General features: G+C 72.5%; 153 protein-coding genes and 2 pseudogenes. 81 read left to right on the top strand and 74 right to left on the bottom strand.

What is annotated here, in order from left to right; genetic code table 11:
* Nucleotides 1-179 precede the first annotated feature (179 nt).
* Nucleotides 180-1,637, bottom strand: coding sequence for a class I adenylate-forming enzyme family protein (locus ACFQUZ_RS16705; protein WP_377443068.1), 1,458 nt, complete (start codon nucleotides 1,635-1,637; stop codon nucleotides 180-182).
* A complete protein-coding gene (locus ACFQUZ_RS16700; RefSeq protein ID WP_377443066.1) occupies nucleotides 1,634-3,211 on the bottom strand; it encodes a class I adenylate-forming enzyme family protein in 1,578 nt (525 codons plus the stop codon). Before ACFQUZ_RS16700 ends, ACFQUZ_RS16705 begins: the two co-directional genes overlap by 4 nt.
* Nucleotides 3,212-3,378: 167 nt before the next feature.
* Between ACFQUZ_RS16700 and ACFQUZ_RS16695 the strand changes: the two genes are divergently transcribed.
* Together ACFQUZ_RS16695 and ACFQUZ_RS16690 are read left to right on the top strand one after the other, a co-directional pair.
* Nucleotides 3,379-4,317, top strand: coding sequence for a helix-turn-helix domain-containing protein (locus tag ACFQUZ_RS16695; protein ID WP_377443064.1), 939 nt, complete (start codon nucleotides 3,379-3,381; stop codon nucleotides 4,315-4,317).
* A 91-nt stretch (nucleotides 4,318-4,408) separates the two neighbouring features.
* Nucleotides 4,409-5,179, top strand: coding sequence for an NAD-dependent deacetylase (locus ACFQUZ_RS16690; RefSeq protein WP_377443062.1), 771 nt, complete (start codon nucleotides 4,409-4,411; stop codon nucleotides 5,177-5,179).
* A gap of 40 nt (nucleotides 5,180-5,219) precedes the next feature.
* Here the strand turns inward: ACFQUZ_RS16690 and ACFQUZ_RS16685 are convergent, their stop codons facing one another.
* From ACFQUZ_RS16685 to ACFQUZ_RS16675, 3 genes are all read right to left on the bottom strand, one after another.
* A complete protein-coding gene (locus ACFQUZ_RS16685; protein WP_377443060.1) occupies nucleotides 5,220-6,296 on the bottom strand; it encodes an ABC transporter ATP-binding protein in 1,077 nt (358 codons plus the stop codon).
* Entirely contained in the window at nucleotides 6,296-7,771 is a 1,476-nt protein-coding gene (locus ACFQUZ_RS16680; RefSeq protein ID WP_377443080.1) for an ABC transporter permease, read from the bottom strand. Before ACFQUZ_RS16680 ends, ACFQUZ_RS16685 begins: the two co-directional genes overlap by 1 nt.
* Before the next feature lie 92 nt (nucleotides 7,772-7,863).
* Entirely contained in the window at nucleotides 7,864-8,910 is a 1,047-nt protein-coding gene (locus tag ACFQUZ_RS16675; protein ID WP_377443058.1) for an iron ABC transporter substrate-binding protein, read from the bottom strand.
* Between the two features lie 187 nt (nucleotides 8,911-9,097).
* Between ACFQUZ_RS16675 and ACFQUZ_RS16670 the strand changes: the two genes are divergently transcribed.
* The 3 genes from ACFQUZ_RS16670 to ACFQUZ_RS16660 all read left to right on the top strand — a co-directional run bounded on the left by ACFQUZ_RS16670 (nucleotide 9,098) and on the right by ACFQUZ_RS16660 (nucleotide 13,984).
* Complete coding sequence (locus tag ACFQUZ_RS16670; protein WP_377443078.1) at nucleotides 9,098-11,779, top strand: AMP-binding protein; 2,682 nt, start codon at nucleotides 9,098-9,100, stop codon at nucleotides 11,777-11,779.
* Between the two features lie 77 nt (nucleotides 11,780-11,856).
* A complete protein-coding gene (locus tag ACFQUZ_RS16665; protein ID WP_377443056.1) occupies nucleotides 11,857-12,744 on the top strand; it encodes an NAD(P)-dependent oxidoreductase in 888 nt (295 codons plus the stop codon).
* Between the two features lie 46 nt (nucleotides 12,745-12,790).
* A complete protein-coding gene (locus ACFQUZ_RS16660; RefSeq protein ID WP_377443054.1) occupies nucleotides 12,791-13,984 on the top strand; it encodes an MFS transporter in 1,194 nt (397 codons plus the stop codon).
* Here the strand turns inward: ACFQUZ_RS16660 and ACFQUZ_RS16655 are convergent.
* Together ACFQUZ_RS16655 and ACFQUZ_RS16650 are read right to left on the bottom strand one after the other, a co-directional pair.
* Complete coding sequence (locus tag ACFQUZ_RS16655) at nucleotides 13,915-14,889, bottom strand: AraC family transcriptional regulator (RefSeq protein ID WP_377443052.1); 975 nt, start codon at nucleotides 14,887-14,889, stop codon at nucleotides 13,915-13,917. The two genes, ACFQUZ_RS16660 and ACFQUZ_RS16655, sit on opposite strands and share 70 nt — an antisense overlap.
* Nucleotides 14,890-15,018: 129 nt before the next feature.
* The gene (locus tag ACFQUZ_RS16650; RefSeq protein ID WP_377443050.1) at nucleotides 15,019-15,669 is read right to left on the bottom strand and encodes a hypothetical protein; all 651 of its coding nucleotides are present in this window, start codon (nucleotides 15,667-15,669) and stop codon (nucleotides 15,019-15,021) included.
* A gap of 521 nt (nucleotides 15,670-16,190) precedes the next feature.
* Here ACFQUZ_RS16650 and ACFQUZ_RS16645 point away from each other — a divergent pair.
* Nucleotides 16,191-16,769, top strand: a complete 579-nt coding sequence (locus ACFQUZ_RS16645) for a snapalysin family zinc-dependent metalloprotease (protein ID WP_377443048.1) — start codon at nucleotides 16,191-16,193, stop codon at nucleotides 16,767-16,769.
* Between the two features lie 86 nt (nucleotides 16,770-16,855).
* Here the strand turns inward: ACFQUZ_RS16645 and ACFQUZ_RS16640 are convergent, their stop codons facing one another.
* The 7 genes from ACFQUZ_RS16640 to ACFQUZ_RS16610 form a co-directional block, all read right to left on the bottom strand.
* Entirely contained in the window at nucleotides 16,856-19,687 is a 2,832-nt protein-coding gene (locus ACFQUZ_RS16640; RefSeq protein WP_377443046.1) for a hypothetical protein, read from the bottom strand.
* A gap of 68 nt (nucleotides 19,688-19,755) precedes the next feature.
* Nucleotides 19,756-21,018 carry a CehA/McbA family metallohydrolase gene (locus ACFQUZ_RS16635; RefSeq protein ID WP_377443044.1) on the bottom strand — a complete coding sequence of 421 codons (1,263 nt, stop codon included), beginning with the start codon at nucleotides 21,016-21,018 and terminating at the stop codon, nucleotides 19,756-19,758.
* Nucleotides 21,019-21,021: 3 nt separating this feature from the next.
* Nucleotides 21,022-22,314, bottom strand: a complete 1,293-nt coding sequence (locus tag ACFQUZ_RS16630) for an ABC transporter ATP-binding protein (protein WP_377443042.1) — start codon at nucleotides 22,312-22,314, stop codon at nucleotides 21,022-21,024.
* Nucleotides 22,314-23,135, bottom strand: a complete 822-nt coding sequence (locus ACFQUZ_RS16625; protein ID WP_377443040.1) for a carbohydrate ABC transporter permease — start codon at nucleotides 23,133-23,135, stop codon at nucleotides 22,314-22,316. Before ACFQUZ_RS16625 ends, ACFQUZ_RS16630 begins: the two co-directional genes overlap by 1 nt.
* A 37-nt stretch (nucleotides 23,136-23,172) precedes the next feature.
* Nucleotides 23,173-24,069 (bottom strand): carbohydrate ABC transporter permease, encoded by an 897-nt coding sequence (locus ACFQUZ_RS16620; protein WP_377443038.1) that lies wholly within the window; start codon nucleotides 24,067-24,069, stop codon nucleotides 23,173-23,175.
* A 25-nt stretch (nucleotides 24,070-24,094) separates the two neighbouring features.
* The gene (locus tag ACFQUZ_RS16615; protein ID WP_377443036.1) at nucleotides 24,095-25,492 is read right to left on the bottom strand and encodes an extracellular solute-binding protein; all 1,398 of its coding nucleotides are present in this window, start codon (nucleotides 25,490-25,492) and stop codon (nucleotides 24,095-24,097) included.
* Nucleotides 25,493-25,676: 184 nt separating this feature from the next.
* The gene (locus ACFQUZ_RS16610) at nucleotides 25,677-26,414 is read right to left on the bottom strand and encodes a GntR family transcriptional regulator (RefSeq protein WP_377443034.1); all 738 of its coding nucleotides are present in this window, start codon (nucleotides 26,412-26,414) and stop codon (nucleotides 25,677-25,679) included.
* A gap of 214 nt (nucleotides 26,415-26,628) precedes the next feature.
* Here ACFQUZ_RS16610 and ACFQUZ_RS16605 point away from each other — a divergent pair, with 214 nt between their 5' ends.
* Nucleotides 26,629-27,507, top strand: a complete 879-nt coding sequence (locus ACFQUZ_RS16605) for an aldolase (RefSeq protein WP_377443032.1) — start codon at nucleotides 26,629-26,631, stop codon at nucleotides 27,505-27,507.
* A gap of 249 nt (nucleotides 27,508-27,756) precedes the next feature.
* Here ACFQUZ_RS16605 and ACFQUZ_RS16600 read toward each other — a convergent pair whose 3' ends face one another.
* Nucleotides 27,757-29,325 carry a hypothetical protein gene (locus ACFQUZ_RS16600; RefSeq protein ID WP_377443030.1) on the bottom strand — a complete coding sequence of 523 codons (1,569 nt, stop codon included), beginning with the start codon at nucleotides 29,323-29,325 and terminating at the stop codon, nucleotides 27,757-27,759.
* Between the two features lie 133 nt (nucleotides 29,326-29,458).
* Here ACFQUZ_RS16600 and ACFQUZ_RS16595 point away from each other — a divergent pair, with 133 nt between their 5' ends.
* The 3 genes from ACFQUZ_RS16595 to ACFQUZ_RS16585 all read left to right on the top strand — a co-directional run bounded on the left by ACFQUZ_RS16595 (nucleotide 29,459) and on the right by ACFQUZ_RS16585 (nucleotide 32,838).
* Nucleotides 29,459-31,834 (top strand): DUF6351 family protein, encoded by a 2,376-nt coding sequence (locus tag ACFQUZ_RS16595; protein ID WP_377443029.1) that lies wholly within the window; start codon nucleotides 29,459-29,461, stop codon nucleotides 31,832-31,834.
* An 84-nt stretch (nucleotides 31,835-31,918) separates the two neighbouring features.
* On the top strand, nucleotides 31,919-32,248 hold the full coding sequence (locus tag ACFQUZ_RS16590) for an alpha-lytic protease prodomain-containing protein (protein ID WP_377443076.1): 330 nt from the start codon (nucleotides 31,919-31,921) through the stop codon (nucleotides 32,246-32,248).
* Entirely contained in the window at nucleotides 32,245-32,838 is a 594-nt protein-coding gene (locus ACFQUZ_RS16585; RefSeq protein ID WP_377443027.1) for a hypothetical protein, read from the top strand. Before ACFQUZ_RS16590 ends, ACFQUZ_RS16585 begins: the two co-directional genes overlap by 4 nt.
* Here the strand turns inward: ACFQUZ_RS16585 and ACFQUZ_RS16580 are convergent.
* A complete protein-coding gene (locus tag ACFQUZ_RS16580; protein WP_377443025.1) occupies nucleotides 32,759-33,502 on the bottom strand; it encodes a DUF5995 family protein in 744 nt (247 codons plus the stop codon). The two genes, ACFQUZ_RS16585 and ACFQUZ_RS16580, sit on opposite strands and share 80 nt — an antisense overlap.
* A 172-nt stretch (nucleotides 33,503-33,674) precedes the next feature.
* Between ACFQUZ_RS16580 and ACFQUZ_RS16575 the strand changes: the two genes are divergently transcribed.
* Nucleotides 33,675-33,956, top strand: a complete 282-nt coding sequence (locus ACFQUZ_RS16575; RefSeq protein WP_377443023.1) for a Ca2+-dependent phosphoinositide-specific phospholipase C — start codon at nucleotides 33,675-33,677, stop codon at nucleotides 33,954-33,956.
* Nucleotides 33,957-33,972: 16 nt separating this feature from the next.
* Here the strand turns inward: ACFQUZ_RS16575 and ACFQUZ_RS16570 are convergent, their stop codons facing one another.
* Nucleotides 33,973-34,503 (bottom strand): NUDIX domain-containing protein, encoded by a 531-nt coding sequence (locus ACFQUZ_RS16570; protein WP_377443021.1) that lies wholly within the window; start codon nucleotides 34,501-34,503, stop codon nucleotides 33,973-33,975.
* Between the two features lie 112 nt (nucleotides 34,504-34,615).
* Here ACFQUZ_RS16570 and ACFQUZ_RS16565 point away from each other — a divergent pair, with 112 nt between their 5' ends.
* The 3 genes from ACFQUZ_RS16565 (at nucleotide 34,616) to ACFQUZ_RS16555 (ending at nucleotide 38,572) form a co-directional block, all read left to right on the top strand.
* Nucleotides 34,616-36,643 carry a heavy metal translocating P-type ATPase gene (locus ACFQUZ_RS16565; RefSeq protein ID WP_377443019.1) on the top strand — a complete coding sequence of 676 codons (2,028 nt, stop codon included), beginning with the start codon at nucleotides 34,616-34,618 and terminating at the stop codon, nucleotides 36,641-36,643.
* A gap of 94 nt (nucleotides 36,644-36,737) precedes the next feature.
* On the top strand, nucleotides 36,738-37,304 hold the full coding sequence (locus ACFQUZ_RS16560; protein ID WP_377443017.1) for an RNA polymerase sigma factor: 567 nt from the start codon (nucleotides 36,738-36,740) through the stop codon (nucleotides 37,302-37,304).
* Nucleotides 37,301-38,572 (top strand): hypothetical protein, encoded by a 1,272-nt coding sequence (locus ACFQUZ_RS16555; protein ID WP_377443015.1) that lies wholly within the window; start codon nucleotides 37,301-37,303, stop codon nucleotides 38,570-38,572. The genes ACFQUZ_RS16560 and ACFQUZ_RS16555 overlap by 4 nt, the downstream gene beginning before the upstream one ends.
* 306 nt (nucleotides 38,573-38,878) lie before the next feature.
* Here the strand turns inward: ACFQUZ_RS16555 and ACFQUZ_RS16550 are convergent, their stop codons facing one another.
* Nucleotides 38,879-41,770: an AAA family ATPase gene (locus ACFQUZ_RS16550; RefSeq protein WP_377443013.1), complete on the bottom strand. Its 2,892-nt coding sequence runs from the start codon at nucleotides 41,768-41,770 to the stop codon at nucleotides 38,879-38,881.
* A gap of 214 nt (nucleotides 41,771-41,984) precedes the next feature.
* On the opposite strand from ACFQUZ_RS16550, the gene ACFQUZ_RS16545 reads away from it, so the two are divergent.
* The 3 genes from ACFQUZ_RS16545 to ACFQUZ_RS16535 are packed head-to-tail and all read left to right on the top strand — an operon-like array spanning nucleotide 41,985 to nucleotide 45,621.
* Nucleotides 41,985-43,427, top strand: coding sequence for an MFS transporter (locus tag ACFQUZ_RS16545; protein WP_377443011.1), 1,443 nt, complete (start codon nucleotides 41,985-41,987; stop codon nucleotides 43,425-43,427).
* A 26-nt stretch (nucleotides 43,428-43,453) separates the two neighbouring features.
* A complete protein-coding gene (locus ACFQUZ_RS16540; RefSeq protein WP_377443010.1) occupies nucleotides 43,454-44,101 on the top strand; it encodes a hypothetical protein in 648 nt (215 codons plus the stop codon).
* Nucleotides 44,101-45,621 (top strand): multicopper oxidase family protein, encoded by a 1,521-nt coding sequence (locus tag ACFQUZ_RS16535; RefSeq protein ID WP_377443008.1) that lies wholly within the window; start codon nucleotides 44,101-44,103, stop codon nucleotides 45,619-45,621. Before ACFQUZ_RS16540 ends, ACFQUZ_RS16535 begins: the two co-directional genes overlap by 1 nt.
* A gap of 25 nt (nucleotides 45,622-45,646) precedes the next feature.
* Here the strand turns inward: ACFQUZ_RS16535 and smpB are convergent.
* Nucleotides 45,647-46,132, bottom strand: a pseudogene (smpB, locus tag ACFQUZ_RS16530) (SsrA-binding protein SmpB); the annotation flags it as partial.
* Between the two features lie 39 nt (nucleotides 46,133-46,171).
* The gene (locus ACFQUZ_RS16525) at nucleotides 46,172-47,068 is read right to left on the bottom strand and encodes an RDD family protein (protein ID WP_377443006.1); all 897 of its coding nucleotides are present in this window, start codon (nucleotides 47,066-47,068) and stop codon (nucleotides 46,172-46,174) included.
* A gap of 89 nt (nucleotides 47,069-47,157) precedes the next feature.
* Here ACFQUZ_RS16525 and ACFQUZ_RS16520 point away from each other — a divergent pair, with 89 nt between their 5' ends.
* Complete coding sequence (locus tag ACFQUZ_RS16520) at nucleotides 47,158-48,159, top strand: stage II sporulation protein M (protein ID WP_377443004.1); 1,002 nt, start codon at nucleotides 47,158-47,160, stop codon at nucleotides 48,157-48,159.
* Nucleotides 48,160-48,170: 11 nt separating this feature from the next.
* Here ACFQUZ_RS16520 and ACFQUZ_RS16515 read toward each other — a convergent pair whose 3' ends face one another.
* The 6 genes from ACFQUZ_RS16515 to ACFQUZ_RS16490 all read right to left on the bottom strand — a co-directional run bounded on the left by ACFQUZ_RS16515 (nucleotide 48,171) and on the right by ACFQUZ_RS16490 (nucleotide 54,011).
* Nucleotides 48,171-49,538: a DUF58 domain-containing protein gene (locus tag ACFQUZ_RS16515; protein ID WP_377443002.1), complete on the bottom strand. Its 1,368-nt coding sequence runs from the start codon at nucleotides 49,536-49,538 to the stop codon at nucleotides 48,171-48,173.
* A 10-nt stretch (nucleotides 49,539-49,548) separates the two neighbouring features.
* On the bottom strand, nucleotides 49,549-50,469 hold the full coding sequence (locus tag ACFQUZ_RS16510) for an AAA family ATPase (RefSeq protein ID WP_377443074.1): 921 nt from the start codon (nucleotides 50,467-50,469) through the stop codon (nucleotides 49,549-49,551).
* 116 nt (nucleotides 50,470-50,585) lie between these two features.
* A complete protein-coding gene (locus tag ACFQUZ_RS16505; protein WP_377443000.1) occupies nucleotides 50,586-51,875 on the bottom strand; it encodes a DUF4350 domain-containing protein in 1,290 nt (429 codons plus the stop codon).
* Nucleotides 51,872-52,519, bottom strand: a complete 648-nt coding sequence (locus ACFQUZ_RS16500) for a DUF4129 domain-containing protein (protein ID WP_377442998.1) — start codon at nucleotides 52,517-52,519, stop codon at nucleotides 51,872-51,874. Before ACFQUZ_RS16500 ends, ACFQUZ_RS16505 begins: the two co-directional genes overlap by 4 nt.
* Nucleotides 52,516-53,301 carry a hypothetical protein gene (locus tag ACFQUZ_RS16495; RefSeq protein WP_377442996.1) on the bottom strand — a complete coding sequence of 262 codons (786 nt, stop codon included), beginning with the start codon at nucleotides 53,299-53,301 and terminating at the stop codon, nucleotides 52,516-52,518. Before ACFQUZ_RS16495 ends, ACFQUZ_RS16500 begins: the two co-directional genes overlap by 4 nt.
* A 158-nt stretch (nucleotides 53,302-53,459) precedes the next feature.
* The gene (locus tag ACFQUZ_RS16490) at nucleotides 53,460-54,011 is read right to left on the bottom strand and encodes an Lrp/AsnC family transcriptional regulator (RefSeq protein ID WP_377442994.1); all 552 of its coding nucleotides are present in this window, start codon (nucleotides 54,009-54,011) and stop codon (nucleotides 53,460-53,462) included.
* Between the two features lie 35 nt (nucleotides 54,012-54,046).
* On the opposite strand from ACFQUZ_RS16490, the gene ACFQUZ_RS16485 reads away from it, so the two are divergent.
* Nucleotides 54,047-54,685, top strand: a complete 639-nt coding sequence (locus tag ACFQUZ_RS16485; RefSeq protein ID WP_377442992.1) for a LysE family translocator — start codon at nucleotides 54,047-54,049, stop codon at nucleotides 54,683-54,685.
* A 112-nt stretch (nucleotides 54,686-54,797) separates the two neighbouring features.
* Here ACFQUZ_RS16485 and ACFQUZ_RS16480 read toward each other — a convergent pair whose 3' ends face one another.
* Nucleotides 54,798-55,412 carry a hypothetical protein gene (locus tag ACFQUZ_RS16480; RefSeq protein WP_377442990.1) on the bottom strand — a complete coding sequence of 205 codons (615 nt, stop codon included), beginning with the start codon at nucleotides 55,410-55,412 and terminating at the stop codon, nucleotides 54,798-54,800.
* Nucleotides 55,413-55,502: 90 nt separating this feature from the next.
* On the opposite strand from ACFQUZ_RS16480, the gene ACFQUZ_RS16475 reads away from it, so the two are divergent.
* The 3 genes from ACFQUZ_RS16475 to ACFQUZ_RS16465 all read left to right on the top strand — a co-directional run bounded on the left by ACFQUZ_RS16475 (nucleotide 55,503) and on the right by ACFQUZ_RS16465 (nucleotide 60,264).
* The gene (locus ACFQUZ_RS16475; RefSeq protein WP_377442988.1) at nucleotides 55,503-58,310 is read left to right on the top strand and encodes an FAD-binding and (Fe-S)-binding domain-containing protein; all 2,808 of its coding nucleotides are present in this window, start codon (nucleotides 55,503-55,505) and stop codon (nucleotides 58,308-58,310) included.
* Nucleotides 58,311-58,404: 94 nt separating this feature from the next.
* Nucleotides 58,405-59,472, top strand: coding sequence for a hypothetical protein (locus tag ACFQUZ_RS16470; protein WP_377442986.1), 1,068 nt, complete (start codon nucleotides 58,405-58,407; stop codon nucleotides 59,470-59,472).
* Nucleotides 59,473-59,619: 147 nt separating this feature from the next.
* Nucleotides 59,620-60,264: a LysE family translocator gene (locus ACFQUZ_RS16465; protein WP_377442984.1), complete on the top strand. Its 645-nt coding sequence runs from the start codon at nucleotides 59,620-59,622 to the stop codon at nucleotides 60,262-60,264.
* A gap of 92 nt (nucleotides 60,265-60,356) precedes the next feature.
* Here the strand turns inward: ACFQUZ_RS16465 and ACFQUZ_RS16460 are convergent, their stop codons facing one another.
* The 3 genes from ACFQUZ_RS16460 to ACFQUZ_RS16450 all read right to left on the bottom strand — a co-directional run bounded on the left by ACFQUZ_RS16460 (nucleotide 60,357) and on the right by ACFQUZ_RS16450 (nucleotide 63,392).
* A complete protein-coding gene (locus ACFQUZ_RS16460; RefSeq protein ID WP_377442982.1) occupies nucleotides 60,357-60,983 on the bottom strand; it encodes a LysE family translocator in 627 nt (208 codons plus the stop codon).
* 39 nt (nucleotides 60,984-61,022) lie between these two features.
* Entirely contained in the window at nucleotides 61,023-62,069 is a 1,047-nt protein-coding gene (locus ACFQUZ_RS16455; RefSeq protein WP_377442980.1) for a hypothetical protein, read from the bottom strand.
* Nucleotides 62,070-62,354: 285 nt separating this feature from the next.
* Nucleotides 62,355-63,392 (bottom strand): DUF5937 family protein, encoded by a 1,038-nt coding sequence (locus tag ACFQUZ_RS16450; protein ID WP_377442978.1) that lies wholly within the window; start codon nucleotides 63,390-63,392, stop codon nucleotides 62,355-62,357.
* Between the two features lie 73 nt (nucleotides 63,393-63,465).
* Between ACFQUZ_RS16450 and ACFQUZ_RS16445 the strand changes: the two genes are divergently transcribed.
* Together ACFQUZ_RS16445 and ACFQUZ_RS16440 are read left to right on the top strand one after the other, a co-directional pair.
* A complete protein-coding gene (locus ACFQUZ_RS16445) occupies nucleotides 63,466-64,716 on the top strand; it encodes an MFS transporter (protein ID WP_377442976.1) in 1,251 nt (416 codons plus the stop codon).
* Nucleotides 64,717-64,725: 9 nt separating this feature from the next.
* On the top strand, nucleotides 64,726-65,517 hold the full coding sequence (locus tag ACFQUZ_RS16440) for an SDR family NAD(P)-dependent oxidoreductase (protein ID WP_377442974.1): 792 nt from the start codon (nucleotides 64,726-64,728) through the stop codon (nucleotides 65,515-65,517).
* Here the strand turns inward: ACFQUZ_RS16440 and ACFQUZ_RS16435 are convergent.
* Nucleotides 65,498-66,799 (bottom strand): MFS transporter, encoded by a 1,302-nt coding sequence (locus tag ACFQUZ_RS16435; RefSeq protein WP_377442972.1) that lies wholly within the window; start codon nucleotides 66,797-66,799, stop codon nucleotides 65,498-65,500. The genes ACFQUZ_RS16440 and ACFQUZ_RS16435 overlap by 20 nt on opposite strands.
* Before the next feature lie 18 nt (nucleotides 66,800-66,817).
* Here ACFQUZ_RS16435 and ACFQUZ_RS16430 point away from each other — a divergent pair, with 18 nt between their 5' ends.
* Nucleotides 66,818-67,381 carry a CGNR zinc finger domain-containing protein gene (locus tag ACFQUZ_RS16430; protein WP_377442970.1) on the top strand — a complete coding sequence of 188 codons (564 nt, stop codon included), beginning with the start codon at nucleotides 66,818-66,820 and terminating at the stop codon, nucleotides 67,379-67,381.
* A 27-nt stretch (nucleotides 67,382-67,408) separates the two neighbouring features.
* Here the strand turns inward: ACFQUZ_RS16430 and ACFQUZ_RS16425 are convergent, their stop codons facing one another.
* Nucleotides 67,409-68,239: a class I SAM-dependent methyltransferase gene (locus ACFQUZ_RS16425; RefSeq protein ID WP_377442968.1), complete on the bottom strand. Its 831-nt coding sequence runs from the start codon at nucleotides 68,237-68,239 to the stop codon at nucleotides 67,409-67,411.
* A 136-nt stretch (nucleotides 68,240-68,375) separates the two neighbouring features.
* On the opposite strand from ACFQUZ_RS16425, the gene ACFQUZ_RS16420 reads away from it, so the two are divergent.
* The 5 genes from ACFQUZ_RS16420 to ACFQUZ_RS16400 all read left to right on the top strand — a co-directional run bounded on the left by ACFQUZ_RS16420 (nucleotide 68,376) and on the right by ACFQUZ_RS16400 (nucleotide 78,493).
* On the top strand, nucleotides 68,376-69,293 hold the full coding sequence (locus tag ACFQUZ_RS16420) for an SseB family protein (RefSeq protein WP_377442966.1): 918 nt from the start codon (nucleotides 68,376-68,378) through the stop codon (nucleotides 69,291-69,293).
* Between the two features lie 124 nt (nucleotides 69,294-69,417).
* Nucleotides 69,418-69,831, top strand: a complete 414-nt coding sequence (locus tag ACFQUZ_RS16415) for a YbaB/EbfC family nucleoid-associated protein (RefSeq protein WP_377442964.1) — start codon at nucleotides 69,418-69,420, stop codon at nucleotides 69,829-69,831.
* Complete coding sequence (locus ACFQUZ_RS16410) at nucleotides 69,815-70,168, top strand: hypothetical protein (RefSeq protein ID WP_377442962.1); 354 nt, start codon at nucleotides 69,815-69,817, stop codon at nucleotides 70,166-70,168. The genes ACFQUZ_RS16415 and ACFQUZ_RS16410 overlap by 17 nt, the downstream gene beginning before the upstream one ends.
* Nucleotides 70,169-70,299: 131 nt before the next feature.
* A complete protein-coding gene (locus ACFQUZ_RS16405; protein WP_377442960.1) occupies nucleotides 70,300-78,216 on the top strand; it encodes a toxin glutamine deamidase domain-containing protein in 7,917 nt (2,638 codons plus the stop codon).
* Nucleotides 78,182-78,493 carry a hypothetical protein gene (locus ACFQUZ_RS16400; RefSeq protein ID WP_377442959.1) on the top strand — a complete coding sequence of 104 codons (312 nt, stop codon included), beginning with the start codon at nucleotides 78,182-78,184 and terminating at the stop codon, nucleotides 78,491-78,493. Before ACFQUZ_RS16405 ends, ACFQUZ_RS16400 begins: the two co-directional genes overlap by 35 nt.
* A 21-nt stretch (nucleotides 78,494-78,514) precedes the next feature.
* On the opposite strand, the gene ACFQUZ_RS16395 is transcribed toward ACFQUZ_RS16400, so the two are convergent.
* The 5 genes from ACFQUZ_RS16395 to ACFQUZ_RS16375 all read right to left on the bottom strand — a co-directional run bounded on the left by ACFQUZ_RS16395 (nucleotide 78,515) and on the right by ACFQUZ_RS16375 (nucleotide 85,525).
* Entirely contained in the window at nucleotides 78,515-79,735 is a 1,221-nt protein-coding gene (locus ACFQUZ_RS16395; RefSeq protein WP_377442957.1) for an RNA polymerase sigma factor, read from the bottom strand.
* A gap of 2 nt (nucleotides 79,736-79,737) precedes the next feature.
* A complete protein-coding gene (locus ACFQUZ_RS16390; protein ID WP_377442955.1) occupies nucleotides 79,738-80,064 on the bottom strand; it encodes a YciI family protein in 327 nt (108 codons plus the stop codon).
* Between the two features lie 159 nt (nucleotides 80,065-80,223).
* Nucleotides 80,224-81,759 carry a hypothetical protein gene (locus ACFQUZ_RS16385; protein ID WP_377442954.1) on the bottom strand — a complete coding sequence of 512 codons (1,536 nt, stop codon included), beginning with the start codon at nucleotides 81,757-81,759 and terminating at the stop codon, nucleotides 80,224-80,226.
* Nucleotides 81,760-81,892: 133 nt separating this feature from the next.
* Nucleotides 81,893-82,399: a hypothetical protein gene (locus tag ACFQUZ_RS16380; protein ID WP_377442952.1), complete on the bottom strand. Its 507-nt coding sequence runs from the start codon at nucleotides 82,397-82,399 to the stop codon at nucleotides 81,893-81,895.
* Between the two features lie 198 nt (nucleotides 82,400-82,597).
* Nucleotides 82,598-85,525, bottom strand: coding sequence for a M36 family metallopeptidase (locus ACFQUZ_RS16375; protein ID WP_377442950.1), 2,928 nt, complete (start codon nucleotides 85,523-85,525; stop codon nucleotides 82,598-82,600).
* A 191-nt stretch (nucleotides 85,526-85,716) separates the two neighbouring features.
* Between ACFQUZ_RS16375 and ACFQUZ_RS16370 the strand changes: the two genes are divergently transcribed.
* The 7 genes from ACFQUZ_RS16370 to ACFQUZ_RS16340 all read left to right on the top strand — a co-directional run bounded on the left by ACFQUZ_RS16370 (nucleotide 85,717) and on the right by ACFQUZ_RS16340 (nucleotide 89,652).
* Nucleotides 85,717-86,052 (top strand): WXG100 family type VII secretion target, encoded by a 336-nt coding sequence (locus ACFQUZ_RS16370; protein ID WP_377442948.1) that lies wholly within the window; start codon nucleotides 85,717-85,719, stop codon nucleotides 86,050-86,052.
* 18 nt (nucleotides 86,053-86,070) lie between these two features.
* Nucleotides 86,071-86,364: a WXG100 family type VII secretion target gene (locus tag ACFQUZ_RS16365; RefSeq protein ID WP_377442946.1), complete on the top strand. Its 294-nt coding sequence runs from the start codon at nucleotides 86,071-86,073 to the stop codon at nucleotides 86,362-86,364.
* Nucleotides 86,365-86,441: 77 nt separating this feature from the next.
* On the top strand, nucleotides 86,442-87,776 hold the full coding sequence (locus ACFQUZ_RS16360) for a nucleic acid/nucleotide deaminase domain-containing protein (RefSeq protein ID WP_377442944.1): 1,335 nt from the start codon (nucleotides 86,442-86,444) through the stop codon (nucleotides 87,774-87,776).
* Nucleotides 87,773-88,288 (top strand): SUKH-4 family immunity protein, encoded by a 516-nt coding sequence (locus tag ACFQUZ_RS16355; protein WP_377442943.1) that lies wholly within the window; start codon nucleotides 87,773-87,775, stop codon nucleotides 88,286-88,288. Before ACFQUZ_RS16360 ends, ACFQUZ_RS16355 begins: the two co-directional genes overlap by 4 nt.
* Before the next feature lie 19 nt (nucleotides 88,289-88,307).
* Nucleotides 88,308-88,601 (top strand): hypothetical protein, encoded by a 294-nt coding sequence (locus ACFQUZ_RS16350; protein WP_377442941.1) that lies wholly within the window; start codon nucleotides 88,308-88,310, stop codon nucleotides 88,599-88,601.
* Between the two features lie 3 nt (nucleotides 88,602-88,604).
* Nucleotides 88,605-89,300: a hypothetical protein gene (locus tag ACFQUZ_RS16345; protein ID WP_377442939.1), complete on the top strand. Its 696-nt coding sequence runs from the start codon at nucleotides 88,605-88,607 to the stop codon at nucleotides 89,298-89,300.
* The gene (locus tag ACFQUZ_RS16340; RefSeq protein ID WP_377442938.1) at nucleotides 89,293-89,652 is read left to right on the top strand and encodes a hypothetical protein; all 360 of its coding nucleotides are present in this window, start codon (nucleotides 89,293-89,295) and stop codon (nucleotides 89,650-89,652) included. Before ACFQUZ_RS16345 ends, ACFQUZ_RS16340 begins: the two co-directional genes overlap by 8 nt.
* Here ACFQUZ_RS16340 and eccD read toward each other — a convergent pair.
* A complete protein-coding gene (eccD, locus tag ACFQUZ_RS16335) occupies nucleotides 89,559-90,878 on the bottom strand; it encodes a type VII secretion integral membrane protein EccD (RefSeq protein WP_377442936.1) in 1,320 nt (439 codons plus the stop codon). The two genes, ACFQUZ_RS16340 and eccD, sit on opposite strands and share 94 nt — an antisense overlap.
* Nucleotides 90,879-90,995: 117 nt before the next feature.
* On the opposite strand from eccD, the gene eccCa reads away from it, so the two are divergent.
* Complete coding sequence (gene eccCa / locus ACFQUZ_RS16330) at nucleotides 90,996-95,030, top strand: type VII secretion protein EccCa (RefSeq protein WP_377442934.1); 4,035 nt, start codon at nucleotides 90,996-90,998, stop codon at nucleotides 95,028-95,030.
* A gap of 12 nt (nucleotides 95,031-95,042) precedes the next feature.
* Here the strand turns inward: eccCa and ACFQUZ_RS16325 are convergent, their stop codons facing one another.
* Entirely contained in the window at nucleotides 95,043-95,990 is a 948-nt protein-coding gene (locus ACFQUZ_RS16325; RefSeq protein WP_377442933.1) for a MinD/ParA family protein, read from the bottom strand.
* A 198-nt stretch (nucleotides 95,991-96,188) separates the two neighbouring features.
* Between ACFQUZ_RS16325 and paaI the strand changes: the two genes are divergently transcribed.
* From paaI to ACFQUZ_RS16300, 5 genes are all read left to right on the top strand, one after another.
* The gene (paaI, locus tag ACFQUZ_RS16320) at nucleotides 96,189-96,635 is read left to right on the top strand and encodes a hydroxyphenylacetyl-CoA thioesterase PaaI (protein ID WP_377442931.1); all 447 of its coding nucleotides are present in this window, start codon (nucleotides 96,189-96,191) and stop codon (nucleotides 96,633-96,635) included.
* Entirely contained in the window at nucleotides 96,632-97,654 is a 1,023-nt protein-coding gene (locus ACFQUZ_RS16315) for a RimK family alpha-L-glutamate ligase (RefSeq protein WP_377442929.1), read from the top strand. Before paaI ends, ACFQUZ_RS16315 begins: the two co-directional genes overlap by 4 nt.
* A gap of 4 nt (nucleotides 97,655-97,658) precedes the next feature.
* A complete protein-coding gene (locus tag ACFQUZ_RS16310) occupies nucleotides 97,659-98,879 on the top strand; it encodes an AMP-binding protein (protein ID WP_377442927.1) in 1,221 nt (406 codons plus the stop codon).
* Between the two features lie 114 nt (nucleotides 98,880-98,993).
* Complete coding sequence (locus tag ACFQUZ_RS16305) at nucleotides 98,994-100,289, top strand: MFS transporter (protein ID WP_377442925.1); 1,296 nt, start codon at nucleotides 98,994-98,996, stop codon at nucleotides 100,287-100,289.
* Complete coding sequence (locus ACFQUZ_RS16300) at nucleotides 100,276-101,130, top strand: SDR family NAD(P)-dependent oxidoreductase (protein ID WP_377442923.1); 855 nt, start codon at nucleotides 100,276-100,278, stop codon at nucleotides 101,128-101,130. The genes ACFQUZ_RS16305 and ACFQUZ_RS16300 overlap by 14 nt, the downstream gene beginning before the upstream one ends.
* A 119-nt stretch (nucleotides 101,131-101,249) precedes the next feature.
* On the opposite strand, the gene ACFQUZ_RS16295 is transcribed toward ACFQUZ_RS16300, so the two are convergent.
* The 6 genes from ACFQUZ_RS16295 to ACFQUZ_RS16270 all read right to left on the bottom strand — a co-directional run bounded on the left by ACFQUZ_RS16295 (nucleotide 101,250) and on the right by ACFQUZ_RS16270 (nucleotide 108,740).
* The gene (locus ACFQUZ_RS16295) at nucleotides 101,250-103,112 is read right to left on the bottom strand and encodes a class I adenylate-forming enzyme family protein (protein ID WP_377442921.1); all 1,863 of its coding nucleotides are present in this window, start codon (nucleotides 103,110-103,112) and stop codon (nucleotides 101,250-101,252) included.
* Complete coding sequence (locus ACFQUZ_RS16290; RefSeq protein WP_377442919.1) at nucleotides 103,109-104,449, bottom strand: flavin monoamine oxidase family protein; 1,341 nt, start codon at nucleotides 104,447-104,449, stop codon at nucleotides 103,109-103,111. The genes ACFQUZ_RS16295 and ACFQUZ_RS16290 overlap by 4 nt, the downstream gene beginning before the upstream one ends.
* Nucleotides 104,446-104,667 (bottom strand): acyl carrier protein, encoded by a 222-nt coding sequence (locus ACFQUZ_RS16285; protein ID WP_377442917.1) that lies wholly within the window; start codon nucleotides 104,665-104,667, stop codon nucleotides 104,446-104,448. The genes ACFQUZ_RS16290 and ACFQUZ_RS16285 overlap by 4 nt, the downstream gene beginning before the upstream one ends.
* Nucleotides 104,654-106,120 carry an amino acid adenylation domain-containing protein gene (locus ACFQUZ_RS16280; protein ID WP_377442915.1) on the bottom strand — a complete coding sequence of 489 codons (1,467 nt, stop codon included), beginning with the start codon at nucleotides 106,118-106,120 and terminating at the stop codon, nucleotides 104,654-104,656. Before ACFQUZ_RS16280 ends, ACFQUZ_RS16285 begins: the two co-directional genes overlap by 14 nt.
* 87 nt (nucleotides 106,121-106,207) lie before the next feature.
* Nucleotides 106,208-108,112: a BTAD domain-containing putative transcriptional regulator gene (locus ACFQUZ_RS16275; RefSeq protein ID WP_377442914.1), complete on the bottom strand. Its 1,905-nt coding sequence runs from the start codon at nucleotides 108,110-108,112 to the stop codon at nucleotides 106,208-106,210.
* A 337-nt stretch (nucleotides 108,113-108,449) separates the two neighbouring features.
* On the bottom strand, nucleotides 108,450-108,740 hold the full coding sequence (locus ACFQUZ_RS16270; protein WP_377442912.1) for an antibiotic biosynthesis monooxygenase: 291 nt from the start codon (nucleotides 108,738-108,740) through the stop codon (nucleotides 108,450-108,452).
* A gap of 145 nt (nucleotides 108,741-108,885) precedes the next feature.
* Between ACFQUZ_RS16270 and ACFQUZ_RS16265 the strand changes: the two genes are divergently transcribed.
* The 3 genes from ACFQUZ_RS16265 to ACFQUZ_RS16255 are packed head-to-tail and all read left to right on the top strand — an operon-like array spanning nucleotide 108,886 to nucleotide 110,752.
* Nucleotides 108,886-109,107, top strand: coding sequence for a hypothetical protein (locus ACFQUZ_RS16265; RefSeq protein WP_377442910.1), 222 nt, complete (start codon nucleotides 108,886-108,888; stop codon nucleotides 109,105-109,107).
* Nucleotides 109,104-110,078 (top strand): saccharopine dehydrogenase NADP-binding domain-containing protein, encoded by a 975-nt coding sequence (locus tag ACFQUZ_RS16260; protein WP_377442908.1) that lies wholly within the window; start codon nucleotides 109,104-109,106, stop codon nucleotides 110,076-110,078. The genes ACFQUZ_RS16265 and ACFQUZ_RS16260 overlap by 4 nt, the downstream gene beginning before the upstream one ends.
* A 20-nt stretch (nucleotides 110,079-110,098) precedes the next feature.
* Nucleotides 110,099-110,752, top strand: a complete 654-nt coding sequence (locus tag ACFQUZ_RS16255) for a TetR/AcrR family transcriptional regulator (protein ID WP_377442906.1) — start codon at nucleotides 110,099-110,101, stop codon at nucleotides 110,750-110,752.
* A gap of 121 nt (nucleotides 110,753-110,873) precedes the next feature.
* Here the strand turns inward: ACFQUZ_RS16255 and ACFQUZ_RS16250 are convergent, their stop codons facing one another.
* The 4 genes from ACFQUZ_RS16250 to ACFQUZ_RS16235 all read right to left on the bottom strand — a co-directional run bounded on the left by ACFQUZ_RS16250 (nucleotide 110,874) and on the right by ACFQUZ_RS16235 (nucleotide 114,893).
* Nucleotides 110,874-111,506 (bottom strand): TetR/AcrR family transcriptional regulator, encoded by a 633-nt coding sequence (locus tag ACFQUZ_RS16250; RefSeq protein WP_377442904.1) that lies wholly within the window; start codon nucleotides 111,504-111,506, stop codon nucleotides 110,874-110,876.
* Nucleotides 111,401-112,765: a methyltransferase family protein gene (locus ACFQUZ_RS16245; RefSeq protein ID WP_377442902.1), complete on the bottom strand. Its 1,365-nt coding sequence runs from the start codon at nucleotides 112,763-112,765 to the stop codon at nucleotides 111,401-111,403. The genes ACFQUZ_RS16250 and ACFQUZ_RS16245 overlap by 106 nt, the downstream gene beginning before the upstream one ends.
* The gene (locus ACFQUZ_RS16240; RefSeq protein ID WP_377442901.1) at nucleotides 112,762-113,691 is read right to left on the bottom strand and encodes a hypothetical protein; all 930 of its coding nucleotides are present in this window, start codon (nucleotides 113,689-113,691) and stop codon (nucleotides 112,762-112,764) included. Before ACFQUZ_RS16240 ends, ACFQUZ_RS16245 begins: the two co-directional genes overlap by 4 nt.
* A gap of 302 nt (nucleotides 113,692-113,993) precedes the next feature.
* A complete protein-coding gene (locus ACFQUZ_RS16235; RefSeq protein WP_377442899.1) occupies nucleotides 113,994-114,893 on the bottom strand; it encodes a TetR family transcriptional regulator in 900 nt (299 codons plus the stop codon).
* A gap of 94 nt (nucleotides 114,894-114,987) precedes the next feature.
* Between ACFQUZ_RS16235 and ACFQUZ_RS16230 the strand changes: the two genes are divergently transcribed.
* Complete coding sequence (locus ACFQUZ_RS16230; RefSeq protein ID WP_377442897.1) at nucleotides 114,988-115,908, top strand: ATP-binding cassette domain-containing protein; 921 nt, start codon at nucleotides 114,988-114,990, stop codon at nucleotides 115,906-115,908.
* Entirely contained in the window at nucleotides 115,905-117,530 is a 1,626-nt protein-coding gene (locus ACFQUZ_RS16225; protein ID WP_377442895.1) for an ABC transporter permease, read from the top strand. Before ACFQUZ_RS16230 ends, ACFQUZ_RS16225 begins: the two co-directional genes overlap by 4 nt.
* Nucleotides 117,531-117,627: 97 nt before the next feature.
* Here the strand turns inward: ACFQUZ_RS16225 and ACFQUZ_RS16220 are convergent.
* Nucleotides 117,628-118,467 (bottom strand): annotated as a pseudogene (locus ACFQUZ_RS16220) (MFS transporter); the annotation flags it as partial.
* A 308-nt stretch (nucleotides 118,468-118,775) separates the two neighbouring features.
* Here ACFQUZ_RS16220 and ACFQUZ_RS16215 point away from each other — a divergent pair.
* The 3 genes from ACFQUZ_RS16215 to ACFQUZ_RS16205 all read left to right on the top strand — a co-directional run bounded on the left by ACFQUZ_RS16215 (nucleotide 118,776) and on the right by ACFQUZ_RS16205 (nucleotide 123,216).
* On the top strand, nucleotides 118,776-119,837 hold the full coding sequence (locus tag ACFQUZ_RS16215; protein ID WP_377442893.1) for a LacI family DNA-binding transcriptional regulator: 1,062 nt from the start codon (nucleotides 118,776-118,778) through the stop codon (nucleotides 119,835-119,837).
* Between the two features lie 94 nt (nucleotides 119,838-119,931).
* A complete protein-coding gene (locus tag ACFQUZ_RS16210; RefSeq protein ID WP_377442891.1) occupies nucleotides 119,932-121,200 on the top strand; it encodes an MFS transporter in 1,269 nt (422 codons plus the stop codon).
* A 39-nt stretch (nucleotides 121,201-121,239) separates the two neighbouring features.
* Nucleotides 121,240-123,216 carry an ABC1 kinase family protein gene (locus ACFQUZ_RS16205; RefSeq protein WP_377442889.1) on the top strand — a complete coding sequence of 659 codons (1,977 nt, stop codon included), beginning with the start codon at nucleotides 121,240-121,242 and terminating at the stop codon, nucleotides 123,214-123,216.
* Between the two features lie 138 nt (nucleotides 123,217-123,354).
* On the opposite strand, the gene ACFQUZ_RS16200 is transcribed toward ACFQUZ_RS16205, so the two are convergent.
* Complete coding sequence (locus tag ACFQUZ_RS16200) at nucleotides 123,355-125,778, bottom strand: glycoside hydrolase family 10 protein (RefSeq protein WP_377442887.1); 2,424 nt, start codon at nucleotides 125,776-125,778, stop codon at nucleotides 123,355-123,357.
* A gap of 163 nt (nucleotides 125,779-125,941) precedes the next feature.
* On the opposite strand from ACFQUZ_RS16200, the gene ACFQUZ_RS16195 reads away from it, so the two are divergent.
* From ACFQUZ_RS16195 to ACFQUZ_RS16135, 13 genes are all read left to right on the top strand, one after another.
* Nucleotides 125,942-127,252, top strand: coding sequence for an ABC transporter substrate-binding protein (locus ACFQUZ_RS16195; RefSeq protein WP_377442885.1), 1,311 nt, complete (start codon nucleotides 125,942-125,944; stop codon nucleotides 127,250-127,252).
* A 102-nt stretch (nucleotides 127,253-127,354) separates the two neighbouring features.
* The gene (locus tag ACFQUZ_RS16190; RefSeq protein WP_377442883.1) at nucleotides 127,355-128,239 is read left to right on the top strand and encodes a carbohydrate ABC transporter permease; all 885 of its coding nucleotides are present in this window, start codon (nucleotides 127,355-127,357) and stop codon (nucleotides 128,237-128,239) included.
* A complete protein-coding gene (locus tag ACFQUZ_RS16185) occupies nucleotides 128,236-129,093 on the top strand; it encodes a carbohydrate ABC transporter permease (protein ID WP_377442881.1) in 858 nt (285 codons plus the stop codon). The genes ACFQUZ_RS16190 and ACFQUZ_RS16185 overlap by 4 nt, the downstream gene beginning before the upstream one ends.
* On the top strand, nucleotides 129,090-129,815 hold the full coding sequence (locus ACFQUZ_RS16180) for a GntR family transcriptional regulator (protein ID WP_377442878.1): 726 nt from the start codon (nucleotides 129,090-129,092) through the stop codon (nucleotides 129,813-129,815). Before ACFQUZ_RS16185 ends, ACFQUZ_RS16180 begins: the two co-directional genes overlap by 4 nt.
* Nucleotides 129,812-130,723, top strand: a complete 912-nt coding sequence (locus tag ACFQUZ_RS16175; RefSeq protein ID WP_377442876.1) for an ROK family protein — start codon at nucleotides 129,812-129,814, stop codon at nucleotides 130,721-130,723. The genes ACFQUZ_RS16180 and ACFQUZ_RS16175 overlap by 4 nt, the downstream gene beginning before the upstream one ends.
* Nucleotides 130,723-132,228, top strand: a complete 1,506-nt coding sequence (locus ACFQUZ_RS16170) for a DUF4127 family protein (RefSeq protein WP_377442874.1) — start codon at nucleotides 130,723-130,725, stop codon at nucleotides 132,226-132,228. The genes ACFQUZ_RS16175 and ACFQUZ_RS16170 overlap by 1 nt, the downstream gene beginning before the upstream one ends.
* Nucleotides 132,215-134,044 carry an FAD-dependent oxidoreductase gene (locus ACFQUZ_RS16165; protein WP_377442872.1) on the top strand — a complete coding sequence of 610 codons (1,830 nt, stop codon included), beginning with the start codon at nucleotides 132,215-132,217 and terminating at the stop codon, nucleotides 134,042-134,044. The genes ACFQUZ_RS16170 and ACFQUZ_RS16165 overlap by 14 nt, the downstream gene beginning before the upstream one ends.
* Nucleotides 134,041-134,727 carry an N-acetylmannosamine-6-phosphate 2-epimerase gene (locus ACFQUZ_RS16160; RefSeq protein ID WP_377442870.1) on the top strand — a complete coding sequence of 229 codons (687 nt, stop codon included), beginning with the start codon at nucleotides 134,041-134,043 and terminating at the stop codon, nucleotides 134,725-134,727. Before ACFQUZ_RS16165 ends, ACFQUZ_RS16160 begins: the two co-directional genes overlap by 4 nt.
* Entirely contained in the window at nucleotides 134,724-137,252 is a 2,529-nt protein-coding gene (locus ACFQUZ_RS16155; RefSeq protein ID WP_377442868.1) for a glycosyl hydrolase-related protein, read from the top strand. Before ACFQUZ_RS16160 ends, ACFQUZ_RS16155 begins: the two co-directional genes overlap by 4 nt.
* A gap of 60 nt (nucleotides 137,253-137,312) precedes the next feature.
* On the top strand, nucleotides 137,313-138,143 hold the full coding sequence (locus ACFQUZ_RS16150; protein ID WP_377442866.1) for an ABC transporter ATP-binding protein: 831 nt from the start codon (nucleotides 137,313-137,315) through the stop codon (nucleotides 138,141-138,143).
* 44 nt (nucleotides 138,144-138,187) lie between these two features.
* Nucleotides 138,188-139,171 carry an ABC transporter substrate-binding protein gene (locus ACFQUZ_RS16145; protein WP_377442864.1) on the top strand — a complete coding sequence of 328 codons (984 nt, stop codon included), beginning with the start codon at nucleotides 138,188-138,190 and terminating at the stop codon, nucleotides 139,169-139,171.
* A complete protein-coding gene (locus tag ACFQUZ_RS16140) occupies nucleotides 139,171-141,309 on the top strand; it encodes an iron ABC transporter permease (protein ID WP_377442862.1) in 2,139 nt (712 codons plus the stop codon). The genes ACFQUZ_RS16145 and ACFQUZ_RS16140 overlap by 1 nt, the downstream gene beginning before the upstream one ends.
* Nucleotides 141,310-141,351: 42 nt before the next feature.
* Nucleotides 141,352-142,287 carry a siderophore-interacting protein gene (locus tag ACFQUZ_RS16135; RefSeq protein ID WP_377443072.1) on the top strand — a complete coding sequence of 312 codons (936 nt, stop codon included), beginning with the start codon at nucleotides 141,352-141,354 and terminating at the stop codon, nucleotides 142,285-142,287.
* A 190-nt stretch (nucleotides 142,288-142,477) separates the two neighbouring features.
* Here the strand turns inward: ACFQUZ_RS16135 and ACFQUZ_RS16130 are convergent, their stop codons facing one another.
* From ACFQUZ_RS16130 to ACFQUZ_RS16115, 4 genes are read right to left on the bottom strand one after another with little or no spacing between them, the layout of a single operon-like run.
* Nucleotides 142,478-144,214, bottom strand: a complete 1,737-nt coding sequence (locus ACFQUZ_RS16130; RefSeq protein ID WP_377442860.1) for a glycosyltransferase 87 family protein — start codon at nucleotides 144,212-144,214, stop codon at nucleotides 142,478-142,480.
* Nucleotides 144,211-145,077 (bottom strand): carbohydrate ABC transporter permease, encoded by an 867-nt coding sequence (locus ACFQUZ_RS16125; RefSeq protein ID WP_377442858.1) that lies wholly within the window; start codon nucleotides 145,075-145,077, stop codon nucleotides 144,211-144,213. The genes ACFQUZ_RS16130 and ACFQUZ_RS16125 overlap by 4 nt, the downstream gene beginning before the upstream one ends.
* The gene (locus ACFQUZ_RS16120; protein ID WP_377442856.1) at nucleotides 145,077-146,045 is read right to left on the bottom strand and encodes a carbohydrate ABC transporter permease; all 969 of its coding nucleotides are present in this window, start codon (nucleotides 146,043-146,045) and stop codon (nucleotides 145,077-145,079) included. Before ACFQUZ_RS16120 ends, ACFQUZ_RS16125 begins: the two co-directional genes overlap by 1 nt.
* Nucleotides 146,046-147,434, bottom strand: coding sequence for an ABC transporter substrate-binding protein (locus tag ACFQUZ_RS16115; protein WP_377442853.1), 1,389 nt, complete (start codon nucleotides 147,432-147,434; stop codon nucleotides 146,046-146,048).
* 109 nt (nucleotides 147,435-147,543) lie between these two features.
* On the opposite strand from ACFQUZ_RS16115, the gene ACFQUZ_RS16110 reads away from it, so the two are divergent.
* From ACFQUZ_RS16110 to ACFQUZ_RS16100, 3 genes are read left to right on the top strand one after another with little or no spacing between them, the layout of a single operon-like run.
* Nucleotides 147,544-148,587, top strand: coding sequence for a zinc-binding alcohol dehydrogenase (locus ACFQUZ_RS16110; RefSeq protein ID WP_377442852.1), 1,044 nt, complete (start codon nucleotides 147,544-147,546; stop codon nucleotides 148,585-148,587).
* A complete protein-coding gene (locus ACFQUZ_RS16105; RefSeq protein ID WP_377442851.1) occupies nucleotides 148,584-149,462 on the top strand; it encodes a sugar phosphate isomerase/epimerase family protein in 879 nt (292 codons plus the stop codon). Before ACFQUZ_RS16110 ends, ACFQUZ_RS16105 begins: the two co-directional genes overlap by 4 nt.
* Nucleotides 149,459-150,889: a hypothetical protein gene (locus tag ACFQUZ_RS16100; RefSeq protein ID WP_377442849.1), complete on the top strand. Its 1,431-nt coding sequence runs from the start codon at nucleotides 149,459-149,461 to the stop codon at nucleotides 150,887-150,889. The genes ACFQUZ_RS16105 and ACFQUZ_RS16100 overlap by 4 nt, the downstream gene beginning before the upstream one ends.
* Before the next feature lie 25 nt (nucleotides 150,890-150,914).
* Here the strand turns inward: ACFQUZ_RS16100 and ACFQUZ_RS16095 are convergent, their stop codons facing one another.
* A complete protein-coding gene (locus ACFQUZ_RS16095) occupies nucleotides 150,915-151,526 on the bottom strand; it encodes a LysE family translocator (RefSeq protein WP_377442847.1) in 612 nt (203 codons plus the stop codon).
* Between the two features lie 60 nt (nucleotides 151,527-151,586).
* Between ACFQUZ_RS16095 and ACFQUZ_RS16090 the strand changes: the two genes are divergently transcribed.
* A complete protein-coding gene (locus ACFQUZ_RS16090; protein WP_377442845.1) occupies nucleotides 151,587-153,155 on the top strand; it encodes a PLP-dependent aminotransferase family protein in 1,569 nt (522 codons plus the stop codon).
* A 22-nt stretch (nucleotides 153,156-153,177) separates the two neighbouring features.
* Here ACFQUZ_RS16090 and ACFQUZ_RS16085 read toward each other — a convergent pair whose 3' ends face one another.
* Both ACFQUZ_RS16085 and ACFQUZ_RS16080 read right to left on the bottom strand, forming a co-directional pair.
* Nucleotides 153,178-155,064: a glycoside hydrolase family 127 protein gene (locus tag ACFQUZ_RS16085; protein ID WP_377442843.1), complete on the bottom strand. Its 1,887-nt coding sequence runs from the start codon at nucleotides 155,062-155,064 to the stop codon at nucleotides 153,178-153,180.
* A gap of 131 nt (nucleotides 155,065-155,195) precedes the next feature.
* Nucleotides 155,196-156,245: a LacI family DNA-binding transcriptional regulator gene (locus ACFQUZ_RS16080; RefSeq protein ID WP_377442841.1), complete on the bottom strand. Its 1,050-nt coding sequence runs from the start codon at nucleotides 156,243-156,245 to the stop codon at nucleotides 155,196-155,198.
* Between the two features lie 420 nt (nucleotides 156,246-156,665).
* Between ACFQUZ_RS16080 and ACFQUZ_RS16075 the strand changes: the two genes are divergently transcribed.
* The 5 genes from ACFQUZ_RS16075 to ACFQUZ_RS16055 are packed head-to-tail and all read left to right on the top strand — an operon-like array spanning nucleotide 156,666 to nucleotide 164,719.
* Nucleotides 156,666-158,087, top strand: coding sequence for an extracellular solute-binding protein (locus tag ACFQUZ_RS16075; RefSeq protein WP_377442839.1), 1,422 nt, complete (start codon nucleotides 156,666-156,668; stop codon nucleotides 158,085-158,087).
* Entirely contained in the window at nucleotides 158,084-159,046 is a 963-nt protein-coding gene (locus ACFQUZ_RS16070) for a carbohydrate ABC transporter permease (protein ID WP_377442837.1), read from the top strand. Before ACFQUZ_RS16075 ends, ACFQUZ_RS16070 begins: the two co-directional genes overlap by 4 nt.
* A gap of 30 nt (nucleotides 159,047-159,076) precedes the next feature.
* Entirely contained in the window at nucleotides 159,077-159,928 is an 852-nt protein-coding gene (locus ACFQUZ_RS16065; RefSeq protein ID WP_377442835.1) for a carbohydrate ABC transporter permease, read from the top strand.
* A gap of 4 nt (nucleotides 159,929-159,932) precedes the next feature.
* Nucleotides 159,933-162,047 (top strand): hypothetical protein, encoded by a 2,115-nt coding sequence (locus ACFQUZ_RS16060; RefSeq protein ID WP_377442833.1) that lies wholly within the window; start codon nucleotides 159,933-159,935, stop codon nucleotides 162,045-162,047.
* Complete coding sequence (locus ACFQUZ_RS16055; protein ID WP_377442831.1) at nucleotides 162,032-164,719, top strand: sugar-binding domain-containing protein; 2,688 nt, start codon at nucleotides 162,032-162,034, stop codon at nucleotides 164,717-164,719. Before ACFQUZ_RS16060 ends, ACFQUZ_RS16055 begins: the two co-directional genes overlap by 16 nt.
* 90 nt (nucleotides 164,720-164,809) lie before the next feature.
* Here the strand turns inward: ACFQUZ_RS16055 and ACFQUZ_RS16050 are convergent, their stop codons facing one another.
* The 7 genes from ACFQUZ_RS16050 to ACFQUZ_RS16020 form a co-directional block, all read right to left on the bottom strand.
* On the bottom strand, nucleotides 164,810-166,066 hold the full coding sequence (locus tag ACFQUZ_RS16050; protein WP_377442829.1) for a D-alanyl-D-alanine carboxypeptidase family protein: 1,257 nt from the start codon (nucleotides 166,064-166,066) through the stop codon (nucleotides 164,810-164,812).
* Between the two features lie 78 nt (nucleotides 166,067-166,144).
* Entirely contained in the window at nucleotides 166,145-166,522 is a 378-nt protein-coding gene (locus ACFQUZ_RS16045; protein WP_377442827.1) for a VOC family protein, read from the bottom strand.
* An 18-nt stretch (nucleotides 166,523-166,540) separates the two neighbouring features.
* Nucleotides 166,541-167,509 (bottom strand): DUF3500 domain-containing protein, encoded by a 969-nt coding sequence (locus ACFQUZ_RS16040; RefSeq protein ID WP_377442825.1) that lies wholly within the window; start codon nucleotides 167,507-167,509, stop codon nucleotides 166,541-166,543.
* Between the two features lie 58 nt (nucleotides 167,510-167,567).
* Nucleotides 167,568-168,566 (bottom strand): alpha/beta fold hydrolase, encoded by a 999-nt coding sequence (locus ACFQUZ_RS16035; RefSeq protein WP_377442823.1) that lies wholly within the window; start codon nucleotides 168,564-168,566, stop codon nucleotides 167,568-167,570.
* 164 nt (nucleotides 168,567-168,730) lie between these two features.
* The gene (locus tag ACFQUZ_RS16030) at nucleotides 168,731-169,327 is read right to left on the bottom strand and encodes a TetR/AcrR family transcriptional regulator (RefSeq protein ID WP_377442821.1); all 597 of its coding nucleotides are present in this window, start codon (nucleotides 169,325-169,327) and stop codon (nucleotides 168,731-168,733) included.
* Nucleotides 169,328-169,367: 40 nt separating this feature from the next.
* Nucleotides 169,368-170,042 (bottom strand): class I SAM-dependent methyltransferase, encoded by a 675-nt coding sequence (locus tag ACFQUZ_RS16025; RefSeq protein ID WP_377442819.1) that lies wholly within the window; start codon nucleotides 170,040-170,042, stop codon nucleotides 169,368-169,370.
* 114 nt (nucleotides 170,043-170,156) lie between these two features.
* Entirely contained in the window at nucleotides 170,157-171,782 is a 1,626-nt protein-coding gene (locus tag ACFQUZ_RS16020) for a serine/threonine-protein kinase (protein WP_377442817.1), read from the bottom strand.
* Between the two features lie 556 nt (nucleotides 171,783-172,338).
* Here ACFQUZ_RS16020 and ACFQUZ_RS16015 point away from each other — a divergent pair.
* From ACFQUZ_RS16015 to ACFQUZ_RS15995, 5 genes are all read left to right on the top strand, one after another.
* Nucleotides 172,339-173,376 carry an ABC transporter permease gene (locus ACFQUZ_RS16015; protein WP_377442814.1) on the top strand — a complete coding sequence of 346 codons (1,038 nt, stop codon included), beginning with the start codon at nucleotides 172,339-172,341 and terminating at the stop codon, nucleotides 173,374-173,376.
* 59 nt (nucleotides 173,377-173,435) lie between these two features.
* Nucleotides 173,436-175,157 (top strand): ABC transporter substrate-binding protein, encoded by a 1,722-nt coding sequence (locus tag ACFQUZ_RS16010; RefSeq protein ID WP_377442812.1) that lies wholly within the window; start codon nucleotides 173,436-173,438, stop codon nucleotides 175,155-175,157.
* A gap of 134 nt (nucleotides 175,158-175,291) precedes the next feature.
* Entirely contained in the window at nucleotides 175,292-176,269 is a 978-nt protein-coding gene (locus tag ACFQUZ_RS16005) for an ABC transporter permease (RefSeq protein ID WP_377442810.1), read from the top strand.
* Between the two features lie 79 nt (nucleotides 176,270-176,348).
* Nucleotides 176,349-177,470: an ABC transporter ATP-binding protein gene (locus ACFQUZ_RS16000; protein ID WP_377442808.1), complete on the top strand. Its 1,122-nt coding sequence runs from the start codon at nucleotides 176,349-176,351 to the stop codon at nucleotides 177,468-177,470.
* 6 nt (nucleotides 177,471-177,476) lie between these two features.
* A complete protein-coding gene (locus tag ACFQUZ_RS15995) occupies nucleotides 177,477-178,532 on the top strand; it encodes an ABC transporter ATP-binding protein (RefSeq protein WP_377442806.1) in 1,056 nt (351 codons plus the stop codon).
* A gap of 74 nt (nucleotides 178,533-178,606) precedes the next feature.
* Here ACFQUZ_RS15995 and ACFQUZ_RS15990 read toward each other — a convergent pair whose 3' ends face one another.
* The 6 genes from ACFQUZ_RS15990 to ACFQUZ_RS15965 form a co-directional block, all read right to left on the bottom strand.
* Nucleotides 178,607-179,434 (bottom strand): SAM-dependent methyltransferase, encoded by an 828-nt coding sequence (locus ACFQUZ_RS15990; protein ID WP_377442804.1) that lies wholly within the window; start codon nucleotides 179,432-179,434, stop codon nucleotides 178,607-178,609.
* Nucleotides 179,435-179,515: 81 nt separating this feature from the next.
* Nucleotides 179,516-181,945: a hypothetical protein gene (locus tag ACFQUZ_RS15985; RefSeq protein WP_377442802.1), complete on the bottom strand. Its 2,430-nt coding sequence runs from the start codon at nucleotides 181,943-181,945 to the stop codon at nucleotides 179,516-179,518.
* The gene (locus ACFQUZ_RS15980; protein ID WP_377442800.1) at nucleotides 181,942-183,753 is read right to left on the bottom strand and encodes a hypothetical protein; all 1,812 of its coding nucleotides are present in this window, start codon (nucleotides 183,751-183,753) and stop codon (nucleotides 181,942-181,944) included. The genes ACFQUZ_RS15985 and ACFQUZ_RS15980 overlap by 4 nt, the downstream gene beginning before the upstream one ends.
* The gene (locus ACFQUZ_RS15975; RefSeq protein ID WP_377442798.1) at nucleotides 183,753-185,042 is read right to left on the bottom strand and encodes an ABC transporter substrate-binding protein; all 1,290 of its coding nucleotides are present in this window, start codon (nucleotides 185,040-185,042) and stop codon (nucleotides 183,753-183,755) included. Before ACFQUZ_RS15975 ends, ACFQUZ_RS15980 begins: the two co-directional genes overlap by 1 nt.
* Nucleotides 185,039-185,671, bottom strand: coding sequence for an ATP-binding cassette domain-containing protein (locus ACFQUZ_RS15970; protein WP_377442796.1), 633 nt, complete (start codon nucleotides 185,669-185,671; stop codon nucleotides 185,039-185,041). The genes ACFQUZ_RS15975 and ACFQUZ_RS15970 overlap by 4 nt, the downstream gene beginning before the upstream one ends.
* Nucleotides 185,672-185,762: 91 nt before the next feature.
* The gene (locus ACFQUZ_RS15965; protein ID WP_377442794.1) at nucleotides 185,763-186,164 is read right to left on the bottom strand and encodes a hypothetical protein; all 402 of its coding nucleotides are present in this window, start codon (nucleotides 186,162-186,164) and stop codon (nucleotides 185,763-185,765) included.
* 127 nt (nucleotides 186,165-186,291) lie between these two features.
* Here ACFQUZ_RS15965 and ACFQUZ_RS15960 point away from each other — a divergent pair, with 127 nt between their 5' ends.
* The gene (locus ACFQUZ_RS15960; protein WP_377443070.1) at nucleotides 186,292-187,563 is read left to right on the top strand and encodes an FAD-binding protein; all 1,272 of its coding nucleotides are present in this window, start codon (nucleotides 186,292-186,294) and stop codon (nucleotides 187,561-187,563) included.
* Between the two features lie 5 nt (nucleotides 187,564-187,568).
* On the opposite strand, the gene ACFQUZ_RS15955 is transcribed toward ACFQUZ_RS15960, so the two are convergent.
* The 3 genes from ACFQUZ_RS15955 to ACFQUZ_RS15945 form a co-directional block, all read right to left on the bottom strand.
* Entirely contained in the window at nucleotides 187,569-188,492 is a 924-nt protein-coding gene (locus tag ACFQUZ_RS15955; RefSeq protein ID WP_377442792.1) for a hypothetical protein, read from the bottom strand.
* Nucleotides 188,456-188,890, bottom strand: a complete 435-nt coding sequence (locus tag ACFQUZ_RS15950) for a hypothetical protein (protein ID WP_377442790.1) — start codon at nucleotides 188,888-188,890, stop codon at nucleotides 188,456-188,458. Before ACFQUZ_RS15950 ends, ACFQUZ_RS15955 begins: the two co-directional genes overlap by 37 nt.
* A 186-nt stretch (nucleotides 188,891-189,076) precedes the next feature.
* Nucleotides 189,077-189,541: an SRPBCC family protein gene (locus ACFQUZ_RS15945; RefSeq protein ID WP_377442788.1), complete on the bottom strand. Its 465-nt coding sequence runs from the start codon at nucleotides 189,539-189,541 to the stop codon at nucleotides 189,077-189,079.
* Between the two features lie 268 nt (nucleotides 189,542-189,809).
* Between ACFQUZ_RS15945 and ACFQUZ_RS15940 the strand changes: the two genes are divergently transcribed.
* A complete protein-coding gene (locus ACFQUZ_RS15940) occupies nucleotides 189,810-190,442 on the top strand; it encodes a cyclase (protein WP_377442786.1) in 633 nt (210 codons plus the stop codon).
* Nucleotides 190,439-191,608: a zinc-dependent alcohol dehydrogenase gene (locus ACFQUZ_RS15935; RefSeq protein ID WP_377442784.1), complete on the top strand. Its 1,170-nt coding sequence runs from the start codon at nucleotides 190,439-190,441 to the stop codon at nucleotides 191,606-191,608. Before ACFQUZ_RS15940 ends, ACFQUZ_RS15935 begins: the two co-directional genes overlap by 4 nt.
* The last annotated feature ends 30 nt before the right edge of the window (nucleotides 191,609-191,638 follow it).

Below are 191,638 nucleotides of genomic sequence, written 5' to 3'. Positions count from 1 at the left end.
AGACGGTGCAGGTGTCGGCGTACCCGGACAAGTACGCGCAGTGGGAGAGCCAGGCCGCTGACCTGGTCGCCGAGCAGTGGAACAGCTGACCCACGACGGCAAGGGCCTCTCGCCAACGCGCTACGCGTTGCCGAGGGGCCCGTCGTCTGTTCGCTGCGCTGGTGCGCGAGTGGGTGTGCTCAGCCGAGCGGTGGGAACGTGGTGACGATGTCGATCCGTTCCGGGACCTTGTAACCGGCGAGTCGCTGCCGAAGCTGGGCACGGAGTCGCGTCGCGAGAGCGTCGTCCCCGCCGGCGCGCGGCATCACGTACGCGACGACCCGCTGCCCGCGTCGCGGGTCGGGCTCGCCGACCACCCGGGCGTCGGCCACCTCCGGCAACTGGCGCAGCGCCTGTTCAACCTCACCGGGGTACACGTGGTATCCATTGTTGATCATGCCGTCCAGTCGACCGCGGTGGAACAGGTAGCCATTGTCGTCGCGGCTGACCACATCGCCGAGTGAGCACCAGCCGTCGTGGTCGGTGTACTCGTGGACGGCCATCGGAGTGCGCACGGACAACTCTCCGGTGTCGGGGTCGACCCGGGTCCGTACCTCGTCGACCGGGCGTCCGCAGCTGGTGACCAGGGCGTCGTCCCCAGCCAGGATCCGAGCGTGCGCGTCGGTGCCGAGCACGCTGATCGGCCAGCCGCCCTCCAACCGGCCGTACACCTGAACCAGCACCGGGCCGAATGAGTCAAGCGCGGCCCGCACCGTCGCTGCCGGCAGCGGTGCCCCACCGTAGAGCACCCGCCGTAGCGACGTCCCGCGTCCGGATGCCCCGTTCCCGCTCCCGGCGGCGCTGGTGAGTGGCGGCAGCATTCCGGAAACCAGCATGGTGCTGGTGACGCCGAACCGGTCCATCGCGTCGAGCGCCGCCGCCGGATCGAACCGCCCCAGCACGACCTGGGGCAGGCCGAGCAGCAGGAACGGAAAGGTGCCGAGCATGCCGGTCCCGTGCATGAGCTGCTGCACCGTCAGGAACACGTCGTCCTGGTCAACCGGCGGTCCGTATCGGCCGCCGCGGTAGAGCGCCAGGTTCACACGCATCGTCTCGGCCCAGTTGGCGTACGAGATCGGCACCGCGAGCAACTGGCCGTCGAGCACCTGCCGGGGGTAGAGCAGCAGCGCGCGCCGTGGGTCGACCGGCACGGCCGGCCAGTACGCCACGCCGCCGAGCGGCTGCTCGTCGTCGTGTGTCACGGCGCCCGGCAGCAGCGTGGCGTGCTCGGCGTCCGCGAGGACGAGGTCCACGTCGGCGGCCTCGAAGACGGCCCGGGCCTCCGCCGCCGGGGCGCCGGGATCGACGGGTACGCGAGTGCCGCCGAGCCACTCGACGGCCAGGAACGCCTCGACGGCGGCCACGCTGTTGCGGTACCACAGTCCGATCCGGCGGCCCGCCAACCCGCTGACTGACAACGCTCCGGTCAGCCGGTCCACCCGCTCGGCGAGGTCCAGGCCGGAGCGCCGCCGGCCGTCCGGATCGATCAGCACCGGCCGATCCCCGGCGGCCAGCAGAGCGGCCCGGTGGCCGGCACCGGCGACGACCGGGCCCGCGCCACCCGACCGACCCACCCGTTGACGAGCCGTCCCGGTCACGTCGACACCGATTCGAGCCGTTCCCGCAGCAGGTCCCGGCGGACCTTGGCACCGCCGAGCACGGTGGGCAGGTCCGTCATCACCACGATGCGGTGTGGCCGCTCGTGCGGCCGGAGGCCCGGTCGCGCCGCCGTGGCGATCTCCTCGACCAGTTCCGTCGTGTTCACCGAACCGGCCTTGAGCCGTACGGCCGCCACCACCTCCCGCCCGTGTGCCGTGTCCAACCCCACCACCCCGCACCCCGCCACCGCCGGGTGGCGCAGCACCGCCTCCTCGACCAGGTGCGGGTAGACGACGCCGGCGGCGGTGACGATGCGGTCCTTCGCCCGGTCGACGTAGTACAGGAAGCCGTCGTCGTCCAGGTAGCCCAGGTCGAGCGGGCGGAACCAGCCGTCGGCGAAGAACGCGTCGGCGGTGCGATCGGGGGAGCCCCAGTAGCCGCTGTCCGACATCGCGCTACGAACAACGATCTCACCGACCTCGCCGGGGGCGACCGGCTCGCCGCGCTCGTCCATGATCGCGACCTCGAGGAACGGGCTGGCCGGTCGGCCCACGCTGGACAGCAGTCCGGGGTGCCCGTTCATGGCCTCGTGGGCCAGCAGCCGGGTGGTTACCGCCCCCTGCTCCGTGGAGCCGAACCCGTGGCACCACACCGGTCCGAGCAGTTCGGTGGTGCGGCGCAGCAACTCCGGGGTGGCGAAGAAGATGACCAACCGGCGGAGCTGGTGCGGGATGCCACCCCGTGCCTCGACCAGGTCCAGCACCGGGGTCAGCATCGGCGCCGGTAGCAGGACACCGGTCACCCCCTCGCCGATGATGGTGTCCACCACCACGCCGGGATCGAACACCTCGTCGTCGAGCAGGACGGTCCGGGCCCCGCGCAGCAGGTACGGGTAGAGGGTCTGGGCGCCGCTGGCCCACTGCAGCGCGTGCACGTGCAGGTTGACATCCTGCGGGCCGACCGAGGGCAGGTCGGGTGCGAAGGTGTCCAGGTGGTACAGGTTCTGCTGCACCCAACCGCGCCATGACCGGTGGGTGAAGGTCCACGGCTTCGGCGTACCGGTGGTCCCGGTGGTGGGCTGGACACATACGGGATCGTCCTCGTCGAGATCGATTCCGGGGTCGTCCGGGGAGCCGGCCGCCTGGACCGAGGCGAACGGCACTGCCCAGTCGGGCGGGTCGTCACCGATCGCGACGAACACCCGGACCGACCCCAGGAGGGCCTTGTACGCCGACAGTTGCGCGCCGAACCGGGTGTCGAACACCACCACACGCGCCTCGGTGCGGTCGATCAGGTCGGCGTGCAGACCCATGTCGAAATGACTGTGCAGCACCACCCGGACGAATCCGTGCGCCTCCAGCCCCAGCCAGCACTGGACCACCTCGGCCCGGTTGTGCGACAGCACCGCCACCCGGTCGCCGGGCCGGATCCCCATCGACCGCAGCCCGTCGCCGAACCGGTGGCCGGCGGTGACCAACTCGGCGAAGGTCTGGGAGCCGGCCCCCGTTGTCAACGCCGTACGCCCCCCGAAGCGACGGGCGTACGCGCTCATCCCGCCTGCCAACACACGCATGTTCAACCTCCTCGGCCGCGGCCGGACCACCGGCCCGCCCTCGGACGGTAGGCCCACCGATCGGTCCCGATGAACCGTCCGGAGGACTGTGTGCGCGGCCGGACAACCGCCGTACGCTGCCGGTCAAACCGAGCAGGTAGAGTCCGGCGCAGGGTGCGAGGGAAGTGATGGACGCCGTTCTGTCGACCGACCAGGTGCCGCCACGGGAGCGTGTCGCGTACTGGCGGGAGGTCATCTGCCGCACCTTCGTCCGGCTCGACGTCGACACCGCGACCGGTCCGTTCGCCGGGCAGGTCACCAGCGTCCCCGTCGGCGCCGTGCGGTTCTCCAGAATCGACGCCAACCCGATGACGGTGCACCGGCGCCTCCCGCACATCGACGAGGCGCGGCAGGACGAGGTCCTGCTCGCCGTGCACCTGGCCGGCGAGGCGTTCGGCGCGCAGGACGGCCGGCAGGTGCACCTGCGGCCGGGGGATCTGGCCCTGTTCGACGCGGGCCGGCCCTACACGGTCGACTTCACCGGCCCGTCGGCCTTCCACCACCTCGTGGTGCAGATGCCGACCGCGCTGCTGCGTCCCCGGCTCGGCGGGCTGGAGTCGGTGACCGCGGTGCCGATCCGACACACCGAGCCGCTCGGCGGGCTGGTGTGGTCCTTCCTGACGAACCTCGCTCGCCGGGCCCCGGCGCTGGATCCGGCGCTGCACGAGACGCTGGCCGCCCAGGCGATGGACCTGGTGGCCACCACGCTGGGCAGCCGCACCGGCCGGACGGCCGCCGACTCCGTCCGGACCACGCATCTGCGCCGGGCGTACGCGTACGTCGAGGCGCATCTCGGCGATCCGGGGCTGTGCCCGGCGAGCATCGCCGCCGGGCTGCACATCTCCGAGCGCTACCTGCATCGGCTGTTCGAGACCGAGCCGCGGTCGGTGATCCGTACCGTGTGGTCCCGCCGGCTGGACCGATGCCGCCGGGACCTCTCGGACCCCGCCCTCAACGCCCGAACGGTGATGGACATCGCCCGGCGCTGGGGATTCCGCGACCCGGCGCATTTCAGCCGGACGTTCCGGGCCCGCTACGGACACAGCCCAAGCGAGCGCCGGGCGTAGCGTCCGCCGATCCGGATCGGGCCCGTGACGAAGCCCGGCTGGGCCGAAACCGGATCGCCCGAGGGTCGGTGCTGGCCTAGCATCGGCGGCCATGGACAGCATGACCATGCCGGACTGGGCAGTCGGCGTCACCCGCGTCGTCGTGTTCAGCGGCGCCGGCATTTCCACCGACTCGGGAGTTCCGGATTACCGCGGTCCGAACGGGGTCTGGACCCGCGATCCATCCGCGACCGCGGGTTTCTCCATCGACAGCTTCCTTGCCGATCAGGCGACCCGGGCTGGCCTGTGGCGCACCTACCGTGACCACGCCGCCTGGGCGGCCCGGCCGAACGTCGCCCACGAGGCGCTCGCCGACCTGGAACGCTCGGGGGTGGCGATGCGTGTCCTCACACAGAACGTCGACGGGCTGCACCAGCGTGCCGGGGTGAGCCCGCGCAAGGTGTTGGAGTTGCACGGCAGCATGCGCGAGACGGTCTGTGTGAGTTGTCGCCGGCGGATCTCCACGGAGAGCCTCCTGGACCGGGTCCGCGCGGGCGACATCGACCCGTCGTGCGTCGACTGCGGCGGCATCCTCAAGCCCGCCGTGGTGATGTTCGGCGAAAAGCTCGACGGGGACACGCTGAGCAGGGCCCGGCAGATCGCTGGCGCGTCCCAGTTGATGCTGGCCGTCGGCAGCTCGCTGCTGGTCGAACCGGCAGCGTCGCTGTGCGCGGTGGCCGTCGAATGCGGCGCGCGACTTGTCATCGTCAATCGGGATCCGACACCGTACGACACGCTCGCGGTCGACGTGATCCGAGAACCCATCGGCACGGCGTTGCCCCGAATCACCGCACTGCTCGGTAGGGCCGCGGCCACCGCCTGACCTGTTCGGTCCGGCGGGATACCCGCCTGCGGCCGTTGCCTCAAACCGTGAGCGAGACCCGGTTGCTGGCCGTGGGGTAGGCGCGGGCGGCACCGCTGACCGACACGGTGACCCGGTCGCCCACGCTCAACGGCGGGGTGGAGTCCAGCACCCGGGCCGTCACCTCGGTGCCGTCGACCAGCCGCAACGCGACAAGCGCGTCGTGGCCGTGGAAGTCGTGCCGGACCACGACCGCCGTCGGTCCGCCGGCCGCACCGCCGCCGATGCCGGCCGCGCCGACAACCGTGGTGAGCCGGACCTGTTCGGGGCGGAGCAGCACGGACACGGTGCCGGCGGGCGTGGCGCCGTGCAGCGGCAGGCGGCCGAGCGGGGTCACCGCCACGCCGTCCCGCACGTCGGCGGGGAGCAGCACCGCATCGCCGACGAACCGGGCCACCCACGGGTCGGCGGGTTCCCGGTAGATCGCGGTGGGCGGCCCGTACTGGACGATCCGGCCGGCGTTCATCACGGCGACCCGGTCGGCCATGGACAGCGCCTCACCCTGGTCGTGGGTGACCAGGACGGCGGTGGCGCCGTCGGCTCGCAGCGCCTCCCGGACGTCCCGGCGCAGGTCGGCGCGCAGCCCCGCGTCGAGGGCGCTGAACGGCTCGTCGAGCAGCACCAGTGGCGGCCGGGGAGCCAACGCCCGGGCCACGGCGACCCGCTGTTGCTGCCCACCGGAGAGCTGGTGCGGCATCCGGTCGCCATGTCCCGGCAGCCCGACCAGGGCGAGCACCTCCTCGACCCGGCCGGACCGGCGGGCGGCCCGGTCGAGGCCGTACCCGACATTGCGGGCCACCGACAGGTGCGGGAAGAGCGCCCCCTCCTGCGGCACCACGGCGACCCGGCGGCGGTGCGGTGGCACGTGTGCGCCGTCCCCGGCGACGGGCCTGCCCGCGAGACTGATCGTGCCGCCGTGGACGGCCTCGAAGCCGGCGACGCAGCGCAGCAGGGTGGTCTTGCCGCAGCCGGACGGCCCCAGCACGGCGACAAGCGTGCCGTCCGGCACGTCGAGGTCGACCCCGTCGAGCGCGGTGACGACGCCGTATGACTTTCGGACGTTACTGAGGGTCAACATCAGGTACCTGCCCGATCGATCAGCCCGGTGCGGACGGCCAGCACCCAGGTGGGGATGGCGGCCAGTCCGACCAGGAGCGCGGCGTACGGCGCGGCGGCGGCGTACGAGGCGGTCGAGGTGTGCGTCCACAACTCGGTGGCCAGGGTGTCCATTCCGGTCGGCTTCAGCAACAGCGTGGCCGGCAGTTCCTTCATGCAGGTGAGGAAGACGAGCGCCGCGCCGGCACCGATTCCGGGGAGGGTCAGTGGCAGCGTGACGGTGCGGAAGACCGCGACCGGGCCATGCCCGAGCGACCGGCCGACCTCCTCCAGCGACGGCGGTGACTGCGCCGCGGCGCCGGCGACCGCACCGACCGCGAGTGGCAGGAACAGCGTCGCGTACGCCAGGGCCAGCAACCAGACGCTCTGGTAGAGGGGATAGGCGACGTTGATGCCGAAGAAGACAAGCGACAGCCCGATGACCACGCCCGGCAGGGCGTGCGCGAGGTAGGTGAGCCGGTCCAGCAGGGTGGCCAGCGGGCTCGGCGCCCGGGCGGTGAGCAGCCCGACCGGCAGGGCGAGCACCATGGTCAGCGCGGCACCGGCCAGCGAGACGGACAACGAACTGCCGGCCGCCGTCGCGATCTCGCCGAGCGATCCGGGCCGGGACACGCCGGCGGCCAGCCAGCGGACCAGGTTCGCGGCCGGCACCCCGAGTGCCAGCGCGGCCACGCCGGCGAGCGCGAGCACCGCCGGCCAGCGGACCGCCCGCAGCCGGAACCGGGTGGCCGGCCGGCCGGCGCCTCCGGTCCGGGCGTACCGGGCGCCCCGCGCCCGGGTGAGTAGTTCGCCGCCGATGAGCAGCACGGTGAGCAGCACCAGTACGGTGGACAGCACAAGCGCGCCGGTGCGGTCGAAGCCGAGGTTGAACGCGGTGAAGATGGCTCGGGTGAAGGTGTCCACCCGGACGATGGAGACCGCGCCGAAGTCGGAGAGCACGTACAGCGCGACGAGCAGCCCGCCCGCGGCGATCGCGGGCCGGACCTGGCGCAGCGTCACCGCGGTGAAGGTGCGCCACGCGCCGTGTCCGAGGGACCGGGACACCTCCTCCTGCGCCGGGTCCGCGCCGGTGAGCGCGGACGCGACGGGCAGGAAGACATAGGGGTACGAGCAGAGGGTGAGCACCAGCGCGGCGGGCCAGAACCCGGCGAACCCGTCGACCGTGGAGATCCAGGTGTAGCCGGCCACGTAGGTCGGCACTGCCAGCGGCAGCGCGGCGAGCACGCCGAACAGTCGCCGGGCGGGCAGGTCGGTGCGGGTGACCAGGAAGGCGGTGCCGACGCCGAGCACGACGCAACCGGTGGTGACGACCGCGGCCAGGGCGAGGCTGCGACCGGCGAGCTGCGCGACCCGCGCCGTGAACAACTCCTCGGCGATGCGCGACCAGCCCGCCTCGCCGGTGCGTACCGCCAGGTAGGCCAGCGGGACCAGGGCGATCGCGACGGCCGCCGCCGAGGCGACAGCGGTGGGCCGGGGTACGGCGCGTCGCGGGACCCACGATGTGGGCCCCGCGACCGGACGGACCGCGCTCAGCCCAGCCCCGCTTCCTTGATCATGGCCACCGTCTCGTCCAGGGTGTCCAGGTCGTTGAGGTCGATCTTCGGCGCGTCGAGGGTGGCCAACGCCGGCAGACCCGGTGCCGGCGAGACACCGGCGACCAGCGGGTACTCGAACGTCTCGGTGGCGAAGTGGGTCTGCGCCTCGGTGCCGAGCAGGTAGTCGACGAGCGCCCGGGTGTCCGGGTCGGTGGCCGCCTTCTTCAGGACTCCCACGCCGGCCACGTTCACCAGGCCACCGGTGTCGCCGCCGGGGAAGAAGTGCAGCTTGACCTTCATCTGGTCGGCCGGCACACCCTTCTCCTTGGCCTGCTCGAACAGGTAGTAGTGGTTGACCAGGCCGGTGGCGAGCTTGCCCTCGTTGACCTCGGTGACGATCTGGATGTTGTTCTCGCGGATCTGCGCGTCGTTGGCCTTCAGGCCGTCGAGGAACGCCTTGGCCCGGTCGTCACCGTGCTGGACGCGCAGGGCGGTGACGAACGCCTGGAACGAGCCGTTGGTCGGGGCGACCCCGACCTTGCCGCGCCACTGCGGCTGGGTCATGTCGAACACCGACGCCGGCAGGTCGGCCTGCGGCACCTGGTCGGCGTTGTACGCCAGCACCCGCGACCGTCCGGTGACGCCGACCCAGACGCCGTCGGCGGACCGGTAGGGGGCCGGCACCGCGTCCAGCACCTCGGCGGGAAGCGGGGCGAACAGGTCCCGCTTGGCGACCGCGCCGAGCGCCCCGGCGTCCTGTGCGAAGAACACGTCGGCCGGGCTCTTGCCACCCTCCTCGGTGAGCTGGGCGGCCATCTGCGCGGTGCTGCCGTAGCGGACGTTGACCGTGATTCCGGACTTCTCCTGGAACGCGTCCAGCACCGGCTTGACGAGGTTCTCCCCACGCCCGCTGTACACCGTGATGACCTTGTCGTCCGGCTTGCCGCTGTCGGCGTCGTCGCCGCTGCCGCAGCCGGCGGTGAGGCCGAGCGCGCCGGCGAGGGTCAGGGCGAGTGGGAGGCGTAGGTGCCGCAGATTCACGAGGCAAGGCTTACCTTATTTAGGGTCGCCTGTCCAATCCGGCTGGGTCGGGTACGACGAACCTCACCCCATGTTCGCAACTTAGGCTAGCCTGCCTTAACCTTGGCCGGTGCTCATCCCGCCCGACCTCCGTCCGGACGTGGTGGTCCGGCCGGATCTCGCGCGAGCCGACGGCCCCCGACCCGGCATCACGCGACCCCGCGTCGCTCCTGTCACCGCGCCGGTGGTGCCGTTCGTCCGCGGCCTCGCCGCGCACGGGACCCGCCCGGCGCTGATCACCGGCGAGGGCACGGTCAGCTACCGGGAACTGGCCGACCGGGTGGCGGCGACCGCCCGGCGGCTCGGCCCGGAACGCCGGTTGGTCCAGGTCGTCGGCGGCAACACCGTGCAGGCGCTCGTCGCCTACCTCGGGGCACTCGCCGGCGGCCACGCCGTGCTGCTCGTCCCGGACGGCGGTGGCTCCGCCGCGGCGCTGGCCGCCGCGTACGACCCGGACGTGATACTCCGGCCAGCCACCGGAAGCTGGTTGATCGACGAGCGGCGTCCGGGCACCGCCCACGACCTGCACCCGGACCTGGCGCTGCTGCTGAGCACGTCCGGTTCGACCGGCTCACCCAAGCTGGTCCGGCTCTCCGCCGCCAACCTGACCGCCAACGCCGAGGCGATCGCCGACTATCTGGGCATCCGGCCGGACGACCGGGCCGCGACCACGCTCCCCATGCACTACTGCTACGGGCTGTCCGTGATCCACAGCCACCTGCTGCGCGGCGCCGGCCTGATCATGACCGGCCTGTCGGTCGCCGACACCTGCTTCTGGGACCTGTTCCGGGCCGCCCGGGGCACCACGTTCGCCGGCGTGCCGTACACGTTCGACCTGCTCGACCGGGTCGGCTTCGCCGACCTGCGGCTGCCGCACCTGCGGTACGTCACGCAGGCCGGCGGCCGGCTGGCCCCGGACCGCGTCGCCCGTTATGCCGCCCTCGGCCGCCGCGCCGGATGGGACCTGTACGTGATGTACGGCCAGACCGAGGCGACCGCCCGGATGGCGTACCTGCCGCCGGACCTCGCGTCGGTCCGCCCGGAGGCGATCGGCGTCCCGATTCCGGGCGGCTCGTTCGCGCTCCGTCCGGTGCCCGAGGTCCCGGCCGACACCGGCGAGCTTGTCTACACCGGGCCGAACGTGATGCTCGGCTACGCCGAACGGCCGGCCGACCTGGCTCTCGGCCGGACCGTGCACGAGCTGCGCACCGGCGACCTGGCCCGGCGGTCCGCCGACAGCCTCTACGAGATCGTCGGCCGGCGCAGCCAGTTCGCCAAGATCGCTGGTCTGCGGGTGGATCCCCAACAGGTCGAGACGGTGCTCGGGCGGCACGGCGTGGCCGCCTGTTGCGTGGGCGGCGACGGCGAACTGCTGGTCGCCGTGACCGCCCCGGCCGATCCGGCCACCGTCCGGCGGACGATCGTCACCGAGTGCGCCCTGCCCGCCCGGGCCGTCGCGGTCGCGACCGTCGCCGAGCTGCCCCGGCTGCCCAACGGCAAGCCCGATCACCGCGCCGTCCGGGACCTGGTCCGGCCGGCACCGGATCCCGCCGGCCCGGCCTCCGTCGGACCGGGCTCGACATCCGCCGGACCGGGCGCCGGAGGCCGGGCGGAACCGGCGCGGTCGGGCGACGCCCTCGACCGGCTTTGCCGGTTGTACGCGGAGGTGCTCGACACCGACGACGTGACACCGGAGAGCAGCTTCGTCAGCCTGGGCGGTGACTCGCTCTCCTACGTCGAGATGTCGCTGCGCCTGGAACAGGAGCTTGGCGGGCTGCCGCCCAGTTGGCACACGCGGCCGATCCGGGAATTGTGCCCCGCACCCGCACCGGACGGCGACCCGACCACGACGCCCCGCACCCGAATCGGTCGGCGCCGGGTCGTGGAGACCAGCGTCGCGTTGCGCGCCATCGCCATCGTCCTGATCGTCGGCACGCACGCCGCTCTCTTCAACATCTCCGGCGGGGCGCATGTGCTGCTCGGCGTGGCCGGCTTCAACTTCGCCCGGTTCCAACTCACCACGGCGGACCGGCGCGACCGGCTCCGGCACGTGCGGACCAGCGTCCTGCGCATCGCGGTCCCGAGCGTCGCCTGGATCGCGGTCGCGCTGCTGGTGCTGCGGGAGTACGGCCCGGCGAACCTGGTCCTGCTGGGTGGAGTGTTCGGCGCGCCGGACGACGGGTCGAGGTGGCACTTCTGGTTCGTCGAGGCGATCGTCCACATCCTCGTCGTCGCGGCGGTGCTGCTGGCCGTACCGGCGGTCGACCGCGCCGAGCGCCGGTGGCCGTTTGGCGTGCCGATGGCGGTGCTGGGCCTCGCCCTGGCGGTCCGCTTCGACCTGTTCGATCTGCGGACCGGCCACGACCTGCCCGCGACCGTACGGTTCGGCTGGCTGTTCGCCATCGGCTGGGCGGCGGCCCGGGCCGGCACGCGGTGGCGCCGGCTGTTGGTCACCGTCGCCATCCTGGGCACCGTGCCGGGCATGTTCGACGACGTCCGACGGGAGTCGGTAATCGTCGCCGGGCTGGTGTTGCTGGTCTGGGTGCCCAGCCTGCCGAGCCTGGCCAGCCTCAACCGGGTGGCGGGGATACTGGCCGGGGCCTCGCTCTACGTCTACCTCACCCACTGGCAGGTCTATCCGCTGCTGGTGGGGCACAGCGCGGTGCTCGCCGTCGCCGCCTCGCTCGCCGTCGGAATCGGGTACGGCGCCGTGGCCACCGCGGTCGGCCGTCGGCTACCGACCGTGACCCGCCGAGCGGGCGGAGAGAAACCGGGCCGGCTGGTCGGTAAAACCCAGTGGCCGGTCCGATCTCCCTGGCCAGGTTCCTAGGACGCTGTAGACAGTGTGCTCACCCCTCCGCACAACCGTTCAAGACGACCGGACCCGTCGCCGGCTACAACGTCCTGATGGAGATCGGTTTCCTCGGGCTCGGTGTGATGGGCGAGCCGATGGCGCACAGTCTGGTCCGGTCCGGCGTACGGCTGCACGTGTGGAACCGGTCCCCGGCCGCACCCGCCCGGCTGGCCGCCGCTGGCGCGGTGGTCGCGGACGACCCGGCGGGCGTGTTCGACCGGGCGGAGACGGTGCTGCTCATGCTGGCCGACGAGGCGGCGCTCGACGCGGTGCTGGCCCGGGGAACGCCTCGCTTCGCGGCGCGGGTCGCCGGGCACACCGTCGTGCACATGGGCACGACGGCGCCGGCGCACTCGCGGGATCTGGCGGCCGACGTGGGCGCGGCCGGCGGCCGGTACGTGGAGGCGCCCGTCTCGGGATCCCGGGGCCCGGCCGAGGCTGGCACGTTGGTGGCGATGCTGGCCGGCGAGGAGGACGCGCTACCGGTGGCCCGGACGGCGCTCGGGCCGATGTGCGCCCAGATCGTCGACTGTGGACCGGTCCCGGGCGCGCTGCTCATGAAGTTCGCGGTCAACCTGTTCCTGATCACCATGGTGACCGGCCTCGCCGAGGCGGTCCACTTCGCCGACCGGCACGGCCTCGACCCGCTCCGGTTGCTCGCCGTGCTCGACGCCGGGCCGATGGCCAGCGCCGTGTCCCGGACCAAGGCGGCGAAGCTGGTCGACCGCGACTTCGCCGTGCAGGCGGCCATCGCGGACGTGCTGAAGAACAACCGGCTGATCGCCGAGGCGGCCCGGGACGCCAGGATCGCCTCGCCGCTGCTGGACGTCTGCCACGCGCTGTTCGCCGAGACGCTGGCGCTCGGGCACGGCGGGTTGGACATGGCCGCCGTCGTCACCGCGATCGAGGCCCGGTCCCGGTGCGAGAGCCGGTTCCGGTGAGCGGCCCGGTCCCGGTGACCGGATCCCGTCCGCCGGGCGACCGACGATGGCGATAACGTCGCGTCGACCCGCGCCCCGCCAACCGGCGCCGCTGGACCGAGGCGCACTTGTCGCGTTGTGCCTCGGGCAGTTCCTGAGCTGGGGCGTGCTCTACTACACGCTTCCGGTCGCCGCCGACCGGATCACCGGGCAGCGGGGCTGGGCCCCGGTGGTCGTTCCCGGGGCGTACACGCTGTCGCTGGTCTGCGCGGCGGTCGCCGGTCCGCTGGTCGGGCGGTTGCTCGACGGGTACGGGCCGCGGCCCGTCATCACCGCCGGATCGATGCTCGGGGCGGCCGGTCTCGGCCTGTCCGCCGCGGCGCCGTCCGCTCCGGTGTTCGTGGCGGCCTGGCTGGTGGTCGGGCTGGGCCAGGCGGCGACGCTGTACCCGGCGGCGTTCGCCGCGGCGGCGCGGTGGTTTCCGGAACGTGGTGCCTGGGCGCTGACCGCCATCACCCTTGCCGGCGGCATCTCGTCCACCGCGTTCGCCCCGGTGACCGCCCGGCTGGTCGACGGGTACGGCTGGCGGCCGGCCTTCGCGATGCTGGCCATCGGCTACGGCTGCGCCGCGGCACCCGTCGCGGCGACGCTGCTCGCCCCCCGCTGGGACCCCCCGTGCCGCCGGGGCACGGCACGCGCGGAGTTCCTCCGTGCCGTCACCCGCAGCCGGCCCTTCGTCACCGCCCAGCTCGCCCTGGCGATCGGCGCCGCCGGACTGTACGCGGTCACCCTGAACATGATGCCGCTGCTGACCGAGGTGGGTTTCGGCTACCGGGACGCCGCGACGGTGTTCGGCCTTGTCGGTGCTGGACAGATCCTCGGCCGGTTGGCGTTCGCGCCGCTGGGCCGCCGGGGGACACCACGCCGGCGCATAGTCGTCCAGGCAGTGCTCACGGTGTCCACGTTGGCCGCCGTCGCCCTCGCCCCGGCGGCGGGCGGGCTGTTGGTGGTCAGCGCCGTGCTGGCCGGTGCGGTGCGCGGTGCGCACACACTCGCGGTCGCCACGGCCGTAGCCGACCGGTGGGGGCGTGAGTCGTACGGCTCCGTATTCGGCCGGTTCCACCTGCCGATCGCCGGTGCCATGGCGGTGAGCCCGCTGCTGGGTCAGCTTGTCGCGGCCGGGTTGGGGTCCTACCGGATGGCCGCGGGCGCCTTCGCGGTGGCCGCGCTGCTGGCCGTCGAGCTGGCCCGGCACAGCTGAGCGCCCGGCTTGGGGGGACCGGCGGCGGCCACCCAGGTGGCCGGCGGGAGGCCGTAGGCCCGCTTGAACATCCGGGTGAGATGGCTCTGGTCGGCGAAGCCCACCACCGCGGCCACCGTGGCCGGCGACCGTCCGGCGCGCAGCAACACCCGGGCCCGGTCGAGCTGCCGCATGGTGCGGAACCGGGTCGGGCTGGTGCCGAAGGCGGCACGGAACTGCCGGGCGAGGGTCCACCGGTCCAGGCCCGCCACCGCCTCGAACGCCTCGACCGGGTGTCGGACGGTCGGGTCGGTGGCGATGAGGTCGCGTACCCGGCTCAGTGCCGGCATCGCCAACGGCGGGCGGCGGACCGGCGGCGCGGCGGCGTGTCGGCGCAGCGCGTCCGCCACCGCCAGCGCGATTTCGACTCGATGGACGTCGTCCAGCGGCTCGTCGATGTCGCGCAGCCAGTCGGCCAGGCGCGGGTCCATCCGGTCTGGCCGGATCACCGGATCGGGGACGAACGGCAGCGGCGCACCGCCGAGGGCCTGCTGGATGAGGTACGGGTCGAGGTAGAGGATGCGGTAGCCGAAGCCCGCGTCGGTGCCGGCCACGCCGTCGTGCACCTCGTCGGGATGGAGCACGTGCCACTCGCCGGGCCGGCAGGCGCGGCGCTGGCCGCGGTAGCGGAACGTCTGAACGCCGTGCAGCGTCATCCCGATCGCGTACGTGTCGTGCCGGTGCGGGGCGAACCCGGCGCCACCGAGCGACGCCGCCATCCGTTCGATGCCCTCGGCGCCGGCCCCGAACCGTAGCCGGTGCCCGGTGGCGCCCGGATCGGTCGGCAGGTGCCGGTCGAGCACCTCCCGGTTGTGACCGGCGGCGCCAGGCGGTGCCGCACCGCGCCGCGCTGATCCGGGCCGCATCGCCGCAGCGTACAAGGCGGTGGGCGGATGTGGAATCCGCCCACCGCCATCGCTCGCGACCCGCGCCGGCACGCGGGATCGCGGCGTCTCGGGGGCTGCGGCGTCTCGGGGACCTTCGGGGGGCGTCAATCAGGCCGGCAGCGCGGCGGCGCGCCGGCCGGCCTCCCGGGGGTCGACCAGCTCACCGTCGAGAACGATTCCGGCCACCGCGTCCAGCGGGATCCGTTCGAAGACGGGCGCGCCGAGCCGTGCGAACGTCTCCTCCGGTACGAGTTTGAGCGACGTGGTGACGATCAGCACTGGGACCCGTTCGGTCAGTTCGCGGGTCCCGACGATGTTGAGCAGTTCCTTCGGCCCGATGGCATCGGCGCCGGCCAGGCCGATGCCTGGCCCCGGGGGCCGGCCGGTCGGAAACCGGTCGCCGAGGCGGGCCAGCACCTGGCTGACGATCGAACTGCTCGGGGCCACCTCGACCGGGCCGGGCCGGTCCCGTACCCAGTCGGTCGCTGTCGCGACGCTGCGTGCCACCGCGTCGTCGAGGTCGGTCCGGATCCGGCGCAGCGCGACCGCGGGGTCCGTCGCGCGGACCGCCTTGGCGATGTGCCACAGGGGTGCGTACCCGGTCAGCCGGGCTGTGAGGTGGTCGATCGCGGCGGCCATGGCGGCCCGGTCGTCCGCGAGTTCCAGTAGTCCGTCGATCACCATCCGGGCCACCCCGGTCGCGCCCGCGGTGGTCACGGTGAGCGCCTGTCGCAGCGGCGCGGGAAGAGTCGTTTCCACGTGGTTCGCCTGCATCTCTGTCGAAAGGGGACGCGCGGCCGTTCGCGTCGTGAGGGGCCGACGCGGAGCCGAGCTGGGGAGTATTCGGCACTGAATACGCCGGTCAGAAGGCATGTTGAGGTGAGGGATATGAATCTTCGAATGCCTTCAAAGCGGGTCAGATCGGGATGCTACCGCAGGCGTGGAAGTGCCGTCCGTCGCGACACGGACCCGCGACGGACGAGTCGGAGCGGTCGATGCGGACGGCCGGCCGGACGGGGATGGCCGGCCGGACGGGGATGATCGGATGCGCGACGGGCGGCCGGATCCGTGACGAGCGGCCCGGATGGGGGCGACGCGCGGCCGATTCGTGACAGTCTCGGTCCCGCGTGGAACCGTGCTGTAAGATCCATATGTGTCTATCTTTTACGTCGTTCGTCGGGTAGGCGCCAAGTGGCAGATGGCCGAGACACATTGATAGATGTATTTAAATTATTAAGATTATTTTGTCATCGCTCAGCCTACCCCCTGGAGCGTGCAGCATGTCCCCACGAAGGATCCTCCGCGGCCTGGTGACCCTGATGGCCATGGTGACGGTTGGCTTCGGCGCCACCGCCGTGGCCGCGGCACCCGCCGCCGCCGCACCGTCCCAACTCGCCGCGACGGTCTGTTACAACACGAGCCAGGCTGGCCCGTTCGCCAGCTACGCCAACCAGGCCGCCTCCATCTGGAACAACGCCACGAACAACGTGACCCTGTCCCAGTGCGGCTCCAACCTGCGGATCTACTACACCTACGGCGGCGGCTCGTACGCGGTCCGGTACAGCCTGGGCAACGGCTACGTGGTGATCGACTATTACCAGGCCCAGCAGTACAGCCCGCTGCGCATCATGACGCACGAGATCGGTCACATCCTCGGCCTGCCGGACAACTACAACGGCAGCTGCGCCATCCTGATGTCCGGCGGCAGCGCCGGCACCTCGTGCACCAACCCGTACCCGAGCTCGTCCGAGGCCGCTCGCGTCGACCAGCTCTTCGCCGGTCGTCTCGCCGGCACGGACCGGGTCGGCACCACGGTCTTCCAGGACAGCTGGCCGGCCATGGCGGGCGCCCTGAACTGACCCACCACCCCCGCTGATCTAAGGCAGATGGTCGTGAGCTGATCTCCAAACACGACCATCTGCCCTAGATCGCGAGGGGAGAGGGGTCAGAGGAACTGGATAGTGGCGATTTCCCAGGGGCGCAGCGTCAGGCGGACCGTTCCGTCCGCGGCGACAGGTAACGGCTCGCCGGGGCGGCCCAGCAGGTCGGCCCGGTTGGCCGCCCGCACGGGACGTCCGGCCCGCACCAGCGCGGTCGCCTCCACCGGGGTCTGGGCCACCACCCGAACCTCCAACCGGCCGTCCCGGTCCCGCACACTTGTCAACACCACCCCCGGACCCTCGACCGCCAACCCCGTGACGTCCGCCGGCAGCGGCGCGTCGCCGGCGGCCGGGCCGCTGCCGGGGAAGGTCAGCAGATCATGGCGGTACGCCTCGGCCGCGGCCGACACACCGGCGGAGTGCCAGGCGCCCCGGAACGGCAGCACGGCCAGATCCACAGTGTGCCGCCCCCGGCACTGCGCCAGCGGAGTCGGCAACTGCGGACCGGCCGGCTCGTCGCGCAACGCGTGTCTGTTCCGGGACAGCAGCCCGATCGAGCGGAGCACGGTCACCGCCAGTTCCCGCCCCTCGTCGACCACCTCGTACTCGGTGGGCTGGGTGAGCAGGACGGCGAGCGAACCGGCCGGACCTCCGGCGGCCACGAAGCCGGCTGCCGGGAATGTCGGCAGCGGCACCTCCCCGCCACCGCCCTCCGCAGTCAAACCCCGCTCCACCACGGCGAACTGGCCTTCGGCGACCGACGAGGTGGTAGCCGACGGCAGCGGCAGGTGCAGCCGGAGCCGGTGGTCGTCACAGCGGTTGTCGAGGTCGAGGGACAGCCGGACGAACGGCTCCCCGGCCCGCAACTCCACCCGGGTCGCGACGCGGATCGCCTCCCGATCGTCGGCCCGGCCGGTGTCGGCCCCGGTTGCCGCCGACCACCGCGCCGCCACCGGCCAGCGGTACTCGCGGTCCACGTCGACGACGGCCAGCAGCGGCCCGGCGTGCCGCACCCGAACGCGCACTGTCTCCGGCGCGTCGACCAGGCCGTCCGTCGCCGGCGGCGCGTAGTTGTAGCTGTCGCCAACGTCGCCGCCGTCGACCAGCCGGCCCACGCCCTCGGTCACCACACCGTCGGGCGTGGACAGCCGCAGCGTCCCGTCGTCGGCCACCGCCACCCGGATCAGCCCGTTGTCGAGGCTCCGGCGGCCGTCCACCCGGACCGGGGTCGCGACCGGGGTCGGCGCCTCGGCCGGTCCGGCCACCGGACGTACCGCGGCCAACCCGAGTGCCGGCACGTCGAGCAGTGCGGCGACGGTCAGCCGGGGCGCCGCTTCGACGCGTACCCGCCAGGTCGTCGGTCGGGCCGTGGCGGCGACGGCCGCACGGACGTCCGCCACGTCGAACGTCGGATCACCGTGCCGGGCGACGCGGAAGGTCAGCGTGGCGTCCGCCAACGACCAGGAGACGATCTCCTGGCCGTAGAGTTCCCGGCCGTGGATGCGGGCCAGCACGGTGGACAGCCGGGCCGGCTCGACCACGTCCTCGGCGATCAGGGTGGTGGCCCGGTCGAGCACCTGCGCGGCGACCGTTCGGCCGTCGGCGGTGGCCAGGGCGAGTTCGTCGGCGGCCAGCGCGAGTTGTTCGTTGGCCGGTGCCGGGTCGGTCCCGGCGGGCGTCAGCTCGGCCGCCGTCTGGTCGGCCGGCGCCTCGACATCGAGGTGGACCAGCGCCGTCCGGGGCGCCGGGGTCGGGTTGAACACCAGGTGGCCGTCGCGCGGCACACCACCGGCCAGCCGGGCGCCGACCAGGTCGCAGACGGCCCGGCCGAGCTGGTCGGCCTCGGCGAGCCGGGTCGCCACCTGCTCGGCGGTCTCGTCGCATCCGCACCCGGTCACCGAGTCGTGGCAGCTCGAGTCGATCAACCGTTGCCAGGCCATGTCCAGGAAACGGTGCGTGGACCGGTCGCCCCAGAGCGCGGCCAGCGGCTCGGCGTACCGTTCCACCCGGCGTTCGGCGCGCCCCATCGCCCGCTTGAGGTGGGGCCGGACGGAGATGACACCGGGCAGGATGTTCGCCCGGGCGTGCGAGCGCAGTTCCCCGTCGACCACCGGCAGACCGTCCACCGTGGTCGGCTGCCGCGCGAAGTACTCGGTGAGGGTGCCGAGGCGCAGCCGCAGCCCATCGACGCTGGCCAGCAGCTCGGGTGCGTCCGGTGTGGGTGCGGCGTGGTCGGCACCGTACATGGCGAGGATCGGCCCGTCCTCGTCCGGTAGCCGCCAGGCGCCGAGCCGGTCGGCCAGGTCGGCGGCCCGGCGGGGGACCAGGTCCGGATCCTCCAGCAGCGCCGCCGCGTTGCCGTAGCCGCCGGGCAGGTACTCGGTGCGGACCACCGTGCCGTCCGGCGAACGCCAGCCGAACGCGTGGGTCCGGATCCGCGCCGGTACGCCACGGAACACGCAGGCGTGCGCCAGCCCCGCACCGGCCAGCAACTGCGGCATCTGCGCGATGTGGCCGAACATGTCCGGCAGGTAGCCGACCGGCATGGTGCCGCCCAGCTTCGCGCTGCGGCTGATCCCCAGTTCCAGGTTGCGGACGATGTTCTCACCGGAACAGAGGAACTCGTCGAGCAGGATCTGCCACGGCCCGATGGCCAGCCGCCCGGCCCGGACCAGCTCGACCACCCGGTCCCGCCGCTCCGGACGCACCTCCAGGTAATCGTCGACGGCGGCGAGTTGCCCGTCGAGCGTGAACCGCTGCCGGGGATCGGCCTCCATCCGTTCGAAGACCTCGTCGAGCAGCGCGACCAACCGCAGCCGGAACCGCTGGAACGGCTCGTACCACTCCCGGTCCCAGTGGGTGTGCGGCACGACGATGATTTCGGTGGCCTCCGGCATCCGCTGTCCGCCTTCCGTTCGTTGGCCTTCGGCCGTTTGGCCTTCCGCGTTTCCGCCTCCCGCTCCGGTCAACCGCACAGCGCGAGCACCTCCATCCGGGGTGACTCCAGGACGTGGAGGCCGTCGCCGGCCGGCAGCCGGCACCGGTCGCCGCGGACCACCCGGTGGCGACCGTCCGGGCCGGCCAGCAGCGTCCCGTCGCCGTCCAGCACCAGCACCTCGGCACCGATACGGACCAGCAGCGGAGCGGCGCCCGGACGGCCGGAGCCGGCGTCCGGCGCGGCGGAGATCGCGGTACGCCCGGCGGCCAGCCCGTCCAGCACCGAACCGGTCGAGGCGTCATCGGCCAGCACCCAGGTGGTCGGGGAGCCGGGCGGCGCGTCGGCGTCGGGTCGGTGGAAGTCGCTACCGCCAATCGGAACGACGTCCGGCCGCCATGCCTGCGCCCACGACAGCGGTGCCCCCCAGGTGCGGTCCCACCAGCCGGAGTGCCACACCTCCACGAGCCGGGGTCGCCGGGTCAATGGCTGCCGCCAGGCGCAGTCGGCCGCGAGCGGATGGTTCACCGACATGAGTCCGCCGGCCCGTTCCGCCGCGGCCAGCCAGGTGTCCGCTGGCTGCCGGAAGTCCACCCAGCCCACCGGGCCGAACACGTTCGCGTGCCCCCGGTCGGTGGTGACCTCCTGGCCGGGCAGCAGCGTCATGCCGTACCGGGCGCCGGCTGCCGGCAGGTACGGGTGGTGGCTCACGGTGTTGTGGTCGGTGACGGCCAGGAAGTCCAGACCCCGACCGGCGGCCAACCCGGCCAGCTCGTCGATGGTGTACGCGCCGTCGCTGTGCACGGTGTGCGCGTGCAGGTCCCCGGCGAGCCAGCGCCGGCCGTCCACCTCCGGCAGGTCGGGCCGCGGCGGCCGGTCCGGTGCCGGTGGCGCGTCCGGCGGCTCCGGTCGGACCGGCGGGCTGCCGTGGACCGTCGCGGTCACCTCGTACGGCAGGCCGTCGGGCGGGATCCGGTGCAGCCGTAGCAGCACCTGCCACTCGCCGGGCTCCAGCTCACCGGGCAGGTACCCGGGAGTGGCCCAGTCGGCCGAGATCGTGAAGGTGTCCCGGGCACCGCCGGACCAGCCGCGGAAGCCGGCCGGTCCGACACAGCCCAGATCAAGGACGCCGGCCCCCGGGGGATAGTCCAGCCGTACGGTGAGCGCGGCCGTTCCCGCCGGGACGGTGACCGGCACCGCCCGCAGAATCGCCTCGACCCGGTCCTCCAGCGTCCACCGGCCGCGGTGCGCCGTGGTTGTTTCCCGGCGGGTGGGCCGGTCGGCTGTCGGCATCGCTCAGCTCTCCACGCCGATCGGCTGGTGCGGCACCGCGGCCGGCGCGGTGACCAGGTTCCCGTCCCGGTAGAGCAGGGTCCGGCCGGGCCGGGGGACCACCCACCCGGTGTCGCCGGGGGCGGGCTCCCCGCCCTCCGGCACGACCACCTGCAGGCTGGTCGACCGTGAGACCTCTGGGTCAGCGGCGGCCTCCCCGGCGGTGACTTCGCCGGTGGCCCCCGGGCCGGCGGTGGCCCCCGGGCCGGCGGTGGCCCCCGGGCCGGCGGTGGCCCCCGCGCCGGCGGTGGCCCCCGCGCCGGCGGTGGCCTCGCCTGCGGTGGCCTCGCCGGCGGTGGCCCCGGCCGCGGGCAGGTCCAGCGACACCAGCGACACGCTGCCCAGGTTCTCCACCACTACGACCTGTCCGCGCAGCGCCTCCGGGACCGGTTCGGCGGAGTAGTCGAGGTACTCGGGGCGTACCCCGAGGGTCACCGCCTCCTCGTCGACGACAGCGTCCCGCATGTCCGCCGGCACCGGCAGCCGGGTCCCGGCCACGACCACCTCGTCGCCACGCACCCGGCCCTCGATGAGGTTCATCGGCGTCGACCCGATGAACCCGGCGACGAACGTGTTCGCCGGCCGGCGGAAAACCTCGGTGGGGGTGCCCACCTGGCGGATCCTGCCGCCCTCCATCACCGCGATCCGGTCGGCGAGGGCGAGCGCCTCCGCCTGGTCGTGGGTGACGAAGACGGTGGTGACGCCGAGTTCCCGCTGCAACCGCTTGAGGAAGGTCCGGGCCTCCAGTCGCAGCCTGGCATCCAGGTTGGACAGCGGCTCGTCGAGCAGGAAGACCTGCGGGTGGCAGGCCATCGCCCGGGCCAACGCCACCCGCTGCTGCTGGCCGCCGGACAGTTGTGCGGGTCGGCGCTCCAGCAGCGGTGACAGGCCCAACTCGGCGGCCGTCTCGGCGGCCTTGTCCTGCCGGGTGGCTCGCTTCACCTTCTGGATCCGCAGCGGATAGGCGATGTTGTCGCGGACCGTCATGTGCGGGAACAGCGCGTAGTCCTGGAATACCATCGCGACGTCCCGCTTGCCGGGCGGCAGGGCGGTGACGTCCCGGTCGCCGATGCGTACCGTGCCGCCGGAGGCCACCTCCAGCCCGGCGATCGTCCGCAGCAGGGTGGTCTTGCCGCAGCCGGAGGGCCCGAGCAGGGCGAAGAACTCACCGTCGGCGATCTCCAGGTCGAGCGCGTCCAGGGCGCGGACCCCACCGGGATAGACCTTTGTCAGTTCGCGCATGGTGATGGCGGACATCAGCGCTTGATCCCTCCGTGGAAGCGGAATCCGTACCGGCTGCTGACGAAGACGAACATGAGCGCCACCGGCAGCGAGTAGAGCAGCGAGAAGGTGGACAGCAGCGCCAGATCGGCCTGGCCGCCCTCGGTGTAGAGGGTGTACATGATGACGGCGGCGGGTGCCTTGTCCGGCCCGCGCAGCAGCAGGAACGGGACGAGGAAGTTGCCCCACACGTTCGCCACCGCCCACACGGCCACGGTGGCCAGTCCCGGCCGGACCACCGGCACCACGATGTGCCGCATGATCTGCAACGGGCTCGCGCCGAAGACCCGCGCCGACTCCTCGTACGAGGTGGGCGTCGAGTCCATGAAGTCCTTGAGGATGAAGATCGCCGCCGGCAGCAACCCGCCGGACATGATCAGGATGACGCCGAGCCGGGAGTCGATCAGGTTGAGCCGGAACGCCAGCTCGAACAGCGGCACCATTGTCGCGGTGCCGGTCACGATCGAGGAGAGCAGCAGCAGCCCGTACAGCAGCCCGTCGCGGCCCGGCACCCGCACCCGGCTCAACGCGTACGCCGCCAGCGCGGCGAACGTCACGACCAGCACCGCCGTGCCGGCCGCCAGGTACACCGAGTTGACAAGCGAGGTCAGGGCGTACGGGTTGTCCAGCAGGGCGCGGAAGTTGTCGAGGGTGAACTGTGGCAGCGACGCGTTGATGGTGGGTGTCCGGTCGAACGGCGCGGTCGCCAGCCACAGCAGCGGCAGCGCGAAGAACGCCAGCACCAGGGAGAGGAAGGTGTAGCGCCCGATCCACGCCAGCACCTCGCGCGGGGCCATCAGACCACCTCCCGGCTCATGTCGCCTCCCGGCCCGCTCATGTCGCCTCCTTGCGGCGGCCCAGCATCCGCAGGTAGACCAGCGCGATGACCAGGTTGATCAACAGCATGAGGAACGAGATCGCGGCACCGACGCCCAGCTCACCGCCGGAGAGCGCCACCTTGTACACGTACACCGGGAGAATCTCCGACCGGTTCTCCGGACCGCCCGCGGTGATCAGGAACGGCGCGAAGTCGTTGAACGTCCACAGGCTGATCAGCAGCAGGTTGGTCAGGATGTGGCCGCGGATGCGTGGGAAGATCACGTCGCGCAACTGCTGCCAGGGCGAGGCACCAGCCAGCCGGGCGGTCTCCAGGTGCGACGGCGGGACGTTCTCCAGCGCCGCGGCGTAGAGCATCATCGAGAACGCGGTGCCGCGCCAGGTGTTGAAGATGATGATCGACAGCATCGGATGGTCGAGCAGCCAGGCCGTGCCCGGGATGCCGAGCAGCGTGTTCAGCGTGCCGGCGTCCCGGTCGAGCAGCGCGATCCACAGGAAGGCCACCACCGAGCTGGGCAGGATCCAGGCCAGCAGGACGAACCACTCCACCGCCCGGCGCATCGGACCGCGCCGGTTGTGCAGCGCGTAGGCGATGGCGAAGCCGAGCACCGCCTGGCCTATCACCGCGGAGCCCAGGACGAACTGCAGGGTGAGCACCAGCGAGCTGCGGAACCGCTCGTCGCCGAGGGCGTTGAGGTAGTTGTCCAGCCCGACGATCTCCGGGTTGGCGGCGGCCAGGCCGGTGAGGCGGTAGTTCGTGATGCCGAGATAGATGGTCCAGACGGCCGGCACCACCAGGAAGAGCACGATCAGGACGAGGCCCGGCACCAGGAACCCGGCGGCACGGCCGCGACCCAGCCCGGCGGCGTCGGGGGCCGGCGGGGCGCCCGTCACCGGACGCCCCGCCACCTCCGTCTCGTCAGGACGAGACCTTGTCCGCACCACCGACGATCCCTTCGACCTTCTTCTGGTACGCCGTCGCGGCCTCGTCCGGGCCGGTGCCGCCGGCGGCGGCCGCGGTCGCCTCCTGCAACGCCACCGACACCTGCGGGTAGACCGCCAGCGGCGGCCGGTACGCGGTGACCGGCAGCACCTTCTCGGCGACGTAGTTCAGCATCGGGTCACCGGCCAGGACCTCCTTGTTGACGTCCATCCGGGCGGTGATCCGAGCCGCGCCGGCCAGCTGCGCCTTGGTCGCCTCGGCCGAGTGCATGAACGCCAGCAGCTCGAACGCCTGCGACGGGTACTTCGAGTTCGGGTTGAGCACCCGGACCCCGCCGCCGGACATGCTCACGAAGTCCTGCCCCTTGATGCCGGCCCCCGGCTGCTTGGCCGGGATCATCGCGTACCCGACGGTGGTGTCCCGGTCGGCCATCTTGGCGATGCCGTCCTCCGGATTGACCACGGCGCGCCAGAAGTAGTCACCCTCCGCCAGGATGCCGATCTTGCCGGCGGCGAACTCGGCGAACGACTTGTCGCGTCCCTTGGCCTCCTGCTGGAGCTTCGGGTCGCCGAGGCCACCGGTGTAGATCTTGTTGTAGAGGTCGAGCACGTCCTTGACCGGCTGGCTGGCGCCGGCCCACTTACCGTCGGCGTAGATCTCGCCGCCGGCGCCGGCCAGCAGCGGCAGGGCACCCTGCATCGAGGTTGCCTCACCCATCGCGGTGCCCGCGTTGAGTTGGATCGGCGTCACGCCGGGCAGCGACTTGAGCTTGGTGCCGGCGTCGAGGATCTCCTGCCAACTCGTCGGCTGCCAGTCGGCGGGCAGGCCGGCCTGAGCGAACAGCTTCTTGTTGTAGAACAGGACCCGGCCGTCGGTGCCCTGCGGGATGGCGTACCGCTTGTCCTCGAAGGTGCCGAGGCCCTGCACCGACTCGGGGATCTGCGACCAGCCCTCCCACTTGTCGGCCTGGTCACCGGCCACCTCGGACAGCGGCTTGAGATATCCGGCCTGGACGAACTCGCCGACCCAGATGCCGTCCAGCGACATCACGTCGGCGCCACCCTTCGATCGCAGGTCCAGCGCCAACTTGGTCTTGTACTGCTCGTCGTCGACGCCGCTGGGCACGAAGGTCACCTTGGCGGTGACCCCCTTCGCCTTCTGGGCCTCGACGAACTTGGGAATCACCCAGTTCTCGATCCACTCGGCACCGGCGGCGTTCTTACCGCCGGCGATCGCGTTGTCGGCGATGGTGAGGGTGATGTTCTTGGCGTCCTTGCCCGCCGGCTCGTCCGAGCCGCCGCAGGCGGTGGCGGTGAGCGCGACGGCGGTGAGTGCGGCGAGCACACCGGCGGCGCGTCTCGACTTGGCTGACATGGGCTGCTTCCCTTCGCAAGGAGCGACTTCGAAGAGACTCGCGCGTCGCCCGCCGGGGAGATCGGCGGCCGTACGTATTGGACACAATGTCATGACAGCCTGATGACGTAAATACCTGTCAGGTGGTCGAGCGTGAAACAGGCGGTGCCCGACGGGCGGTTCTGCGCCGGTCACCGGTCACCGGTCACCGCTCCGCGACAGTCACCTCCAGCGAGTACCGCGCCGCCCGGTAGATGTGCGCCCCGTGCTCGACGTTGCGCCCCTGGTCGTCGTACGCGGTCCGGACCATGGTCAGCAGGGGAGCACCGCGCCGCTCACCCAGCACCCTCGCCTCGGCGAGGGAGGCGGATCGCGCCCCGATGCGCTGCCGTGCCCCGCGCACCCGCGCGCCACCGGCGCGCAGGATCGCGTACAGGCCGTTGTTCTGGAGCGCTGCCACGCTCAGCCGCACGACGGCGGGTGGGATCCAGTTCTCCAGCACCGCGAGGGGCTCTCCGTCGGCGAACCGCAGCCGGCGCAGGTGTTGCACCTCCGCGCCCGCGGTGAGGCCGAGCGCACCGGCCACCTCCGGTGGGCAACCGACCGATGTCAGCTCGAGCACCGAGGTGGCCGGCTGCCGGCCGGCGCGGAGCAGGTCGTCGTGCAGGCTGGTCAGCTCGACCGCGCGCCGGATCTCGCCGCGCACCACCTGCGTGCCGACCCCGCGGCGGCGGACGATAAGTCCCTTGTCGACCAGGTGCTGGATCGCCTGCCGCACCGTCGGACGGGACAGGCCCAACCGGTCGGCGAGTCGCAACTCGCTGTCCAGCCGGTCGCCCGGGGCCAGCTCCCCGCGCTGGATCGCGGCCGCGAACTGCTCCGCGACCTGGAAGTACAGCGGGACCGGGCTGCTCCGGTCGACCGCGATGTCGGGACCGGTCACGAAACCTCCTCGGCGGCGGACACGCTCGCGGGCGGGGAACGTAGCCGACACTGTACCGAAGTGACTACTGTGTGCGGCACGGTTGTCAGGACAACGTGTTGACACGACTCACTGCCCTTGTTACGAATAGGCTTCGCCGTTGTCGCCGCCGTCGGTGGCCGGCCAGCCTTCGGAACACCCGCAACGCTCCAGCGCCGGGAGGAGTGGCTCCGGGATGATGGACTACCACGCGCTCACCCGCACCCGCGCCGACCGACCACAGGCGATAGCCGAGGCCGCCGCTGCCCGGATCCGCCGGCCGTGGCCGGACCACGGGCGGCCGTTGTTCCTCGTCGCCGCCGACCATCCGGCCCGCGGGTCCCTCGGCGTGCGGGACCGCCCGATGGCCATGGCGGGTCGAGCCGATCTGCTGGACCGGCTCCGCGTGGCGCTGGCCCGTCCCGGTGTGGACGGGGTGCTCGGCACCCCGGACATCCTGGAGGACCTGCTGCTGCTCGACGCCCTGGAGGACCGGCTGGCCATCGGCTCGATGAACCGGGGCGGCCTGGCCGGCACCGCGTTCGAGCTGGACGACCGGTTCACCGCCTACGACGCCGCCACCATCGCAGCCATGCGGTTCGACGGTGGCAAGATGTTGTGCCGGATCGATCCCGACGACCGGGACACCGCCGCGACCCTCCAGGCGTGCGCCCACGCGGTAAGCACGCTCGCGGCCCACCGGACCGTCGCCCTGGTGGAGCCGCTCTGGGTCAGCCGCGTCGACGGGCGGGTCCAGGTCGACCCGCGACCGGAGGCCGTCGTCAGGGGTGTCAGCATCGGCCAGGCGCTCGGCACCACCAGCGCGTACACCTGGTTGAAGCTGCCGGCGATCGACGACATGGACCGGGTGATGGCCGCGACCACGCTGCCGGTGCTGCTGCTCGGCGGCGACCCCGTCGAGCGGCCGGACGCCGTCTACGCGCGGTGGGAGCGGGCGTTGCGGCTGCCCGGCGTGCGGGGCCTCGTCGTCGGCCGGGCGCTGCTCTACCCGCCCGACGACGACGTGGCAGCCGCCGTCGACCGTGCGGCGGCGCTGCTGCCCGCGGCAACGTGAGATCGGTGCGGCGCCGAGCGGCGCCGAGCGGACCGGGCCGGACCGGACACCTCAGCATCGTCGGCGGTAGGAGTTGCGTCGAGGCCGTCGCCCTGGATCGATCCAGGGTGGGGGAATGAACGTCGGGTGACCGCCGGGAACGGGCCGGACCTGCCAGCCCTCGTGGTGGACGGCTCGGTGGTGGTCTCCGCAGAGCAGCACCCCGTTGTCGACACTCGTGTCGCCGCCATCGGACCAGGCGCGTGTCCGTCAGCCGGCCCGTACGGTGTTGCTCGCCCAGATCGCCGTGGCATCGCTGACGCGATAGAGCACCAGGTTGCCGTCGTGCTGCATGATCAGCCGTGCCGGGCCCTTGCCCGCCGTGCCAGTCGACCAGGCGATGGTGCCGTCGGCCCGGCGCAGGACGAGATTCCCGTCGGGTTGGTTTTCCAGCGCCACGCCGTCCCGGGTCCCGGTCGCCCAGTACGCCGGGCCGTACCGCTCGTGGAGCACCAGGTTGCCGTCACCCTGCAACCAGAGCTGGTAGCGCGGCTCGTGGCCGACGGGGGAGAGCAGGGCGGCCCACCGGCGCATGGTCTGGCCGCTTTCCAGGACCGGCCGCCACCCGTCGGTAAGCGCGTCGCGCAGGTCCGAGAACAGGATGTCCTTCTCGGTGAAGTCCCGAGTGACCACGCCGAAGTTGCACTCCGGGTCGGCCGCCGTGGTGCAGGCGTCCCGATACGAGTACAGGAACAGCGGACCGGTGTAGCTCAGCGACCGCCACATGCTCACCGCCTGCACCAGATGGTCGCGCACGGTGGCCCGGGGGATCGGTGCGCCGCCCGAGGTCGGGTAACCCAGCTCGGTGCCCCAGATCTTCTTCGCCCCGTCGCCCCGCTTCACCATGATCGAGCGCAGGTACGCCAACTCGCCGCAGGCCGGTGACTCGCCGGGCGGACCGAACATGTTCCACCACCGGGTCTGACACTCGGGGCGGGCCGGCCCGTACCCCGAGTTCCACGCCGGGTACGGGTGATGCGCGACGGCGTCGAAGGAGGTGCCGTAGCCATTGGCGTACGCCCAGTCCAGCCAGCCGCCGGACTCGTTCGGGTTACTGGTCGCGGTGGCCGGAGTGCCACTGCCGGACGCGCCGGCCAGCACGACGCACGAGGCGCAGGCCGCGTGGATCCGCTGGTGTGCGAGCCGGACCAGTTGCCAGTACCGCAACCGCCGGTCACCCGCGTAGTTGCCGAATCCGGGATGGTCACCGACGGCCGCGTTGTTCGGCTCGTTCCAAACCTCGTAGGCGGAGATCTGGCCGGCGTACCGCCGGACGGTCCGGTCCACGATGGATACCCAGTCACTGTCGTTGGTGGGGAACCACTTGTCGTTCGCGTGTCCGCCGTTGGCCCAGGGCGGTGCGTAGGCCAGCACGAGGAGGATCCGGATGCCCCGGCTGCTCGCCGCCGCAACGATGGCGTCCAGCCGGTCCCAGCGCGGCGCGCAGGTCCGGCAGTCCTGAACGTACCACCAGTCCAGGTCCACCCGCAGCAGCGGCGACCCGCCGGGCAGGTAGGCCGCCACGCCGTCGAGCCGGCGGGCGAGGGTCGCGTCGTGTAGCCCGGACCCCTCGGCGAAACCCACGTCGTACGACGTGTACCCGGCGCCGGCCGTGGCCGGGTGGGTGCGAGCGACTGGTGCGGTGGGTGCCGATGCCGACGCCGATGCCGACGCGGTCGCTATCGCCAGCAGCACCAGCGCCAGGCAGATGGCCCGGTAGGAAGATTTCCACACGGCGGTCAGCCGGGAGCCGCGTACGTGTGCGTAGGGGAGCGACATCCGGTATTCCTACCATGATCGGATTCCTGGCGACGGCATCCGCTCCCGCCGATCACGATCGTCCACCCTCGACAAGCGCCGCGCCCCGTGCAATCGTCGGAGATCTATGATCGCGGGCAGGGCGGAGGCGACCGTGCGAGTCGACGAGACAACCGGAGCGAACCCCCCGTACCCCCGGCGCCGGTGCCTCCGGGGACTGGCCCTGGCAGTCGTGATCCCGCTGCTGGTGGTGCCGGTGGGCGCCGCTGGGCCGGCGAGCGCCACCGACGGCGAGCGGCTGCGGATCGAGGTGCTGTCCAGCCGTCCCGACCAGGTGACCGGTGACGACGCGCTGATCCGGGTGCGGTTCGGCCCGCGGGTGCGACCCCGCGATGTCCGGATCACGGTCAACGGTACGGACGTCACGGCAGCCCTGCCGGTCGATCCGGACGGCCGGTCGCGTACGGGACGCGTCGCTCGCCTGTCCGACGGACCCAACACGGTACGGGCGACCGCGCGCTTCGCCGACGCCCGGCTGCGGCTGGTCAACCACGGCGACAGTCCGGTCTTCTCCGGCCCTCGGCAGTACCCGTTCCTGTGCCGCACCGAGTCGGCCGGCCTGGGCCAGCCGCTGGTGGACAACCAGGACCGGCAGGGCATGCGGGTGTTCGCGACGAACCCCGACGGGACGAAGACCGATCGGGTGGTCGGCTGGAGCCGGGACTGCGCGGCGCCCACCGTGGTGGATTACCTCTACCGCGCGGCGGACAACACGTTCAAGCCGCTGCCCGCCGACGGTAGCCGACCGGCGGACCTGACCACCACGACCATCATCGACGGTCGCACCGTCGACTACGTGGTCCGCCGGGAACGCGGCACCATCAACCGGTTCATCTACAGCATCGCCATGCTGGCGCCGCTGGCCGAGGTGGCGACCGGGCGTGCCGGCACCGGGCCGGACGACTCGGCCTGGAACGGGCGGGTCGTCTTCCGGTTCGACGGCGGCGTCGCGATCGGCCACGACCAGGGTTCGCTGCCCGGCGGCGCGCTCTACCACGACGGGTTGGCCCGCGGGTACGCCGTCCTGTACTCCACCGGCACCCGGACCGCGACCCACTACAACCTGGTGCTCGGCGGCGAGACCGCGTTGATGGTCAAGGAACACTTCATCGAGACGCACGGGGTGCCGCGCTACACGGTCGGCGTGGGCGGCTCGGGCGGCGGCATCCAGCAGTACGTCTACGGCCAGAACCACGGCAACCGGGTCATCGACGCGGCGATCCCGCAGTACTCGTACCCGGACATGGTCACCCAGACGATCCACGTCGGGGACTGCGAGCTGCTCGAGTACTACATGGACGTGACCGACGCGGCGAACCCGAAGTGGCGGGACTGGACCAACCGGACCCGGTTGATCGGTATGCACGGCAGCAACACGGTGCCCAACCCGTACCGGGGCGGCCAGCCGGGGTCGGACGAGTGCGTCGAGGGGTGGCGAGGGCTCACCCCGCTGGCCATGAACCCGACCTTCCAGGTGCCGCACCCGCTGTGGGAACTGATGGATCCGCCGGGCGTGATGACGACCGTGAGATGGACCCACTGGGACGACCTGCGCACGGTCTACGGTGTCGGTCCGGACGGCTACGCGCGGTCCGCGTGGGACAACGTCGGTGTCCAGTACGGGTTGGCCGCGCTGCGTGACGGTTATCTCACCCCCGCCGAGTTCCTCGACGTGAACGCGCGGGTCGGCAGTTGGCGGCCGTCCGCGCAGATGGTGCCGGAGGGCTGCCCGTTCGTCCGGGACGCCTGTGCCGATCCGGCGCAGTTCGACCCGTGGAGCGCCCGCAACATGCGGTTGTCGCCGGACGACGGCGTCACGCCGGCACCGCGTACCACGGGCGACCGGTGGGCCATGGCGGCGGCGTACCGGTCGGGGATCGTGTTCCGGGGCGACATCGATCTTCCGATCATCGACTGGCGGCACTACCTCGAAGAGGAACTGGACATGCACAACACCCACCAGTCCTTCGCCAGCCGGCAGCGAATGCTCAACCACGACCGCGACGCCGCCAACCAGGTCATCTGGTTCACCGACGCCCGGCCGTCCGAACAGTTCGACCAGACGCCGGAGGCGCTGGCCGTGATGGACCAGTGGATGACAAACATCCACGCCCGACCGTGGCGCGGCGTGGCCGGCAACAAGCCGCCGCTGGCCACCGACCGCTGCTTCACCACGACCGGCGACCAGATCGCCGCCGGGCCCCAGGTGTGGGACGGCATCCTGAACGACGCGCCGCCCGGTGCCTGCACCGAGCGTTTCCCGGTGTACGGCACGTCCCGGACGGTGGCCGGTGGACCGATCGAGGGCGGGGTGTTCGCCTGTCAGCGGCAGAGCGTGGCGGCGGCGATCGCCCGTGGCGTGTACGGCCAGTGGCGACCCACCCCCGCCGAACGGGACCGGCTGGAGCAGATCTTCCCCACCGGCGTCTGCGACTATCGGAAGCCCGACCTCGGAGTGCCGCGCCGGTAGCGGGCCACCGGACAATCCGTGGATCGCGCCGCCGCGACGAGCCACACAGGTGAGACCCCGGCCGCCGCACCGTGAGAGCGTACTCTGCTCGACGGGGCCACCGCCCTCCTGCTCGGCGCACCGGCGACGGCCGGCGCGGCCCCGCCGGCGGTCCGCCCCGACGCCGCGAGCCTGCTCGCCGCCGTCCGCACCCCCGGAACCGCGTGGGGCGTCGACGCGGCCACCGGCCGGATGGCCCTGACCGTCGACGACACCGTGACCGCCCGGGAGGCGGCGGCGCTGGGCGCGCCGGCCGACGCGTGGGGTCCGCCGAGCGCGGCTCCCAACCCGCGGGCGTACGTCGTCGGGCGTACCGGGAAAGCCGCCTGCCGCCGGACGTCCCGCGCCGCCACCCGGCCGAGGCTGGGGACATGACCACAACGACGATCGCGTACCCACGGACAAGGGCCCGGCGGCTTGGCGGCCGGACCCGCAAGACGGTGCTGCTGACCCACATCCTCGCGGCCGGCGTCTGGCTCGGCCTGGACGCCGCGATGGCGGTGCTGGTCTTCACGGCGGTCGGCACCGACGACCAGGGCACCCGCGGATTCGCGTTGCAGGCACTGGAACTGGTGACCGTCTGGCCGATGTTCGTCGCCGGGGCACTGTCCCTGGCCACCGGTATCCTGCTGGGGTTGGGCGGCAAGTACGGCCTGGTGCGCTACTGGTGGGTGCTGGTCAAGCTGGTACTGAACATCGTGCTGTGCCTGCTCGTCCTGTTCGCGTTGCGCACCGGCGTCGCGGAGGCGGCGGCCACCGGCCGGGCCCTGGCGGCCGGCGCCGGGATCACCTGGACGCCGGGCGACATCGTGTTCCCGCCGATCGTGTCACCGGCGGCGCTGCTTGTCGCGTACGTCTTGTCGGTGTTCAAGCCGTGGGGCCGGGTCATGCCTCCGGCAGCAGCACACCGAAGCCCCGGCGGGCCAGCCGCAGCAGCACCTGCCCGGGGGCGGTCAGCTCGGTGAGTTTCGCCGTGGCGGCGGCGTCCAGGTGACGCAACGCCGCCGCGTACCGTCCTGGACCATCCCGGCGGGCCCGGTCCAGGACGTCAACGTTGCGCCACACCTTCGCCCGTGCCTCGGTGAGCAGCCGGGCTGTCGCCAGCCGGTTCAGCGGCGCCAGTGACCGATCCGTGACCGTGACCCGGCCGGTCCCGCTCAGCCGCACCTGCTCATCGGTGATCCGGCGCAGCAGCACGGCGTCCACCCGGGTGTGGTCCTCGCGCCGGGTGCGGCGGACCTCCGGGTCGGCGAACTCCGCCGGACTGATCACGGCGATCAGCGACTGCGGCAGGTCGTAGTTGATGTGGGCGTTCATGCCCAACAGCACGTGTCGCAGCGGCGGCAGGTCGGGTCGTTGCCGGGCGGTGTCGAAGGCGACCCGCCACGGGCCCGGCACCGGTGTGCCGCGCTGGTCGGCGACGAACGCGGTCAGGTACAACTCCGCGAACTCGACGTTCCACCGACGCAACCAGGCGCTGTCGGCGAACCGACCCCGGTCGATCTCGTCGACCACCGCCCGGGTGGTCCGCAGGTACGTCTCGTGGAAGAACCGCCGTGCGTCGCCCGTGTCCAGCTCGTTGAGACCCGCTTCCATCCGGGCGACGATCCGCGCGATGCCGTCGTGCATCGCCCGATGGTACGGCGTCCCGGCGGCCGGGCAGCGAAGTCGGCACGCGAGGTAGCGGTTGCGCGGAGCGCTCGTCCGAAGGCGGCCGGGCAACGCGGCGTCGGCGTCGTTCACGATGCAGACAGGCGCACGAAGATCGGCGGACACGGCCTCGCCGCTCGGCCTTCCTACCGTGCTGGTCAACGAGGCCGTCATCCGGGACCTGGTCCGACGGGGCTACCTCGTGCGGACCCGGTCGGATGAGCCCCTTCGCACGGTCAAGGAGAAGGAGTTCAGTCGGGTGGAGATCGCCCTCCGCGGTGGCGCACAGATGATCACGACAGATTTTCCGACGGTCGGGATGGCCGCGCGATACGACAGTGACTTCGTCGCCGAGTTGCCGGGGGGTGTGGCGGTGCGGTGCAACCCGGTCTCCGCGCCATCGCACTGTCGTGACGGCAAGCTGGAGCGTTAAGCGGGACGGGGTGGGATCAGGCGGTGGGCAACGCCGCCTGATCGAACCCATCGAGGAAGCTCGCCAGCACCTCGCTGTGGGTGGAGAAGGCCAGCTCGACGGGCTCGGTCAGCACCAGCCACTCGGTCGCCTCCGCGGTCGGCGCTGACGGCGGCAGGTCGGCCATCCGCCGAGCCGGCAGCACGCCGAAGATGTTCACGGTCGCGCCGCTCGGGGCGCTGTGCGCGGCGAAGAGGCGCACCGCCGACGCGTCCGCCGCCAGTCCGGTTTCCTCCCACAGTTCGCGGACCAGCGCGGAACGCCAGTCCTCGCCGTGCTCGATGTAGCCGCCCGGCAGTGCCAGCATGCCCCGGGCGGGCTCGATGTCGCGGCGGACGACCACCACGCCGAGACCGGTATCGGTCCGCACCGGGAGGATCGCCACCGCGACCGGGAGCGGGTTGCGCCAGGAGGTCTCGCCGCAGCCCGCACAGACCCGGGGCCAGGCCGCGCCGGCGAGATAGGCGGTGCCACAGTACGAGCAGTGCGCGTGCAGAGTGCCTGTCACGCCGCCCGACGATACCCCGCTGAACCGGGTTCGTCCGCCTCGGTGTGACTTCGCCGATCACCCGTGCCAAATACCCCTCCCGGGTATATGGTGTCCGGCGGAGGTGGATGGCATGACACCGGAACACAACAGCCACACCGGGCACGACAAGCACGCCGGGCACGATCCGGAGATCTTCCGCCGCAAGTTCTGGCTCAGCCTGGCGCTCACCGTGCCGATCGTGGTGACCAGCCACATGGTGATGGACTGGTTCGGCTACCGGCTCGACTTCCCCGGCATGGTGTGGGTCGGGCCGGTGCTCGGCACGGTGGTGTTCGCCTACGGCGGTTGGCCCTTCCTGACCGGCGCGGTCCGCGAGGTGCGTGACCGGGCCCCCGGCATGATGCTGCTGATCGCGATGGCCATCACGGTCGCCTACCTCGCCTCGCTGGCCACCAGCCTGCGGGTGTTCGACCTGGACTTCTGGTGGGAACTGGCCGCGCTGGTGACCATCATGCTGCTCGGCCACTGGCAGGAAATGAAGGCCATCGGGCAGGCCCGCGGCGCCCTCGCCGCGTTGGCCGCGCTCCTTCCCGACGACGCCGAACGGATCAGTTCCGGCGGGCCGCCGGAGCGGGTGGCCGTCGCCGACCTGCGGGTCGGCGACACCGTGCTGGTGCGGCCCGGCGGCCGGGTGCCCGCCGACGGTCGCGTCGTGGACGGCACCGCCGAACTGGACGAGTCCATGATTACCGGCGAGTCCCGGCCGGTGTCCCGCGGCGTCGACGACCGGGTGGTGGCCGGCACGGTGGCCACCGACTCCGCGATCCGGGTACGCGTCGACGCCGTGGGGGCGGACACCGCGCTCGCCGGCATCCAGCGACTCGTCGCGCAGGCACAGGCCGCCGGGGGACGGGCCCAGGTGCTGGCCGACCGGTTCGCCGCGGTGCTGTTCTACGTGGCCATGGCGGCCGCCGTGGCGAGCCTCGCCGTCTGGTCCGCGATCGGCGACGTCGACGAGGCCGTGGTACGCACCATCACCGTCCTGGTGATCTCCTGCCCGCACGCCCTCGGGCTGGCGATCCCACTGGTCATCGCGCTCTCCACCAGCGTCGCCGCGAAGTCCGGAATCCTGGTCAAGGACCGCCTGGCGCTGGAGCGGATGCGCACCGTCGACGCCGTGCTGTTCGACAAGACCGGCACCCTGACCCGGGGCACACACACCGTGGTGGGGGTCGCCGCCAGCACCGGCACCGATCCGGACGAGGTGTTGCGGCTGGCCGCCGGCGTCGAGGCGGACAGCGAACACCCGCTCGCCCGCGCCATCGTCGCCGCCGCCGAGCGGGTGGGCCCGGCGACGGGGACCGGGTTCCGGTCGCTGCCGGGGCGCGGGGTGCGCGCCACCGTCGACGAGACGGCGTACGCGGTGGGTGGCCCGGCGCTGTTGCGGGAGTTGGACGCTTCGGTCCCGGACGACCTCCGGGACGCCGAGACCGAGTGGTCCGCACGCGGCGCGGCCGTGCTCTACCTCGTTCGGCTCGACGGCACCCCGACGGCGCTGGGCGCGGTCGGCCTTGCCGACGAGGTACGCCCGGAGGCCCGTCAGGCCGTCGCCGAACTGCGCGACCTCGGGGTTCGCACCATCGCGATGGTCACCGGCGATGCCCGGTCGGTGGCCGAATCGGTCGCCGCCGACCTGGGATTCCGGCGTGGCGTGGACGAGGTCTTCGCCGAGGTGTTGCCGGCCGACAAGGACGACATCGTCACCGACCTGCGGTCCCGTGGTCATATCGTGGCCATGGTCGGTGACGGGGTCAACGACGCGCCGGCTCTGGCCCGGGCCGACGTGGGCATCGCCATCGGCGCCGGCACCGACGTGGCGATCGAGTCGGCCGGTGTGGTGCTGGCCTCCTCCGATCCGCGTGGCGTCAGCGCCACCGCCCGGCTGTCCCGCGCCGCGTACCGGAAGATGGTCCAGAACCTGGCCTGGGCCGCCGGCTACAACGTCGTCGCGATCCCGTCCGCCGCCGGCGTGTTCGCCTTTGCCGGTTTCGCGTTGAGCCCGGCCGCCGCCGCGGTGCTCATGTCGGCGTCCACCATCGTGGTCGCGCTCAACGCGCAGACCCTGCGCCGGGTCCGGCTGACCCCGCGCTCCGACTGAAGCCGGCACCCGCCGCCCGGCTGAGCGGAAATCGTTCGACCGGGCGTGCAACCGATCCACCTCCCGACGCGCACCCTTGTGCGGGAGGAACCGAATGCCACGTGACGAGGCCGGGGACCGGCGCCAGTTCAGCGAGTACGTCGCCGCCCGGCGGGACATTGTCCGCCGGGCGGCGTACCTGATGTGCGGGGACTGGCACTGGGCCGACGACCTGACCCAGTCGGCGTTCATCCGGCTGGCCGCGTCCTGGCACCGGGTGCGGGACCCGCAGGCGCTGGACGCCTACGTGCGGACCTGCCTGGTCCGGGCGTACCTCGCGGAGACCCGCCGGGTGTGGCGGCGGCGAGAACGGTCGTACGCCGATCCGCCGGACACCGACGACGGGCAGGACAGCGCCGAGGCCGTCACCCGCCGACTCGCCTTCGCCCGGGCCCTCGCCCACCTGCCGCCACGCCAGCGGGTGACCCTGATCTGCCGGTTCTACCAGGGACTGGACGTGGCGGAGACGGCGGCGACACTGCGTTGCTCGGAGGGCACCGTGAAGAGCCAGACGGCCCGGGGACTGGCCGCACTCAAGCGGGTGTTGGGCGAACTCGACGTCATCCGGCCGGAACTGGCCCGCACGACATCGGCGGCCGCCTGCGCTGGGGAGGCGTCATGACGCAGCTACGGGACCTCCTCGAGGACCTGGTACGGGAGCCGGGACCGGTTCACGGGGTGGAGGCCGAGGACCTGTACGCGGCCGGTCGCCGCCGGCATCGGCACCAGCGGACCGTGACAGCGGCGGTCGCGGTTGCCGTCACGGTCGCCGTGACCGCCACCGCGGCGGCGCGGTGGGACGGCGGCCGGAACCCCGAGAACCCGGCACCGCCGGCCGGCGACGCCACCGTGTCACCGGACATCCCGGTCGGTCCCCGTGAGGACCTGCAGGGCATCATCGGCGTCGACGGCACCCGCCTGTACGGGTGGCGGCTGCACTGCCCCGCGCCCCCCTGTGACAAGCGGTGGATGCGGGTCGTCGGCTCCGATGACGGGGGACGGACCTGGACCGAACGGGGGCGCCCCGCCCCGGTCGCCAGGCTCGCGGTCCTCGACCGGGACACCCTGCTCGCCGCCCCGGCCGACGCGGATTCCCACACCTCCCTGCTGACGAGCGTCGACGGGGGACGGTCATGGGAACCGGTGCCGGTCCGGCCGGCGGTACGGGAGGTGCCGGCCGGAGCCGCGGTGACGTGCCTGGCGAACACCGGCACCGGCACCGGCACCTGCCGCCTGGCAGCCGTCGGTCCGGCCGCGGGCGGGCTGGCCGCACTGGCCACGGCACCTCCGCTGAAGCTGACCACGAACGGGCTGGCCGTGTCCTTCCCGGACGCCGAGGACGGCTTCCTGCGGGTCAGTGGTGCCGACCCGGGGTCGGGCCGGCCGGCGGTGGCGGTCAGCGCCGACCGGGGCCGCACCTGGTCCACCCGCGTCTTCACCGAACCGGCCGACTGCCTGCCCGGCGGGTGCGACTGGCGGTCGATGGCCACCGGCAGCGGCTCGACCGGCTACCTCGTCATCGATACCCTGGCGCGCCAGCGGCCAGTCGTCTACCGCGCCGAACCCGGCGACAACTGGCGACGGCTGGACACCGACGCCATCCCGCTCGGCGAGTCCGGTGGCGCCGATCCCGGTTGGATGACCGCTGAGGGAAGGCATGTCTGGTGCGAGCAGGCCCCGGTGCCGGCTGGCGACGGCGACGGGTGCCGGTTCTGGGCCGTCGGCCCCGGCGAACGGCGGTACCGGCAGGCGTCACCGCCGGGGTTGCCGGGCCGGGCCAATCCCGTGCGTCGGGGAGTCGACGGCTCGTACCACACCACCGACCGGCGGACCGGTCTGTCGTACACGTCCGCTGACGGCTGGACCTGGACCCCGGCACCGGCCCGGTAATCGCTACCCGACACCAACGAAAGGGACCGCCAACCCCGCCAGTTCCTCGCCGAGTCGCTGCTGCTGTCGGCCCTCGGCGAGCTGGTGGCGCCGTGCTTGGCGTCGCGGTCACCGCGCTGTACGCGTACACGCGGGGATGGTCGACCGTGGTCCCGCCCTGGGCGACCGGTGGAGGGCTGGCCGCCACCCTGCTCATCGGCGCGATCGCCGGGCTGTACCCGGCCCTGCGGGCGAGCCGGCTTCCGCCGACCACGGCCCTGGCCGGATCATCATCGGTTTGGGCGGAACGCGACGCGGCCCGGCGCCTCACCGGTCCGGCCCCAACAGGCCCAGCCGGTGCACGGTGGCGGTCGCCTCGCCCCGGCTCGCCACCCCGAGCTTGGCCAGAATGTTGGACACGTGCACGCTCACGGTCTTGCCGCTGATGTAGAGCTGCTCGCCGATCTGCCGGTTGGACCTACCGGCCGCCACCAACCGGAGCACCTCCCACTCGCGGTCGGTGAGCCCGAGCCGGTCCCGGCCGGCCGGTACGCCGGGCGCGGCGGCACCACCGGGCAGCGGGATCCGCCCGGCGCGGGCGAGCAGCCGTAGCTGGCGATCCAGAACCACCGCGTCGAGTCGTTCCGCCCGGTCGACGGCGGCTGCCAGCCACCGGCCGGCGGCGGTCCGGTCACCCGCCGCGATCGCCGTCTCAGCTGCCCGCAGGCCCGCCCAGGCCGCCTCGTACGGTCGTCCGACCGCCTCCCAGCACGTCACGACGTCCGGCCATCGGGCCGTCGTGCCGCCCAGTTCGGCGGCGACCTGGGCGGAGTGGGCACGCCAGAGTGGAGTGTCGGTGGGCAGCGCGGCGGCCGCCTGACTCAGGTCCGCCCCAAGCCCCGCCCCCGCGTCCGGTTCGCCGAGCGTCCTGGCCCGCAGCGCGGCGAGGGCGAGCCCGCGAGCACCGGTGACCAGGAAAGGCCAGGCGTGCGGCGCGGCGCTGCGGTCCCGGATCCGGGGCAACCCGGCGGCGAGGGCCGCGCACGCGTCGGCCGGGCGGTTGTCGGACAGCGCGAACTCGGCGTCCAGCCGCAGCACGAGCAGGAACCATGGCGTCTGCACCGACGGCCCGAGCAGCCGACGGGCCCGGTCCAACCGACCAGCGGCGGTCGCCCTGTCGTCCCGGCGCAGCGCGATGTCGGCGACCAGGGTCAGCAGGCCCGTGACCGCCGGATCCATCGGGTCGGAGTCCAACACCTGCCCGGCCACCCGTAGCGCCTCGTCCCAACGCCCGACGGCGGTCAGCGACTCGGCGTGGTACCAGCTCAGCAACACCCCCAAGGTCTGCTGGACCCCGGCGCTGCCGGCGAGGTCGCGACTGGCGCCGGCTTCCTCGACGGCAGCCTCGGGCCGACCGAGATGGTGCTGGGTCTCCACGATGTTGAGCCGGGCGCGCATCAGGCCCAGCACGTCACCGTGGCGATGCGCCAGGTCGGCCGCCGCGCGCAACGTCGTGAGTCCGTCGTCGTAGCGGCCCAGCCGGGTCAGCGCCCATCCCCGGGTCACCTGCGCGTTGACGCCCTGACCGGCCGCACCCAACTGGTCGGCGAGGCGCGTCGCCTCCTCCGCGATGGCCAACGCGGGTTCCGCCAGGCCGCGCAGGACATAGACCGCGGACACCAGGTCCAGGACCCTGGCCCGGGCGGCGATCGGGCCCGACGGAGCCAACGCCAACGCCTCCTCCGCGGCGGTCAACGCACCGTCCCGCGCCAGTTGCTGGAGGGCCATGCCGCGTAGGGCGAGCAGCAGCGCGGCTCGTTCCGGTTGCGCCACCTGATCGACCTCGGCAAGCCCCCGGTCGATGAGGTCCAGGGCGTGCAACGTCTCCCCGGCCCACATCGCCGCCTCCACCGCCTCCTCGAACAGCCGGTCCCGATCCAGGTTCGCGATCACCGCCGGTTCGGCGGCCGGCCACTGCCGGAGGGCCCGGTCCAGCAGTCGCGCCTGCTCCGCATGGGCGAACAGCCGCCCGGCCGTCCCGGCGGCCCGCAACAACGCCGGCAGTGCCCGGCCGGGATCACCCGCACCGGACCAGTGATGAGCCAGTTCCGCGTCCCGCCGATCGGTCGGAACCAGATAATCGTTCGCGGCGAGGACGGTGGCGTACCGGCGGTGCAGCCGAGCCCGGTCCGCAGGCAGCAGCGTGTCCGCGACCGCCTCCCGGAGCAACTCGTGACGGAAGGCATAACCGTCGCCCTCCGCCGACAGCACCCGCCCACCGGTGGCGAGTCGCAGCGCCGCGAGTAGATCAGCCTCGGCGAGCCCCGTGGTGGCCAGCAACGCGCCGTGGGAGACCCAGCGGCCACCCACCGCGGTCACCTCGACCACCTTCCGGGCCGCGGGGGGCAGCCGTTCGACCGGCTCGAGCAGGAGATCCCGCAACGAGTCCGGAACGGCCGTCGGCCCGACCGCCCGGGCCAGTTCCTCGACGAAGAGCGGGACGCCGCCCGAGCGGCGATGGATCTCGTCCATCCGGGGGCCGGTGATCGAAGTGTCGAGCAGCGACCCCACCAACTCGGCGGTCTCCGCCCGGGAGAAGGGAGCGAGCTCGACCCGGTCCACCCAGGGCAACCGCTCCAGCTGGGCGAGCAGCGGCCGCAACGGACCGCCCCGGTCCAGCCGATCCTGGCGGTACGCCCCGAGCAGCAGCACCCTGCCGGTACGCAGCGTCCGCGACAGGAAGTCGAGAAGCTCGCGGGTGGACCGGTCCGCCCACTGGAGGTCGTCGATCAGCAGCAGCACCGGCCGCCGCTCGGCCAACCGGCGCAGCAGGGCGGCGAACAGCTCGAACAGCCGTGCCTGTGTCCCCGGACCGGGACTTGTCGCGCCGGCCTCGGGCAGCAGGGCGACCAGTTCGTCGCCCCCGGTGAGCAGGCCCGTGACCCCGTCGACACCAAGCTGCCGGACCAGCAGGCGCAGCGCGGCCGTCACCGGGGCCAGCGGCAGCCCCTCGTCGCCCAACGCCACACAGGCGGTGCCCAGCACCCACGTTCCGCCGTCCGCCATCCGGGCGGCGAAATGGCCGATCAGCCGGGTCTTGCCGATGCCCGCCTCGCCGCCGACCACCACGACGCGCGGTTCGCCCGTGGCTGCCGCTGCCGCCGCCGCGTCCAGCAGCGCCAGCGGCTCCCGGCGCCCCACCAGGGGATCGGCTGTCACGGGGCCACATTACGCACTCGGGGGACCTGCCCTCCTCAGGGGAAACCCGTGGTTGTCCAACCAGGGATCCGGATCGCCTTCCTCGGGCGGGGTGACCCCGGATCTGAGGTGGCGGATAGGGCATCGGCCGGAGGCGGCGGAGGCGTTCTTAGCCGCACTGTGGGCGGGTGGCCGGCCGTTGCCGGTCGTTCGCCGTCGACACAGGAAGTAGTCCATGTCCATCTCCCCATCGATCCAACGCTCGCGACCCGAGGCCGATCCACGACGGTGGCCAGCTCTCGCCGTGGTCCTGCTCGCGGTCTTCATGGACCTAGTCGACATCACGATCGTCGTGGTGTCGGCGCCCACCATCCAGGCCGACCTGGGGGCCAGCCTCGCCCAGATCCAATGGGTCATGGCGGCGTACTCCCTCGCGCTGGGTCTGCTGCTGATCACCGGCGGACGGCTGGGCGACATCGTCGGCCGCAAACGGGTGTTCCTCGCCGGCGTGGCCCTGTTCACCCTGGCGTCGGCGGCCTGCGGGTTGGCGCCCACCGTCGAGATCCTGATCGTCGCCCGCACCGTGCAGGGGGCGGCCGCGGCGATGATGGTGCCGCAGGTGCTCAGCACCATTCAGGTCGGCTTCCCGCCGGCCGAGCGACCCAAGGCGTTCGGCCTGTACGGGGCGGTCAACGGCATCGCCGCCGCGGCGGCTCCCATCGTCGGTGGCCTGCTCGTCGGGAACAACGTCTTCGGTCTGGAATGGCGGTCGATCTTCTGGATCAACGTTCCGATCGGACTGGTCGCGCTGCTCGGTGCGGCCACGCTCCTGCGGGAGTCCCGGTCGGAACACCGGTCGCGGCTCGACGTGGCCGGCGTATTCCTGGTGACCGTGGCCCTGCTGGCGTTGCTGCTCCCGCTCATCCAGGGCGAGGAGTGGGGTTGGCCGTGGTGGGGCTGGGCGGCCATGGTCGGTGCCGGTGTCGTCCTCGTTGCGTTCGGCCGGCACCAGGCCCGGCGGGAACGCGGTGGCTCGGCGCTCGTGCCGGTGTCACTGTTCCGTCAGCGGTCCTTCCTCGCCGGCCTGCTGGCCGCCCTGGTGATGTTCTCGTCGATCGCGGCCTTCTTCCTGGTCCTCACGGTCCAGCTGCAGGGTGGACACGGTTTCTCCCCGCTGCGCACCGGTCTGACCTTCCTGGCCTGGCCGGTCGGCCTCGGGGTGACCGCCAACATCGCCGTACGGGGGGCGGAACGGGCCGGGCGGACGCTGATCACCGTCGGGGCGGTGCTGCTCGCCGTCGCGATGCTCGTCGTCATGGCCACCATCCGGTTCACCGGACCGGACCTGACCACCTGGCACCTGGTTCCCGGGCTGCTGCTCGGCGGCGCCGGTTTCGGCCTCGTCGCGCCCATCCTCGTCGACATGGTGCTCGCCGCGGTGCCGGTGGACGCGGCCGGCGCCGCCTCGGGGGTGGTCAACACCACGATCCAGGTCTCCACCGCCGCCGGCATCGCCATCATCGGTGCCCTGTTCGCCGCGGCTCTGGGCGACGGCGGGCAGTTCGACCACGCCGCGCAGCGGGCGCTCTGGTATCCGGTGGCCGCCTTCACCGTCGGCGCGTTGCTCAGCCGGGCGTTACCGGCGCGCGCCCGGCCCGAGGCCGGAACGCACGCGTGACACGTCCCGAGTATCGAGAGGATCCCATGGAAACCGGCAGCACCCGACAGGGCGTCCGAACCGCCGAGGTGAACGTCCAGATGGTCCGCGGCGCGATGCCACCCGCCCGGCTCAGCTTCGACAGCGGAGCGGCGTACGTCGAGGTCCGCTCCGCTGGCCCCGACAGCGAGGAGTTGCTGGCCGCCCGGTTCAGCGAACCCGTGCCGCTGACCTGGACCGCCCAGCACAACGTGCACGTCGAGTATCCCCTGACCTTCCGGCTGCGCCGCCGGTCCGGTCCCAACCTGGTCCGACTCAACCCGACGGTGCCCTGGGCGCTCGACGTGCACGGCGGTGCGGCCCACCTGGACGCCGACCTCACCGGCATCGACCTGCACTCGGTGGCGTGCCACTCCGGCGCGGCGCACGTCCGGTTCGCGCTCGGGGCCCCGGCCGGCGCGCGGACCCTGCGTTTCGCGTCGGTCAAGACGCTGGTGGTCGAGCGCCCGGCCGGAGTGCCGGTCCGGCTCGAGATCGCCAAGGGCGCGGTCAACGTGGTCCTGGACCAGCGGTCGTTCGGCGCCGTCGGTGGTGGCCTCGCCGACCAGACCGACGGCTACCGACCCGATGGGCCCGGCTACCGGATCGTGGTGTCCGGTGGGGCGGACACCGTGACCGTCCGGGAGGGCCGTTGATGTCTCGCCGGATCAACCGCCGCCGGCTGCTGACGGCCGGCCTGCTGACCGTGCCATCCGTCGCGGCGGCCGCCGCCGGTGGCCTGAGTTGGGTGTACGCGACGGCCGACGTCGACACCGCCGGGCGGCTGCGGTTCACCAACCGGCTCGCCGTACCGCCGCTGGCACCGTCGACAGTCGACGGCTCCGGCCGGCGGGTGTTCGAGTTGCGGGCCGCGCCCGGCAGGTCCGCCCTGCGGGCCGGTCCGCCGACCCGGACCTGGGGCGTCAACGGGCCACTGCTCGGCCCGACACTACGGGCCAACCGCGGGGAGACCGTGCTGGTGAGGGTGCGCAACGACCTGCCCGAGGCGACCTCCCTGCACTGGCACGGCATGCACCTGCCGGCGCGGATGGACGGCGGACCGCACCAGACGGTGCCGGCCGGTGGTGAGTGGTCGCCCAGTTGGCGCATCGACCAACCGGCCGCGACGCTGTGGTACCACCCGCACCCGCACGAACAGACCGCCCGGCACACCTACCGCGGCATCGCCGGGATGTTCGTCATCGACGACCCGGCCGGCCCGCCGGCCGGTCTACCACACCGGTACGGCGTGGACGATGTCCCGGTCATTATCCAGGACAAGAAGTTCACCGACGGCAACCAGTTTGACGAGTCGGCGCACCCGATGAGCGGGGTCGGTGTCGTCGGCGACACGGTCCTGGTCAACGGCACCGTGACGCCGTACCTTCCGGTGACCACCGAACGGATCCGGTTGCGGCTGCTGAACGGCTCCGCCGCTCGCGCGTACCGGCTCGGGCTGGCCGACGACCGGCCGTTCGCCCTGGTCGGGACCGACGGCGGCCTGCTGGCCGGGCCACACCAGACCAACCGGATCCAGCTCACCCCGGGGGAGCGGGCGGAAATCGTGGTCGACCTGCGGCCGGGCGAACGGGTGGTGCTGCGCAGCCATCCACCGGAGCTGGGGCTGATCTTCTGGGACGGTCGCTTCTCCGGCGCCCACGACACCCTCGACATCCTGGAGTTGCGGGCCGCCGACCGGCTCGAACCGTCGCCCGCGCTGCCGTCCCGGCTGGCCGCGCCGCCGGACCTCAGCTCGGTCCCGCCGGCGGCGACCCGACGGTTCGAAATGTCCGGCTTCAAGATCAATGGCTTGTCGATGGACATGAACCGGATCGACTTCGCCGCGACCCGGGACACCGTCGAGGTGTGGGAGGTCGTCGCGCTCGACGACCAACTGCACAACTTCCACGTCCACGACACCCAGTTCCAGGTGCTGTCGGTGAACGGCGCGCCACCCGGCCCGGAGCTGAGCGGTTGGAAGGACACGGTGCACACACCGCAGAACGTGACCCTGCGGCTGGCCATGCGGTTCCGGGACCACACCGACCGGAACATGCCCTACATGTTCCACTGCCACGTTCTCTACCACGAGGACCAGGGACTCATGGGGCAGTTCGTGGTGGTCGAGCCGGGCCAGACGGCCGGCCGGCCATCGGCGGACCACCAGCACGGGTAACCGCCGGCGACCTCCTCGACGTCGGTCAGCTGGGCCGACCGGTTCGGCCCTTGAGCCGCCGGCCCAGCTCCCGGGCGATCTCCCGGTGCGCGTCCCGCTCGGCCATGGCCTGCCGCTTGTCGTACGACCGGCGACCCCGGGCCAGCCCCAGCTCGACCTTCGCCCAGCCGTTCGCGAAGTACATGCTCAGCGGCACCAGGGTCAATCCCGAGCCCTCCCGCAGCTTTGTCAGGATCCGGTCGATCTCCACCCGACGCAGCAGCAGTTTCCGGGTCCGGCGGGGCTGGTGGTTGGTCCACGAACCGAACCCGTACTCGGCGATGTGCAACCCGTGCAGCATGAGCTCGCCATCGTGTTCCTGGGCGAAGGCGTCCACAAGCGAGACCCGACCGGCGCGCAGCGACTTGACCTCGGTGCCGGCGAGGACGATCCCGGCCTCGTACGTCCTGAGGATCGTGTAGTCGTGCCGTGCCTTCCGGTTCGAGGCGATCACGACGCGATCCGGTTCCCTGGCCGCGACGACCTCCCTGCGTTGTGCCGTTCCGTCAGCCTACCGGCCACCGGTCCGGCCCCGGATCGCCAGCAGGCGGCGCGCCGCCCGGTGGTGCCGTTCGGCGTGCACCGCGGCCAGGTAGACGGCCGGGTGAACGTTGGCGGGCGGCGCCGGGCGGGTGACGGCCGCGACCTCCGCCATCAGCTGGTTGGCCAACCGGGTGCGGGCCGGTTCACGCAGCCCGGTGGCCCGGTGCAGGAAGTGCCGCACGGTCAACGCCAGATCGTCATCCAGTCCGGCCAGGTCAAGGGTGGCGGCCCAGCCGGCGAGTGCCGGCGGCATCATCGGATACCGTCCCCACCGTCCGACGCCGCGCTCGTGGATCACGAGGGTGCCGGCGGCGAAGTCACCCAACCGCTTGGCCTGCCGGTTGACCGCCATCGTCCAGAGGCTGACCAACCAGGTCAGCGGCGGCAGCACCAGGCCGGGCCACTCGACCGCCGCGCTGACCAGCCCGCGCGTCGCCGCCTGGCGGAACCGGATCGGCCCGCCGTCGTCCCGCACCACCCGCAGCCCGACCGCCAACTTCCCGACCGTCCGGCCACCGGCCAGCGCCTCCATCGTCACCGGGTAGCCGACCACCACCACCGCCACGACCAGGATCATGACGCCGCCGTAGACCTCATCGTCGAGAACGATGAGGCCGGTGGTGGACAGCGCCCCCAGCACGATCGGCACGACGCTGGCGAGCGCGACGAACAGCACCACCTGGACCACCAGGTCGAGCACGCGGGCCAGCATCCGGGAACCGAGCTGAGCCACCGGCAGGTCCAGGCTGACCGCCTCTCCGGTGACGAACCGGACCGTGCCGCCGGCCCCGTCGGGCGCCGGGGCGTCGGGCGATGCGGGCGCCGGGGCACCAGTGGCCGGCGCGGTGGGGGCGTCGAGGGTCACCGGCACAGTCTGACCGACCGGTACGCTGCGCGGGGGTCGGGCCCGACCCCGGCCACCACCGGCACCCGCCGTCGACACCGGGAGACCTCGTGGACGTGGACGCGTTCGCCGCCGAGCACGGCCCGGAATGGCACCGGCTGCGGACACTGCTCGGCCGCCCCCGCCGCAAGCTCAGCGCGGCCGAGGTCGACGAGTTGGTCACGCTCTACCGTCGAGCGGCCACCCACCTGTCCATCGTGCAGAGCCGGTCACCCGACCCGGACCTCACCACCATGCTCACCCGGCTGGTGTTGACCGCCCGGGCGGCCGTCACTCCGTCCCCCGGTTTCCGCTGGGCCGTGGTGGGGCGCTTCTTCACCACCGCGTTCCCGCTCGAGGTGTACCGGGCCGGGCGTTGGTGCCTCGGCACCGGGTTGGGCTTCGTCGCGCTCAGCACCCTGCTCATCCTGATCGTCGCCGGGGACCCTGAGGTACCGCTGCGGTTCCTGACCCAGGAGGAGATCACCGCGCTGGTGGAGCGCGACTTCGAGGACTACTACCGCAGCGCCCCGGCGCAGAACTTCGGCTTCGCCGTCTGGACGAACAACGCCTGGGTCTCCGCGATCTGCCTCGCGTCAGGGGTGATCGTGCTGCCGGTGCTGTACGTACTCTGGGTGAACGCGGTGAACCTGGGCCTGGTCGGCGGGGTGATGGTCGGCAACGACCGCACCGACCTGTTTCTCGGCCTGCTGCTCGTCCACGGGATGCTGGAACTGACATGCGTGTTCGTGGCCGCCGGGGTGGGGCTGCGGATCGGTTGGTCCTGGATCGCCCCGGGCCCGCTGCGCAGCCGGGGCCAGGCCGTCGCCGCCGCGGGGCGCTCCGGGCTGGTCGTCGCCCTCGGACTGGTCCCCGTGCTGCTGGTCAGCGGCATCGTCGAGGCGTTCGTCACCCCGTCGGTCCTGCCGCCGGTGGTGAAACTGACGATCGGCGCGGTGGCCTGGCTCGCCTTCCTCGGGTATGTGGCCGTGGTGGGGGGCCGGGCTCGCCGGCTCGGCGAGAGCGCGGACGTCGACGCCCCCGACCGGGAGGCCGTCGCCCCGACCGTGTGACAACACGGGTGCTACAGGCGACCGGTGGCCTTGAGGTCGAGATACCGGTCGGCCACCGCCGACGCGAAGGTGTCCACCGGCGCCTCGACCACGTGCACGCCGTGCCCGGTGAGGGCCCGCCGCAGCCGGTCCACCTCCTCCAGGGTGCGGACCGCCGCGGCGGCGGTGTAGAGCCGCGACACGTCGCCCCGCCGCGCGGCGAGCACCGGCACCGCCGGATCGCTGACGGACGCCACCAGCACGGTGTGCTTCGCGACCAGCTGCGCCAACACCGGCAGCAGGCCCTCACCCAGGGCACCCGGATCGAGTGTGGTGAAGACGACCACGAGGGCGCGTTTACGCTCGGTGCGCAGCACCTCGGCCGCCACCCGACCGAAGTCGGTCTCCACGAGGGACGGCTGGAGCGCGGCGAGGGCCCGGGTCAGCCGGGACAGCGCGGACCGCTTGTGCGTACCGGCGACCGTCGTGCGTACCTGGCTGTCCACGGCGAGCAGGTCCACCCGGTCGTCGGCGTGCGACGCCAACACGGCCAGCAGCAGCGCCGCGTCGATCGCCGCGTCCAGCCTGGGCTCGCCGGGCGGGTCGGGTCGATCGTCGGTGGGCTCCGTGGCGACCCGCCCGGCGCTGGTCCGTCCGGTGTCCACCACGCAGAGGATCCGCCGGTCCCGCTCGGGTCGCCAGGTCCGCACCACGACGTGTCCGCTGCGCGCCGTGCCGCGCCAGTCGATGGAGCGGACGTCGTCCCCGACGACGTACTCGCGCAACGAGTCGAACTCGGTGCCCTGACCGCGACCCCGGATCACCGTCTGACCGTCGATGATCCGCAACCGGGACAGCTTCTCCGGCAGGAACCTGCGCGCGGTGAAGGGCGGCAGCGCGGTAAGCGTCCACGGCGGCGTGCCGGCCGTCGCGCGCCGCCGCGACGTCTGCCGGAAGGCCAGCCCCAGCGGGCCGTACGAGCGGATCGTCACCCGCACCGCCGGCCGGTCGCCGCGGCGGGTGGGGGTGAGCCGGGCGACGAGGTCCGCCGACTCCCCGGGGTCCAGGTCGACCACGTGCGCGTACGGCTCACCGGCGCCGGCCGACGGCACCCAGGCGTCCCGGACGAGTCCGCGCAGCGTGCGCAGCGACGCGTTGGTGACGGTCAACGTCACCTCGGCCGTGTCGCCGACCCGCACCTGCCGGTCGCCCGACCGGACCAACCGCACCTCGCCGGCCGGCGCCGCGACCAACCAGTCCAATCCGGTGAGCAGCGCGACGACCACAGCCGCGCCCGCCATGCCCCACCACAGGCCCGGACGCTCGGACAGCGCACCGCCAACCGTCGTCCCGGCCGCGCCGAGCAGTCCGAACAGCGCCGGCACCCGCCAGGTCAGCATCGTCGCTCGGTCATCGCGGTGCCGGCACCGTGCGCAGCAGGCCGTCCAGGACGGCGTCGGCGGTGGCGCCCTCCAGCAGCGCGTCGTGGCGCACCCGGATCCGGTGTCGCAGAGCGGCCCGGGCCACCCCCTTGACGTCGTCCGGCGTGACGTAGCCCCGGCCGCCCAGCCAGGCGGCCGCCTTGGCCGCGTTGAGCAGCGCGGTCGCGCCGCGCGGCGAGGCACCCAGCTCCAGCGACGGCGCCGAGCGGGTGGCCCGGCACAGGTCCACCATGTACGCCAGCACCACATCCGCCACCTGTACCCGACGCACCGCGTGACGCGCCGCGGCCAGGTCGTCCCTGGTGGCCACCGGCCGTACGCCGGCAGCGGCCAGGTCGCGCGGATCGAACCCGTGGTGGTGCGCCCGCAGCACCCCGAACTCCTCGTCCCGGTTCGGCAGCGGCACGGCCAGCTTGAACAGGAACCGGTCGAGCTGCGCCTCGGGCAGCGGATAGGTGCCCTCGTACTCGACCGGGTTCTGCGTCGCCGCCACCAGGAACGGCTCGGGCAGCGGGCGGGCGCTGCCCTCGACGGACACCTGGCGTTCCTCCATCGCCTCCAGCAACGCGGCCTGGGTCTTCGGCGGCGTCCGGTTGATCTCGTCGGCGAGCAGCAGGTTCGTGAAGACGGGTCCCTCCCGGAACTCGAAGCCCGCGGTGCGGGCGTTGAACACCAGCGACCCGGTCACGTCGCCCGGCATCAGGTCGGGCGTGAACTGCAACCGCTTCGACTCCAGCGACAACGCCGCCGCGAGCGTGCGCACCAGCAGCGTCTTGGCCACCCCCGGCACGCCTTCGAGCAGCACGTGACCCTGGCACAGCAACGCGATGAGCAGCCCGGTGACCGTGCCCTCCTGACCCACCACCGCCTTGCCGACCTCGGCCCGCAACCGGCCGAGCGCCTGATGCGCGGCCGCCTCGCCACCGGTGCCGGCCGCCTCGCCGTCCGCGGCGGTGCCACCGACCGGCGACGACGGGGCGGGCGGGGACGGACTTGTGGTCTCTGTCACGGCACTCCTCCAGGGGAACTGTCGGGCGGCCGGGGCGCGGTCCGCAGGACGGTGTCGGCCAGGGTGTCCAGCCGGGCCACCGCGACCACGAGGTCGTCGTCGGTGACCGGCGCTGGCGGATACAGGATCGCCTGAACGTCGGCGGGCGGCAGGCCGCACCGGGCCGCGAGCCGGGAGACGAGCGCGGTCGGGTCGCGGTCGGCGAACGCGGCGGCGTCGGTGCCGGGCGGCACCGGACCCAGGACCGGCGCGAGCCGCCGCAGTGCGGCACTGCGCAACGCGTGCAACGCCGCGGTCCGGACCGACGCGCGGCGGTAGAGCCGTCCGCGACCGGTCACGATCTCGGTCGCTGGCACCAGCACCGGAAGCGGCTCCGCCACCGGGGGGCCGAGCCGACGGGCCCGCGCCACCGCGACCAGCACCCCGACGGCGCCGATCAGCAGCAGCCCGGCCCACAACGCCGGGGGGAACGCGGCCCACAGCGTATTGGACCCGTCGGTCCGATCCGGTTGCCGGTAGCGCGGTGCGGATGGCGGCGGTACCTGGAACGACGACCGTTCCTTGCGGTGCACGTCCACCCACACCACCTCGCCGGTGCCGGTCAGCAGGCCGGTGGCGAGGGCCGCGTTGCCCACCTCGCCGATCCGTTCGTTGCGGAACGGGTCCGTTGAGCCGACCGCGATCAGCTCGGCGTCGCCCGCCGTCACCGCGACCAGTGCGCCGCCGTAACATCGGTAGGACGCCTCGTCGATGGCCGCGTACGACGACCGGAACACCGCCGCCTCGCCGGCCGAAATCGCCACCTCGGCGTCGCAGCCCGGCCGCGCGGTGCGGGTGGCCCAGCGGGACTGGCCGGTCACCATACCGACCAGCAGCGCCGACCGGAACCCCGGCCGGACCAGCACCACGCGGTGCCGACTCCCGGTGAGATCGTGAAGGAAACGCGGGTCGACCAGGTTCGGAGTGGGCACGAACACCGTGGTCGGTGGCGCGCCGGTGACCAGGTCGCGGGCGGCGGCGGAGGTGGTGACCCGACGCACCGTCACGCCCCGCTCGGCGAGCCGGGCGGCGAGCTGGCTGGAGCCGTCCCCGCCGGTGCCGGTGGGGGAGAGGGTTCCGGGCTCGGCGAGGTCGGGTTCCTCCACCGCGTGCACCGTCAGGATCATGATCCACACCAGCGCCAGCAGGCCGAACGGGATGGCCAGGCGCGGCCAGCGCCGTGGCCTCCGCGCTCGCTCCGGCACGACCGTGTCCTGTCGTGCCGTGCGTGCGTCGAGGGTGGTCACTGGCCCACCTCCACCCGCCGCGGGTCGAGAACGCCCCGCACCTGCTCGGCCCAGCCGCGCATGGCCAGATCGTCCGTTGCCGTGGCCGCGCGGTTGCCGTACCAGATATCGGAGAACACACCGGAAGCGGCCCGCAGCGGCGCCGCGACCGCTGGCCGGGACCGTCCGGCCGCCGCCGCCAGTTCCGTGACCGTCCAACCCGGAACCGCCTCGATCACCTGGCGCTCGACGAGGTCCCGGACCATCGCCCGCAGCCGTTCCCGGACCGCCTCCTTGAACCGCCCGGCGGCGGCCAGCTGGTCGGCGGTCAGCGTCAACACGGCGGCCGGAAGGTCGGGCAGCTCGTCCTCGGCCAGCTCCGCCGGTCGCGCGGCAGTGGACCGGCGCCGCCGCCAGGGCCAACGCCACCGGAACCGCAGTCGACCCAGCCGGAACCGCCACCGGCCGCGCCGCCGACCCGGCCGGTCACGGTCGCGGCGTCGCCCGGTGCCACGCGACCGCCGGCTCGGCAACCATGCCGGCCACCAGAACCACAGGGCGGCGGCGATCGCGGTCACCAGGAAGGAGACGATCGCCAGGGTCGGCACGCCGCCGGGGAACACCTCGGCAACCGCCGCGACCAGTTCGTTCCATCGACGCGTCACCGGGGCACCGCCAGCGCGTTGTCACAGGACACCCGGCGGCTCAGCGCCCGCCGCAGACCCAGGTCGAGCCCCTCGGTGCGCATCCGAAGGTCCAGGTGCAGCACCGCGTCCAGGCAGGCCAACGTCGGGTAGGCGAGGGTGTTCACCAGCAGCCAGGCGATCCCGATGGCCAGATGGTCACCCGCGGCGGTGCCGGTGTCGAGGAGCAGGTCGAGGGCCACCCAACCGGCGACCCCGGTGGCCAACCGGATGAACAACCAGGACACGTAGCCCAGCAGCCGGATCCACCCGGCCCGCAGGCCGCGTCGGGTGGACAGCCGCACCGAACGCACAAGTGCCGCGCCGGGACCGAGCCGATCGACGACCAGCGCCGGCATCGCGAGCCCGAGCAGCAGGAACACCGCCGGTCCCGCCACCACGGTGGCGCCGGCGAGCAGGGACAGCACGGTGAGCGTCAACACCACCAGCAGCGCCTTCGGCACCGGCACCGGCCGGGCCGGGGCGGCGGTGCCGAGCAGCGCGCGCGGCGCCGCGGAGGCGGTGACGGCGCCCAGTGCGGCGATGCCGAACGTCTCGGTGCCGAAGCCGACAAGCAGCAGTATCGCGTACCAACCCCACCGGTCCTCACCTGGAAAGACCAGGTATGTCACGTCGGCGAGCTGGCGCAGCGGGAACAGCACGGCCTGCTCGGCCAGGGCCAGCAGGAACCCCACGCCGAGCAACAGCCGGACCCGGGTCCGCAGCAGCGTGGTGGCCGCGTCGAGCAGCTCACCGACGGTCATCGGTCGCAGCGGCAGGGCGCCCGGTGTGACTGAGTGGCGCAAGCGTCCCCCGGTTGAGCAGCAGTCGGCCGCCTATCCTGGCATGCCGGGCGGCCGCGCCGCGACCCCGCGCGGACCGTCGTGCCGCGACGGCCGGGCGATGTGTCGTGACGCAGGTATCACGGCCCCTGGGCGCCCCGCGGGCGCATCGTGAGGTCGGTCGGGTAGGGCCGATCGGTCACGAAGCTCTTCATCACGAGTGTGGAATTCAGACGCTGGACGCCCGGCAGCGTCGACAGGACGTCGTCCTCCAGTTGCGCGTAGGCGTCCAGGTCGGTGGTCCGTACGCGAAGCAGGTAGTCGGGGTCACCGAACAGGCGTTGCGCGAGCAGGACGTTCGGGATGGCGGCGACGGCCGCCTCGAAGCCCAGCAGGGTGGCGCGGTCCTCCTGCCTCATCGTGACGAAGACCAGGGCCTCGAACCCCAGACCCAGCACCTTCGGGTCGACGACCGCCCGGTAGCCCACGATCGCGCCGGAGGCTTCCAGATCCCGGACGCGGCGGTGCGCGGGGGAGACCGTCAGCCCGATGCGCGCCGCCAGATCGGTCAGGCTTAGCCGGCCGTCGACCTGTAGCTCCGCAAGAATCTTCCGGTCTAGCGCATCCATGGCCAGAATCTTTCCACAAGGAGGCCGGTACGGCGCCAAAGAGAGGAACACATTTCGCGACAACGTCGATACGCTTCCTTCCCAATGAAGGGGGCATCGTGGAAATCACCGCCGTCGTCGGATTCGCGGCGATCGCGTTCACCCTGATCGTGGTCCCGGGTCCGGACTGGGCATACGTGCTCGCCGCCGGGGCCCGGGACCACGTGGTGGTCCCCGCCGTGGCCGGTGTCATGGCCGGCTATGCCCTCGTCACCGTTCTTGTCGTTGTCGGTGTCGGCCCACTGGTCGCCACGGTTCCACTGGCCATGACCGCACTCACCCTCGCCGGAGCCGGCTACCTCACGTACCTTGGCGTCCGCGTCCTACGCGGCTCGGGGCGCATCGAACCCGCAGCGGCCACCATCGTGTCGGCATCGTCACCGGGCCGCTACTTCGCCCGCGGCATCGGCGTGAGCGCGCTCAACCCCAAGGGAATCCTGATCTTCCTGTCCATCCTGCCGCAGTTCACCCAGAGCGCCGGCGGCTGGCCACTGCCCGCGCAGTTCGCCGTCCTCGGCGGTGTCTTCATCCTGATCACCGCCCTGTTCTACCTGCCGCTGGGCTGGGCGGCAGATCGCGTGCTCGGCGCTCGTCCACGGGTGGCTCGGATCACCACCAAGATCGCCGGGATCGGCATGATTCTCGTCGGCGCCGCCCTGCTCGTCGAACGGGCCGTGCAGACCGCTACCTACGGCTGAACGCCTCCGCCGACCGGATCGCACGGTGGGGCTCCACCCGACCCGGTGTGACCCGCGGCCGGCTCGGCAACTCACGGCCAGCGGAGCCACACCGGGATCAGCCCACCTCCGGTCAGCGCTGCCGAAAGCGCCGCGCCGTCCCGGCGAGGGCCGCCATCGGCACCGCCCTGCCGGCCATTCCCCGACCGCGGTTCAGCATTCCGCGGAACACCTGGCCGGGCTTCTGCTGCTCTCCGGCGTACGCGGTAATCACCACGAGCGCCCCGGTGAGCACCGGGATGGCCCACTGCAACGCCTTGAGCTGCCGCTGCGCGGACGCCACCTGGTCCGGGGTCTGCTGGTGCGGCTCCGTGGTGCCCTCGGCCGGCACCTCCCCGGAATTCTCCAGTCTCCTGCCGAGCATCCGGCTGTAGCCGGTGACCGCGAGCGCCGCCACGGTGAGACCGGTCTTCACCGTACTCATGGTGCCGACGCCCTTCTGGAAGGCGACGCGGGGCGACTCGACCGCCAACTCCCCGGCGGCCCCGACCAGGTGGGCGCCGATCGCGGCCGCGTTCACCGGGGTCCAGCGGGCCCAGCCGGTCGAGGCGGTCGGCAGCCGGCGACGCGGATCGTCGACGTCGGCGGCGGCGCTGTTGACGCCCACCGCACCCATCAGGGAACCGCCGAACCAGGCAGCGAGGCCCAGATCGTGCATCGAACGCAGGGTGGTGTGCTTTCCGGGCATGACAGGTTCAATCCTTCCGGCAGGCGAGATGTGAACCTTCCCGGCGCGTCGTAGCGTAAACACCCCCCGGCCCAGCATGAGGAGTGTCACGTGAGTCGGACCGCAGCCGTCGATCCGGACCTCGCTGCGCTGGCCTCGGCCGTACCCGGCACGGTGCGCACCCGGGCCACCGACCGGTTGAAGCTCGCCCACGACGCCTCGCACTACCTGCTGCGTCCCCGCGCGGTCGCGGTCCCCACCGACGCCGGCCAGGTGGCGGCGCTGCTGCGGGCCGGGGCGGCCGCCGGCGTACCGCTGACCTTCCGGTCCGGCGGCACCAGCCTGAGCGGTCAGGCGGTGAGCGACCAGCTGCTTGTCGACACCCGCCGGCACTTCCGCGACGTGACGGTGCTGGACGGTGGCCTCCGGGTCCGGGTGCAGCCGGGCGTCGTGCTGCGCCAGGTGAACAACAGGCTCGGCCCGTACGGCCGTAGGCTCGGCCCCGACCCGGCCAGCGAGTCGGCCTGCACGGTCGGTGGGGTCGTCGCCAACAACTCCAGCGGCATGACCTGCGGCACCGAACACAACACGTACCGCACCCTCGACTCGGTGGTGCTGGTGCTGCCCAGCGGCACCGTCCTGGACACCGGTGCCGCCGACGCCGACGACCGGCTGCGGGCCACCGAGCCCGACCTGTTCGCCGGCCTGTCCCGGCTGCGGGACCGGGTGCGGTCCAACCCTGACTCGGTACGCCGCGTCGCGGCGCAGTTCGCCATGAAGAACACCATGGGGTACGGCCTCAACGCGTTCCTCGACCACGTCTCGCCGAGCGCGCTGCTCACCCGGCTGGTGGTGGGCAGCGAGGGCACCCTCGCGTTCGTGGCGGAGGCGACCTTCCGGACCGTACCCGTGCGTCGGCACGCCGCTACCGGCCTGCTGGTCTTCGACACCCTGCACCGGGCGATGGCGGCCATGCCGGCGCTGGTGGCCGCCGGCCCGGCGGCGGTCGAACTGCTGGACGCCGCCGCCCTGCGGGTCGCCCAGCGCGACCCCAGGGCCGACGCCGCGCTGCGCATCCTGGCGGTTCGCGACCACGCCGCGCTGCTGGTGGAGTGGCAGGAGCCGGATCCGGAGACGCTCGTCGACCGGGTCCGGACAGCCGAGCCGGTGCTGGCCGATCTGCCGCTGACCGCCCCGGCGCGGCTGAGCCGCGATGCATCTGCCCGGGCCGCGCTGTGGCACATCCGTAAGGGCCTGTACGCCGCGGTGGCCGGCGCGCGGCCCGCCGGCAGCACCGCCCTGCTGGAGGACGTCGCCGTCCCGGTGCCGGAACTCGCCGACCTGTGCGGCGAGCTGGCCGAGCTGTTCGACCGGCACGACTACGCCGGCAGCGTCATCTTCGGCCACGCCAAGGACGGCAACCTGCACTTCATGCTCACCGAACGGTTCCCGGACGGGGAGCCGCCGGACCGGTACGCCGCGTTCACCGAGGACATGGTCGACGCCGTGCTGGCCCGGGGTGGCACCCTCAAGGCCGAACACGGCACCGGACGGGTGATGGCACCGTACGTCCGCCGGCAGTTCGGCGACGAACTCTACGACGTGATGCGCGAGCTGAAGGCCCTGTGTGACCCGGCGGGGATGCTCAACCCCGGTGTGCTGCTCAGCGACGACCCGGAGATCCACCTGCGGCACCTCAAGACGGTGCCGGCGGTCGAACCCGAGGTGGACAAGTGTGTCGAGTGTGGATACTGCGAACCGGTCTGCCCGAGCCGCGACCTGACCACCACGCCCCGGCAGCGCATCGTGCTGCGCCGGGAGATCGCCACCGCCGAGACCGCCGGGAACGCCTCGCTGGCCCGGGAACTGCGCGCCGACTACGGCTACGACGCCGTGGACACCTGCGCCGTGGACGGCATGTGCGCCACCGCCTGCCCCGTGCTGATCAATACCGGTGACCTGGTGAAGCGATTGCGCGCCGAGACGCGCGGGCCGATGGCGCGAGCCGGTTGGCGGACGGCCGCCCGCCACTGGGAGACCGCCACCCGGATCATGGCCCGCGGCCTCGACGCCGCCGCCGTCCTGCCACCGGCCGTACCCGAAGGGGCCACCAGAGCGGCCCGTCGACTGGGCGGTGCCGGGCGGGTGCCGCAGTGGCGGCGTGACCTGCCCGCCGGGGGCGTCGCTCGCCGGCTGCACCCGGCCGGTGAGCCCGACGCCGTGTACGTCCCGTCCTGCCTGGGCACCATGTTCGGTCCCGACCCCCGGTCCGGCGCTCGCACCGGTCGCGACGGTGTCACGGCCGCGGTGCGCCGCCTCGCCGACCGTGCCGGCCTCCGGCTGCTGGTGCCGGACCCGATCGCCGGCATGTGCTGCGGCACGCCGTGGTCGTCGAAGGGACTGACCGACGGCCACGCCGTCGTGCGGGACCGGGTGCTTCCGGTGCTGCGGGAGGCCAGCCGCGACGGCGCCCTCCCGGTCGTCTGCGACGCCGCGTCCTGCACCGAGGGGTACGCCGGGCTGGGCGCCGACCTGCGGATCGTCGACGCGGTCGCGTTCGCCGCGACCGACCTGCTGCCCCGGCTCACCGTGCGGCGCGGGCTGGGCTCGCTGGCCCTGCACCCCACCTGCTCGTCCACCCGGTTGGGGATCGACGACGCGATCCTGACCGTCGCCCGCGCCATCGCCGACGAGGTGGTGGTCCCCGACGGCTGGCAGTGCTGCGGTTTCGCCGGCGACCGCGGGCTGCTGCGACCCGAACTCACCGCCGCGGCCACCCGTGAGGAGGCCGCCGCCGTGCGTGAGCGGGACTTCGACGCGTACGCCTCGCTGAACCGCACCTGCGAGATCGGCATGGCCCGGGCGACCGGGCGACCGTACCGGCACCTGCTCGAACTGCTCGACGAGGCGACCGGCTGACCCGTCCGGCTGACCGATCGGTCGGCCCGCCCGGGGGAGACGCTTCCCCCGCGAGAGCCATGACCCCACCAGGCCCGGCCACCATGGTTGAGCCGTGACGACACGGGAGCAGCCAGGTAGTGCGCCAGACAGTGCGCCTTCGTTCGCCGAGGGGCACTTCCCGGTGCGGCGACTGGCGGCGTCGGCCTTCGCCGTCGGTTACGGGTTGGTCCGCTGGTACTGGGCGGCGGGCGGTCGGTGGGGCTACACCGCGTGCGATCGGACCGACCCGCCCGACGCGCCGGACGCCGCCACCGGCTGTGGCGCCGACGCGGTGCGCTCCCTGTCGTTCTGGGCCGGTTGGGGAGCCGTCGGACTCTGTGTCGCGCTCGTTCTGCTGGCCGTCGTGCTGCGCCGATTGCCGGCGCTGGTCGCCACCGCCGGTGCCTGGACGGCCGCGCTGACCCTGCTGGTGCTCGCCTTCCCGATGCACCTCGTGTTCGAGATCCCGGCCGGACTGACCGGTCATCCGACCGACTGGCGGGACATCGCGCACCGGCTCGGGCTGACCGGTGGTGGACTGCTGTGGGCGGCCATCGCCGTGGCGCTCCGGTCGCGGTGCCCGCATCGCCGCTCCCCGGCCGGGCCGCGTCCCGTGCCACGCGAACTGCGCCGCCGGGCGTACGCCGGATTCCTGCTGCCGGTCCTCGGCTTCACCGTGCCGCACGCGATCTGGTTGCTCGGGGTGCCGATGGGCATACCCGCGGACGTACACCGGGAGGTACTCACCGACATGGACGGGACGACCGGGTGGACGCTCACCCTCGTGCCGACCGTCGGCGGGTTACTGACCCTCGGCCTGGCGGCCCGGTGGGGTCAGGTGTTCCCCCGCTGGGTCCCGCGACTGGCGGGGTGCCCGGTCCCACCGCCGCTTGCCCTGGTGCCAGCCGCCCTGGTGGCGTTGGCGCTCACCGCGTACGGACTGATCGGCCTCGGCCTGATCGGCGGCGCCCTGGCGGACGGGACCACCACCTGGGCAGGGCTTGCCGACTCGTGGGCGGTGGTCGGGACCGAGGTGGTCTTCCTCGCCTGGGGCGTCGCGCTCGGTCAGGCCGCGCACGGCTACCACCGCCTCACCCGACCACCGTGCGCGGCCTGCGGCGTGCCGGCACCCTTCGGATAGGCGGTCAGGCCGGCACGTCCCGCAGGCCGCCACCGGCCGGGGTTCGGCGACGCAGCACCTCGTCGATCCGGGTCGAGAGCCTCGACGCCGCGTCCTGACCGGTCGGAATCGGTTGAGTTCGGCTGGCTCCGGCAGGAGGATGCCGGCATGGACCTTGTCACGACGCTGCCGGCCTTCTCGATCGCGGTGTTGCTGATCTCCGCGTCACCCGGCCCGGCGATGGCCCTGATCTTCCGGCGCGCGGCGCTGGCCGGGTTCCGCGGGGCGGTGCCGACGGTGCTGGGCCTGGAAGCCGGCCTCTACCTGTGGGCGTTGTTCGCCGGCGCGGGGCTGGCCGCGCTGGTCGCCGCCTCCCAGGTCGCGTACGTCGTGCTGCGTCTCGCCGGGGCGGCGTTCCTGGTCTACCTCGGTGTCCGGGCTTGGCGGGGCGCGTGGCGGGACCGGGGTGCCGGTCCGGCGGCACCGCCCGCCACCGACACCGTGAGCCGGCGCGGCTGGTGGCGTTCGTTCGGCGAGGGAGCCGTGGTGATGCTCGCCAACCCGAAGGCAGCCGTCTTCATGATTGCTTTCTACCCGCAGTTCGTGCCGGCCGATCGGCCGCTGTTCGCCACGACGGCGCTGCTGGCCGTGGTGCAGGTGGCGATCGAGGTGGCGTTCTACCTCATCCTCGCGGCGGCGGTCGGCCGGGCAGGGTCGTGGTTCCGTCGGCCGGCAATCCGACGTCGGCTGGAGGCGGTGAGCGGCGCCGTCCTCATCGGACTCGGCCTGCGGCTCGCGGTTTCCGACCGCTGACGGCCAGGCGGGGTCCTGTCAGGCCGGCGGGGTCCTGTCAGGCCGGCGGGCCCGTCAGGCCGGCGGGCCCGTCAGGCCGGCGGTGGCTCCCCTCAGGTCCGGGTGAGCGCCAGCCGGGCACCGAACGCGATCAGGACCGAGCCGGCGATCGCGTCGAGCGTCCGCCGCACCCGGGACCGGGTGAACAGCGCCCGCAGCCTGTCGATGGCAAGGCTGTAGAGCGACAGCCAGGCGAAGGTCAGCAGGCTGAACAGCAGACCCAGGCCGAGCATGACCGGCAGCGCGCGCTGGTCGGCCGGCGCGAACTGGGGAAGCAGGCTCAGGAAGAACGCCGCCATCTTCGGGTTCGCCAGGTCGTTGATGAGGCCCTGGCTCAGCGACCGGCCCCGGGTACGGTCGACGGCCGGGCCTGCGGCGGCCAGGCCCGCGGGTCCCGCCCGTCGCGCCGCCAGCAGCGACTGGATGCCCAGATAGATCAGGTACGCCGCGCCGAGATACTTCATCGTGAGGAACACCGGTTCCGACGCCTGGATCAGGCTGGCGATGCCCAGACTCGCCGCGACCGTCCACACCGCCTGCCCGGTGGCGACTCCCGCCGCCGTCCAGACCCCGCTCCGACGCCCACCGGCCAGCGCGTTCCGGACGGTCAGCGCCGTGTCCGGCCCCGGCGTGCAGATGACGATCAGCGACACTCCGACGAACGCGATGAGTTCCACCATTGTCGGAGTATGACCCGGACCCGACACGGTGCGGGACCCCTACGGCGTGCCGTTCGGCGGCGGGTTGGTCCGCCGGACCACGTCGGTCGCGAAGCGCTCGCTGAACCCGGCGGCGAAGCCGGCGATCGCGGAGAGACCGACGGCCGCGGTGACCCCGGCACTGCTCGCGGTGGCGCCGAGGACGCCACCCACGAGGCCGAAATGGGCCACGGCGCCGAATGTCGCCCCGACGACGGGTCGCAGGGCGCCGAGGGCGAGCATCCGGAGCCGGGACGGTGTGAACGTCAACACCACCTCGTCGCCCGAGATGCGCTGGAACACACTGGTCACCGCGCCCAGCAGACCGAAGACGAGGGCGCCGACGAACGGGCCCGGGTCGACCGTGGTGGGCCAGTAGCGGGTGTTCGCCACCCCGAGCAGGACGCAGAGCAGCAGGGTGAGGACCGCTCCGCCGAGGACGCCCTGGAGGTAGATGAAGCTCGCCTCCCGCCGCACCGCCGCCCGTACCCGCCGCTTCGCCTGGGCCACCTCCTCGGTGGCGGCGCGCAGCCGGTCGGCGAGGTACTGCTCGTCCTTGGGCGGCGTCGCGGCCCACTCGTCCGCCGCCCGGAGCACCCGGGTCATCGCCGAGAAGACGCCGTCGGTGACCACGGCCAACTCGCGCGACTGGCTGCGGCCCAGGCCGGCGTTGGCGTCGGCGACGAGTTCGTTGCAGGTCGCCTCCAGCGCGGTGAACTCCGGCACGGACGAGTTGAGCACCGGGTGCAGTGTGCGGGTGACCGCGGTCCGCCGTCCCGCGTGCGTGATCTGTTCGGTCATCGCGCAGCCGCCGACGAGGTTGCCGCAGTAGAAGCTGTCGACGACCCGCCCGTGCTGGGCCACGAACTCGCGCCACAGGGCGACCCTGGCCGCCTCCGCCTCGGCCCGCAGATCGGGGTCCGACCGGTGGTGACGCGCCCGAACGAGTTTGCTGAACGTCACCGCGGTGTCCGGCGAGGTGAGCGGATCCCACAAATCCGGCATCCGGACGGTGCCGCTCCAGCCCAGCTTCTCCGGAGTCGACGGTGAGCCGCCGGACCGGGTCATTCGTCCTTCCCGTAGATCTGGAAATCGCCGTCGTCGGCCCGCGCGACGTCATCGCGCTCCGGTTGGACGGCGGGTCCTGGCCCGATCCACATGTCGGGCTCGTCCTCGGGCGGAGGCGCGCCATACGCGTGATCCCGACAGGAATCCCCCTCGGCCGTGAGCTCGTGGTCAGCCGTGGGGCCCCCGTCCGGCTCTTCCAGGTCACGCGAAGGCGAGGTCATCCTCGGCCCCTCCGATCGTCGGGTTCGAATCGCCCCACAGCATGACGTGAGCGGTCCGACCCGTTCAACGCCCTGCCGAAACCCGACATCCGCGATCATGCGCCGATGCCGACGGTACGTCGCTGGTGGCACCGGCGCCGGCGAGCATCGCCTCGGCCGCGCTGGTCCGCGCGTACAGCAGGTAGCGGCCGGACCGATGGGAACTCACCAACCCGGCGTCGCGCAGCGCGGTGAGGTGCAACGACACCGTGCCGGCCGCCAGGCCGCAGCGGGTCGCCAGATCGGTGGTCGAGGCCGGCACGGCCAGTTCGTGCAGCAACCTCGCCCGGGTACGGCCGAGCACCCGACCCAGGGACCGGCCGACGGCCCGATCGGGACGTTCCCACAGCACGGCGGTCCCGCCCACCGGGTACCGCAGGGTGGGCTGGCGGGAACTACCCAGGTTGGAGAAGACCCGCGGTCCGGCGAAGATCGACGGCACGAGGAGCAGTCCACGGCCGTCCAGCCGGATGTCGCCGGCGGCGTGCAGGTGGTTCACCCGCAGGGTCTCGCCGTCCAGGGAAACGTGCGGACTCAGCTGGTTGAGCAGCCCGGCCAGTCCGGTCGCGGCGATGCGCTCGCTTCCGACCAGAACCTGCCGGTCCAGCAGGGTCAGCATCCGCGACCAGTAGGGGGCGATCGTAGCGTCGAAGTATCCGCGGATCTCCTGGCCGAGCCGAGCCAGTCCCGTCTCCGGGTCGGCCAGCAGCGCGGCCACCCGGGGTGTGGCGGGCTCGCCCAGGCGGGCCAGACAGGTTCGGACCGCGTCGGGCGCGGTGGCCGTGGGAAGCGCGGCGAGCTCCTCGTCCAGGGTGGGCCGGGGCGAGGTCGGCGGCGGGCAGAGAAAGGACGGAATGACTTTCGTGGGCATGGCGACCAGGTCCGCGAGCAGCTGCCACTGGACGCCCGCGAGTCGGGACCGTGCCCGGCTGCTCCAGGACAGGTGTTCCGGGAACGACCGGGGCGACTTGGCGACCCGCACGCTGGCGACCACCTCCCACAACGGCGACGTCGCGAACCTGATGTTCGCCAGGTCCCGCGTGCCCAGCCCGACCCGCAACACCCGCGACCTCCGGTGGATTCGACCAGGATCAAAAACGTCGACCCGACCCTACGGCCCCGGCAGCGTGACCCGTATGACGGCCACCACCACCGAATCGGTACGCCCGGCCCGCTGGTCCCGTTCCTTCTCCATCCTGTACGCCGCCGGTCTGGTCGACACGGTCGGCATCCAGGTCAGCTACCTCGCGGTACCGGTGCTCGCGGTGTCGGTGCTGGATGCCACACCGGGTCAGGTGGGCTTGCTCGGCGTGCTGAGCACCGCCGCGTTCCTGGTGCTGGGACTGCCGGCCGGCGTCTGGGTGGATCGCGCCTCCCACCGGATCACCATGGTTCTCGCCGACCTGGCGCGGGCCGTGCTCTTCGCGTCGGTGCCGGTGGCCTGGTGGATGGGTCTGCTGACCATCGGCCAGTTGTACGCCGTGGTGCTGCTCGCCGGGGTGGGCACGGTGTTCTTCGACGTCGCGGCGCAGAGCTACCTCCCGTCGGTGGTCGGTAGGGACCGACTGGTGGCGGCGAACTCGCTGTTGATGGGCACGGCCGCGACCGTCCAGATCGCCGGCCGGGGGCTGGGCGGTTTCCTCGTCCAGGCCATCGGCGCGCCGGTCGCGGTGGTGCTGAACGCGCTGACCCACCTGGCCGCCGCCGGGCTGCTGGGGCTGATCCGACCCACGGCCGCGCCGCCGGCCCGACCACACGCCGCCGGGGGTTTCGCCGGGCAGTTGGGCGCCGGGGTCCGCCATGTGAGCGGCCATCCCCTGTTGCGCCCACTCGCCCTGTCCACCGGCATGATCAATCTCACCGTGCAGATGATGACGATCATGATTCCGGTGCTGTTCCTCCGCGATCTCGGCCTGGACGCGACGGCCCTGGGCGTGTTCTTCGGGGTCGGTGGGGTGGGCGCGCTGCTCGGCGCGCTGACCGCCCGCCCCCTGGCCGACCGGATCGGGCTGGGCAGGGCGTTGTGGGTGCCCGGCGCCGTGGTGGCGCCGCTCGGTGCCCTGATCCCGATGGCCGCCGGCACTGGCCCGCGGCTGTGGCTGGCCGGCGTGGCCTGGCTCGCCATCGCCTGGCGGACCGGGATCGGCAACGTGGTCGGTGTGAGCCTTCGGCAACGGTCCACTCCGGACGCGATGCTCGGGCGGATGAACGCCACCTTCCGGTTCCTGCTCACCGGAGCGCTGGCGCTCGGGTCCGCGGTGGCCGGCCTGCTCGGCGAGCTGACCACGGTCCGTACCGCGCTCTGGGTGGGCGCGGCCGGTGCCGCACTCACCTGGGTGCCCATCTTCTGCTCGCGGCTGCGCCACCACCGGGAGGCGGGCCCATAGGGTGGGCACATGGCGAACACGGCGCGGGTGGTGCTGGTGACCGGTGGGGGCGCGGGGATCGGCGGCGCCGTCGTCCGCCGGCTCGCCGCCGAGGCCACCGTGATCGCCGTGGACCGGGACGCGGACGCGCTGGACCGGCTGGCCGCCGAGGTCGCGGCGGACGGCGGCCGGATCGAACCGGTGCCCGCCGACGTGACCGACGACCGAGCGCTCGCCGATCTGGCTGACCGGATCGGCCGGGAGCACGGGGGAATCGACGGGCTGGTCTGTGCGGCGGGAATCCAACGGTACGGCACGGTCGTCGACACCACGCCGGAGCTGTTCGACGAGGTGATCGGGGTCAACCTGCGTGGCACCTATCTCGCCTGCCACCACGCCGTACCGCTGCTGCGCGGGCGCGGTGGCGGATCGGTGGTCGTGGTGGCGTCGGTGCAGGCGCACGCGGCGCAGCGCGACGTGGCGGCGTACGCGGCGAGCAAGGGCGGGCTGCTGTCCCTGGTCCGCGCGATGGCGGTGGACCATGCCGCGGAGGGCGTCCGGGTCAACGCCGTCTGTCCCGGCTCGGTGGACACCCCGATGCTGCGCTGGGCCGCGGAGCGGTTCAGCGGGGGCCGACCGGCGGACGAGATCATCCAGGAGTGGGGTCGGACCCACCCGCTGGGCCGGGTCGCGCGCCCCGCCGAGGTGGCCGAGGTGGTGGCGTTCCTGCTCGGACCGGGGGCTGGCTTTGTCACCGGCACGGAGGTGCACGTCGATGGCGGTCTGTTGGCCCAGCTCGGGGTCACCCTGCCCGCTCGGTGACCGGCCGTGCGCCGGCCCGACCATCGTGTTCGGGGTGCTTACCGTCGGGCCGGGCCATCGGGAGCGGGTCCCGCGGGGGCGGGCCGGGTCGTCGGACGGCCACCAGCGCGACCGCGACCAGTTGGCCGGCGGCGACGACGAGCAGCAGTCGCGGGGCGGTCAGGTGGGTGGCCAGCAGACCACCGGCCGCGGCGCCGAGCGCGTACCCGCCGATCTTGAGGCTGGCCGCGGTGGCGACGACCTGGGCATACCGGTCGGCCGGCACACACTGTTGCCGGACGGCGAGGGTGGCGGCGAGGACCGGACCGCTGGCGACGCCAGCGAGCGCGACAAGCGCGATCGCGGTGCTCAGGGACGCCGCCATCGCCACGCCGGCGAGGAGTGCGCCGAATCCGGCGAACGCGATCGTCATGAGTGTCGTCGGCCGCAGGACCGCGAGCAACCGGGCGGAGGTCAGGGTGCCGACCAGGGCGCCACCGCCGAGCGCGGTCAGCAGCCAGCCGCCGTACGCCGCCGGCCTGCCGAGGTGGATCGCGAGCAGCGGCACCGTCACCGGCAGCAGTCCCAACGACGCGTAGCTCGTCGTGGTCGCCAGTGTCGTGGCACGCAGCAGCGGCTGCCGGACGAGCAACCGCAGCCCCGCGCGGAAGGCGACGGGCAGCGACTCCACCGGTCCATCGGGGACCATCGGGCGGGCGCGACCGGGCATCGGGGCGCGCAGCACCAGCACGATGCCGAGCGCGGCGAGAGCGGCGGTGCCGGCGAGGGCGACGTCGGCGCCCGCGGCCCCGGCCACCGCCGCCACCAGGGCCGGACCGCCGAGCCCGGCCACGTTGTAGCTGGCGGCATCCGCCGCGTTGGCCCGGCGCAGCCCGCCTCGCGGGACGACCAGCGGCACGATGGCGCTGTATCCCCCGGTGAGCACCGGGGCGGTCAGCCCGGCGAGCAGTCCCAGGCCGATCAGCACCGTGCCCGGCGCCCGACCAGCCAGGCTCAGGATCCCGCCGAGGGCGACCGCGAGCACCACCTGGTTCGCCACGAACAGCGGGCGCTTGCTGCGGACCCGGTCCAGAACGGCACCGAGCACCGGTCCGGTCACCAGTGTCGGCAGGGCGAACGCGGAGAGCACGAGGCCGGCCAGGCGCGGATCGCCGGTTCGGGCGATCACCACGAGCACCACCGCCACGCCGGCGGCCTCGTCGGCGAGCCGGGACAGGGTCGCCGTGGCCAGCAGCCAGCCGCCCGGGCGGCCCAGCCGGTCGGTCGCTGTAACGGGTTTCACGGATGATACCGTAACAGGGTGACGGCGAACGTGCGCTTCGGCTGGACCCGGTGGGCCCGGCTCACCGTGGCGCTGGTCAACACCACGCCCAACGACCGGCACGGTGACCTGCTCACCGAGCCGGACCAACTCCGGGCGCTGCTGCTGGCCCACGACGAACCGGAACCGGTCACGATCGATACCGTCGACCTGGCCGACGCACGGGACGCCCGCGCCGCCCTCACCGCCGTCTTCGCCGCCGTGGGGAACGAACGGACGATCGCCGGCCGGCTCAACGACCTGCTCGCCCGCACCGCCCGGCCGCGGCTGACCGGCCATGACGGCGTACCGCTGCACCTGCACGTCGACGCGCCGGGCTCGACGTGGGGCGGCTGGCTGGCGGCGGTCGGAGCGATGGGCCTGGCGCTGCTGGTCGCCGAGCACGGCGCCGAGGTGCTGGCCCGCTGCCCGGCCACCGGCTGCGGGCACGCCGTGCTGCGGTACGGACCCGGTCCCGCCCGGCGCTTCTGCGACGCCACCTGCGCCAGCCGGACCCGGGTGGCGGCGCACCGGGCGGCCCGCCGGTCCGGCCCGGCCGGCTGACGATCCGCGGTCCCGACTCCCGGGCCGTCAGCCCCGCTTGCGGGCCTGCAACGTGTACGTCTGCGGCAACCGCCACGGCCGATCCGCCAACCGCCATTCGCCGTTCGCGTCCTCGACCGACCGGCCCGGCAGCGCGTCCCACGGGGCGCTGTCGTGCTCGACCAGCATGGTGAGGTCGAGGCCCGCGGCGAACAGCGCCGTGACGATCTCGCCCAGGCCGTGGTTCCACTCGTGCGTCACGGTGTGGCGGAACGTCGCGTCGGTCTCGACATAGGTGCCGCCGTCCGTCCAGACCAGCGGCTCCGGTCGCTCGAAGTACGGGTACTCAGCCACCAGGAGCTTGTCCTCCCGGGTCTCGTCGATGGCCCACAGCATCGGGTGGCCCTCCCGGATGAACAGCCGGCCGCCGGGGCGCAGCAGTGCGCCCACCACCTCCGCCCAACGCCGGATGTCGGGCAACCAGCACAGCGCCCCGATGCCGGTGTAGACCAGATCGAAGGCTCCCCGGCCCAGCACGTCCGGGGCGTCGTACACGTCCGCCTCGACGAAGTTGACCTCCCCGCCGGCCCGTTCCACCAACCGCCGCGCCTGCTCCAACGAGGCGGCGGAGAAGTCCAGGCCGGTGACCCGCGCGCCCAACCGGTGCAGGGACAACGTGTCGGTGCCGATGTGGCACTGCAGGTGCGCGGTGCGCTGCCCGGCGATGTCGCCGAGGCGCGGCTGGTCGAACCGCACCACGTCGCTGAGGTGTCGCGGGTCCGCCACGTACCGGTCGAGGGCGTAGCTGGCTGACGCGGCGTGGGCCGGCGCGCGTTCGTCCCAGTTGGCGCGGTTCAGCGACCGGTAGTCGGAGGTCATGGGCCCACCGTGGCACGCGCCCCCGCCCCGGACAATCGAGTTTGGTGCGCCAGCCGGTTGCCCGCCCGGCGCGCTCGGGGCAGGATGACCACCTGCGGTACTCGTCGCGTCACGTGGAGTTGTCGAAGGTGGGGCGGTGGTGGCAACCGAGGACCACTCCGGTGGAGCGGACGGCCCGGAGCCGAATCCAGCCGCCGCTCGCGCCCCGTGGGCACCGACAAACGCGGTGGAGGAGCGCCTCGTGGTCGCCGTCGACGCCGGTGACGTGTCCGCCGTCCTGGGCATCGTGGCCACCGCCGCGCTGTACCTGCCGGGTTTCCGGGACGAGGGGACGTCCGCCACGCGGCAGCGGGTGCTGACCCGGGACCGCGACGGCGTGCCGTACCTGCCGGTCTTCACCTCACCAGCCAGCCTGCGCGGCGCTGTCGAGGCCGATGGTTGGCGGGCGACCACCCTCGCCGAGGTGTGCCGTGGCGTACCCGCCGGCTGGGGCCTGGCGATCAACCCGGTCACGCCGGTCGGCGTGCTGGTGCCGCCGTCGGATGTGCCCGGGTTGGTGCCGGACCCGACCGAACTCGCCGGGTTCGAGCCGGCCAACCACCTCGAGCGGTTGCTGCGCGACGCCCTCGGCGCGCTGGCCGGGAACGCCCTGCTCGACCTGCTGGTGACCGCCCGCGTGATCGTGCCGGTCCGGCCGGTCGAGGCGGACGGCGTACCGCTGGTACCGGTCTTCACCTCGCCCGAGCGGCATGCCGAGTTCCTGGCCGGTCGGGACCTCGACCTGCCGACCACGACCGTCGACCTGGTCGCCGTGCTGCGCGACTGGCCGGGGCCGGAATGCCGACTGGCGGTCAACCCGGGCTCACCGATCGCCTTCTCGATCGGCGGTGCCCGGGTGCCCGGCCTCCTGGCGTACGCGGTGGACCTCGCCCGACGCCGGTCGCGAGGACCTGGACCGTCGCCGCCGGTGCCGGCACCCCGGCCGCACCCGTCCGAAGGCGCCGTCGCGGACCTGCTGCGCGGATCGGGGTGCTCCCGGCGGGACAGCGGGTGACCGCCACCGCGGACCGCTGTGTGCGGTCGATCCGGGCGAGCCGGAGTCCCGTCGGCGCGACGCGGAGATGACCGTGTGTACGCGCATCATCTATCGTGAGTGAGGGTGTGGGGGAGGTGGACCCATGGAACGTCCGCAGTGGTCGGCGCTGCGCGGGGTGGTCGAGGACCTGCGGCACACGCTCGCCAACGCCGAACAGACCCGGCAGGAGATGCTGCAGATCACCGGGACCGCCTGGTCGGAGGACCGGCTGATCAAAGCGGTGGTCGGCCCGCGAGGGCAACTCGTCGAGATCGACATCGACCCGCGGATCTACCGGACGCCCAACTCCAAGGCGTTGTCGGCGGCGATCATGGCGACCGTCCGGGCCGCCGTGGACGATGTCAACGCGCAGGTCCGGGACGTCATGCGCCGGGCGCTACCCACGGACACGACCGACTCGCTCGGCCGTACCGACTTCGACGTGCTGCTGGACCGGCACGACGCCGAGCTGCCGACCGCGTTCCGGAAGGAGGACGGGCATGGGTACGTATATTGAGATCGACGGCGATCCCGACACGATCGGTGCGACCGGTGCCAGGCTGCGCGCGATGGCGGAGACCCTCCGCGCGCAGGCGCGGAGCATCCAATCCGAGATCGAAACGGTCCACAACGAACGGCCGTGGGGTTCGGACAGCTACGGCACCGCCTTCGAGGGCAGCTATTACCAGGTGCCGGAAGGGTGCGAGGAACCGCTGCCCAGCATGGTCGCCGACGGCCTGACGCACGCGGGGGAGCGGCTCACCTCGGTCGGCGACGGAACCGTTCGGGCGATGTCCGGCTACCAGTCTGTCGACATCGACAGCGCCGTCGACATCGACCGCGTACGACCGTGACCACAACTGACCGGCCGCCACGAAACCCTGCCGACCGGGGCGCCCTCGCCCGCGGCGTCCCCGGTGAGCTGAGCGGTCACAGGTGAACCGGTAGGCCCGATGCGGGCGTCCGGTACGAAGGGGCGGGGGGCATGGGCGACAACGTCATCGAGGACGGCGCCACCATCGCCCTCGAAGCCATCCGGGAATGCATGGTCGAGATCGATCGGTACATCCCCGTGCTGGGCTGGTTCCTGGAGACGATGACCCAGTGGCCGGAGGCACGCCACCAACGCATCTACGACCTCGCCGACACGTACGAGCGGGCGGGCGAACTCTACCGGACCCACCTCGACGAGATCGAGGCGTACCTGGGTGACCTGGACTCCTGGCAGGGCGACGGCGCGGCGGCGGCCATGCGGCAACGGCTCCAGGAACATCTCCAGGAGGCCGCCAACATGGTCGAGGTGCTCGATGCCGTGCAGCAGACCGTGCACGCCAAGGCACTCGAGATCGAGTCGATGAAGTGGATGGCTGTCTCCACCCTGGTTCTGATGATCATTGCCCTGATCCAGGCGATCGTCACGGCCTGGACCGGAGTCGGCGGCGTGTCCGGCGTAATCGCGATGATCACGGCTCGGCAGACCATCCAACGGCTGTCCCAACACCTCGTGACCCGTCTGTGGCAGGAGACCGTCAAGGCGGGATTCCGGCAGTTCACCCGGCGCCTCGGCAGCAACATCGCCAGCGCGGCGGTTCGCGGCGGCGTCGGATACGTCAAGGTCATGGGCGGCATCAAGGGCGGCATCATGCTGATCCAGGCCGCCGAGGGGCACGACCCGTTCACGGAGGGATGGGCCACCCGGTTCGGCGTCGAGATGGTGGACACGTTCATCGCCGGAGCCATCGGCGGGCCGCTGAGTCTCGGCGTCCGCAGCCGGGTGACCGAGGCCGTCTCCTTCGGCGTCGGCCAGGCCGTCGACAACGTGTTCCAGTACCAGCGGGACCGCTGGCTCGACCAGGCCGGCCTGGACGACTGGGCCAAGCGCAACCACCTGTACAGCGGAATGACCAAAGAGAACCTGCTCGAAGCGGTCACCCCGGCAGCCCTGATCGGCGAGATCCTCAGTGAGCCGGGCGGTCGCCGGGGTGCCCGGCCGGACATGGTAACCCCGGCCGTCGACCGGGCCGCGCTGAACCTGTTCGGCGACGGCCGCACCGCGCCGGCTCAGGACGTCGGGACCGCCGAGCCGAACGCCCGCACCGGCCAAGCCCTGCTGGCGACACCGCTCGGCACCCCGGTCACTCCACTCGGCCCGGCGACGTCGCCCGCCGGCGTCCCAGGGTCCACTCCGGCTCCGGCTCAGGCCGCGGCTCCGGCCACGGCCTCGGCTCCGGCTCCGGCTCCGGCCACGGCGGCTCCGGCCACGGCGTCGGTTTCGGCTCCGGCCACGGCCTCGCCTCCGGCCGCCGCGCCGGCAGGTGCCGCCGGCTCGCCGGGCAGCGGCGGTAGCCCCGCCCCGGGCAGCGGTGGCTCCATCCCAGGTAGCGGTGGCTCAGGTTCGTCCGGTGGTGCCGGGTCGTCCGGTAGCCCAAGCTCGTCCGGTGGCTCGGGCACGGCCGGGGCGGATCCGGCGCAGGCACAGCGTGGCGGCGATCCCGGCGGGACAGTGGCCGACCCGACCGCCGCCCCGCCGTCGGCGGGTGGTGACCCCGCCGGCGACCCGGCCACCACCCCGGGCGATCCGGCCGGTACGGCGACGTCGCCGGACACCGCGTCGACGCGTACCGCCGGATCTGGAACAGACGACGGCACGGTCGACGCCGCTACCCGACCAACCCCGACGGAGCTGGCGGACCGAGCCGGCCCGCCGCCGAACGGGTCCGACGGCCACCCCTCTGGTACGCCGTCGGCCTCCATGGCGGCGAGCGGCCCGGTCCTCCGTGAGTCACCCGGGTGGTGGGACTGGAAGGCCCGCGTCGAACAGCAGGTCATCGTGCCGTACGCGCGAGGTGTGGCCGACCACTTCGCCGCCCCGGACGGGGCGACGCCCGGGACCCGGCAGCTCACCCCGGAGATGGTCCAGCGGGCGCTGGACACCCCTTCCGAGACGCTGGACCGCTACGGTGCCAGGCTGCGCGGGTTCATCGAGCGGCATTTCGCCCACATCGACGAGACCGGCGTGCGGCGTCCGATGGACCAGGGCGAGATCGCGGCGAAACTCGCCGAGCTGCGGGGCCAACCGGGGGTCGATCCCGCGACCCAGGTCACGCCCCGAGCAGGGGGTCCCGCGACCGGCGACCCGATACCCGACGGTGAATCGACGACGCGCGGCGGCACGTCGACCAGCACCGCGCCACCGGACGTCAAGCCTCACCCCGGAGCGGATCGGCCGGTCCCGGGCGGGATGTTGCCGGGCGGCGTGTTCGCCGGCGGCGGCTCTCCGGGCGGCATTCCCACCGGCTCCACCCGGCACGGCGGGGACGGCGGCGGGGACGGCGGGACGGATCGGCCCCGCGTCCCGGGGCAGCGGCCGTCCGAACCCGACGCGCCAAGGGCAACCGAGCCGGACAACCCGGCGACCGACCGGCGCGGGACCGTCGAGCCCGAATTCGACCCCCGCAAAGTGGAGGAACAACTCCTCGCCGCCCTCGATCCCGTGCACCGGGCCGAGCTGGAACGGGCGATCGACGCTGCCAGGAAGCGAGCGGATCGGAGCCTCAGCCACCTGCGGCAGGTGGTCGGCAGGGTCGACCCGAACGGCGATCGGGCGACGTTGGTGGGCACCGATAAGCGGGTGAAAGAACTGGCCTCGCTCGCCCGAACGGTGGTCGGTACGTACGTCGACGAGGCACCCGACATCGCCGGCTTCGTCGCGGAGACCAAAGACCTCGTCCGATTCTCCGTGCGGACCTCCCCGGCCGACTACGGGCGGACCGTACGCGACGTGCTCGACGGGTTACGCGACCAGGGATACCGGCTCGCCGGCGACAGGGCGATCAAGAACTTTTGGCGGCCGGGCAACCGGTACCTCGGTCTCAACGTCAACCTACGGGACCGGAGCGGAAACCTGCTGGAGGTGCAGTTCCCCACCGACATCTCGTGGGAGGTGGGTATCCGGACCCACCGGCTGTACGAAATCGTCCGACTGGATGTCGCCCCGCCAAGCGACCGAGTCGACGCCTTCCTGGAGATCCTGCGGCTCAACAGGGACGGAGGACTGGCCGGGCGGTTGCCAGAAGGCCTGGACCAGTTGCCCCTGCCCAAGGACACGAGTTTCGAAGGCTGGGTCGATGAACGGCCCGGCATCTGGTCGACTTACCTCGCGAGTCTTACGGATTCGGGTCGCACCTTCGCCGATGTAGTTCGTGCTCACGGCCTGACGACTGCCGACTTCCCCCAGGCGAGCAAGTTGGGATTGGGAGATGACCATGGACAAGTTCGAGTACTACGGGATGCTCAAGGAGGAGGGGGCGCAGCCGTCAGGGCTGGTGGCGATCCGGCTGACCACCGGTCCGTTGCAGGCGGTGGTGTGGCACGTGCCGAGGAAAGAGTGGATCTACTCCCCGTTGATGGCGGCGATCAGGATCTTCGACGACCAGTACTCCGACCGGAAGAAGGTGGTGGACCGGCCGACGGCGGAGCGGATCGCCCGGGAGAACCTGGGCACGGACCTGCCGAGCGAGGAAGAACTGATCCGGATGTGCGAGGAGGGAGCCAGCCAGGCTCGATCCTGACCGGCTCGCCAGCGGTAACCCCCGACCATGCGGATTGGCATCGTGGACGGGAGGGGGGTGAGCCGCCGGATCCTGACGCCGAGGTGTCCGATTGGGACGCGGAGTCGCCCGCCAGCGGGGGGCGGCACGCACAGGTCGATCCGGACACCGTGGTGGCAGCACCGGCCGCCGAGGAGACCCGTGGCCGGCTGGTCGACAAGGTCTGGGACCGGGTCAGCAACCTGTTCCGGCCGGCGACCGCCGATCCGGAGACTCTGCGTCGGGAAGAGGCGGACCGGAAGGCTTACGAACGACACCTACGAAAGGCACAGCACACCTTCTGGCAAGCCGTCGAGGCCAACCCCAAGCTTCAAAGAATCAGGCGAGACGCCGACTCATACGCGATTCAGGAGCAACTTTCCCGGGCCGAGTCGGCATTGATGCGGGACCGAGCATGGCAGGCGCGCTCGGCCGAACAATCAATTCGTGAGCAGGCTCAACTCGTTCGGACGCAGGGACGTCAGGCGGGCGCACCCTTTGACTATGTGAACCGGCTAGAACGCGACGCTGATCAGGCTGCGGCCAATGCGACCCGGCTCGAGGAGGACGCGCGCAGCAGTGAGCGGCGGGCAGCGGAGGCACACGAACGTTACGAGCAGGCGCGGCAGGCCATTGACGACTTCACCACTCGCCGTGCTGCCAAGGAACACCTGCGCGAGTGGGAGTACGCGAACCTCGTGGACGGGGGGTTCTCTACCGTTGGCGACACTCGTCCTGCCGCGACCACATCGGCACTGACCGGCCGGGACGAGCCGCCACCCGTCTGGCGCAGCCGTCCGTACGACAAGGTGCACGGCCTGCGCCGCGTCCTGCAGGTCGACCAGGTCCGGTTGGAGCGCATGCTCGCCGACGGGCGGGGTGGCTATCAGCGCACTCCGGATCCGACGGGGGCCTGGCTGCGCCAACTGAACGCGTTCGGGATCGAGGCCGATCCGACCCGTACCCAGAACTGCAACGACGCGGTGGCCTCGTTCTTCGACACGTACGTGCACGGCCGCCCGACGGTGGCCGCACCGCGGACCTTCGACGGCTACGTCAACGGCGATCCTCGGCAGCCGTGGGCGGGTGAGGACGGTGGACCGGGCCGGATCGAGGATCTGACCGGGGGCCGCTACCAGTCTCTGACGGGCGACCTGACCCGATGGCCGCAGGCCGCCGCGACCGCGCGGGTCGACGACGCGTTCGCCGGGCTCCAGCGGCAACTGCTGGCCGGCGGCCACGGGTCATTCGCCTCGATCATCACGGGCTGGCGCGGCGGCGGATCCCACGCCTGGGCCGCGGTGAACCACCACGGGGCGATCCATTTCATTGATCCCCAGCAGGGCCGGGTGGTGGTAGCGAGACCCGGGGACGGTGGAACCCGGTTTGTCGACGCGCACACCGGCGAGCCGCTGGCCCATCCGATCTACGGTCCCGACCAGATAGTCGCGGTGGACGCGTTGGTGGTCGACGCCATGGCCCGTCCGGTGCCGTTCGGAGACCTGCCACCAGGCGGTTGGAACGAGCGCCCCCTGACCCCGGAGTATCTGTCCCAGCAACCCCCGGAAGTGCGGGCCGCCGCGAGCACCGCCATCAGCCACCATTCCATGCGCGCCGAACACGACCGGGCCGTGGCCTACGAGGGGGAGGCGATCGAGGCACGGCGGGCCGAGCGAGACCACGCGGCGCGTGCGGAGTCGCTGCGGCAGCGGGCGCGGGCCGCGATCGAGCAGGAAGCCGTACACCGGGACAGGCGGGACGCCGCGTGGGCGGCTGCCGACCGCGCCGAGCGGGCGGCCGCACAGCACGCCGCAGCCACGGACCAGACCGGCGACCGCCGGGATGCCGTGGAGCAGGGGCACGCGGCGCGAACCGCCTGGCACGAGGGGACAGCCCAGCACCTTTACCAGGAGGCGCAGCAGCTGCGTGCCGGGGCCCGGGGACATGAGGACCAGCGCCGCGAGGCCCAGACCCGAAGTCAGGAACTCGCCAACCTCGCCAACGATCATGAGGTACGCCGCCAGGAGTACGCGCGCACGGCCCAACAGGCGGAGCTGGCCGCGGCGCGGCACCGCAGCCAGGCGGGGCTGTTCGAGAAGCGGCGGGCCGAATCCTGTGCTGAGGCCGCACACGGGTACGAACGTAGAGCCGACGCTTACCAACGGGAGGCCGAGCGGTACGCGGGAGAGGCGGCGCGACGCGCGGCCGATGACCCGATACGGCGGCAGGCGGAGGCCCGAGCCGGTCATCACCGTCGACTGGCCGAGGCGGCTCGTTCGGCGGCGAGCCACCATCGGGCCGTTCAGCGACGTCTGTCGACGGCGGATCGGCGTGACGAGCAGGCGGCGCGGCATTCGCGGCAGGCGGAACAGTCCCGGCAGTCCGCCGCCGCACACGAACGGTCGGCGGTTGACCACGAGGAGCACGGCGCTGTCGCGTGGAACCACGCTCGAACGTACGACGCGGCGGTCGACGAATTCCGGCAGGCAGCCGCCGTTTCCGCCCACCGTGACCCGCGCCTGGCCGAGTCGTACCGTCAGCAGGCCGAGGCGTACCGGGAGGCGGCCCAGCACTACCGGACCCGGGCGGCCCAGCATGCCGCGGAGGCTGAGGCAGCCCGGGTCCGCGCCGGTCACCACCACCGCACGGCGGACACCGCCGAACGGGCGGCTGTCATCGAGCGCGAGGCCGCGGCGGCGGACCGGGCGGCCGTCGACGAGCACCTGAACGAGGCCGGCGCCTGGCAGCGAGAGCAGTGGCAACGACAGGTCCGGGAGGATCCTGGGACAGCCGCTCCAGGCGCGTCCGCATCGGCCACGGGCGGTCCGACGAACCGCCCCGGACAGATGTTCCGCGACCCGGATCCGGAGGAGTGGGCCGCGCTCGACATCGGTCGCGCGACCCTCCGTGACCTGGGACTCGATCCCGCAGAGTTGTCGCCCGACCAGCGACAACGTCTCGAACGGTCGCTGCGGCGCACCGCGCTGCTGCCCCCTGAGCGCTTGCGGTTCACCCAGCGCAGCGTGAGCCCGCGGACCGGCGACGGTATCCCGGCACCGGATCTCGCCCGGGCCATGCGGGACGGCGGTTGGCGGGGTCAGCCGATGCACGGGGTGCGCTGGGGCGACGGCTCTGTGTCCAGCCTGGACAACCGGCGACTGCGGGCTGCCCGGGACGCCGGGCTCGACAGGGTGCCGATGGTCGTGCACGGCCCCGGCGAGCGACTGGACGACTGGCCCGACGAATGGCCGCGGGACCGTCGGGAGCGGCACGCGCTCGCTGTCGACATCCGGGAACTGGCCGACGGATCGTGGGTTGTCGGCGGAGACGAGGGCCGGATCCGGTTCGCGCGTGGGACGGTCGCCCGGACCTTCGGCGAGATGGCCGTATTCCGCGCCGCCGAGCAGCGGAGCCTGCTGCCCGGGAAGCTGTTCGGCGCGGAACGGCCGCCGGTCGTTCTGGGAAAGCCGGACGAGCCGGCGACCAGGGCCGAGATTCGCAACAGCGAGCGAGACCTGCTGTCAAACGCGATCGACTCCGGCCACGCCGCTGTGGGGGCGATTGCCGCTGACCTTGCTGAGATTGGTCGGGTCATCACCCGACGACTCGCGCTACCGGAGGCGATAGTGCTCAGGGGCGAGGAGAACAGGGTCAAGACCGTCGAGTCGCTGGAGCGCAAGTATCAGCTCGAGGGCAATCTGCTCGGTCCAGAAGAATTCCTCAGGCGGGTCAACGACATCATCCGATTCTCGCTGGAACTGCCGGGCGGGGAGAGCTACCTGCTAACAGTGGACGCGGTGATGAACGAACTGCAGGCGAGGCAATATTTGATCGACGGGAAGCCCAAGAACTTTTGGCAGGCGGGCAACCGGTACCACGGGTTGAACCTCACCGTGCGGTCCGAGCGGCACGGTCTGTGGGAACTCCAACTGCCGACGGCCGTGTCCTGGCGGGCAAACAAGCTCACCCATGACTTCTATGAGGTCTTTCGAGATCCGGCCGAGTCGCCCATCCGTCAGGTGCACGCGTTGCTGAGTATGTTGCGGGTGAACCAGCAACTCGGACTGGTCGACCTCGTGCCGCCAGGAGTTGCCGACCGGTGGGAGCCGAAAGACACGAGCCTGGCCAAGTGGGCGCTGAAGAATCCGGCTGCGTGGCAGCAGTATCGGAGGTGGTTGGCGGACAATGGCTGGCAGTTCAACGAGGTGGTCGCCGAGTTCGGGCTGACGGCCGAAGACCTGCCGGTCAGCCAGGATGTCGCCAGGCAATGGGGAGACGATGACGTACAGCTACTACGTGCTCTATTGGGATGAGGTAGGTAGCGGTCCGCCGGCAGGCGTCATCGCGAGAGATCCGCGGACCGGTGACGCCTTGATCTGGAGTCATATCCAGCAGGCCTGGCAGTATGCGCCTCGGACAGCAATCGAGTTCTTGAACGACTACCGGAACCTGGACCGGTATGAGCCGATCGATCGGGAGACGGCGGAACGGGTGGCGCTGAGCATCACCGGGACGGAGCCGTTGCCGGACGAGGACGACATCGAGTGGATCTTCAGTTGGAAGGGTGCGCCGCCCCAGAGCGAGGACTGAGTGTGAGCATGGCGGGGCGGTTCATCGTCCGACAAGCTGGTCGCGGCGCCGGATGAGGTATGCCGTCTCCGCCGTGTTCCCGGCCAGTTCGATGGCCCGCTCGTACGCCATCCTCGACGCTTCGCTTCGGCCCAGCCTGCGCAGCAGTTCGGCGCGGGTGGCGTGGTAGGCGTGGTAGCCCTCGAGCGGCAGGCGGTCCACCTCCGCCAGCGCGACCTCTGGGCCGTCGATCTCGGCGACCGCGACCGCCCGATTGAGCCGCACGATCGGGGAAGGGTCGAGACGGGCCAGGTGGTCGTAGAGCGCGACGACCTGTGACCAGTCGGTGTCACGGACGTCACGGGCGTCGGTGTGCACCGCGTTTATCGCGGCGAGTAGCTGGTAACGCCCCGGCGCCTCGCCGGAGGCGAGACGTCGACGAACCAGGGCGTGGCCCTCGGCGATCAGTTCGCGGTCCCACGCGCCGCGGTCCTGTTCGCCAAGGGTGACGAGTTCACCGCCCGCCGACACCCGCGCGGCGCGGCGGGCCTCGGTCAGGAGCATCAGCGCCAGCAGCCCGGTGACCTCGCCGTCCGCCGGCATCAGGGCACTGACCAGCCGGGTCAGCCGGATCGCCTCGGCGGTGAGGTCGCCGCGGACCGCCTCCTTCTCGGGGTTCGAGGAGAGGTAGCCCTCATTGAAGATCAGGTAGAGGACGGCGAGCACCCCGGTGACCCGGGCCGGGAGGTCCTCGCGCAGCGGGACCCGGTAGGGGATCCTCGCAGCCCTGATCTTCACCTTGGCGCGGGTGATCCGCCGGCTCACGGCGGCCTCCTGGACCAGGAAGGCGCGGGCGATCTCGGGAACGGTGAGCCCGCCGACCATTCGCAGGGTGAGGGCGATCCGTGCCTCCATCGCCAGCGCGGGGTGGCAGCAGGTGAAGACGAGGCGGAGCCGGTCGTCGTCGATGGCGCCGAGCGGCTCAGTGGTGTCGGACAGCATCAGCGCCTCCTGGTGCTTCTCCTCGCGCCTGGCCTCGCGCCGGAGCCGGTCGATGGCCTTACGGTGGGCGGTGGTGGTGAGCCACGCGCCGGGTTTCGGAGGGACGCCGTCGACCGGCCAGCGCTCGACGGCGGTCGCGAACGCTTCCGCGGTCATCTCCTCGGCGATGTCGAGGTCCCCGATGCGCCTGGCGAGGGTCGCCACCACCCGGGCCCATTCCTGGCGGTGGACCCGGGTGATCACCTCGTCGACGTCGGCCATCGTTACCGGAACGGCCGGAGTTCGATCCTGCGGTTGCAGTGCTTCGACGCCTGGCCGGCCAGCCGCAACGCCACGTCGAGATCGGGGGCCTCGATGATCCAGAGGCCGGCGATGTGCTCTTTCGATTCCAGGTAGGGCCCGTCGGTGAACACGGCCTCCCCGTCCCGACTGTCGACGACCGTGGCGGTGCCGGGTGACGCGAGTCCGCCGGCGAAAAGCCAGTGACCGTCGGCCCTGAGGCGCTCGTTGAAGGCGTCGATCGCGGCCATCTCGCCGTCGGTGGCCAGGTCGGTAGCGTCGTGGAGAACGGACATCAGGTACTGCGCCATCGGGATCGCCTCCTGTCGTCGTGTCGCGGCCCGGTGGGCCGCCGTCAATCCCTGCTACGAACGTTGGTGGCCCGATCCGACACGCTCCCGGGATTATTTCTCCAAGGGTGCGACCTCCCGGAACGGGGACCGACGCTGGTCCCCCGTCGGCCCGGGGGGTTATGACGTCTCCCGCAGTCCGGGCAGGTCGTCGGCCACTGTCGCGAGGGCCGACAGTTCGTCGCGACGAGCCTGCGGAGTGCTGCCGAAGAGGTCGGTCTCCACGCTCGCCCGGGCGCGCGCGTCGGCGATCGCCACGGCTCGAACCGCGACCGGGGCACCGGCGAGACGGGCCACCCGGCGCGTCACGCCCGCACCGTACTGCTCGTCCTCGGCGGCTCGGGCGGCGCGAGCGATGGTTCCTGACTCCGACCGCCACAACCCGGAGGCCTCGTCGACGAGGGTGTCCCCGGGTGCCATGCCGCGGGCGGTGAGGAGCGCGGCGCCCAGCACCGGTGCGTCGTCGTAGCCGGTCCCCGCGAGGGTCCACACCGCGTGCCGGGCAACCCGCCAGGCGACCAGGTGGTCGGGCCAGCGCTCCGTTCGAAGCGTGCCAGCGTAGCGCCGGGTGACCTCGTCGAGGACGGCGGCCAGCCTGGGTCGGGCGGGTGGCGGGATCAGTTCGCCGATATCGAGGGCGAGGCCGTCACCGATGGGAGGGCGCATTCCCAGCCGCCAGCCGGGAGGCAGCGGATATAGACGACAAGAATCAATGTGTGAGTCGACAGGGGAGAGCCACAGGTCGACCGCGTCCACCGTCCGGCCCGCCCGATCGACGATCCAGCCCGGTTCCCGGTAGGCGACCGCCTGCCGGTCTCCGGGCACGCTGATCGGCGGCTCGTGCCGGTGGATCTTCTCGGGCGGAACGTCCCACCGCACCACGTAGACCAGTTCCCGGGCCCTGACGACGTACCCGGGGTCGCCGTCGACGCTCATCCGGTACGAGCCGAACCTCGGGAACCTGTCCCGCGCGAGGAGGGCGATCGCTTCGGGTGGGCTGCCGATGGGGGGCGGTGGTGGGGGTGGTGGTGCGCCGGCAACGGGTGGGGCGGCCGGCAGTAGGTCGGCCGGGATTCCCGCCGCCAGCGTCGCCACCTGTCGTTTGTCGAACGCCCGAACGGCGAAGGGGCGGCGGACGAGATCCCGGGAGATCTCACCCGCGAGGTGCCGTTCGATGATGACCGCGGCCCGCAGCAGCGGTGGCAGCGCGGCGAGGTGCCGCAGGTACGGAATCTCGCCGTCCTCAACCGTGCTGTCGTACCGCCGCCCGCTGGCCGGCACCATGGCCAGCACCATTGCCGCAGGCCAGGTCAGCGGTGCTGGACGGGCGGCCAGCGGGGCCCTGGAGCCGAGCAGCGCGGGGTCGAACCACGGCAGCGCGACGACGGAGGCGAGGAACTCCGGGTCGGTGGGCGCGTGCGTGGCCAACCGGGTGGCGGCGGCGACGCCGATCCCCAGGAAGGTCTCGTGTGGATCCCGGATGCCGCCCGGTTCCGCGTACCAGGGTGCGGTGGGCTGTCCGGCTGGCGTGCTGGAGAGCAGGTCGAGCACGGTCTCCTCGAACCTGTCCCGCTCCGTGCGCGGCACCGCCTCGACCACGCCGGCCCGGACACCCGCCCAGGCGGATTCGAGCAGTTCGCGGGCGGCGCTCTTCACCGCGGCGCCGTTCCGACGCTGAACGCGGTCGGGTCCGCCCCGTCGTTCACGTGTACCTCCCGCTGCGTCGCGGCCGTTCGAGAGCGTATCGGGCCACCGCCGGGCGGCGGCGCCTGATCGCGGCCGGCCGCGATCAGGCGCGGGTCAGGGTCCGGAACCTCGGCCCGGCGTACCGTTCGAGGGCGGCCCGCACCAGCTCGGGTGGTTCCACCAACTCCTCCAGGGTGATGAGGCGGTGGCCCCGGCGACCGTCGGGGCCGGGGAAGCGGGGCTTCCGCCGTGTCGGCACCCGGTCCGGTAACCACAGCACCAGGACGTGGTCCGTGGCGTGGGGCAGTGCCACCGTCTCGAGGGTCACGGCGTCGACGTCCGTCCAGGGTCCCTCGAAGTCGCAGGTACCGGCGTGGACCACGGCGCCGGCGTGGTCGAGAACGAGACGGAACCGGCGCCGGGTGCAGAGGTACAGGTAGAACCCGATGAGAAGGAAGAACCCGCCGGACACGCAGAGTAGTAGCGACACGACTGTCGCTCGGCCGCCGACCAGGGCGAACAACCCGCCCAGGAGCAGGCTCGCCGTGCCGTAGCCGGAGCCGATGTAGGCCAGCTTGCGACCGTTGCGGTCGTTTCGGTGCAGTTCCATCGCGTCCTCGGGCTGGATTCGGTGGGCGGCACGAGTGCTGCGCCGAAGCTGCGACGCGGTCCCGACGGCCCGCTTCGGGCGACCGTCGGCGGTGCCACGTCACGCTCAGCATAGAACCCGACACCCTGCGCGACAACGACCCGACGTGGCGGGGCGGGCGGGCCGACCTCGGCCCACCCGCCCCGCAGACGGCGGACGCTAGTACGAGAACGCCTGGAACTCGGCTATGCGAACGTTGTTCGCCTGGACGCTGGCAGTGCTGCAGTCGGTGTTGGCCCGCGGGTCGTTGTCCTGTTCACCCGCGTACGCCGGGGCGCCGGTGCACTGGTTGGTCACCACCTCGACGCGCAGGTGGGTGGCGCTCGTACGCGGAATGTCGAACGACCGAATGATCAGCTCCGGCGCTCGTGGCCGGGGCTTGCCGGACGGGAACGCGTCGGCCGGACTGGTGTAGACGTGCCGGAAGTCCTTGCCGTCGGCGCAGGTCACTCCCTTCGAGGCGGTGCACGCCAGCACCTTGAACTGGCGTAGTGCGGAGAACCGGTTCTGGCTGGCGCCGTCCGGGTCGCCGGAGATCGGCGGCCGCAGCATCGCGCTGACCTGAACCCGGCGTACCTGCTGGCTCCCACCGGCCAGGTCGACGGTGACCTGCTTGCCGGCCACCGGACTGCCCAGCGAGGCCCAGTTGGTCGCCTCGTCGTCGTCGGCGATCTTGTCGAGGTTGACCCCGTCGCCGCTGACCGTCGCGCCGGAGGCGGTGGAGGCCAGGTTGCGCAGCATCACCATCGGCAGCGGCCGGAACTGCCCGGCCCTGACCGTGACCGGACCGCTGCGGATCAGGCCGAGCCCCGGCGCGCGGGCCACGAACTCGTACGTGCCGGGCACCAGCTTGACCGTGCCCGTCAGCGGGGTGGCCGACGACGTGTCCGCGACCGGCACCGCCCGGGCCTGGTACCGGCCCACGAACAGTTCGGCGTCCGGCACGAAGCCGCGGTCACCCAGCGGGAGGAACCACACGGTCGCTTCCTTGGCGTGCGGCGAGGCGAAGCTGGGTGTCGGGTTGGCGTCGGTGTGACCGGTGCTGGCAGCGGCCTCGCCGAGGCCACGCCTGGCGAACGCGTTCCACAGCAGATCCTGGTTCGCCCCGCCGAACCGCACCTGGTCGGCGGCGAGCAGCGCGTCTCGGGCGTCCACCATGCTCACCTGGCTGACCGACATGAGCAGGAACGAGTCGAACACGAGCTGGATCCAGCGGCGGTTGCCCGGGCAGGCGGTGACCGGCGTGGTGCCGTTGGCGCAGGACTTCTGCAGCGCCGCGTTACCGGCCCCGTACCGCTGCATCATCGCGGCACGGATGTCGAAGTTGGTGGCGCTCCACAGCTCGCCGGAGGCGTGCACCTGGAGCCCGACGAAGTCGTAGTCGACGCTGCTGTAGTTGAGCGGGCTGACGCTCATGTTGTAGTTGCGGATGCCGGCGACCTTGTCGCCCGTGGCGTACTCACCGATGGTGACGCCCTGGCGGCCCGGCGCGGCGTACCCGTGCTCGTACAGGTACTCGATGGCCAGCAGGTCCGACCAGCTCTCGCTCATGCCCTGCGGTGAGCTGAGCCCGGCGTCCGGACCGGCGATCATGCGGTTGGTGATGGCGTGGCCGTACTCGTGGGCGATCACGGACATGTCGTAGTCACCGTCCACGCACGGGGCGTAGAAGGAGCCGGCGATCGGCTGCCACAGGTACATGTTGGTGATGGGGGCGATGCCGTCACCGAAGGTGATCTGGTTGGCGTTGTCCCGCGCCTCGAATCCGGGTGGGCCGCCGCTGACGCCGCCGGCCTGGGCGTTGCCCTGTTCCGGGTCGCCGCCGAGACCGCCGCGGCCGAAGTTGTCCCGCTGCATGTTCCAGGTGGCCTCGGTGAAGCCCAGGTGATACGACCAGTCGTGCATCCGGTTGTGCATGCCGAACAGGTTCGCCCGTGCCGCGTCGATGTCGTTGCGCTGTGGTGAATCGAAGACGGCCGGGTCACACTTGTGCTCGTGCCACTGGTTGGTCCAGGGGTAGCTGTAGTTCCGGTCCGCCCGCGGCGTCGCCGTCTCGGTGCCGACGCTGAACGCGTCGTTGCTGTGCCAGTTGTGCACGCCGATGGCGTTATTGCCGTTCGTGGTCTGGGTGGACGTCCCCGTCGCCGGGTCGACGTCCCAGGGGGCCGGTGAGGCCGGCGTGCCGACCACCTCGTCGCAGCCGGGCGCGGGGGCGAAGCACCACCGGGACCGGGTGTCGACCGAGGAGTAGTCGGTCCGTGGCGAGCTGGGGAAGACGTCCCACTGCGGGTTGTCCGCGTGGGCGTCGACCAGGTTCTCGCGGACCAGGACGGTGCCGTCCCGCGCGTCCACGTAGGTCGAGTAGGCGGCCGGGTCGTCGCCACTGAGGTCGGCGCCGAGCACCACCTCGTACGCGGCCCGGGCGCCCCGGTCCGGGGTGGGGACGGCCACCAGTCGGGTGCGGATGACCTTCGCCCCGGCTCGTTGGGCATCGGCGAGCGCGGCCCGTTCGGCGTCCGCGGCGGACAGGGTCGCGGGTTCCGGGGGTACGGCGTCCCGCGCGAGCGAGGAGCTGACGTGCCAGACCGACCCGTCGCGGATGCCGACGGCCATGGTGCCGTCCACGGCGGCGGGCAGGTCCCCGAACTTCTGCCGGAACAGCACCGTCGCGCCGGCACCCATCGGCGCCACGGTCAGCACCTCCAGCGCGTCGACCGCACGGGTGGTCAGGCCCAGCAGTTCCCGATTGGCGTCGATGTAGGCCCGCGCGCCGCGGACCGGGTCCTTCGGGAGGCCGGTGGCGAGTGGCCGGCCGGTCGAGGCGAGCGTCGAGGGCGTGCCGAGGCTGGTCCACCGGGTTCGCGCGCCGACCGCGGCGGCGCGTTCCCGCTGCCCGGCCGTGGGCGCGAGCCGGCCCGTCCGGTTGTCCTTGGTCTTGCTTGTCGAGTCGTCGATCCGCAACTCGCCGGGCGGTGCCTGGTCCGGTGTCCCGGGTGCTGCCTGCCCGCCGGATCCGGCGACGAGCACGAGTGCGGCCGCCATCAGGATGGCGGCGGTCCCCGCGGACGCACGGGATGGTGTGCGCACGGTCCCTCCTTTGTCGATCGGCAAATACCGGTCCCTGGCATCCGAACAGCAACCTTCGGCCGGGGGCACTGGCCGAACATCCAAAAATCCTCACATCCCCATGTCTGGATGTATGGGGGCGGGATGAACCGCCTCGACATGTTGTCCGTATGTGGTTCCATGAGCACCGGTCGTGACGTAGGGAGGCGTCGATGGGTACCAAATTTTCGATCACGGACAACGCGGTCAACCAGCACTCGTCGAACCTGGACCAGTCGGTGGCGGCGCTGAACACACAGGCACGGGCGTTCCTCGCGGCCATCGAGCCGCTGCCCGGCGTGTGGAAGGGTGCGGCGTTCCAGTCGTGGGACCAGTTGACCCAGCGGTGGAACCAGGCGATGGCTGACCTCAACAAGTCCCTCACGGATATCAAGCAGCGGGTGGGATCGGCCGGTCAGTTGTACGACACGTACCACTCGGAGCAGACGAGCCAGTTGCAGCAGACGATGGGGTCGGCCAACTGGGACAGCGCGAAGTTCCGCGGCTGACGGGGAGGGTGTGCGGTCATGTCGGATGTGTTCAGTTACGACGAGTCGACGGCTGGTTCGGCGCAGGGGGACATCGCCTCCGTGGCCAACGGCGTACAGGCGAGCCTGGATGACCTGTCGAACTTCGTCTCCCGGGTCAAGTCCAACTGGGACGGCGACGAGATGGAGATCTATCACGGCATCCAGGCCCAGTGGGACGGCGCCGCGGCGACTGTGAAACAGATCCTGGACTCGGTCAAGCAGGCGCTGGGCCAGACGACCACGTCGGTGCAGGAGATGCGCGGCCAGGTCCGCGGCACGCTGCAGGGCTGAGCGACGAGGCGGACGCCGGCCGGGTCAGGCGCAGCCGACCCGGCCGGTGGTGAGACACGCGGACACGGAGGCGGGCGATGGCGGAGTTTCCGGCGGGGTTGTTCCGGGTCGAGGGTGATGCGGGGTCGATCCGGGCGTCGGCGGGGCGGTGGTCGGGGTTCGGCTCGGCGGCGGTGGAGGCGGCGGGGCAGATCACCGGGTTGGACACGGGTGGGTTCGTGGGTCCGGAGGGGGATGAGTTCCGGGCGGGGTTGAACCGGGACATGCCGCGGCATTTGCGGATTACGGGGGATGCGTACGCGAAGGTGGCGGGTGGGTTGACGACCTTCGCGGGGGTGTTGGAGTCGGTGCAGGAGCGGATGGGGCCGGTGGCGGCGCGGGCGCCGGGGTTGTGGGAGGCGGTGCGGGCGGCGCGGGGTCGGGTGGAGCGGGCGGCGGAGGCGGACGCGGCGCATGAGCGGGAGGTGGCGGATCGGCCGGCGGGTGCGGCCGGGCCGGATTCGTATCGGTCGGATGGTGCGGCGGCGGGGGTGGCGTTGGCGCGGGCGCAGCGGGAGTGGGACGCGTGTGTGGCGCAGGCGAACGGGTTGCGGGGAGAGCATGCGGCGGCGGTGCGGGACTGTGTGCGGGTCATCAACGAGGCGAAGGGGATGCGGTTCACCGAGAACCCGAAGTGGTGGGATCTGAAGGGTCAGTTCACCAATTTCGTGCGGGACAACAAGGAACTGCTGAAGAAGTTGTCCGGCGCGTTGAAGATCGTGTCGTTGGTGGCGGGGTTGTTGTCGTTCATTCCGGTGCTGGCGCCGGTGATGGTCCCGTTGGCGATCGGTACGGCGTTGGCGGCCTCGGCGATCGATCTGTCGGTGTATTACGCGACGGGTGAGGGCAGCCTGAAGACGATCCTGATCGATGTGGGGTTGAACCTGCTACCCGGGGTGGGAAAGCTGGCCCGGCTCGGCATGGGCGCGATGCGCGGCGGACAGGTGGCGTACGGCACCGGGAAGCTGGGCAAGGCGGTGCTGGCCGCGCGCCGCAACCTGCCCGATCCGCAGAGCATGCGCAACGGCGCGATCTTCGAGTACGTCAGCAACGGCAAGCGGGTGCTCAGTGACGTCAGGTGGAGCCGGCTCGGAACACACTCGGAGCGGGTCATCTGGAAGGAACTGGAGGCCCTGGGTGTCAAGCCCGCGGACGTCAGGCGAATCTACTCCGAGTTGGAGCCGTGCATAATCCCGACCGAGGCCGCCGGCTGCAAACGGTTCATCGAGAAAACCTTCCCCAACGCCAAGGTGACCTGGAGTTTCGAGTACGGTGACGCCGCCTCCCGGGCCCGCGGCAACGAGGCTCGAAAGGCTCTCTTCGATAAGCTGTTCGGCGGCGCGGGTGCCAAGACGTCAGGAGCGGGTACGTGAGTGTGAACCACGACGAGGTCGTCGCCATGTGGGGCAGTTCGCAGGTGCGCGTCTTTCCGCTGGAGCACCTCGAAGGTCTCGGAGTGCCGACGGACGCGCACCGGCTGCTCGGCGAGGTCGGGCTCCCCACCGAGGCGGGGTTCCTCTTCGCCGCCGCCCCGCTCACCGCCACGACGCTGCCCGGACTCGGTCCCGCCGTGGCGTTCGGGTCGGGATGGAACGGCGAGTACGACATCTGCGTGCGCGGTGCCGACGCACGGATCTACGCCTCGCACCGGGCGGAGCGAGAGGTGACCCTGGTCAACACCAGGGCCGACTTCTTCATCGAGTTCCTGCTCCGCGCGGCCGGACTGCACCAGCTCTACGACGGCGCCGAGGAGGGTCTGGTGGATCAGCGGGTGTACCTGGACACCGTGGACGAGACGCTCGGCGGGCTGCGTTCCCTCGATCCGGAGGCGCTCGTCGACGGTGCCTGGTGGACGGGCGTGCTCGACGACTTCAAGTTGGTTTGACCGGATCGGAGGTGGTCCCGTGACCTACGTTCAGTACCCGTACGCGACGTTGATCAGCCTGGGGCAGAACCTGACGCACCTCAGCGAACGGCTCCAGGAGAGCAGCCGGGGCGCGGTGGACTGTGCCGGCCTCGCCGATGACCAGGCCGACATCCAGAACGCGATCGAGGGCTTCCGCGACGAATGGAAGACCAGCCTGCTCGAACTGACAAACAACATCGGCAAGTGGGGCGGGTTGTCCCAGGCCATCGGCAAGCTGGTCGCCGAGTTCGACACGCAGGTCGCCGAGGCGCTGCGCCCGAGTGAGGGGTGACGCATGAGCGACGCACCGGTGCTCGATCCGCTGCCGGCCGACGATCTGGCGCTCAATCCGAACGCTCCACACCCGCCGTTCGAGTGGCTGATCGGCGTCCCGAACGACTGGGCGGTGCTGGACACCAACCCGGGATCCTGGCAGCGCAACGCCGAACGCCTGGTGGACGACCGGTTCGCGGGGCGCAGACTGCGGGCCGCCGAGCGGCGGGAGGTGCTCGGCTTCGTCGAGCAGTTGGTGGCCGACTGCCAACGCGCCGGCGCCGCGCTCAGCATGATCCAGCTCGGCCGGCTGTCGACCGGCGGTGTCGGCAGCGCCGGCCTGCACCTCGGTTGGTTCGACGCCGCGCCGGAGCCGGCTGGGCTGCGGCTCGCCCGGGAGGCACTGCCCAGCACCGGAACCGTGGAGGAGGTGGAGACACCGCAGGGACCGGCGCTGCTGCACCGGGACACCGCCTCCACCGTGCCGCCCGGCGCGTCGACCCGGGTGCGGTCCGCCGTGTTCCAACTGTTCCTGCCGCTGACCGGCACGACGTGGACGGCGGTGTTGAGCGCCGCCACGCCGCATCCCGAGATGGAGCCGGTGCTCGCCGACCTCATCGTGGCGGTGGCCCGCAGCATCACGCTGTCCACCGACACCGACACCGACACCGACACCGACACCGACGAGATCGGCGAGTCGGCGGTCCGGGATGGCTGACAGCAAGGACAAGGTGGTGGTCCAGGCGCACGGCCTGCGAACCACCACCGCGCTCGCGGCGCTGTTGCACGGTTCCCGGCGCGGCCCGCGCGAGCTACGCCGCCCGTACGCGGCGATCATCGCGAGCCTGGTGATCGGCGCCCTGCTCCTGGTCGGGGTCTGGGCGGTGAGCACGATCGCGGACCTGCTTGCCGAGCAGCGACGCCAACGGGCGTTGCCTGAGGTGGCGGTGGTACGCGTGGAACCGGACAGGCTGGATCAGCGAAGTGCCCAGTCGAAGCCGCCGAACACGGCGATCACCAGCGGCACGAGTGCCACCACGGCCAGCATCTCAAGCATGTCGAGCAGCTGACGCAGGCGCGCCGCGGCGACCTCGTCCATCCGTGCCCGTCCGGCCCCGACCAGCACACCGACCAGCAGCAGCGCGCCGACGGCGGCCATCAGGGCCGCGCCGTCCCCGGTCGACGCCAGCTGCCATGGCCCGAGGGTCACGCCGACCGCGGCCACCGTCACCGGCGGCAGCAGCATCGGCACGACCTGCCAGGTGCGGGTGAACAAGCGGGCGCGCAGGGCGAACACCACGCCCAACACGAGGGCCAGCGCGCCGGCCGGTCCCTGGCCGGACGCGGCGAGCACAGCACACGTGCAGCACGCGAGCACGGCGACACCGAGCAGCGCACCGGTCAGCACGCCCTGGCCCCGGCGCACCGCCGCGCCCACGTCGTCGCGGGCCACCCACCTGCCGTCCTCCTGTTCCCGGATCAGGCGGACCAGGCCGGACGAGCCGAGCGCCGCCTGCTGCGCCAGGCCGACCGCGAAGACCAGGACCACCGCGCCGACGGCGGCCACCCGCTCCGGAGCCAAACCGCCCGCGAACAGACCGGTGGCCAGCGCGCCCAGCGTCGCGACCGGAACTCCGGCGGCGACCAGCGGCGACCATCGGGGGCCGGCCAACGCGAACGCCGTCGCCCCCGCGCCGGCACCGGCGAGGGCGGCGGCCAGCGCGGCCGGTCGACCCCATCCGGCCGCGGCGACCGCCGTGCCGGCGACCACCAACCACGCGGGCACCGCGGCGCCGATCAGCCACGCTCCTCCGGTCCCGACGAGCCACCGACCGAGCAGGACCGCGACGGTCGCCACCACGGCGAGCCCGAGCGCCACGGTGGCCGTCGGCGGCAGGACGCCGAACACCCCGGTGAGGACGAGGACCACCACCCCGGCCAACCCGGCGCAGCCGGCCTCCCGGGACCGGCCGGTCCATTCGCTGCCGTCGCCGTCCAACCGGGACTCCACCTCGTCGACCACGTCGTCGACCACCGGCGGCAGCGGGGCCGCCTCGGGAGGGGAGAGAAACACCGTGTCGGCGTCGGCGATGCCGCACTCGTCAAGTGTCCGCCGAGGGTCGAGGGTGCCCGCGGAGACGGTGGACAACGTCCACCGGCCCGTCGTCTGTGGCGGCATCGACAGCAGGTCGCAGACCTGCGGTAGGTACTCCAGCACCGGCCGGGTCGCCGGGAGGCTCAGATCCACGCCACGCCCGTCCGCGACCACGGTCACCCGAGTGAATCGGTTGGCCATCACGCTCCGTTCCGGGATGGTTCGCACCGGTGTCGATCGGTACTACTCTAAGTCTTCGCGGCGCTGTCGAGGACCCGACGTCGGTCGGATCATCCTCGTCCGGGGAGGGACGGCACAGTGACTCAACGGGTGGTCCACCGGCCGGCCCGGGCGGCCGCCCCGCGGGAGCCGGAGTCGGCGCCGCTGGAGGTGGTGGCGCCGCCGGCGGTTCCGGACGGCGGCGGTGGTCTGGCCAGCGTCATGCAGGTGTTCCTGCCCATCATGGGTGGCGCCGGGATGGTGTTGATGATGGTGGCCAACCAGAATCCGATCATGATGGTGGCGGGCCTGGGCATGCTGGCGGCCACCGTGCTCGGCGGCATCGGGGCCTTCGTCGCCCAGCGGACCGGCGCGGCCCGCCGGTTCACCCAGCAGCGCCGCCGCTACCTGGACTACATCGACCGGGTACGCGAGCAGCTGCGGGCGGCGGCGGAGGCGCAACGGGTCGCGGCGCTACACCGGCACCCGGATCCGGGAGTGCTGCCGGATGTGCTTCGCGACCCGCACCGGCGCTGGGAGCGTCGGCTTTCCGACCCGGACTTCCTGGTGTTGCGGGTGGGGCGGGGTCCGGACCGGTTGTGGCGCCCGGTCCGGCTGAGCGAGGGCGACAACCCGCTGGTGGAGCTGGACCCCATCACTCTGGCCGCCGCTCGGTTGACCGTCGAGCGCTACCGGGTTCTCGATCAACTGCCGCTCGCCGTGCCGGTGACCGGAACGGTCTCGGTGGTCGGCGCGCCGGCGGACACCCGGAACGTGGTCCGGGCCATGGTCGCCCAACTGGTCACCCTGCACGCGCCGGATGACGTCCGGCTGGCCTGGCTGCTGGGTCCGTCGGCGGACCCGGAGTTCGGCTGGATCAAGTGGCTGCCGCACTGCCTGCACCCCAGCGAGTTCGACGGTCCGGCGCCCCGGCGGCTGGTCGCCGCCGACCAGGCCGGACTGGCCGGCCTCCTCGCCGACGAGTTCAACCAGCGGGCGACCCAGGTCGGCCAGGCCCGCCGGATGGGCAGTCCGCGGCATCACTACCGCGGGGATCGCCTGGTCATCGTGGCCGACCACGCTTCCGCGGGGGCGGCGGATCCGCTGGCGCATCTGGAGGACGACCTGACGGCGGCGGAACTCGGCATCGCGGTGGTGGTGCTGGTGCCGGACCGGCGGGACGAGCCGTCGCACGTGGACGTCCGGGTCACCTGCGCCGCCGGTCGGGTCACCGTGGAGGACCTGCGGCCGGTAGCCGACCTGCGGGGAGACGAGGAGCGGGCCCGGCGAGCCCGGATCGGCGGAGCGACTGACGGTACGCCGGACCCGGTGTCGCTGGCCGAGATCGAGGCACTCGCCCGGCAGGTGTCCCCGCTGCGGCTGGTGCCCGATGCCGTGCGGGACGCGCCGCTCGAGGCCACGGTGGACCTCCGGAGCCTGCTCGGCATCGAGGACGAGGCGACCTACGACGTACCGGCCGGATGGGCGCCCCGGCTGCTGCCGGACTTCCTCACCGCGCCGTTCGGGGTCGGTCCGGCCGGCAACGCGATCGAGCTGGACATCAAGGAGTCCGCCCAGCACGGGATGGGCCCGCACGGGCTCTGCGTCGGGGCCACCGGGTCGGGCAAGTCCGAGGTGCTGCGCACCATCGTGCTCACCCTGGTGATGACCCACCCGCCGGACCGGCTGGGTCTGGTTCTCGTCGACTACAAGGGCGGCGCCACCTTCGCCGGGCTGGAACACCTACCCCACACCGCGGCGATGATCTCCAACCTGTCCGACGACGCGGGCCTCGTCGACCGGCTGCGCGACGCGTTGCAGGGGGAGATGAAGCGCCGCCAGCAGATCCTGCTGGACGCCGGGCAGCTCGCCAACATCACCGAGTACAACCGCCGCCGGGACGCCGGGCAGCCGCTGCCGCCGCTGCCGAACCTCTTCGTGGTGATCGACGAGTTCAGCGAGCTGCTCACCGCGAAGCCGGACTTCATCGAGCTGTTCATCGCCATCGGGCGGATCGGCCGGTCCATCGGCATCCACCAGCTGCTCGCCTCGCAACGGCTGGAAGAGGGGCGGCTGCGCGGCCTCGAGTCGTTCCTGTCGTACCGGCTGGGCCTGCGAACGTTCAACGAGCAGGAGAGCCGCACGGTGCTCGGCGTGCCGGACGCCTACCGGCTGCCACCCCTGCCCGGATCGGGCTACCTCAAAGTGGACACGACGGTCTTCGAGCGGTTCAAGGCCGCCTACGTCTCCGGGCCGTACCGGCCACCGGCGGGCGGGGAAGTGGCCGAGGCGGCACCGCTGCCCACCGAGTTTCCCATGCGCGAATCCGCCCGCCACCCGGTCGCGACCGCCACCGAGGGCCCGGAGCCGGACGCGGCGGCGGCACCCACCGCGCCGTCCACGCTGGACGTGGTGGTGCGCCGGCTGCGCGAGCACGGGCGGCGGACCCGGCAGATCTGGCTGCCGCCGTTGCCGTCCGCCGTGCCGCTCGACTCGATCACCGGTCCGGTCGAACTCGATCCGGCGTACGGGTTGACGGTCACCGGGGTGGAGCAGCGCGGCGCGCTACGCATACCGGTCGGCCTGCTGGACCGGCCCACCGAGCAGCGGCAAGAACCGTTCGTGCTGGACCTGGCCGGCGGCGCCGGGCACGTCTGTGTGCTCGGCGCGCCGCAGACCGGCAAGTCCACCCTGCTGCGTACGTTGATCGCCGGCGCGGCGCTCACCCACACCCCGCACGACATCGCGTTCTACTGCGTCGACTTCGGCGGTGGCGCGCTGGCCGCGCTGGCCGACCTGCCGCACGTGGGCGGGGTGGCCGGCCGGCTCGACCCGGACCGGGTCCGCCGCACGGTGGCCGAGGTCGGCACACTGCTCACCGAGCGGGAGCAGTTGTTCGCCGCCCGCGGCATCGACTCGATCGAGTCGATGCGCCGGATGCACCGGGAGGGCCGGCTGCCCGAGCTGGCCGCCGCGGATGTCGTGCTGGTCGTCGACAACTATCCGGTGCTCAAGACCGACTTCGAGGACCTCGCCGAGATCGTGCAGGACATCGGCGCCCGCGGCCTCGGTTTCGCCGTGCATCTGGTGCTGACCGCCGGGCGGTGGGCCGACCTGCGGCTGCAACTGCAGGCCGTGATCGGTGCCCGGGTCGAGCTGCGGCTCAACGATCCGCTGGACTCGACGATCAAACGCTCGGCCGCCGAGAACCTGCGCGCCGACACGCCCGGGCGGTGTCTCACCCAGGAGGAGCTGACGGCACACGTCGCGCTGCCCCGCATCGACGGTAGCGACGATCCACGTACCCTGCAGAAGGGCCTGGACGACCTGGTGCAACGGGTGGCGGCCGGCTGGAGCGGCCCGCGGGCCCCGGCCATCCGGATGCTGCCGACCCGGGTCGAGTACGCCGCGGTGGCCGCGCACGCGCCGGCCGACGGCCGGGTGCGGCTGGGCCTGGACGAGGCGGAACTGCGATCCACCGTGCTGGACCTGTTCGGCGCTGATCAGCACCTGCTGGTCTTCGGTGACTCGGCCAGCGGCAAGACCTCCCTGCTGCGGCTGCTGGTGCACGACCTGACCAGCCAGTTTACCGACGAGCAGGTGGTCTTCGCGGTGATCGACCAGCGGCGCACCCTGCTCGACGTGGTGCCCGAGCCGTATCTGGGCGCGTACGCGGGCACCGCGCCGGCCGCGCAGGGACTGGTCAACGGGGTGTGCGGCGAGTTGCGCAACCGGCTCCCGCCAGACGACGTGACAATCGAGCAACTACGCAACCGGTCCTGGTGGAAGGGGCCGGAGGTGGTGGTGCTCTGCGACGACTACGACCTGCTGCCGACCGGCGGCGCCGGACCGCTGGCGCCGTTCCTGGAGTTCCTGTCCCAGTCCCGGGACCTGGGCTTCCACCTGGTCGTCGCGCGACGCAGCGGCGGTGCCGGACGGGCCATGCACGAACCGGTGCCGCAGCGGATGCGCGAGGTGGGGTGCGCCGGTCTGCTGCTGTCCGGCGAGCGGCAGGAGGGGCAGCTGTGGCCGCAGGCCTTCCTGTCCATCCAGCCGCCCGGCCGCGGCCGACTGATCAGGCGCGGCCGACGGCCCACCCTGATCCAACTGGCCTATGTCGAACCGGCGGATTAGCGTTCGGCGTCCTCAGCGGACCGGACCGATGGTCAAGGCGGTCGCGACGGTGGCGGCCAGTTCCCGGGCACAGCGGCGGGTCTCTAGACCGACCAGGTGCCAGGCCAGTGGCCCCGAGCGGGCCAGCGCCCGGTCGTAGGGGATCGTCACGACCGGTACCCTGACCGCCTCGTGGGCGGACCGCCGCTGTGCCGCGGCGCTGCCGCCGTCGCGCCGAACATCCACGATGGCACAGCTGATCCGGCCGGCCGACGAGCGCCCGGTGGACCGGACCAGCCAACCGATGCCCTGCCGCAGCCAGTCGAGGCTGTGCGGGTCGGGCGTCCCGACCACCACGACGTGGTCCGCGGTCGTGACGATCTCCCAGGTGGCGGGCGAGGCGGCGCCCTTCGGGGTGTCGACGACAAGCAATGGAAACCACCGCCGCAGCCGGGGCAGCGTCGCGGCGTACTCGCCCGGCCGGGTGAACGGGGCGGGTCCGGCGCCCGGATCACCAGCGAGCAGCAACGGACCGGTCTGCGTGACGGTCAGTTGCCGGCGCAACCAGCGGTGCCCCGGTCGGATCGGCATCCCGGGCGCCGGCGTCCGGATGCCCAGCGCGAGCAGCACCTCGGCGGCGGTGCCACCCGGACGGCCGCCGAGCCGGTGGAACAGCCCGCCGGCCGGATCGGCGTCCACCGCGAGGGCGCGCGGTCCGCGCAGGTCGGCACAGATCCGGGCGAGCAGCGCTGTCACGGTGCTGCCGCCGGTGTGCGGCGTGAAGCCGAGCACCGCGATGTGGCCGCGACGGAGCTGGCCGGCCAGGAGTTCGTCCTGCCGCCGGATCCGACGCAACCGGGCGGTCAGCCGTGGATCGACGGCCGCCCCGACGGCCCGGAGCAGGCTCGGGGCTCCCGGGGCGCGGCCGGTGGCCGGGCTGGCCGGCCCGGTCGCCCGGTCCCGCTGGTCCGTCGTGCTCATCGACAGTCACCATGCCCTGCCCCGGGCGTCGCGTCAACGGCCACCGGGCACGGGCGAGCGGCACTCCCATGGGTCGGGCGCCGTCAACGGTCACCGGGCGCGGGTGGGTGGCCGATCCGCACCGGATCCGCATCGTATCTGTGGCGAACGATGTGACGATCCACGTGCCGCCGGACCCCTCGAACAGGTGACGCACAGATGACTGATCAGGACAGCCCAGACCCGGCCTGCCGGGCGCTCGGTATCGCCATCGAGGAGCGGGCCCCCGGGCGGGCTCGGGTCCGGATGCGGGTGACCCCGACGATGGTCAACCTGCACGGCCTCGCCCACGGCGGATACCTCTTCCTGCTGGCCGACGCCGCGTTCGCGTACGCGTCGAACGCGCCGCGGGGGCCGGTCACCGTCGCCCAGGGCGCCCAGGTGACCTTCCTGCGGCCGGTCCGGATGGGGGAGGAACTGATCGCGGAGGCGGCGGTCCGGGCCCGGTCCGGCCCGAGCGGCCTCTACGACGTCACGGTACGCCGGCCCGGTGGGGAGGTGGTGGCCGAGTTCCGTGGCCACAGCGTCGCGTTGGCGCGCCGCCCACCCTCGGTCGTCGAGGAGGCCCGCGTGCCGGATCACTGTGACCACGGAGGAGCAGCATGACCGATACCGACAACACCGGCCCGTTGCGCCGGATCTGCTGGGTGTTTCCCGACCGCGAGTCGACCCGTCAGGCGGCGCTGTGGCGCGGCGTGTTCTGGACGGCGTACGAGCGGGTGGCCGCGGAGTTGGGGATGGCCTTCACCAGTCACGCCCCGGACGCGGTCGCGGTGGACGCGTTGGATCCCGGGGATCCTCGGGTCTTCGTCGACGGTGAACGGGTCACCCCCGCCGACACCGTGTTCATCACCGCGCTCTACTCGCTGCCGTACCAGGGAATGGACGTGTTCAACCAGTACGCGGTCTACGCCGTCTTGGAGAACTCGGGTTTCTACCTGCCGGCGCCACCCCGACTGTCCGGTGTGGTCAACGACAAACTGGCGACGTACCGGTATCTCGCGGACGCGCCGATCCCGCCGATCCCCACGATCCGCATCGGTTGCGGCCGGGACGTGCACCACCGGCTGTACGAGCCGGTGCTGGAGCGGCTGACCTTCCCGGCGATCGTCAAGCCGGCCGGGTGGGCGTCCGGCTGGGGGATCTGCGTCGCCCGTGACGTGGAGGACCTGCGCGGCCTGGTCAGCCTGGCCCAGGGCGGCGAGACGACGCTTGTCTGCCAGCCCTACCTGGGCGCCGGCACCAGCGACTACCGGGTCTATGTGGTGGACGGTGAACCGCGCGCGGTACTGCGGCGCAGTCCGCGTGGCGACTCGCCGGTCTCCAGCGGCAGCCGTGGCGGCACCATGGGCTACGTGCCGATGCCGGCGGAGCTGGCGGACGCCGTCGGCTACTTCGCCGACCGCCTGCGCATCCCGTACTTCTGCGCCGACTTCCTGCACGACGGCACCCGGTTCTGGTTCTCCGAGATCGAGACCGATGGTGCCATCGCCCCCGACGGCGGCGGCGAGACGGCGATCCAGTACTCGATCATCAGGGCCCGGTTCGAGGCGTACCGGGGGGCCCACGCCACCTGGCTGTCCGACCGGCCGGTGGTGTCCGAACCGACGCGAGCAGGGAGCTGACCCGATGGCCGAATTTCTCGTACCGGAACTGGATCCCGCCGGGCTGGACCGGGTGCGCCGGTTGCTGGCGGATCTGCGTACGGTGCCCGAGCTGACCGAGCGGTACGCCGGCGCGGGCGCCGTACGAGGGCTCGCCGACCTCGCCGGCGTACCGGTGATGACGAAGGACGACCTGCAGGTGGCGTTGCGGCACCTGCGCCCGCGCGCCGCCGACGGCGCCACCTGGGTGTTCCAGAGCGGCGGCAGCACCGGCGCGCCACAGCTCGGTTACGCGCCCACCGGCCTCTACATGCGGGAGGTCCACGACCACTGGCGGCCGTTGGACCGTGACGACGTGTTCGTCAACGGGTGGAGTGCCGGCAAGATGTGGGGGGCGCACTTCCTGGTCAACGCCTACCTGGACCACGTCGGTTGCACCGCGATGAACCTGGGCGCGCTGGCCGCGACCGAGTACGACCCGTGGCTGGACTTCTTCGCCGCCCAGCGGGTGACCGGAATCGGCGGCACCCCGAGCGTGTTGGCGCTGCTGTTCCGGCACGCCAGCGACGCCGGGGTGAAGCTGCCCGACCTGCGGACGGTGCTCTGGCTGGGCGAGGCGTGGGACCCGCGGCTGGACGACGACCTGCGCGCGGTCGCCCCGGACGCCCGCCGCTGGGGGATGTTCGGCAGCACCGAGACCTGGGTGGTGGCCACCAACACACCGGACTGCGCCGCCGACACCTGGCATCCGCTCCCGTCCCAGCTCGTCTGTGTTGACGACGACGAGTTCCTCGACTTCACCGCACTGAACCCGACCGGCCTCAACCCGGTGCTGCGGTACCGCACCGGCGACGCGGGTCGGTTCGTGGGCTGTTCCTGTGGTCGTCCCGGCCGGGCGGTCCGGGTGTTGGGTCGGCGGGACGGGCTGGTGAAGTTCCGTGGTCACCTGGTGAACGTCGCGGACCTTGTCGACGACGTGTGCGCGCGACCGGGGGTGGCCCGGGCGCAGCTCGTCGTCACCGAGTACGCCGACCGGGGTGGTTTGCTGGAGGTGCTGGTACAGCCGCGGCGGGACGCCGCGCCGGATCTCGCCGACCGGGTCCGGTCGCACCTGCTCGGCTCCGGGTTCGGGCCGAGCATCGTCTTCCAGCGGAACCCGGACGCGTTGTCGGTCACCGTGGTGGACCGGTTGGTCGCCAACGAGCGGACGGGAAAGGTCGCGAACCTGATCCGGCGCGCCCGGTGAGCGCGAGGAACTTAGCGCAGCGGAGTCCCGCAGTCGCGAACGGACGGTGGGTCTAGTGAGCGCGAGGAACGTAGTGCAGCGGAGTCCCGCGGTCGCGATCGAACGGTGGGTCTGGTGAACGGCTCGGCGGCGGCCCTTGCGGCCAGGTCGGACAGCCGGCTGGGTCGGCAGTTCGGGCTGCTCTGGGCGGGGCAGACGGTCAGCAACGTCGGGGACCGGATCACGCTGTTCGTCATCCCCACCCTGATGATCTTCGCGATGGGGGCGTCGGCCTTTCAGGTGGGCCTGATCAGCATGGCGCAGTACCTGGCCATCCCGGTGCTCAGCCTGGTCGCCGGGGTGTTGGCGGACCGGTGGGACCTGCGTCGCATGCTTATCGCCTGCGACCTGGTCCGGTTCGTGGCCATCGCGGCCATCCCGGTGGCGTACTGGCAGGGTTTCCTCTCCGTCCCGCTGCTCTTCTGCTGCGTCGTGGTGATCAGCGCCGCGACCGTCTTCTTCAACATCGGGTACGTGCCGACACTTACCGTGATCGTGCCGCGCACCGAACTGGTCCGGGCCAACTCGCGGCTGGAGACCAGCCGGATGGCGGCGGAGGTCGGCGGTCCGGCCATCGGCAGCGGGCTCTACCGGGGGCTCGGCGTGGCGGCGCTGGTTGTCGACGCGGCCACCTATCTGTTCTCGGCGGTCTGCCTGCTGGCGATGCGACCGACCGGGGCCAAGCCGGCGCGCACCGAAGGGCTCCGGGTCAGGCTCATGGTAGGCATCCGGCAGAACTGGCGGGACCCGGTCCTGCGCCGGTGCACGGCGGGGACCCTGCTGGCCAACATCGGCGGACCGATCTTCGTCACCCAGTTGCCCGTGCTCGCGTACCAGGGACTCGGCCTGTCGGTGGGTGCCTTCGGCACGATCATGACGGTGGCCGCGGTGGGCGCGGTGATCGGTGCCCTGGTGGCCCCGGCCGTCAGCCGCCGGCTGGGCCCGGCCCGGGTGATGTCCTGGGCGATGCCGTTGCATTCGCTGTGTGGCCTGGGCATCCTGCTCACGGCGGTCGCACCCGCGGTGGTGGTGCTGGCCGCGACGCTCACCTCGTACCTGTTCTTCTTCGCCTGGTACAACATCTGCAGCCAGTCGGTGCGGCAGGCCCGGATGCCGGTGGCCGACCAGGCCGTCATCTACGCGGCCTACCGGACCGTCACCTGGGGCGTCATCCCGGTCAGCGCGTTCCTCGGCGGCGTCGTGGTGTCGCTGCTCGCCGCGCACGTCGACATCCGGACCGCGGTGACCGCCACGATGATCGGTGGCACGGTGATCGGGCTGTCCGCCTACCTGCCGTTGGCGCCGGTGCAGCCGATGCTGGACCGGGCCGCGGCCGAGGAGCGGGAGGGGACCGCCGATGGCCGCCCCTGAGGGTCGTACGGTGCTGGTCACCGGGGCGTCGTCGGGCATCGGGCGGGCCACGGCCCTGGCCGCCGCCCGCGCCGGCTTCGTCACCGTCGGTACGGTCCGCGATCCGGCGGACGCGGCGTCGCTGCGCGCGGCCGCCGACGGGGTACGGCTCGACGTCCGGCGGCTCGACGTCACCGACCCCGATTCGGTGGCGAACTGTGTGGCCGGCGTGGTGCGGACCCATGGCCGGCTCGACGCGCTTGTCAACAACGCCGGCATCGCCAATGCCGGGCACACCCTGGAACGCAACGACATGGCGGTCATCCGGGCCAACATGGAGGTGAACTTCTTCGGGGTGGTGTCGATGAGTCGTGCGGCCCTGCCGCACCTGCGGTTCGCCCGGGGGCGGCTGGTGACCATCAGCAGCGTCCGGGGCGTGATCGGTCAGCCGTTCAACGAGGCGTACTCGGCGGCGAAGTTCGCGGTCGAGGGGTTCATGGAGGGGCTGGCCCCGGTCGCCGCCGAGGTCGGCGTCACGGTGTCGGTGATCGAACCGGCGGCAGTACTGGACAGCGCCTTCGTGGCCAACGCCCGGATCGACCCGGCGGAGCTGCTGGCGACCGCCGGACCGTACGCGACCGCCTTCCGCGCCTACCGTGACTACGTGCGCTCCGGCGCGGTGGCCGGAGCGCAGACCTCGGCGGAGGTCGCCGAGGTGGTGCTGCGGGTGCTGACCGAGGAGCGCCCGGCGTTCCGGATCCAGACCAGCGCGTGGGCGCGGGAGTACGTGTCGCGCAAGCTGGCCGACCCGGACGGTGCCGCGGTGCAGGCACTCACCCGGTCCTGGGTGCGCGCCGACTGACCACGGCGGCGGCGCCGGCCACGGCCCGCCTGCCACGCGGATGCTCCGGCCACGTCCCGAGCGGTACGCGGAAGCGCCGGTGCGGAACCCCGCACCGGCGCTTCCGTGCTTCCGGCCGCTCAGGCGGTGCCGGCGGCGGCGAGCGGTGTCTCGACCCGGCCGTCGGCGTCATCCGCGTCGCTGGCCGACCCGGCGACCCCGGCCGTCCCTCGGGCGGACGCGACGGCTGCCGGACCGGCCGCGTCGGTCGCCGTCGCCTCATCGGGATTCGAGGGCGGCCCGGTGAGCAGGGTGGCGAGACGGGCCCGCAGTTCGCGCTTGAGCACCTTGCCGGTCGGCCCCAGCGGGAAGTCCGCCGGAGTCTCGGCGATCCGGACCGCGGCCAGCGACGCGAGGCCGGCCCGGGTCAACTCCCGGTTGGCCAGGTCGAGGATCTCCGTCGCGGACCAGCCGGTCGCCTCCGCCTGGAGCTGCACCACGGCGACCGGTAGCTGGCCGCCGTCCGGGCCGGGAATGCCCAGCACGGAGCAGTCCCGCACCACCTCGGCACAGTCGGCCAGCAGGATCTCCTCGACGGGCAGGCTGTAGACCGGACCGTCGAGTGTGTCGATGACGTCCACGGTGCGGTCCAGGTGGTAGAAGGTGCCGTCGGCCTCGCGCCGGGCCACGTCCCCGGTGAGCCAGTAGCCGTTGAGTTCGAAGCTGCTGGTCAGCCGCGGGTCGTGCCAGTAGCCCGGGGTCCGGGACGGGGTCTGCACGGCCAGCATTCCCACGGTGCCGTCGGGGACCTCGCCCCCGGTCGGGTCCAGCACGGCGGCCCGGGTGACCACCTCCAGCGGTTTGCCGACGCACCGGTCGTTACGCGGCGTCTCCGGGGTGGTGATCCCGCCGAACAGCGCCATCCCCATCTCCGAGGAGCCGAGGCCGTCGACGAACTGGGAACCCGGCAGGGCCGACTCGGCCGCCGCCTCGCTGGGCAGTAGCCACGGCTTGATCAGGCCGGCGGGGCGTTCCCCGAGTTGGACCAACCGGCGGATGTGACCGTGGTGGGCCGCGTCGCCGGTGTTGAACCAGGAGTGCACCCGGGCGGCGCCCTTGACGGGCAGGTCGCCGGTGGCCAGCTCCACGAAGGTGCGCGGGAACGAGGCGACCATTGTGGGTTGGAACGCCTCCATCACCGGCTCCACCACGGGCCGCCGCCAGTCGGCCATCACCACGACAGGGAGGCCGAGCAGGACGGCGGTGAGGAAGTAGCTCAGCCCGCCGGCGTGGGTGTGCGGCATCAGCGACATCAACCGGTCGTACGGCTCGGCCGGGAACCGGACCATCCGGGGCTGCTTCCCGTCCCAGAACTGGCGGTGACCGAGCATCGTGGACTTCGGGGTGCCGGTGGTGCCGGACGAGTGGATGAGGGCCACGACGTCGGCCGGGTCGTGCTGGTGCGGGTACCGCTCCGGCAGGCGCGCCGTGTCGGCGTCGAACGCCTGCACCTCGGCGGTGAGGGCGAGGAACCGGGGCCGGCGGTGCGGCGCCGACCGGTACGCCGCCGCCAGCCTTGTGGTGTCGTCGGCCACCACCCCCACCACACCGACGTGGTCCAGGTAGCGCAGCATGACGTCCGGCCGCATGGCGTCGTTGACCATCGCCGGGATGGCGCCGAGCGCCGTCAGCGCGAGGAAGTGCAGCAGTGGTTCCAGACCCTCGGCGATCACGACACCCACCGGCTCGCCCGGTCGGACGCCGGTCGACCAGTACCAGCGGGCGTACCGGTCGCGCGTCCGGGCCAGGTCGTTCAGGCTGTGTCCGCGCAGCACGACCTGGCCGCGGTGATCGGTGTGGTGGCTGAACACGAACGGCACGGCCCGGTGCGGGTTGGCGTCCAGCGCGTACTGCAGGAAGTTCCCGGCCCCCAGATCGGGCTCGGTCATGAACGCCCGGCGGGCGGCCAGCGGGGTGATGGAGGTGGTCTCGTCGTCGCTCATCGCGATCTCCCGGACAGGTCGGTACGGAGGCGGATCTCGGCGGCCGCCCGGTGACCCGAGCGGATGGCGCCTTCCATGAGGCCGAAGTAGGCGGTGCTGGTTTCGGTGCCGGCCCAGTGCACCCGAAGGTGCGGGGTGGTCAGTCGCGGCCCCAGCCGGACCCAGTCGCCGGGGCCGAACAGGGCCGCATAGCAGCCTCGGCTGTACCGCGCCGACACCCAGTCCGTGATCTCGATCCGCAGTGGCGCCGCCAGGCCGGGGAAGAGCCGGACAGCCTGCGCCGTCGCCTCGGCCCGCTGCTCCGCGGCCGGCAGCGCGGCGAACCGGTGCGCCTCGGCGCCGGTGACGAACCCGGTGAGCACGCCCACCCCGGCGTCCGGGGGTGAGTCGTCCACGGTGGACAGCAGCGGACCGGTGGCACTGACGGACCAGCCGGACAGGCCGTGTTCCCGCCACAGCGGGCGCGGATAGATCAGCTGCACCTTCACCGCGCATCCGGGCGCGGTGCGGTCACCGGCCCGGTTGACCGGCGGCGCCGGCCGGTGCTCGATGGCGTCGGCCAGCAGGGGCGGCACCGCCACCACCACCGCGGCACACCGGATCGGTCCGCCGGCCGTGTGCACCGTCACGCCGTCGGCGTCCTGGTGGATGGCGCGTACCGGCGTGGTGAGCCGGATCCGACCGGCCAGCCGGGCGGCGAGCTGCTCGCACACCTGGTGCGCGCCGCCGTCGACCCGGCTGTCCTGCGCACCGCCCTCGAACGCGTTGAGATAGCTCAGTCCACCGCCGGATCTCAGGTAGAACGCCATGTGCAGGACCGAGACGTCGGCCGGGTCAGCGGCCATCATCTCGCCGAGGAACAACGGGAAGAACAGCCGGGCGTCCGGGTGGGTGAGGTTGCGTTGGGCCCAGTCGGCGGCGGTCCGGGTGTCCAGCTCGGCGGCGTCCGGTGTCAGCCACGGCGCGTCCACCCGGACCCGGCGGGCCAGGTCGTCGAGCTGGTCGAAAAGGTCACCGAGGGCGACCGCGCTCAGCGGCGGGAACCGGCCCGGCCGGGTCCCGGTGCCCGCGCCGAGGGCGAACCGGCTGTCGCCGGTGACGGTGGTCGGCACGGTCTTCAGGCCCAACCGGTCCAGCAGGGCCAGCAGCGCCGTGTGCTGGCCGCCGAGGTACGCCGCGCCGGCGTCGACCCAGCTTCCCGGTGCCACCTCGACGCCGTGGGTGCGCCCACCCACCCGGTCCCGTGCCTCCAGCACGGTGACCTCGAAACCGGCTTCCACCAGGCCGGACGCCGCGGTCAGCCCGGCCAGTCCGGCACCGACCACGACCACCCTCATCGGTGCCCGCCCGTGATCCGGGTGGCCAGGGCGCCGGGCGTGGGTGCCAGCAGGAAGTCGTCGAAGGACAACTCCACGCCGTACCGGCGAGCGATGGCGCTGAGCACCCGGGTGGCCAGCAGGGAGTCCCCGCCGACGGCGAAGAAGTCGGACTCGGGACCGATGTCCGGGATCTCCAGCACCCTCCGGAAGATCGCCGAGATGTCATCGATGCTCATGTAGGACCTCCTTGACCCGGTGCGTGGTGTGCCGCCGGTGCGTCGCCGCCCGGTCGACTTTTCCGCTCGCCGTGTGGACGAGTTCCGCGACGATGGACACCCGGCTGGGTACGAGGTGCCGGGGGACCCGGTCACCGAGAAAGCGGATGATCTCCAGGTCGAGATCGGTCGTCTCGGCCCCGGCGCGGGGGACCACGTACGCGGTGAGGGCGGTGCGTCCGGCCACCGGTACCCCGACCACCGCGACCGCGGCGACCGTCGGATGCTCGGCGACGCGGACCTCCACCTCGGCCGGATCGACCCGGATTCCACGGATCTTCACCTGGTCGTCGAGCCGCCCGACGGGCAGCAGGGTGCCGTCCGGGAGGCGTCGCATCCGGTCGCCGGTGGCGAACCAGCGGGAGCCGTCGTCGTCCAACCGGAACCGGTCGGCGGTCTCCCGCGGCAGGCCGCGGTAGCCCAGTGCCACGGCCGGGCCGCCGATCAACAGCTCACCGTCGGGGGTGAGCCGTTCCCGCACGTGCGGTAGCGCCCGACCGATCGGGACCGGCGTCCCGACCGCCTCGACCGCCCCGGCCGGTCCGGCCAGGTCCACCGCGTGCGTGATCATCGTGGTTTCGGTGCAGCCGTACGTGTTGAGCAGCCGGACCCGGCCGGTGTCGAGCCGGCACCAGTCGGCCAGCCGGGCCGGGCTCGCCGGCTCACCACCGATGACGACGAGCCGGACGCTGGGCGGCAGGCCGGTGTCCGACTCGACGAGGTGGTGCACCAGTTCGTGCCAGAAGGCGGTCGGCAGGTCCAGCACGGTGATCCGCTGGGCGGCCACCGCGCGCAGGAAACGCGGGAAGGAACCGGTGTGCGTCTCGTCGTCGATGACGAGGGTGGCCCCGCTGACCAGGGTGGGCAGGATCTCCTCGAAACTGGTGTCCCAGTTCAACGACGCGAACTGGAGCACCCGGTCGGCCGGGGTGAGGCCGAACAGGTCGTGCAGGCCGGGCACGGCGGCGGCGAGCGCCCGGTGCGGGATGGCCACCGGCTTCGGCGTACCGGTGGAACCCGAGGTGAACAGGACGTACGCGGCGTCATCCGGGTCGACCGGCGCGAGTGGGTGCCAGCCGCGGTGCTCGGTCGGCGGCGCTGTCCCGGTGTCGACGGGAAGGTCGGCCGCGCTCAGCGTCACCCGGCAGCCGGCGGCGGCGCGCATGCCTTCGCGGCGGAGGGCCGGAAAGCCGGGATCGACCGGGCAGTAGGTGCCGCCGGCCGCCCACACGCCGAGCAGGGCGATGATCGTCCCCGGGTCGTGGGTGGCCGGTACGGCCACGACACCGGGTCGCGGCCCCAGCCGGCGCGCCAGCCCGCCAGCCAGCGCGCCGAGTTGGGAGTATGTGAGAGCCCGTCCGTTGTGGACCAGGCTCGTGTCTGTCGGGTGTCGCTCGACGACGTCCCCGAACACGGCAACGAGATCGCGAATGGTGCCACCTCACCTTGTTACGGAAATCGGCGGGGAACGCCAGCCAGGGTTTCATCGATGGCTCGGAATTCACTGCGGATCCGGTACGGATCGGCCACACGCGATAGGCATTGGCATCGCCGTACGTCGATAGCGCAGCCACTCGTCGACAGTGTCCCGTTCGTTGAGTTCGGCCCCGCAGCGGCGGGCGAACCGGTGGACGAGGTCGGGGCAGCGGTAGCAGTCCGGTCCGGACTCGGCGACCAGGTTGACCGCCAGCAGTTCGTCCAGCAGCCGGCGGATCCGTCGGGGCGCGGCGCCCTTGGCCATGGCTACGGGGTGGACGCAGAGGGACTGCCCCGGCTCCAGCCCCAGTCGACCGAACAGATGGGCGGCGGCCGGGCTCAGCGACCGGTAGGCGTCGACAAGTGCCGCGTGCAGGTCGGGTAGCTCGTCGAACAGCAGGTCGTCGGCGGGTTCGCCGAGTTCGTCGGCGAACGAGGCGACGGACTGTCCGGGGCGGACGGCGAGTCTGGCGCCGACCAGCCGGAGGGCCACCGGGTGACCGCCACACCAGTGCAGGACGCGGCAGGTTGCCTGATCCCGGAGGCGGTCCGGTCCCACCATCCGTACCAGCAGGTCACGAGCCGCGTCGTGCGGCAGGGGTTCGAGGGGCAGCCGGTGCACGGCGTGGTGTCGGGCCAGCGTCGGCAGTCGCAGCCGGCTGGTCACCACGAGTTGGCTGGCCGTGGTGGGCGGCACGAGGGGCAGGATCTGCGCGGTGGTCGCCGCGTCGTCGGCCACCAGCAGCAGGCGCCGGTCGTTGGCAAGCGTCCGGTAGAGCGCCGTCCGTCCGTCGAGGTCGTCGGGAAGATCCCGGCGCGGTACGCCGAGCGCGGTCAGCACGGCGCCCAACGCGGTCAGCCCGGTCAGCGCCCGGGCAGCGTCATGGCCATGTAGGTCGACGAAGATCTGGCCGTCGAGGTAGCGGCCCGCCGCCGTCCGCGCCCAGTGCACCGCCAGGGCGGTCTTGCCGAGCCCACCCAGCCCGGAGACCAGCAGGACCCGGGGTTCGTCGGTGCCACCAGCCACCGCGTGGGTCAGCGCGGCCAGCTCGGTGGTTCGGCCGGTGAAGTGACCGACGCCCCCGGGCAGTTGGGCCGGTCGCGGGTCGGTCGCGCCGTCCAGGGACGTGACCTCGCCGGGGCCGGCGACCGGTGTCGAGGCGCTGCCGCGAGCCGTGGTGGTCGACGCGATCATGGCCGGCCGCGGGCCGGGTCCCGGCTCGCCGCGCAGGATGGCGGTGTGCAACTGGCGGAGCGCGGCACACGGTTCGCCACCGACCTCCTCGACCAGCCGCTCGCGCAGCGACTGATAGACGCGCAGCGCGTCGGTCTGCCGACCGCAGCGATACAGCGCGCGCATCAGCTGCCCGGCGAGCCGCTCCCGAAGCGGGTGGGCGGCAACCGCGGCGGTGAGTTCGGCGACCAGTTCGGCGTGCTGGCCGAGGTCGAGTTCCGCCCCGAACCGGTCCTCTAGGAGGCCGACGCGCAGCTCGGTGAGCCGGGTCCGGTCCACCTCGACGCCCGGGGCGGTGACCCCGTCCAGCGGGTCTCCGCGCCACAGTGCGAGGGCGGCCCGTAGCTCCACCGCCGCGACGGCCGCCTCGGTCGCTTGCCGGGCTCGCCGCATCGATTCGTACAACTTCCGGACGTCGGTGTCGCTGGTGTCCGGGTCGAGTAGATATCCGGGATGCTTGGTGGTTAGTGACACGCCAATTTTGCGGCGCAGTTCCGAAATCAACCCCTGCACCCGCGAACGTGGTGCGGCGGGAGGGTGATCGCCCCACAGGGAATCGATTAACCTGTTCGTGGAAACAACCGTTCCGTGCGATAGTGAGAGCACCGCGAGAACGTTTCGCTGTAACGGGGACAAACAGATAGTCAGGCCCGACGCGATTGCCTCAGTCGGCCCGAGGAGGAGTATCTCCAGCATGTTCGACCACCCAACCGGCTCTGGACAGGGGATGTCATCAAAGCGTGGGTGGGCGAAAATCGCCAATTCGCCGTACGGGCGTGTCCCGGCCTTCCGGAAACTTCGGTAAGAATACCGAAACAGTCGACGTTCATATATATAGGGTGGACGTCCGACATTACCTCCCATTGGCTCGGCGCAGGTCCACGGAGATGGGTCGACGACGCGCCGAACGCCGAAATCGTGGACGCGGAAAATGCCGGCGGACCCGGCTGCCGTGACCGGCGCCGGGAGGGCCGCCCCGGACGCGGATGGCGCGCCCGGGGCGGCCCTGGGGGAGGTGCACCCCCGGTGCCGGTCAGTGTTCGTCGACCAGCTGCACCTCCTCCGCGGTGATGCCTCGGGCGAGCGAGAACGCGGCGGTGGCGGTCGGGTCGTCGGGCGCGCTCTCCCGGGCGGCCCGCAGGTGCTCGGGTGACGTCCAGCGCCACACGCCCAGCCACGACTCGTCGCTGAGCCGGCCGAGCCGAGCCTCGGTGAGCCCGGCGGATCGTTCCCGGGTGCTGGCCACCAGGGCGGCGTGCCGGGCGCGCAGCTCCGCCGCGTCTCGCGGATCGATGGTGAATCTGGTGATCACCAGAAGGCTCATGACCAACTCCTTAGAGTCTAGCTCTAGTGTGCTGCTCCAGCGTTTCCGCCGGGAGCTGGATCTGTCAAGGGGGAGGCCGAGAGTTGACTAAAGCCAAGCTCTAGTAATAGCCTCACTAGAGTACAGCTCTAGCTAAGGAGGCGGCATGTCGAAGTACGGCATGCTCACCGGCCCGCTGCCGCTCGTCGCGACCGTCCCCAGGGTCGCCGGCTCGACCGTCGCCGGTCGGCGCGTCGGCTTCCCCGCCAAGGACGGGCGAGCGCCGAGCGGCGCCGGGCCGGCGTACCCGTCGCCGGGTCGCGGACGGCGACCGGACCAGGCGACGGCTGCCCCGGCCACCGCCGGTGCGATGGAGGCCGTGGCATGACCAGGGTCATGATTGTCGGCGGCTACGGCGCCGTGGGGCGCGAGGCCGCCGCCGCGCTGGTTCGGATGCTGCCCGAGGCCCACATCGCGCTGGCCGGTCGCAACCCGGCGACAGCTCCCCGGATCGCCGGCACCACGGTCGTCCGCGCGGACGCCGGGGATCCCGTGGACATCGCGCGGCTGCTCGACGGCACCGACGTGGTGCTGATGTGCGCGGAACTGGACAACGTGCCCCTGGCCCGAGCCTGCCTCGCGCGCGGGGTCCACTACCTCGACATCACGGCCAGCACGCCGTTGCTGGACCGGCTCGGCGAACTCGACGCCGTGGCTCGCGACACGGACTCCACCTGTCTGCTCAGCGTCGGGCTGGCACCCGGCGTGACGAACCTGCTGGCGGCGCACTGCGTGACCCGATCCGGTGCCGAGGAGGTGCGGATCGGCATCCTGGGCGGCGGCGGTGAACGGCACGGCCGGCAGGCGCTCCAGTGGATCCTGGACGGACTGGGTGAACTGCCCGGAGCGTGGGAGATGGACTTCCCGGCACCGCACGGTCGCCGGACCGTGTACCAGATGCCCTTCTCCGATCAGGACACGCTGCCGGCCACGATCGGCGTCAGCCGGGCCGCCACCGGACTATGCGTCGACTCCCGGCTGCTCACCGCGTTGTTCCCGGCCGGGCGGTGGCCGGTCGTCGGACGTCTGCTCCGCCGGCCGGCGAGCCGCGCCGCGTTGCTGGCCACCCTCGCCCGGGTCCATCTGGGCGGCGACGCGTTCGCGCTGGCGGTGCGAGCCGGCGACGCGACGGCTACGTTCAGCGGTCACCGGCAGAGCCGAGCCACCGGACTCGCCGCGGCGACGCTGATCCGCCGGCTGCCCGGGATGCCGACCGGTGTCCGGCACATCGAGCAGGTGGTGCAGCCGGTCGACTTCCTCACCGAACTGGCCGACCACGGCTTCAGCCTCAAGATCTGACCGAACCGTAGACTTCGCCCATGACCCCGGTTCGGACCAGTGGCAAGCGAGCGGAGAAGGCCCGCCAGACCCGACAGCGGATGCTTACCGCCGCCCGCGAACTGTTCCTCGAGCACGGGTACGCCGCGACGACGCTGCAGGACGTGGCGGAGCGGGCCGGGGTGGCCGTGCAGACCATCTATTTCACATTCAACAACAAGCGCTCGCTGCTCAAGGAACTGGTGGACGTCACGATCGCCGGCGACGACGAGCCGGTGGCGACCCTGGACCGACCGTGGTTCCGCGCCGCGATGGCCCAACCGAGCGCGGTCGAGCAGCTCCGGGCGCACGTGCACGGCAGCCGATCGGTGCTGGACCGGGTCGCTCAGATCAGCGAGATGGTCACCATCGCGGCGGCCACCACCCCGGACCTCGCCGACATCTGGCGGCGCGACCCCGATCCCCGGTACGTGGTGCAAACCGCCGCCGCCCGGTCCCTGGTCGGCAAGCCCGGTGTGCGACCGGACCTGTCCGTCGAGGAGGCCGCCGACGTGCTGTACGGGCTGCTGAGCACCGAGTTGTACCTGTTGTTCGTCCGGGAGCGCGGCTGGCCCCCGCAGCGGTGGGAACGCTGGGCCTTCGACACCCTGTGCGCCCAGCTCTGCGCATCCCGGCCCCCCGGCGAAGCCTCGTGACGGTCGAGAAGACCCGACCGGTGTGGTGCGCGACGACCGGATGGTGTGCTGCTGACCGGCCTCGCTCGCGAGTCACCGCGCGACCGGAGGTCCTTCCGGCGGTGCGAGCGGGTTGGCTGGGTCAGCCGCGCCGGGCCGCCCGGCTGATCCGGGTGCGCAGGGCGCGGCGGGAGACCGGGCCGAGATCGTCCACGATCTCGACGAGGACGGCGAGCTGATCCAGAGCGGCCAGCGCGCGGTCCGCGCCGGCGGCGTCGATCCCCTCGTACAACTCCAGCCCGATGAAGGCCGCCGACACCGCGCGGGCCAGCCCGGGGATGTCGGCGATCTCGGCGAACGGAGCGCCGTCGAGCAGCCGGTGGAGCACCCGTTCCACCTCGTCCACCCAGAGTCGCAGGGCCGCGCCGGTGGCGGCGGCCAGCCGCTCGTCGCGCTGGGCGCCGGCCAGCAACTGGGCGAGCACCGACAGGTTGCCCTCGGCGCGTTCCCGCTCGTGTAGCGCGCGACCGACCTCCAGCAGTTCGCGCAGCGACCGGACGTCCGCGAACTCGTCGGCGTACGCGGCCACCCGGGCCCGGGTGGCGGCCAGGCAGGCGGCCGCGAGCAGCTCGTCCACACCCCTGAAGTGATAGAAGATCAGCGCTTGGTTCACGCCTGCGGCGGCGGCGATGGTGCGGGCCGATACGCCGGCGATCCCGTGCTCCCGGACGGCCGCGAGCGCGCCGTCGACGAGGCGCTGCTTGGTGTCGGACATGCCGCTCCTCGGGTGCCGGCCGGACGGGGCGGTGCGATCATCGCATCCGTCACGAGCTGCGCGAACCAGGCGACGCCCGGCAGCCGGAGCACCCACCCGACGTAGGCCCAGCCGAGACCGAGGTGTTCGAGCCCGCGGGCGACGGCGGCCACCCCCCGTTCCACGTGGCCGTCGCCGCCCGCGTACTCCGCCCGCCACAGCGTCCGCGGGTGGTCGGCCGCCGTGACGAGCCGCAGACCCACCGGCCGGCGGCGGCGCAGGAACTCCGCCACCCGCCCGCAGGGCCCGCAGGTCAGGTCCAGCCACAGGGTGGCCGGGACCCCGATCTGGTACGGGCACCGGCGGGGCCACCAGTCGCGGACCCGCGCCCGGTACGCCCGCCACGCTGTCCCGTACCTGCCGGCCAGGTCGGGTGTCTCGTGTGGCCGGGCGACGCCGGCGGTGAACGCCACCGCGACCACCGCCCCGAGCGCCAGCGTCAGGCTGCGGCCCGCCGCGGCGATCAGCAGCAGCAGGCCGGTCGCGCCGACCTGCATCGGGTTCGCCAGGTAGGCGTACGGGCCGGTGGTGACCAGCCGCCGGGGCGGGTCCCAGGGGAACGGCGTGCCGCCACCGCGTACCGCGAACTCCCGGACCGCGGCCAGGGCCGGCACCGCGACGACCAGGCCGACCTGGGCGAGCGCCGCGAGCGCGGACCGGGGCAGCTCGGTGATCCGTCGCCAGTCCCCGTCGCCGACCTCGAAGGCCAGGCTGGGGACGAACCACAGGACGAGCGCGGCGAAGACCGCCATCTGGAGCGCCACCCGGGGGCCGAGCCGCCGACGGTCGGCCGACCAGCGCCCCAGCAGGTGTGCGGGCAGCGCCACGACCAGCAGGCCCACCAGTTCGCCGAGCAGCCAGTGCGGCCCGAGCCGGACCAGCGGCGCCAGCGCCGGCATGGCCACCGCGTCGACGAAGAGCAGCAGACCCGGCACCAGCGGGACGGGCAGGACCCGCCGGAGCAGCACCGGGACGGGACCCCACAGCACCGCCCAGCCGAGCCACAGGTCGACCGGCAGGCCCCGGTAAGCCCCGGCCACCGGGGTGAAGCTCCACCACCCGGCGAGCCGGGCCACCTCGTGCAGCGCCGCCACCCCGAGGGCCGTCGCGACGAAGGCCAGCAGCGCCGCGCCACGGGCGGCCCGGTCCCGCTCGAACCGCAGCGCGCACAGCAGCAGGGCCAGCGGCACCGCCAGGCAGAGGTAACGCGCGACGGTCATCGCAACGTCAGCATGTCGAGCAGGTGCGCCGCCCCCTGGTGCAGGAACGCGTCCTGCGCCGGGCCGAAGTACCAGGAGGGATCGAGACCCCGCTCGTACGAGATGGTCAGCCGGACCTCGGCGCGGCCGGCACCGGCGTCGTGCCAGCGCAGCTCCGCCTGCCGCCACTCGATCCACCGGCCGACGATCGAGCTGTCCTCGACGAACCGGAACGCGACGCGACCCGGCTCGCGCTCGGTGACCTCGGTGACGATGTGCCCGCCGGGGCCGTGGGCCGAGCCGTGGTAACCGAACATCCACCGGTCACCGGGGTCGAGACCGTCTCCGGTGACCCGGTCGGGCAGCGGCACGTTGAGGGCGCGCAGCGCGGGGGAGCGGGTCGGGACCGGGCGCGGGCCGTCGGCCAGCCGGGTGACCACCTCGTTGGCCGGCAGCGACACCGTCCGGGTGACGCCGACCGACTGGACCGGGTCGACCCGCAGCTCGTCGGTGACCCCCTCCAGCCCGCTCGCCAGCAGCAGCGGGAGGACCAGCAGCGGGTACCGGGAGGAGCCGACGGTCCAGCGGATCAACGCGGTGACGCCGTGCGCCACCGCGTACACGATCGGCGCGGCCAGCACCACGCAGATCGCTCCCTCGTGCAGGGCCACGGCGGCGACCAGCAGGAAGACCGTGGTGAAGCTGAACACCCGGCCGTGTGTGGTGCGGCCGGGGGTGAGCGCCAGCGCCGCCGCGAGCAGGGCCGGCAGCCCGACGAAGAGGAGCGCGCTGTCCGCGCGTCCGGTGCGGACGGCGGCCACGAAGACAACCACGCCGAAGGCGACGATCAATCCGGCGAGGATCCAGTTCGCCGGGCCGCGCCGTGGCTCAGGCGGCTCGACAGCACCGTCCGTCCAGCGTGTCCATGCGTCATCGTCCCGCGTCATACCGCCCTGACCTCCCCCTTTTGAGCGATCGCTCAAGAGTCAGCGTAGGCGGACTTGAGCAATCGCTCAAGTGGGGCTAGTGGCGGCGCACTGGCGCGGGGACGGTTCGCCGATGCCCCGCTGCGTGACCAGGTTGTATTGATCGACACGACGTGCGGGAAGTCGGTGGGTTGTCGCGCGTCCAACCCCGCGACATGCCGCACATCGAGTCGATCAGCGCGGCCCGGTGGAGGAGCAGATCCGTTTGTGTCTCAAAAAAATATTTGCAAAATCGTCTCAAAAGTCAGCGGTCAGCTGCCCGTCTAGTCCAGGTGGCGGTAGACGGTAGCCCGCGAGACGCCCAGCGACGCGGCGATCTCGTCCACCGAGGTGGCCCCCGCGGCGTACCAGTGCCGGGCCGTCGCGATCTGTTCCGGGCTGAGCGACCGCGGGCGGCCGGTGCGCCGGCCGGACCGGCGCCGCGGAGATCCTGCCGATCCGGGATCCAGTCCGGACGCGTTTGCCTCGGTCCGGGTCCCGGTTTCGGTTCGGGTCCCGGCCTGGGTCCCGGTTTCGGTCCGGGTTTCGGTCCGGGTTCCGGTTTCGGTCCGGGTTCCGGTCTCGCTCCTGGACCCGGTCCCGCCCCACGCCTCGGCAACCGCGGCGGACCCGGTCTCGTCCTCGGGTCCGCCGAACAACCGGCGGATGCCGGCGAGCATGTCCGCCCGCACCTCCTCGACCGGGTCGTTGCCGAAGAAGACCACCGGGTCACTGGCCATCGCGATCGCCTGACTCGCCCAGATCCGCTCCCGCCGGCCCGCGTCCGGGCCGGCGACGAGTTCGTTCGCGCACAACGCGATCCGCCACAACCGCTGGTACGTGGGGCCGCGGGAGAGCAGCGTCAAGTCGTTGACCAGCAACCCCAGCGGCTTGCGGTGGGTGAGCATGATGTCGACCCAGCCGGTGACCACCGCCCAGCGGGCCCGCGCGGCCGGCAGCCGGGCGGCCGCGTCGAGCATCGCCTCCAGCTCGGCGATCAACGGTTCGACAAGCGCCGCGAGCAGGTCTTCCTTCGACGGGAAGTGGTAGAGGACGGCAGCCTTCGTGAGCCGGAGCCGGGCGGCGATCTCGCGCAGCGAGGTGCGCTGGTAGCCGCGCTCGGCGAACAGCTCCTGGGCGGTGCGCAGGATGCGGCTTCGGGTGTCCCCGGCGGTGTCGGTCACCCGTCCAGCGTAGTCGGCTGACTGACCGTGGGTTGGTTGGCCTGACCGCTGGTCAGTACAGTGGAGGTGATGCTGCGTTTCGACGGGAGGCAACATGGCCGCGATCTCGATCACCGACCTGGTGAAGACCTTCGGTGGCACCCGCGCCCTGGACGGGCTCGACCTGCGGGTGGAGCCGGGCGAGGTGCACGGGTTCCTCGGGCCCAACGGGTCCGGCAAGTCGACGACCATCCGGATCCTGCTCGGCCTGCTGCGCAGGGATTCCGGCTCGGTACGGTTGCTCGACGGTGACCCGTGGCGGGACGCGGTCGCGCTGCATCGCCGTCTCGCCTACGTGCCGGGTGACGTCAACCTGTGGCCGAACCTCACCGGCGGCGAGGCCATCGACCTGCTCGGCAGCCTGCGTGGTGGGCTGGACCGGCGGCGCCGGGACGACCTGCTGGAGCGATTCGACCTCGACCCCACCAAGAAGAGCCGCGCCTACTCCAAGGGCAACCGGCAGAAGGTGGCAATCGTCGCGGCGTTCGCCTCCGATGTCGAGCTGCTCGTCCTCGACGAGCCGACCTCGGGGCTGGACCCGCTGATGGAGGCGGTGTTCCAGGACGAGGTCCGACGGATAAAGCGGGCCGGTGGCACCGTACTGCTCTCCAGCCACGTGCTCGCCGAGGTGGAGGCGCTCTGCGACCGGGTCAGCATCATCCGTGCCGGCCGCACCGTCGAAACCGGCACCCTGACCGAGCTGCGTCACCTCACCCGTACCTCGATCAGTGTGACCACCGAGCGGCCGGTCACGGGGTTGGCCGAGATGGCCGGCGTGCACGAGGTGCGGGTCGTCGACGCGGAAACGTCGTTGCAGGTGGAGCCCGAACACCTGGACGCCGTCCTGCGGCACCTCACCGGCTTCGGCGTCCGGGCGCTGACCAGTGCCCCGCCCACGCTTGAGGAACTGTTCCTGCGGCACTACGCCGACGAGGTCCCGGCCGACGACGCGCGTACCCCGGTGGGTGCCCGGTGAGCGGCTTCACCGGCACGGCACGGCTCGTCCGGCTGGCGGTACGCCGGGACCGGGTCCGGCTGCTGATCTGGGTGCTCGGCACACCGTTGCTGGCCATGGCGCTCGCCGGCAGCGTCCTCGGTATCTACGACTCGGATCAGGACCGGCTCGCGTACGCGACAACGTCCGCCGCCAGCGTCGTGGCCCGCGCCTTCAACGGACCGGTGGCCGGAGCGAGCCTGGGCGCGGTGGTGACCGCCGAGTCGTACGTGACCCTTGCCATCCTGGTGGCCCTGCTGAGCACCTTCGCGGTGGTGCGCCACACCCGGCAGAACGAGGAGACCGGCCGGACCGAGTTGCTCGGGTCCGCCGCCGTCGGCCGGTACGCACTGCTCACCTCGGCCCTGCTGGTCGTGATCGGAGCCAATCTGGCCAGCGCGGCGCTGATGGGGCTTGCGCTGATCGGCAGCGGCCTGCCGGTGGCGGGCTCGATGCTCGCGGCCGGCGCGCTGGGCGCGGTCGGGGTCGCCTTCACCGCGGTCGCGGCGGTAACCGCGCAGGTCTCCGGAACCGCCCGGGGCGCCAACTCGCTCGCCGCCGCCACGGTGGGCGTGGCCTTCGCGTTGCGCGCCGCCGGAGACGTCTGGGGTGACACCACCTCCGACGGGCAGCGCGTCGTCAGCTCCTGGCCGTCCTGGTTGTCCCCGCTGGGCTGGGGCAACCAGGTCCGGGCGTACGAGGAGAACCGGTGGTGGGTGCTGCTGCTCCCGGCCGGCCTGCTGCTGGTCGGCGTGGTGGTGGCGTTCGTGCTCACCAACCGGCGGGACGTCGGCGCCGGGTTGCTGGCGGACCGGCGTGGCCCGGCCACCGCCGCCCCGGCGTTGCTCGGCCCGTTCGGGTTGGCGTGGCGGCTGCATCGCGGGACGCTGCTCGGCTGGGCGATCGGGGTCGCGATCATGGGGCTGGGCATGGGTGCGGTGGCCGACGAGGTAAACGCGATGGTCGGCGAGAACGCGGCGGCGGCCGAGGTGATCAGTCAACTCGGTGGCGGCGACGATCTGGTGAACGCGTTCCTGGCCGCCATGCTGGCGATCTTCGCGCTGGCCATCGGCGGGTACGCGACGCAGGCGGTGCTGCGAGCCCGTGCCGAGGAGGCCGACGGTCGGCTCGAACCGGTGCTCGGCGCGGCTGTCGGCCGTAACCGCTGGCTGGCCGGGCACGTGCTCGCGGCCGTGCTCGGCGCGCTCGTTCTGATCGTGGTCGCCGGGGCGAGCACCGGCTTGGGCTACGGCCTGGCCGTCGGCGAGCCGGCCACCCAGGTGGCCGAGTTGATCGCCGCGGCTCTGGTCCACCTTCCCGCGGTACTCGTGCTGGCCGGCCTCGTCGTGGTGTTGTTCGGACAGCTGCCCCGCTTGTCGGTGCCGCTGTCCTGGACGGTGCTCGCCGCGTTCCTGCTGATGGGACAGCTCGGCGCGGTGCTGGAGCTGCCACGGCCGGTGCTCAACCTGTCACCGTTCAGCCATGTTCCCGCCGTGCCGGCGACGGATCCGACGGCGACGCCGTTGGTGGTGCTGACCGGGGTGGCGGTGGCGTTGCTGATGATCGGGCTGGTCGCCTTCCGCCGGCGGGACGTGACGACCTGACGGCGGAGGTCCGCCTCCCGGCCGGCATGGTCGTGCGGACTTCGCCGGGTGACCGGCCGGATCCGGCCCGGATCCGGCCGGTTCGCGCGGCACAGCCGGCGGCCAGTGCCAGGGCGAGGCCGGCGACCGCGAACATCGCCGTCGGCAGTCCGGCAGCCGCCGCCCACCATCCGACGTAGACCGGGCCGGTCAGGAAGCCGAGGTACGACGCGGCGGTGACGATCGCGGTGGCCCGGCCCCGGTTCGCGTCGGGCACCTGGGCGGTCAGGGTGCCGAGCAGGGTCGGGAAGAGCGCGGCGGTGCCGGCCGCGGCGACGGCGAGGCCGAGCAGACCGACCAGGGTAGACGGGGCCCAGGCCAGGATGGCGGTGCCGGCGGCGGCGATCAGCGCACCGGCGACGAGGACGGCGCGCGGCCGGGTCAGCCCGACGTGCGCGGTGGCGAACCGGGTGAGCGCCACCACCAGGGCGAAGACGGCCGGTCCGGTGGCGGCCACGGCGGGCTCCGCGGCGAGCACGTCGGTCAGGTAGAGCGCGCTCCAGTTCTGGTGCGCGTTCTCGACCGCGAAGGCTACGGCGCCGAGAACGCCGGTGACCAGCAGGACGATCCGGAGCCCACGAAGTCCCCCGGCCGGGGGGCGGGTGCGGGGGATCGACCGTACCGGCACCCGCGCGGCCGTGCGCGCGAGCAGGCCGGCGACCACCAGGCCGACGGCGGCGACCGGAACGAAGACCACGGGCGGGCTCGCCGACACCGCGTAGAGCCCGCCGGCGGTCAGCGTGGAAACCACGACCGCGCCGGAGAACACACCGTGCGCCCGGCCGATCACCGGCCGCCCGGCACTCGCCTGGGCTGCCCCGGCGGTGGCGTTCAACGCGACATCGGCGCTGCCGGAGGCGGCGCCGACGACGGCGAGCGCCACCGACAGGCCGACCATGTCGCGGGCGACCACCGAGACCAGGAGGCCGGCCAGGCCGAGGGCGGCGACCAGGGCCGCGGTCGCCCGCACGCCCCAGCGGTCGACGAGCCGGCCGGTGCCGAGCATCGCGGGCAGCGCGCCGGCGCTGATGAACAGCAGCGCCGTGCCCAGCTGGCCGGCGTCGAGGCCGGTCTGGTCGCGGATCGCGGGGATGGACGCCCCCCAGGCGCCCCAGAAGACGCCGAACGCCGCGAAGCCGGCGTACGCGGAGGAGGCGCGGACCGTCGTCGTCATGTTGTGTAACGATACACACCTACACTGGGCGGGTGCCCGGGCAGACAGGTCGGCGCCGGCCCACCATGGCGGAGGTGGCCCGGCGGGCCGGCGTCTCGCCGATGACGGTGTCGTACACGTACTCCCAGCCCGCCCGGGTGTCCGCGAGCGTGGCCGAACGGGTCCACGCCGCCGCCCGGGACCTGGGCTATCCCGGGCCGCACCCCGGCGCCCGGTCGCTGCGCCGGGGACGGGCCGGCAGCCTCGGGGTGGTGCTCGGCGAACACCTGCCGTACGCCTTCGAGGACCCGCAGGCCGCCCGGTTCCTGGCCGGCATCGCCGAGGTCTGCGCGGACCGGGCGGTCGGGATGACCCTCGTGCCCGCCACCGGTGGCCCGGCCGATGCCCGGCGGATCACCGAGGCCGCGGTGGACGGGTTCGTCGTCTGGACCACCACGGACGACGACCCGGTGCTGACCGCCGCGACGGGCACCGGGCTGCCGGTCGTGCTGCACGCCGGCACGGCCCGGCCCGGCCTCACGGTGGTGCGGATCGACGACCACACCGCCGCCCGAGCGATCGGACGGCTGGCCTTCACCGGCGCGCGGCGTCCGGCCGTGCTCAGCTTTCCGATGGACCGCGACCGCCGGTCCGGCGTGCTGACCGGCGTCGCCCCCGAACTGGCGACTTTCCCGGTCACCCGGGACCGGTTGGCCGGTTACCGGGACGCCTGGGAGGACCTGGGCGGCCGCTGGTCCGCGGTACGGGTGGCGGTGTGCGCCCGCAATCTGCGGGCGGCCGGGGAGGAGGCCGCGAATGCCCTGCTCGCCGGAGACGACCCGCCGGACGCCCTCGCCGCGATGAGCGACGAACTGGCGTTCGGCGCGCTACGCGCGGCCGCCGCGGCCGCACTCCCGGTGCCCGACGCGCTCGCGGTGACCGGATTCGACGACGCCGAGGCGGCCGGACCGGCCGGGCTGACCACGGTTCACCAGTCGCTGCGCGACCAGGGCGCCCACTGCGCCCGGTTGGCTCTCGGCGACGACCAGCCCACCGGCCGGCCCGGATTCCGGGTTGTCCGCCGGGCCACCACCCGCCTACCATCGGCGCCATGACCTGGCGACATTAAGTCCTGAGCGATGACCGCCACCGCGGACCGCCACGGATGCCGTACCTCCGGTGTCCGTTCCGATCCCGCGGGAAGGTCTCATGATCCTCGTTCCGGTTCGCGTCCCCGACACGCGCGTCCGCCGGTTGTCGGCGACCCTGTACGGCTACGCGTTCCTCTCCGAACTCGTCCTGCTCTACCCCGTCTACGCCCTGCTGTTCAGCGACACCGGGTTGTCGGTCTGGCAGATCTCGTCGCTGTTCGTCATCTGGGCGGTCGCGTCGATCCTGGTCGAGGTGCCCTCGGGCGCGTTGGCCGACGCGGTGTCCCGACGGCTGCTGCTGGTCTGCGGGCCGTTGCTGGCGGCGGCCGGCTTCGCGCTCTGGGTGCTGGCCCCGTCCTACTGGGCCTTCGCGACCGGCTTCGTGCTGTGGGGTGCGGGCAACGCCCTCGGTTCCGGCGCCCTGGAGGCGTTGGTCTTCACCGAACTCGACCGGCTGGACGCCGCCGACCGGTACGCCGGGGTCATGGGTCGGGCCAAGGCGGCCGGGGTGACCGCCGTCCTGCTGGCCATCCTGCTCGCGGGTCCGGCGCTGGCCCTCGGCGGCTATCCGATCATCGGTGCGGCCAGCGTGCTGGCCTGCCTGCTCGCCGCCGGGGTTGCCGCCCGGTTCCCGGAACACCGGCCCGCCGGCCCGATCGGCGGCTCGCCCACCGCCCCGACCAGCGGCTCACCCGCCGACGCCGACGATCCGGACCCCGGCGACCAGGGCTGGTGGGCCAGCCTGCGGGGTGGTCTGGCCGAGGTCCGCGACCATCCGCCGGTACGCGGGGCGCTGCTGCTCGTGCCGGCCGTCGTCACGATCTGGGGCGCGCTCGACGAGTACGCCCCGTTGCTGGTCCGGGACACCGGCGTCGAACCGCGCTTCGTACCGCCGTTGCTGGCGCTCATCTGGGCCGGGGTGACAGTGGGTGGTCTGCTCACCGGGCGGTTCGAGCGGCTCGGCGGTCGGGGTTTCGCCGTCCTCCTGGTGGTCGCGGCGACGGCCATGGCGATCGGATCGCTGTCCGGGCACCCGGCCGGGATCGCCCTCGTCGCGCTGGCGTTCGGCGGCTTCCAGGTGGCCAGCGTCCTGGCCGACGCCCGGTTGCAGCACCGGATCACCGGTCCGAGCCGGGCCACCGTCACCTCGCTCGCCGGGATGGCCACCGACGTGTTCATCATCGTGATCTACGCCGGGTACGGCGGGGTCGCCACGGCGACCGGAAACGGACCCGCGTTCGCCCTGTTCGCCGTGCCCTACCTGGTGATCGCGGCGCTGCTGGCGTACCCCCGGAAGCGCCGTGCCCACCGCCAACGGCGATCATGAGGTCGCGGTCGGACGACCGCGGCGGCGGGAGGGCCAGCGATGGAGACACTGCTCGGGAATCTGTTGTTCATCCCCACCCTGCTGGTGACGTTACTGCTCTTCGGAGCGGTGATCCGGCGGTTGCTCGGGGTCCGCGTCGGTGTGGTGCGCACGGTGCTGGCGGCGGTGCTCGCCGTGCTGGTCGCCGGCCACATACTGCGGGCCCTGGCACCGGAACCGGTTCCCACCGATGCCGGCACCCTGCTGCTGCTGTCCTTCCTCACGGTCTGCTGCGCCTGCCTGCTGGCGATGATCGTGCTCGTCATCGCCGAGGTGATCGTTCCGGACGGGTCGCTGCCCGGCCCGGTCGAGCTGGTCCACGGCTGGCGCGCGCGGCTGGCCCGGACCCGCCGGTACAGCCAGATCGTCGGGATCGCGGTCCGGCACGGACTCGGCCGGTTCCTGCGCGGGCGGCGGCCCACCGGGGTCGATTCGGAGCCGTCCCGCCGGCTGCTCGCCCGCTCGTTGCGCCGCGCGTTGGACGAGGGCGGCGTCACCTTCGTGAAGCTGGGCCAGCAGCTGTCCACCCGACGCGACCTGGTGCCCCGGGAGTTCGTCGAGGAGCTGACCCGGTTGCAGGACAAGGCCACCCCGGTGCCGTGGCCGCGGGTCGAGGCGGCGCTGGTCGCCGAGTTGGGTCGGCCGGTGGCGGAGACGTTCGCCGAGATCGACCCGGAGCCGCTGGCCGCCGCCTCGGTGGCCCAGGTGCACGCCGCCCGGCTGCCGGACGGCACCGAGGTGGTGGTGAAGGTACGCCGGCCGGGTGTCGCCCGGATCGTCGAGCGGGACCTGGACATTCTGCTCCGGCTGGCCCGGACCCTGGAGACGCGCACGCTGTGGGGCCGGACGATGGGGATGCGCACCCTGGCCGCGGGCTTCGCCGAGGCGCTGCGCGAGGAACTGGACTTCACCGTGGAGTGCGACAACCTGCGCGCGGTCGCCGCGGCTCTGCGGGCCACGGCCCGTGCGGGGGTCCGGGTGCCGACCCCCGTGTCCCGGTTGTGCACGGCCGGCGTGCTGGTGATGGACAGGTTGCCCGGCACCCCGCTCGGGCAGGCCGGCGACCTGCTGGCGGCGCTCCCGGTGGCGCGCCGCCGGGAGACCGCGGCGGCCCTGCTCGACACGATGCTCGACCAGGTGCTGGAGCGCGGGTTGTTCCACGTGGACGTGCACCCGGGCAACGTGCTGGTGGCCGAGAACGGCTCGGTGGGCCTGCTCGACTTCGGTTCCGTGGGCCGACTGGACGGCACCACCCGGCGGGCGCTCGGCCGGCTGCTGCTGGCGCTCGGTGACGCCGACTCGTTGACCGCCACCGACGCGCTGCTGGAACTCGTCGACCGGCCCGACGAGATCGACGAACGGGAGCTGGAGCGCACCCTCGGCGGGTTGATCGTCCGGTACGCCGCCCCGGGCGCCACCCCCGGCGCGACGGCGTTCACCGCGCTGATGCGCCTGATCACCACGCACCGGCTCGCCGTACCGCCTCAGGTGGCGGCGGTGTTCCGGGCGTTCGCCACGCTGGAGGGCACGCTCACCCTGATCGACCCGGGCTTCGACCTGGTGACCGAGGCGCGCCGGGCCGGAGCCGTCCGGGTGGCGGAGGCGCTGACGCCACCGCGGCTGCGACAGTCCATGGAGGAGGAGCTGGCGGCGCTGCTGCCGCTGCTGCGCCGGCTGCCCCGCCGGGTGGATCGGATCGCCGATGCCGTGGAGCACGGTCGGCTCGCCGTGAACGTCCGGTTGTTCGCCGACCGGCGGGACCGGACGGTGGTCACCGGCCTGCTGCACCAGGTGCTGCTCACGGTGCTCGGCGCGGCCGCTGGCCTGATGGCCGTGCTGTTGCTGGACAACCGGGGTGGTCCGCGGCTGACCGATTCGGTGGAGCTGTTCGCGGTGCTGGGTTACGCGATGTTCATCATCGCGGTGGTGCTGGTGCTCCGGGTACTGATCGTCATCTTCCGGCCAGGCCCGGACTGACCTCGGCCCATCCCCTCTGGGCCGGCGACCCGGGCGTGCCACGCGCGGGCGTGCCACGCGCGGGTGCCGGGCGCTCCGGTCCAAGGCGGCGGCGGTGGTGCCGGAAACCCGGTTCCGGCACCACCGCCCGGGACGACGTCAGCCGAGCTTCGCCCACCTGGCGTACATCCGCAGGTCGCGAACGGTGCGGCTGGTCAGGTCCGGGTGTGCCCGGTCGCCCCACCGGCCCGCGTCCACGGCCGCCCGGTCCAGCAGCCGGGCCGCCGCGTCGGCGGCCGGCTCGGGCCGACCGGGACGCAGCAGCCGCTCGGCGGCGACGAGCCGGGCCCGCACCGACGCGGTGACGTGCGCTGGTGCGCAGGCCGTGGCCTTAGCCAGCGACCGACGCAGCGCGCCTACGCCGGTCACCGCCGCCGCCCGGTAGTCGGCGTGCGGGACCACCGCCGGGGTGCGGAACGAACCTTCCCGCAGGGCCTCCTGCTGCCGGGCGTTGAGTTGGTTGTACGCGAACAGCGCCGCGCCGTCGGAGTCGGCGTCGTTGACCGCCTGCACCTGGTCGAGCATCAGGTCCGGGGCCGAGCCGCGCAGCGGTCCGTAGGTGGCGGTGTACAACGGGACGTCGCCGACCCGTTCCCGCATCACCGCGGTGTCCGCTCCGACCGACGCCGCCGAGGTGCCGAACGACATGCCGGTGAGGAAGTCCAGGACGCCCCGGTCCACCCAGGCCCCCCAGTTCTGGAACTTCTTCTCCAAACCGTCGGTCGGGTCGGCGAACACGGCGGCGGAGAGGTGCCGGTCACCGGCCACCCGCTCCTGCATGGCCCGGACCTGGTCGACGAACGTGGTGATCTGCCGTTCCCGCCAGGCGTTCCAGGTCTTCCACTGCGGCGAGGTCTCGGTGAGCGTGTACGGGTCGACTCCGTGCTCGGCCGCGAACGCCTGCCGGCTGTGGGCCGAGTAGGAGAAGTCGGCGCCGTACGGCAGCGAGACCGGGTACCGGATGTAGTCCAGGTGCAGCCCGTCCACCCCGTACCCGGTGAGGATCTCGTCGAACAGCGCGAGGACGTGTGACCGGACCGCGGGGATCGCCGGGTCCATCCAGTAGTAGCCGGGCTCCATCCGGGACGGCTGCGGGCCGGGCTTGCCCACGTCCTCCCGTTCCACGGCGGCCCAGTCGGGGTGCGCCGTGAGCACCGGCCCACCGCCGGATTCGATGCCGACGAAGAAGGTGTGCGTCCAGGCGTGCAACTCGATGCCCCGGTCGTGGGCCTCGTCGATCCACACCTTGAGCGGGTCGAAGCCGCGCATCTCCGGGCGCTGCGCCGGCATGCCGGCCCGCTCGGCGACCTCGCTCGGGTAGATGGTGTAGCCACCCCAGACGGTCTCCAGGAAGACCATGTTGAAGCCGGCGGCGTCGATCCGGTCGAGCGAGGCGCGGATCTGCTCCGGAGTGGTCTCGATCGGCCGTACCCAGAGTCCGCGACCCTCGGCCGGACGGGACTCCCGGGTCCGGTAACCGGCCACGTCGGCCCGGCGGTTGGCGTCCCGGGCCAGCTCGGCGGCGCGTACCGGGTCGGTCGCGGCGGCGGACTCCGCCCGGTCCAGCAGGGCCTCCGCCTCGCCGGTGGCGGTGTCCACCGCGGCGAGGTCCACGTCCAGGCAGGACCCGGCGGCCGCGCCCCTGGCGTCGCGGGCGGCGGCCAGCGCGCTCCGGGCACCGATCAGGAAGCTCTCCGCGTCCACGTCGACGACGAGGTCGTCGCCGGTGACCGTGACCTTCGCGCCCAGCGGGGCGTTCCCCTCCAGCCAGGAGCCGCGCGAGCCGTGGCCGGAGAGGACGAAACCGTCGGACGGGATGGCGCTGTTCCCGCCACCGCGTGCGACGACCCGGCCGTCCCGGACCGTCACCTCGTAACCGAAGTCGTTGGTGCCGGTCGTCGCCCGTCCGCTGGCTGACGTGTAGCGGATGAGCTGCTCGGCACCTCGGCAGCCGGGGAAGCAGTCGCCGGTGGCCGGGTCGACCCCGCCCGGATGGCTCTGCGCGGTCGGGTCGGTGGCGTCGATCGTGCCGGTCGCCCGCCGCAGCAGCAGGTTGCGCAGTTCCACCCGGTCACCGGCACGCAGGTGGTCGCGGAGGAACCGGCGGTCGTCGGTGCCGCCGGTCTCGGGCGGGGACGCGGAGAGCACCACGCCGTCGGCGGGGATGGCGTTGTTGCCGGGTGTGGGGCAGGTGTCGAAGACGGTGCAGACGCTGACCACCTGGAAGTGGCCGCGGGTGGCGGTTTCCCGCAGCACCGCCTCACCGCCGAAGGCGTTGGTCTTGGTCTCGGCACCGGCCTCCGGGGTGTAGAGGGCGAGCATGCCGGCGGTTCGGGAGGAGGGGTTGATGGCGTCGATGGTCGCGGCGGAGCCGTCCGCGGCGACCACAGTCGGCTGGCCGGACTCGGCTGTCGGTCCGGCGGCGGCCGGTGTCGCACCGGCCGGCGCGACCAGCGCGAGCAGCAGACCGCCGGCCACGCTGGCGAGCAGGTGGCGCCGGAACGGAGTGGGGGACGAAGGCATGCGGCCCATCGTGAGCCGGTGGTACGGACAAGTCAAGGTTCAATTTCCGGCGTATTATCGGGACATTTTGACCGTCTCTCCAGGTGGAGGACTTGACGGGGGGGCAGATTCCGTGCAGTCTCGGTGCACTGGTCCGTACCACTTCCCCGCATGGAGGGCCCCTATGAGGCGTACCCGCGCCGTCCTCGCCGCCGCCGCGGCGTCCGTACTGTTCGTGTCGGGCTGCGGCCTCTCCAGCGGCGACGACGCCGGTTCGGGCGACGCCGGCTCGAACGACACGATCTCCGGTGAGGTGCAGGGTGAGATCACCTTCGCCACCCTCGCCCTCAAACCGACATTCGACGACTACATCAACGGCCTGATCGACGACTTCGAGGCCGAGCATCCCGGCACCACCGTGAACTGGGTGGACGTGCCGTTCCAGGGAGCCCAGGAGAAGATCACCAACGACGCCCAGGCGGGCACCCTGCCGGACGTGGTGAACCTCAACCCGAACTTCGCCCAGCGGCTGGAGAAGCAGGGCATCTTCTGGGACATGGAGGCCAACGCCGACGACGTCAAGTCGACGTTCGTCCCCGGTGCCTGGGACGCCTTCAAGGTTCCCGGCCAGGATGGCTCGTACGCCCTGCCGTGGTACCTCACCAGCGAGGTCACCATGTACAACAAGGACCTCTACGGCAAGGCCGGACTCGCCGCCCCGCCGAAGACCATCGACGAACTGCTGACCCAGACGCGGCAGATCTCCGCGGCCGGCGACGGCGCCTACTACGGCTGGCACCCGGCGCTGGAGAACAGCTTCGTGCCCAACCTGGCCAAGCTGGGCGTGCCGCTGCTCAACGAGGACGCCACCGAGTGGACCTTCAACACCCCGGAGGCGGTCCAGTACGTCACCGAGCTGCGGGACCTCTACACCAGCGGGGCGATAGCGCCGGACTGGCTCACCCAGGACCACGCCAAGGAGACCGAGGCGTACTCCGCGGGCCGGGTGGCGATCTTCCCGTCGGGACCGAACTTCCTCAAGGTCGTCGGCGAGAACGCGCCGGCCGTCGCGAAGGCCACCGGCGTCGCACCCCAGATCGCCAGCGCCGACGGCACGACGAACATGTCGGTGATGGGTCTGCTGGTGCCGCGCAAGAGCAAGAACCCGGCCACCGCGCTGGAGTTCGCCAAGTTCGTCACGAACGCCGAGAACCAGCTCGCCTTCTCGAAGATCGTCACGATCCTGCCGTCCACCGTCGACTCGCTGAAGGATCCGTACTTCACCAACACCTCCGACGGTGACGTGACGTCCCTCGCCCGGAAGATCTCGGCCGAGCAGATCGCGAAGGCGGAGAACCTGACCCCCGTGCAGTGGGACGACCGCACCAAGGCCGCGGTGATCGGCAAGATCCAGCTGGCCATGAAGGGCGATCTGGAGCCCAAGGCGGCGCTCGACGAAGCCGTCGCCGAGGCGAACAAGCTGCTCGACCGGTAGGGATCCGCCGGCCCGGCCGGCATCCCGAACGACCGCGGTACGCGGTGCCGCCGGACGCGCCGGCGGCACCGCGACGCGTCACCCCGACGACAGGAGTATTGCGTGATCGGCCGCCGCTGGTACGTGCCGTGGCTGTTCCTCGCCCCGGCGCTGGCCATCACCGGACTGATGATCTGGGGCCCGCTCGCCAACACCGGCGTCCTCGCGTTCACCGACGCGAGGGCGCTGGGCGGGGGCCAGTTCACCGGCCTGGAGAACTTTCGGAAACTCGCCGGGGACACCGAGTTCTTCCGGGCCCTGGGCAACACCGCCCTCTACATCGTCGTCGTGGTGCCGGCTCTTGTCGCCCTGCCGCTGCTGCTGGCCCAACTCGTCCACGCCAAACTGCCCGGTATCGGCGCGTTCCGGGCGGTGTTCTACTCGCCGGTGATCGCCTCGATGGTCGTCGTCGGACTGATCTGGAGCTGGCTGCTCTCCTCGGAAGGGCTGGTCAACGCGGTACTGGTCAAGCTGCGGCTGGTCGCCGAGCCGCTGCCGTTCCTCACCGACTCCACCCTGCTGCTGCTCTCCGCCATGCTGGTGACGATCTGGAAGGGCCTCGGCTACTACATGGTCATCTACCTGGCGGCGTTGTCAAACGTGCCGAACGATCTGCACGAGGCGGCGAAGGTTGACGGGGCCGGGCCGGTGCGGCGGTTCCTGTCGGTCACCGTGCCGACCGTCCGGCCCACCATGCTGCTGGTCGGCACGCTCTCCGCGATCGCCGCCGCGAAGGTCTTCGCGGAGGTCTACGTGTTGTCCTCCGGCACCGCCGGACCGGGCGGGCAGGCCAAGTCCATCGTGTACTACATCCGGGAGGTCGGTCTCGGCGTCGGTGGCGAGATCGGGTACGCGTCGGCGATGAGCCTGGTGCTGTTCGTCGGCACCCTCGGGCTGTCCGTGCTGGCGCTGGTGGCCCGCCGGCGCACCGAGGGGAGCGGAGCATGAACCGGACCACCAACCGCAGGCGACACGGTTCCGGCTGGTACGGCGGCATCGCGCTGCGCTACGTGCTGCTGGTCGCCATGGCCGTGATCACCATCGGACCCTTCCTGTGGCAGCTGTTCACCGCGCTCAAGGGCACCGGTGAGCCGATCTACGGTCCGGACACCACGCTGCTGCCCGCCGAGCCGACGCTCGCCAACTTCGGCAGGGTCACCGAGGTCATCCCGGTCTGGCGGTACGCCGGCAACTCACTGATCGTCGCCACGGCCAGCGTGCTGACCAACTGCCTGCTCGGCGCGATGGCCGGCTACGCGCTGGCCCGGATGCGGTTCCGCGGCCGGGGCGCGGTGTTCGCGGCGGTACTCGCCTCGTTGATCGTGCCGTTCGAGGTGATCATGGTGAACGTCTTCCTCACCGTACGCAGCCTCGGCCTGGTCGACACCCTGCTCGGGGTGCTGCTGCCGGGAGCGGTCTCCGGGCTGTCCATCCTGGTCATGCGGACCGCGTTTCTCGCCCTGCCCCGGGAGGTCGAGGAGGCCGCGGCGATGGACGGCGCGGGGGAGTGGACCCGGTTCTGGCGGGTGGCACTGCCCAGCGTGCGCGGCTCCCTGGCGGTGGTGGGCGTGTTCAGTTTCCTGTTCGCCTGGGACGATTTCCTCTGGCCGCTCATCGTGCTCAAGGACCCGGACAACTTCACCCTCACCGTCGGACTGCAGTACCTGTCCGGCACCTTCACCAACGACCAGCGGGTGGTGGCGGCCGGCACGATGATCGCGGTGCTGCCGCTGCTTGCCGTGTTCTTCGGGCTGCAGCGGATGTTCTTCCGCGGGGTCGGAGAGGGAGGGGTCAAGGGATGACGCTGGCGAACAAGGTGGCGTTCAAGCACGAGGCGCTCTACCACGCGCTGCGTGCCGAAATCGGCTCGACGCTGCGCCCGCACGATCCGCTGCCCAGCGAGCGCGAGCTGGTCGGCCGGTTCGGCGTCAGCCGGGCCACCGTCCGGCAGGCCGTGGGCCGGCTGGAGGACGAGGGCCTGGTCTACCGCGCCCAGGGCGCCGGCACCTTCGTCGCCGATCCCGCCACCATCTCCAAGACGCTCGCGCTGACCTCCTTCAGCGAGGACATGCGCAGCCGTCGGCTCACCCCGGACTCCCGGCTGCTCGACCTCACCGTCACGGCGGCGCCGGTGGCGATCGCCCGGGACCTGTCGGTCTCGCCGGGCACGCCGGCCGTGCACATCCGCCGGCTCCGGCTCGCCGACGGGCTGCCGATGTGCGTGGAGGACGTCTGGCTACGCAACGACCAGGCCGGCGACCTCGACGAGGCCACCGTCGCCGGCTCGCTCTACGCGGCGCTCTCGGCCCGGGGGGTACGGGTACACCACGCGGACCAGGTGATCGCCGCGACCGTGGTCGACACCGACCAGGCCCGGCTGCTCGCGGTCGCGCCGTACTCGCCGGCCCTGCGGGTCAGCCGGGTCACCTACGACGAGACCGGCACCGCGGTGGAGCGCGCCGAGAGCATCTACCGCGCCGACCGGTACGACTTCCGCATCACCGTCACCCGAAGGACCACATGACCAGCCCGCTCGTGGCCGCCGTCGACATCGGCGGTACGAAGACCGACGCCGCGCTGGTCCGCGACGGGGTCGTGCTCACCCGTACCCGGGCCGCCACTCCGGCCACCGACGGCGCCGCCGCCGTGCTGGACACCGCCGCCGCCCTGGTCCGATCGCTGCGCGGCGATCCGGTGGCCGTCGGGGTCGGCGCCCCCGGCCTGGTCGATCCGGGCACCGGCCTGGTCACCGCGGCGACCTCGTCGATAAGCGACTGGACCGGCGTGGACGTGTGCGCCGAGTTGGCCGCCCGGCTGCGCCGGCCCAGCACCGTGCTCAACGACGTGCAGGCGTTCACCCTCGGTGAGGCGGTGCACGGGGCGGGCCAGGACCGGCGCCTGGTGGTCGGCGTCGCCATCGGCACCGGTATCGGCGGCGGCCTGGCTCTCGACGGGCGACTGCTGGTCGGCCGGCTCGGCGCCGCCGGGCACCTCGGCCACCTGCCGGTGCCGCAGGCCACCGGCCTGCCCTGCCCGTGCGGCAGCACCGGGCACGTCGAGGCGATCGCCGCCGGCCCGGCCATCGCCGCCCGGTACGCCCATGCCAGCGGCGGGCCGGGGACCACCCTGCCTCGGGTGGTGGAGCGGGCGGCCGCCGGAGACCCGGCCGCCCGGCACGCCCTCGCCGTCGCCGGCGCCGCGCTCGGGACCGCCCTCGCGGGCCTGGCCAATGTCCTCGACCCCGACCTGATCGTGATCGGCGGTGGCGCCGCGGTTCCCGAGCTGCTGGCCGCGGCGGCCCCGGCGTTCGCCGCCGGCTGCATGCCGGTGCTCGGCGCCGTGCCGCTGGTGCCCGCCGGGCTCGGACCGGACGCCGCGCTGGTCGGCGCGGCCACCCACGCCGCCCAGACCCTGTGGCCGGGCGGCTCCTGATGCGGATCGCCCTGCTGCCGCTGGACGACCGGCCGGTGTGCCGGACGCTGCCCGCCCAGGTGGCGGCCGTGGCCGGTGCGCGCGTCGAGGTGCCGCCGGCCGCCGCGCTGCCGGCAGGTCGCCGCCCCGGTGACCCGGGCCGGCTCGCCGACTGGCTTGCCGCCAGTGATCCGGACGCCGCCGTGGTGGCGCTGGAGACTCTCGGTCTCGGTGGCCTGATCGCCTCGCGTACCCGCGACGACGATGTCGCCACGGTGCTGACCCGGTGGACCGCGTTGCGCGCGGTGCGCGGCCCGGTGTACGCGGCCACCGTCGTGCAGCGCACCCCGGACGCCGACGACGCCGGTGAGGAGCCGGGGTACTGGGCGACGTACGGGCGCGCGCTGCACGCGTACTCGGCCGATCTGCACCGGGCCCTGGACGGCGACCCGGCGGCCGCGCGCCGGCCCGCCACCGTCCCGGCGGAGATCCGGCGGGACTTCCTGCGTCGCCGGCAGCGCAACCACGTGCTCAACCAGATCGCCCTGGGGCTTGCCGTCGACGGCGTGCTGGACACCCTGGTGGTCGGCGCGGACGACACCGCCGTGCACGCCGTCGGCACCGCCGAGTGGCGGTGGCTGCGGACCTGGGCGGGTTGGCTGGAGGCCGCCGACCGGGTGCTCGCCCATCCCGGTGCCGACGAGATCGGCAGCGTGCTGGTGGCCCGGGCGTTGACCGCCGCCACCGGGCACCGGCCCCGGGTCGCGGTGGCCTGCGCGGAGCCGGACGGGCTGGACCGGACGGCCCGGTACGAGCCGGTACCGCTCGCCGCCGGGCTGGCCAGCCAGGCCGTGGCCACCGGCGCCATCCTGGTCACCGGCGCGGCGTCCGGCGTCCCGTCGGACGAGGTCGACGCGGTGCTGGTGGTGCATCCACCGCAGCCCGGCCCGGCCGACTGGGCCACCGCCCCGCCGGCGGACACCGACCCGGTGCCGGCGGCCCGGACCGGCGCCCTCGTCCGCCGGCTGCTCGACGCCGGTCACACCGTCGCTCTCGCCGACTGCGCGCTGGGCAACGGTGCCGACCCCCGGCTGGTCACCGACCTGGCGGCGGACGGCACGTACTCCCGGCTGGCCGGTTTCGCCGGCTGGAACACCGCCGGCAACACCGTCGGCAGCGCCCTCGCCGTCCTCGTCGCGCACCAGGTCGGTAGGGCGACCGGTCGGTTCGACCCGGCCGCGCACCGCCGGCTGCTGGCCCACCGGCTGCTCGACGACCACGTCTGGATGTCGTACGCCCGACCCCTGCTGCGCCGCGAACTCGGCACCGACCCGACCCGGCACGACCACGTTCCGGCCGACCGGACGGCCCCGGTGACCGCCCGCGTCGCCGAACTGCTCGACCAGCGGTGGCGGGCGCTGCGCGCGGTGCCCGGTATCGATCTCGCGGCCGGCTCGGTCCGGCTGCCCTGGAACCGCACCTACGAGATCGACTTCTCCCTGGAGGACACCGGTGACCAGCCCTGATCCGACGATCACCGCCGATGTCGCCGTGATCGGCGGCGGCCTCGGCGGGATCGCCGCAGCGCTCGCGGCCGCCCGCGCCGGCGCCTCGGTGGTGCTGACCGAGGAGTGCTCGCGGGTGGGCGGGCAGGTCACCACCCAGGGCTTGGCCGCCCTGGACGAGCATCCGCACATCGAGAGCTTCGGCTGCTCGACCAGCTACCGCGCGTTCCGCGACGCGGTCCGGGCCCGGTACGGCGGGGTGGCCAATCCCGGCGCCGGCTGGGTGAGCCGGCTCTGTTTCGAGCCGGCGGTCGGCGAGCGGGTGCTGGTGGACATGCTGAACGCGGCGGGAGTGACGGTGCTGACCGGCCGCGCGCCGGTGGCCGCCCGGACCGACCGGGGAATGGTCCGCGACGTCACCCTCGACGACGGCACGGTGCTGGGCGCCCGGGTGTTCTGCGACGCCACCGAGCGCGGCGATTTCGCCCCGCTCGCGGGTGTGGCCACCGTCCTCGGCTCCGAGGGCCGGGACGCGTACGGCGAACCCGACGCCGTGCCCGGCGGACCGGACCCGGCGGCCCAGCAGTCGTTCACCTGGTGCGCGCTTGTCGAGCACCATCCCGGCGCCGACTTCACCGGCCCACCCCCGACCGGGTACGCCGAGGCGCGGCACCGGTTCTCGTTCGACATCCCGGGCTGGGACGGCGGCACGCACCGCTACCGGATGTTCACCGATGGGCCGGACGGCCGGCCGCCGTTCTGGAGTTACCGACGGCTACGCGCCGACGAGCCACAACTCGCCGTGCTGAACTGGGCGTCCAACGACTGCGCCGGGCACGACCCGGTGCGCGATCCGGCCGGGGCCGAGCGGGCCGGTCGGGCGCTGACCGCCGGGTTCGTGCACTGGCTGCGCACCGAGGCTCCCCGCCCCGATGGTAAGCGCGGCTTCGCCGGCCTGCGGTACGCGCCCGCGGCGGCCGGCACGCCGGACGGCTTCGCCGAGGCGCCCTACCTGCGGGAGTCCCGGCGCATCGCGGTGACCGAGCCGGTGACCGGGCACGATCTGGCGCCGGTGCCCGGCCGGGCCCGCGCCCGGCACCTGCCGGGTTCGCTGGGAGTCGCCTGGTACCACGTCGACCTGCACGAACGTGCCGGCCATCCGGCACCGGTGTACCGCGAGACGGCACCGTTCACGGTGCCGGCGGCGGCGCTGGTCCCCACGCCCGGCGGCGGAGCCGCCCGTGGCCGTCGGGAGGCCGGCGGGAACCTGCTCGCCGCCGGCAAGAACCTCGGCGCCACCCAGGTCGCCGCCGCCGCGTACCGGGTGCACCAGGGCGAGTGGGCGGTCGGCGAGGCAGCCGGCGCCGCCGCCGCCCGGTGCGCCCTGGACGGCCGCGCGGTCGCCGACCTGCGCATCGATCCCGCGTTCCGGCTCGCCGTGCAGCGCGACCTGGTCGCCGCCGGGGTGCCGCTGGCCTGGGTGTCCGACGTCGGAGCGGACGATCCGCTCTTCCCGGCGGTGCAGCTCGCCGCGGCGTACGGCGCGCTGGAGGGGGACCGGGCCGCCGACCTCGCGGTCGACCCGGACCGGCCGGTCGGCCGGTCCGACGGCACGGCGCTGCGCCGAGCCGCCGCGGCACTCGGCACCGAGCTGCCGGACCCCGCGGGCCGCCCGTTCGGTGACGTCGTCGCGGGGCTGATCCGCGGCGTGCTGCCGGATCCGGTGAGCGTCCGGCCCGAGGCCGGCCCCCGAACCGGTCGGGACGGTGGCCGCGGAACCAGACCGGACGCCGGCCCGCTAACCAGGCGACTGCGGGCGGCAGGTGCCGCCCGATGAGCCCGCTGGAGGCCATCCGGGGTGGGTTGATCGTCTCGTGCCAGGCCGACCCCGGCGAGCCGCTGGACCACCCCGAGCACATCGTGGCGCTGGCCCGCTCGGCGTTGGCGGGCGGGGCGGTGGCCATCCGCGCCAAGGGTCTGCGCGACCTGCGGGCCCTGCGGTCCGCGTTGCCGGACACGCCCCTGATCGGTCTGGTCAAGCACGGCCGGTCGGGCGTCTACATCACCCCGACGCTGGCGCATGCCGAGGCCGTCGCGGCGACCGGGGTGGACGTGGTGGCGCTCGACGGCACCAGCCGGGCCCGGCCCGACGGCCGGAGCCTCACCGAGACGGTGGCCGCCGTGAAGGACCGGCACGAGGTGCTGCTGATGGCCGACGTGGCGAGTGTCGCCGACGGGGTCGCCGCGGTGGCGGCCGGTGCCGACCTGGTCGGGACCACGCTGGCGGGCTACACCGGCGGAGCCGTACCGGCGGACCCGGACCTGGACCTGGTGGCGGCGCTCGCCGAGCGACTGCCGGTGCCGGTGATCGCCGAGGGGCGGATCAACACGCCGGACGAGGCCGCCGAGGCGCTGCGCCGGGGGGCGCACGCCGTCGTGGTGGGCACCGCGATCACCCGTCCCGCCGTTGTCACGTCCCGCTTCGCCGCCGCCCTGCTGACCTCCCGGGAGTTGTCATGACCGTGCACGTCGTCCATCACACGCACTGGGACCGGGAGTGGTACCGGCCGATGGAGGCGTTCCGGGCCCGGCTCACCGAGCTGGTGGAGCGGGTCTGCGACCAGCTCGACGACGGGACGCTGGGCCGGTTCCACCTGGACGGCCAGACCATCACCGCGGCCGACGCCGTCGCCGTCCGCCCCGACCTCGCCGAGCGGGTACGCGGACACGCCGCCGCCGGTCGGCTCTCCATCGGGCCGTGGCACGTGCTCGCCGACAACCAGCTCGTCTCCGGCGAGAACCTGATCCGCAACCTGCTCACCGCCCGCCGGGTCGCGGCCGAGCTGGGGCTGGAGCTGTCCACGGTGGGCTACTGCCCGGACGCCTTCGGCCACCCCGCCGACCTGCCCCGGGTGCTGCGCGGCTTCGGGCTGGACACCGCCCTGGTATGGCGGGGCGCGCCACCCGGGCTGGCCCGGTTCAGCTGGCGGTCTCCGGACGGTTCGGCGGTGACAGCGGTCAACCAGGGCTACTACCAGCCCGAGGTGCTGTGGGATCCCGCGACGGCGGCGGACCGGCTCGACGAGTATCGGGCACGGCAGGCCGGGCGCGACCCCGCCGGGCCGTACCTGCTGCTCAACGGCGCCGACCACCTCGCGCCGAGGTCCCTGCCCGGCGGCCTGCCGACCGCCGTGGAGAGCACTCTCACCGATTACGTGGCCCGGGTGCGGGACGCCGTCGCCGAGGAGGCGGTGGTCACCGGCGAGTTGCGCCACCGCGGCGACTGGTTGACCTTCGTGCTCGCCGGCACGCTGTCCACCCGGCTGTATCTCAAGCAGGCCAACGCGGCGGCCGAGACGCTGCTGGAGTCGTGGGCGGAGCCGCTCACGGTGCGCGCCGGCCGGCGGGGCTCGATCGGGCTGCTCCGGCACGCCTGGGACCTGCTGCTGCAGAACGCCCCGCACGACTCGATCTGCGGCTGCTCCGTCGACGACGTGCACCGGGAGAACGAGGTCCGGTTCGCCCGGGCCACCCAGGTGGGGGAGCACCTGGTCGAACGCGCCCTGCTGGACCTGGGACTGGACACCCGGCTGGCCGGTGACCCGGCGACCGAGGCCGCCGGTCTGGTGGTGCTGAACCCGCACGCCGGCCCGGTGACCGGTCCGGTGGCACTGGACGTGTATACCGCGCCGGGACACACGATCACCGGTCTGACCGACGCGACCGGTCAGGCGGTGCCGTTCGAGGTGAGTGCCGCCGAATCGACCCCGCTGTTCTGCGCCGACCTGGACATCCTGCCGGACACTCGGGAGACGGTCCGGCACCGCGTCGCGTTCGTCGCCGACGTTCCGGCCGGCGGCTGGACCGGTTTCTCCGCCACTGTCGAGGCCGGCGTGCCCGACCTGGTCGGTGCCGTGCCGGGGCGGACGATCAGCCAGGGCGACTGGACCCTCGCCGTCGCCGACGACGCGTCGTTCACCCTCACCGACGCCGCCTCCGGCCGGACCCTGCCGGGGCTGGGCCGGCTGGTGGACGTCGGTGACGCGGGCGACACGTATACCTACGACCCCCCGGTGCGCGACGAGTCGGTGACCCCGGTGCTGCGGTCGGCCCGGGTGGAGAAGTCCCCGGTCGCGGTGCGGATCATCGCCACCGCCGACCTGGACCTGCCCGCCGGGCTCAGCGCCGACCGGACCGCCCGTTCGACGACCCGGGTGGTCATCCCGGTCACCGTCACGGCAACGCTCTGGGCGGGCGTACCGGAGCTGGACTGGACCGTGGCGTTCGACAACACCGCGGACGACCACCGGCTCCAGGCACTCTTTCCGACCGATGCCCCGGCTGGGTTCGCCGCCGGGGACTCCGCCGGCACGTGGCTCGCCGACGCCCACTTCAGCCTGCTCTCGCGGCCGCTCACCGCGCCACTGGGGTCGCTACCCGCCGAGCGGGGCTACGAGGCGGACGCGAACGCCGCCCCGGTGCGGTCGGTGTCGGCGCTGCCGGGCCTCGCCGTGCTCGCCCCCGGTCTGCCCGAGGTGCGGGGACTAGCCGGCGACCGCCCGACGCTGGCGGTGACCATCCTGCGTGCGGTTGGCTGGTTGTCGCGCCCGGATCTGCGGGCGCGCACCGCGGGGGCCGGACCGCAGGTGCCGACACCGGAGGCACAGTGCCGCCGGCGTGTCAGCGCCTCGATCGGGGTGCGGCTCGACGCGGACGAGGCGGCCGTCACGGCGGCCGCGGCGCGTCGCCGGGCACCGCTTCGGGCGTACCAGCTTCGCCCCGGACACCCGGTGCCTGGCCCGGTGCCCGGCCTCGCGGTGGATGGCGCCCTGGTGTCGACGTACAAGCCGGCCGAGGACGGGGCCGGCGCGATCCTGCGGCTGGTCAACCCCAGGTCGACGGCGGCCGAGGTCACGGTGTCCGGCATCGATGGCGAACTGGTCGAGTGCGATCTCGGGGAACGGCCGGTCGGTGCGGCGCCGATCGCCGGACGGATGACCCTGTCGCCGTTCGCCACCCGCAGTTTCCGGGTCCGGGTCGGGTAGGGCGGGCGGGAATCGACCCCCCGCTTCCCCGGGCCGAGAGGTTAGGCTAACCTAACCCTCGTGACAGCACCGCACGCGTCGGTCGACGGCATCCACGGGCAGGATCTCGACCTTGCCTACCACGGAAACCCGGTCGTCCACAACGCCTCGATCGACTTCGTGGCCTCCCGCGTCACCGCACTTGTCGGCCCGAACGGCAGCGGCAAGTCCACCCTGCTCCGCTCCATCGCCCGGCTGCACCGGCCGGATCGGGGAGAGGTGCGGTTCGACGACGGTACGCCCGCGGTCGACCTCTCGCCGGTCGAGTTCGCCCGCCGGGTCACCCTGCTCTCCCAGAGCCGGCCCACCCCCAACGGGGTCACCGTCCGGGACGTGGTGGGCTACGGCCGCCACCCGTATCGGGGCCGCTGGCGCGCCGCCGACCCGGACGGGCCGCGCGCCGTCGCGTGGGCCATGGACGTCACCGGGGTCACCGGCATGGCGGAGCGTGGTGTGGACGAACTCTCCGGCGGCGAAGCCCAGCGGGTCTGGCTGGCCACCTGCCTCGCCCAGCAGGCCCGGGTGCTGCTTCTCGACGAGCCGACCACCTTCCTCGACCTGCACTACCAGATGGAGATCCTCGATCTCGTCCGCGACCTCGCCGACGACCACGGGGTCGCCGTCGGGGTGGTGCTGCACGACCTCAACCAGGCCGCCGCGGTGGCCGATCACGTCGTCCTGATGCAGGACGGCCGGGTCCGGGCCGCCGGGCCGCCGGCCGAGGTGCTCACCGAGGCGGCACTCAGCGAGGCGTACGGCATCCGGATCGAGGTGCGCACCGACCCGGAGACCGGACTGCTCAGCACCCGCCCGATCGGGCGGCACACCCAGCGGACCCGGCAGCCGGCGTAGCCGGTCCCGCCCCGCACCGTCAACCACCACAGGGAAAGCCAATCATGATCAGATCACGTACCCTCGCCGTGCTCGCCGCCGTCGTCGCGGCCCTGCCGCTGGCCGCCTGCGGCACCACCGAGGACGCCGGCACCGAACCGGAGGCCAGCGCCAGCGCCGGCCCGGTCACCGTCACCGACAGCCGGGGCAAGCAGGTCGAGCTGAAGGCACCGGCCAGCAAGGTCGTCGCCCTCGAGTGGGGCGAGGCCGAGATGCTTGTCAGCCTCGGCGCCATGCCCGCCGGAGTGGCCGACGTCAAGGGCTACGGCACCTGGGTCACGGCCGCGAAGCTCGACGAGAGCGTCAAGGACGTCGGCACCCGCGCCGAGCCCAGCGTCGACTCGATCGTGGCGCTGCAGCCGGACCTCGTGGTCACCGAGACCGGCCGCGGTGAGGCGATCATCGCCCAGCTGGAGAAGTTCGTCCCCGTGCTGGTCACCAAGGGCAGCGACGCGAGCGACAACCTCGGCCGGATGCGCGGCGACCTGAAGATGATCGCCACCGCGGTGGGCAAGACGACCGAGGCCGACAAGCTGCTGGCCGACTTCGACGCCGCGCTGGACGCCGGGAAGAAGCGGATCACGGACGCCGGCGCCGCCGGCAAGTACTTCGCGATCGCCGACGGCTGGCAGGAGGGCAGCACCGTCGCCATCCGGATGTTCGGACAGGGCGCCCTCGTCTCCCAGCTCGGCATCCAGCTCGGCCTCCGCAACGCCTGGGAGGGCAAGGTCGACCCGGAGTGGGGACTCGGCCAGACCGACGTGGAGGGCCTCACCGCGCTCAAGGACAAGGACGTCACCTTCTTCTACAACGCCTCGGACGGCGACGACGTGTTCGTCAAGGGCCTCGCCGACAACGCGATCTGGACCTCGCTGCCCTTCGTCAAGCAGAAGAAGCTGCAGAAGATGCCGGACGGGATCTGGACCTTCGGCGGACCGCTTTCCTGCCAGCAGTACATCGAGCAGCTCGTCAGCGCGTACGCCGGTTGATGACCGACCTCGTCCCCGCCCGACGGTCCGGGTCGGCCTCCGCGCCGACCCGGACCCCGGTGGAACCGCCGCCGCCCACCGCCCCCCGCGGCCGGATCCGGCTCGCGGTGGTGGTCGCCCTCGCCGTCGCGGCGTTGCTCGCGCTCACCGCTGTCCACCTCACCCAGGGCACCGCGGCCGTCGGCGCGCTCGACCTGATCCGGCTCGCGTTCGGCGCCGACGACCAGGAGGCCGCCCGGGTGCTGGTCGCCTCCCGGCTGCCGCGGCTGTTCGCGGGCCTGGTCGTCGGCCTGGCGCTCGGCGTCGCCGGCGCCGCCCTGCAGTCCCTGGCCCGCAACCCGCTGGCCTCCCCGGACACCCTCGCCGTCAATGCCGGGGCGCACCTCGCGGTGGTCGCAGCCGCCGCCTTCGGCGCGGCCCTGCCGGTGCTGCCGGGTCTGCTGGTGGCGTTCCTCGGCGGGCTGGCGGCGGCGGGCCTCGTCTTCGTCCTGTCCGCCGGCGGGGCGTCCGGCCCGACCCGGCTCATCCTCGCCGGCACGGCGACCGCCTTAGCCCTGAACTCCCTCACCTCGCTGGTGATGCTGCTGCACGAACAGGCCACCATCGGGCTGTTCGCGTGGGGCCAGGGCTCCCTCGTGCAGACCGACCTGTCCGCCGTCACCCAGCTCGCCCCGCTGGTCGCCGCGGTGCTGGCCGTGCTGCTGGCGATCGGGCACCGGCTGGACGTCCTCGCCCTCGGCGACGACACCGCGACCGTCCTCGGGGTCAACGTCCGGCGTACCCGGCTGATCGTGGTGCTGCTGGCGGTGCTGCTGGCCGCGGCGGCGGTCACCCTCGCCGGCCCCATCGGCTTCGTCGGTCTCTGCGCGCCGGTCCTGGTCCGGCTGCTTGTCGCCCGCGTCCCGGGACTGCATCGGCACCGAGTCGCGATGCCGATGTCCGGGATCGCCGGCATTCTCATCGTCCTCGGCGCCGACGTCCTGCTCCGGCTGGTGCTCGGCGGCCAGGGTGGCGTAGACATCCCCACCGGGGTTATCACCACAATGGTCGGCGCCGCGGTCCTGATCTGGTTGGCCCGCCGGTACCGGGACTCGGGCCCCACCCGCCGCCCACCGGCGGCCCGCCCCGGCGCGATCCGCTCGCGCGGCTGGTACGCGACCGTGCTCACCGCCTGCGCCGTGCTCACCGTCGTCGCCGTCGGCCTCGGCATGCTGGCCGGGGACACCTGGATGCTCGCCGGCGACGTGCTCAACTGGTTGCGCCAGGAGACCGGCCCCGCGTACACGTTCGTGCTGGACCAGCGGTGGCCCCGGGTGGCGGCCGCCCTGCTGGCCGGCGCGGCGCTGGCCGTGGCCGGCACCACCGTGCAGGCGGTCTGCCGAAACCCGCTCGCCGAGCCGGGCATCCTCGGCATCACCGGCGGCGCCGGGGTGGGCGCCGTCGCCCTCCTCACGTTCGTGCCACTCGCTGGTGTCTGGACGATGACCGGTGTGGCCACCGGTGGCGCGCTGCTCGCCTTCGCGCTGGTGTACGGGCTGGCCTGGCGCGGTGGCCTGAACTCCGACCGGCTCGTGCTGATCGGTATCGGCCTCTACAACGGTTGCCTCGCGATTACCACGTTCATCGTGGTCGCCGTCGACCCCTGGGACACCGGCAGGGCGTTGACCTGGTTGTCCGGCTCCACCTACGGGCGCACGCCGGCGCAGGTGCTGCCGGTCGCCCTCGCTCTGCTGTTCCTCGTGCCGCTGGTGACGTGGGCCCGCCGGGACCTCGACCTGCTGAGCCTGGACGAGGACACCCCGCGGGTGCTGGGCGTGCGACTGGAACGGACCCGGCTCGTGGCGCTGGTCGGGGCCGCGCTGCTCGCCGCCACCGCGGTGTCGGCGATCGGCGTCGTCAGCTTCGTCGGCCTGGTCGCACCACACGCCGCCCGGGCCCTGGTCGGTGGCCGGCACGCCCGGGTGCTGCCGGTGGCCGCGCTGACCGGTGCCCTGCTGGTCGGCCTGGCCGACACCATCGGCCGCAGCGTCATCGCGCCGGCCCAGATCCCGGCCGGTCTGGTCACCGCACTGCTCGGAACCCCGTACTTCGTCTGGCTGCTGTGGCGATCCCGCCACTCCCGGGCCGGACTGGCCTGACACGACGTCCGCCCATTCGATGAGGAGCACACCGTGAGCCCGATCGGGATCGCCGAGCCGACCACGCTGCCGTGGCGGCTGTTCGACGTGGAGGTGCGCCGGCTGACCCGAATCGGTCCGAGCTTCCTCCGCGTCACGTTCACCGGCGCCGACCTGGACCGGCTCGCCGACAACGGCTTCGACCAGCGGATCAAGCTGGTCTTCCCGCTGGCCCGGCATGGTTTCCGGCATCTGCCCACCGGTCCGGACTGGTACGCCCGGTGGCGGGAGCTGCCGGCCGAGCGGCGCAACCCGTTCCGCACCTACACGGTGCGCGCGGTCCGGCCCGCCGTCGCCGAGCTGGACGTCGACATGGTGCTGCACGGCGACGCCGGCCCGGCCAGCCGGTGGGCCGGTGCGGCGTCGCCTGGCGATCGGCTCATGGTGCTCGGGCCCAACGCGGACCACGCCGGTGACCACGGCGGCCGGGAGTTCCGCCCGCCGGTGCCCGGCGGCGTCACCCTGCTCGCTGGCGACGAGACAGCCGTACCGGCGATCGCCGCCATCCTCGGCCGGCTGCCCGCGACCGCGCGGGGCGCGGCGCTGCTGGAAGTGCCGCACCCGGGCGACATCCTCGACCTGCCGGCGCCGCCGGGCATGACGATCACCTGGTTGCCGCGTGGCGCGGGCCGGCACGGCAGCCGGCTGGTTCCGGCGGTCCAGGCGGCGACCGCCCGGCTGCTGCCCGAGCCGTCGGCACCCGCCACCGTGCCCGTCATGGCGGTGTCGGGCTCCGCGGCTGCCTCCGCCGCGGCCGGCGAGGAGCCGCTTTGGGAGGTTCCCGACACGCCGGCATCGCTGGGCTGCGCCGCCTGGCTGGCCGGCGAGGCCGGCATGGTCCGCGAGCTGCGCCGGCACCTGGTTGGCGAGCGGGGCCTGGACCGACGGTCGGTGGCGTTCATGGGCTACTGGCGGCGGGGTCGCTCCGAGGACGGCTGAGCGGCCGGGTCGCCCGGCAGTGATCGGGTCGCCCGGCAGTGATCGGGGCCTTTGCGCTACTGCACCCCACGCAACACCCGGTGTCCGATAATCGGACACCCGCTGTTGCGTCCGCTACAGCAGCGCAAAGGGGGCCAACAGGCGCCGGATCCGGGCGGCGTGAATCGGGCAGCTGGCGGATGCGGCCAGGTCAGGGCAGCTCGTCGGTGTACGTCGCCAGCACCCGATCGTCGGTGGCGTACGCGGTGAGCTGTCCGTGCGCCATGGTGGCGCTGCGGAACGAGAACGCCCGCAGCCCCGACCCGATCTCCAGCAGCGGGATCTCGCGGGAACCGCCACCGGGCGCCGACCGGTACTCCAGGCGGGCGACACCGGCGGTCGCCACCCCGTTCACCCGCACCTTGGTCCGTTCCCGGGCGGTGCCGAACAGCACCACGTCCCCGGGCGGCGGCGCCGGGCAGCCGGCCCGGGAGCCGCAGTAGAAGAAGTAGCGCGGCTTGTCCAGGTAGCTCCGGTCGTACGCCTTGAAGGTGGGATCAGCGGCCGCCGGCAGCGGCAGCACCGCGACACAGGCGAGCGCCGCCGCGACCGTGGTGGCCACCCGCAGCCGGACCCGCCGCCGCGACGGCCGCGCGGCGCCGCCCCCCGGACCGCCCGGTGCGCCGACCGGAGCCGCGCCGACCCGGTCGATAGTCACCGCGCCGACCCGCTCGCCGGTCGCCGCGCCGACCGCGGTGATCGCGCCCACGCCGAGCAGGCAGGTCGCCAGCACGCCGAGCGTGCGGGCGTTCTCCAGTACGAACTGCCAGCCGGGATACGTCGACACCGCGCTGAGCAGAGCACCCAGCGACACCACCATCGCCAAAAGCAGCAGGCCGCCCGCGATCCGGCGGAGCAGCCCTCGGGCGGCGACCATCAGCATGGCGGCAAGCACGGTCCACAGTTGATGGTGCGTCCAGGACACCGGTGAGGCCGCCACCGTCGCGCAGCCCACCAGCACCACCGCGCCCACCGGCTGCCCGGTCAGCCACATCCGGCGGGCGCGGAGCAACGCCGTGCCGCAGACGACCGCGACCAGACCGGCCCAGAGCAACGGCAGGGTGTCCGGCGGCACGCCGGCCCGCAGCAGCATGCCGTGCACCGACTGGTTGCCCAGCGACGCCAGGTCACCGATCCGGGAGGTCCGCAGCATGGTGCCGGTCCAGTAGGTCCAACTGTCCACCGGCAGCACGGCGGCCCCCAGCGCCGCACACCCGACGAACGCCGCGACGGCCCGACCGGCGTCCCGCCACCGGCCGGACAGCAGGAACCAGACCACGAACAGCAGCGGGGTCAGCTTCACCGCCGCCGCGATGCCCACCAGCACGCCCCGGTACCGGGCCGGGGTCAGCCCCACCCCGTCGACCAGGGCGAGCAGCACGATGAAGACGCTCACCTGGCCGAACCGCAGGTTGCTCTGCGCCGGTGCGGACACCAGCACGGCGCAGGCCACGACCGCGACGACGAGCTGCCGGTGGCGCGGCGCCACCCGGGCCCCGCCCGCGCCGCCGTCCCACCGACCGCCCGGCCTGCCGCCCACCGCGATCGCGATGGCGGCGATGGCGGCGCAGGTCAACGTCAACCAGAGCACCCGCAACACCGGCTCGGACACCGCCGTCATCGGGCCCAGCAGCAGCACCGCGAACGGCGGGTAGGTGAACGGGCCACCATTCTCCGCCGCGTAGGCGTACAACGGCCGGCCGGCGGCGACGGTCTCCGCCGCACCGTAGTAGATGTGCAGGTCGGCCAGGCGGTCGCCGGGCGGGCGGCGGAGCACCAGCACCGACGAGACGACGGCCACGACGGCGAACAACCCCCACACCACCGCGGCGCGGCGGTCCAGGCCGGCCAACCCGGCCCGGACCACCGCCGCGCGCGGCCGCGTCATCCCTTCTCCGCGCCGGCGGTGAGGCCCTCGGTCAACAGCCGTTCGGAGGCGAAGAACAGCAGGACGATCGGCAGGGTGAGCAGCACCGAGCCGGCCATCAGGATGGTCTTCGGCACCTCCACCCCGTCGGCGAGCTGCGCCAGTCCCAGCGACACCGTCCACCGGTTCGGCCGGTCCACCATGAACAACAGGGCGAACAGGTACTCGTTCCAGGCGATCATGAAGTCGTACAGCGCGACGGCCATCACCGACGGCGCCGCCAGCGGCAGGCTGATCCGCCGGATGATGCCCAGCCGGCCGGCGCCGTCGATCGCCGCGGACTCCTCCAGGCTCACCGGGATGGTCTCGAAGTAGTTCTTCAACATGTAGACCGACACCGGCACGGTCTGCGAGATGTAGACAAGCACCAGCCCCAGCAGCGAACCCCGCAGGCCGGCCCGGGTGAACACCACGAACAGCGGGATCGCGATGACGATCGACGGGAAGAGGTACACCGCGAGGAAGAAGAACTCGACCTTCCGGCGGCCGAAGAACCGCAACCGGGACACCGCGTACGCGCCCGGGATCGAGATGACCAGGGCCAGCACCGCCGCCGAGACGGCCACGATGGCGCTGTTGGCGATGAAGGACAGGAAACCCTGGCCGCCGTTCTCGCGGGAGGTCAGGACCTCCTGGTACGTCGAGACGGTCAGCTCCTTGAGCGGCACCAGCAGACTGCCGGGCTCCAGCAGCACCCGCTCGATCGGCCGCACCGAGAGCACCAGCATGTAGTAGAAGGGAAACAGGGTGACCAACAGGAACACCACGATGGCCAACCAGCGCAGGTACCTGAGGGTCTGAGTCTCGATCCGGTCGCGGTCCATCAGTCCGTCCTCCGGCTGGCGAAGAAACGCAGGTACAGCAGCACCGCCACGACCAGCACCACGGCGAGCACGACCGCCTGGGCGGCGGCCGCACCGACGTCGGTGCGGGCGCTGAGGAAGTTGTAGACCCGGACGCTTACCACCTCAGTGCCGGCCGCGCCCCCGGTCAGCAGGTAGACGTCGTCGAACTTGTTGAAGGTCATGATGAACCGCAGCAGACCGATCAGGGCGATCACCGGCATCAGCTGCGGCAGCAGGATGTGCCGGAAGCGCTGGGTGGGGGTGGCGCCGTCCACCGTCGACGCCTCGGTCAGCTCCCGGGGCACCGCCTGCAGCCGGGCCAGCAGGAACAGGAAGGCGAACGGGAAGTACCGCCACGACTCGAAGGCGATCACGGTCCACAGAGCGGTCGACTCCTGGGACAGGAACGGGATCGGCTCGGCCCAGCCGAGGAACCGGGTCCCCCAGTTGTTGACCACGCCGAGCTGCGGGTCCAGCATCACCTGCCAGACGAAGGTCATCGCGACGACGGGCGCCACGTACGGCAGCAGCATCGAGGCGCGGACCACCGTCCGCCCACGGAACGGGTCCCGCACCACCAGCGCGGCGACCAGGCCGATCACGATCGAACCGACGGTGCTGGCCACGCTGTAGACGACTGTGGTCCACAGGGTGTCGAGGAAGCCGGGGGTGTTGAACACCCGCTCGAAGTTCGCCATCGTGAACTCGGCGCCAAACAGCCCGGTCTTGCGCAGGGTGGCCAGCCGGACCCGCTGGAAGGCGAACACGATGGTCCACACGATCGGGATCGCGACGACCAGCAGGATAATCAACACGGTCGGGGTGACAAGCGCGATGCCCTCGCGGGACTCCCGCCGACGCAGCGTCAGCGGACGCCGGGGGCGGGGGGAGCGGGGGGACCGACCGGTGGTGGCCGGCCCCCCGGAACGCGACTCGGTGGTGGTCATCTAGAGACCCGCCTTGACCGACTCGACCTCCTTCTGCGCCCGCGCGGCGGCCGCGTCGGCGCTGGACTTGCCGGAGACGACATCGGCCAGCGCCTTCGGCACCGGCAGCTCGCCCAGGATCGCCCCGACCAGCTTTCCCTGGCCCTGCGGCAGGCCCCACCGCTGGAACGTGTCCGGGCTGGTCCGCAGGGTCTCCAGCACCGGTGGGCCGTACACCTCGGACAGCGGCTTGCGCGCGTCCACCCCGGCCTGGCTGCCGTCCCACGCGGTGAGGAACTTCCGCGCGTCCTCCTTGGTGCCCTTGCGCACCGGGAACTTGCCCTCCGGCGCGATGCCGAACCACTGGGCGTAGCCGTCAGAAAGCATGTACTCGACGAACTGCTTGGCCGGATCGTCGTCGGCACCGTCCAGCACCGCCCACGAGCTGATCTCGCCGTACTGGGCCGGTTCGGTGCCCTTCGGGCCCTTGATCGCGGTGACGAAGTCGCTGTTCTTGGCCAGGAACGTCGGGTCCTGCGCGCACTGCGGGCAGGTCGGCTTCGCGTCGTTGCGCAACCCGGCGAGTTCGTCGAGGACGAACGGCGACCAGATGAGCATGGCCGCCTTCCCGGCGAAGTAGGTGGCCCGGGTCGTGTCGACGTCCTGCGCCCCCTTCACCGAGTACGTCGACATCAGGTCGCCGAAGAAATCGAACGCCTCGACACACTCGGGTGAGTTCAGTTTGACCGCCCCGGAGTCGTCGGTGAGCTGGCAGTTGTTTGCCAGCGCGAGGTGTTCGAACGTCTGCTGGGTGAAGACGTCGCCGGGCGCGGTGGCGGCGGTGATCCCCGCGACACCGTCCTTGTTGAGCGCGGCCGCCGCGGCGGTGATCTTCTCGTACGTGTCCGGGGCCGGCAGTCCGGCCGCGGCGAACAGGTCCTTGCGGTAGACCAGCAGCTGCCCCCAGCCGTCGCTGGGCACCGAGAGCTGCTTACCGTCGGAGCTGGTCAGCTCGAGTGCCCGGGCGGAGAAGGTGTCCCGGCCCAGCGACTCCACGACCTGGCCGTTGGCCTCCGGATGCAGCAACTCGTTGCCGGCCAGGGTCTGGATACCGGCCAGCGACACCGAACCCACCACATCGGGCAGATCGCCGGCGGCCGCGTTGGACGCGATCAACGACGGGAACTGGTCCTCGCTCACCGGGACCAGTTCCACCTTCACCCCGGTCTTGGCGGTGAACTCCGTGATGATCGCCTTGGTCTTCTCGATCCGGTCGGCGACGTCCTCCAGGCTCCACACCGTGATCGCCGAATCGCCGTCGCCTCCGTCGTCACCGCACGCCGTCAGCCCTGTCGCTGCCAGGACCAGAGCCATGACCGAGCCAAGCACCCCCCGCGCCGAGCGTGTCATCGCCGGCTCCTCTCAGTAGTCGTGAGCGGATCTAACACTGACCAGTTCACGACTGCAAGCGGGATGGCATTCCACATACGATAAAACCCCTCTTAACGGGATGTGGCACATGGAGAACTCGGTTGTCTGCCTGACCGGGCCCCGGGAGGTGCTGCTGGCGCCAGGCGAATCGCAACGCGTGGACGTCGGTCAGATCCGGGTCCGGACTCGTTACTCCGGCATATCCGCCGGCACCGAGCTGACCCTCTACCGGGGCAGCAACCCTCGGCTCACGAAGGTGTGGGACAACGAGCACCGGCTCTTCGTCGACCGATCGGTCGGCCCCGCGTACCCGGTCAGTGGCTTCGGGTACGAGGAGGTCGGCGAGGTGGTGGAGGTGGCGCCCGACGTGGTGCTGCGCCGCCCGGGCGACCTGGTCTGGGGGATGTGGGGACACCGGACCGAGGCGGTGCTGGCGGCCGACGCGGTGACCCCGCTGCCGCCCGGACTCAACCCGCTCGCCGGCGTATTCGCCCGCCCCGGAGCGATCGCGCTCACCGCCGTCCTCGCCGGAGACCTGCACGTCGGCGAGTGGGTGGGCGTCTTCGGGCAGGGCGTCATCGGTCTGCTCGCCACCCGGCTCGCCGCGCTGTCCGGGGCCCGGGTGGTCGCCGTGGACCAGCAGCCGCATCGGCTCAGTTTCGCCCTGCGGTACGGTGCCCGGCTGACCGTGGACGGGCGCACCGCCTCCGCCGCCGAGGTGTTGCGCGGCGTCACCGACGGACTGGGCGCGGACGTGTGCCTGGAACTGTCCGGGGCGTACCCGGCGTTGCACGAGGCGATCCGCGCCACGGCGCCGGCCGGCCGGGTCGTCGCGGCCGGCTTCTACCAGGGCGACGCCGTGGGTCTCGCGCTCGGCGAGGAGTTCCACCACAACCGGGTCCAGGTGGTGCCGGCCCAGGTGTCCGGACCGTCGCCGCTGCCGTACAGCGCCGGCCGGTGGACCGCCGCCCGGCTCGCCCGCACCTTCATGGACCTCGTGGCCGAACAGGCCGTCGACCCGTTACCGCTGGTCAGCCACGTCGTCGACGCCGCGGCCGCCGGTGACGCGCTGGCCCTGCTGGACCGGGGTGATCCGGACGCCCTCCAAGTAGTCCTGAGGTTCGACCCATGAGCGTCATGCTGACCTGCCAGGAACACCTGCTGCCGGGGGAGACCCTGGCGGACCGGGCCGCCGTCGCGGCCGACCTCGGGTTCGACGGCATCGAGTTGCGCGGCCGGGGGGACCTGGCCCTCGCCGGCCGGCTTCCCGAACTCCGGCGAGCCCGGGCGGACGGTGTCCGGATGCCGACCGTGTGCGTGGAGATGGACCACTTCATCGGCGACTTCGATCCCGACCGGTCCCGGGACGCGGTACGCAACCTGCGTTCCCAACTGACGGTGATCGCCGAACTCGGCGGTCTCGGGGTGACCACGCCGGCCGCGTGGGGGATGTTCTCCCGGCGGCTGCCGCCCTTCGAACCGCCCCGATCCCCGGCGGGGGACCGGGCGGTGCTCGTCGACACGCTCGGCGAACTGGGGGAGCACGCGCTCCGGGAGGGGGTCGCGGTGTTCCTCGAACCCCTCAACCGGTACGAGGACCACATGGTCAACCGGTTGGACCAGGCCGTGGAGCTGTGCCGGGCGGTGGGTCTGCCCTCGGTCCGGGTGGCCGCCGACTTTTACCACATGAACGTGGAGGAGGACGATCCGTGCCAGGCGTTGCGGGACGCGGCACCGTACCTCGGGCACGTCCAGGCCAGCGACTCCAACCGGTTCCAGCCGGGCGCCGGCCATCTGGACTGGCCGGCGCTGCTGGGCACGCTCACCGACATCGGGTACGCGGGTTGTGTCGCCATCGAGTGCCGGCTGCGGGGAGAGCCGGCGACCGCGTTGCGTTCGGCGGTCGGGGTGCTCCGGCGAGCCCTGGCCCAGGGGCGATCTGCGGCACCGGCGCCGGCCCGGTCGGCGCGTGACTCGGTGACATCCGCGCCGGTGGTGCCGGCGTGACCGCCGAGGCCGGTCCGACAACCGGCGTGACGGAGGCCGCCGCCGGCGTCGACGTCGCCGCCGTTGATCTCGACGCCGCCGACCGCGCGACCTGGCGGGTCGCCGTCGAGACGCTGGACGCCAACTGGGAGTACGACCACACGGTGCCCTCGCGCACCCTGTATCCGCACCAGTGGAGTTGGGACTCCGCGTTCATCGCGATCGGCCTGGCCCACCTGGACCCGGCGCGCGCCTGGCGGGAACTCGACACGCTGTTCGCCGCCCAGTGGCCCGACGGTCGGGTGCCGCACATCGTGTTCAACCCCCGGCTGCGTCCGGGTGACTACTTCCCGGGCCCCGACATGTGGGCGTCGCCACTGGCCGCCGGCCCTCCGTCCGGGGCCACCTCGGGCATCGTGCAGCCGCCGGTGCACGCGCTGGCGGCGTGGCGGGTCCACCAGATCGCGACCGGCCGATCCGGCGCTGGCGCCGTCGACGCGACGCACCGGCTGCGGGCGCTCTATCCACGACTGGTCGCCCAGCAGCGGTACCTCGCCCGGCGGCGGGACGTCGGCGGTGGCGGCCTGGCCTCGGTCGTCCATCCGTGGGAGTCCGGCCTGGACAACAGCCCCGCGTGGGACGCGCCGATGGCGGCGGTCGACGCCGATCCGGCGGTGATGCGGGCGTACCGGCGGCACGACACCCGGTTCGTCGCGGACAGCCACCGGCCGACGGACCTCGACTACGCCCGCTACCTGGCGCTGGTGGCGGCGTACCGGGACCGCGGTTACGCCGACGACGACCTGGCTGGCCGCCAACCGTTCCTGGTGGAGTGCCCGCTGTTCAACGCGGTGCGCGCGGCTGCCGAACTGGCTCTGGCCGGGATCGCCGGGGTGCTGGGCGAGGACTCCGGTCCGCACCGGGACCGCGCCGCCCGGATCACCGATGCCATCGTGGAGCGCCTGTACGACCCGGTCGCCGGCACCTTCCGGCCACGCGACCTGCGGACCGGCCGGCTCGTGCCGGCCCGCACCGTGCTCGGCCTGACCCCGATCCTGCTGCCCGGCCTGCCCGCCGAGCAGGTGCGGACGATACTGGCCGAGGCGACGTCCGAGCGGTTCGGGCTGACCGCGCGGATGTCCCGGCCGCTGCCCAGCCACGACCGTACGGCCGCCGATTTCGAGCCGCTTCGCTACTGGCGCGGGCCGAGCTGGATGAACATCAACTGGCTGATCTGGCAGGGGCTGCGCGAGCACGGCGAGACGACGCTCGCCGCCGGCCTCCGGGAATCCATGCTGGACCTGGTCCGCCGGTCCGGCTGTCACGAGTACTTCCATCCGGACACCGGCGCCGGTCTCGGCTCCCCGGCGTTCGGCTGGACCGCCGCGTTGACCCTGGACGTGCTCGCGGAGCACGGTGGGTTCGCTGGCTGTCGCCCGCTGCCGTGAACGGGCCCGATGGCGGCAGGTCCGCTCATCGGTTGGTCAGCGCGAGCCGGGCGCCGAGGGCCAGGAAGGTGACGGCGAAGCTGCCGCGCATCCAGCGCAAAACCCGGGGACGCCCGACCACCCGGTGCCGGACGGCGGCGGCGAAGATCCCGTATCCGGCGAAGACGACGAACGTGACAAGCATGAAGACACCGCTCAGGAGCAGCATCCGGGGCACCGCCCCGGCCGCGGCGGGATCCACGAACTGGGGCAGAAAGGCCAGGAAGAACATGGTCAGCTTGGGATTCAGGATGTTGATCAGAATGGCCCGCGTGATGACCCGGACGGCCGAGCCCGGCGCGGCCGCACCGTCCAGCGAGAGCGTGCTCCGGTCCCGCAGCGTCGTCCAGGCCAGGTAGATCAGGTAGGCCACGCCGAGGAACTTCACCACCTGGAACGCCACCGCGCTGGCGTGCAGCACCGCGGCGAGTCCGGTGACGGTGGCCAGCACGTGCGGGACGATGCCGAGCGTGCACCCCAGGGCGGCGACGACGCTCGACCGCCGGCCCCGGGACAGGCCGGCGGCCAGGGTGTAGACGACGCCGGTGCCGGGCGTCGCCACCACGATCAACGTGGTGATCAGGAAGGTCAGGCTCACTGGAGGCTCCTCGGGGGCACGCCACTGCGACAAGGCCGAGTCTGCGGCCATAATGGCCCCATGGACAGGGCCAAATTACGCCCACGTGACAGAGCCAAAGAACGGACGACCGGTGGGAGCGAGGGACGGGCTCCGGGCGGCACCGCGACCGGCGGGTCCGACTTCCTCCACCTGTCCATCGACGACGCCCCGCCGGGCGGACGGGCCGCGTGGCTCACCGACCGGCTCCGGGACGCCATCGCGGACGGCCGGCTTCCGGTGGGCAGCCGACTGCCGGCCAGCCGGACGCTCGCCGTCGACCTACGCGTCTCCCGTGGCGTCGTCACCGAGGCGTACCAGCGGCTGATCGAAGACGGCCAGGTGGCCGGTCGCGGACGGGCGGGCACGGTGGTGGTGGCAACGCCGCCGAGGCCATCGGCGCCCTCCGCGCCGCCGACACCGTTCCGGTCGCCGGCCGGGCCGGCTCCCGCACCGTGGCCACCGGCCTCGGACCCGCCGTTCGCCGCCCCACACCGGCTCGACGTCTTCGATGTCCTGCGGACCGCGCCGGCCCGGATCGACCTGACGCCCGGCGTACCGGACCTGGCCGCCTTTCCCCGCGCGGCCTGGCTCCGCGCGGAACGCGCGGTGTTGCGCCGGCTGCAACCGACCGATTTCGGGTACGGGGATCCGCGCGGCGCGACCGCACTGCGGCTGGCGGTGGCCGACCGGCTGGCCCGGACCCGGGGAATCCGCGTTGATCCGGCGGCGGTGGTCGTGGTCGCCGGCGTGTCCCAGGCGCTCGGGTTGCTCGCGCAGGTGTTGCGGGCGGAAGGGGCGGACACCGTCGCGGTGGAGGATCCGGGCTCGCTGGGGGTCCGGCAGCACCTGAACAACTGGGGCATGGCCACCCCGCCGGTGCCCGTCGACAGTGCCGGGCTCGTGGTCGAGGATCTGGTGGCGGCCGGGCATCCCGCCGTGATGGTCACGCCCGCGCACCAGTTCCCGACCGGTGTGGTGCTCGGCGGCGACCGGCGTCGCCAGTTGACCCGCTGGACAGACACCGGCGGCCTGGTCATCGAGGACGACTACGACGCCGAGCACCGGTACGACCGGCCACCGGTGCCCGCCCTGCGCTCCCTGCTGGCCGACCGCGGCTGCTATGTCGGCAGCGTCTCCAAGCTGCTCGCACCCGCCCTGCGGATCGGATGGCTGCTGCCACCACCGCGATTCCAGGACGCCGTGGTGGCCGCGAAGCGGAACGCGGACCTCGGCAACGCCGCGCTGCCCCAGCTCGTGCTGGCCGAGCTGATGCACTCCGGCGACCTGGACCGGCATCTGCGGTTCCTCCGGCAGCGGCACGTCCGCCGGCGGGACGCCATGGTGACGGCGATCCAGGAGTGTCTGCCGGGCGCCACGGTGCACGGCGCCGCGGCCGGCCTGCACCTCACGATCACCTTCGACCGACCCGGCTCCGATGTGGATGTCGCGGCCGGTTGCCTGGACCGTGGGGTGAAGGTGCAGCCGCTGTCCTGGCACGCCCAGCGCCCGTACCCGCCGGGCCTGGTGCTGGGGTACGCGGCGAGCACCCCGACCCAGATCCACGAGGCCGTCGCCGTGATCGGTGACGTGTCGCGCGGATCGCCGTGAGCGCCCGGGCCTCCTTCCGGGCTCAGTTGAGCGGCAGGAATACGCGCATCGGACCGGGTTCGCGGTTGGCCCAGGCGAAGTAGGGCACCGCGGTGACGGTGACGTCGGTCGTCGCGGTCGCCGCGCCGGACCATCGCCGGTGCGGCGGACCCGCCCCTTCGGGGCCGTCCGGCTCGGACAGCACCCGCGCGGAGGTGGTAAGCGTGGTCACGTCGCCCAGCAGGTCGGTCCGACGCGCCGGGCGCCAGTCCTCGGCGCCGGTGAGCCGGATGTCGGCGACGGGGGTGTCCGGGTGGTCCACCTGCTCCAGGCAGTAGACGATCGGTCCCCGCGTGACGGCGACCCGGTGGTGGGTCTGCGCCGCCCGCGGGTGGGTGACCAGGGGTCGCACCGGGGTGGCGAGGGTCAGTTCGACCGTGTCGCCCGGCGCCCAGGTCCGCCGGACCGCCAGGTAGCCGTCCCGGTGGTCGGCCTCGACGATCTCGCCGCCGATCCGGATCACCGGCCGTTCCTCGGCCCACGCCGGCACCGGCAGGAACAGCGTGAACTCGGCCGGCTGCTCGGGGGTCACCGTGACCGACACGGCGCCCTCCCAGGGCAGGTCGGTGGCGAGTTCGAGCCGCACCGCGGTGCCGTCGGCCAGCCGTAGGTCGGCCCGGTTGCCGATGTAGAGCTGGATCCACAACCCCTCGTCGGAGGCGGTGTAGAGGTAACCGGGCAGCGAGGCGAGCAGCCGGGCGATGTTCGGCGGGCAGCAGGCGCAGCTGAACCACTCCTGGCGCCGGTGCCGGCCCGCGTCGGCGAGCGGGTTCTGGTAGAAGAACTCGGTGCCGTCCAGGGACAGGCCGCAGAGCACCCCGTTGTGGAGCGCGGTCTCGATCGCGTCCCGGTACTCGCCCGCGCCGGTGAGCAGCAGCAGGCGCCAGGCCAGCAGGATGTGCGCGATGGCCGCGCAGGTCTCGTTGTACGCCCGGTCGGGCAGCTCGTACGCGTCGCCGAACGACTCGCCGTCCCACCGGGCGCCCACGCCACCGGTGACCGAGGTCTTGTGCCGGGACAGGTCGTGCCACAGGGCGTCGACGGTCCGCCGCAGGTCCTCGTCACCGGTCTCCAGCACCACGTCGGCCACCGCGGCGTACAGGTAGAGGGCCCGGACGGCGTGCCCGGTCACCTCGGTCTGCCGGCGCACCGGCGCGTGGTCGACCAGGTACTCGCTGCCGTCCAGCACGCCCCTGCCGCGCGAGTCGAGCTGCCAGGTGGCAAGCGTCAGCCAGCGTCGCTCGCCGGTGGCGCGGTACAGCTCGACGAGCGCCATCTCCAGACACGGATGGCCACAGGTGCCGGGCACCCGGTCCGGGGTGAACCGCTCGAAGATGTGCGCGCAGGCGCGCAGCGCCACGTCCAGCAGCTCCCGGCCTCCGGTGGTCCGGTGGTGTGCCACGGCCGCCTGCACCAGATGCCCGACGCAGTACATCTCGTGCCGTACCACCAGATCGGTCCACCGTTCACCGGCCCGGTCGACCGAGAAGTAGGTGTTCAGGTAGCCGTCGCCGGACTGAGCCGCGGCGACCCGCTTGATGACCGAGTCGAGCCGCGCGACCAGCTCCGGCGAGTCGCCCCCGGCGAGGGTCCAGGACGCCGCCTCGATCCACTTGTACACGTCCGAGTCGGAGTAGTAGCGGCCGTTGAATGGTCCGTCGTCGAGGTCGGCGGCGCGCTCGAAGTTGCGCAGCGCCCCGGTGGTCTCGCACTGTTCGTACTGCGCGGGAAGTGTCACCTCCCGGTTGCGCCGCAACCGGGGTCGCCAGAACGCGTCGGTCACCTCGACGGTACGGAGGTCGATCGGCCGGAGCCGGGCGTGCGGGCTGGCGGAGGTGTCGACGACCGGGCTGGGACGCTCGGATGGCATGCGGTCTCCCGTCGAAGAGGGTTGCGCCGTGCCCGGGACGGGTGCGGCGGGGTCGGCTGGCTGGTGGGCGGCGTGCGGAACGGCCGGTGACAGGTCGGTGCGGCCATGGACAGGAGCGGGGTCGGCGGGGGTCAGGCCTCGGGGACCAGGGGGGTGTCGTGGGTCCACTCGGTGCTGTCGCCGGGTAGAGCGGGGCAGGAGGCACGGATGGCCAGCGAGCAGGGGAGCCGGCGGACCCCTGGCTCGGCGTCGCCGTCGATGGCGGCGAGCAGGCTCTCCCCGGCGGCGCGCCCGAGCCGGTAGAGGTTCATGTCGACCGAGGTGAGCGGTGGTCGGGTGGCGGCGGCGAGCAGCGTCCAGTTGTCGAAGCCGACCAGGGCGACGTCGCCGGGGACGGCCACCCCGGCCGCACCGAGGGCGTCGGCGACACCCCGGCCGATCTGGTCGCTGCCGCAGAAGATCCCGTCCAGTCCGGGCGTGCTGGCCAGCAGGCGCTCCACCGCGGTGTAGCCGGCGCGTTCGCTGAAGCCGACGTGCAGGACGCGCTCGTCGGGCAGGTCGAGCCCGTGCTCCCGGAAGGCCCGCCGGGCCCCGGCGACCCGTTCCCGGACGGCGAGGTACGACGCCGGGCCGGTGATGTGCGCGATGGTGCGGCAGCCCTGCCGCACCAGTTGCCGGGCGGCGAGCCAGCCACCGTGTTCGTCGTCCACCGTGAGGCTGCTGTCGGCCTCGTCCCGCGAGGTGGTGTACGCGTAGAGCACGGGGAAGGGCAGGGTGCGCGGCAGCGGCGGAGCCGGGTCGGTGGCCCGACCGGTGACGATCAGACCGTCCACCCGGCGGGCCACCAGGGCGTCCACGTAGTGCCGTTCGCGGACCGCGTCGCGGCGGGCGTCGCACAGGATGAGGCTCGCGGTGTCGACCGAGAGCGCGTCCTCCACCCCGCCCAGCAGGGGCGGGGTGAACCGGCCGTAGCCGTCCCTGGTGAGCAGCCCGACGGTGAACGTCCGGCCGGTGGTCAGTGAACTGGCGTTGCGGTTGGCCCGGAAGCCGATGTCGCGGGCGATGTCGACGATGCGTTGCCGTGTCTCTGGACGCATCCGGCCCTTGCCGTTGAGCCCCTTGGAGGCGGTCGCCACCGAGACGCCCGCGGCCTTGGCGACGTCCCGGATCGTCGGCGCCATGACGACCTCCTGAGAAACTGAGTAACCGGTTGCGCATCTTCTCTGGGTGCGCTTCCACGACTCGACGCCGTTGCCCACGTCGATCTCCGCGCACCGGTCCGAGCGATCGGCCAGCACCATCCGTGGCGCTGTGGACTCGTACTATTCCCAAATTCGCGACGTTGTCAAGACCCTCGCAACCGATCGTGACGCCGCTGCGAGCGACCGTGGAGAGGGCCGCCACCAGCACCAACTAGTTCAAGATGAAAAACTGGTTTCTCACTTTTGAACCGTTGACGTGCCAGTAACGGCCTGGTTAGCGTCCATCCCTGACTCCCAGCACCTCTGCCAGCGAATTCGTCTCCGGGTCGCCCGTGCATCCCCCACCTGGCGCCTGCGTCCCGGTCCCCTCCCGACCACATCCCCGACGGCAGGAGCGACATGAACGACAAACTGACACCCGTCCGCGCGGCTACCGGCGGGATGAGTCGACGCGGCCTGCTGCGCTTCGGCTTCGGCACCGCGGCCGTCGCGGTGCTCGCCCCCGCCCTGGCGGCCTGCGGTTCCTCCGATGACGACGTGTCGGCCGACGGCGAGGTCACCCTCACGGTGGTGGGCTTCGAGGTCCCGCCCGAGGAGAAGGGGTCCGAGCTCGACAAGGCGTACAAGAAGTTCCTGGCCGACTTCCAGGAGCAGAACCCCAAGATCAAGATCCAGTCGATCCAGGCGCCGCCGAACTTCGACACACAGATCATCGTCGACCTGGCCTCGGGTAGCGCGCCGGACCTGTGGTCGCAGGACGCGTCCAGCCTGGCTCCGCTGGTCAAGCGCAACCTGCTGCTCGACATGCGCAAGCTCACCACGGCGGCGCCCGAGCTGGACCTCGACCGGTTCTTCCCCCAGGTGCTGGAGATCCACAAAGGCGAGGGCGACGCCATCCACGGGCTGCCCAACGACTTCACCCCGATGGTCGTCTACTACAACCCGGCGGTCTTCACCAAGGCGAACGTACCGGTGCCGCAACCCGGCTGGAGCTGGGACGACCAGCTCGCCGCGGCACAGAGACTCACAATCGACTCCGCCGGCCGCAACCGGCTGGACCCGGCCTTCGACGAGGGCAACGTGGTCCAGTGGGGCTACCGGCTCAGCCAGTACGCGTACCAGTGGGTCTACCGGATCTGGCAGAACGGCGGCGACGTCATCTCGCCGGACGGCACCACCGCCACCGGCTTCCTGGACGCCCCGGCCGCCGTCGAGGCCATCGGGTGGTACGCCGACCTCGTGCTCAAGCACAAGGTCGCGCCGCCGCCGTCGACCCTGGAGAAGCTGACAAACGCGGCCAACTTCAACGACCTGTTCATCGAGGGCAAGTTCGCCATGTTCGACAGCGGTCACTGGTCGCTCGTCGGACTCACCGGCGCCAAGGGATACCAGAAGGAACTCGTCGCGGTCGCCCCGCAGCCCAGGAGGACCGAGGAGGCGACCGCCCTCTACGAGTCCAGCTTCGTGCTCCGGCACGACCTGCCGGAGGCGAAGATCAAGGCCGCCGCGACGTTCGTCGCCGCCGCCACCGACCGTGGCTACCAGGACACCAAGGCCATCACCGGCATCGCCATCTCGGCCAACAAGACGGCGGCCGAGGAGTCACTCACCTCGGACAACGCCAAGTTCCCGGAGCTGGACAAGGTGTTCGTGGACGCGACCAGCCAGGGCCGGCCGCCGTACGGCTCGAAGATCGGCGCGTACCCGACGATCGAGAAGGGCCTGGACGGGATGATGGAGCAGATCCTGCGCGGCGCGTCGGTCCAGGAGCAGGTCGCCAAGACGGTCGAGCTTGTCAACCGGGAACTGAAGGCGCGATGAGCACGCTCGGCACCGCGTCGCGGACCACCGAGGCAGGCACGCCCGCTCCCCGTCGGGACGGGCGTGCCGCCGGGCGTCGCCGCCGCACCAGCGAGCGGGCCGGCTACCTGTTCATCGCGCCGGCCACCCTCCACCTGTTGCTGTTCGCGCTGGTGCCGATCGGGTTCAGCCTGTACCTGTCGTTCCACGAGTGGACCTCGCCGAGCTTCCTCAGCGCGCCCTTCGTCGGCCTGGAGAACTACCGGGCCCTGCTGGACGACTCCCCGTTCTGGCACGCCATGCGCAACACGGCGTACTTCACCCTGCTGTCGGTGCCGCTCGGGATGGCCGTCAGCCTGGCCCTCGCCCTGGTGGTGAACCGCAAGCTGCGCGGGATGAACGTGTTCCGCGCGGTGTTCTTCATGCCGGTCATCACCTCCTGGGTGGCGGTCTCGGTCATCTGGATCACCCTGTTGTCGCCGGACGCGGGGGTCGTGAACTACGTATTCGAGGTGCTCCACCTTCCCAAGCAGAACTGGTTGGACGACCCGAACTGGGCGATGTTCGCCATCGTCGTCATCTCCACCTGGAAGAGCGCCGGCTTCAGCATGGTGATCTGGCTGGCCGGCCTGCAGGCCGTACCCCGGGAGCTGCTGGAGGCCGCGGAGATCGACGGCGCCGGCAAGTGGCGACAGTTCTGGCACGTCACCCTGCCGCTGCTGGCCCCCACCACCATCTTCCTGGTGATCACCGGCGCGATCGCCGGGTTCCAGGTCTTCACCCCGATGTACGTCATCACCGAGGGTGGCCCGCTCGGCTCCACCGACGTCGCCGTCTACCACATCTACCAGCGCGCCTTCGAGGAGTTCGCGATGGGGTACGCCTCGGCGCAGGCGTGGGTGCTGTTCGCGGTGATCTTCCTGGTGACGCTCATCCAGTTGTGGTTCGTCCGCCGGCGCGGCGACCAGAACCTCATCTGACCCGGCCGCGCAACCGCGAGGAGAAACCCGATGTCCCGGCGAAAGACCCTGACCAGGGCGCTGCGCAACGTCCCGATGTACGCCATCCTGGGCCTGGTCGGCGCGTTCATGCTGGTGCCGTTCATGTGGATGCTGAGCACCTCGTTCCGGCCGTCCGGGTCGACGTTCTCCTACCCACCGCAGATCCTGCCCGACGCGCTCGACTTCACGAACTACGAGGAGCTGTTCACCCTCGCCCCGTTCGGCAGGTACTTCTTCAACAGCACGGTGGTCACGGTGCTCACCGTGGTCGGGCAGGTCGCGTTCTGCGCCACCGCGGCGTACGGCTTCGCCCGGCTGAACTTCCGGGGCAGCAAGCAGATCTTCGTGTTGTTCCTGGCCACCATGATGATCCCGTTCCAGGTCACGATGATCCCGTTGTTCCTCATCGTGTTCAAGCTGGACTGGGTCAACACCTACCAGGGCCTGATCGTGCCCGGCATCTCCAGCGCGTTCGGCATCTTCCTGCTGCGCCAGGCGTTTCTCACCATTCCGCGCGACTACCAGGACGCCGCCCGCATCGACGGGGCCAGCGAGTGGATGGTGTTCTTCCGCATCTTCCTGCCGCTGGTCAAGCCGGCGCTGGCCACGGTCGCGGTGTTCGCCTTCATGGGCACCTGGAACGACCTGCTGTGGCCGCTGCTGATCGCCCGGGACGAGGAGATGCGCACGGTCGAACTGGGGCTCGCGTACTTCAACGTGACCTCATCGGCGTACGAGCAACCCAACTGGCCGCTGATGATGGCCGCCTCGGTGGTGTCGCTGCTCCCCGTGATCGGGGTCTACCTGTTCGCGCAGCGGTACTTCGTGGCCGGTATCTCGCTCACCGGCGTGAAGGGCTGAGCGGATGACGGCGGCTTTCCCGGTCGACGACTACACCCCGCACGGCTACCTCGACGTGCCCGGCCACACCCGCAGGCTCACCCCGCGCGGCGTGCTCCGATCGCACGACGTCGGGTTCCGCTGGCACTATCCCGCGCTCGGCACCGGGTACGGCGGCCGGCGCGAGACGTACCGGGCCGGGCTGCGCATCGCGGTGGACGGCGCCCTCGCGCTCGCGGACTTCACCGGCACCCGGTCGCCGTACCACTCGAAGAACCTGATGGAGGTCGTGGCCCGGCACCCGGCGGGTACGGTGACCGCCCGGTTCCACCTGGTCGGCGAGGACGTGCTGGCCGCCCGGGTGACCGGTCGGGCCGGCTGGCGGCTCACCGTGCGGGCCGACTACCGGCGGCAGGTCTCGGCGGACCTGGGCTGGGGCGAGTCCGGCCTGGTCGGCCGCCGCACCGGCACCGGACTGGTGCTGCAGGGCTTCGAGGACGGCGAGGTCTTCGTGCTCTGGACGGCGCCGGCCGCGGCGGGCGGACCGGAACCGGTCGCGGCGGTGACCGGGTCCGCGGCGGACGCCGCCGACTGGGTGACCGGCGGCGTTCCCGCGGACACCGACGACCGGGTCACCGTGCTCGGCGGCACCGGCCAGACGGTCGAACTGTCCGGGCTGGTCGAGTACCCGGCCGGTGATCATGACCTCACGGTGCTGCTCGCCCGGGGCCGCACCGAACGGGAGGCGCGCGACCGGCTGGACCGGGCCCGCGCCGACCTCCCGGTCGCGTACGCCGCCCATGTCGCCGACGACGACCGGTTCTGGACGACCGCGCCCCGATTGGGCGGTGACTGGCCCGACCATTGGCGGCGCGGCCTGGTGTACGACCTCGAAACCCTGCGGATGATGGTCAAGCGGCCGGTGGGCGTCTACACCCGGCAGTGGGACGCCATGCAGGTGCAGGCGCCCCGGGTGGTGCTCGGCGAGGCGGCGATCGACGCCCTGCTGCTCGGCTGGGCGGACCCGGCGACGGCACAGCGGATGCTGCTCGGCACGTTCGTCGACGCGCTCGCGCCGAACGTGCCCTGCTCCCGGGAGGACGGCACGCTCAACATGGTCTCCGCCGACGGCAGCGCGTGCGGCACCGGCCCCCAGTGGGGATATCCGTGGCTGGTGGTCCAACGGCTGTACGACCGGCGGCCCGACCGGGACTGGCTGGACGCCCTGTATCCGCACCTGTCCGCGTACCTGGACTGGTGGGCGGCACACCGCACCGACGCCGACGGCTGGCTCGTGCACGCGTGCAGTTGGGAGTCCGGTCAGGACCTGTCGCCCCGCTTCGGCGACCAACCGCTCGGCGGCGGGCACCCCACCCACCACCTGCGTCCGGTCGACCTGCACGCCGCCGTGGCACACGCCGCCGCCACCATGGCCGGGTTCGCCGGCCTGCTCGGCCGGGAACGGGACGTGCCGGGCTGGCGGGCGCTGGCGGCCGAGCACGCCGACCGGGTCGCGCTGCTGTGGACCGGTCGCCGGTACGCCGACATGGACGCGCGCACCGGCGCCGGCACCGAGGTGGACGACGTGATGCTGTGGGCGCCACTGACGCTCGGGCTGGCCGGTGCCGAGCAGGCGGACGCGGTGCGCCCGGCGGTGCGGGCGGTGGACCCGGACACGCTGGTCTGGCCGATGTTCGCCTGGACGGCCATCGACGCGGCCGGCGCCGTGGGGGAGTGGGATACCGCCGCCGCCACCGCCGGCGCGATCGTCGACCGGGCGTACCGGTTCTGGGACGCCCGGACCCACGACGAGGGCCGGACGCTGCCCGGTATCGCCTGCGAGTACTGGCCGCTGTCCGGCCGCTGCGGCGGCGAGGGGTACGGCTGGGGGGCGTTCGGCGTGCACCTGGTACTCGGCGTGCTGGCCGGCATCCGGGTGACCGGTGACCGGCTCGCCGTGCGCCCCAACCTGCCGGCCGACCTGCGCGTCCCCGGCCGCCGGTACGACGTGCGGCTGACCTGTTCGGGCCGGCCGGTGCCGGTCTCGCTGCGACCCACCGACGACGGGGTCCATGTCGAGGTGGACGGCCGGGGCACCGATCTGGCCTGGGGGGAGGAGGCGACATGGCCACTGACCTGATCGGCCGCTATCCGGTGGGCCCGTGGGAGTGCCGGGTCGACGACGGCCCCGGTGCCGAGGGTCCCGGCGGGCCCTGGCGTCCGGTGCCGGTGCCGGGTTGCTGGGAGCAGACCGGCGTGCCGCTCGACCACCCCGGGCCGGTGACCTACCGCACCACGCTCGCCGTGCCCGCCGAGACGACCGGCCGGCGGCTGCGGCTGCGGTTCGGCGCGGTCAGCTACGCCTGCGAGGTAAGCGTCGACGGGCGGGAGGCCGGCCGGCACGTCGGCATGTGGGACGCGTTCGAGCTGGACGTGACCGACCTCGTCACCCCGGGCCGGTCCAGCGTGGTGACCGTGCGGGTGACCAAGCCGGCGAGCCTGACCGGCGGACCGGATTCGGCACCGGTGCCCGGCGCGTATCCGGTCACCGAGACGCTTGCCGGTTTCCTTCCCTACGTCTGGGGACACAGCCACGGCGGCCTGTGGCGGCCGGTGGAGCTGCTGGTCACCGGCGCGGCGGCGATCCGTGACCTGGACGTGCACGGGGACGCGGACGGCCGGCTGTCGGTGCGCGCCGAGTTGACCGCACCGGCCGGAGGCACCGTCACGGTGCTGGATCCGGACGGGCACACCGTACTGACCGGGCACCGGGAGTCCGGGCCGGACGGCGGGCTGGCGTTCGACCTCACCGTCCCCGAGCCGCGACCGTGGTCGCCGCGGAGCCCGGACCGGTACACCCTCCGGCTCCGGGTGGACGACGGCGACGAGCGGGAGCTGCGGATCGGCCTGCGTACGCTGAGCGCCCACGGCTCGGCGCTGCGGCTCAACGACGAGCCGCTGTATCCCCGGATGGCGCTGTCCTGGGGCTGGTATCCGGACCGGTTGTATCCCGACCCGGGGCCGGACCAAGTCCGCGCCGACCTGACCGAGCTGCGCCGGCTCGGTTTCAACGGGGTGAAGCTCTGCCTGTGGTTTCCCCCGGAGTACTACTTCGACCTGGCCGACGAGTTGGGCATGGTGCTCTGGGTCGAGTTGCCGATGTGGCTGCCCAAGCCGACCGAGCATTTCCGCCGGCAGCTGTTCGCCGAGGCCGAACGGCTGGTGCGGGCGGCCGCCAACCATCCGTCCGTCGTCCTCTGGACGCTGGGCTGCGAGCTGACCGCGGCGATCGGACCCGACCTGCTCGGCCCGCTCTACGACGCGGTCAAGCGGTGGACGCACGACGGCCTGGTCCGCGACAACAGCGGCTCCGGGGAGGCGTACGGCGGGCTGCTCGACGAGTTCGCCGACTTCGACGACCATCACTTCTATTGCGAGCCGGCGTTCTTCGGGGCCACCCTGGACCATTTCGCGCCCGCCTGGCGGGCGCCCCGGCCGTGGCTCTTCGGCGAGTTCTGCGACCTGGACACCTTCCGCGACCTGCGCCGGCTGGCCGGCACCGAGGACGGTCGGGACCCGTGGTGGACCAGCGCCGACCCGGCCGTGAACCCGCAGGGTGCCCGCTGGCAGTACGACGTGCCCCACCAGGACGAGCGACTGCGCGCTGGCCCGTTCGCCGACCGCGGCGCCGAGCTGGAACGGATCTCCTACCGGCAGGCGGTGCTGCACCGCAAGGTGACCCTGGAGGCGGTGCGGGCCCGGCCGGAGACCTCGGGATATGTGATAACCGGCGAGCGGGACACGCCGATCAGCACCGCCGGGCTCTGGGACGACCTGGGTCGCCTCAAGGTCGATCCGGCCGCCTTCGCGGCGTTCAACGGCGATCTCGTCGTCACCCTCGGCTGGGACCGCAGGCGGGCCTGGGTGGCCGGCGGTGACCGGCCGGCGCCGTGGGACACCTGGTGTTACCCGGCGGGAGCGACCGTCCGGCCACACGTCGTGCTGGCGCATCACGGGGCGGCCGGCGACACCGGTCGGGCGCAATGGGAGGTGGCGCTGGGCGGGGCGGCTCCGTTCGCCAGCGGGACGCTTGTCGCGGAGGCACCCGCCGGAGCGGTGACCGGGTTGGGGGTGGCCGAGTTCCGCGCACCGGCGGTCCTGCGACCGCGTCGGGCGACGCTACGGGTGCGGGTCACCTGCGGATCCCAGGTCACCACCAACGAGTGGCCGCTCTGGTTCCTGCCTGGTTCGTCCTGGCCGGACGCCGGTCCGGTGGCGATGGTGGATCCGGCCGGCCGGCTCGCTGATCTGGCGGCACTCGGTGCGGAGGTGGTCGGCGTGGGCACGCCGGGCGCGGTCACCGTGGCGACCACCTGGACCGCGGCGCTGCGGGAGGCGGTCGCCGCCGGTGGCCGGGCCGTGCTGCTTGTCGACCGCGCCACGCCCGAGCCGCCGTTGCCGGTGGAGCCGATGCCGTTCTGGCGGGAGGCGGTGAAAGTCATCGAGCCGCACGAGGCGTGGGACGACTTTCCCCATGACGGGTGGACCGACCTGCAGTTCGCCGGCTGCTCGACGGATCTGGCACTGGACTCCACCGCGGCGCCGGCCGGCGCCCGCCCGCTGTTGCGCCGGGTGGACACCCGGACCGCGGCGGTGCACGACTACGCCGTCGAGTTGCCCTACGGGACCGGCCGGCTGCTGGTCAGCACCCTACGGTTCGACGGGTCAGCCGGCGCCCAACCGCTCGGCCTGCGCCGTAACACCGGCGCCGGGTACCTGCTGGGTCGCTGGGTCCGCGCGCTGCACGGCTGAGCGGGGCGTCGGCCAACCGCCTCCCCGGCGGTCGGTCGGCTCAGGACCCACTCCCGGTGCGGCACGTCGGGGGGGTCGGCTGCCGCGCGCTCAGCGGGCGCGGCGCCGGCCGATGTGCCTCGGTCCACGGCGGGCCGCGAGCGCCGCCAGGACCAGGGCGATCACGCCCAACGCCGCCGCGAGCGCCAACATGACCGGGCGGCGCACCCACGAGTCGTCGGTGGGCTCGCCCACCTGGGCCGCCGCCTGTCCGCCCGGCTCCGGATCCGCCGGGGTCGGGGTGGCCGTTCCCGCTCCGGGGTCGACCAGGTTACCTACCGACGCGTCGGTGGGCAGCCCGAATCCCCAGTCGAGCAGGGCGGCGCCCTGCTGCCAGCCGCGCAGCGGGCGTGCCTCGGCCCCGAGCAGCGTGACGACGAGCCGCCGGCCGTCGCGTTCCGCCGCACCCACGTAACTGTGCCGGGCCAGGGTGGTGAAGCCGGTCTTGCCGCCCAGCGCACCCCGGTAGCGGAACACCAACTGGTTCTCGTTCTGGATCTGGAACCCGGATTTGTCCCGCGGTGGTTGCGCGGGGATCTTCGTCTGCCGGGTGAGCGTGTACCGGCGGAACGCCTCCTCGGCGAAGCAGGCCCGGGCGATAAGCGCGAGGTCGTACGCGCTGGTGTACTGGCCCGGGCCGTCGAGCCCGGACGGGGTAACCGCCCGTGTCTGACGGGCGCCCAGCTCACGGGCCTTCTCGTTCATCGCGGCGATGGTCCCGGCCACGCCGGCGTCGCCGCCGCCCAGCCGGGCGAGCACGTTCGCCGCGTCGTTGCCCGAGTTGAGTAACAGGCCGAGCCAGAGGGTTTCGACCGGATACTTCCCGCCCTCCAACAGCCCTACCGCCGAACTGCCGGGTTCGAAGTCCAGGTCCTTGCGGGTCACCGTGATGACCTGCTTCGGGTCGAGTTTCGGCAGCACGGTGGCGGCGAGCAGCAGCTTCTGTGTGCTGGCCGGTACGGCGTGCTCGTGCGGGCCGCAGCCGCCGAGCACCTGGCCGGTGTCCAGGTCGGCGACCACCCAGGAGGTCGCGGTGATGGCCGGGGGCGCTGCCGCCCCGGGTGGCGTGACGAGACCCGGCGTGGCCAACGCGGCACCGCCGACCTCGCGGTCCCGCGGGTCGGTCGGCGGTGGCGTGGGCTTCGGGGAGCGCTTGACCGCTGGCGCGGGACACGGGATCGGGGCCGCCGCCGCGTGTGCCGGAACCGGGGCCGCGGCGTTCGGCGGGATCGCCGAGATCGGGAAGGCGAGCAGGATGCCCGCTGCCGAGGCGAGGCCGCATCGAAGTATTCTGCGCGCCGCGTTCATCGCCAGCAGGGTAGCGGGCAAGATCCGCCGCGCCGCACCGGCCCCCGGAAGACCCTGCCCGACCAGCGGTTCCGCTGGTCAGCCGCCGTACGGACGGGTGATGATCTCCATGTTGTGGCCGTCCGGGTCACTCCAGTACAGCCCGCGTCCGCCGTCGTTCGTGTTGTGCTCCCGCGGTCGCTGGTGCCCGGGATCGGCCCACCACATCAGACCTCGATCCTGGATCCGGGCGAAGATCTGGTCGAACTCCTCCTCGCTGACGAGGAAGGCGTAGTGCTGGGATCGGACCGTGCCGGTCGCGGGGTAGAAGTCCAGCGATACGCCGTTGGTCAGGGCGACGACCTGGAACGGGCCGTACCGGGTCGGCGCGGGCAGGCCCAGGAGGTCGGCGAGGAACTCGGCCGAGGCACGGGGCTCGCGGGCGCTGACGATTGTGTGGTTGAACTGTACGGCCATGGCGCATGCTCCCGTTGGTCAGTGGTGTTCGCGACGGTGCCGGCGCAACAGGTCCTCGCCCCAGTCGTCGGCACGGTCCCGCCACACGGAGTGGATGTGGTTGGCGTCGTCCTGCGTGTTGTCGTACTCGATGAGGAGCGTCGGGCCGGTGACGCAGTAGTAGTGGCCGGCTCCGCGCCGCGCCGGACCGGCCCAGGCGAACTCGATCCGGCCCAGGCCCGCGTCGGACAACCCCTGCCAGTACCGCCGCGCGTACGGTTCGGGGGCCCGCTCGACATACCGGCGGATCAGCCGGAGCAGCGACTCGCGTTGCCCGGTGGTCATGTCGGCGTGCGACAGGCCGGACGGCAGCACCGACGGGTCGGCTACCGGGTCCGCGCCGGTGAGGATGTCGGCCGGCGCCAGGTCGGCGGCCACGGCCCGGGCGCGCTGGTCCGGGTCGAGCGCGGCCAGCAGCGAGCGGGCCAGTTCCTCCTCGTCGGTCAGCAACCGCCGGCCGCGGTGCGGACCGTCGAGGACCACGGCCGGCTCGGCTCCGAGGAAGTACGGCGTCACCGTCAGCTCGCCGCCGGCCACCAGCACGTGGACGGCCAGGTGGTGCCCGTTGACACGCCAGCCCCAGGGCGCCGGACCGCCCGGCTCGCCGAGGATCCGGAACCAGTACCGGTCGTCGTCCACCGGCCGTCCGGTGGCCAGCTCCCGGCGGATCCGCTCCAGGTCGATCACGCCCCGAGCCAGCCGCCTGCCCTCCGCGCCGCCGCCCGTGTCGAGCAGGGCGAGGGCACGTTCCCGCTGCTCGACGGTCATCTCACCGAGCGACAACCCGGGTCGGGGGCCGGGTAGATAGGTCCACTCCCGACGGTCGGGGGCGTCCAGGCTGGTGTGCGCGGCCCGACGGCGCGCCGGATCCAGCGCCGCCAGCAGGTCGGCGGCCGCTGTCGCCATCCGGGCGGTGGTCGTCCCGTCGGGGGCCGTCTCGTCGGTCATCCGGTGTCCCCGTGCACCGTTCGACCCTATCCCGACGTGGGCCGAGCCGGGCGCTCGGCTAGACCGGGTCCACCACCTGTCGACAAGCCTCGACGTCCCGATCGGGCCGGTCGGTGGCGGTGGTGACAAACGCCACGGTCTCGGCCAGCACGGCCGGGTCGCGCAGCAGCCGGCGATGGCCCAGGCCGGAGGTGACGTGCAGCCGCGCTCGGGGCCAGGCGGCCGCGATCGCGGCACCGTCACTCACCGGCGTGTAGGTGTCGTCCCGGTCGTGGATGACCAGGGTGGGTGGCATCGCCACCGCCCGACCCAGTTCCGGTACGTCGAAATGCCGCATCGGAGCGCCGACCCGGCGCTCGACCCGCGCGGTCAGTCGTCGGTGGGTACGCGGACCGAAGCCGAGGACCCTGGCGAGTCCTTCGGCGAACCACGCCGGGCTGGCCATCGGAGCGAGCAGCACGAGTCGACCGGCTCGCAGCCCGTCACAGAGCGCCACGGCCGTCGCGGTGGCGCCGAGCGAGTGGGCGATGACGGCGTACGCGGGGCCGTGTACCGCCACCACGGCGGTCAGGGCGGCGGCGAACTCCGGAATGGACGACGATCGCGGACCGTACCGGCCCGGTGCCGAGGCGCCGTGGCTGGGCGCGTCGAAGGCCACGACCCGGTGCCCGGCCGCGACAAGCGGTGCGACAAGCGCGGTGAGCTGCTGGTGGCGGCCGGCCCAGCCGTGCACCAGGTACACGACGGGGCCGTGGCCCCACGCGGTGCCGACCACGCGGTGGCCGTCGACCTCGACGGCGAACGTGGCGCCCGGTCCGGGGCCTTCGGTCGTGACCGGTCGCGTGGTGTCCGGTCTTGCGGATGCGGACGCTGATCGGTCGGCCGACCGCCGGGCACCGGACGCCGGTCGGGATCTGGTGCGCGGCAGGGTGAACCAGATCCGTTCCGCCCACCGGGCGCTGAGCGCCGGGGCGAGGCGGTCCAGGAGCCGGAAGGCGGCCCGGGTGGTCCAGGGGAGTGAATAAACACGAACGATCGTGCTTTTACGTTGCGCCATTGCCGCCTCGGTAATCACCATTGGGGGTGGGTCCTCTCGTCTTGTCGGCGCCGGTCCGCCACCGGTCCGTGGGGTGTGGTCGCTATCGGGTGCGGCCGAGGGTCGTCCCGCCTCGGGGCCCGGCCACCGTCACCCGGGGAGTCGGTGCCGGACCGCCGGCCGGATCAGGATGTGGCGCTGTCCGGGCGGGCTGCGGCGAGCAGGGCCGCCAGGGCGCGTCGGGCCCGTTCCTCCGCCCGCTCGTCACCGAGCAGCCGGGACGCGTGGTGCCAGGCCAGGATGACGCCGCGGAAGTCGTGGGCGAACTGGTCGGGGTCGGCGTCGGCGCGGAAGTGCCCCTCGCGGATCCCGCTGCGGAAGATGGTCGCCACCATCTCGGAGAGGTCCCGCTCGTCACGCACCAGGCGATCCCGCACCGCTCCCGGCCGGTCGTCGAACTCGGTCGCGGCGGCGACGAACGGGCAGCCGCCCGGCCTGGCCTCCCAGGCCAGCCAGCGGTCGAGCAGTTCGTGGACCCGCGGCTCCCCGCGCGGCGCGCGCAGCACGGGACCGGCCACCATCTCCTCGAACTGGGACCGCGCGTGGGCGAGGACCTCCAGTTGCAGTGCCTCCTTGGAGCGGAAGTGGCCGAACAGGCCGCTCTTGGACAGTCGGGTCCGTTCGGCCAGTGAGCCGATCGTCAAGCCGTCGAGCCCGACGTGCCGGGCCACGTCGACCGCCTGGTCGAGCACGGCGAGCCGGGTCTCGTCTCCCTTACTCACCGGACAAGAAAAGCACGCCCGTACGGAAAATGCAACCCGGTCAGGCCCGGTCGTCGCCGCCGGAGGTGCGCACCGCGATCAGTGACTTGGTGAGCCCAAGCAGCCGCTCCGCCCGGATGGTGGCGTCGGGGAACAGGTAGCGCAACTCGGCCCGGCCGATCAGCTCCGTGGTCAGCACCTGCTTCATCGCCAGTTCCCAGGACTTGCCGGGGGTGTAGGCGAGCGGCCACTTGCGGGCCACCGTCACCCGCGCCGGCACCGGGAGGAACTGCATTCCGGGGGCCACCCAGTGCGGTTCCACGGGAAAGTACCGGTACGGGGTCTGCACCCAGTATCTAGGGGCCAGTTCGCGCACGGTCTCGGCCATCCGGCGGCGGCGCTCGTGCCCGCCGACGTGCTCCAGCACACTGTTGCTGAACACCAGGTCGTACCGGCGGGACCGGATGCCCGGCGGCAGCTCGCAGGCGTCGGCGTGGTCGGCTTCGGCCCAGGCGGGCAGATCCGCGGGCAGCGGCTCGAGGTTGACCACGTGAACATGCGCCGGGCGGACCGGCACCGTCGTCCAGCTCTCCACCCGACCACCGAGGTCCAGAATGGACATGTCGGCCAGCTCCGGGAACGTCTCGGAGAGCCACGCCGCCCGGCGGGCCCGTCGCTTGGCCCCGTAGGACGTCGGGGAATCGACCAGGTGGAAGCGCAGCGACCGTAATGGCATCTGCTGATGATGCGGTGCCGGCAGCGGAGTGTCATCGTACGATCAGCCGAACGCGACCGTTGCTCGTGCCGACCGAGCCCTGCCGGTGGCCGATCGGCGGCGATCAGGTGCCGGTCAGCTCTCCTTTATCCGGGGGATGGGAAGGCCGTTGCCGCAGGTGGCTCTCACCTCGCTCGCCCGGTCGCCCTTCTCGAACACCACCTTGACCTCGCTCGCCGGCCCGCGATCAGCATCCTGCACGCGGTAGCCGAGTGACGGCGTGACGCCGACGACGGTCGCCGTGCGGCCCAGGCAGAGCACCACGACCACGCCTCCGATCGAGACGAGGGAGGTGCCACCGCCGGACGGGCTCGGTGTCGGCGTCGGGGTGGGTGTCCCGCCGCCCGGCCCGGGGGCGGCCGTGGTGGCGGCGGGTCCGGCCGCCGGGCCGCTCGGTCCGGACGTGGCGGCGGGTCTGTCGGGCGCCGCTGTGCCGGCCTCGTCACCACCGTCCGGTCCGGTCGACCCTCCGGGTCCCGCCGAACCGGCCGGTCCGGCCGAACCTGGGTCGACGGTGCCACCGGCCGTCGGCGCGGCCCGCCCGCCGCCGTCCGGATTCCGCCGGTCGGGCAGGACGAACATCGCCACGGTCGCCGTGGTCACCACCACCGCCACGAGGCCCACCACCGCGACCGTGCGCCGCCGGTCCTTCTCCTGGCGCGGCTGCCGGGTGCCGACGGTCGTCGCGTCGGCCAGCTCGTGCGCGGCGACCTCGGACCCGGGCTCCGGGCTCCCGGCGTCCGCGTCGTCGGTGTCGGCAGCCGGCCCGACGGCGACCGCCGCGGGCAGCACGTCCCCGGTCACGAAGGCGGGTGGGATCCAGGCCAGCGGCGCCGAACCGTCCTCCGGCGCCGCGAGTCCGGCGCCGGCGGCGAGCGTCCGGGCGACCGCCGCGGCCGGCGGCCGGTCGGCCGGTGACTTGGCCAGACACCGGTTGCAGACCTCCACCACCGGGGCCGGGACGCCCGACAGCGTGGGCAGCGGATCGGGCTCGGTGTAGACGTGTGCCGTCAACATCTCGACAGTCGTCTCGGTCCGCCACGGCAGGCGGTTCGTCAGGGCGCGGTAGATCAGCAGGCCGAGTGCGTAGACGTCCGAGGCCGGCACCACTTCGTTGCCGAGCAGCCGTTCCGGCGCGAGGTACGCGGGGGTGCCGAAGCGGTGCCCGTCCGGGTCCAGCTCCGGTTCGCCGGCGAGCGCGGCGATGCCGAAGTCGAGCACTTTCGCCCCGGACGGCGTCAGCATCACGTTCGACGGCTTGACATCCCGATGTACCAGGTTCTGCGCGTGCGCCGCGGCCAGTGCCCCGGCGACCTCGGCACAGATCCGCATCGCCGAGCGGGGCGGCAGCGGTCCCCCGGCGAGCCGGTCTGCCAGCGTCTGGCCGGGCAGCAGCTCCATCACGACGTACGGCACCGGCTCGCCGCCGGGGCTGACCCATTCGCCGTAGTCGTAGACGTTCGTGATGTGTGGATGCCACAGCTTGGCGGCGGCCTTGGCCTCGGCACGGATCCGGGCCCTGGCTCCTGGCTCGCTGGCCAGCGGACCCGCCAGCACCTTCACCGCGACGGCCCGGTCGAGCACCTCGTCGTGCGCCCGCCACACCACCGACATGCCGCCGCTGCCCAGGTGCTCGTCGAGGCGGTAGCGACCGTCCAGGAGGCGTACGGGATGCACCCGCACCACCTTGCCAGAAGTCACCAGCCCGGATCGGGCCAGGGAGTCACGGTCGTCGACACATCACCCGTCCGGCGGATCGCACCCGCCATCCGGGCACCCGCGTATCGTCCTGACGAATGTCGATGGGCGATCCCACGGGAGGTCGACGGCTAATCGGACGGCGCGTTTTCTCCAGCAACCGTAAGGACCGGCGAAATCGTCCGGTCGCCGGGTTGACATGGCCCCAAAGCGTTAACTCGGGTGCGCGAATGCGTCAACATGATTACCTCGCAAACCCGCTGTTGTGACCAAACTTCACGCAGCTCAGCGCGAGTCTTTCGGAACTCTGTGTGTAACTTTCGGCCCATTCCAGGGCCGGGAATGGCTTCAAACGGAAACATTACGCCCGCGGCTCGGCCGGGCCGGCATGTGACACGCCTCCCACCCAACGGTGACCTAGCTGTTATTAATTCGATGCCTCAGGCCATTCCGACGGCTGTTCCGGCCGGCTAGCGTTTGCGCACCGCACCAACCCGGAACGGTGGGCGCCGCATGGTGCCTGGCGGGGCCGGACCCCGTGGGGCGGAGTGTCTTCTGAGTGGAGGTGACGTGGGTGGAGCCGTTGCGTACGGAAGCCGAATCGAGCCACCGCGATGAGCCGTCGTCGGCCGTCGAGGTGGTTCCGCCGGCGCCAGGGCAACGGGTCGTGACGGTCAGCAAGTCACCCACGCGGATCGCGTTCGAGCGGTTGCGCAAGGACCGGGTCGCCGTGGTGTCGGCGGGAATCTTCCTGTTCTTCGTCCTGATCGCGATCTTCGCGCCCCTGATAGTCAAGATCCCCGGTACGGACCCGTACACGTACAACCAGGACCTGGTCGACACGTACGGCTTCCCGACCATCGGACCGAACAGCGAGCACTGGTTCGGCATCGAGCCGCGGCTGGGGCGGGACAATTTCGCCCGCTGGGTGTACGGCGCCCGACCGTCGCTTATCGTCGCCGGCACGGCGACCGTGCTGACGGTGCTCATCGGCACGACCATCGGTCTGATCGCCGGGTTCGTCGGGGGCTGGGTCGATCGCGTGCTGTCCTGGCTCATCGACTTCGTGTTGAGCCTGCCGTTCCTGCTGTTCGCCATCGCCGTCTCGGGCGTGCTGGTGGCGAGCCTGGGTGGTGCCGAGGGCGCCGCGGCCGAGGAGGTGGCGACCGTCCGCTTCTGGACCCTCATCGGGGTGCTGTCCTTCTTCGGCTGGGCCGGCCTGGCCCGGCTGATCCGGGGACAGGTGCTCTCCCTGCGCGAGCGGGAGTTCATCTCCGCCGCCCGGGTGCTCGGCGTGCCGACCCGCAAAGTGCTCTTCAAGGAACTGCTGCCGAACCTGGTGGCTCCGATCATGGTGGCGACATCCGTGGCGTTGCCGGCGTACATCGTGGCCGAGGCGGGTCTGACCTTCCTCGGCGTCGGGCTCATCGAGCCGACACCGTCATGGGGGCTGACGATCTCGTTCGCCCGCACCTACTACCGCGCCGACCCGCTCTACCTGTGGCTCCCGGTCGCCGGCATCACCATCCTCGTGCTCGCGCTGAGCCTGCTCGGGGACGCCGTCCGGGACGCGTTCGACCCCAAGACCCGCCGTTGACGGCACACCCGGGCCGTTCACCAAGAAGGGAAGTACCAGTGAGGCGAAGGACTGCGGTCGTGGCGGCATGTGCCGCCTTGGCCCTCGGACTCTCGGGCTGTGGAAGCCCGTCGTCCAACAACAATTCAGGAAACGGTGCCAACGAGGACATCAAGGAGCAGAGCTTCGACGCGACGGACCCGGACGCCAAGGGTCCCGCGCCCGAGGTCCCCGGCTCGCGCAAGGGCGGCACCATCACCATCACCGCCCAGACCACGCCGCACTCGTTCGACCCGACCAACATCTACTACGTCGACACGAACGAGATCGGCAAGCTGCTCTTCCGTACCCCGACCCAGTTCGCCCTCCGCGACGGCAAGCCGGTGCTGGTGCCGGACCTGATGGACCTGGGTACGGTGTCCGAGGACAAGCTCAAGTGGACCTTCAAGTACAAGGCCAAGGGCACGAAGTACGAGGACGGCACCGAGGTCAAGATCGAGGACTTCGCGTACGCGATCAAGCGGTCGTTCGCGCACGACGTCTACTCGGACGGCCCGGCGTACCAGCTGGGTCTGTTCAAGGACGGTGACAAGTACAAGGGTCCCTACACCAGCGGCAAGGAATACGCCGGCGTGGAGACCCCGGACGACGAGACGCTTGTCATCAACCTGGCCAAGCCCTTCTCGGACCTGCCGTTCTACATGACCTTCCCGATGTTCACGCCGATCCCCGAGGCGAAGGACACCAAGCAGGACTACGGCAACAAGCCGCTGGCCACCGGCCCGTACGCGTTCGACAGCTACACCCCGGGTGCCGAGCTGAAGCTCAAGAAGAACCCGAACTGGGACGCCAACACCGACCCGGTCCGGCACCAGTACGCCGACGCCTGGCACTTCAAGTGGGGCGTCGACCTGGTCAAGACCCAGCAGGAGACGCTGAACAGCGCCGGCCCGGCCGCCAACCAGCTCACCTACGACAACGTGGACGCCTCGATCATCCCGCAGCTCACGGGTGACAAGCAGAAGCAGCTCATCCGCGGCGAGAGCCCCTGCAACATCGTGGTGCAGATGGACACTCAGCTGATTCCGCTGGAGGTGCGCAAGGCGATCGCGGTCGCGTTCCCGTACGACCAGGACCGCAAGGCCGCCGGTGAGAACGACTACACCTCCCAGCGGTCCAGCACGATCATGCCGCCGAGCGTGCCGGGCTACAAGAAGTACACCTCGCCCGAGGGCCTGTCCGGTGAGGGTCCGGGCGACCCCGCCAAGGCCAAGCAGATGCTGGAGGCCGCCGGCAAGGTCGGCTTCGAGCTGAGCTGGTACTACGACAACACCAAGCCGATCCCGCAGCAGGTCAGCCAGGTGCGGGCGGACGCCTTCACCAAGGCCGGCTTCACGGTCAAGCCGGTCGGCGTCTCGACCGCCGACCTGCGGGCCAAGGCCAGCGACTACGACGCCCCGGTCAACATGGACTTCACCCCGCGCGGGTGGTGCTCCGACTGGCCGACCGGCGGTAGCTGGTTCCCGGTGCTGTTCCGCACGCAGAGCATCGAGGAGGGCCAGAGCTGGGGTCAGCTCCAGGACCCGGCGCTGGACAAGGAGATCAACGACATCAGCGCGCTTCCGGCGGACCAGCAGGCCGAGAAGTGGGGCGAGATGGACGAGAAGATCATGGGGATGTACCCGGTGATCCCTCGGTACTACGACAAGATGGCGGTCCTCGCCGGCACCAACCTCGGTGGCATCGAGGGCGACCCGACCATGGGTCTGCCGTTCTTCGTCAACATGTTCGTCAAGAGCTGACGTACCACTGAGGTAACCGATCCGGCCGGCGCCGCGGCGCCGGCCGGATCGACTCGGATAACCCTCGCAAGACCTGACCCCCGAAAGAACTGCCGGCCGAGGCCGGTGCCCGTGCGAACTCAAAGGAGTTGGCGGTGCTGCTGTACATCCTGCGACGGTGCTTGACCGCGGTCTCAGTCATCGTCGTGACCCTGATCGCCAGCTTCATGTTGTTCTTCGTGGCGCCCACCGACCCGGTCGGCGTGATCTGTGGCCTGCGGTGCACCCCGGACCGGATCGCCGACATCAACGCGAGCCTCGGCCTGGACAAGCCGGTGTGGGAGCAGCTCCTCCTGTTCCTGCAGGGCATCTTCGTCGGCCGGGAGTTCGGCAGCGCCGGCGCGATCATCGAGTGCGCGGCGCCCTGCCTCGGCTACTCGTACACCCTCGGTCAACCGGTGACCAGCCTGCTCGCCCAGGCGGTGCCGGTGACCGTGTCCGTCATCGGTGGGGCGGCAGTGGTCTACCTGATCGTCGGTGTGCTGACCGGCAGCATCGCCGGCCGCCGGCGCGGTACCCCCGCCGACCGGCTGGTGGTGGGGGCAACCCTGGTCACCAACTCGATGCCGTACTTCGTGGTGGCCCTCATGGTGGCGCTCTACGCCACCTTCCTGCCCACGTCGCAGTACACCCCGCTCACCCAGAATCCGTTCATGTGGGCATCCGGCCTGCTCGCCGCCTGGCTCACGCTCGGCTTCTACAACGCGGCCCAGTACACCCGGTACTCCCGAGCCTCGATGATCGAGTCGCTGGGCGAGGACTACATCCGCACGGCGCGGGCCAAGGGCATCAGCGAGCGCCGGGTGGTGTACCGCCACGGGCTGCGCTCCTCGCTGACCCCGGTGGCCAGCGTCTTCGGCGTCGACCTCGCCGCCCAGATGGCCGGCGCCATCTTCACCGAGAGCATCTTCGGGCTCAACGGCCTCGGCGTGCTCACCATCCGGGCGTTCAACCAGTACGACCTGCCGGTGCTGATGGGCACCGTGCTTGTCGGCGCCACCGTCCTCGTGGTGATGAACCTCGTGGTCGACATCCTGTACACCTTCCTCGACCCCCGGGTCCGGCTGTCATGACCGGGGCGACGTCCCTGATCGACCCGGAGGTCAGCGCCGGCCAGCGCCGGCGGACAGAACGCGATAAGGCGGCAGCAGCATGAGCGACGAGACGGCGTCCCCGACCCCCGCGACCGCGGTGCGCGGTCCGCAGACCGTCGTCCGGGCCCGGCGGGAGCAGCCGGCGCCCACCTCGGACGGCGAGGCCTACCTCGAGGTACGCGACCTGCGGGTCGCCTTCCCCACCGCCGACGGTGTGGTGCAGGCGGTGCAGGGCCTGAGCTATTCGCTGCCGCTGGGCCGGACGCTCGCGATCGTGGGCGAGTCCGGCTCGGGCAAGAGCGTGTCCAGCATGGCCGTCATGGGGCTGCACGACCCGAGGAGCGCGCGGATCTCCGGCTCGATCAAGCTCGGCGGCACCGAGATCGTCGGCCTGCGGCAGGACCAGATCCGCAAGCACCGGGGCAACACCGCGGCGATGATCTTCCAGGACCCGCAGTCCTCGCTGCACCCGTTCTTCACCATCGGCAACCAGCTCGTCGAGGCGTACCGGGCGCACCACGACGTCTCCAAGCGGGCGGCCCGGGACCGCGCGGTCGACATGCTCGGCCGGGTCGGCATCCCGAACCCCCGCAAGCGGCTCGGCGACTTCCCGCACCAGTTCTCCGGCGGTATGCGGCAGCGCGTGATGATCGCGATGGCGCTGATCAACGACCCCAAGCTGCTCATCGCCGACGAGCCCACCACCGCGCTCGACGTGACCGTGCAGGCGCAGATCCTCGACCTGATCGCCGACCTGCAGCGCGACTTCGGATCGGCGGTCATCTTCGTCACCCACGACCTCGGCGTGGTCGCCGAGATCGCCGACGACGTCCTGGTGATGTACGCCGGCCGGGCCGTCGAGTTCGGTGCCGCGCACAAGGTCCTCGGCACCCCGCTGCACCCGTACGCGTGGGGTCTGTTGGAGAGCATCCCGGCGCTGTCCGGTGACCCGGCACCGCTGCACCCGATCCCCGGAACCCCGCCCAGCCTGCTGGCCATCCCGTCCGGCTGCCCGTTCCACCCGCGCTGCGAGTTCCGCACCCGGGTCCCCGGCGGGCTGTGCAAGAACGAGGTGCCGGAGTTCATCCCGCGCACCGCCGACCCCAACCGGCTGTCCCGGTGCCACCTGCAAGACCCCGACCGGACGTTCCAGACCGACATCCTGCCCCGGCTGCCGTAAAGGACCATGACGATGACGACCGCAGCGATCGACACGGCGGAGGACCGGAAGGGCTCCCGCGTTCCCAGCAAGCCGGGGGCTCCACTGCTGGAACTCAAGGACCTCACCATGCACTTCACCGTGAAGGGTGAAGGGCTGCTCCGGCGGGCCAACAACAAGGTGCAGGCGGTCGACGGGGTGTCGCTGACCGTCGGGCCGGGGGAGACGCTCGGCCTGGTCGGGGAGTCGGGCTGTGGCAAGTCCACCACCGCCCGGCTGATCGCCCGGCTGCTCACCCCGACCTCGGGCCAGATCCTCTACCAGGGCCACGACATCGCCCACCTGTCGGACCGGCAGCTGCTGCCGTACCGGCGGGAGATCCAGCTCATCTTCCAGGACCCGTACTCGTCGCTGAACCCCCGGCACACCGTCGGCACCATCGTGGGCACCGCGCTGCGGACCCACAACATGGTGCCCAAGGGGCGTGAGCTGGCCCGGGTGCAGGAGCTGCTGGAGGTGGTCGGTCTCAACCCCGAGCACTACAACCGCTACCCGCACGAGTTCTCCGGCGGTCAGCGGCAGCGGATCGGCATCGCCCGGGCGCTCGCCGCCCGGCCGAAGGTCATCGTGGCGGACGAACCGGTGAGCGCGCTCGACGTGTCCATCCAGGCGCAGGTGATGAACCTGCTGGAGGACCTGCGCAAGGAGTTCAACATCGCGTTCGTGTTCATCGCGCACGACCTCGGCGTGGTGCGGCACTTCTGTGACCGGGTCGCGGTCATGTACCTCGGCCGGGTCATGGAGATGGGACCGCGCGAACAGATCTACGCCGCCCCGCAGCACCCGTACACCCAGGCCCTGCTCTCCGCCGTGCCGGACGTCAACGTCGCCCGCGGCGCGGAGCCGAGAACCCGGATCCGCCTGTCCGGCGACGTGCCGAGCCCGATCGACCCGCCCTCGGGCTGCCGGTTCCGCACCCGCTGCTGGAAGGCCGAGGACATCTGCGCCGAGGTCACGCCCCCGCTGGAGGAGAAGGCGGGCGGGCAGCTCGCCGCCTGCCACTTCGCCGAGCCGCAGGTGTGACAGCGGACCTGCCGCCGAGCTGAACCGGTTCCCGTCCGCGCGTCCCGGCCATCGCCGGGACGCGCGGACGACGGTCAGGGTTTGCGGGCCAGCCCGGCCCAGTAGTACGCGGCCGTCGGATCGGACGGCGGCGTCTCCGGCTGCCAGGCCATCACCGGCACCAGACCGGGTTCCACCAGATCCCAACCGAGGAAGAGCCGTTCGACCTCGTCGCGGGCGCGCGGCACCAGCGTCATCCCGCCGTGCGTGGCCGCGGCCACGGCGGCGTCCATCTCGGCCGGGTTGAAGTCCTGCGTGGGATGCGTGATCGCCAGATAGCTGCCCGACGGGAGGGCGTCGGCGAGGGTGCGAATGATGCCGGCGGGGTCGTCGGAGTCGCGCAGCAACATGAGGACCGCGATCAACGTGAGCGCCACCGGTCGGTCCAGGTCGAGCGTGGCGCGCAACGCGTCGTCGGCCAGGATCCCACCGGGTTCGCGCAGGTCGGCGTGGATGTACTCGCTGCGCCCCTGCGGGGTGCTGTCCATCAGCGCGCGGGCGTGCGCCAACACGATGGGGTCGTTGTCGACGTACACCACCCGGGTCTCCGGCGCGATAGCCTGCGCGACATCGTGCAGGTTGGGCCGGGTGGGGATGCCGGTGCCGATGTCGAGGAACTGCCGGACGCCCGCCTCCGCCACCAGGTAGCGCGCGGCCCGGTGCACGAAGCGCCGGTTCTCCGCCGCCATGTCGCGCAGGGTGGGGATAGCCGCCACGAGTGCGGCGCCCATCTGCCGGTCCACGGCGAAGTTGTCCTTGCCGCCGAGCCACCAGTCATAGACCCGCGCCGAATGTGGCACCGATGTGTCCACTCCGGATGGTGCGGCGTCCAACGTCGGGTCCTCCGTGCTGCTCTGCGACATCTCGCCTCCGGGCGTTCGACGGCCATCGACCCCGGCAGCCTACCCGCCTCTGGTCACCGCCGGTGCGATGTCGCGGCGCCGTCATCGGCCGGCCAGCCGCGCGCCAGCCGCGGCCATACCCTCGGCGTCGCGTACCGCTTCGCACGCCCGCTCCGCCCCGGCCCAGTGCCGGCGGGCCTCGTCGTGGCGGCCGAGAATCTCCGCGGCGTCGCCCAGGTGGAGCAGGGTCCGGCCGTGGCCGGCGGTGATGGGCGAACCGTCGCGCAGCAGCAGGCTCTCGGTCAGCCTGTCGTACGCCGCCCCGGCCCGCGGCGGCGTCGACGCGAGCAGGCTGACGCCGGCGTTGAGCAGCACGGTCGCCCGCCCCCGACCGTCGTCCAGGGACTCGTACTCGCGCAGCGCCGCCCGCCACGCCTGCGCCGCGTCGAGATGTTCGCCGAGCCGGCTGTGCACCAGGGCCAGGTTGCTCAGCGCGGCGGCGAAGCCGCGCGCGTCCCCGATCGCGGAGAAGGCGTTCGCCGCCCGGACCAGGTGCCGGTTCGCCGTGCGTGGCTCGTCCCGGGCCAGATGGGCGGCGCCCAGACCCAGGTCGGTGAGGGCGTGCCCGGTGCGGTCCGCACCGGCGCGGTGCCGCCGGGACAGCTCCAGATGCTCGATGGCCTCGTCCACGTTGCCCAGGTCCAGCAGGGCGAGCGCGAGGTTCAACTGGGCCTGGGCGGCACCGCGCCGGCCGCGCTTGGCGACCGCCAGGTTGAGCATCTCGACGGCGGCGTGCGGCTCGTTGCGGCGCCGGAGCAGCACGCCCAGCTCGTTGTGCGTCCAGCCGGCGATCTCCCGCCGGTCCTCGGCCGTCGGCGCTCGCAGCACCATCCGGCAGACCAGCTCCCAGTCGGCCGACCGGCCCTCGTGCGCGTACCAGCCGCAGAGTGCCGTCGCCAGCCGGAACCACCACCGCCGGAGCCGGCGGGGGAGCGGCTGGGTGGCCCGCGCCGCCTCCAGGACGACGTCCCGGAGCAGTTCGTGGTGCAGGTCGAACCAGGCCGCGGGGTCGTCGTCCAGGGGCAGGGAACGCTCCCGGTCGGTCGGCGAGCCGGGGCCGGTCAACCGGGTCAGGTGACGCTCGGCCCGGCGGGTCAGGTGCCGGATGAGCCGGACCTGGCCGAGCACCCGCCGCCAGCGTGGCACGGCATCCCGCAGGTGCAGGCGGGCGTACGGGCCGAGCAGCGGTTGGACCTGGAACCGGTCGCCCGAGGTGCCGATCACGAAACCCGCCGTGCCCAACTCGTCGAGGACCGCGGCGACCCGCTCCGGTCGGCGTCGGGCCAGCGCCGCGATGGCCGTGCGGTCCACCGCGGCGGTGGTCAATCGATGGGTGGGGGACCCGGCACCGGCGGGCTGGCCCGGCTCCACGGGCGACAGGGTGACCGGGGCGAGCGACAGCAGCCGGTACAGCCGCCTGGCCTCGCCGGACAGCGCACCGTACGCGGTGTCCCGCTCGGTCAGCAGGGTCAGCGCCGGGGAGTTCGCCATCCGCTCGTGTGGCGGCGCCTCGATCGCGGCCCGCAACCGACGCAGCACGTCGGTCGCGTTCCACCCGTGCCGGGCGCTGCGATAGCCGAGGGCCCGCACGGTACGCGGCTGCCGGCCGCAGAGTTCGACGAGCATGCGGACCGCTGGATCGGTGCGCGGGTCCGGCCGCCGGCTGCGGGTGCCGGTCGCCACCCCGCCCGCGCTGGCGAACAGCTCGACCGCCTCGTCCGGGCCCGGCTCGTCGAGCCAGTGCGTGACCAATCCCTCCAGTCCGGACAGTCGTGGTGTCCCGGCCAGCAGCAGCCGGCAGGTGCGGGCCGCCGGCGGCAGCAGGGCGCGCGCCTGGTCCGGATCATCCACGTTGTCCAGGACGAGCAGGATCTCCTTGCCGTCCAGGTGACCGCGGATGGCGTCGGCCGCTGCCGTCAGGTCGGCGGGCCGCCCGGACCGGGGCGGTGGGGTGCCGAGGATCCGGGCCAGTTCGGTGAGGACCTGACGCGGCTTCCACGGCCGACCGCCGCGCCGCAGGTCAAGATAGGGCTGACCGTCCGGGTACGCGCTGCGGCACAGGTTGGCCGCCTGCACGGCGCAGGACGAGGTGCCCACGGCGCGCCGTCCTACCACGGCGACCGCGTGCTCCCGCTTGATGTCGTCCACGATCCGGGCGACGTGCTCCGCGCGACCGGTGAATCCGGCCGTGTACGGCAGGGTCGGCGCCCCGGCCGGCGGTACCGTGTCCGTGGGGTCGCCGGAGGAATACCGGGCGGCCCGCCGGCGGCGCACCTCGAACAGGACGGACGCGACGGCCCCGGCCGCCGCCACCGCGGCGCTGGCCGGGCCCAGGGCGTCACCGGCGATCTCGGAAAGCAGGTTGCTCGCCACGTTGGCGACCACACCCATGAGCAGGGTGCCGATCGCCACCAGCATCGGCCATCGGGGCGGCGGGCCGAACCTGTCCGGTCGCGACTCCGGCGCCGTCATCGCGCGCCCCCGCCCGCTCCGGTGTCGGCGGCGCGGGGGGCGACCGGGACGCCGCCGGCCACCAGACCGGTGATCAGGTGTTGGCGGGCCAGGATCACCAGGACCACCGGCAACACGGAGGCGACCACCGAACTGGCCGCCAGCGGCCCGCTGTTGGCGACGAACTGGCGGGTCTGGCTGAACAGCAGGGCGCCCAGCGGTGCCGTGCTCTGGCCACCGAACAGCAGCCCCACCACCAGGTCGTTCCACACCTGGACGAACTCCAGCACGCAGACGGCGATCACCGCGGACTGGTTCCGCTTGGTCAGCCGCCACACCATGGTCCACCACCGGCCACCGACCCGGGCCCGACGCACCTGCTGGGCGGGCAGATCGGCGACCGCGTTGCGCAGCAGCAGCACGGCGAACGGCACCCCCCGCGAGATGTGCACAAGCGCCAGCCCCCAGGCGGTGCCCGACGACGAGGTCACCCCGAGAACCTCGTTGACCGGTCCGGCGATCACCTGGCTCGGCACGACGGCCGAGAGTGTCAACAGCACCCCGGTCAGCTGTGCGGCCGGGCCGGTCAACCAGGCCAGCGGGTACGCGGCAAGGAGCGCGACGATCAGCACGGCGCCGGTCACCGCGGTGGCCAGCAGCAGGGTGAAGGCCAGCGCCCGGTGCAGGTCCGGGTCGCGCAGCACCGCCGCGTACGAGCCGAGGTCGGGACGGCTCGCCCACCATCCGTGCACCGCCGCTCCCCGCCGGTCGTGCAGCGAGGTGGCCACCAGCACGGCCAGCGGCACCAGCCAGACCACGGCGGCGACGGCCGCGAGGATCCGCATCACCCGGCGCGGGCGGACCGGCGGTTGGTCGGCCTCCGGAACCTCGTCGCGGCGGGGCGGCGGCCAGTTCTGCCGGAGGAAGAAGGCGGCCAGCAGCAGGCCGGCGATCAACACGGCGAGCCACACCACGCCGAGGGCCGCGCCGGACCCCGTGGTGCCGGCGCCGGAAGTCTGCCAGACCAGCACGGCGAGCACCGACGCCTCGTCCCGGACCGAGCCGGGCACCATCACCAGAATCAGGTCGAACGTTCGCGCGGTGGCGAGCGCCACCAGGGTGAACACCACCGCGGCGGTACGCAGGAGCAGCGGTCGCCACTGGGCGTGCCACAGCACGTCGCGTCGGGTCCCGCCATTGGCCCGGACCGCGTCGGCGAGGTTCTGCGGTACGGCGTCCAGGGCGGCCCGGAAGACCAGCACCGCCAGCCCGACCCAGGACCAGACGAACGCCGACATCAGGGCCGCGGTGACCAGCTCGGGGCCGAGAAACTGGGGTGCCTGCTCGGCGGAGCGGCCGAGCAGCCGGGTGGCGACCAGGGTGGCCAGGCCGCGGCCGGGATCCGGGTCGTAGAGCAGCCGGAAGACCAGGCCGGCGACGACCAGCGGCACCGCGATCGGCAGCACCAGGATGAGCTGGACCGGACCGCCCTCCCGCGACCGTGGTGACGCCGCCGCGAGCAGGTAACCGAGGGCGGTGACCACGGCTGGCACCACAAGCGCCCAGATCACCGTCCGGCCGACCGCCGACCACGCGCCCGGCTGCTCCAGCGCGGCCCGGAAGTGGGCGCCGCCGACGAACCGCCCGCCGGCCGTGACGCTGGCGTACAGCGTCCGCAGCACCGGCCACACCACCAGGCCACCGAGCAGGACCCCCGCCGGCAGCAGCAGGGCGGAGGTCGTGCCGGCCACCGGGTAGGCCCGGCCGCGGCGCGGCGGGCCGACGTCGTCGAGCACGGTGATCTCACCGAGCGGTCGTCCGTCGGTCATCACCGGCCGCCCGCCTCGACGGCGGCCCGGTTCAGCCGGTCGACGACCGACCGGACCGCCAGGTCGGGTTCTCGTCCGCCGGTGACCTCGGCGAAGAAGTCCTGCATGAGGCGCCAGATGCCGGTGCCGTCGGAGCCGGTGAACGGCGCCCGGAGCCGGTCGGAGAGGTCGAAACGCAGGTCGTCGGCGGTCTGGATCTCTCGGGCGAGGTCGCGGTGCAGGTCGTCGGGATAGGCCGCGAGGTCGACCGTGCTGTTCGGCGAGAGGTAACCGCCGCCGGCCAGCCACGGCCCGAAGTCGGCCTCCGTGACCAGCCAGTCGACCAGGCGTAGGCCAGCGGGGGAACCGTTCAGCACGACCGCGGCGTCACCGCCGACGATCAGGGACGCCGGCCGGTCCGGCAGGCGCGGGAAGGGCGTCGACACGAGCGGCTCGGATCCGGTGTGGAAGGTCCGGGCCAGCCCCTCGACGAAGTCGGCGCCGGCCAGCATGGCGGCCCGACGCCGGGCACTGACCTCGATGACCGACTCGTCGAACTGGGTGAGCAGGGCCCGTCGCCCGCCACCCGGGAACGCTCCGGGCAGCCGCCAGATCTCGGCGAGCCGGTGCAGCGCGGTGGTCACCGGCGTCCGGTCCCACCACGGCTGGCCGGCGGCCAGCGCGTCGTACAGGTCGCGGCTGCTCTCCTGGGCCAGCACGTTCTCGAACCAGTCGGTCAGCACCCAGCCGTCGGCCGCGCCGATCGACAGGGGTGCCGGACCGGCGCCGCCGGCCGCCCGCGCCCCGAGGTCCCGGGTACGCGTCACGAACTCGTCCCAGGTGCCGGGCGGTACGCCGGGCAACAGGTCCGGTCGGTGCCAGAGCAGCGACTTGTGGGCAATCTTGATCCAGACGGCGTACAGCCGGCCGTTCAGCCGCACCAGGTCGTTGAGGGCCGGGGGGAACGGCTCGCCCAGCCGAGGACGCAGCTCGGTGAGCCAGCCCCGGCCGGCGTACTCGGTGACCAGCCCGGGCCGGAGCACCGCGACATCCGGCGCGGTGCCGGCCAACCGCCGGGCCCGCAGGAAACCGTCGATGTCGTCGCCGGTGCTGATCGCCACGGCACCCGGCCGATAGCCGTCGAGGACCTGCTGGAAGCGCTGCAGCTCGCCGCCGCTCCAGACCACCGCCACCTGGGTGGGGGAGCCGCCGCCCGCGCATCCGGCGGCGGTGGGCAGGGCGACGCCGGCCACCGCGGTCGCGGTCGCGCGCAGCAGCGTACGCCGGGACAGCCCGCGTCGTCGCGTCATCGGCGGACCGACCCGACCCGCTCGACGGCGTACCGCCGGTGCTCGTCCACCCGGTCGACGATCACGGGATCCGCCGAGCAGATAAGCGTGGCGATGCCGGGCGAGTCCTCCGGGGCCAGGTCGACGAGGAGGTCGCCGAGCCGGTCCACCCCACCGCCGCCGCTGGGCAGGTCGACCACCAGCACCTCCGGCAGGCACGCGGCAGCCCGGGCGACCGCGACCCGGAACCGCTGCGGTTCGGAGAGTTCGTGCGGCAGCACCTCCAGGGTGAGGCCGAGTTCCAGCCGCTCGATCACGGTGTTCACCCAGTCGTCGGCCACGGCCCGGACCCGCAGCCGCCGGCGATGCCCGTACCCGATGTTGCGGCGCACGGTCAGGTGGGGCAGTAGTCCCGCGCCGGCCGGGACGTACCCGATCTGGCGCCGGGCGGGGGGCAGGGTCGTGACGTCCCGGTCGCCCACCAGCACCCGGCCGCCGAGCGGCGTGGCCAGGCCGGCCACGGCCCGGGCCACGGCGGTGCCCGTCGCTGGATCGGCCACCACGACCGCCAGCTCACCGGCGGGTACGCGGACCGTTACCGGCGCGGCGTGCGGGGCGGCCACCAGGTTGTCCAGCTGTAACGTGACCATCACCTCCGGTGGCGGGCCCGATGCTAACAACTGGCCGCAACCACCGGCAATCCGCAGTGGAAGGAAGGCTCCATCCACTGTGGCCGGTCGCCTACCGGCGCTCGCCCTCGGGTCCGAGCATGGTGTCCAGCCGCCCGTCCCGGTCGGTGTCCAGGTAGGTCACGTCCGGCAGCCCGTCCCCGTCCAGGTCCACCTGCACCACGTCCGCCACGCCGTCGCCGTCCAGGTCCGTCACCACCTCGGTGGAGCCATCGGGGTGATGGGTGATGATCGACCGACCACCGACCAGAGGTCCCGCCGGTCGGACCGGCGGCGCCGGCGGGTCGGAGTCGAGCGGCTGCCGCCAGCCGGCCGCCTCCCGCCGCGCCGCGTCGGACACCGGCGCGGCAACGGGTTCGACGCCCGCGTCGTCCATCGCCCGATCCGCCGGGTCGATCTCCTCCTCGGACGGGTACACGTCGCCCGTGCTGGCCGGATCGTGATAGGTGCTCATTGCTCTTACCTCCCGGTTCTCCGTACCCGGATACCCGCCGGGCGCGCGATCCAAAGCAGTTCACCGCATGCTGGAATGGGCCTCGGGCGACGGGCCCGCCGACCGAGGCGACGGAGACGACGTGAGCATGACGAACTGGGCGGGCAACGTGGCATACGCGGCCCGGCGGCTGCACCGCCCCACCTCCCTGGACGCCCTGCGGGAGCTGGTCACCGCCGGAGCCCGGTTGCGGGTGCTGGGGTCGGGGCACTCGTTCAACCGGATCGCCGACACCGATGGCGACCTGGTGTCAGTGGCCGGCATGCCGGGCGACATCGACCTCGACCCGGCGGCCGGCACGGTGACCGTGCCGGCCGGCATCCGGTACGGAGAACTGGCCGTCCACCTGCACGGGTCCGGGTACGCCCTGCACAACCTGGCGTCGTTGCCGCACATCTCGGTGGCCGGGGCGTGCGCGACCGGCACGCACGGCAGCGGCGACGGCAATCCGGGACTCGCCGCCGCGGTGGCAGCCATGGAGCTGGTGGTCGCCGACGGGTCGGTGGTGACGCTGCGTCGGGGCGACCCGGACTTCGCGGGGGCGGTGGTGGGGCTCGGCAGCCTCGGGGTGGTGACCCGGCTGACCCTGGATGTCGAGCCCGCGTACCAGATGCGGCAGTTCGTCTTCGACGACCTGCCGCGCCGGTCGCTCGACGCGCACTGCGCGGAGATCTTCGGCGCGGCGTACAGCGTCAGCGTCTTTACCGACTGGGCCGCCGACGACCGGTACCAGGTCTGGCTCAAGCGCCGGACGGACGACGCCCGGCCGGCGCCCGGACCGCGCTGGCTGGGCGCCACTGCCGCCGACGGACCCCGGCATCCGGTCCCCGGTTTGTCCGCCGACCCGGCCACCGAGCAGGGCGGGGTGCCCGGACCGTGGCACGCCCGGCTGCCACACTTCCGGCTGGAACACACCCCGAGCAGCGGTGCCGAACTGCAGTCCGAGTTCGCGCTGCCCCGGGAACGCGCGGTGGAGGCGCTGGCCGCGCTGGACGACCTGCGGGGCCGGCTGTCGCCGGTCGTCCAGGTGTCGGAGCTACGCACGGTGGCGGCCGACGAGCTGTGGCTCAGCCCGGCGTATGGGCGGGACAGCGTGACCGTGCACTTCACCTGGGTGGCCGACCTCGCCGCGGTGGCCCCGGTGCTGGCCGCCGTGGAGGACCGGCTGGCGCCGCTGGGCGCCCGGGCGCACTGGGGCAAGCTGTCCGGCCTGGACCCGTGGCGCGGCTACCAGCGGATAGCGGACTTCCGCGAGCTGACCCGCCGGTACGACCCGGCCGGGACGTTCCGCAACGAGCTGGTGGACCGGTGGCTGGCCGGGGCGATCCGACCAGCCACCGGTTCCGGGAACTCCGCGTAGACCGGTCAGTCCCAGTCGGCCTGCGGGACGGCGACCACCGCGCGGTAGTTCGCGTACTCGGTCTGCGTCCACAGGTAGTCGGCCTGGCCGGCCGCCGGGTCGTGCCAGTAGGACAGGTCCTCCGGACCGAAGGCCCACGGGTAGGACACGGCCCGTCCGGTCTTCGAGTTCCAGTGCCGCAGGGTGCCGTAGTGGCTGGCCACGGTGCCGCCCCGGCAGCCGTCGCTCACCGAGAACCAGTAACTGCCGTCGTACGCCGCGACGCCCTGCATCTGCCGGTAACCGGTGTTGTACGCCGCGGCGGCGGTCACCGTGCGGCCGTCCGCACCGGTCACCAGGCGGGAGTCGGCAGCGAACGGGAACCGGGCCACCCGGGACTTTGTGGCGGCGGTGGCGTCGTCCACCGCGTACTCGCCCACGACCAGCGCCTTGGTGGCGCTCGCCGGCCCCCGGTCCACCGTGGTGAAGGAGAACCGCAGGCTGCCGGTCTTCGAGGTGATCCGGCCGACCTGGGGAAGCACGTACCCGTAGTTGAACGCCTGGTAGCTGCCGTCCGACTGGCGACCGACCGCGGTGGCCGAGCCGGTGTCCACCTGGTAGATCCGGCGGAAGTCGAACACCCGCAGGCCACCCGAGGTGTCCGCGACGTAGAGGTAGTCGCCGTACCAGGCCATCCCGCCGGCGTGCAACGACTCGCCGCCGCCGGTGCGTAGCGGCCGGTAGGTCCCGTTGCCGTTGCCGTCCACCGTCGGCTCGACCAGCAGCAGGTGCCGGTAGGTGTTGGCGAAGTCGGCGTCCCAGTCGGCGACCGAGATGCGTACCCCCTTGGTCGGCTGCCGTTGCGCGAGCGGGACCTCGGGATCCTTGGGACACCGACCGTCCGAGGCCAGGGTCACCCCGGTGCCCTTGTGGTACCAGCCTGAGACCACCAGTTGGTGACCGTCGTAGTGGCCGTTCGCGGCGGCCTCCCGGCTGGTGGTGACCGCCTGCGGATACCATTCGGCCGTCGCGTCGTCGCGTCCTGCCAGCAGAAGCCGATGGTGTCGGTGCCGGACCGGTCCGCCAGCGGCTGCCACGCGGTCTTGTTGCACAGCGCCGCGCGGTCCCGGTTGGCGGCCGCCATCACCGCCGACACGGTCCGTCGCCGTGCGCCGAGGGTCGCGTCGAGCTTCGCGAGCGGCTCGTCGTACGCGTGGAAGTCCTGGTCGAGGGTCAGGCCGGCCGGGTCGATGGCGACCGGGGCCGCGCTCGCCGGCGACGCGACCACGAGCGCCCCGAGCACGGTCACCGCGGTCGTCGCGGCGGCCAGAATTGGTCGAATGTGCATTTGCAGCACGATAGTCGACACCGTCCACCGGAGACCCGCTTGGACGGCCGTCCGACCTGCCGGGCCGTCAGCGGCCCCGGTGCCCCGCCTCTCGCTCGCGCTCTTTCCACCGGTGCCCGTGCAGTCGCTGTGCGACGAGGCCCCGCGCCGACGCTCGGCGTCGGCGCGGGGCCTCACCTACCGGAGTTACTGACCCGGGCGGGAGACATCCCCCCGCCAGGCGCCGGACTCGGCGCCACGCTTCTCGATGAACTCCTTGAACCGCTTGGTGTCGGCCTTGACCTGTCGGTCGTCGACCCCGGCGGCGGCCCCGGCCTTCTCCACGACGCCCTCCGGCTCCCAGTCGAGCTGGACGGTGACCCGGGTCTGGTCGTCGTTGAGCCGGTGGAAGGTGACCACGCCGGCGTGCTTGGTGTCGCCGTCGACGCTCTTCCACGCCACCCGCTCGTCCGGGTGCTGCTCGGTGATCTCGGCGTCGAACTCGCGCTTGACCCCGGCGACCTTCGTCACCCAGTGCAGCCGCTTGTCGTCGAGCTGCCGGATGGCCTCCACGCCGGACATGAACTCGGGGAAAGACTCGAACTGCGTCCACTGGTTGTACGCGGTGCGGACGGGAACGTTGACGTCGATGGACTCGGTGACGGTAGGCAAGGGAACCTCCTCGTGTTGAACGGGTTCAGGTCCTGATGTGCCCCGAGCGTGCGGTCCCAAACGACTTTCCCGGTGTGTTCTGTCCGACTCGGTCCGGTCCAGGCCTTGAGGACAACCGCCCGGCCCGGGGATCCGGTCGTTTCCGGCGCCGTGCGCCGGGTAGCGCCAACGGAGTCGGCCGGTAACCGCCTCGGGGAGTCGGTGGTCGTGGGGAAGCGAGTCGGTTGACCCGGGCGAAGGGTGCCATGCCGGTGGAGAGGACGGGACAGTGACTGACCACAGGAAATGGCTGGCGCTGGCGGCGGTGGGCGCCGCCGGCGTGACAGGTGCGGCGGTGGTTCGACGCCGCCGGCAGGGGGCCGGAGGAGCCGGACCGCACCGCGACCGGGCGAGCGTCCGGGTGGTGACAGTGGATCGTCCGGCCGAGGCGGTCCGGGAGCTGTGGCGGGATGCGGGCCGGTTGTCGGTCGTGCTGGATCGTCCGGTCGCGGTGGAACAGGTGGACGAGCGACGGTGGCGGTGCCGGGTGGGGGATCCGGCGGGACCACGGACCACCGTCGAGGTCACCTCCGGCGACGACGAACGGGTGCTCCGGTGGACGGTCACCGAGGGAGCCGCGGCACACCAGGGGCGACTCGACCTCACCCCGGCACCGGGCGACCGGGGCACCGAACTGCGGGTGGAACTGCGGTACGCCCGCGGCGGGCTCGGCCACGGCGTCGCCGTGCTGGCCGGCCGCGACCCGGACCAGCAGGCGCGCACGCTGCTGCGCCGGGCAAAGTCGCTGCTCGAATGCGGGCAGGTCATCTCGACCATCGACGACCCGTCCGGACGCGGTCCGATCGCCGAGCGGATGACCCGCACCATGCGCGAGAAGCTCACCGTGGGAGGCCGGCCGTGAGAGCACTGTGCTGGGAAGGCGTCGGGAAGCTCGCCGTCACCGAGGTTCCCGACCCGGAGATCCGAACGCCCGGCGACGTCATCGTGCGCGTGCGGGCGAGCAGCGTGTGCGGCTCCGACCTGCACCTGATCAACGGGTACCTGCCGGCCATGCGGCAGGGCGACATCCTGGGCCACGAGTTCATGGGTGAGGTGGTCGAGGTCGGTCCGCAGGTGCGCAAGCACAAGGTCGGCGACCGGGTGGTGGTGGGCTCGGTGGTGGCCTGCGGCGGATGCTGGTACTGCCGCACCGAGCAGTACTCGCTGTGCGACAACGGCAATCCGCAACCCAACCTCACCGAGAAGCTGTGGGGGCACAGCCCGGCGGGCATCCTCGGCTACTCGCACGCCGTCGGCGGGTACGCCGGCAGCCACGCCGAGTTCATCCGCGTGCCGTTCGCCGATGTGGGCGCGTTCGCCGTGCCCGAGGGTGTGCCGGACACCTCGGCCGTCTTCGCCTCCGACGCGATGCCGACCGGCTGGATGGCCGCCGACTTCTGCGGGCTGACCGGCGGCGAGGTGGTCGCCGTCTGGGGTGCCGGCGGGGTGGGGCAGATGGCGGCGCGGTCCGCCCAACTGCTCGGTGCCGAGCGGGTCATCATGATCGACCGGTTCTCCGACCGGCTCTCCACGGCCGCCGACCGGATCGGTGTTGAGACCATCGACTACGAGCGCACGGACGTGCTGGACGCGTTGCGGGAGATGACCGGGGGCCGGGGCCCGGACGCCTGCATCGAGGCCGTCGGGATGGAGGCGCACGACACCGGCCCGGCGTACGCGTACGACCGGGTGAAGCAGGCGGTACGGGCGCAGACCGACCGGCCGACCGCCGTCAGCCAGGCGATCATGGCGTGCCGCAAGGGCGGCACCGTGAGCATCGTCGGGGTGTTCGGCGGCTTCGTCGACAAGTTCCCGCTGGGCGCGGCGATGAACAAGGCGCTGGTGCTGCGGATGGGCCAGATGCACGCCCAGCGGTACATCCCGATGCTGCTGGACCGGCTGGCCGCCGGCGAGATGGACCCCGGCTACCTGGCGACCCATCCGATGCCGCTCGCCGAGGGGGTGCGCGGCTACGAGATGTTCGAGAAGAAGCAGGACGGCTGCCTGCGCTCCGTCCTACGCCCGTAACCCTCCCCGTCCCTCCCCGCCCGCCCTCCC

The organism is Plantactinospora sp. GCM10030261 (assembly GCF_042666615.1).
GTDB lineage: Bacteria > Actinomycetota > Actinomycetes > Mycobacteriales > Micromonosporaceae > KBS50.
Note: the sequence above shows the minus strand (reverse complement) of the source record. Positions and strands in the feature narration are given on the sequence as shown.

Coding starts and splice junctions, on each gene's coding strand:
- ACFQUZ_RS16140 (WP_377442862.1), top strand. CDS start 139,171: ATGACCGACCTCGTCCCCGCCCGACGGTCCGGGTCGGCCTCCGCGCCG.
- ACFQUZ_RS16390 (WP_377442955.1), bottom strand. CDS start 80,064: ATGGCGCAGTACCTGATGTCCGTTCTCCACGACGCTACCGACCTGGCC.
- ACFQUZ_RS15965 (WP_377442794.1), bottom strand. CDS start 186,164: ATGAGCACCTATCACGATCCGGCCAGCACGGGCGACGTGTACCCGTCC.
- ACFQUZ_RS16690 (WP_377443062.1), top strand. CDS start 4,409: ATGGACAGCATGACCATGCCGGACTGGGCAGTCGGCGTCACCCGCGTC.
- ACFQUZ_RS16415 (WP_377442964.1), top strand. CDS start 69,418: ATGGAACGTCCGCAGTGGTCGGCGCTGCGCGGGGTGGTCGAGGACCTG.
- ACFQUZ_RS15990 (WP_377442804.1), bottom strand. CDS start 179,434: ATGTCGCAGAGCAGCACGGAGGACCCGACGTTGGACGCCGCACCATCC.
- ACFQUZ_RS16425 (WP_377442968.1), bottom strand. CDS start 68,239: ATGACCTCCGACTACCGGTCGCTGAACCGCGCCAACTGGGACGAACGC.
- ACFQUZ_RS16040 (WP_377442825.1), bottom strand. CDS start 167,509: ATGACCGACGAGACGGCCCCCGACGGGACGACCACCGCCCGGATGGCG.
- ACFQUZ_RS16075 (WP_377442839.1), top strand. CDS start 156,666: ATGAACGACAAACTGACACCCGTCCGCGCGGCTACCGGCGGGATGAGT.
- eccD (WP_377442936.1), bottom strand. CDS start 90,878: ATGGCCAACCGATTCACTCGGGTGACCGTGGTCGCGGACGGGCGTGGC.
- ACFQUZ_RS16050 (WP_377442829.1), bottom strand. CDS start 166,066: ATGAACGCGGCGCGCAGAATACTTCGATGCGGCCTCGCCTCGGCAGCG.
- ACFQUZ_RS16080 (WP_377442841.1), bottom strand. CDS start 156,245: ATGGCGCCGACGATCCGGGACGTCGCCAAGGCCGCGGGCGTCTCGGTG.
- ACFQUZ_RS16645 (WP_377443048.1), top strand. CDS start 16,191: ATGTCCCCACGAAGGATCCTCCGCGGCCTGGTGACCCTGATGGCCATG.
- ACFQUZ_RS16440 (WP_377442974.1), top strand. CDS start 64,726: ATGGCGAACACGGCGCGGGTGGTGCTGGTGACCGGTGGGGGCGCGGGG.
- ACFQUZ_RS16055 (WP_377442831.1), top strand. CDS start 162,032: ATGGCCACTGACCTGATCGGCCGCTATCCGGTGGGCCCGTGGGAGTGC.
- ACFQUZ_RS16170 (WP_377442874.1), top strand. CDS start 130,723: ATGCGGATCGCCCTGCTGCCGCTGGACGACCGGCCGGTGTGCCGGACG.
- ACFQUZ_RS16535 (WP_377443008.1), top strand. CDS start 44,101: ATGTCTCGCCGGATCAACCGCCGCCGGCTGCTGACGGCCGGCCTGCTG.
- ACFQUZ_RS16160 (WP_377442870.1), top strand. CDS start 134,041: ATGAGCCCGCTGGAGGCCATCCGGGGTGGGTTGATCGTCTCGTGCCAG.
- ACFQUZ_RS16210 (WP_377442891.1), top strand. CDS start 119,932: ATGATCCTCGTTCCGGTTCGCGTCCCCGACACGCGCGTCCGCCGGTTG.
- ACFQUZ_RS15980 (WP_377442800.1), bottom strand. CDS start 183,753: ATGACCGACGGACGACCGCTCGGTGAGATCACCGTGCTCGACGACGTC.
- ACFQUZ_RS16115 (WP_377442853.1), bottom strand. CDS start 147,434: ATGACACGCTCGGCGCGGGGGGTGCTTGGCTCGGTCATGGCTCTGGTC.
- ACFQUZ_RS16695 (WP_377443064.1), top strand. CDS start 3,379: ATGGACGCCGTTCTGTCGACCGACCAGGTGCCGCCACGGGAGCGTGTC.
- ACFQUZ_RS16545 (WP_377443011.1), top strand. CDS start 41,985: ATGTCCATCTCCCCATCGATCCAACGCTCGCGACCCGAGGCCGATCCA.
- ACFQUZ_RS16625 (WP_377443040.1), bottom strand. CDS start 23,135: ATGGCCCCGCGCGAGGTGCTGGCGTGGATCGGGCGCTACACCTTCCTC.
- ACFQUZ_RS16130 (WP_377442860.1), bottom strand. CDS start 144,214: ATGACGCGGCCGCGCGCGGCGGTGGTCCGGGCCGGGTTGGCCGGCCTG.
- ACFQUZ_RS16665 (WP_377443056.1), top strand. CDS start 11,857: ATGGAGATCGGTTTCCTCGGGCTCGGTGTGATGGGCGAGCCGATGGCG.
- ACFQUZ_RS16060 (WP_377442833.1), top strand. CDS start 159,933: ATGACGGCGGCTTTCCCGGTCGACGACTACACCCCGCACGGCTACCTC.
- ACFQUZ_RS16110 (WP_377442852.1), top strand. CDS start 147,544: ATGGAGAACTCGGTTGTCTGCCTGACCGGGCCCCGGGAGGTGCTGCTG.
- ACFQUZ_RS16480 (WP_377442990.1), bottom strand. CDS start 55,412: ATGCCCGGAAAGCACACCACCCTGCGTTCGATGCACGATCTGGGCCTC.
- ACFQUZ_RS16405 (WP_377442960.1), top strand. CDS start 70,300: ATGGGCGACAACGTCATCGAGGACGGCGCCACCATCGCCCTCGAAGCC.
- ACFQUZ_RS16290 (WP_377442919.1), bottom strand. CDS start 104,449: ATGAGGGTGGTCGTGGTCGGTGCCGGACTGGCCGGGCTGACCGCGGCG.
- ACFQUZ_RS16465 (WP_377442984.1), top strand. CDS start 59,620: ATGGACCTTGTCACGACGCTGCCGGCCTTCTCGATCGCGGTGTTGCTG.
- ACFQUZ_RS16360 (WP_377442944.1), top strand. CDS start 86,442: ATGGCGGAGTTTCCGGCGGGGTTGTTCCGGGTCGAGGGTGATGCGGGG.
- ACFQUZ_RS15960 (WP_377443070.1), top strand. CDS start 186,292: ATGACGAACTGGGCGGGCAACGTGGCATACGCGGCCCGGCGGCTGCAC.
- ACFQUZ_RS16065 (WP_377442835.1), top strand. CDS start 159,077: ATGTCCCGGCGAAAGACCCTGACCAGGGCGCTGCGCAACGTCCCGATG.
- ACFQUZ_RS16180 (WP_377442878.1), top strand. CDS start 129,090: ATGACGCTGGCGAACAAGGTGGCGTTCAAGCACGAGGCGCTCTACCAC.
- ACFQUZ_RS16540 (WP_377443010.1), top strand. CDS start 43,454: ATGGAAACCGGCAGCACCCGACAGGGCGTCCGAACCGCCGAGGTGAAC.
- ACFQUZ_RS16445 (WP_377442976.1), top strand. CDS start 63,466: ATGACGGCCACCACCACCGAATCGGTACGCCCGGCCCGCTGGTCCCGT.
- ACFQUZ_RS16310 (WP_377442927.1), top strand. CDS start 97,659: ATGGCCGAATTTCTCGTACCGGAACTGGATCCCGCCGGGCTGGACCGG.
- ACFQUZ_RS16120 (WP_377442856.1), bottom strand. CDS start 146,045: ATGACCACCACCGAGTCGCGTTCCGGGGGGCCGGCCACCACCGGTCGG.
- ACFQUZ_RS16270 (WP_377442912.1), bottom strand. CDS start 108,740: ATGAGCCTTCTGGTGATCACCAGATTCACCATCGATCCGCGAGACGCG.
- ACFQUZ_RS16600 (WP_377443030.1), bottom strand. CDS start 29,325: ATGTCGCTCCCCTACGCACACGTACGCGGCTCCCGGCTGACCGCCGTG.
- ACFQUZ_RS16340 (WP_377442938.1), top strand. CDS start 89,293: ATGGCTGACAGCAAGGACAAGGTGGTGGTCCAGGCGCACGGCCTGCGA.
- ACFQUZ_RS16300 (WP_377442923.1), top strand. CDS start 100,276: ATGGCCGCCCCTGAGGGTCGTACGGTGCTGGTCACCGGGGCGTCGTCG.
- ACFQUZ_RS16145 (WP_377442864.1), top strand. CDS start 138,188: ATGATCAGATCACGTACCCTCGCCGTGCTCGCCGCCGTCGTCGCGGCC.
- ACFQUZ_RS16195 (WP_377442885.1), top strand. CDS start 125,942: ATGAGGCGTACCCGCGCCGTCCTCGCCGCCGCCGCGGCGTCCGTACTG.
- ACFQUZ_RS16175 (WP_377442876.1), top strand. CDS start 129,812: ATGACCAGCCCGCTCGTGGCCGCCGTCGACATCGGCGGTACGAAGACC.
- ACFQUZ_RS16000 (WP_377442808.1), top strand. CDS start 176,349: ATGAGCGACGAGACGGCGTCCCCGACCCCCGCGACCGCGGTGCGCGGT.
- ACFQUZ_RS16245 (WP_377442902.1), bottom strand. CDS start 112,765: ATGACCGTCGCGCGTTACCTCTGCCTGGCGGTGCCGCTGGCCCTGCTG.
- ACFQUZ_RS16455 (WP_377442980.1), bottom strand. CDS start 62,069: ATGACCCGGTCCGGCGGCTCACCGTCGACTCCGGAGAAGCTGGGCTGG.
- ACFQUZ_RS16070 (WP_377442837.1), top strand. CDS start 158,084: ATGAGCACGCTCGGCACCGCGTCGCGGACCACCGAGGCAGGCACGCCC.
- ACFQUZ_RS16260 (WP_377442908.1), top strand. CDS start 109,104: ATGACCAGGGTCATGATTGTCGGCGGCTACGGCGCCGTGGGGCGCGAG.
- ACFQUZ_RS16640 (WP_377443046.1), bottom strand. CDS start 19,687: ATGCCGGAGGCCACCGAAATCATCGTCGTGCCGCACACCCACTGGGAC.
- paaI (WP_377442931.1), top strand. CDS start 96,189: ATGACTGATCAGGACAGCCCAGACCCGGCCTGCCGGGCGCTCGGTATC.
- ACFQUZ_RS16685 (WP_377443060.1), bottom strand. CDS start 6,296: ATGTTGACCCTCAGTAACGTCCGAAAGTCATACGGCGTCGTCACCGCG.
- ACFQUZ_RS16630 (WP_377443042.1), bottom strand. CDS start 22,314: ATGTCCGCCATCACCATGCGCGAACTGACAAAGGTCTATCCCGGTGGG.
- ACFQUZ_RS16085 (WP_377442843.1), bottom strand. CDS start 155,064: ATGCCATCCGAGCGTCCCAGCCCGGTCGTCGACACCTCCGCCAGCCCG.
- ACFQUZ_RS16495 (WP_377442996.1), bottom strand. CDS start 53,301: ATGACCGTCGGTGAGCTGCTCGACGCGGCCACCACGCTGCTGCGGACC.
- ACFQUZ_RS16265 (WP_377442910.1), top strand. CDS start 108,886: ATGTCGAAGTACGGCATGCTCACCGGCCCGCTGCCGCTCGTCGCGACC.
- ACFQUZ_RS16185 (WP_377442881.1), top strand. CDS start 128,236: ATGAACCGGACCACCAACCGCAGGCGACACGGTTCCGGCTGGTACGGC.
- ACFQUZ_RS16090 (WP_377442845.1), top strand. CDS start 151,587: ATGGACAGGGCCAAATTACGCCCACGTGACAGAGCCAAAGAACGGACG.
- ACFQUZ_RS16345 (WP_377442939.1), top strand. CDS start 88,605: ATGAGCGACGCACCGGTGCTCGATCCGCTGCCGGCCGACGATCTGGCG.
- ACFQUZ_RS16395 (WP_377442957.1), bottom strand. CDS start 79,735: ATGGCCGACGTCGACGAGGTGATCACCCGGGTCCACCGCCAGGAATGG.
- ACFQUZ_RS16275 (WP_377442914.1), bottom strand. CDS start 108,112: ATGCTGGAGATACTCCTCCTCGGGCCGACTGAGGCAATCGCGTCGGGC.
- ACFQUZ_RS16515 (WP_377443002.1), bottom strand. CDS start 49,538: ATGCTGACCTGGCGGGTGCCGGCGCTGTTCGGACTGCTCGGCGCGGCC.
- ACFQUZ_RS16125 (WP_377442858.1), bottom strand. CDS start 145,077: ATGGACCGCGACCGGATCGAGACTCAGACCCTCAGGTACCTGCGCTGG.
- ACFQUZ_RS16565 (WP_377443019.1), top strand. CDS start 34,616: ATGACACCGGAACACAACAGCCACACCGGGCACGACAAGCACGCCGGG.
- ACFQUZ_RS16205 (WP_377442889.1), top strand. CDS start 121,240: ATGGAGACACTGCTCGGGAATCTGTTGTTCATCCCCACCCTGCTGGTG.
- ACFQUZ_RS15970 (WP_377442796.1), bottom strand. CDS start 185,671: ATGGTCACGTTACAGCTGGACAACCTGGTGGCCGCCCCGCACGCCGCG.
- ACFQUZ_RS16400 (WP_377442959.1), top strand. CDS start 78,182: ATGACGTACAGCTACTACGTGCTCTATTGGGATGAGGTAGGTAGCGGT.
- ACFQUZ_RS16560 (WP_377443017.1), top strand. CDS start 36,738: ATGCCACGTGACGAGGCCGGGGACCGGCGCCAGTTCAGCGAGTACGTC.
- ACFQUZ_RS16410 (WP_377442962.1), top strand. CDS start 69,815: ATGGGTACGTATATTGAGATCGACGGCGATCCCGACACGATCGGTGCG.
- ACFQUZ_RS16230 (WP_377442897.1), top strand. CDS start 114,988: ATGGCCGCGATCTCGATCACCGACCTGGTGAAGACCTTCGGTGGCACC.
- ACFQUZ_RS16700 (WP_377443066.1), bottom strand. CDS start 3,211: ATGCGTGTGTTGGCAGGCGGGATGAGCGCGTACGCCCGTCGCTTCGGG.
- ACFQUZ_RS16045 (WP_377442827.1), bottom strand. CDS start 166,522: ATGGCCGTACAGTTCAACCACACAATCGTCAGCGCCCGCGAGCCCCGT.
- ACFQUZ_RS16580 (WP_377443025.1), bottom strand. CDS start 33,502: ATGCACGACGGCATCGCGCGGATCGTCGCCCGGATGGAAGCGGGTCTC.
- ACFQUZ_RS16250 (WP_377442904.1), bottom strand. CDS start 111,506: ATGTCCGACACCAAGCAGCGCCTCGTCGACGGCGCGCTCGCGGCCGTC.
- ACFQUZ_RS16365 (WP_377442946.1), top strand. CDS start 86,071: ATGTCGGATGTGTTCAGTTACGACGAGTCGACGGCTGGTTCGGCGCAG.
- ACFQUZ_RS16255 (WP_377442906.1), top strand. CDS start 110,099: ATGACCCCGGTTCGGACCAGTGGCAAGCGAGCGGAGAAGGCCCGCCAG.
- ACFQUZ_RS16460 (WP_377442982.1), bottom strand. CDS start 60,983: ATGGTGGAACTCATCGCGTTCGTCGGAGTGTCGCTGATCGTCATCTGC.
- ACFQUZ_RS16295 (WP_377442921.1), bottom strand. CDS start 103,112: ATGAGCGACGACGAGACCACCTCCATCACCCCGCTGGCCGCCCGCCGG.
- ACFQUZ_RS15950 (WP_377442790.1), bottom strand. CDS start 188,890: ATGCACATTCGACCAATTCTGGCCGCCGCGACGACCGCGGTGACCGTG.
- ACFQUZ_RS16370 (WP_377442948.1), top strand. CDS start 85,717: ATGGGTACCAAATTTTCGATCACGGACAACGCGGTCAACCAGCACTCG.
- ACFQUZ_RS16325 (WP_377442933.1), bottom strand. CDS start 95,990: ATGAGCACGACGGACCAGCGGGACCGGGCGACCGGGCCGGCCAGCCCG.
- ACFQUZ_RS16285 (WP_377442917.1), bottom strand. CDS start 104,667: ATGAGCATCGATGACATCTCGGCGATCTTCCGGAGGGTGCTGGAGATC.
- ACFQUZ_RS16105 (WP_377442851.1), top strand. CDS start 148,584: ATGAGCGTCATGCTGACCTGCCAGGAACACCTGCTGCCGGGGGAGACC.
- ACFQUZ_RS16155 (WP_377442868.1), top strand. CDS start 134,724: ATGACCGTGCACGTCGTCCATCACACGCACTGGGACCGGGAGTGGTAC.
- ACFQUZ_RS16585 (WP_377443027.1), top strand. CDS start 32,245: ATGACCACAACGACGATCGCGTACCCACGGACAAGGGCCCGGCGGCTT.
- ACFQUZ_RS16635 (WP_377443044.1), bottom strand. CDS start 21,018: ATGCCGACAGCCGACCGGCCCACCCGCCGGGAAACAACCACGGCGCAC.
- ACFQUZ_RS15985 (WP_377442802.1), bottom strand. CDS start 181,945: ATGACGGCGCCGGAGTCGCGACCGGACAGGTTCGGCCCGCCGCCCCGA.
- ACFQUZ_RS16380 (WP_377442952.1), bottom strand. CDS start 82,399: ATGGAACTGCACCGAAACGACCGCAACGGTCGCAAGCTGGCCTACATC.
- ACFQUZ_RS16240 (WP_377442901.1), bottom strand. CDS start 113,691: ATGACGCGGGACGATGACGCATGGACACGCTGGACGGACGGTGCTGTC.
- ACFQUZ_RS16315 (WP_377442929.1), top strand. CDS start 96,632: ATGACCGATACCGACAACACCGGCCCGTTGCGCCGGATCTGCTGGGTG.
- ACFQUZ_RS16025 (WP_377442819.1), bottom strand. CDS start 170,042: ATGCCATTACGGTCGCTGCGCTTCCACCTGGTCGATTCCCCGACGTCC.
- ACFQUZ_RS15975 (WP_377442798.1), bottom strand. CDS start 185,042: ATGACGCGACGACGCGGGCTGTCCCGGCGTACGCTGCTGCGCGCGACC.
- ACFQUZ_RS16035 (WP_377442823.1), bottom strand. CDS start 168,566: ATGGCGCAACGTAAAAGCACGATCGTTCGTGTTTATTCACTCCCCTGG.
- ACFQUZ_RS16555 (WP_377443015.1), top strand. CDS start 37,301: ATGACGCAGCTACGGGACCTCCTCGAGGACCTGGTACGGGAGCCGGGA.
- ACFQUZ_RS15995 (WP_377442806.1), top strand. CDS start 177,477: ATGACGATGACGACCGCAGCGATCGACACGGCGGAGGACCGGAAGGGC.
- ACFQUZ_RS16200 (WP_377442887.1), bottom strand. CDS start 125,778: ATGCCTTCGTCCCCCACTCCGTTCCGGCGCCACCTGCTCGCCAGCGTG.
- ACFQUZ_RS16615 (WP_377443036.1), bottom strand. CDS start 25,492: ATGTCAGCCAAGTCGAGACGCGCCGCCGGTGTGCTCGCCGCACTCACC.
- ACFQUZ_RS16660 (WP_377443054.1), top strand. CDS start 12,791: ATGGCGATAACGTCGCGTCGACCCGCGCCCCGCCAACCGGCGCCGCTG.
- ACFQUZ_RS16655 (WP_377443052.1), bottom strand. CDS start 14,889: ATGCGGCCCGGATCAGCGCGGCGCGGTGCGGCACCGCCTGGCGCCGCC.
- ACFQUZ_RS16605 (WP_377443032.1), top strand. CDS start 26,629: ATGATGGACTACCACGCGCTCACCCGCACCCGCGCCGACCGACCACAG.